202 protein-coding genes, 1 tRNA gene and 10 pseudogenes (1 of these 213 only partly in view) are annotated in these 230686 nt (G+C 64.0%); 94 read left to right on the forward strand and 119 right to left on the reverse strand.

Annotated features, from left to right (window positions below; all coding sequences use genetic code 11):
• The 6 genes from ACOYYX_RS19765 to ACOYYX_RS19790 all read left to right on the forward strand — a co-directional run.
• Positions 1-1003: the final stretch of a VWA domain-containing protein gene (locus ACOYYX_RS19765; RefSeq protein WP_422922966.1), read on the forward strand. The gene continues 1454 nt to the left of window position 1, outside the view; 1003 of the gene's 2457 nt are visible here — the last part of the coding sequence; its start codon lies off the left edge, out of view; it ends in the stop codon at positions 1001-1003.
• Between the two features lie 129 nt (positions 1004-1132).
• Positions 1133-3379, forward strand: coding sequence for a hypothetical protein (locus ACOYYX_RS19770; protein ID WP_422922968.1), 2247 nt, complete (start codon positions 1133-1135; stop codon positions 3377-3379).
• Entirely contained in the window at positions 3366-5339 is a 1974-nt protein-coding gene (locus tag ACOYYX_RS19775) for a DUF4175 domain-containing protein (protein WP_422922970.1), read from the forward strand. The genes ACOYYX_RS19770 and ACOYYX_RS19775 overlap by 14 nt, the downstream gene beginning before the upstream one ends.
• A gap of 120 nt (positions 5340-5459) precedes the next feature.
• Complete coding sequence (locus tag ACOYYX_RS19780; RefSeq protein WP_422922972.1) at positions 5460-5999, forward strand: hypothetical protein; 540 nt, start codon at positions 5460-5462, stop codon at positions 5997-5999.
• Between the two features lie 207 nt (positions 6000-6206).
• Complete coding sequence (locus tag ACOYYX_RS19785; protein ID WP_422922973.1) at positions 6207-9236, forward strand: NPCBM/NEW2 domain-containing protein; 3030 nt, start codon at positions 6207-6209, stop codon at positions 9234-9236.
• 26 nt (positions 9237-9262) lie between these two features.
• A complete protein-coding gene (locus ACOYYX_RS19790) occupies positions 9263-10972 on the forward strand; it encodes a hypothetical protein (protein WP_422922975.1) in 1710 nt (569 codons plus the stop codon).
• A 97-nt stretch (positions 10973-11069) separates the two neighbouring features.
• Here the strand turns inward: ACOYYX_RS19790 and ACOYYX_RS19795 are convergent, their stop codons facing one another.
• The 9 genes from ACOYYX_RS19795 to ACOYYX_RS19835 all read right to left on the reverse strand — a co-directional run bounded on the left by ACOYYX_RS19795 (position 11070) and on the right by ACOYYX_RS19835 (position 23036).
• Positions 11070-12323 (reverse strand): DUF1501 domain-containing protein, encoded by a 1254-nt coding sequence (locus ACOYYX_RS19795; protein WP_422922977.1) that lies wholly within the window; start codon positions 12321-12323, stop codon positions 11070-11072.
• Between the two features lie 47 nt (positions 12324-12370).
• Positions 12371-13954 (reverse strand): DUF1800 domain-containing protein, encoded by a 1584-nt coding sequence (locus ACOYYX_RS19800; protein WP_422922979.1) that lies wholly within the window; start codon positions 13952-13954, stop codon positions 12371-12373.
• 49 nt (positions 13955-14003) lie between these two features.
• Complete coding sequence (locus ACOYYX_RS19805; protein ID WP_422922981.1) at positions 14004-15017, reverse strand: DUF1559 domain-containing protein; 1014 nt, start codon at positions 15015-15017, stop codon at positions 14004-14006.
• A 369-nt stretch (positions 15018-15386) separates the two neighbouring features.
• A complete protein-coding gene (locus ACOYYX_RS19810; RefSeq protein ID WP_422922983.1) occupies positions 15387-16967 on the reverse strand; it encodes a permease in 1581 nt (526 codons plus the stop codon).
• Positions 16968-16986: 19 nt separating this feature from the next.
• On the reverse strand, positions 16987-17964 hold the full coding sequence (locus ACOYYX_RS19815; RefSeq protein ID WP_422922985.1) for an AAA family ATPase: 978 nt from the start codon (positions 17962-17964) through the stop codon (positions 16987-16989).
• Positions 17965-17978: 14 nt separating this feature from the next.
• Entirely contained in the window at positions 17979-20366 is a 2388-nt protein-coding gene (locus ACOYYX_RS19820; protein ID WP_422922987.1) for a transglutaminase-like domain-containing protein, read from the reverse strand.
• Entirely contained in the window at positions 20356-21549 is a 1194-nt protein-coding gene (locus ACOYYX_RS19825; protein WP_422922989.1) for a DUF58 domain-containing protein, read from the reverse strand. The genes ACOYYX_RS19820 and ACOYYX_RS19825 overlap by 11 nt, the downstream gene beginning before the upstream one ends.
• Before the next feature lie 177 nt (positions 21550-21726).
• A complete protein-coding gene (locus ACOYYX_RS19830; RefSeq protein WP_422922990.1) occupies positions 21727-22266 on the reverse strand; it encodes an RNA polymerase sigma factor in 540 nt (179 codons plus the stop codon).
• Positions 22267-22670: 404 nt separating this feature from the next.
• Positions 22671-23036: a hypothetical protein gene (locus tag ACOYYX_RS19835; protein WP_422922991.1), complete on the reverse strand. Its 366-nt coding sequence runs from the start codon at positions 23034-23036 to the stop codon at positions 22671-22673.
• A gap of 471 nt (positions 23037-23507) precedes the next feature.
• On the opposite strand from ACOYYX_RS19835, the gene ACOYYX_RS19840 reads away from it, so the two are divergent.
• From ACOYYX_RS19840 to ACOYYX_RS19860, 5 genes are all read left to right on the forward strand, one after another.
• The gene (locus ACOYYX_RS19840) at positions 23508-23924 is read left to right on the forward strand and encodes a hypothetical protein (RefSeq protein WP_422922993.1); all 417 of its coding nucleotides are present in this window, start codon (positions 23508-23510) and stop codon (positions 23922-23924) included.
• A 321-nt stretch (positions 23925-24245) separates the two neighbouring features.
• Positions 24246-27494: an efflux RND transporter permease subunit gene (locus tag ACOYYX_RS19845; RefSeq protein ID WP_422922995.1), complete on the forward strand. Its 3249-nt coding sequence runs from the start codon at positions 24246-24248 to the stop codon at positions 27492-27494.
• Positions 27491-28867, forward strand: coding sequence for an efflux RND transporter periplasmic adaptor subunit (locus ACOYYX_RS19850; RefSeq protein WP_422922997.1), 1377 nt, complete (start codon positions 27491-27493; stop codon positions 28865-28867). The genes ACOYYX_RS19845 and ACOYYX_RS19850 overlap by 4 nt, the downstream gene beginning before the upstream one ends.
• 146 nt (positions 28868-29013) lie before the next feature.
• Entirely contained in the window at positions 29014-29511 is a 498-nt protein-coding gene (locus ACOYYX_RS19855; RefSeq protein WP_422922998.1) for a 3-hydroxyacyl-ACP dehydratase FabZ family protein, read from the forward strand.
• A 344-nt stretch (positions 29512-29855) separates the two neighbouring features.
• Positions 29856-31304 (forward strand): bifunctional 2-methylcitrate dehydratase/aconitate hydratase, encoded by a 1449-nt coding sequence (locus ACOYYX_RS19860; protein WP_422923000.1) that lies wholly within the window; start codon positions 29856-29858, stop codon positions 31302-31304.
• 153 nt (positions 31305-31457) lie between these two features.
• Here the strand turns inward: ACOYYX_RS19860 and ACOYYX_RS19865 are convergent, their stop codons facing one another.
• Positions 31458-32591, reverse strand: a complete 1134-nt coding sequence (locus ACOYYX_RS19865; protein ID WP_422923002.1) for an AIM24 family protein — start codon at positions 32589-32591, stop codon at positions 31458-31460.
• Positions 32592-33607: 1016 nt separating this feature from the next.
• On the opposite strand from ACOYYX_RS19865, the gene ACOYYX_RS19870 reads away from it, so the two are divergent.
• Positions 33608-34939: a PQQ-dependent sugar dehydrogenase gene (locus ACOYYX_RS19870; protein WP_422923004.1), complete on the forward strand. Its 1332-nt coding sequence runs from the start codon at positions 33608-33610 to the stop codon at positions 34937-34939.
• 403 nt (positions 34940-35342) lie between these two features.
• The gene (locus ACOYYX_RS19875) at positions 35343-35750 is read left to right on the forward strand and encodes an ArsR/SmtB family transcription factor (protein WP_422923006.1); all 408 of its coding nucleotides are present in this window, start codon (positions 35343-35345) and stop codon (positions 35748-35750) included.
• A gap of 518 nt (positions 35751-36268) precedes the next feature.
• On the opposite strand, the gene ACOYYX_RS19880 is transcribed toward ACOYYX_RS19875, so the two are convergent.
• Positions 36269-36562: a hypothetical protein gene (locus ACOYYX_RS19880; protein WP_422923008.1), complete on the reverse strand. Its 294-nt coding sequence runs from the start codon at positions 36560-36562 to the stop codon at positions 36269-36271.
• Positions 36563-37166: 604 nt separating this feature from the next.
• On the opposite strand from ACOYYX_RS19880, the gene ACOYYX_RS19885 reads away from it, so the two are divergent.
• From ACOYYX_RS19885 to ACOYYX_RS19895, 3 genes are all read left to right on the forward strand, one after another.
• Positions 37167-37559, forward strand: coding sequence for a cupin domain-containing protein (locus ACOYYX_RS19885; protein ID WP_422923010.1), 393 nt, complete (start codon positions 37167-37169; stop codon positions 37557-37559).
• Positions 37560-38462: 903 nt separating this feature from the next.
• Positions 38463-40205: an SMP-30/gluconolactonase/LRE family protein gene (locus tag ACOYYX_RS19890; RefSeq protein ID WP_422923012.1), complete on the forward strand. Its 1743-nt coding sequence runs from the start codon at positions 38463-38465 to the stop codon at positions 40203-40205.
• 516 nt (positions 40206-40721) lie between these two features.
• Entirely contained in the window at positions 40722-42182 is a 1461-nt protein-coding gene (locus tag ACOYYX_RS19895) for a sigma-54-dependent transcriptional regulator (RefSeq protein WP_422923013.1), read from the forward strand.
• On the opposite strand, the gene ACOYYX_RS19900 is transcribed toward ACOYYX_RS19895, so the two are convergent.
• Together ACOYYX_RS19900 and ACOYYX_RS19905 are read right to left on the reverse strand one after the other, a co-directional pair.
• On the reverse strand, positions 42154-45375 hold the full coding sequence (locus tag ACOYYX_RS19900) for an ATP-binding protein (protein WP_422923015.1): 3222 nt from the start codon (positions 45373-45375) through the stop codon (positions 42154-42156). The two genes, ACOYYX_RS19895 and ACOYYX_RS19900, sit on opposite strands and share 29 nt — an antisense overlap.
• 232 nt (positions 45376-45607) lie before the next feature.
• Complete coding sequence (locus ACOYYX_RS19905; RefSeq protein WP_422923016.1) at positions 45608-45949, reverse strand: sugar transferase; 342 nt, start codon at positions 45947-45949, stop codon at positions 45608-45610.
• A 925-nt stretch (positions 45950-46874) separates the two neighbouring features.
• On the opposite strand from ACOYYX_RS19905, the gene ACOYYX_RS19910 reads away from it, so the two are divergent.
• The gene (locus ACOYYX_RS19910) at positions 46875-48197 is read left to right on the forward strand and encodes a glycosyltransferase family 4 protein (protein ID WP_422923018.1); all 1323 of its coding nucleotides are present in this window, start codon (positions 46875-46877) and stop codon (positions 48195-48197) included.
• A gap of 1538 nt (positions 48198-49735) precedes the next feature.
• Here ACOYYX_RS19910 and ACOYYX_RS19915 read toward each other — a convergent pair.
• From ACOYYX_RS19915 to ACOYYX_RS19940, 6 genes are all read right to left on the reverse strand, one after another.
• The gene (locus ACOYYX_RS19915; protein WP_422923019.1) at positions 49736-51136 is read right to left on the reverse strand and encodes a DUF1501 domain-containing protein; all 1401 of its coding nucleotides are present in this window, start codon (positions 51134-51136) and stop codon (positions 49736-49738) included.
• Positions 51137-51323: 187 nt separating this feature from the next.
• Positions 51324-52100 carry a tetratricopeptide repeat protein gene (locus ACOYYX_RS19920; RefSeq protein WP_422923021.1) on the reverse strand — a complete coding sequence of 259 codons (777 nt, stop codon included), beginning with the start codon at positions 52098-52100 and terminating at the stop codon, positions 51324-51326.
• Between the two features lie 302 nt (positions 52101-52402).
• The gene (locus ACOYYX_RS19925) at positions 52403-53776 is read right to left on the reverse strand and encodes a carboxymuconolactone decarboxylase family protein (RefSeq protein ID WP_422923023.1); all 1374 of its coding nucleotides are present in this window, start codon (positions 53774-53776) and stop codon (positions 52403-52405) included.
• A gap of 130 nt (positions 53777-53906) precedes the next feature.
• Positions 53907-54902 carry a DUF1559 domain-containing protein gene (locus ACOYYX_RS19930; RefSeq protein ID WP_422923024.1) on the reverse strand — a complete coding sequence of 332 codons (996 nt, stop codon included), beginning with the start codon at positions 54900-54902 and terminating at the stop codon, positions 53907-53909.
• A gap of 517 nt (positions 54903-55419) precedes the next feature.
• Entirely contained in the window at positions 55420-55728 is a 309-nt protein-coding gene (locus tag ACOYYX_RS19935; protein WP_422923026.1) for a hypothetical protein, read from the reverse strand.
• A 410-nt stretch (positions 55729-56138) separates the two neighbouring features.
• Positions 56139-56378, reverse strand: coding sequence for a hypothetical protein (locus ACOYYX_RS19940; protein WP_422923028.1), 240 nt, complete (start codon positions 56376-56378; stop codon positions 56139-56141).
• Between the two features lie 376 nt (positions 56379-56754).
• Here ACOYYX_RS19940 and ACOYYX_RS19945 point away from each other — a divergent pair, with 376 nt between their 5' ends.
• From ACOYYX_RS19945 to ACOYYX_RS19975, 7 genes are all read left to right on the forward strand, one after another.
• A complete protein-coding gene (locus ACOYYX_RS19945) occupies positions 56755-59631 on the forward strand; it encodes a sigma-70 family RNA polymerase sigma factor (protein WP_422923030.1) in 2877 nt (958 codons plus the stop codon).
• 141 nt (positions 59632-59772) lie between these two features.
• Entirely contained in the window at positions 59773-62610 is a 2838-nt protein-coding gene (locus ACOYYX_RS19950; RefSeq protein WP_422923031.1) for a sigma-70 family RNA polymerase sigma factor, read from the forward strand.
• Positions 62611-62737: 127 nt separating this feature from the next.
• Positions 62738-65623 (forward strand): sigma-70 family RNA polymerase sigma factor, encoded by a 2886-nt coding sequence (locus ACOYYX_RS19955; RefSeq protein WP_422923033.1) that lies wholly within the window; start codon positions 62738-62740, stop codon positions 65621-65623.
• Positions 65624-65890: 267 nt separating this feature from the next.
• Complete coding sequence (locus ACOYYX_RS19960) at positions 65891-66328, forward strand: sigma factor-like helix-turn-helix DNA-binding protein (protein WP_422923035.1); 438 nt, start codon at positions 65891-65893, stop codon at positions 66326-66328.
• A gap of 64 nt (positions 66329-66392) precedes the next feature.
• Positions 66393-67787 carry a DUF1800 domain-containing protein gene (locus ACOYYX_RS19965; protein WP_422923037.1) on the forward strand — a complete coding sequence of 465 codons (1395 nt, stop codon included), beginning with the start codon at positions 66393-66395 and terminating at the stop codon, positions 67785-67787.
• Positions 67788-67841: 54 nt separating this feature from the next.
• Entirely contained in the window at positions 67842-68408 is a 567-nt protein-coding gene (locus tag ACOYYX_RS19970; protein WP_422923039.1) for a DUF1501 domain-containing protein, read from the forward strand.
• A complete protein-coding gene (locus ACOYYX_RS19975) occupies positions 68405-69040 on the forward strand; it encodes a DUF1501 domain-containing protein (protein ID WP_422923041.1) in 636 nt (211 codons plus the stop codon). The genes ACOYYX_RS19970 and ACOYYX_RS19975 overlap by 4 nt, the downstream gene beginning before the upstream one ends.
• A 30-nt stretch (positions 69041-69070) precedes the next feature.
• Here the strand turns inward: ACOYYX_RS19975 and ACOYYX_RS19980 are convergent, their stop codons facing one another.
• The 5 genes from ACOYYX_RS19980 to ACOYYX_RS20000 all read right to left on the reverse strand — a co-directional run bounded on the left by ACOYYX_RS19980 (position 69071) and on the right by ACOYYX_RS20000 (position 75914).
• Positions 69071-69436, reverse strand: a complete 366-nt coding sequence (locus ACOYYX_RS19980) for a cupin domain-containing protein (RefSeq protein WP_422923043.1) — start codon at positions 69434-69436, stop codon at positions 69071-69073.
• Between the two features lie 61 nt (positions 69437-69497).
• Entirely contained in the window at positions 69498-71150 is a 1653-nt protein-coding gene (locus tag ACOYYX_RS19985) for a PPC domain-containing protein (protein WP_422923045.1), read from the reverse strand.
• A 31-nt stretch (positions 71151-71181) separates the two neighbouring features.
• A complete protein-coding gene (locus ACOYYX_RS19990; protein WP_422923047.1) occupies positions 71182-72522 on the reverse strand; it encodes a DUF1501 domain-containing protein in 1341 nt (446 codons plus the stop codon).
• Positions 72523-72560: 38 nt separating this feature from the next.
• Complete coding sequence (locus ACOYYX_RS19995; protein ID WP_422923049.1) at positions 72561-75080, reverse strand: DUF1549 domain-containing protein; 2520 nt, start codon at positions 75078-75080, stop codon at positions 72561-72563.
• A 558-nt stretch (positions 75081-75638) separates the two neighbouring features.
• The gene (locus tag ACOYYX_RS20000; RefSeq protein WP_422923050.1) at positions 75639-75914 is read right to left on the reverse strand and encodes a hypothetical protein; all 276 of its coding nucleotides are present in this window, start codon (positions 75912-75914) and stop codon (positions 75639-75641) included.
• 1286 nt (positions 75915-77200) lie between these two features.
• On the opposite strand from ACOYYX_RS20000, the gene ACOYYX_RS20005 reads away from it, so the two are divergent.
• Complete coding sequence (locus tag ACOYYX_RS20005) at positions 77201-77686, forward strand: DinB family protein (protein ID WP_422923052.1); 486 nt, start codon at positions 77201-77203, stop codon at positions 77684-77686.
• 379 nt (positions 77687-78065) lie between these two features.
• Here ACOYYX_RS20005 and ACOYYX_RS20010 read toward each other — a convergent pair whose 3' ends face one another.
• Both ACOYYX_RS20010 and clpX read right to left on the reverse strand, forming a co-directional pair.
• Positions 78066-78410: an HU family DNA-binding protein gene (locus tag ACOYYX_RS20010; protein ID WP_422931642.1), complete on the reverse strand. Its 345-nt coding sequence runs from the start codon at positions 78408-78410 to the stop codon at positions 78066-78068.
• A 455-nt stretch (positions 78411-78865) separates the two neighbouring features.
• Entirely contained in the window at positions 78866-80158 is a 1293-nt protein-coding gene (gene clpX / locus ACOYYX_RS20015; RefSeq protein WP_422923054.1) for an ATP-dependent Clp protease ATP-binding subunit ClpX, read from the reverse strand.
• A gap of 289 nt (positions 80159-80447) precedes the next feature.
• Between clpX and ACOYYX_RS20020 the strand changes: the two genes are divergently transcribed.
• From ACOYYX_RS20020 to ACOYYX_RS20035, 4 genes are all read left to right on the forward strand, one after another.
• Positions 80448-81380, forward strand: coding sequence for a DMT family transporter (locus ACOYYX_RS20020; RefSeq protein ID WP_422923056.1), 933 nt, complete (start codon positions 80448-80450; stop codon positions 81378-81380).
• Positions 81381-81533: 153 nt separating this feature from the next.
• A complete protein-coding gene (locus tag ACOYYX_RS20025; RefSeq protein ID WP_422923058.1) occupies positions 81534-82148 on the forward strand; it encodes a LysM peptidoglycan-binding domain-containing protein in 615 nt (204 codons plus the stop codon).
• A 115-nt stretch (positions 82149-82263) separates the two neighbouring features.
• Positions 82264-82336: transfer RNA gene (locus ACOYYX_RS20030), tRNA-Val, on the forward strand.
• A 140-nt stretch (positions 82337-82476) separates the two neighbouring features.
• Positions 82477-83781, forward strand: a complete 1305-nt coding sequence (locus ACOYYX_RS20035; protein WP_422923060.1) for a tyrosine-type recombinase/integrase — start codon at positions 82477-82479, stop codon at positions 83779-83781.
• Here ACOYYX_RS20035 and ACOYYX_RS20040 read toward each other — a convergent pair.
• The 27 genes from ACOYYX_RS20040 to ACOYYX_RS20170 all read right to left on the reverse strand — a co-directional run bounded on the left by ACOYYX_RS20040 (position 83744) and on the right by ACOYYX_RS20170 (position 98664).
• Entirely contained in the window at positions 83744-84079 is a 336-nt protein-coding gene (locus ACOYYX_RS20040) for a helix-turn-helix domain-containing protein (RefSeq protein WP_422923062.1), read from the reverse strand. The genes ACOYYX_RS20035 and ACOYYX_RS20040 overlap by 38 nt on opposite strands.
• The gene (locus tag ACOYYX_RS20045; protein ID WP_422923064.1) at positions 84076-84615 is read right to left on the reverse strand and encodes a hypothetical protein; all 540 of its coding nucleotides are present in this window, start codon (positions 84613-84615) and stop codon (positions 84076-84078) included. The genes ACOYYX_RS20040 and ACOYYX_RS20045 overlap by 4 nt, the downstream gene beginning before the upstream one ends.
• Positions 84612-84839 carry a hypothetical protein gene (locus ACOYYX_RS20050; RefSeq protein ID WP_422923066.1) on the reverse strand — a complete coding sequence of 76 codons (228 nt, stop codon included), beginning with the start codon at positions 84837-84839 and terminating at the stop codon, positions 84612-84614. Before ACOYYX_RS20050 ends, ACOYYX_RS20045 begins: the two co-directional genes overlap by 4 nt.
• Positions 84836-85138, reverse strand: coding sequence for a hypothetical protein (locus ACOYYX_RS20055; RefSeq protein ID WP_422923068.1), 303 nt, complete (start codon positions 85136-85138; stop codon positions 84836-84838). The genes ACOYYX_RS20050 and ACOYYX_RS20055 overlap by 4 nt, the downstream gene beginning before the upstream one ends.
• A gap of 13 nt (positions 85139-85151) precedes the next feature.
• Positions 85152-85934 carry a hypothetical protein gene (locus ACOYYX_RS20060; RefSeq protein WP_422923070.1) on the reverse strand — a complete coding sequence of 261 codons (783 nt, stop codon included), beginning with the start codon at positions 85932-85934 and terminating at the stop codon, positions 85152-85154.
• 41 nt (positions 85935-85975) lie between these two features.
• Positions 85976-86413: a hypothetical protein gene (locus tag ACOYYX_RS20065; protein WP_422923072.1), complete on the reverse strand. Its 438-nt coding sequence runs from the start codon at positions 86411-86413 to the stop codon at positions 85976-85978.
• Position 86414: 1 nt separating this feature from the next.
• Positions 86415-86834, reverse strand: coding sequence for a hypothetical protein (locus ACOYYX_RS20070; protein WP_422923074.1), 420 nt, complete (start codon positions 86832-86834; stop codon positions 86415-86417).
• Positions 86759-87058 (reverse strand): hypothetical protein, encoded by a 300-nt coding sequence (locus ACOYYX_RS20075; RefSeq protein ID WP_422923076.1) that lies wholly within the window; start codon positions 87056-87058, stop codon positions 86759-86761. Before ACOYYX_RS20075 ends, ACOYYX_RS20070 begins: the two co-directional genes overlap by 76 nt.
• Positions 87058-87711 carry a hypothetical protein gene (locus tag ACOYYX_RS20080; protein ID WP_422923078.1) on the reverse strand — a complete coding sequence of 218 codons (654 nt, stop codon included), beginning with the start codon at positions 87709-87711 and terminating at the stop codon, positions 87058-87060. The genes ACOYYX_RS20075 and ACOYYX_RS20080 overlap by 1 nt, the downstream gene beginning before the upstream one ends.
• On the reverse strand, positions 87711-87902 hold the full coding sequence (locus ACOYYX_RS20085) for a hypothetical protein (protein ID WP_422923080.1): 192 nt from the start codon (positions 87900-87902) through the stop codon (positions 87711-87713). Before ACOYYX_RS20085 ends, ACOYYX_RS20080 begins: the two co-directional genes overlap by 1 nt.
• Complete coding sequence (locus tag ACOYYX_RS20090) at positions 87899-88390, reverse strand: hypothetical protein (protein WP_422923082.1); 492 nt, start codon at positions 88388-88390, stop codon at positions 87899-87901. The genes ACOYYX_RS20085 and ACOYYX_RS20090 overlap by 4 nt, the downstream gene beginning before the upstream one ends.
• Complete coding sequence (locus tag ACOYYX_RS20095; RefSeq protein WP_422923084.1) at positions 88387-88680, reverse strand: hypothetical protein; 294 nt, start codon at positions 88678-88680, stop codon at positions 88387-88389. The genes ACOYYX_RS20090 and ACOYYX_RS20095 overlap by 4 nt, the downstream gene beginning before the upstream one ends.
• A gap of 10 nt (positions 88681-88690) precedes the next feature.
• Positions 88691-89122: a hypothetical protein gene (locus ACOYYX_RS20100; protein ID WP_422923086.1), complete on the reverse strand. Its 432-nt coding sequence runs from the start codon at positions 89120-89122 to the stop codon at positions 88691-88693.
• A 5-nt stretch (positions 89123-89127) separates the two neighbouring features.
• Complete coding sequence (locus ACOYYX_RS20105) at positions 89128-89595, reverse strand: peptide chain release factor-like protein (protein ID WP_422923088.1); 468 nt, start codon at positions 89593-89595, stop codon at positions 89128-89130.
• 37 nt (positions 89596-89632) lie between these two features.
• Positions 89633-89836 carry a hypothetical protein gene (locus tag ACOYYX_RS20110; protein WP_422923090.1) on the reverse strand — a complete coding sequence of 68 codons (204 nt, stop codon included), beginning with the start codon at positions 89834-89836 and terminating at the stop codon, positions 89633-89635.
• Positions 89833-90417 carry a GIY-YIG nuclease family protein gene (locus ACOYYX_RS20115; RefSeq protein WP_422923092.1) on the reverse strand — a complete coding sequence of 195 codons (585 nt, stop codon included), beginning with the start codon at positions 90415-90417 and terminating at the stop codon, positions 89833-89835. Before ACOYYX_RS20115 ends, ACOYYX_RS20110 begins: the two co-directional genes overlap by 4 nt.
• A 340-nt stretch (positions 90418-90757) precedes the next feature.
• On the reverse strand, positions 90758-92347 hold the full coding sequence (locus ACOYYX_RS20120) for a DEAD/DEAH box helicase (protein WP_422923094.1): 1590 nt from the start codon (positions 92345-92347) through the stop codon (positions 90758-90760).
• Between the two features lie 21 nt (positions 92348-92368).
• Positions 92369-93358: a hypothetical protein gene (locus ACOYYX_RS20125; protein WP_422923096.1), complete on the reverse strand. Its 990-nt coding sequence runs from the start codon at positions 93356-93358 to the stop codon at positions 92369-92371.
• Positions 93355-94290 carry a bifunctional DNA primase/polymerase gene (locus tag ACOYYX_RS20130; protein WP_422923097.1) on the reverse strand — a complete coding sequence of 312 codons (936 nt, stop codon included), beginning with the start codon at positions 94288-94290 and terminating at the stop codon, positions 93355-93357. Before ACOYYX_RS20130 ends, ACOYYX_RS20125 begins: the two co-directional genes overlap by 4 nt.
• A 10-nt stretch (positions 94291-94300) precedes the next feature.
• Complete coding sequence (locus tag ACOYYX_RS20135) at positions 94301-95398, reverse strand: Rad52/Rad22 family DNA repair protein (RefSeq protein ID WP_422923099.1); 1098 nt, start codon at positions 95396-95398, stop codon at positions 94301-94303.
• Positions 95399-95516: 118 nt separating this feature from the next.
• Positions 95517-95984 carry a SpoVG family protein gene (locus tag ACOYYX_RS20140; RefSeq protein WP_422923101.1) on the reverse strand — a complete coding sequence of 156 codons (468 nt, stop codon included), beginning with the start codon at positions 95982-95984 and terminating at the stop codon, positions 95517-95519.
• Positions 95985-96163: 179 nt separating this feature from the next.
• Complete coding sequence (locus tag ACOYYX_RS20145) at positions 96164-96436, reverse strand: hypothetical protein (RefSeq protein WP_422923103.1); 273 nt, start codon at positions 96434-96436, stop codon at positions 96164-96166.
• The gene (locus ACOYYX_RS20150) at positions 96433-96873 is read right to left on the reverse strand and encodes a hypothetical protein (RefSeq protein ID WP_422923105.1); all 441 of its coding nucleotides are present in this window, start codon (positions 96871-96873) and stop codon (positions 96433-96435) included. Before ACOYYX_RS20150 ends, ACOYYX_RS20145 begins: the two co-directional genes overlap by 4 nt.
• Positions 96870-97157 (reverse strand): hypothetical protein, encoded by a 288-nt coding sequence (locus ACOYYX_RS20155; RefSeq protein ID WP_422923107.1) that lies wholly within the window; start codon positions 97155-97157, stop codon positions 96870-96872. The genes ACOYYX_RS20150 and ACOYYX_RS20155 overlap by 4 nt, the downstream gene beginning before the upstream one ends.
• Positions 97154-97894, reverse strand: a complete 741-nt coding sequence (locus ACOYYX_RS20160) for a sigma-70 family RNA polymerase sigma factor (protein WP_422923108.1) — start codon at positions 97892-97894, stop codon at positions 97154-97156. The genes ACOYYX_RS20155 and ACOYYX_RS20160 overlap by 4 nt, the downstream gene beginning before the upstream one ends.
• A gap of 165 nt (positions 97895-98059) precedes the next feature.
• Positions 98060-98221: a hypothetical protein gene (locus tag ACOYYX_RS20165; protein WP_422923110.1), complete on the reverse strand. Its 162-nt coding sequence runs from the start codon at positions 98219-98221 to the stop codon at positions 98060-98062.
• The gene (locus ACOYYX_RS20170; protein WP_422923111.1) at positions 98218-98664 is read right to left on the reverse strand and encodes a tellurite resistance TerB family protein; all 447 of its coding nucleotides are present in this window, start codon (positions 98662-98664) and stop codon (positions 98218-98220) included. Before ACOYYX_RS20170 ends, ACOYYX_RS20165 begins: the two co-directional genes overlap by 4 nt.
• 270 nt (positions 98665-98934) lie before the next feature.
• On the opposite strand from ACOYYX_RS20170, the gene ACOYYX_RS20175 reads away from it, so the two are divergent.
• Both ACOYYX_RS20175 and ACOYYX_RS20180 read left to right on the forward strand, forming a co-directional pair.
• The gene (locus ACOYYX_RS20175) at positions 98935-99492 is read left to right on the forward strand and encodes a transposase (RefSeq protein WP_422923112.1); all 558 of its coding nucleotides are present in this window, start codon (positions 98935-98937) and stop codon (positions 99490-99492) included.
• A gap of 190 nt (positions 99493-99682) precedes the next feature.
• Entirely contained in the window at positions 99683-99865 is a 183-nt protein-coding gene (locus ACOYYX_RS20180; RefSeq protein ID WP_422923114.1) for a hypothetical protein, read from the forward strand.
• Here ACOYYX_RS20180 and ACOYYX_RS20185 read toward each other — a convergent pair.
• Positions 99862-100191 (reverse strand): DUF1559 domain-containing protein, encoded by a 330-nt coding sequence (locus ACOYYX_RS20185; protein WP_422923116.1) that lies wholly within the window; start codon positions 100189-100191, stop codon positions 99862-99864. The genes ACOYYX_RS20180 and ACOYYX_RS20185 overlap by 4 nt on opposite strands.
• Positions 100192-100476: 285 nt before the next feature.
• On the opposite strand from ACOYYX_RS20185, the pseudogene ACOYYX_RS20190 reads away from it, so the two are divergent.
• Positions 100477-101004: pseudogene (locus tag ACOYYX_RS20190) on the forward strand (transposase); the annotation flags it as partial.
• Here the strand turns inward: ACOYYX_RS20190 and ACOYYX_RS20195 are convergent.
• From ACOYYX_RS20195 to ACOYYX_RS20210, 4 genes are all read right to left on the reverse strand, one after another.
• Complete coding sequence (locus ACOYYX_RS20195; RefSeq protein ID WP_422923118.1) at positions 100971-101111, reverse strand: DUF7221 family queuine tRNA-ribosyltransferase-like protein; 141 nt, start codon at positions 101109-101111, stop codon at positions 100971-100973. The pseudogene ACOYYX_RS20190 and the gene ACOYYX_RS20195 overlap by 34 nt on opposite strands.
• Positions 101112-101125: 14 nt before the next feature.
• A complete protein-coding gene (locus ACOYYX_RS20200; RefSeq protein WP_422923119.1) occupies positions 101126-102085 on the reverse strand; it encodes a hypothetical protein in 960 nt (319 codons plus the stop codon).
• 28 nt (positions 102086-102113) lie between these two features.
• Positions 102114-102683 (reverse strand): hypothetical protein, encoded by a 570-nt coding sequence (locus ACOYYX_RS20205; RefSeq protein ID WP_422923121.1) that lies wholly within the window; start codon positions 102681-102683, stop codon positions 102114-102116.
• Positions 102684-102772: 89 nt separating this feature from the next.
• Positions 102773-103045 carry a hypothetical protein gene (locus ACOYYX_RS20210; protein ID WP_422923123.1) on the reverse strand — a complete coding sequence of 91 codons (273 nt, stop codon included), beginning with the start codon at positions 103043-103045 and terminating at the stop codon, positions 102773-102775.
• Positions 103046-103240: 195 nt separating this feature from the next.
• Here ACOYYX_RS20210 and ACOYYX_RS20215 point away from each other — a divergent pair, with 195 nt between their 5' ends.
• From ACOYYX_RS20215 to ACOYYX_RS20290, 16 genes and pseudogenes are all read left to right on the forward strand, one after another.
• A complete protein-coding gene (locus ACOYYX_RS20215; RefSeq protein ID WP_422923125.1) occupies positions 103241-103465 on the forward strand; it encodes a hypothetical protein in 225 nt (74 codons plus the stop codon).
• Positions 103462-103926, forward strand: a complete 465-nt coding sequence (locus tag ACOYYX_RS20220; protein ID WP_422923127.1) for a GIY-YIG nuclease family protein — start codon at positions 103462-103464, stop codon at positions 103924-103926. Before ACOYYX_RS20215 ends, ACOYYX_RS20220 begins: the two co-directional genes overlap by 4 nt.
• Positions 103910-104860 carry a hypothetical protein gene (locus ACOYYX_RS20225; protein ID WP_422923129.1) on the forward strand — a complete coding sequence of 317 codons (951 nt, stop codon included), beginning with the start codon at positions 103910-103912 and terminating at the stop codon, positions 104858-104860. The genes ACOYYX_RS20220 and ACOYYX_RS20225 overlap by 17 nt, the downstream gene beginning before the upstream one ends.
• 50 nt (positions 104861-104910) lie before the next feature.
• Positions 104911-105252, forward strand: coding sequence for a hypothetical protein (locus ACOYYX_RS20230; protein WP_422923131.1), 342 nt, complete (start codon positions 104911-104913; stop codon positions 105250-105252).
• Between the two features lie 115 nt (positions 105253-105367).
• Positions 105368-105784 carry a hypothetical protein gene (locus ACOYYX_RS20235; protein ID WP_422923132.1) on the forward strand — a complete coding sequence of 139 codons (417 nt, stop codon included), beginning with the start codon at positions 105368-105370 and terminating at the stop codon, positions 105782-105784.
• Between the two features lie 135 nt (positions 105785-105919).
• A pseudogene (locus ACOYYX_RS20240) lies at positions 105920-107049 on the forward strand (IS701 family transposase); the annotation flags it as partial.
• Positions 107050-107338: 289 nt separating this feature from the next.
• Positions 107339-108724, forward strand: a complete 1386-nt coding sequence (locus ACOYYX_RS20245) for an ISNCY family transposase (protein WP_422923133.1) — start codon at positions 107339-107341, stop codon at positions 108722-108724.
• Between the two features lie 233 nt (positions 108725-108957).
• Complete coding sequence (locus ACOYYX_RS20250) at positions 108958-109416, forward strand: hypothetical protein (RefSeq protein ID WP_422923135.1); 459 nt, start codon at positions 108958-108960, stop codon at positions 109414-109416.
• Between the two features lie 196 nt (positions 109417-109612).
• On the forward strand, positions 109613-109681 hold the full coding sequence (locus tag ACOYYX_RS20255) for a hypothetical protein (RefSeq protein WP_422931643.1): 69 nt from the start codon (positions 109613-109615) through the stop codon (positions 109679-109681).
• 43 nt (positions 109682-109724) lie between these two features.
• Entirely contained in the window at positions 109725-109988 is a 264-nt protein-coding gene (locus ACOYYX_RS20260) for a hypothetical protein (RefSeq protein ID WP_422923137.1), read from the forward strand.
• A 256-nt stretch (positions 109989-110244) separates the two neighbouring features.
• Entirely contained in the window at positions 110245-110850 is a 606-nt protein-coding gene (locus tag ACOYYX_RS20265; RefSeq protein ID WP_422923139.1) for a hypothetical protein, read from the forward strand.
• Positions 110851-111021: 171 nt separating this feature from the next.
• Entirely contained in the window at positions 111022-111312 is a 291-nt protein-coding gene (locus tag ACOYYX_RS20270) for a thermonuclease family protein (RefSeq protein WP_422923141.1), read from the forward strand.
• A 185-nt stretch (positions 111313-111497) separates the two neighbouring features.
• Positions 111498-114398 carry a class I SAM-dependent DNA methyltransferase gene (locus ACOYYX_RS20275; RefSeq protein ID WP_422931644.1) on the forward strand — a complete coding sequence of 967 codons (2901 nt, stop codon included), beginning with the start codon at positions 111498-111500 and terminating at the stop codon, positions 114396-114398.
• A gap of 352 nt (positions 114399-114750) precedes the next feature.
• Positions 114751-115044 (forward strand): hypothetical protein, encoded by a 294-nt coding sequence (locus tag ACOYYX_RS20280; protein WP_422923143.1) that lies wholly within the window; start codon positions 114751-114753, stop codon positions 115042-115044.
• Between the two features lie 267 nt (positions 115045-115311).
• Positions 115312-116430 carry a hypothetical protein gene (locus tag ACOYYX_RS20285; RefSeq protein WP_422923145.1) on the forward strand — a complete coding sequence of 373 codons (1119 nt, stop codon included), beginning with the start codon at positions 115312-115314 and terminating at the stop codon, positions 116428-116430.
• Between the two features lie 128 nt (positions 116431-116558).
• On the forward strand, positions 116559-116753 hold the full coding sequence (locus ACOYYX_RS20290) for a hypothetical protein (protein WP_422923147.1): 195 nt from the start codon (positions 116559-116561) through the stop codon (positions 116751-116753).
• 125 nt (positions 116754-116878) lie between these two features.
• Here the strand turns inward: ACOYYX_RS20290 and ACOYYX_RS20295 are convergent, their stop codons facing one another.
• From ACOYYX_RS20295 to ACOYYX_RS20320, 6 genes are all read right to left on the reverse strand, one after another.
• Positions 116879-117358, reverse strand: a complete 480-nt coding sequence (locus ACOYYX_RS20295) for a hypothetical protein (RefSeq protein ID WP_422923149.1) — start codon at positions 117356-117358, stop codon at positions 116879-116881.
• Between the two features lie 144 nt (positions 117359-117502).
• Positions 117503-117940: a hypothetical protein gene (locus ACOYYX_RS20300; protein ID WP_422923150.1), complete on the reverse strand. Its 438-nt coding sequence runs from the start codon at positions 117938-117940 to the stop codon at positions 117503-117505.
• Positions 117941-117951: 11 nt separating this feature from the next.
• The gene (locus tag ACOYYX_RS20305; RefSeq protein WP_422923152.1) at positions 117952-118164 is read right to left on the reverse strand and encodes a hypothetical protein; all 213 of its coding nucleotides are present in this window, start codon (positions 118162-118164) and stop codon (positions 117952-117954) included.
• A gap of 61 nt (positions 118165-118225) precedes the next feature.
• On the reverse strand, positions 118226-119044 hold the full coding sequence (locus tag ACOYYX_RS20310) for an IS5 family transposase (RefSeq protein WP_422923154.1): 819 nt from the start codon (positions 119042-119044) through the stop codon (positions 118226-118228).
• Between the two features lie 85 nt (positions 119045-119129).
• Positions 119130-119705, reverse strand: coding sequence for an IS630 family transposase (locus ACOYYX_RS20315; protein ID WP_422931645.1), 576 nt, complete (start codon positions 119703-119705; stop codon positions 119130-119132).
• A complete protein-coding gene (locus ACOYYX_RS20320; RefSeq protein ID WP_422923156.1) occupies positions 119662-120207 on the reverse strand; it encodes a winged helix-turn-helix domain-containing protein in 546 nt (181 codons plus the stop codon). Before ACOYYX_RS20320 ends, ACOYYX_RS20315 begins: the two co-directional genes overlap by 44 nt.
• A 252-nt stretch (positions 120208-120459) precedes the next feature.
• Between ACOYYX_RS20320 and ACOYYX_RS20325 the strand changes: the two genes are divergently transcribed.
• Positions 120460-120726, forward strand: coding sequence for a hypothetical protein (locus tag ACOYYX_RS20325; RefSeq protein ID WP_422923158.1), 267 nt, complete (start codon positions 120460-120462; stop codon positions 120724-120726).
• Positions 120727-120745: 19 nt separating this feature from the next.
• A complete protein-coding gene (locus tag ACOYYX_RS20330) occupies positions 120746-121879 on the forward strand; it encodes a hypothetical protein (protein ID WP_422923159.1) in 1134 nt (377 codons plus the stop codon).
• A 133-nt stretch (positions 121880-122012) separates the two neighbouring features.
• Here the strand turns inward: ACOYYX_RS20330 and ACOYYX_RS20335 are convergent, their stop codons facing one another.
• The 5 genes and pseudogenes from ACOYYX_RS20335 to ACOYYX_RS20355 form a co-directional block, all read right to left on the reverse strand.
• The gene (locus ACOYYX_RS20335) at positions 122013-122846 is read right to left on the reverse strand and encodes an IS5 family transposase (RefSeq protein WP_422923161.1); all 834 of its coding nucleotides are present in this window, start codon (positions 122844-122846) and stop codon (positions 122013-122015) included.
• Between the two features lie 227 nt (positions 122847-123073).
• Positions 123074-124402, reverse strand: a pseudogene (locus tag ACOYYX_RS20340) (IS701 family transposase).
• A gap of 90 nt (positions 124403-124492) precedes the next feature.
• Positions 124493-125101 (reverse strand): hypothetical protein, encoded by a 609-nt coding sequence (locus tag ACOYYX_RS20345; RefSeq protein ID WP_422923163.1) that lies wholly within the window; start codon positions 125099-125101, stop codon positions 124493-124495.
• A gap of 561 nt (positions 125102-125662) precedes the next feature.
• Positions 125663-125938 carry a hypothetical protein gene (locus tag ACOYYX_RS20350; RefSeq protein ID WP_422923165.1) on the reverse strand — a complete coding sequence of 92 codons (276 nt, stop codon included), beginning with the start codon at positions 125936-125938 and terminating at the stop codon, positions 125663-125665.
• Positions 125935-126294, reverse strand: coding sequence for a hypothetical protein (locus tag ACOYYX_RS20355; RefSeq protein WP_422923167.1), 360 nt, complete (start codon positions 126292-126294; stop codon positions 125935-125937). The genes ACOYYX_RS20350 and ACOYYX_RS20355 overlap by 4 nt, the downstream gene beginning before the upstream one ends.
• A gap of 32 nt (positions 126295-126326) precedes the next feature.
• Here ACOYYX_RS20355 and ACOYYX_RS20360 point away from each other — a divergent pair, with 32 nt between their 5' ends.
• A complete protein-coding gene (locus ACOYYX_RS20360; protein ID WP_422923169.1) occupies positions 126327-127658 on the forward strand; it encodes an IS701 family transposase in 1332 nt (443 codons plus the stop codon).
• 400 nt (positions 127659-128058) lie between these two features.
• Here ACOYYX_RS20360 and thyX read toward each other — a convergent pair whose 3' ends face one another.
• Genes thyX through ACOYYX_RS20375 form a run of 3 tightly spaced genes read right to left on the reverse strand, consistent with a single transcriptional unit; the run spans position 128059 to position 129216 of the window.
• Entirely contained in the window at positions 128059-128781 is a 723-nt protein-coding gene (thyX, locus tag ACOYYX_RS20365; RefSeq protein WP_422923171.1) for an FAD-dependent thymidylate synthase, read from the reverse strand.
• A complete protein-coding gene (locus tag ACOYYX_RS20370) occupies positions 128768-129004 on the reverse strand; it encodes a DUF3310 domain-containing protein (protein WP_422923173.1) in 237 nt (78 codons plus the stop codon). The genes thyX and ACOYYX_RS20370 overlap by 14 nt, the downstream gene beginning before the upstream one ends.
• 8 nt (positions 129005-129012) lie before the next feature.
• Positions 129013-129216, reverse strand: coding sequence for a hypothetical protein (locus ACOYYX_RS20375; RefSeq protein ID WP_422923175.1), 204 nt, complete (start codon positions 129214-129216; stop codon positions 129013-129015).
• A gap of 157 nt (positions 129217-129373) precedes the next feature.
• Between ACOYYX_RS20375 and ACOYYX_RS20380 the strand changes: the two genes are divergently transcribed.
• From ACOYYX_RS20380 to ACOYYX_RS20390, 3 genes are all read left to right on the forward strand, one after another.
• Positions 129374-130222, forward strand: coding sequence for a methyltransferase domain-containing protein (locus ACOYYX_RS20380; RefSeq protein WP_422923177.1), 849 nt, complete (start codon positions 129374-129376; stop codon positions 130220-130222).
• Between the two features lie 56 nt (positions 130223-130278).
• Entirely contained in the window at positions 130279-131064 is a 786-nt protein-coding gene (locus ACOYYX_RS20385) for a restriction endonuclease (RefSeq protein ID WP_422923179.1), read from the forward strand.
• A gap of 102 nt (positions 131065-131166) precedes the next feature.
• The gene (locus ACOYYX_RS20390; RefSeq protein WP_422923181.1) at positions 131167-131874 is read left to right on the forward strand and encodes a hypothetical protein; all 708 of its coding nucleotides are present in this window, start codon (positions 131167-131169) and stop codon (positions 131872-131874) included.
• A gap of 113 nt (positions 131875-131987) precedes the next feature.
• On the opposite strand, the gene ACOYYX_RS20395 is transcribed toward ACOYYX_RS20390, so the two are convergent.
• The 3 genes from ACOYYX_RS20395 to ACOYYX_RS20405 all read right to left on the reverse strand — a co-directional run bounded on the left by ACOYYX_RS20395 (position 131988) and on the right by ACOYYX_RS20405 (position 134591).
• Positions 131988-132503 carry a hypothetical protein gene (locus tag ACOYYX_RS20395; RefSeq protein ID WP_422923183.1) on the reverse strand — a complete coding sequence of 172 codons (516 nt, stop codon included), beginning with the start codon at positions 132501-132503 and terminating at the stop codon, positions 131988-131990.
• Between the two features lie 501 nt (positions 132504-133004).
• Positions 133005-134130 (reverse strand): IS3 family transposase gene (locus tag ACOYYX_RS20400; RefSeq protein WP_422923185.1). Its coding sequence is split into 2 segments (ribosomal slippage): positions 133005-133848 and positions 133847-134130, totalling 1128 coding nucleotides; the frame shifts between segments, so codons are not numbered across the junction.
• Between the two features lie 143 nt (positions 134131-134273).
• On the reverse strand, positions 134274-134591 hold the full coding sequence (locus ACOYYX_RS20405; RefSeq protein ID WP_422923186.1) for a hypothetical protein: 318 nt from the start codon (positions 134589-134591) through the stop codon (positions 134274-134276).
• 232 nt (positions 134592-134823) lie between these two features.
• Between ACOYYX_RS20405 and ACOYYX_RS20410 the strand changes: the two genes are divergently transcribed.
• On the forward strand, positions 134824-135456 hold the full coding sequence (locus tag ACOYYX_RS20410; protein WP_422923188.1) for a hypothetical protein: 633 nt from the start codon (positions 134824-134826) through the stop codon (positions 135454-135456).
• The gene (locus ACOYYX_RS20415; RefSeq protein ID WP_422923190.1) at positions 135453-136052 is read left to right on the forward strand and encodes a hypothetical protein; all 600 of its coding nucleotides are present in this window, start codon (positions 135453-135455) and stop codon (positions 136050-136052) included. The genes ACOYYX_RS20410 and ACOYYX_RS20415 overlap by 4 nt, the downstream gene beginning before the upstream one ends.
• A gap of 452 nt (positions 136053-136504) precedes the next feature.
• On the opposite strand, the gene ACOYYX_RS20420 is transcribed toward ACOYYX_RS20415, so the two are convergent.
• From ACOYYX_RS20420 to ACOYYX_RS20435, 4 genes are all read right to left on the reverse strand, one after another.
• Entirely contained in the window at positions 136505-137425 is a 921-nt protein-coding gene (locus ACOYYX_RS20420; protein WP_422923192.1) for a hypothetical protein, read from the reverse strand.
• A 740-nt stretch (positions 137426-138165) separates the two neighbouring features.
• Positions 138166-138543: a hypothetical protein gene (locus tag ACOYYX_RS20425; protein WP_422923194.1), complete on the reverse strand. Its 378-nt coding sequence runs from the start codon at positions 138541-138543 to the stop codon at positions 138166-138168.
• A gap of 113 nt (positions 138544-138656) precedes the next feature.
• Positions 138657-138887 carry a hypothetical protein gene (locus ACOYYX_RS20430; RefSeq protein ID WP_422923196.1) on the reverse strand — a complete coding sequence of 77 codons (231 nt, stop codon included), beginning with the start codon at positions 138885-138887 and terminating at the stop codon, positions 138657-138659.
• A complete protein-coding gene (locus ACOYYX_RS20435; protein WP_422923198.1) occupies positions 138884-139126 on the reverse strand; it encodes a helix-turn-helix transcriptional regulator in 243 nt (80 codons plus the stop codon). The genes ACOYYX_RS20430 and ACOYYX_RS20435 overlap by 4 nt, the downstream gene beginning before the upstream one ends.
• 206 nt (positions 139127-139332) lie before the next feature.
• Here ACOYYX_RS20435 and ACOYYX_RS20440 point away from each other — a divergent pair, with 206 nt between their 5' ends.
• Positions 139333-140067 (forward strand): hypothetical protein, encoded by a 735-nt coding sequence (locus ACOYYX_RS20440; RefSeq protein ID WP_422923199.1) that lies wholly within the window; start codon positions 139333-139335, stop codon positions 140065-140067.
• 41 nt (positions 140068-140108) lie between these two features.
• Here the strand turns inward: ACOYYX_RS20440 and ACOYYX_RS20445 are convergent, their stop codons facing one another.
• Complete coding sequence (locus ACOYYX_RS20445) at positions 140109-140312, reverse strand: hypothetical protein (RefSeq protein ID WP_422923201.1); 204 nt, start codon at positions 140310-140312, stop codon at positions 140109-140111.
• Between the two features lie 29 nt (positions 140313-140341).
• The gene (locus tag ACOYYX_RS20450) at positions 140342-140728 is read right to left on the reverse strand and encodes a hypothetical protein (RefSeq protein ID WP_422923203.1); all 387 of its coding nucleotides are present in this window, start codon (positions 140726-140728) and stop codon (positions 140342-140344) included.
• A 150-nt stretch (positions 140729-140878) separates the two neighbouring features.
• Between ACOYYX_RS20450 and ACOYYX_RS20455 the strand changes: the two genes are divergently transcribed.
• Positions 140879-141529 (forward strand): GP88 family protein, encoded by a 651-nt coding sequence (locus ACOYYX_RS20455; protein WP_422923204.1) that lies wholly within the window; start codon positions 140879-140881, stop codon positions 141527-141529.
• Between the two features lie 76 nt (positions 141530-141605).
• Here ACOYYX_RS20455 and ACOYYX_RS20460 read toward each other — a convergent pair whose 3' ends face one another.
• Positions 141606-142418, reverse strand: a complete 813-nt coding sequence (locus ACOYYX_RS20460; protein WP_422923206.1) for a DUF932 domain-containing protein — start codon at positions 142416-142418, stop codon at positions 141606-141608.
• Positions 142419-143116: 698 nt separating this feature from the next.
• Here ACOYYX_RS20460 and ACOYYX_RS20465 point away from each other — a divergent pair.
• The 3 genes and pseudogenes from ACOYYX_RS20465 to ACOYYX_RS20475 all read left to right on the forward strand — a co-directional run bounded on the left by ACOYYX_RS20465 (position 143117) and on the right by ACOYYX_RS20475 (position 145042).
• A pseudogene (locus ACOYYX_RS20465) lies at positions 143117-144273 on the forward strand (IS701 family transposase).
• Between the two features lie 11 nt (positions 144274-144284).
• The gene (locus tag ACOYYX_RS20470; protein WP_422923208.1) at positions 144285-144434 is read left to right on the forward strand and encodes a hypothetical protein; all 150 of its coding nucleotides are present in this window, start codon (positions 144285-144287) and stop codon (positions 144432-144434) included.
• A complete protein-coding gene (locus ACOYYX_RS20475; RefSeq protein WP_422923210.1) occupies positions 144431-145042 on the forward strand; it encodes an isochorismatase family protein in 612 nt (203 codons plus the stop codon). The genes ACOYYX_RS20470 and ACOYYX_RS20475 overlap by 4 nt, the downstream gene beginning before the upstream one ends.
• Before the next feature lie 304 nt (positions 145043-145346).
• On the opposite strand, the gene ACOYYX_RS20480 is transcribed toward ACOYYX_RS20475, so the two are convergent.
• Positions 145347-145679, reverse strand: coding sequence for a hypothetical protein (locus tag ACOYYX_RS20480; RefSeq protein WP_422923212.1), 333 nt, complete (start codon positions 145677-145679; stop codon positions 145347-145349).
• A gap of 45 nt (positions 145680-145724) precedes the next feature.
• Positions 145725-146204 carry a hypothetical protein gene (locus tag ACOYYX_RS20485; RefSeq protein ID WP_422923214.1) on the reverse strand — a complete coding sequence of 160 codons (480 nt, stop codon included), beginning with the start codon at positions 146202-146204 and terminating at the stop codon, positions 145725-145727.
• 232 nt (positions 146205-146436) lie between these two features.
• On the opposite strand from ACOYYX_RS20485, the pseudogene ACOYYX_RS20490 reads away from it, so the two are divergent.
• A pseudogene (locus tag ACOYYX_RS20490) lies at positions 146437-147630 on the forward strand (IS701 family transposase); the annotation flags it as partial.
• A gap of 210 nt (positions 147631-147840) precedes the next feature.
• Here ACOYYX_RS20490 and ACOYYX_RS20495 read toward each other — a convergent pair.
• The 7 genes and pseudogenes from ACOYYX_RS20495 to rfbC form a co-directional block, all read right to left on the reverse strand.
• Positions 147841-149009 (reverse strand): annotated as a pseudogene (locus ACOYYX_RS20495) (IS701 family transposase).
• 271 nt (positions 149010-149280) lie between these two features.
• Positions 149281-150087, reverse strand: coding sequence for a polysaccharide biosynthesis C-terminal domain-containing protein (locus ACOYYX_RS20500; RefSeq protein ID WP_422923216.1), 807 nt, complete (start codon positions 150085-150087; stop codon positions 149281-149283).
• A gap of 57 nt (positions 150088-150144) precedes the next feature.
• Positions 150145-150780: an MATE family efflux transporter gene (locus ACOYYX_RS20505; RefSeq protein WP_422923218.1), complete on the reverse strand. Its 636-nt coding sequence runs from the start codon at positions 150778-150780 to the stop codon at positions 150145-150147.
• A gap of 1014 nt (positions 150781-151794) precedes the next feature.
• Complete coding sequence (gene rfbA, locus ACOYYX_RS20510; protein WP_422923219.1) at positions 151795-152658, reverse strand: glucose-1-phosphate thymidylyltransferase RfbA; 864 nt, start codon at positions 152656-152658, stop codon at positions 151795-151797.
• Positions 152659-152691: 33 nt separating this feature from the next.
• Positions 152692-153507, reverse strand: coding sequence for a dTDP-4-dehydrorhamnose reductase (rfbD, locus tag ACOYYX_RS20515; RefSeq protein ID WP_422923221.1), 816 nt, complete (start codon positions 153505-153507; stop codon positions 152692-152694).
• 82 nt (positions 153508-153589) lie between these two features.
• Positions 153590-154648, reverse strand: a complete 1059-nt coding sequence (gene rfbB, locus ACOYYX_RS20520; protein WP_422923223.1) for a dTDP-glucose 4,6-dehydratase — start codon at positions 154646-154648, stop codon at positions 153590-153592.
• Positions 154649-154709: 61 nt separating this feature from the next.
• Positions 154710-155264 carry a dTDP-4-dehydrorhamnose 3,5-epimerase gene (gene rfbC, locus ACOYYX_RS20525; protein WP_422923225.1) on the reverse strand — a complete coding sequence of 185 codons (555 nt, stop codon included), beginning with the start codon at positions 155262-155264 and terminating at the stop codon, positions 154710-154712.
• Between the two features lie 1232 nt (positions 155265-156496).
• On the opposite strand from rfbC, the gene ACOYYX_RS20530 reads away from it, so the two are divergent.
• The 9 genes from ACOYYX_RS20530 (at position 156497) to ACOYYX_RS20570 (ending at position 169492) form a co-directional block, all read left to right on the forward strand.
• Positions 156497-157303: a hypothetical protein gene (locus tag ACOYYX_RS20530; protein ID WP_422923227.1), complete on the forward strand. Its 807-nt coding sequence runs from the start codon at positions 156497-156499 to the stop codon at positions 157301-157303.
• The gene (locus ACOYYX_RS20535; protein ID WP_422923228.1) at positions 157300-158406 is read left to right on the forward strand and encodes a hypothetical protein; all 1107 of its coding nucleotides are present in this window, start codon (positions 157300-157302) and stop codon (positions 158404-158406) included. The genes ACOYYX_RS20530 and ACOYYX_RS20535 overlap by 4 nt, the downstream gene beginning before the upstream one ends.
• On the forward strand, positions 158403-158930 hold the full coding sequence (locus ACOYYX_RS20540; RefSeq protein ID WP_422923230.1) for a hypothetical protein: 528 nt from the start codon (positions 158403-158405) through the stop codon (positions 158928-158930). Before ACOYYX_RS20535 ends, ACOYYX_RS20540 begins: the two co-directional genes overlap by 4 nt.
• Before the next feature lie 85 nt (positions 158931-159015).
• Positions 159016-160143 carry an ISAs1 family transposase gene (locus ACOYYX_RS20545; protein WP_422923232.1) on the forward strand — a complete coding sequence of 376 codons (1128 nt, stop codon included), beginning with the start codon at positions 159016-159018 and terminating at the stop codon, positions 160141-160143.
• Between the two features lie 2205 nt (positions 160144-162348).
• Entirely contained in the window at positions 162349-162981 is a 633-nt protein-coding gene (locus ACOYYX_RS20550; protein WP_422923234.1) for a hypothetical protein, read from the forward strand.
• A 1514-nt stretch (positions 162982-164495) separates the two neighbouring features.
• The gene (locus tag ACOYYX_RS20555; protein ID WP_422931646.1) at positions 164496-164780 is read left to right on the forward strand and encodes a sugar transferase; all 285 of its coding nucleotides are present in this window, start codon (positions 164496-164498) and stop codon (positions 164778-164780) included.
• The gene (locus ACOYYX_RS20560; protein ID WP_422923236.1) at positions 164681-165037 is read left to right on the forward strand and encodes a sugar transferase; all 357 of its coding nucleotides are present in this window, start codon (positions 164681-164683) and stop codon (positions 165035-165037) included. Before ACOYYX_RS20555 ends, ACOYYX_RS20560 begins: the two co-directional genes overlap by 100 nt.
• Before the next feature lie 665 nt (positions 165038-165702).
• Positions 165703-165933 (forward strand): hypothetical protein, encoded by a 231-nt coding sequence (locus ACOYYX_RS20565; protein ID WP_422923238.1) that lies wholly within the window; start codon positions 165703-165705, stop codon positions 165931-165933.
• Between the two features lie 2188 nt (positions 165934-168121).
• Positions 168122-169492, forward strand: a complete 1371-nt coding sequence (locus ACOYYX_RS20570) for a UDP-glucose dehydrogenase family protein (RefSeq protein WP_422923240.1) — start codon at positions 168122-168124, stop codon at positions 169490-169492.
• Between the two features lie 479 nt (positions 169493-169971).
• Here the strand turns inward: ACOYYX_RS20570 and ACOYYX_RS20575 are convergent, their stop codons facing one another.
• The 3 genes and pseudogenes from ACOYYX_RS20575 to ACOYYX_RS20585 form a co-directional block, all read right to left on the reverse strand.
• A complete protein-coding gene (locus ACOYYX_RS20575; RefSeq protein ID WP_422923241.1) occupies positions 169972-170829 on the reverse strand; it encodes a transposase in 858 nt (285 codons plus the stop codon).
• Positions 170745-171302 carry a helix-turn-helix domain-containing protein gene (locus tag ACOYYX_RS20580; protein ID WP_422923243.1) on the reverse strand — a complete coding sequence of 186 codons (558 nt, stop codon included), beginning with the start codon at positions 171300-171302 and terminating at the stop codon, positions 170745-170747. Before ACOYYX_RS20580 ends, ACOYYX_RS20575 begins: the two co-directional genes overlap by 85 nt.
• A gap of 193 nt (positions 171303-171495) precedes the next feature.
• Positions 171496-172881: pseudogene (locus tag ACOYYX_RS20585) on the reverse strand (ISNCY family transposase).
• 255 nt (positions 172882-173136) lie between these two features.
• Here ACOYYX_RS20585 and ACOYYX_RS20590 point away from each other — a divergent pair.
• The 5 genes from ACOYYX_RS20590 (at position 173137) to ACOYYX_RS20610 (ending at position 184101) form a co-directional block, all read left to right on the forward strand.
• A complete protein-coding gene (locus ACOYYX_RS20590) occupies positions 173137-173955 on the forward strand; it encodes an IS5 family transposase (protein ID WP_422923154.1) in 819 nt (272 codons plus the stop codon).
• A gap of 91 nt (positions 173956-174046) precedes the next feature.
• Positions 174047-175159, forward strand: a complete 1113-nt coding sequence (locus ACOYYX_RS20595; protein ID WP_422923245.1) for a DUF1559 domain-containing protein — start codon at positions 174047-174049, stop codon at positions 175157-175159.
• A gap of 773 nt (positions 175160-175932) precedes the next feature.
• Positions 175933-176223, forward strand: coding sequence for a response regulator (locus tag ACOYYX_RS20600; RefSeq protein ID WP_422923247.1), 291 nt, complete (start codon positions 175933-175935; stop codon positions 176221-176223).
• 266 nt (positions 176224-176489) lie between these two features.
• On the forward strand, positions 176490-177182 hold the full coding sequence (locus tag ACOYYX_RS20605) for a hypothetical protein (protein ID WP_422923249.1): 693 nt from the start codon (positions 176490-176492) through the stop codon (positions 177180-177182).
• Positions 177183-177828: 646 nt separating this feature from the next.
• Positions 177829-184101, forward strand: coding sequence for an SdrD B-like domain-containing protein (locus ACOYYX_RS20610; protein ID WP_422923251.1), 6273 nt, complete (start codon positions 177829-177831; stop codon positions 184099-184101).
• A 321-nt stretch (positions 184102-184422) separates the two neighbouring features.
• Here the strand turns inward: ACOYYX_RS20610 and ACOYYX_RS20615 are convergent, their stop codons facing one another.
• Positions 184423-185721 (reverse strand): sulfatase family protein, encoded by a 1299-nt coding sequence (locus ACOYYX_RS20615; RefSeq protein ID WP_422923253.1) that lies wholly within the window; start codon positions 185719-185721, stop codon positions 184423-184425.
• Positions 185722-185764: 43 nt separating this feature from the next.
• Positions 185765-186859, reverse strand: a complete 1095-nt coding sequence (locus tag ACOYYX_RS20620) for a DUF1559 domain-containing protein (protein WP_422923255.1) — start codon at positions 186857-186859, stop codon at positions 185765-185767.
• Positions 186860-189054: 2195 nt separating this feature from the next.
• On the opposite strand from ACOYYX_RS20620, the gene ACOYYX_RS20625 reads away from it, so the two are divergent.
• Both ACOYYX_RS20625 and ACOYYX_RS20630 read left to right on the forward strand, forming a co-directional pair.
• Positions 189055-190560 (forward strand): ATPase domain-containing protein, encoded by a 1506-nt coding sequence (locus ACOYYX_RS20625; RefSeq protein WP_422923257.1) that lies wholly within the window; start codon positions 189055-189057, stop codon positions 190558-190560.
• The gene (locus tag ACOYYX_RS20630; RefSeq protein ID WP_422923259.1) at positions 190553-192145 is read left to right on the forward strand and encodes a hybrid sensor histidine kinase/response regulator; all 1593 of its coding nucleotides are present in this window, start codon (positions 190553-190555) and stop codon (positions 192143-192145) included. The genes ACOYYX_RS20625 and ACOYYX_RS20630 overlap by 8 nt, the downstream gene beginning before the upstream one ends.
• A 223-nt stretch (positions 192146-192368) precedes the next feature.
• On the opposite strand, the gene ACOYYX_RS20635 is transcribed toward ACOYYX_RS20630, so the two are convergent.
• On the reverse strand, positions 192369-192719 hold the full coding sequence (locus ACOYYX_RS20635; protein WP_422923261.1) for a response regulator: 351 nt from the start codon (positions 192717-192719) through the stop codon (positions 192369-192371).
• Between the two features lie 715 nt (positions 192720-193434).
• Between ACOYYX_RS20635 and ACOYYX_RS20640 the strand changes: the two genes are divergently transcribed.
• On the forward strand, positions 193435-195387 hold the full coding sequence (locus ACOYYX_RS20640) for a putative bifunctional diguanylate cyclase/phosphodiesterase (protein WP_422923263.1): 1953 nt from the start codon (positions 193435-193437) through the stop codon (positions 195385-195387).
• A 273-nt stretch (positions 195388-195660) separates the two neighbouring features.
• On the opposite strand, the gene ACOYYX_RS20645 is transcribed toward ACOYYX_RS20640, so the two are convergent.
• The 12 genes from ACOYYX_RS20645 to ACOYYX_RS20700 all read right to left on the reverse strand — a co-directional run bounded on the left by ACOYYX_RS20645 (position 195661) and on the right by ACOYYX_RS20700 (position 203669).
• Positions 195661-197661 (reverse strand): PAS domain S-box protein, encoded by a 2001-nt coding sequence (locus ACOYYX_RS20645; RefSeq protein WP_422923265.1) that lies wholly within the window; start codon positions 197659-197661, stop codon positions 195661-195663.
• Positions 197662-197768: 107 nt separating this feature from the next.
• Complete coding sequence (locus tag ACOYYX_RS20650) at positions 197769-197972, reverse strand: MerR family DNA-binding transcriptional regulator (RefSeq protein WP_422923267.1); 204 nt, start codon at positions 197970-197972, stop codon at positions 197769-197771.
• A gap of 467 nt (positions 197973-198439) precedes the next feature.
• A complete protein-coding gene (locus ACOYYX_RS20655) occupies positions 198440-199207 on the reverse strand; it encodes an IS630 family transposase (protein WP_422923269.1) in 768 nt (255 codons plus the stop codon).
• Complete coding sequence (locus ACOYYX_RS20660; RefSeq protein ID WP_422923271.1) at positions 199107-199517, reverse strand: helix-turn-helix domain-containing protein; 411 nt, start codon at positions 199515-199517, stop codon at positions 199107-199109. The genes ACOYYX_RS20655 and ACOYYX_RS20660 overlap by 101 nt, the downstream gene beginning before the upstream one ends.
• Positions 199518-199639: 122 nt before the next feature.
• A complete protein-coding gene (locus ACOYYX_RS20665; protein ID WP_422931647.1) occupies positions 199640-199894 on the reverse strand; it encodes a Tn3 family transposase in 255 nt (84 codons plus the stop codon).
• A gap of 3 nt (positions 199895-199897) precedes the next feature.
• The gene (locus ACOYYX_RS20670; protein WP_422923273.1) at positions 199898-200287 is read right to left on the reverse strand and encodes a DoxX family protein; all 390 of its coding nucleotides are present in this window, start codon (positions 200285-200287) and stop codon (positions 199898-199900) included.
• Positions 200284-200445, reverse strand: a complete 162-nt coding sequence (locus ACOYYX_RS20675; RefSeq protein WP_422923275.1) for a hypothetical protein — start codon at positions 200443-200445, stop codon at positions 200284-200286. The genes ACOYYX_RS20670 and ACOYYX_RS20675 overlap by 4 nt, the downstream gene beginning before the upstream one ends.
• Before the next feature lie 94 nt (positions 200446-200539).
• Complete coding sequence (locus tag ACOYYX_RS20680) at positions 200540-201166, reverse strand: NADPH-dependent F420 reductase (protein ID WP_422923277.1); 627 nt, start codon at positions 201164-201166, stop codon at positions 200540-200542.
• A gap of 207 nt (positions 201167-201373) precedes the next feature.
• Positions 201374-201499: a hypothetical protein gene (locus ACOYYX_RS20685; RefSeq protein WP_422923279.1), complete on the reverse strand. Its 126-nt coding sequence runs from the start codon at positions 201497-201499 to the stop codon at positions 201374-201376.
• A gap of 68 nt (positions 201500-201567) precedes the next feature.
• On the reverse strand, positions 201568-201963 hold the full coding sequence (locus ACOYYX_RS20690) for a nuclear transport factor 2 family protein (RefSeq protein ID WP_422923281.1): 396 nt from the start codon (positions 201961-201963) through the stop codon (positions 201568-201570).
• Between the two features lie 55 nt (positions 201964-202018).
• Positions 202019-202987 (reverse strand): SDR family oxidoreductase, encoded by a 969-nt coding sequence (locus ACOYYX_RS20695; RefSeq protein WP_422923282.1) that lies wholly within the window; start codon positions 202985-202987, stop codon positions 202019-202021.
• Positions 202988-203033: 46 nt separating this feature from the next.
• On the reverse strand, positions 203034-203669 hold the full coding sequence (locus ACOYYX_RS20700; RefSeq protein ID WP_422923284.1) for an NADPH-dependent F420 reductase: 636 nt from the start codon (positions 203667-203669) through the stop codon (positions 203034-203036).
• Between the two features lie 155 nt (positions 203670-203824).
• Between ACOYYX_RS20700 and ACOYYX_RS20705 the strand changes: the two genes are divergently transcribed.
• Positions 203825-204292: a MarR family winged helix-turn-helix transcriptional regulator gene (locus ACOYYX_RS20705; RefSeq protein ID WP_422923286.1), complete on the forward strand. Its 468-nt coding sequence runs from the start codon at positions 203825-203827 to the stop codon at positions 204290-204292.
• Positions 204293-204379: 87 nt separating this feature from the next.
• On the opposite strand, the gene ACOYYX_RS20710 is transcribed toward ACOYYX_RS20705, so the two are convergent.
• A complete protein-coding gene (locus ACOYYX_RS20710; protein ID WP_422923288.1) occupies positions 204380-205114 on the reverse strand; it encodes an SDR family NAD(P)-dependent oxidoreductase in 735 nt (244 codons plus the stop codon).
• A gap of 153 nt (positions 205115-205267) precedes the next feature.
• Here ACOYYX_RS20710 and ACOYYX_RS20715 point away from each other — a divergent pair, with 153 nt between their 5' ends.
• The 3 genes and pseudogenes from ACOYYX_RS20715 to ACOYYX_RS20725 all read left to right on the forward strand — a co-directional run bounded on the left by ACOYYX_RS20715 (position 205268) and on the right by ACOYYX_RS20725 (position 214978).
• Entirely contained in the window at positions 205268-205858 is a 591-nt protein-coding gene (locus ACOYYX_RS20715) for a TetR/AcrR family transcriptional regulator (protein ID WP_422923290.1), read from the forward strand.
• Positions 205859-207038: 1180 nt separating this feature from the next.
• Positions 207039-213890 (forward strand): FG-GAP-like repeat-containing protein, encoded by a 6852-nt coding sequence (locus ACOYYX_RS20720; protein ID WP_422923292.1) that lies wholly within the window; start codon positions 207039-207041, stop codon positions 213888-213890.
• Positions 213859-214978, forward strand: a pseudogene (locus ACOYYX_RS20725) (ISAs1 family transposase). The gene ACOYYX_RS20720 and the pseudogene ACOYYX_RS20725 overlap by 32 nt, the downstream one beginning before the upstream one ends.
• On the opposite strand, the gene ACOYYX_RS20730 reads toward ACOYYX_RS20725, so the two are convergent.
• The 3 genes and pseudogenes from ACOYYX_RS20730 to ACOYYX_RS20740 all read right to left on the reverse strand — a co-directional run.
• A complete protein-coding gene (locus tag ACOYYX_RS20730; RefSeq protein WP_422923294.1) occupies positions 214952-215578 on the reverse strand; it encodes an IS66 family transposase in 627 nt (208 codons plus the stop codon). The pseudogene ACOYYX_RS20725 and the gene ACOYYX_RS20730 overlap by 27 nt on opposite strands.
• Before the next feature lie 204 nt (positions 215579-215782).
• Positions 215783-216094 carry a DUF6444 domain-containing protein gene (locus tag ACOYYX_RS20735; RefSeq protein ID WP_422923296.1) on the reverse strand — a complete coding sequence of 104 codons (312 nt, stop codon included), beginning with the start codon at positions 216092-216094 and terminating at the stop codon, positions 215783-215785.
• Between the two features lie 331 nt (positions 216095-216425).
• A pseudogene (locus tag ACOYYX_RS20740) lies at positions 216426-216703 on the reverse strand (transposase); the annotation flags it as partial.
• A gap of 845 nt (positions 216704-217548) precedes the next feature.
• Here ACOYYX_RS20740 and ACOYYX_RS20745 point away from each other — a divergent pair.
• From ACOYYX_RS20745 to ACOYYX_RS20770, 6 genes are all read left to right on the forward strand, one after another.
• Positions 217549-217821, forward strand: a complete 273-nt coding sequence (locus ACOYYX_RS20745) for a hypothetical protein (RefSeq protein ID WP_422923297.1) — start codon at positions 217549-217551, stop codon at positions 217819-217821.
• A 62-nt stretch (positions 217822-217883) separates the two neighbouring features.
• Positions 217884-218174 carry a hypothetical protein gene (locus ACOYYX_RS20750; RefSeq protein ID WP_422923299.1) on the forward strand — a complete coding sequence of 97 codons (291 nt, stop codon included), beginning with the start codon at positions 217884-217886 and terminating at the stop codon, positions 218172-218174.
• 49 nt (positions 218175-218223) lie between these two features.
• Positions 218224-218412 (forward strand): hypothetical protein, encoded by a 189-nt coding sequence (locus tag ACOYYX_RS20755; RefSeq protein WP_422923301.1) that lies wholly within the window; start codon positions 218224-218226, stop codon positions 218410-218412.
• Positions 218413-218423: 11 nt separating this feature from the next.
• Positions 218424-219008, forward strand: coding sequence for a hypothetical protein (locus ACOYYX_RS20760; RefSeq protein WP_422923303.1), 585 nt, complete (start codon positions 218424-218426; stop codon positions 219006-219008).
• Positions 219009-219033: 25 nt separating this feature from the next.
• A complete protein-coding gene (locus ACOYYX_RS20765) occupies positions 219034-219627 on the forward strand; it encodes a hypothetical protein (protein ID WP_422923304.1) in 594 nt (197 codons plus the stop codon).
• Positions 219628-219637: 10 nt separating this feature from the next.
• Positions 219638-219850, forward strand: coding sequence for a hypothetical protein (locus ACOYYX_RS20770; protein ID WP_422923306.1), 213 nt, complete (start codon positions 219638-219640; stop codon positions 219848-219850).
• Between the two features lie 702 nt (positions 219851-220552).
• Here the strand turns inward: ACOYYX_RS20770 and ACOYYX_RS20775 are convergent.
• The 4 genes and pseudogenes from ACOYYX_RS20775 to ACOYYX_RS20790 form a co-directional block, all read right to left on the reverse strand.
• On the reverse strand, positions 220553-220975 hold the full coding sequence (locus ACOYYX_RS20775; RefSeq protein ID WP_422923307.1) for a hypothetical protein: 423 nt from the start codon (positions 220973-220975) through the stop codon (positions 220553-220555).
• Positions 220976-221525: 550 nt separating this feature from the next.
• Complete coding sequence (gene tnpC / locus ACOYYX_RS20780; RefSeq protein ID WP_422923309.1) at positions 221526-224393, reverse strand: IS66 family transposase; 2868 nt, start codon at positions 224391-224393, stop codon at positions 221526-221528.
• A gap of 73 nt (positions 224394-224466) precedes the next feature.
• Entirely contained in the window at positions 224467-225534 is a 1068-nt protein-coding gene (locus tag ACOYYX_RS20785) for a hypothetical protein (RefSeq protein ID WP_422923311.1), read from the reverse strand.
• A gap of 38 nt (positions 225535-225572) precedes the next feature.
• Positions 225573-226720: pseudogene (locus tag ACOYYX_RS20790) on the reverse strand (IS3 family transposase).
• Between the two features lie 334 nt (positions 226721-227054).
• On the opposite strand from ACOYYX_RS20790, the gene ACOYYX_RS20795 reads away from it, so the two are divergent.
• The 5 genes from ACOYYX_RS20795 to ACOYYX_RS20815 all read left to right on the forward strand — a co-directional run bounded on the left by ACOYYX_RS20795 (position 227055) and on the right by ACOYYX_RS20815 (position 229394).
• Positions 227055-227246 carry a hypothetical protein gene (locus ACOYYX_RS20795; protein WP_422923313.1) on the forward strand — a complete coding sequence of 64 codons (192 nt, stop codon included), beginning with the start codon at positions 227055-227057 and terminating at the stop codon, positions 227244-227246.
• The gene (locus ACOYYX_RS20800) at positions 227233-227775 is read left to right on the forward strand and encodes a recombinase family protein (RefSeq protein WP_422923315.1); all 543 of its coding nucleotides are present in this window, start codon (positions 227233-227235) and stop codon (positions 227773-227775) included. The genes ACOYYX_RS20795 and ACOYYX_RS20800 overlap by 14 nt, the downstream gene beginning before the upstream one ends.
• A 100-nt stretch (positions 227776-227875) precedes the next feature.
• Positions 227876-228379 carry a recombinase family protein gene (locus ACOYYX_RS20805; RefSeq protein WP_422923317.1) on the forward strand — a complete coding sequence of 168 codons (504 nt, stop codon included), beginning with the start codon at positions 227876-227878 and terminating at the stop codon, positions 228377-228379.
• On the forward strand, positions 228322-229092 hold the full coding sequence (locus tag ACOYYX_RS20810) for a hypothetical protein (protein WP_422923319.1): 771 nt from the start codon (positions 228322-228324) through the stop codon (positions 229090-229092). Before ACOYYX_RS20805 ends, ACOYYX_RS20810 begins: the two co-directional genes overlap by 58 nt.
• Positions 229093-229100: 8 nt before the next feature.
• Complete coding sequence (locus ACOYYX_RS20815) at positions 229101-229394, forward strand: hypothetical protein (protein WP_422923321.1); 294 nt, start codon at positions 229101-229103, stop codon at positions 229392-229394.
• A gap of 64 nt (positions 229395-229458) precedes the next feature.
• On the opposite strand, the gene ACOYYX_RS20820 is transcribed toward ACOYYX_RS20815, so the two are convergent.
• The gene (locus ACOYYX_RS20820) at positions 229459-230466 is read right to left on the reverse strand and encodes a recombinase family protein (RefSeq protein WP_422923323.1); all 1008 of its coding nucleotides are present in this window, start codon (positions 230464-230466) and stop codon (positions 229459-229461) included.
• A complete protein-coding gene (locus ACOYYX_RS20825) occupies positions 230459-230638 on the reverse strand; it encodes a hypothetical protein (protein ID WP_422923325.1) in 180 nt (59 codons plus the stop codon). The genes ACOYYX_RS20820 and ACOYYX_RS20825 overlap by 8 nt, the downstream gene beginning before the upstream one ends.
• Positions 230639-230686: the final 48 nt, after the last annotated feature.

The following is a 230686-nucleotide window of genomic DNA, read 5'->3' on the forward strand; positions in this document are numbered from 1 at the left end:
CTCGACGGGCTCCGCCGGCAACTGGACCAAGATCCTGCCGGTCGTCCGCGACCCCGGCCTCTTCCGCAGCGAGGCTGAGGTCCGGCTCAGCACGCAGGACACATACACGCTCGACCTCACCCCCGAGGGGCGCAGCGACCCGATCTTCGAGTTCAACGGCGACCCGATCCGCAACCGCTCGATCCTGACGAGCCTGCCCGGCATGTACTGGAATTTCCCCGTGACGCGGGCACGCCCCGGGGCGACCGTCCTCGCCCGGCACGGCGACCCCCGGATGCAGAACCAGTACGGTCGTGCGGTCCTCCTCGCCTCCCAGCTCTACGGCCCAGGCCGATCCGTCTTCATCGGCTTCGACAGCACGTACCGCTGGCGCTACCTGGCCGAAGACTACTTCGACGGCTTCTGGGCTCGGCTGGTCGACCGCGTCGGCCGCAACAAGGCGCTCGGTGGGCGGTTCCCCTATCAGGTCCACCTGGGCAAAGGGCTGTACCGGGTCGGGGATCAGGTCAACATCGGCGTACGTTACACCGAGCCGACCGCCCTCAACGAGGCGACCGAACTCGTCGCGGAGCTGGAGATCGCCGGGCAGCCCCCCGAGCCGATCCGCTTCGAGCGCGTGCCGGAAGACCCGGGGCTCTTGACCACAACCTTCCCGGCGCAGCAGGCGGGCGCCTATTCGCTCCGGATCGTCTCCTCGACGGCGGCCGACGCCGGCTCGGGGGTCCGGGCCTCCACCACAACCTTCCGCGTCGAGCCACCCCGCCGCGAGATCGACGAGCCGTCGCTGAACCGACCCCTGCTCTCCGACCTCGCCCGGATGACCGGCGGGAAGGCCCTGAGCCTGGCGGACCTCGACGACCTCGACAATGCCATCGCGATGCGAGAGGTGACGCGGACCCTCGAGACCCGCGACGAGCTCTGGGACGCGCCGATCCTTTACGCCACCATCGTCCTGGGCCTGACCGCGGAATGGATCCTGCGCAAAATGTCCCGGATGGTTTAAACTCATGATGATTCGCCTGAGACCAGGCGAGCGCGTTGCGAGATTGGGAAGATCGCGTCGAGTCGGAGTCGCTGGGCCGGTTGGCCCGGCCTTTACCAACCATCTTGATTCGCGGGATCCAACGCCGTGATGACCGAGACGGAACTGCCCAGCCTGGCTTCGCTCCGCGAAGGGCAAATCGCCCTCCGAGGACAGCTCGCGCGCCTGCGACGACGCCTGCGGCTCGAACTCCTGCTGGAATTCCTCGTCGACGCCGCCGCGACGATCACCGCGGTCGCCGCCCTGCTCGTCCTGCTCGACTGGTGGTTCCGGTTCGGGCTCCAGGTCCGGATGATGGTCCTGGGCCTGAGCGTCGTCGCGATCCTCGGGTTCCTCGCGATCCGGGCGATCAAACGCTGGAGGTCGGCGCAACTCGACGACCTCGCGCTGGCGATGACCCTCGACCGGCTCCGACCCGGGATCGGTCAACAGATCGCCGACGTGCTCCAGCTCCCGGATCTGCTCGAGGCCTCGTCCCTCTCCACCTCTCCGGCGATGGTCCGGCTCGCGGTCAGCCGGGCCACTCATGCCCTGACGGGCTCGGACTGGCACTCGCTCTGGAACCGCAAGCGGACGGGCCTCTTCGCCGTGATGCTGCTCGGCTGCCTGCTCGTGCCGGCGGCGTTCGGGGCGATCGCCCCGAGGTCCGCAAGGCTGAGCCTCGCCCGATGGCTCCTCGGCTCCAAAGAGCGCTGGCCGCAGCGCACGTATCTCACGGTGCTGGGCCTGGGCAAGGACGGCCGGATCGTCGCCCCCAAGGATGAGCGAGTGATCCTGGACGTCAGGAGCGACCTCCCCCAGGTCAAGAAAGTCGGGAGCTTCTGGCAGATCGAGGGCCGCGGCGAGCCCTTCGCCCTCCGCTTCGAGCCGAAGTCGCCCCGCACGCCCAAGGCGGTGCAGGTCCGCGAGCAGACCAACGACGGCAAGACCCTCAACGGCGTGATGGTCTCGACCGGCCCGACTCAGTTCCGCTACGAGCTGCCCGCGAGCCCGACCGGCTCGAGCCTCGACCTAACCGGCGGCGACGACTGGCTCGGCCCCCTCCGGATCGAGCGGGTCGACCGGCCGACCCTGGCCGAGATCAAGCTGCGGGTCAAGGAGCCGGGGTCGATCGCCCCCGAGTTCCGCGAGATCCCCGACCCTCGCCAGCACCTCCTCTTCCTGCCCGATACCGAGGTCGAGCTGACGCTCGTCGGCAGCGAGCCGCTCGCCGAGGCCAGGCTCAAGTTCCACCGCGAGGGGGCTCCGGCCCTGACGCGGGTCGACAGCAAGACATTCACCACGCGCTGGATCCTCCGCGAGGCCACGACGCTCGAGATCCAGCTCAAGGCCGAGACGACGGGGCTCGAGTCCCGCCCGGCCTTCCTCTCGATCGGCATCCTCCGCGACCGCGAGCCCCGCGTGACCTTGCGGGCCCTCGGGGTCGGCAGCCACGTGACGCCGGTCGCCACGATCCCGCTCAGCATCGCCGCGACTGACGACTTCGGGCTCGCGTCGATCCGGCTCCAGGTCGACAAGACCACCCCCATCGACGACAAGGGGGAGGAGAAGGAGAAAGAGAAGGTCGAGGCCAAGACGAAGCGGCAGACCGTCGCCCTGCCCTTCTCGGTCGACAAGGCCCACCCCACGCTCGACCACCAGGCCCGCCACGACGTCACGCTCCAGACTGAGCCGCCCAAAATCGGCACGCTGCTCCGGTTCGTGGCCGAGGCCGAGGACTTCAGCTCGCGGGGCGCCCAGGTCGGCCGCTCGAGCGCCCTGCAGCTCCAGGTCGTCTCGCCCGACGAGCTCTTCTACGAAATCCTGATCCGCCAGCGGGCGGAGCGCTCCAAGTTCATCGCGCTCCTCGAGGCGATGGAGAAGCAGACGCCCGTGCTGGCGACCGAGCCCTCGGCCGAGGATCTCATTCGCGTCCTGCGGGTCGAGCACTCGGCCTCACGCCAGCTCGACCAGATCGCCGGGCGCATCGCCGACGCCTTGCAGGAGATGAAGCTCAACCAGATCGGTTCGCCCAAGTCGCACAGGCTCTTGCAGGACGCCGTGATCGAGCCGATCCGGGCCCTCAACTCGGGCCCCGTCAACCAGCTCCGCAACGTCCTGCAGTCGCTGACCAGCGGGGGGTCGAGCCCCAACGCGAACAAAGAGACAGCTCGACTGCTCCACGGCGAAGTCGTTACAAAAATGAAGGCGATCCTGGATCAGATGTCACAATGGGAAAGCTTCGTGGATGTCGTGAATCAGGTCGCCGAGGTGATCCGGCAGCAGCAGAAGATCCTCCAGAACACGGAAAAAGCCCGGGACTCGCGCACGCAGGAGATTTTCGATGAGAAGCCCTGACCGGCATCCCGCACGGGCCTTCTGCCGCGTCGGCCGCACCCCGGCCGATCGCGTCTCCTTGTTGTCGATGCTCCTGGTTGCCATCACGACCGCCGGGCTCCTGCCCGCAGCTTTCGGCCAGGCCCCGCCCGCCCCGTCCGAACCCGCCGGGGTCTTCGACGAGGAGAAGAAGGAGGGGGAGGCGAAGGCCGACGACGCCGCACCGAAGAAGGAGACGGTCACCGACCGGGACTCCATCGGCTTCACACAGGAGAACGTCGCCGCGCAGATGACCGAGCTGGAAGAGCGCATGTTCCGGCTCTCCGAGGCCCTCAGGGGCCTCGAGCCCGAGAACGCCTCGCGCCTCAGCTTGGCCCTCAAGTTCTCGCGTGAAGAGCTGATCCTCCATCAGATGAAGAGCACCCAGAAGCTCCTCAAGGAGGCCCAGCTCAATAAGGCCGAGACCGAGGTCCGCGAGCTGCTGGCGAAGCTCGAGCACCTCCGCAACCTCCTGCTCGCCGACGACCTCGACTTCCAGATGAAGCTCGCCCGGCTCCGCCAGATGCGCGAGTCGCTGTCGCAGCTCCAGCGCATCATCAAGGAAGAGCGTCGCGAGTACGCCTGGTCCCGGACCGCCGTGGAACAGCAGGGGGATCGCAAGACGCTCCAGGAGAAGAAGGCCACCCTCGAGGCCCTCGTCCGCGACCAGAAGGCACTCATCGAGGAGACCAGGGCGGCGAACGCCAAGGACGACGCCGACCCGGCCAAGCCGGAGGCTCGCGAGAAGAATAAGACGAAGGAAACGGATATCCGCAAGCGGACGGCCTCGCTCGCCGCAACTCCCCAGTTCAAGGGGCAGGAGCCCCCCTTCCTCGCACAGGCCTCGCCCCACTTCGACGACGCCATCACGCACCTCGGCACCAAGGACGGCGAGGCCAGCCTCGCCGCCGAGGGGAAGGCCCTCGAGCTCCTCGAGAAGGAACAAGGCCGCCTCGACGAACGCCTCGCCGCCATCGACAAGGAGCTCGCCCCCGGCGAATTCCAGCGCTTCGAGCAGGAGCAGGCGAAGAACCGGGCGGCCGCCGAATCCCTGGCCGAGGCCTCGGCCAGGCTCGGGCAGGTCGGCGTCCCGCTCCAGAAGGACCTGATCCGCTCCGGCGGCTCCATGCGGTCGGCCGAGGGGGACCTGGCCAAGACCCAGGCCAAGCCCGCCGCCGATGACCAGCTCGCCGCCATCAAGCATCTGGTCAAGGCGGACGAGGAGCTTGCACGCTCGCTCGAGGCCCTCCTCGTCGAACTGAGGTCGGAGCTCCAGACCCGGATCATCGGCGAGCTGACCGAGATGCATGAGCTGCAGGTCGCCATCCGCGAGACGACCGAGGCCCAGGCCCCCCGCATCGCCCAGCACTCGCGTACCGCCTTGCTGATGGTGACCGGACTCTCGCCCAAGGAAGCCGAGCTCGGCGACCGCACCGACCAGCTTGCCGCGCTCACCGAGGAGACCGAGTTCGGCATCGCCCTGCCGACCGCCCTCCACGTCCTCTCCCGCCACATGCGTAAGATTCAGGACGCACTCAAGGCCGGCGACGCGAGCGAGATGACGGTGACGCTCGAGAAACGAGTCGAGGTCGACATCCTCAGCCTGCTCGAGGCCATGCGTCGGCTCCCGCCGACCACGCCCCCGCCGCCTGGCACCCCCCTGCCCTCCGAACCGAGGGCGCGGGAACGGGAACTGAACCGTCTCGTCGCGGAACTCAAAATGATCCGGCTCGTCCAGAACCGGCTCAACGACGACACCGAGGGCACCGACAAGACGAGGCCGAAGCCCGAGGTCCTACCCCCGGCCTTGCGGCGCGAGATCGAGACACTGACCTCCCGGCAGGAGGAGATCCACACCTCGCTCGCCAAGATCGCCGAGAAGCTCGAGGCCCCGCAGGAGGCCGAGGAGACGCTCCCGAATCCCGTCGACGCCATCCAGTAATGTTCGCCTCAAGTTTCGAATGCAAACGGTATTCGAAAACGTGAATCTTTTGATGGCACCCTAGTACCGAGTGAGAGACGTATCCATTAACGCCGGTTCTTCCGACCTCGTGAGGACGTTATGAGAAGATACCTCCGCCTTTTCGTCGCGATCTCGGCGACCACGTCAATCTCGGGCCTGACCGCACTTGCCGACGAGGCCCCCACGATTCCCGGCGTGGTCACGAAGATGAGCGGCGTCGCCGAGGACCTCGGTAAGACGAAGACCGGCGAGGACGTCCAGAAGCAGCAGAAGGCGATCATCCACGACCTGGACACGCTCATCGCCCAGTTGGAAAAGCAGTGCGCCGCCTGCAAGAACGGCATCAAGAAGAATAACCCCAACCAGGGGCTGAAGGACTCGGTCATCGGGAGAGGCACCGGCGGCATCGGCGACCTCGTCAACCCGGGCGATAGCGCCAAGGATTGGGCCAAGCTCTCGAGCCGCGAACGCGACCGTATCCTCCAGTCGATGTCGGAAGGGTTCCCGCCCGAGTATCGCACGGTCCTTGAGCGCTACTATCGCCGCCTGGCCGAGGAGAAGTCGGCCGCCAACACGACTCCCAAGGAAAAGGACAAAGATCAGGAGCAGGATAAGGCCCCGACTGAGGCCAAGCCCTGAGCCTTCGCGCTCCGATCATCGGGTGTTTCATCGCGAGGCCGGGGACATGGGTGATGCCCCCGGCCTTCCGATTTCGCAAGAATCACCGCATATCTAAGTTTCACTCAATCGTCACTGCAACGTAAAGACCTAGCTCGCCTGCCGTCGCGGCGAAGTGACATCCCGGTGTCAATCGTCTCGGCCCCGCCCGCAATCCCAGGAGATCCGATGTACGGCGCAACCTTATTGATGATCGGCCTCCTGGGGGCGGCCGGCCCCAACGAATACTCGCGGTCGCTCGCGTCGAAAAACCTCGACCAGGCCACGCTCGACGCCGAGGGCTACGGCGAGAAGAAGGCGCTGAAGCGTGAGGACGACGGCCTCCGGATCACGCTGGCCCCCGGCGAGGCCGAGACGGGCTGGAAGACCCCGCAGCAGCTCAGGATCGGCGGCGACTTCAAGATCACGGCCAACCTCCTGATCAAGACCCTCCCCAAGCCCGCGCAGGAAGACGGCGTCGCCGTGGGCCTGGCGATCGCCTTCCAGGACATCACCCAGCCCGACCTGGCGCTGGTCCGAGTCCGGGAGCCGAAGGGGGCGGAGGTCTACCGCTCCGTCGACAAGGGGCTGCCCAACCCCATGATGATGATGCAGCCCCAGTTCCAGATGATGGGGATGTTCGGCCAGCCGGGGGCACCCCCGGCCAAGCCGCCGAGACGGACCTTCCCAGCCGCCGGGGACGCCGTGCGGCTCGAGATCAGCCGCGAAGGCATGAACATCCGACTCGAGGTCCTGGACAACGTCGGCGGCCGGACGCGCTACCTCGGCCAGCTCCCGCTCGGCGTGAATGACGTCGCCTCGATCAAGGTCTTCGTCGCCAATCGCAACGGGGCCGAGGCCGTCAACGTCCTTCTCCGCGACCTCGCGATCCACGCGGACCGGCTCACGGGGCTCGGCACCAACGTGCGGACGGTCTACGGCAACGTCGTCTACGCCGAGCCGACCTCCATCGAGAAGGGCATCCTGATCGTGGGCGGCCAGCCCAAGGCCCCGCCCGCCGAGACGCCCAAGCCGCAGGACGGCAAGACCCCTGCGACCCCCGGCGACAAGCCGAAGCCCGGCGAGCCCGAGAAGAAGGACGAGGCCAAACCCGCCGAGCCCGCGAAGGCCGCCGCCCAGCTCGCACCCGCGGCTCCCGCCGTCGCGGTCGTGGCCGTCGCCGCCCCTGCTCCCGCGGCTCCCGCCGCACCGGGTAATGTGGTCGTCGTGGCAGCGGTCCCCGCGGGTGGGCCCGTCGTGATGGCCACCCCCGCACCGGCGGCGGCTCCCGCCGCACCGGCAACCCCGGGCGCCCCCGCCCAGCCGAATGCCGCCGCGCCGGCCGAGCCCAAGGCCAAGATCCCCCTCGACGAGCTCGAGAGCATCAGGTTCGAACGCACGCCGATGATGTCAGGCCGCTTCGTCGGTCAAGTCAATCTTGATTTGACGATGCCGAATCCGAACGCCAAGAAAGAAGAGCCCAAGAAAGACCAACCGACTCCAAAGCCCGACGAGGCCAAGAAAGACGAGAAGAAGGACGAGCCAGCAGCGAAGACGGATGACTCCAAGAAAGAAGAGCCTAAGAAGGATCAGCCTGAAGCCAAGAAGGACGAGGCTAAGAAAGATGATGCCAAGAAGGACGAAGTGAAAAAGGACGAGACCAAGAAAGACGAGAAGAAGGACGAAGCCAAGAAGGGCGAAGAAAAGAAAGACGACGCCAAGAAGGAAGAGCCGAAGAAAGAAGCCCCCGCCGAGAAGAAGAAGGACGCTCCCAACGACGCCCTCGCCCCTCCGCCGGGGACGACGGTCAACAAGGTGCCCCGCGTCTATCCCAAGAAGAATGGCATCCGCGACCTGGACCTCTTCGTCGTCGGCCTCAGGCCCGCCGCGATCAAGCAGGTCATGGTCACCTGCCAGACCGACAAGGGCCCGGCGAGCTGGCGGCTGGATACGACCGACTCCCAGGACTGGCCTCTCGTCGTCCGCCGCGCGGGGATGGAATCGTTCGCCGACATCTACGTCGAACCCCCGCAAGGCGACTGCTTCCAGAAGGACTTCTCGGTCAACATCACCTATGAAGATGGCCAGATGGGGACCGCCTCGATCAAGTCCACCGAGCATACCGACGCGAACCTCGCCGTCGATCCCAAGGCTCCCGTCCCGTCCCTCCCCGACGCCTGGGTCTACCTCACCGGTGACGAAAAGTTCTTCGGCAAGATCGCAGGCATCACCGAGGACAAGCTGCAGATCACCACGCCGGCGCAGGACAAGCTCGACGTGCCGCTCGCGCGGGTCGTCGGGATCCACTTCGCCCTGCTCGACCGCAAGGAGACGGCCGAGGCCTTCGCCAAGCGTCTGAAGGCCCGGGTCTCCGAGGATCTGCTCCTGGCGAAGTCGAAGAACGGCGAGGTCGTCGCGATCGCGGGCGTGCTGGAGAAGACCGAGAATGACAAGCTCCACTTCCTCTTCCAGAACAAGAGCCGGACGCTGCCCTTGAAGTCGGTCGAGGGGCTCGTCATGGCCACGAGGCCCGACCTCAAGGAGCCCGACGCCGTCCGCTCGACCTTCACCCTGCCGAACGGCGTGGTCCTCTCGGGGCGCTGGAAGGACCTGGATACGGCCAACTGGAAGATCGAGATGCCCTGGGGCCAGGAGTTGAAGATCCCCGCGACCGACGTCCAAGAGGTCCGCTTCCATGGGGGGATCGTGACGTACCTCTCCGACCTCATCCCCAGCAAGGTCGAGGAGACCCCCTTCTTCGCCCGACGCATCCCCTACCGCCGGGACAAGAACCTCCTGGGCGAGCCCTTGAAGATGAAGGGGCAGGCCTACGACCGCGGGGTCGCCGTCCACTCGAAGACCGTCCTCACCTACGACCTCAACCGCCGCTACAACACCTTCGAGTCCCTCGTCGGCTTCGACGACGCGGCGCTGTCGAAAGGCCGCGTGGAATGCCACGTCTTCGCCGATGACAAGGAGGTCTACGCCAACGCCGACCTCCGTGCCGACGGAGCCCCCGTCCCCCTGAAGCTCTCCGTGGCCGGGGCCGAGCAGTTGCGGCTCGTCATCGACTTCGGCCAGGGCCAGGACACGGGCGACCGCGTCATCTGGGCCAACGCCCGCCTCTACCGCCAGCCCGCCCAGGATGCGAAGAAGGCCGAGGCAGGCTCCCCCGATAAGGAGCCGGCGAAGCTGGCCGAACGTCGAGGCAACCCTTGATGCGGAACCATCTCATGAGGATATCGATGAGCCCGACGTTGGTTCGCGCCTTCACATTCAGCCTGGTTCTCGGCGCCGGAGTGGCCCGGGGCTTCGAAGAGCCGGCGAAGGCCTCCAGGCCCGCCGCCGAGGAGAAGACGGAGTCGCCGCTCGAGGTCAACGAGTGGTCGGTCTGGGTGGGCAACCCGGCGCTGACCTCCTGGAACTCGGCTCGTGTCTACAAGAACACGATGCCCGGCGTCGTGGGCACGAGCCGTCCCAAGCTCGACGAGAAGGAGGCGGCCACGAAGTTCCCAATCGCCCCGATCTCGGTCGTGCAGTTCTTCGGCGAGGCGTGCAAGGACATCGACGTCGACCTGCGCGCCAAGAAGGGGCTCTTCCTCGCCCACTGGCCCGTCAGCACCGAGCGGAGCGGCCGACTCCAGTGGTTCGGCTCAAGCTTCTCCGCGGAGCCCCCCGCGGATATCCCCCCGAGCTACCTCCCCGAGAACCACTGGCTCACGAAGCTCCGCGACGACAAATCCTCGCTCTTCCTCAAGTTCGAGAACCACTACGACCGCTTCGTCGCCTACGACTCCGAGCTGAACCTGACGATCCCCCTCCGCCTCCGCGGCGGGCCCGACGAATACACGCTTCAAAACCTGACCAATCGTCGCCTCATCGACATCGCCGTGATCGCCCCCACCGACGACGGCATCCGCGTTGGCTGGCTCGACACTTTGCCCTCGGCCTCCACGGATGACGCCGACAAGGAGAAGGATAAAGAAAAGGCGAAAGATAAAGACAAGGACAAGCCTTCAGATAAAGAGAAGGCCGACGCCATCTTCAATGAGGCCGAGGAGAAGGAGAAAGACAAGGATAAGCCGAAGGATAAGGACAAGGAGGAAGAGATCCCCCCCCTGCCCGCCGAAGGGGACGCGACCATCAAGGCCCGAGTCGATCAGCTCCTCAACCGCCCCGTCACGGTGACGGTCCAGCAGGCCCCTCGCAAGAGCATCCTCGACCTCATCACGGGACAGATCCGCCTCCGCTACGATGTCGACGATAAGACTCTGGCCAAGGATGGCATCGACCTGAGCCAGCCCGCGAACATGCAGGCCAACAACCTCCCCGCTCGTGACGCCCTCGCCGACATCCTCGGGTCCGCGAACCTGAGCTATCGCGTCACCGAGGACGGCAGCCTCTACGTCAGCACAGCCGCACGGCTCGCCGAGGACTCGGGCAAGAAAGGGGGCGTCATCGAAGGCCCCCCCGTCAAGCTCGGCATGTCTCAGCCGATCAAGCCGACGCACACCTCCTTCAAGGAGGTCACGCGCGACGCCTTCTCCCGACGGCTCGCCAGCCAGGGATTGAAGCCCCAGGTGATCCAGACGATCCTCGATCAGTACGGCAAGAGCCTCTTCGAGCCCGGCGAGTTGATCGTCCTGGCCCACCTCCCTCGCGAGACGATCGACGAGGCGGTGCTCCTGGACGTCTTCCCGGCTCCCAAGAAGATGGTGCGGACGGCGATGCTCGTCGTGCACGGCGTCGACCCGAGGCTCCAGGATCGGGCCAGGGTCCTCGTCCAGCAACTCGGCGACGACTCCGCCAAGGCTCGGGAAACCGCCGAGGGGAAGCTATTCGACCTCGGCCCCGTCGCCGTCCCCGTCCTGGAAGAAGCACTCACGAACAAGGACATCGAGATCGTCTTCCGCGCCGAGCGGCTCCTGCTTCGACTCAACCGCAACGTCCCCTGATCGCGGGAACATGCGTCGAGGTTTCAACATGAAAGGCCGTCGTGTCCACTCTGGGCGAACACGACGGCCTTCGCTCTTGCCGATGGAACCATGCCGATCAGCCGATCGATTTCGTGGACTTGAGGATTGGCGCCGGGGCGAAGTGGCCGGCCAAGAGCCTGTCGGCGTCGGCGTTGAACCAGCCCTTGAGCACGGCGGCGTAGACGGATCGGAAATCGGTCTTGAAGATCAGATCCCCTTCCGCATCCATCGTCTTCAGCTCGGGTCGGCCGCCGTGAAGGCCCGGGAGGATGTTCCCGCCGGTCAGGAACATGACGTTGGAGGTGCCGTGGTCGGTCCCCCCCGACTTATTCTCGGCAACCCGTCGGCCAAACTCGGAGAAGGTCATCACGAGGGTACGGTCAAGGTGCCCGCGCAACTCGAGGTCCCGATGGAAGGTTGAGAGCCCCTGGCTCAACTCCTGGAGCAAGGCGGCATGCCGATTGGACTGGGCGGCGTGCGTGTCGAAGCCGCCGAGCGAGACGTAGTAGACCCGCGTGGGGATCTCGGCCGCGATCATGTCGGCAATCAGCTTGAGCGACTGCGAGAACTCGAACGGGGCGTAGGAGACCGCCGGCTTCGCATCGCGGGCCACCTCCTTGAGCCGCTTCGCCAGGGCGAGCGTTTCGTTGGCCGAGCGCTGGACGAAGTCGAGCGCATCGATCCCCATCGGCTCGACCCGATTCATCCCCTCGATCCCGGAGCCGACGACCCCACCGGTGGGCCAGTCGAGGATCGCCGGGTTCGCCAGCGTGACCGCCCGAGGATTCGTGCTCGAGAAGGTCTGCGCGGGTCGTTCGCCGAGTTGCAGACCGAGTACCGGGGAACGCACATTCGTGCATTCGTTGTCGAAGTAGCGGCCCAGCCACCCGCTCGTCCACATGGCCTCGCTGGATGAGCCCGTCTCCCAGATCTCCGACGAGCGGAAGTGGGAGCGGTCGGGGTTGGGATATCCCACATCCTGCACCACCGCGAGTTGGCCCTTGTCGAGCATGTTCCTCAGCTCGACCATCTCATGGTGAAAACCCAAATAATCGTCGATCTTGAGCACCTTCTTGGCGTCGATCGCAAGCTTGGGCCTGGCCTTGTAATAGGCGTCGTCGCCGTGGGGAATCAGGGTGTTGAGCCCGTCGTTGCCGCCGGCCAACTGCACGACGACGAGCACTCGGTCATCGTCGAGGCCCGGGATCGGCTTCGCCGGATTCGCGAAGGCCGAGGCCGTCCGGCCCAGGAACGTGGGGACGGTCGCCGTGAGCGCCGTCAGCCCGGCCCCGCGCCGGAGGAACTGTCGTCGGCCCATCTGGATCATCATCGGATATCGTCCTTATACGTCAAAGCGTTGTGGTTCGAAGGAGGCAATCAGGCGAGCTGGTATTCCGGCGACGCCAGGATCAGCCGCACGACGAGGGCGGGTCGCTCGGCCGGCGCGGTATCAACGCACGCGGTAATGAGAGCCTGTCGGGCCGAGGGACGGACCTTCGTCACGACGAGCCGAAGCAGGAGATCATCGACCAGGCCCGCGGGCTCCGAAGGGTTTCCGCCCGGGAAGAGGGTCTCGGCGCGGAACCGGCATTTCAGGCCGTCCTTCTCGCGCTCGGCCCGGCGTTCGGCCATCGACGACTCCAGGCGGGCCATCATCGCCGGCCCCTGGGTTGTATCGCGCGAGATGGCGAGGAAGCGGCTGAACCCGAGCGGTTCGAGCCCCTCGGGCAACTTCCCTTCGAGAAGGGCCTCGGGCAGGTGATAACGCACGGCCAGGGTCCCCGCGCCGATCCACGTCTTGCCCCCGGGCCAACCCTTGACGTTCGGCGGGTTGAAGAGCTCCTGTCCCATCGCCGCAGTAAGCTGCGCCAGGCTCGGGGTCACCGTGACCTCGAGCTTGAGTTGTCGGCAGGCCCCCACCAAAAGGCGGATCGGGCTCTTGATCTGCGAGCCACGCGAGGCCTCGGAGTAGAACTCGGGCGAGGTAAAGAGGACGCGCAAGACCTCGCTGATCTCTCCGCGCGTCTCCTCGAAGGCCGTCGCCATCCGTTCGCGGAGGGTTCCGTCAGGGTCGGCGGCCCCGAAGAAGTCGACGAGCTTGCCGGAGATGAGGCGAGCCGTGGAACGCTGGCGTGAGACGATGGCGATGACATCGTCGAGTTCGAAGTGGCCCGACTCACCGAGGATCGTCTTGACTTCGGGGTCGTGCTGATCGGGTAGGAACGTGGCGACGATTCCGTCGCGGGCGAAGTCGCGCGGGGTGTCGGGAGCCGATCGACGGGTCATCGGCGTGCCGCGAGGGGCGTCGAGCGTCCAGCCGGTCAGGGCTCGAGCGGTGGCCTTGACGTCGGGCTCGGTGTAGTTGCCGATCCCCATCGTGAAGAGCTCGAACAACTCGCGAGCGAAGTTCTCGTTCGCCTTGAGCTTGTCGCTCCCTTCGAGGTCGAGATACATCATCATCGCCGGGTCGACGGCTACCTCGCGGAGCAAGGTGCGGAAGCAGCCCAGGGCATTGCGTCGCAGCGTCGCGTTCTGCTGGTAGATCGCCTGCGAGATCATCACCTTGTCGGTGGCCGTGGCGAAGTGCCCGTGCCAGAAGAGGGTCAGCACCTCGCGCAGCGGATGAGGCGCGGCGATCATGTGGCCGAGCCACCAGCAGCGGAGGTCATTGAGCTCGACGGCATAGCGCCTGCGGGTCGTGCGATGCGCCTCGGCCGCACGCTCTCGGGGCGTGTCGGCGAAGCGCCGCTCGGTGTTGATCCAGGGGTCCTTGATCCAGTCGGGGGCTACGGGAGGATCGGCCGCGGAGGCCTCGTCGAGCAGTCGGGCCACGGCCTCGTGGAGGGGCATCGCGGCGAACCGGGCCACGTCTTCGGGGGTTCCGCCGAAACCGGCCCGGCTCAGGAGGTGGGCCGAGGCGCCTGAATCCCAGGCCGGAGCCTCGTCACTTCGTCGTTTCATCGTCGCTTCCTCGTCACGGTCGCATCTATGGTCGATGATTCACGCAAATTTACATGGAATCTGCCGAGATCACCTCGTTGCCGGCCCTCGTGGCCAGGGCCCGCCAGGTGGCAAGGCTTATCGAATCCTTGATGAACTTGACGCTGCCATCTCCCATCAGCACGAGCACGCCGCCGGGGTGCGGACCCCTGGCCGCGAGCCAGCCGAAGCCGTGGCCATAGACGTCGGGGATCTTGCTGTTCGGGGTGGCATAGGCGTTGAAGCCGGCCATCGCCTCCGTCCCGACGATCCAGGCGGCTCCACGGGTGCCGCTCCATGAGGTCGCGCCTACGGCCAAAGTCGCGAGGTCGGGATTGTCCATCGCCGGGCTGTATCCGCCGGGAGCGACCTTGAGGGGCGAGACTTTCGATGCAATGTTCACGATCTGCCTCGACCGATCCTGGGGGATCGGACCCGTCGTGTCCTGGCCGGCGCCGAGGAGGCACTGGGACATGAACATGGTGCTCGATGTCCCGTCGGTGATGCTGGCGATCCTCGTGGCGGAGTTATTCCAGAAGACGCCGTCGGTCGGGTATCGGATGTCGTAGTAAGTGCCGGTCCCGCTCCCCGCGTTGGCGACGTAGCCCGTGCCGGCGGTGGCCGTGTTGAAGTAGTAGTTCGGGTAGCGAGGGCTCTGGCCGTCGCTCGGGCAGACGAATGCGGCGACCAGCGTATTGGCCGAGGTCGTCTGCGCGGGGGTGAAGGCGAAGACCGGCGGCGTGGTCGTCACCGGCAGGCTGAAATTCATCATGTTCAGCACGCCGACCTGCTCCATGAAAGGCAGGATCCGGGCATGCACCGAGAACCCCGTCCCGGACGACCCGCCGTGGCCGGGGAAACATCCATGGGCGCTCTCATAATTATGCAAGGCCAGGCCCATCTGCTTCAGGTTGTTAGTGCTCGCCATCCTGCGGCTGGCCTCCCGAGCCGCCTGAACCGCGGGGAGCAACAGTGCGATCAAGACAGCGATGATCGCGATCACGACCAGTAATTCAATCAGCGTAAATGCACGTCTTTGCATCATTGGCTCTCATTCGTGGGAGCGATTCGGCTATTTTCATCAATAGCCGGTCGGCAATTGGCCCGCATCTCGAAATTCGGCGCCTGCTCTCCGCCCCTCCGTGTGTGTTCGTATTCGAGAGGTCGGCGAGTCTTCGCGAGACCCATCGACTGAACCGACGCCGGCGATTCCTGCGGGCCTCGGACGCGTGATTCACTCGATGATTGCTGGGGCTGGGCAAACCGTCCGCGGTCCCTCCCCGAAGGAAGTGCCGGAGCAACGGCGACGGTTCCCGGTTCGGGCTGAAACGAAAAAGGCCTGGCCCAGGATGAATTCCCGGCCAGGCCTCTCACCATTTTTCAATTTCATGCTGATCTTTATAGATTCTATAGATCAATGAATTCCGTATGCCACTTTGCATCGGTCGTAGACGGTCTGGAGCTTGGCGAACAGCACGCGGGCCTCGTCCCGGCGGCTCTCCTGGGTGACGATCCGGAGTTCCTGGATCCCCTGCCGCAGCTCGCTCGTCAGGCGGCGAGCCTCGGCCCCCGGAGTCGACAGCCGGATGATTGCCCCGGTTGACAATTTGCCGGCCTGCCTGTCCCAGAGGTCGAGGTGGTGCAGCGGGGCCGAGAGCGACGTCGCACTCAATTCGCCATAGAAGTCAGCCTTGATGATTTGCATGTCCCGGAAGGCCTCGGCCGGCGAAGGGAAATACGCATACGACCCGGCCATGACGATCCCGGCGACGCAGAAAACCCCGACCGAGGAGGCGAACCGAGGCGGCAGCGGACGGTTCCAGATCGGGGTGCCGACGAGGGTCTCGGCCTCTTCCACGGCCGGTTCCTCCGTCGTCAGGAAGGCCTCGAAACGCCCGCGTTCTCCGATCGCCCGGAGAGCAAGACCGGCGAGCACGAGTGCCGCCAGGAACCCGGTCGTCATCCAGTGGAATGTGCTCACTTTTTCAAGATACGCGGGCAGGCCCTGAGTCAAGGCGTCGATCCCTCGATAGCCTTCTGCCGAGTTGCCCAGGATGGCGAAGTGGTCGTTGTCGTCATTCGCCGTGCCGACAGCCGGGATCCAGCCATCGACGGCGTAGGCGACGGCCAGCGTCGTGCCGAGAAGCAAGCCCATCCACGTCAGGACGATGCGACGCCCATACGAACGCCAGATCCATCGGACGTGCCCCAGACTCATCCCCACCCCGAGGGCGACGAGCACGAACATGGCCCCGGCCGACTGGCGAAACTTGAGCATCTCGGGGACCATCGCGATCCCCTGGTCGGGGCCGACGTAAGCCAAGGGGGCGACGAGCATCATGCGAGGGATCGCGAGCGGATCCCCCGTCGTCATCGAGGTGGCAAGATATGGAGCCGTGAACAGGGATGTCACCACGCCCGCCCCGAGGATGCCGATGAGGATGTTCCCCGCAGAAGGCCCAGTTGCCTCGCGCGCCGCATGGACACCAGCCGCCATCACGCGGAGCAGGCCCTTCGCCGGCACGCTCCCGACCTCATCCGGGGTCGCCTCATCGAAGTCTTCCTCAGGCGCCAAATGCCCCAACGCCACCCCGACGCCCACCGAGACGACGAACGCCCCGCCGATGAGGACGAGCAGCACCTTGGGGCCGAGGTACGACATGCCATAGACGAGGGAGATGGGGTTGAGCATGGGCGTCGCCAGGGCAAACGTCAGGATCGCGGCCCGGCTCACGCGTGCCCGCCGAAGCTCCCGGATCACCGGCAGCACGCCCAGGGAGCAGACGGGCAAGAGCGTCGTCGCGGCGACCCAGGCGCGGATTGGTCCTGACCATCTCCCGAAGCCGAAGACGCGCCGCAAGGACTCCGGCTTCACCATCGCGCGGATGGCCCCGGCCGTGAGGAGGCCGATCACGACGTAGAGGGACGACTCCACGACGACCTGGATTATGCGGATGATCACGCCGCCGAGGATGATGAGGGGCGAATGCGTCACGAGAGTAGGCTCCTGATCGTCAACGTCGAGAGGTGCTGGCCGTAACGGGGGTATGGGGATAGACCGGCACGGGGACCGAGGCGAGGATCTCGGCGAGCACGCGGGCCGTCGCCTCGGGCTCAATGCCCAGGCGGACGCTCAGCACCGGCTCTGCCACGTCCTGGACGTCGTCGGGGGTCACGAAGTCTCTGCCGTCGAGGAAGGCGCGGGCCTGGGCCAGCCGCTGCCAAATCAGGAGCCCTCGGGGGCTCATGCCGAGCGTCACCTGCCGGTGCGAACGCGTCGCGTGGGCTAGGGCGACGAGGTACTCGCGCACCGCTAGCCCGACGGAGACTTCGGCCACCCGTCCCTGGAGCCGGCGCAGTTCGCCAACTCCCAGAACCGGCGAGGCATGCGTTTCTGACTCCGCTTCGGGCCCGACGGCCGCCTCGAGCATCGCAAGCTCGTGCTCTCGACCGGGATAGCCCACGCGTAATTTCATGGCAAAGCGATCGAGTTGGGCCTCGGGCAAGGGGTAGGTCCCGTACTGCTCGACGGGGTTCTGCGTCGCGATGACGAAGAAGGTGCCCGAGAGTTCGTGGCGAACGTTGTCGACCGTCACCTGCCGCTCGGCCATGGCCTCGAGCAGGGCGCTCTGGGTCCTGGGGGTCGTGCGATTGATCTCGTCGGCGAGCAGGATATCGGCGAAGACCGGCCCGGGGAGGAACTCAAACTCGCGCGTGTGCTGATCGAAGACGCGGAAGCCCGTGATGTCTCCCGGCAGCAGGTCGGGCGTGCATTGGACCCGTGCGAGCTTACCGCCGAGGGCCTGCGCCAGGGCCTTGGCGAGGGTCGTCTTGCCGAGGCCGGGGAGATCCTCGACGAGGAGGTGGCCCCTCACGAGAAGACATGCGAGGACATGTTCAATCACCTCTCCTTTGCCCCGGAGGGCCCGGTTGAGCGCCGCGCGGACTCCGTCGAGGAGGCAAGCGCAGGCCTCGTTTTTCGGAAGATCCATGACCGTAGTCGTCTTCACATCAATCCTCGTCGGGTTAGGAGCGGATGGACTTCGCGAAAGCGAGCGGGCGTCCACGAACGCAAGGCCTCGCGGCAGGTCTTCAGGATCTCGGCATCATCCAGCGCGGGGGGCAGGCTGGATCGGCCGGGGGCGTGCAAAGCCCAGTCGGAGAGTCGGAGGAGTCGCTCGAGCACGAGGCGAGACTCATCGGCCCCGAGCCTCGCGATCGGCCGATACCAGCGCGATGGCGTCTGCCCCGTCGGCCGAGGGCAGCCGGCCCAGCGTGCCCGACGCTCCAGCAAGCTCAGGGCCCGCAGGATCGACCGCCTCGGATGCCGGCCGGAGTCGAGCCCGAACAGGGCCGACGCCCCGAGGTCGAGGAGCCGCCGACGCATCACGACCGCCCCGACGACAAGCAGCAACGAGGCCGAGAGGGCGAACTTGTGCATCCAGGCCCAACGGCCGGCCGCCTTGAAAGCCAGGGCGACTCGCTCAACCCAGGGCCGAGCCGGCGGGAGGAGGTCGAAGCCGGGAGTCGGCTCGATGGCGATCCAGAGGCCGTCGGGCAGCCGGACCTCGGCCCAGACATGAACATCATCGCGAGTGACGGACGTGTGCCTCGTCACCGGGTCGTACTTCTCGGGCGCGGCGTAGAGGCCGCTGACCAGGCGCACGGGATAGCCGAGGGAGCGGAGCATCACGGCCGAGGCCGTCGCGAAGAGGTAGTCGGGGCCTCGCCTGGTCTCGAAGAGGAATTCGGCCGTCACGTCCTTGCACCCCTCCGAGGACGTCGCCGAATGGTCGTGGTGGCAGTTGTGCCTCAGGGTGTGGACGAGGGCCTCGACCTGGGTCCAACCTTCGGGGAGATGGGCAACCCACGAGCGTGCCAGATCCGTCACCCTGGGGTCGACGGCGTATTCGCCACGAAAGGAGATGTGGTGGTCCTTCTCGTCGTCGGGCCGGGGTTTGAAGGGCATCTCGCCGATCTTCGAGCGGTCGACGGTCTTCGCCTCGGTGTCGATGACGGTGCCGGCGGGGACGTTCCGGTCGGTCATCCGCACGATCCCGTACTGGGCCCAGCCGAAGAAGTCGGATCGGTCCACGCTCCCGACGCGGAAGCGTTCCAGGTGCGAGGGAAGCGGCATGGAGCTCGAGTCGAGCGCCCCGATCTTGACCTGATGGGTGACAAGGCCCGTGAGGAAAGCCGCTGTCGACGGCAGCAGCTTCATCCACGACCCGCGCGATTCGGGCTCGGCGTGGAGGTCGCGGTTGCAGCAGGGTTCCTCGTGCCAGGTCGTGCCGTCGAAGTGGCCGTAGGTCGTCAGCGGGAGGTGAAGAGGTGTCGTCCCCTTGATGTAGACGAGTGCCCGGGCCGCACGTTCGCCGGGGCGTTTGGGGCGAAGCTCCGGCTTCTTCCGAACCGCCGAGAACTCCCGACCGGCCCGGAGGTTCTCCGCGGGTCGTTCCTTCTGCTCGCGGACGTTCTCCGGGCCCAGTGCGATCATCTTCTCGATCTTGGTCCGCTTGAACGGCTCGCCGTAGGACTCGTTGAAGGCGTCGTAGAGGCTGGGGCGATCGGTCTCGAGGTAGATCTCGCTTCGGGTGAACCCAACCGACTGCGGGTTCTCACTGGCGTCGACCTCGTTGTCGCCGTCGTTGACACCCGAGCGTGCGTTGGGATCGTTCTCCCCCGTCCCTCCCGACGTCGGGACCAGGCCGATCAAGGCCGTGGCGGCACGCGTCGGGCCGACGGCCGCCACCGCGGCGATGAGGCCCGCGGCGGTCAGCATCCAGGCCGCACTGGTCAGGGAATGACGCACCGCCGCCGGCCCCGCGACCGGACGGATCGGGAGCCCGGTCCAGTAGACGAGCATCAGCCAGCCCATGCCCGCCATCGCGAACCCGCCCGCCGGCGCGAGGACTGCAAGTCCCCCCTCGCCCCCTACGGCGGAGGCCACCGTCACGAGGAAGAGGCTCACCAGCGCCGAAAGCCTCGCATGGGCCGGACGATGCGAGAAGGCCGCGAGGCCCAGGCCCAGGTTCCTCAATGCGGCGATGAGGATATATTCCAGCGTCGTCGTCCAGCCGCTGGACATCCCATGGCCGAACTCGATGCCGAACGGCAAAACGAACAGCAGGCAGAATGCCGCGATCGTGCCCTCGCCGAAGGCCGGCGAGGGCGTGGCCGGCTCGCCTGCCGCGTTCGAGCGCCGATCGCGATGAGCCAGGATCACGGAGGCGACCAGCATCGGCAAGATCAATACGCCGAGCGTCAGAGCGAAGCAAGGACCGCGAGGCTTTCCCGGCTCCAGGACCGCCTGCTCGAGCGCCAGGGTGGAGAACGCCGCCATCGCCAGCGTGGCCCAACGCAGCCTCGCGTCTTCACGTCCGTCAAACGCCAAGCGGAACCTCCTTCCCTAACCTGCGGAGACTCGAGGCGACCTGATCGGGTCCGGTCAGCACGGCCCAGGGGCTCAACAACGGGGAGTCGAGGTCGCGGCCCGCCCGACCGCGAGGGAACCCATCGGCGAGGAGCACTACGAGCCGCGTCCCCGAGGGACCCGGGCCGAGGACCGAGACGCAACCTGTCTCGAACCCCCTATCGGTCGTGATGATCACGCGGAATGCCCCATCAACGCACCTCGATTCAGAGAGATCCCGCCGTAGCATCGCGTCATCGCAAGGCTCCCAACGGGCCAGGGCGTCGAGGAGATTGCCTAGGCCGGACTTGCTGGAGAGACCGCGACCGCCATCGCGGTTGTCGTCGAGGATCAAGTCGACCTCGGCCCCCTGCCCCATCCAACTCTCGACCATGCTGGCGGCCACGCGGATGGACCACTCTCGGGAGCCGTCGGCACCGGTCGAAGGGTGCGAGGCCCGGCTCGCATCCAGGAAGATTTGCACGCGCGGTGATGCGTGGGACTGGACCTCGCAGATGATGAGCTGGCCATGCCTCGCCGTCTGGGCCCAGTGGACCCGTCGCAAAGGGTCGCCCCGTCGATAGGGGCGGACGCCCATGGGGTCGCCCCAGGTGCCGGCTCGATCGCGAGGGGCGAGCCCTTCGGAGAGGTGGCCGCCGGCGAGTTCCGGCAGCGGGGCCACGGGGAAGGTTCTCGGCCAGACAAGGAGCGTCTCCGGCACCGCCAGGGTCCGCGACGCCTCCCAGAGTCCGAACGGGAACCCGCAGACGATCCTCGGCGGCGTCCTCGGATAGACACCCCGGCATCGACTCGCGAATTCAAACGTCACCGACGTCGTACGCCAGCCCGGCACGAAGACAAGGGCCGTCAGCAAGGCCTCGGGGCCGTCCTCATCCGCCACCTTCAGGCCCAACCCCCATACGCCCCAGGGCATCCGGTTCCGCAGGGTCAGGCGGGCGGTGACCGTCTCCAACTCGCGACATCGCGTCCGATCGAAGGCGAGGCTTCCGCCCAAGCCCCAAACGCTGAGCCAGGGCCACGACAGGCCGAGGGCCGTCACGACGAGCAGGCCGAAGAAGACGACGAACCCCTGGGGATGGAGGAAGAACCCGCAGAGCGCCGCTGCGATCGCCGCCAGGATCAAGTTGCCCAGGGGAGTCCTCACCCCGCGCATCCCGCGGTCAAACGCCCAGACGATGCGTCGTCTCAGCAAATTATTCTGAAAGCGTCGTTTCATCATAATCTCGCACGTCTCCCGTGATGAAGCTGCACCGGGGGCGACCGCCACGAAGTGACGTGCCGTCTGCCCGCCTATCCTGATATCCTCACGACTCCGAGAGACTCAGGCCTTCTTGCGATCGAACGGGAGTGGGAGTTGATCGTCGTGGGGCAACATCCGCGAGAGGATCTGGCGGACGGCCATCCGAGAGCGGTTCAGCCGAGAACGGACCGTCCCCAGCGGGATTTGCAGGGTTTCCGCGATCGTCGCGTAGTCCATGTGGGCGACGGTCTTGAGGTCGAGGACGTCGCGATACTCGGCCGGGATCTCGGCGAGGGCCTGGTCCATCGCCTTTGAGATCTCCTCGAATTCGAGGCGTTCGGAGGGGTCGAACCGGGAGCAGGCCTCGGGCCGCTCGCGACGCGCCCGCCCTTCATGCTTCCACCGCCTGGCCCGGGTCCTGGCGAGGTGGAGGCTCCGCAAAGTCACGGCTCGCAAGAGCCAGGCCCGCGGATTAGGGGGCATCTCCTCCTCGCGCCAGAGGCTGATGAGCGCCTCCTGCACGGCATCCCAGGCCGTCCCCTCGTCCCCCAGGACCCGACGCGCGGTGGCTACCATCGCATCTAGCAGCGGACGCACAGTCCGGTCGAACGGCTCCGACATCGAGCCGTCCGCGTGTTGAGGATTCCGGCCTTCCGGCCCTTGTTCGTCCAAGGAAACACGCCTCCCTCGCATCCAGTCCGGGGAGACCGCCATCAAATCCTCGGGGCAGAATCCCAGCAGGGGATGCTGCCAAGGCATCAGCGAAGTGCTCACGATCGATCGCCCTTCTCAGTCTCACGATTCGCCCTTGCCGCCAGACGTCGTGGCCGCCCGGATCCGACCGACCAGGAGCCCGCGTCCGCTTGAGGAGGACGTGGGTCACCGGCCGTTTCTCGGTCGCGGGACGATGTTCAGGAGTACGATCCCGCGGCCAGGCGTCATCGCGCCGAGAGATCGGCGGCGAGGGACGCGCATACGCCGAATCGAAGTCGGCGGACGGCGGACCGTCCCCATTGCGGCGACGGTCAGGCGGGATTGAGGGCGAGACTGGGCGGGGCGCGGAGCGAGGCGGGGCCGTGCCAGGATTGGACGCGAGGCGGGCGGACTACCAGGACCGCCGCGCGCTGCACCAGGGGCGAAGAAGGGACCTGGCCGAGTTCGGGGGCGACCTGCCCGAGCGAGTGGAGTTGGCAGACCGGGCAGTCGTGGTTCGAGGCGTGAAGGCTGCTCTCGACGTCGTGGGCGCCAGGCTTCGCCTTGGACGCAGATCCGACGCCGCCGACCCCATGCTCCCAGCCGGGGAGGGAGTGCAAGCATGTGCCGCAGGCCATCACCGTCGCATGGAATGCGACCAGGGTGACGACCAGGAGTTTGCGGCAGAATCGCGACATGTGACCAGGATAATCGTTGGAAGCCGTAGGCGTCGACACACGAAAGTTGCGGGGTTTCGACCTCGGGCCGTCGACATCGGTGACGACGAGCAGGGCCTCCTCCCCGGATCGAAGTGCCGCCGAATCCGGGGAGTTCCCGATTTTTTCAAGTTCGACACGAAATGGTCCGCAGGCCACTCCGCCCTCGAGCGAGCCTCCACCCCGTCCGAAGCGGCTGCATGCCACGTCATCTGACGCGAATCGGCGTCATCCTGACCTCGTCGATCACAAACGTAAACCTCGTGTTGACAACAACCTGGATAACTGCTTCCAATGATGAAGTAGAGGCCCTGGACTTCCACCCGACGACGAGACGGACGCTCTGCGAACTCGGGCTCAAGAATCGGATGGCACTCGGGCGAAGTAGAAGAAGGACCGACTTATCCGGTCGCAAGACTATTGACGGCAACCCCAATCGGCTTGTGGTGAGGCATGGCGAGAGCACGACTTCTCCCACTCATCATCGTGTTCCTGGCGACCCTCCACCTCAATCGAGTGGAGGCAGCCACGGCCACTTGCGCCGAGCCGGCCTCGGATTTCGCATTGCAGTTGGGCGTGGACGCGTCGGCTCGCGACGAGTCCACGCCGCAACTCATCCTCCAGGCCTGGACCCGGGAGTTCGGCCAGGCCGACGACGAGGTCGAGATCCCCGATGCCCCCCAGGACGAGATCCCCGACGACAAGGGGGATGCCGACGAGCCTCACAGTCGCACCCTCTTCTTCGTCTTCCGGGCCGATCTGCCCGACTGGGGCTTCGATCCATTGAGCCGAAGTTGCGACCGGCGCCTGCCGGGCTCGCCCGAAGAAGGGCCTCCGCGTTACCTCAGCCTCTGCCGCCTCATTTGTTGATCCCGCCCCTCCTGCCCGCCTCCTAAGGCCGTCCGGCCATGGCCGGTGTCACTGCCTCGTCAATGAAGGTCTCCAATCGTAGCCGAAGTGCGTCATCCCGAACCGGGACTGACGACCGAGCCGCTCCGTCTGATCTTTCGTTTCGACGACACACAGCGACCCGAGACCGAAGCCGGACGCTTCTGCGATGGCCCCATCGGCAAGACGATCCCCCCAATCCGGCCTACGCTCGATTCAGGGGGCTCCTCAAGCATTTCCGCGTCCCCATCCATTCCTGAACACGAGGCTAACTCGGGCGAGGCTCGAGCGAGGTTACGTACGATGGTTCGTGCCATCATCACGTGGAGTCTCCACAATCGGCTGATCGTGCTGCTGGCGGCGGCGATGCTGATCGTGGCGGGCATCTACTCGGCGCAAGGTCTCAATGTCGAGGCCTATCCCGATCCCACGCCGCCGCTGATCGAGGTCATCAGCCAGAACTCGGGCGCGAGCCCCGAGGAGATGGAACGGCTCGTCGGCATCCCCCTTGAGACGGCCCTCAACGGGATGCCCGGGCTCGAATTCCTGCGCAGCACCTCGGTCGCGGGGCTCAACGACATCAAATGCCAGTTCGTCTACGGGACGGATTACTGGGCGGCGCGCCAGGAGGTGATCAACCGCCTGGGCTTCGTCGACCTGCCCGAAGGGGTCACCCCCGAACTCTCCCCATGGAGCCCCACCGGCGAGATCGTCCGCTACGTGATCGAAGGGCCGGGTTATACCCTGAGCCAGTTGAAGGCCGTGCAGGACTGGGTCCTGACGCGAGCCCTGAAGCAGGTCCCCGGCGTGGTCGACGTGACCGGCTTCGGCGGGACGGTCAAGCAATATCAGGTGCTGATCGACACCCGCCTGCTCAGGCAGTTCGGCGTGACCATGCAGCAGGTCGAGGAGGCAATCAAGAACTCCAACGCCAACGTGGGGGGCGACGTTCTCGCCCTCGGGGTCCAGGCGCACAACGTCCGGATCACCGGGTTGCTGGGGGGCGGCGTCGATCCGCTCGACCCGGCGAAGGCCTCGAAGGCGGCGGAGATCGAGACCAAGAAGCTCGACGACATCCGCAAGGTCGTGGTCGCCACGGCCGAGGACGGCACGCCGATCTTCGTCAAGCAGGTCGCGCAGGTGATCGTGGGCAACCAGCCACGCCTGGGGATCGTCGGCCGCGGCGATGAAAACGACGTCGTCGAAGGCATCGTCCTGATGCGTAAATATGAGAAATCCCTCCCGACGGCCGAGGCCGTCGCGGCGAAGCTCGCCGAGATCGAGCGAGAGAAGCTGCTACCGAAGGGGATCTCGATCCGGGTCTTCAACCAGCGCTCCGACCTCGTCCACGCCACGACGCACAACGTCTTGCACAACCTGGTGGTCGGGGTGGCCTTGGTGGTCGCGGTGTTGTTCGTCTTCCTGGGAGACCTGACGAGCGCGGCGATCGTGGCCATCATGATCCCGATGGCCTTGCTCTTCGCCGTCAGCGTGCTGTTCCTCCAGGGGAAGTCGGCGAACCTGCTCTCGATCGGCGCGGTGGACTTCGGGATCATCGTCGATAGCTCGGTGATCATCGTGGAGAACATCTATCGCCACCTGACCTCGCACGAGGCCGACCGCTCCAAGCCGCTCATCGACCGCATCGCCGAGGCGTCGAACGAGATCGAACGCGCCCTCTTCTTCTCCACCACGATCATTGTTTGCGCGTTCATCCCGTTGTTCTCGATGACCGGTCCGGAAGGTGCCCTGTTCGGCCCGATGGCCAACACGTATGCCTTCTCGATCTGCGGGGCTTTGCTCCTGGCCTTGACCCTGGCCCCGGTGCTCTGCTCGTTCTTCTTCCACAACAAGGAGCACGAGGCCGAGACGTTCGTCGACCGGCTCATGAAGCGCCGGTATCTCAAGACGCTGGGGCGGGTCCTGAATAACCGGGGCCTGACGCTGGCCGGGATGGGGGCCGTCGTGGCCTTCGCCTTCAGCCTGATCCCGTCGCTCGGCGGCGAGTTCATGCCCCCGCTCGAAGAGGGGAACCTCTGGATCCGGGCGATCATGCCGAGGACCTCATCGCTCGAGGAGTCGGCCCGCATCGCCCCTCGGATCCGGCAGGTCATCGCGAGCGTCCCCGAGGCCCGCGGCGTGATGTCGCAGGTCGGCCGGCCCGACGACGGGACGGACGTCGCCAGCTTCTTCAACATCGAGTTCAACGTCCCACTCATCCCGATGGAGGAGTGGCGCGAGCGGCCCCGGACGATCTTCGGCCACCCGATCCAGCTCTACTGGAAAGGGCGCGACCTGCTCGCCCGCCACATCACCCGCGAGGAGATCCAGGACGAGTTGACGGAACGGTTCAAGCAGGACTTCCCCGCCTTGAACTTCAACTTCTCGCAGCTCATCCGCGACAACGTGGAAGAGGCTCTCTCGGGCGTGAAGGGGGCAAACTCCGTCAAGCTCTTCGGCTCCGACCTCGACGACCTTGAAGAGCTCGGCCAGAAGATGGTCGGCGTCTTGCAGTCGGTCGAGGGGGTCGTGGACGTCGGCATGTTCCACATCATGGGGCAGCCCAACCTCGAGGTCCAGGTCGACCGCGAGGCCTGCGCACGCTACGGCATCAACGTCGCCGACGTCGAGGCCGCCGGGCAGGTCGCGATCGGCGGCCGGGCCTTCTCGAGGATGGTCGAGGGGGAGAAGCTCTACGACATCGTGCTAAGGCTGCCGCGTGACCTCCGCGACGACCCCGGCGACATCGCCCGGATCCCCATCGACATCCCCGGCACCGACGGCAAGGCCGGCACCCGGATTCCGATGTCGCATGTCAGCACGATCATCCCCCACAAGCAAGGGGCCTCGAATATCTATCGCGAGAACAATCGTCGTTTCGTGCCGATCAAGTTCGGGGTTAGAGGTCGAGACCTGGCCTCGGCCATCTCCGAAGCCCAGCGCAAGATCAACGACCCCGCGACGGGCATCAAGCTCCCCGAGGGCTACCGACTCGAGTGGTCGGGCGAGTTCGCCCAGATGGAGCAGGCCAATCGCCGCCTGATGATGATCGTGCCTGTCTCGATCGTCCTGATCCTGGGCCTGCTCTACACGACGTTCAACTCGACGAAGGACGCACTCCTCGTCATGTGCAACGTGATCGAGGCGGCGGTCGGGGGCATCTTCGCCCTCTGGATCACGGGGACCCCGTTCAGCATCTCGGCGGCCGTCGGGTTCGTGTCAATCTTCGGGGTCGCGGTGCAGGATGGAGTCTTGCTCGTGTCTTACTTCAACCAGATGAGATCCAAGGGGCTCTCCGTCCGCGACTCGATCATGCAGGGGGCCGAGCTGAGGGTACGCCCCGTCGTGATGACCTCGCTCACCGCGGCGCTCGGGCTCTTCCCGGCGGCCGTGGCGACGTCCATCGGCTCGCAGGCGCAGAAGCCGCTGGCGATCGTCGTGGTCGGCGGCATGCTCTGCACGCTCTTCCTCACTCGCTACCTCATGCCGGTGCTCTACAGCTTCTTCCCCGCCCCGACACCCCGGGAACTCGAGATGGGAGAGACGGGATGACCACCACACCGACCGCTCCGCCCCAGCCGCCGAACGACGAGGCGCAAGGGACCTTGACGACCGGGGCTCGCCCCAAGCGACGGCGCCTCAAGGGCATGCTCATAGGCTTGTTCTTCATCGCCCTCGTCGGCTCGATCGGCGCAGGCTTTGCTCTGGGTTATATCCCAAAGTCGATCGTCTCGGATTTCCTGGACAACCTCACCCCGCCCACCTCATCATCGGCCGGGCATGCCGAGTCGAGCCCCAAGGCCCCCGAGCCGATCAAGCCCTGGGACGGCCTCGTCACGGTGGAGAAGACGGGGAGGGATGGCATGGGCGTCGCGACGACCAAGGCCCTCCCGCAGACCGAGCCCATCCGGCTCGAACTGCTGGGGAAGACCGAGTACGACTCCGACACCCTGAGCCGGATCCGGTTCATGTTCAAGGGGCGCGTCGACCACGTCTACACGACCGTCGGCCAGACCGTGAAGAAGGGCGACCCGCTCATCGACCTCTACAGCACCGAGCTGGCCGAGGCCAAGAGCGCCTACGAGATCAAGCAGATCCAGTGGGCCTACGACAAGAACCTGCTCGACACCCGCGAGCCCCTGTTGAAGGTGAACGCCATCTCGTCGCAGCAGTACGCCGAGACCCGCAACGCCGAGATGAAGAGCCGGCGCGACTACGAGGTCGCCCGCGACAAGCTCATGGTCTACGGGCTCAATGAGGCCGAGGTCAATGCGATCAAGGATCAGAACGGGGCCCAGAAGGCCCGGATGACCCTCCGGTCGCCGGCCGACGGCATCGTCATCACGCGCGACGTCGTCGCCGGGAACCTCTACGACGATGACGATACCCTGCTCGTCCTCTCGCCGCTGGACCACCTCTGGGTCTGGGGGAACGTGTTCGAGAGCGACCTCGACATGGTCAAGATCGGCCAGACCTGGAACATCGAGTTCCCCTTCCTGAACCACAAGCTCCGGGGCACCGTCGAGTACATCTCGAACCGTGTCGACCCCGGGACCCATGCCGTCCGCGTGCGGACCTCGGTGCCGAACCCGGAGGGCCGGCTCAAGTCGGATATGCTCGTCCGGGGGATGCTCGAGATCCCGCCGGGCCCTGGCCGCACGGTGATCCCAAGGACCGCGCTCGTCGTCGCCGACCGGCATTACTACGTCTTCGTGCAGTCGTCCGGCTCCCCCGACCGCTTCGAGCGCCGGCCCGTGCAGGTCGCCCAGGAGAAGGACGACTACGCTCTCATCGACCACGGGCTGAACCCTGGTGAGACCGTCGTCAGCGTCGGCAGCCTACTCCTGGCCCAGCTTTACGATGACCTGCGGACCGTCCAGACCGGGGCCCCGCCCGGGGGCGGCCCCAGCGTCGACGAGCATTGAATCCGGCCGTGAGTGGAGCAGGCCAGGATCGCACGCTCCATCCACTCCTCGAAACGTCGATAGTGTCGTGATATGATGGCTTCTCGGTTTGGATAGGTCGGCGGAGCCCTTGTAGCCCGCCGTCCAACCAAGGACAGGAAATCCCAATGCCTCCCCAACTCATCGTGGATCCGGCCACGATTGCCACGGACCGGGTCCTCTTCGACCTCGACGCGATACGCAGGCACAATCCCCAGCGCTTCGAAATGGAGCAGCTCACCGCAGTGGTCGACCTCGATACGGCCAAGGGCCTCATCGTCGGCTACCTCGACGTGGGCACCGATGAGTTCTGGATCCGGGGCCACCTCCCCAACTACCCCCTGATGCCGGGCGTCCTCGTCTGCGAGGCCGCCGCCCAGCTCTGCGGGTTCTACTGCCACCGCGCGGGCCTGGTGGGCGACGGCTTCCTCGGCTTCGGCGGCATGGAGGAAGTTCGATTCCGGAGCCCGATTCGCCCAGGCGACCGGCTCGTCATCGTCGGCAAGGCCGAGAAGATCCGACCTCGTCAGCAGGTCTTCCAGGTCCAGGGCTTCGTCGGCACCAACATGGTCTTCCACGGCAAGGTCATCGGTGTCCCCATCCCTCGGAGCGACCCGAATCCCTGATCGCGACGCAATATTCTCGAGCGAACAAACTTGGATTTTTCCAGACATCATCCGGTCCCCGGCCGTCGGCCCCCCATTCGGCCTCTTCTCAATAGTCCTTCAATTCCATTATTCATCACATTTAAGCACTCGATACTGCGTCTCGTGGAGACTCCAGCAAATCCCTCCCGCCCGATAAGCCCCATTCGGTAGCAGATATCCCCACGCCACGCCGCGAACGCCCCTCCCTTCACCCCGAACCCCATCGACCTCGACACCGAGGCCCTCTTGGCCTACGATGCGGACGGGTCATGCCCCCCTTGTTATGGCGATCCGACCGACCGGGCCTTCCCCAGAAATATCCAATGACGAATCACTCTCGTTCATCGAATCCGGCGCAGATCCCCGATCAGATCCTCGTGGACCTCGCCAACTACGCGGCGAAGGACGAGGTTGGAGGCGACGTCGCGTACGAGACGGCCCGATACTGCCTGCTCGACTCCCTCGGCTGCGCCATTTTGGCCTTGCAGACGCCCGAATGCGTCAGGCTGCTCGGCCCGATCGTTCCGGGGACCGTTGTACCGCAAGGGGCCCGAGTGCCGGGGACCTCGCACGAGCTCGATCCGGTCAAAGCGGCCTTCGACATCGGCACGCTCATCCGCTGGCTCGACTTCAACGACACCTGGCTCGCCGCCGAGTGGGGGCACCCCTCGGATAACCTGGGGGCGATCCTCGCCGTCGCCGACCATATCAGCCGAGGTCGGATCGCCGCGGGACAGGCGCCGCTCACGATTCGCGACGTACTCCGGGCGATGATCAAGGCCTACGAGATCCAGGGGGTCCTGGCCTTAAAAAACAGCTACAACCAGGTCGGCCTGGACCATGTACTGCTCGTCCGCGTCGCCTCGACGGCCGTCGCGACGCAACTCCTCGGCGGCAGCGAGGCCGACATCCAGAATGCCCTCTCACACGCCTGGATCGACGGCGGGGCCCTCCGCGCCTATCGCCACGAACCGAACACGGGCTCGCGCAAATCGTGGGCGGCCGGCGACGCCACCAGCCGTGGCGTTCGCCTCGCCATGATCACACTGGCCGGCGAGATGGGTTATCCCACCCCATTGAGCGCGAAGACCTGGGGCTTTTATGACGTCCTCTACAAGGGTCGTCCCTTCACGCTCGAGCGAGAACTCGGCTCGTACGTGATGGAGAACGTCCTGTTCAAGGTCGCCTTCCCGGCCGAGTTCCACGCGCAGACCGCGGTCGAGGCCGCCTTCCAGCTCCACTCCGCGGTCGCGGGGCGCCTCGACGACATCGAGCGGATCGAGCTGATGACGCAGGAGTCGGCCGTCCGGATCATCGACAAGCGAGGCCCGCTCCACAACCACGCCGACCGCGACCACTGCCTCCAGTACATGGTGGCGATCGGGCTCCTCCACGGCGAGCTCACCGAGTCGCACTACGACCACGACGCCGCCGCCAACCCTCGGGTCGACTTCCTCCGGGCCAAGATGGTCGTGCAGGAAGAGCCGCAATACACGGTCGGCTACCTCGACCCCGAGCGACGCTCGGTCGCGAACGCCGTGCAGGTCTTCTTCAAGGATGGCACGTCGACCCCCAAGGTCGAGGTCGAGTATCCCCTGGGCCATCGTCGCCGCAGGCAGGAGGCCTACCCCCTGCTCGTCGAGAAGTTCGTCGACAACCTAGGCACCCGATTCACCGACGCACGCACGCTGTCGATCCTCGACCTCTTCAAGGATCCCGCGCGGCTCGACGCCACGCCGGTCCCCGCGTTCATGGAAATGTTCCTCGGCTGAAAAAAGGTTAGGCCGGTCTGAGGTCGATAGCCTCGCTCTCGCCACATCGGCGTTGAGCAGGCCGCCCCTCCGACCGGCCGACGATCTTTCCTTAACGTCTCTTTACATTTTCACAAACAAACATTGAATCCGTGCATGATACCGGCGAGTCGCTCAGGTCGCCGTGTGTGAACCTCGCGAGGCCTGTCCCATGCCGGAAATGCCCCCCATCATGAGTCGGTGGTAGACGCTCTGCGTGGGGGCGAGCCAGACCGAACCCGTGCCCCGGAAGGTCTGGAGTAGGCCTTCGCCGCTCGTGAGAGTTCCCAGGAGTGAGCGCGTCGACTTCTCGACCGAAAACTCGATCCGCCCCGTGCGCATCAGGGCGAAGTTCCCATCCACCTGGAGGGTCTCGTCCTTGAGGTCCACCTTCAGGACCTCGTCGGCCGGCACGGGGGACTCGAGCACGCAGAGCCCTTCGCCGCGGATCCGCGTCTGGAAGAAGCCTTCGCCGCCGAAGAGCGCCGACGAGACGTTCTTCTGCATCGCCGAGCCGATGTCGAGCGAGCCCTCCGCACAGTAGAACATCCCCTTGTCCGCGATCAGCTCCTCGCCGCAGAGTCGGTATATCAGGAAATGACTGAAAGAGGGCTCGAGGTAGATCTGCCCGGTCCCTCGGTAGCGCGGCATGACGGCCGCTTCCTTGGTGACGAACTTGTTCATCATGGCCTTGCCAAGGCCCGAGACCCCGCCGATCTTGCTCTCCATCTGGAGCCGGCCCGCCATGAAGTGGAGGGCCCCCGACTCGACGATCGCCTCGCCTTTGTTCAAACTGATCCGAACCTGTTTCAGCTTGATCCCCGCCTCGTTGGCGAAGTAGACGGTTGCGGCCGTCTGGGCGTCCTTGGCCCCTCCGAGTTTGGGATAGGCCAGGATCTCGACCCGAAAGCCCCCCGACTCCGCTTCGTCGAGCACCTCGAAATTCGCGGAGCCCCCGAGGCCGCCCGCGCGCACGGCGGGTGCGGATTGGAAGGTCGTCGGGGTCGGAGAGGGTGTAGGCGCGGGAGCCGGCGTCGGCGCATCCGGGATCGGCGGCGGCGCGACGGCGCGTTTGTCCGCAGCCCCCTTCACCGGCGAGTCGCGATCGAAGAGCCCGGCGACCCTCGAGGCGGCGATCCAGGGCCCTTCCCCCTTCCTCAGTTCCGTCTGCGGCCCGATCTTCCCTTCCGAAGCCAGTTGCACGAGCTCAGTCGGTGAGAAGGGCCCGAATTCGCCCGCCAACTCGCGGAAATACCACTCGGCTGCCATGTCCACTCCCGCAATTGCCTGGTAACGAAGGGGCTGTCTCCCCCTCGCCAGACATCCTCCCAGAGATCCTGCGCAAAGTCGCGGCCAAACCCTTCATCACTCGCATCCGAATTTCATTCCGCCAAGGATGTGCCCTCGTGGCAAATTGTTGTCCTATCTTTGAGACGAATGAAGCGAGCCGATGCGTCTCGCCTGATTTTTCGCAGCCGGGGAGAGTCTCGCGTGCCCCCCGCGAACAAGGGACTCCCTTGGAGACATTCCCCTGTTTTCATCGCTCGGTCAATCTGCATGTATGCAAGGGAGCAATGCTCACAGATGCGTCGGGCTGATTTTGGAGTGAGGAGGCAGTGATTGTTTCGTAGGGTCGAAGTCGGCCATGAAGATCGGGTGTAGAGCCGGAATCAAAGGCGAAAGCCGCGCCTTTCCAAGCGCCGACGCGAGCCCTCGGATCTGCACTTCAAGCCCAGGACTCATCCTTTTGCCACGCTCATCCGTTGGGACGAATGGGCCGTCCATCCATCGCGAAGATGAAAAATCCTTCATCTTCCGAAGCCTGAACACGTCGAAAATGCCGAGGAATGGCGGGCAGAAGGATCATCGACGAGGCTTTGCACTTGGCTGCTTCGGTAGAATCTTGTGTGTGATCGAAGCAAGTCTAGGGTCGGGATGTGAGTGAGCTGGAATTGACGTGGGAGCGAATCTCGAGTTCCATTCGCGACGAATGAACGGCCTTCGCGGGCACAAACAGGTCTCTGACACGGGTCATAAGCTTGCGATTGAAAGGCCTTGGCGCTACACTCGATACCGTCTTGGCATGAACGCACGAAATGAGTCGGATTGGGAGTTGTCGTCCCCGTCGAGTCCGCTTCGGCTCGCCCCGGGATGAGCTCAAGAGATTCGGATATATCGTCTGGTTCTCCTATTCTCCGAGCCAAGCGAGCGAGCAAGCTCCTCCCTCACATCTCCCCCTCGAATCCGGCTCGCTTCGGCCCAATCCCCACTGGAGAGACATTCGAATGATGTTGCACCTCGTGCTCCTCGCCCGACGGCAATTGCGTGCGGGGGGAATTCTGGCGATCCTCGCAGGCATGCTGGCCGCCCCCACGCTCGACGCCGCAGAGCCCGAAGCGCCGGCCCTCCCCAAGCTGAGCACCAAGGTCGCCTTCCCGAACCTCAAGTTCGAACGCCCCGTCTCGCTCGACTATCCCAACGACGGCAGCAATCTGCTCTTCGTCATCGAGCAGCACGACGCCAAGGTCTGGTCGTTCCCCAACGACAGGTCCACATCGGACAAGCAACTATTTCTCGAATTGCCCGACCCGATCAATCGCGGCAACGAGGAAGGCCTGCTCGGCCTCGCGTTCCACCCCAAATACAAAGAAAATGGCCAATTCTTTGTCTACTATTCCGCCAAGGACACGGATAAAGATGGAGTGGATCGGCGTTCCGTCGTTTCCCGCTTCACCGTTTCGAAAGACGACCCCCGCAAGGCGGACCCATCGAGCGAGAAGCGGATCTGGCAGAGCGCCAAGGATCCGTTCGAAAATCACAATGGTGGATGCATCGCCTTCGGGCCCGACGGGTTCCTCTACATCTCGCTGGGAGACAGCGGTGCCGCCGACGACCCGCTGACCACCGGCCAGAACCCCAGGGATTGGTGGGGCTCGATCCTCAGGGTTGACGTCGACCATCCCGAGAGCGGCAAGCTCTACGGAATCCCCAAGGACAACCCCGCAAGGTCGCCGAAGTTCGGTCACTGGGCACCCGAGGTCTATTGCATCGGCCTGAGGAACGTGTGGAAGTTCAGCTTCGACCGCAAGACGGGCGACCTCTGGGCGGGCGACGTCGGGCAGAATCTCTGGGAAATGGTCCATTTGATCAAGAATGGCGGCAACTACGGCTGGAGCATCCGCGAGGCCTTCCACCCCTTCCAGCCCCAGCGCCGACAGCGCCCCGAATCGGCCTCGAAGATCAGCCCGCCGATCGCCGAATACCCGCACAGCCCCCGCCAGGGCGGCGGCGATCGCACCGACGACGGCAAGAGCATCACCGGCGGCTACGTCTACCGCGGCAAGGCCATCCCCTCGCTCGAGGGCGTGTATGTTTACGGCGACTACGACACCGGTCGCATCTGGGGCCTGCGTGAGAAGGACGGCAAGGCCACTGTCAGCGCCGAGCTCATCGACGTGACCAAGCAGCCCAAGCTCAACATCGCCGGCTTCGCCGAGGATCCCTCGGGCGAGTTGCTCATCCTGGCCTTCGACAAGCAGATCCACGAACTCGTCCCGGCCAACTCCGAGGGGGCCCTGCTGAAGAGGACCCCGCAGAGCACGGGCACCGACCAGTGACCCGGCCGCCCCTCTTCGTCCTTTACAAACATTGACAAGTATCACCTGCGATTTCGAGCAATCGTGCGACACATATCGGACGGTTGCTCGTAGTCGTACCAGTCTCTCTAATCACGTCGCCCGCATTTGATCAAATCCACGTCCGATCCGAATCCAATCACATCGACATCGGTCGTAGATTGCAAAACAAGAGTGACTTATTGACAATCACGCGTGGTCACCTTTAATGTTCGACAATTCGATGCTAAGATGTAGAAGGACGATGAATGAATTGGCTCATCGTTCGCGTCGCAGCCACTTGTAATTAATTGCGACCTATAAGGAATCTTGGCACAAGCGTTGCTAGCTAAATAATTGAAATTGGCGACGTCCCACTCAATCATCACCACCACAGGAGCCAGTCATGGCCGTCAAGTCCGCCAAGCGTGAGTCCGCCACCCCGAAGGCCGCCGCCCCGGCCGCCCCCGCCTCGCAGGTCTCCGAGCAGTCCGTCCGCGAGCTCGTCCAGGTCTTCCGCCTCCTGAGCGATGAGACCCGCCTCCGCATCCTGTTCTACCTGGTCCGCAACCAGGAGCTGCACGTCACGGACCTCTGCGACCGCCTCGGCCAGAGCCAGCCGGCCGTCAGCCACCACCTGGCCCTGCTCCGCGTCTCGGGCCTCATCGAAGCCCGCCGCGAAGGCAAGCACAACTTCTACAGCGTCCGCTCCGAGGCCTTCGGCGACCTGCTCGTCAGCCTCTTCTCGGCGACCGGCGAGATCCCCAAGCGCGTCAAGTTCCACGACTTCACGCTCCAGTACACCGGCGGCTGAGATCGCCAGTCCGTGGGGGGCTAATCGCCCCCCGCATGTTTTGTCCGTCGAAGATCTTCCCCGGTTGGTCTATTCCTGGCTCCAGTCACTCTCCGGGTTGGAGCCGTTGATTTTCCGCAACACAGCTTGCCTCGACGCTCGGCCTGATCTCCCTGCCCACCCTCTTCCCCCACCCGTCGAGCGCGCGGACTCACCTAATCTCCAGTCCGGTGGAAGACTCTCGTCATGCTGGCAGCGAGAATCACACGAGAGAAATGCGAGAACCGGGGGCACCTGGCGCAGGAAGTAAACTGCACAGGCGAAGCTGCTTGGGATGGGCGCGCAAGAAATCGGACGACCTGCCAGAGGTCGTCCGCGTTGTTTCATGTTGGTAATCGAGCCCCGCTCCTCACCTCATCGTCAGGAACCGGGGAAAGGCCGAAGGCTTGGCCGATCGACTCGGGAGACGCGATGGCAACTTTTTTACCCGACGGGAAAAAGCCAGGCCGACGCTCCGTCGATTCTCGAGGAAGTGTTCGTCACTTGGAGGACGGGCTGCATCCGTTAGCCCGGGCGACCCGGATCGCTTTCACGAGTTGGGTGACACGCTTCCGGTTCGAGTGGGAAACGACGTCTTCGGCGAGCACTCGCTTCAGCAGTACGAGGGCCTCGTCGAGAAAAAGCTTTAATTCGATACTTTCGTGACGCTCTTGGCACCAGGCTTGAAATAGCTCTTCATTCGCTACCGGATTATACGGCGAGTGCATTCCATCCGAGGCGGAAATGCCCTCATTAGGGATCGAATCCCACGAGAAGTCGACCTGATAGCTCATCTTAATTGGCTCCCTCGCCACGAGGCGTAATACAAAGACGGACGACGACCCAGTTCCTGAGCGTCGGGCGTAGTGGTTTGTATTCCAACCAGCCTACTTGCTAGTTGTCACGGACGCGCCACTTCGCAACGCCCTGTATCAAGACATCCTGCAAAAAAAATTAGGCAAGATCGGATTGGCCCCGCCGCAATGGCGAAGTCGATCATCATTAACGGATCAAGTCGAGCCCGGAGGCTTTCAGGCTTCAAGCGTCCTGCCCTCCCCTCACCCGATCGTCCATTGGTTTGGATTTTGGCTTTGCGACAGCCCGTCGTCAACAACAAAAATCGAAGTCTGCAAGTTCGCTTTTGCTTGTTTTCACGAGCATTTGCGCCGATACTACCCTTTCTGCTATCCCTCGCAAGCTCTCCGAAATCCCTCAGGGTGTCGCCTTGATGGCAAGGCCCGTGACTGACAATCGGCGCCGAGCGCCTGGTCGTCGTACTCTTGGTCTGTACCAAGTTTGATAACCGAGGCGATCCAGGGAGTCTGAAACGACGTCACGTTTCCGCCAGGACCCGCCCGAAACGATTTACGCATTCGTCCATAATGAGAGGTTGACGTCGTGGAACCGACAGTTTCCTACGAACCGATGACCTACCCCGTCGACGCTCGAGGGCTGGTGGTCGAGCCGATCGGTGCCGACCGACTGCCCGACCAGCGCAACGTCCACTTGGTCATCACCGAACCCGGGTGCATTCGCGGAAACCACTACCATCGCCGCGGTTCCGAGATCACCGTCGCCTTCGGCCCCGCCCTCTTCCGCTATCGCTCGGGCGACGCCGTCGAGGATGTCGTCATCCCCGAGGGGCAGGTTTATCGGTTCATGATCCCGGCGGGGATCGCGCACGCGTTCAAGAACATCGGGCAGTCCCCGATTATCCTCATCGGGTTCAACACCGAAGCACACAACCCCGAAGCCCCCGATGTCGTCCGAGACGTCCTGATCGAAGGCTGAACGCAACTATTACGCAAATCACCGAGGTTTCCTGCCCCGGCCATCAACCGCCCATGGCAATAGAGCGATGATCGAATGAGGGGTGGCCGGGCCTCAAAGACAGCTTATCCTCTGATACCCTTGAGATCATCGCCTTTGGATATTTTTTAATTCATTTTGTATTTCTTCGTCGTTCCCAGCATCGCCGCAATCTGATCCTCCTCACGGTCTCCGATTGAATCACACGGGCTAATTTTCTTCCTCCCATCGCAGCCTGCGCCCCCAAAGATCCGCGAGAGTCGGCTGGTATCCGCACGCCTCGCGGAATCGTAAATCCTCGACATGCCCCTCGCTTGCCTCGCATTGCACACGAAGGTGCATCCAAATTGACATGTCGAAGCTTCATATCCGACTACTCTGACAATTCACCCGCCACGACCATCTGTAATCACACTCGTCGGCGACTTACGGCATGCTGATACTGGAGCGTGATTCAGTTCACCACGGCACTCGCACGCTTATCAAAGCCATCACGCCGGCCCAACTTCCAGCTTCATTCTCGTCCCTTACCAAGTCGATCCCCGGCGAGCTTACACTCCATGAGTACATGGCTGCCCTCATGGCCGTTACTTCTCGATATTGAATCGACAGACCCACCAACGTTATTCAATTAACAACAAAATGAATTAATAAATATTTTCACTTGATAATTCCTTAACTACACCGCCTTTACCCCTTCTCGCCATGGAAAGTCTAATTAAGCGGCTCGCTATTGGCCGGCGGAATGGCTCCATTCGATGAGCCGGGGCAATCACCTGCCGACGCTGGCCGATATCCTCGGCCTCGGTCGTGGGCTAGAATCTGGCCCGTCGTGTGAGTGTCGCTCAAGCGAGATCCCAAGGCCGACGAGAGGGAAGACGCCCCATGCCAGGTATTAGCCGACGAACGGTCGCACCGCTGCTCCTTTGCTTGTTCGCCAGCGTCACGCCGCAAGGCTTCGGGTCCGCACCCGAGCCGACGCAGGAGATCCCCAAGGGGGAAGTGACCAGGCACGTCTTCGAGGCGAGCAAGATCTTCCCCGGGACGGTCCGCGACTACTGGGTCTACGTGCCCAAGCAGTACGACCCGACCAAGCCCGCCTGCGTCTACATCAGTCAGGACGGGATCCAGTACAAGGCGCCCGAGGTCTTCGACTCCCTCATCGCCAAGAAGGAGATCCCCATCGTCATCGGCGTCTTCGTGATGCACGGGCGGGTCAAGGCCCCGTCGAACGCGGCCCTCGACCGGTTCAATCGGAGCTACGAATACGACGGCCTCGGCGACAACTACGCCCGGTTCCTCCTCGAGGAGATCCTGCCGGAGGTCGAGAAGCTGTCCACCTCGGACGGCCGCCCGATCAAGCTCTCGAAGTCCGGCAACGACCGCTGCATCGCCGGCTCGAGCAGCGGCGCCATCGCCGCATTCACGGCCGCCTGGGAGCGCCCGGACGACTTCCGGCGCGTCTTCAGCACGATCGGGACCTACGTCGGATTGCGCGGGGGCAATGAGTATCCGACCCTCGTGCGCAAATATGAGCCGAAGCCGCTGCGTATCTTCCTCCAGGACGGGGATTCCGACCTGAACATCTATGGGGGGGATTGGTGGATGGCCAACCAGGAGATGGAGCGTGCGCTCGTCTTCGCCGGGTACGAGGTCAACCACGCCTGGGGCAAAGGGGGACACAACGGCGAGCACGGCACGGCCCTCTTCCCCGACGCCATGCGCTGGCTCTGGAAGGACTGGCCCGCCCCGATCAAGGCAGGCGCAGGGTCGAGCCAGCTCCGCGAGATCCTGATCCCGGGAGAGGGATGGACCCTCGTCGGCGAGGGGTACAAATTCACCGAGGGCCCGATCGCCAACGCCCAGGGCGAGCTCTTCTTCTCCGACATCCCCAACAGCAAGTCGTACAAGGTCGGCCTCGACGGCCAGGTCAGCACCTACCTCGAAGACACGCAGAAGGGGAACGGCCAGGCCTTCGGCCCCGACGGTCGGCTCTACGTCGCGGCCACGGGGACGAGCAGGATCCTCGCCTTCGGCCCGGACCGCAAGCCGACGGTCATCGCCGAAGGGTTCCGCCCCAACGACCTCGTCGTTCGCCACGACGGCAGCATTTACGCGACCAACCCCGGCCAGAACGCGAATGAGCCGGGCCGAGTCTGGTACATCAGCCCGAAGGGAGAGTCGAAGGAGGTCGACACCGGCCTCAAGTTCCCCAACGGCGTCACGCTCTCCCCCGACCAGTCGCTCCTCTACGTTGCCGAGTTCCGCTCGCACTGGGTCTACAGCTTCCAGATCCAGCCCGACGGGTCGCTGGCCTACAAGCAGCGCTATTTCCACCTGCACGTCCCCGACTCGGCCGACGACAGCGCGGCGGACGGGATGCGGGTCGATCGCGACGGCCGGCTCTACGTGGCAACGCGCATGGGGATCCAGGTCTGCGACCAGGCCGGGCGGGTGAACTGCATCATCCCGACCCCCAACGGGAAGATCGCCAGCCTGGGGTTCGGCGGCAAGGATTTCGACATCCTTTTCGCAACCTGCGGTGATCGCGTCTACAAGCGTAAGGTCAAGGTCAAGGGGGCCAACGCCTTCGAGGCCCCGATCAAGCCGGCCGCCCCGCGACTCTGATCCCCGGATTACCGGTCATCCGCGAAGGCCTCCGGCATATATGAGCCCGAGGCCTTCGACCGGGAGCCTCGCGAGGAACTCGCCGGTAATCGTCAGTCACTCGGCAGTCAAAGCGCACTCTTCGCCAATCCAACTTTCATCATCATATTTTTTAACCTTCATAATAATCGCCCCAAATATTACTGAAATCCAGAGTGGGGAAACCGAACCCCGAACGTGCTCTCGCCGAGGGAAGATGGCCGCTCTCTCGTATGGCCATAATCTCCACGACGCGCATCAAACCTCGCAGGAGTCGCCACAGAGCGGTCATTTGAGCGACGGCCTGGCATTCCTTTGATGGCCTTCGTGGCGTTCTGTATGGCACAATAGATTTGAGGAGGTTGCGCCCTGGCGGGCGTCGGCCGCGTACGAATTCGGGTTACCGCGCTTGTCCCGTGGTGCCAAGACGATCATCATGGACAAATGCTGGTCGGACGGTCGCCGGCCTCACCCTTAACGGAAAAGCTAGCCGAACCGATGGCCACACCCAAGACGCCGCTCATCCTCATCGCCGACGACGACCCGAATGTATTGAAGGCGTTGAAGTTCCACCTGGAAAGCTGGGGATGCCGCGTCGCCCTGGCCATCGACAAGGGGCAGCTCTACCGCGAGCTCGATCGGGAACCCGCCTCCGTCTTGCTCCTGGACGTCCGCTTCGGCGAGCACGACGGGGTAGAGGTGCTCCGCGACCTCGTGAGCAAATCCCCCAACCTCGTCATCATCATGATGACGGCGTATGGGACGATCGACAGCGCCGTCGCCGCCATGAAGCTCGGGGCGACCGACTACCTCACGAAGCCCCCCGACCTGAACCGGCTCAAGGTCCTCATCGGCGACGCGATCGCCAAGGCGACCGCGACGGCCTCGGCCGCGGAAAAGGTCCGGTCGACTTCGAAATCGACGGCTGGACCCCCCGGGACCGAGGCCCCCAAGGGCCCCTTGATCGTGGGGAACGGCCCGGCGATCCAGAGGCTCCGCACCCTCATCGCCAGCGTGGCGCCGACCGACGCCACGGTCCTGATCCTGGGCGAGAGCGGCACGGGCAAGGAAGTGGCGGCTCGCTCGATCCACGCCCAGTCGCGCCGGAAGGACGCGCCGTTCATCGCCCTGAACATGGCGGCCCTGCCCCGTGAGCTCGTCGAAAGCACCCTTTTCGGCCATGAGAAAGGGGCCTTCACCGGCGCCGATCAGCCGCAGCAGGGGTCGGTCGAGGCGGCCGACCAGGGGACCCTCTTCCTCGACGAAATCGGCGAGATGGATGTCGGCCTCCAGTCGAAGCTCCTGCGCTTCCTCCAGGAGCGGACCTTCCAGCGGGTCGGTTCGAGCAAGGAGCGGTCCGTCGACGTCCGGATCATCGCGGCGACCAATCGCGACCCCCACGAGCAGGTCCGCAAGGGGCAGCTCCGCGAGGACCTCTACTATCGCTTGAATGTCGTCCCCTTGATTCTGCCCCCGTTGCGGGATCGCCGCGAGGACATCGGCAAGCTGGCCGAGCACTTCCTCGCCCGGGTCGCCGCCCGATATGGCCGCGCCTTCGACGGGTTCTCGCCCGAGGCCTTGCACGCCCTCTCGCAGTACGACTGGCCGGGGAACATCCGGCAACTCGAGAATATGGTCGAGCGCCTCGGCATCTTCAGCACGGGGCCGATCATCGGCCTCGACGCCATCCCGCCCGAGATCCTGAACCCCTCCTCGGCGCCCTACCAGCCGATTTCGTCGATGTCGACGCCCAGCGACTCGATCCCGGTCGCCTCGGACCTCACTCCCGGGTCGGAAGGGGACGAGCCCTTGCGACCGATCGACCAGATCGAGAAGCAGGCGATCGAGGACGCCCTGAGGCGCTCGCGAGGGAACGTGCGCGAGGCCGCCAGGACGCTAGGGTTGGGGCAGGCGACCGTCTATCGCAAGATCAAACGGTATGGGATTCACCTGGGCTGACGCCCGTCGAGAGCGCCAGGCCTCGCTCAATGCGACGGATCACCCCCACGACTTCCTCGGCGAGCGCGCCGATCAGGTCGCGCTCCCGCTGCTCCCGGATCGCGTCCTCGAGCAGGCCGGCGATCTCGCTGAGTTCCGAGTAGCCGTACATCCCGCCGCTCCCCTTGAGGTTGTGCGCGGCGGCGCCGAGCGAGTCGAGCCGGCCCCCCTCGGCGTGGCCCTGGAGCTCGGGGATCCGGAGTTTCAGGTCGTCGACATAGTCCCTGACGAGTTCCATGAAGCCCGGGTCGCCGGCGAATTCCGAGACCAGGGGAGAATCGTCGTGGGACGACCATTCGGCGGAGTTGCTGGAGAACATATCGTTGGCCTCGTCCCTGGTGGCATCGCCGCCCGGCTCGAGGTGACGACGCAGGGTGGCTGAAAGCCGTTCCCACTCGACGGGCTTCCGGAGGTAGTCGTCGCAACCCGCCGCGTAACATTTCTCCGCGTCCCCGGTCAGTGCGTGGGCGGTCAGGGCGACGATCGGCCTCGAGTAGCCTCGTTTCCGAAGCAGGCGCGTGGCGGCATAGCCGTCGAGCTCGGGCATCTGCATGTCCATCAAGATCAGATCGTAATGGCAGGAGGTGGCCATGTCGACCGCCGCCCGGCCATTCTCGGCAATCTCGATCTCGAGCCCGAGCCGCTCCAAATAATATGAAACCACGCGCTGATTGTCTCGGCTGTCCTCCACCAGCAGGAGCCGGCCGCGGAGAGGGCCGATCAGGGAGTCGTCCATGGCCGACCTCGTCCCGATGACGGCGAAGAGGTCGTCGTCGGTGTTGAACAACTCCTCGACGGAGTCGACCTTCACCGGGAGTCTAAGGGTGAAACAGCTGCCGACCCCCACCTCGCTCTCGACGGAGATGTGGCCGCCGAGGCTTTCGGCGAGGCGCTGGGAGATGTAGAGGCCCAGCCCCGTGCCGCCGAAGACGCGTGTGTGCGAGCTGTCCGCCTGGTAGAAGGGGGTGAACAGGTGGGCGACCTGCTCGGCCGTCATGCCGATCCCCTGGTCGCGGACCCCGATGACGAGGTTACCCACCGATCGGACCGACGGGGACTCGATCCCGAGCTTCACCGAGACCGTCCCCGTGCTCGTGAACTTGATGGCGTTGCCGATCAGGTTGAAGAGGATCTGACGCAATCGGGTGGGATCCGTCTCGAACTGGCGAGGGATCGGCCCCTCGGCGCTCGCGACCAGCTCGATCCCCTTCCCCCGTGCCTGGACATTCAATGACGAGAGGACCTCGGCCATGATCGCCGCGGGCGAGGCCGTCGTGATCTCGGGCTCGGCCCGCTCGGCCTCGAGCTTGGAGAGGTCGAGGAGGTTGTTGATGATCTGGAGCAGGTGCTCGCCGTTGCGGCTGATCGTCTGCAAGGCCATCGTCCGCAGGCTCTCGGGCAGCGAGCGGTCCTGGAGCATGTCGCTCGAGCCGAGGATCGCCGTCAGCGGCGTCCGGATCTCATGGCTCATGTTCGCCAGGAACTCGCTCTTAGCGCGGCTGCCGGCCTCGGCGGCGTCCCTGGCCCGGGTCAGTTCTTGTTCCACGCGGGTCCGCTCCGTCACGTCGCGAAGGATTGCCGCCAGGCAGAGTGGCGGGGCGTTCTCCGCCTCTCGGACCAGGAAGAGGTTGATCTGCACGTCGACCCGGGCCGATCCCAGCGACCCGAGGAGTTGCCCCGAGCCGACCCAGTGCCCGTCCCTGGCGACGGCCGGTAGGGCCTCGTTCTCGATGACGGCCCGGGTCGAGTCGTCGAGGAATTCGGCGATCGTCCGCGCCGGCAAGGGGCCTCGGCCCTCGAGGCCGACGAGGGCCCGGCCGGCGGGGTTGATGTAGTTGACCTTGCCGTCGGCGTCGGCCATGGCGATGAAGTCGCCGCTGTTCTCGACGAGGGCGGCGAACATCCGCACGCGACCTTCGGTCCGCCTGCGCTCGGTGATGTCGACGGTCACGCCGATCACGCCGCGATCCTCGCCGGCCGGCCCCCGGAGCGGCGAATAGTGCCCTTCGAGGAAGGCCCCGTTCATCTCCGCACACTCGATGAAGGCCTCGCCCTTGAGGGCGCGGGCGAGGTCGCTGAGGACCTTGGGGTGCTCGGCGTAGAGGTCGTGGATCGACCGGCCGACGACGCCGTTCGAAGTCATGCCGAGAGTCCCGAGCGCCCTGCCTTCGGCGAGCGTGACGACCCCCTTCGGGTCGAGGGTGAAGAGGAGGACGGGGGCCTCGTTCATGACCGTCCGCAGCCGCTCCTCGCTGTCTCGGAGTTGATCCTCGGCGCGGCGGCGGCGGAGGAACTCGCCGATCTGCGAGCCGAGGCTCGCCATCGTGGCGGTCAGCGCGGCGTCGCTCGAAACGGTCTCGGTCGTGAAGAAAGTCATGACGCCGAGGAAGTTGCCGCCGTCGGCGATCGGGAACCCGAACCCGCTGCGGAGGCCCGACGCGATGGCGGGGGCGGTCGGCAAGAACTGGGGGTCGTGCGTCAGATCCTCGACCCACCACGAAGACGGCCCCTCCGCCCAGATCCGGCCAGGCAACCCCTGCCCCTTCGTGAAGGCATACCGCTGCGAGATCCGCTCGAAAGCTCGCAGGGCGGGCAGTGGGCCACGCCAGGTTCTGGCCAACTTAAGCAGCTTCGTCGACTCTTCGAGGGCCCAGTATTCGCCGAGCTCGAAGCCGAGGCCCCGGGTGATGGCCTCGAGGCAGCCGGCGATCGCCCCCGCCTCGTCCTTGACCTCGGCCAGGACGCGTAGCGTGTCGAACTGCGTGGCAAGGCGACGTTCGGCCCGACGCTGTTCGGTCACGTCGATCCCGGTGCGGACGACCGACTTGATCGAGCCGTCGGGGGCGAGGACGGCTTTATCCGTCCAGGTGATGATCCTGCGTCCCCGGCCCTTCGAGAGCCAGACCCCTTCGTGCTCCCGCGGGAAGGATCGGGGCTCGCGGTCGGCGAAGCCTTCCGGCCTCAGCAGGCGCTCGGATTCGGGTATCAGGCCGAAGGCCCCGAGGCGACGGCCCCGGACCTCGTCGAATCGCAAGCCGCTGGCGAGCTCGCAGGCCCGGTTGAACTCGAGGACGTCGCCGTCGCGGCCGAGCAACATGACGAGGGCGCTCGTCGACTCCAGCACGGCGGCGAGCAGCTCGCGTTCGTCACTCATCGATGGCCTCGATGGCGAGAGTCGATGCCGAGGCCGGGTCCCGGGAGGGAGGACACGGCTCGAACCCGGGCAGCGGCGACATTCGGTTCGGAAATTCCAGGGCTTCGATCTCCCGCACCATTCGCCTCGTCTCTCGCTGGTAACGACCGCCCATCCTCCGGCCGACGCAACGGAATGGCCCCGGGGACCCCCGAGGCCTTGGTTTCAACCCGGCTCCCGTCTGTTTGTTTCGTCAGTCTCCGAAGAAACTCATCTCCCCGCGCAAGATATTCCAGAATTTCGGCATCTCGTCGAGGTTCGTCTTGCGGAGGAGGCGGCCCACCTTCGTCAATCGCATACCCCCGTTAACCTTGAAAGTGACGTCGAGCTGGCCGTTCGCGTTCCGGGTCACGAGCCCGTCGCGACGGCGGTCGGCCTCGGCCGCCTCCGAGCGGAACGCATAGGTCCACAACTCCGCGCCATCCCTGCCGACCCGACGTCGTCGGAGGAAGATCGAACCACCATCGATCTTCACCAGGAGCGCCAGGACCGCGATGAGCGGGGAGAAGACGACGAGGGCCAGTCCGGCAAGCACGGCATCGACACACCTCTTCCACCCATCGCCCAGGAAGAATCCGAGGTGAGCGTCGGTCGGGCTCGGGTCGGGCGCCATTCCCGGGCAACTTCGCCCAAGCCCATCGACGGGCATGTTGAAAACCGACATAAGTCCCACTCCTCGCGGCATTCTGCCCGACGAATCTCATCGTGGCTCCACTCTCTGTAATGGCAGTTCGTGTGCCAACGGGTCGTCACCCCCGCTTAAGCCCCGCCATGTCCTTATTTTTCCGGGATTTCTGGCCTGGATTCCTTTCCCGACGCCGGCCCACCTTGCCTCACTGCCTCATCGAGAGACGGCCGCGCGTATCAGAATGAGACAATTCCCGGTCGAGTCATGCACGAATCACGGAATTCGTCGCGAAATCCGGGTCTGGCACGAAACGTGGATGGCCCAGTACGCCAACGGTCGAGTCGAAGGAGTCGGCCGGGTTCTTGCCGCGTCGCCGCAAGACGGTTGACCTCGTCGTTCGAGGTGCGACGGGACCGGGAGGGCTCGCCTCCGGCACCTTTCCGGGCCAAGGCCCAGCACTTCACTTTCGATGTCGCCGCAGTCGTCACTCGCGACCTCAACCCGTTCCGACGTCGAGAGGTTGCTGCTCCTAATCGCGTCGTCATTCGCACTCAATCGATCACATTTTTAAAGGATGGTCCTGGCCATGAGGCCGTCGATATGCCACCCTGTCAGGCCGATTGGGGCTCCATGCTCGCGACCGATCAGCCATTGACGCATCCGTCCGGGCGAGAGGGGTCTGGCCGCTCGCCGACGCGGGAGCGTCGAGGCATCGGGATCGAGGCACCCCGGACGGGCCCGACACCGGCAGATCCGACCGCCGCAAGACACGACCCCGGCTCTTTGCCGCATGCCCGACCCAACACCCCCAACCGAAGTGAGGCGAGATCAAATGGCCGGGGAACCGCGAATCGGCTACCTTGGAATGGATGTCCTCAACAACGCGACCGTCTGCAATGAGGCCATGGGGCTCATCGAAGCGGGCGTCCCCCTCGAGGTCGTCTCGATCTATCCCGTCAAGAAAGCGACCTTCCATCAGAAGGAATCGCTCTGCGGGCTCCATGATCGCGTCCAGTCGATCTACCCGCTCCGGCGGTTCCGGGTCGTCCTCGCCCTGCTCTGCGCCCCGTTGCTGTTCGGTTGGCGGTTCTGGTCGATGCTGAGCAAGGCGGTCTTCGGCCCTGCGGAAGGGCCGCGGCAGCGGATGAACCTCATCTTCCAGACGATCCCCGCCACGGTCCTGGCGGTGAAGTGGCGGAACAAGGGGATCCGACACATCCACGCCCACTGGGCCAACGCCGCCACCTCGGTCGCCATGCATGCCGCGGAGTTGCTCGGGATCGGCTTCAGCTTCACCGGCCACGCCAACGACCTGTTCATCCAGCGGATCGGGCTCCGGGCCAAGATTCAGCGTGCCCGGTTCATCGTCTGCATCTCGGAGTTCCACCGCCGGTTCTACGTCGAGCTGGGTGCCGACCCCGCGAGGGTCCCGGTCATCTATTGTGGGGTCGACGTGGATCGGCTCGCCGACACGGCCTCCGACGTCCCCAAGGCGATCCCCACCCGGATCGTCTCCGTCGGCCGGCTCGTCGAGAAGAAGGGATTCACCGACCTGATCGCCGCCTGCGCCCTGCTCCGCGCCGACGGTCACTCGTTCGAGTGCATCATCGCCGGCTCGGGCCCCGAGCATTACAACCTCACGCAATTGATCCAGGACTATCAGCTCGAGGACGTCGTCTACCTGTCGGGCCGCAACGTGCTCCAGGAAGACCTGCCGTACCTCCTGGCCTCGTCCCAGATCTTCGCCCTGCCTTGCGTCCGCGACCGCGACGGCGACATGGACGGCCTGCCGCAGGTCCTGATGGAAGCGTTGGCCTGCGGCGTCCCGACCGTGTCGACCCGCTTGGTCGGCATCCCCGACCTCGTCCGCGACGGCCAGAATGGCCTGCTCGTCGAGGCCGAGGACGTCCGGGGGCTGACCCTGGCCCTCTCGAGGCTCCTGAACTTCCCCCACCTCGCCACGCACCTGGGCGAACAGGGGCAATCGTGGGTTCGCGAGCACTTCAGCCGGGACGAATGCGTCCAGAGGCTGAAATCTCTCTTCGTCTGGGCGGCCGATCAGCCCGGCAACTCGTCTCCCGAGCCGATCTATCCTTCCGCGCCTGGTTCCGTCACCGAATATCCCGAGCGGCTGCTATCCAAGATGCTTTCCTGATTTTCATCGCCTCGACTTCGTCTCATCGCCCTCTTCGATTCATACCGCATCGCAGCCGCTCGTTTTCCCTTACACGCCCGCCCCGTCATCGCCTCACCTGCGACGACAGGGCGGGCGTGCCTCCATTTCTCCCGCGACGCCGCGTCCACGGCCTCAGCAGGGCAGGGACGAGCGTGGGGCCTCGGCGTCGATCAATGCCTCTCGTCGTCTCATTCGCCTCTGCCAAAGCTCCACGTCGCCCTCTTATCGATGGATACAGAGGATGGAGATAAATCGCCCCGAGCACGGACGAGTGAGAATTGCCTCAATTCTCACGCTCAGAATGGTGGTCTTTATCTCAAAATGATTGGAGCCCCGAGGCTGTGAGGCATGGATCCTCGCCCTGGAAGCCGCCTCGTTTCGGTTCGAGAAAGAATTTACGCCGGATCTCCAGAACCACGAGGACGCGGCCAAACCCCTTATTTTTTAAGGCTTTGCGTGAGATCAAGGCTCCAACTTCACGCGATATCCTGTCACTCTGAGGGATCAAAACTTCCTTCGGCTCCGTGAGAATTATCGCGATCTGGCGCTTTGGCATCCCCTTCGCATTAACCTAAATATCAATCGCTCGCAACGATGCGAGACACGCTCGAAGACGCCAAGAGGTTGAACGACGATGAACGTCGCCAGCCGGACAGCGATCGGAGATGCGAGTTCGACGGACTCTGTCACGTCTGTCGACGGTTCGAGGTGTCGGTGCTGATGGTGGTTCATAGCAGTGATGATTCGACGACGAATCTTCGGCGATGTTCGCGAGTTTCAGATCGACGGCCGAGAGTTTTCGCACGGCACAGCGACGAATGCTGCGTCGGAATCGATCCCAGTCCCCCAGCTCCAACGCTGAAGTTGGCGGACTCCACGATGTCGTGGCCGAATCGAGCGGATTTCCGGACGACGAACGTCCTCGTTTGCCGATGGCTGCCGACCGCGACGACGCGACACCCTTGCGAAGACCCGCAAAGCCCCGTGGAAACCCTCGCGATGTTGCGAGGACGAATGCGACGCAGCAATCTCGAATGCGAAGCCGCGATGCAGTCTCTCGAGACGGGTCGCCGTCCCTGACCCCAACGCAGTCCCCGACGACCGGGTGAAGCGAGCAGGAAAAGGCTGGAATCAATCAAGCGTCCCGAATCGCGACGAAGTCGTCGCCGTCGAAGCCGACACCCCGGACCGGGAGTGGCCGAACCCCACAGATGGATCGAAGCTTGTATCGAAATTAGGTGGGGGCGGAACGATGTCGTTTCGCCCCGCGAGCGACGACCCGCTCCCGCCCTTTTCCCGCCGACGACGGCCGAATCCGCGAGGACGAAGCCGCCCTTCGATCCATGACCGGGATCGACCCGACGATGTCAACGAGCCGGGAGTCTCCGCCAGACGCCAGGCCATCCTTCCCCCCTCATGCTCCTCTGGGCCGGGACTGCCACCTCTCTGGGAGGTAGCTGCCCTGGATTCTTGCGCACGGTGACCCAGTTGGGAGGTCGTTGGACCCGGCCGCTCACTCAGGCCGAGTCGCCCGAGAAGAGCGGGGCGATCACCTCGCCCTTGCAGAGTTGAATCGGCCTGGCCAGGCGATCCTGGAGTTCGGTGGTGGGGTCGATGCCGAGGGCGTGATAGACCGTCGCGGCGAAGTCGGCCGGCGAGTAGGGCCGGCTCGCAGGATGCGCCCCCATCTTGTCGGACTGGCCGATCACCTGGCCACCTCGAACACCAGCGCCGGCGAAGACCGCCGAGAAGCAGGCGGCCCAGTGGTCGCGACCGTCCCGGGTGTTGTTGTTCCCGGTGCTCATGCCGATCCGAGGCGTGCGGCCGAACTCGCCCGCCACGATGACGAGGGTTTCGTCGAGCAGCCCGCAGGCCAGGAGATCGTCAAGGAGGGCGGAGACCCCCTGGTCGGTCGGAGGGAGGAGCCTTCCCTTGAGGGTCGTGAAGTTACCCGAGTGCGTATCCCAGGTCTGCACGTGCCCCATGTTCACCTGGACGATCGGGACCCCGGCCTGAACCAGGCGCCTGGCCATCAGCAGCGACTGCCCGAACATGTGCCGCCCGTAGCGGTCGCGGACCTTCGGATCCTCGCGCTCGATCTCGAAGGCATGGGCGACCTGACCCGACGACAGGAGCGAGTACGCCTGGGCCCTCTGCTCGCTGAACGGGTCCTTACCGCCGACCATGCTACCGGAACCGACCCCGGCGTAGCCGCTGAGGTCGTCGAGGAGGGCCCGCCTGCGCCGGACACGATCGGCGTCGAGTCCCTCGGGCAAGGAGAGGTCGCGGACCTGGAACCCGGGCTGGCTCGGATCCTGGCGGATCAGCCAGGGGTCATGCTTCGGGCCGAGGAACCCGGCATGCTGCCCGGGCCAGGTGAGAGGCCCTTCCATGAGGAAGGTCGGCAAGGTGACGCCGCTGGGGACGCCCGCCTCGGAGGGCCGGAGCTTGTCCAGCACCGAGGCATAGCAGGGGTAGTCGTCCCTCGACGCGATCTTGTCGAAGAAGGCTCCCGGCTGGGGGTGCCCGGTGAGGAGTTGGTGGGTGCCGTTCAGGTGGTTCGTGTGCTCGTGCGACAGAGAGCGGACGACCGCCAGCATGTGGGCCCGCGACGCCAGGCCGGGCAGGTGCTCGCAGTACTGGATCCCGGGGACGCTCGTGGCGACCGGCTGGAACTCGCCCCGGATCCCCTCGGGGGCGTCCGGCTTCATGTCGAACGAGTCGATGTGGCTGAGCCCGCCGGTCAGGAAGACGAAGATCATTGACTTCGCCTTCGGCCTCCCCTGCCCGGCCGCCCCCAGGGCGGGGGTCCGCCCTGCCAGCAGGCCATTCAGACCCAGGCCCAGGACGCCGGAAAAGCCGACCTGGAGGAACTCACGGCGGACGATGCCGATCGGATGAGCGTTTGGCCTGATCATCTGCGCGAATCTCGACGGATGCCGCACCGTCCCGCCGAGCACATCGCCGCGGAACACTTCTCAAACATAGCTTGAACCCCCTGCCCTCGCAAGGAGTTTCGCACGAAGGGACTCGGAGGGATGAACGGCCTGGGACCGTTCTCGAGATCGCGAGGAGGGGCGACCCCGGGCGGGACCCGGCTGGAGTCTAGCGCGAGCGGGCGCTCTGCCTCCGGCTCTCCAGTTCCATGGCCTTCAGCTCGATGGCCTGCTCGGCCATGCTGTCGCGAATGGCCTTGGCCCTCGCCTCGTACGACTCTGCGTCGGCGACCCGATCGGTCTGGCGGAGGAAGGCGGCGTAGTGTTCGAGCGACTCCAGGATGTCGGGGTGCTCGGCGGGAAGCGCGGCCTCTCGAATCTTCAGGGCCAGCGTGAAGAACCGGTTGGCGTCAACGTTACGCGACTGACCCCAGGCCACGATGGCGAGTTCGTCGAGGATCACCGCCCGGTCGGGGGACCCGGGCGCGAGCGTCTTCTCCTGGAGGATCATCGCCTTCTTAAGCAAGGGCTCCGCGGCGTCGTAATGGCGCTGGGCGCGTTCATTGATGGCGAGGACGTAGAGGCTCTGGACGAGGGCCTCGGGGGTGGTCTTGGGGTTCGATTCCCGGACTTCGAGCGACCAGCGGGCCAGAGGTGCGGCCTCGGCGTAGCGCTTCTGGTGATAGAGGGTCCGCGCGAGGTCCCCATAGCTCCTGGCCATCGGACGAGGGTCCTTCGCTTCATAAGGACGCACCACGCTGATCGCGTCCCGGAACCGCTTCTCCGCCTTATTATAGTCGTTCTTGCCGAGGGCTATCCATCCATAGTCGTTGAAATCTTGCCAGTCCCTCAGGGCCGAGACCGGGATCCCGTCGGCGACCGCCGGGCCCGCCGAGACCAGGAGGAGGACGGAACCCATCACGATCGAGGACGACGGACGTGGCATTTTCAAGGTCCTCGCTAAAGCAAGTTCGACCGTTGATATCCAGACATGCCGCAGATTTCAGGGGCCCTACGGGTCGGCCGGGGGATTTCCCGATCGACGGATGGCCCTTCTGTATCGTAGCCCGCGCCCGGGATGGTTGCCAAGGTCGGGCCGCGCTCTCCGAGGGTCGTCCACGTCGGGGCATGGAACCGAGCGGTCTTCGAAGGCAAGTTTGAAAAATATCAACAAAAACAAAGAGGACCGGACACCGAGGCATTGCCTCGGCACCCAGCCCTCCTTGTCCGTGGTCGATGCCGGCCGGATCAGTTTTCCAGCGCGAGGCCGGCGGCCTCGGTGAGGCGGTCGAAGAAGGCCGCCATCGTGGTCTGATGGACGATCTCGGCGACCTCATGATCCGAGAAGGTCTTGCGGAGCCCCTCGATGTCGGCGTCGGTCACGAGCGCCGGGTTGACGGTGATCTTCTTGGCCAGGGCGAGCACCTTGCGCTCGGGGGCCGGGACCGAGTCGTCCGGCTGGTCGAGCTTGAAAATGGCGTCGTCGTTGAGGCCGAGCTCATGGAGCCGGCGGCGGGCATGGCCCAGGGCGTACCAGGCGCGGTCGTTCCTCGCGGCGACCCAGGCGATCTCGGCGCGGAGCTTGGGATCGAGCTTGCCCTTGACCTGCGAGTAGTAGGTCGAGGCGATGGAGCTCTTGCCCGCCTTGGGGAAGTTCGCCAGGAGCCGGGCCCACTGGGGCACGGCGCCCGAGACCGTCCAGTCGGCCGGCAGGACCGAGCGGGTCTGGGCCTCGTCGGCCAGCGGGAGGCGCGGGGTCCGGGCCTTGCAGGCGCTCAGGGCGGCCTCGACCTCGGAGCGTGACTCGAGCGGGCCGCGGTCGAACGGCTTGGCGCAGGCGAGGCTCGTCGCCGCCGGGTCGAGCGGGGCCACCAGGCTCTTCTTGCCCTGGAACTTGTCCGCGGTCTTCGTGAGGTAGATCCGGTGCGGCTCCTGCGGGATCGCCAGCGGGCCGGTCCAGCGGTTCATGCAGTTGAACCCGGCAACCGCCGTGATGATCTCGATGATCTGCGTGTCTTTGTAATACGAGCGGAGGCGGTCGATGTCGGCGCCCGTGATCTCCTGCGGTTCCTTGCTCAGCTTGACCGTGAAGGCGAACGCCGCACGTTCGGCCGGGGTGAACTCGTTCCAGTCGTAGTCGAGGGCGGCGATGGTGTCTTCTTTCACGCCGGCGGCGGAAAGCTTGACCTCCTGATGCCCCTGGCAGTACGTGCAATTGTTGATGCGCGAGACGATCCAGAAGAACATCACCTTGAACGTGTCATCGACCGTCAAGGAGGGATCCGGCTCGCGAGAGAAGCCGGGTACGCTAAACTCGGCGGGCAGGTAGATCTTCCTCATCCGGCCGTTGTTGACGATGCCGCCGCCGAGCCCGCTCGCGGTGGGGCGAGACGACTTGGTCGAGGCCTTCGTCTTGGCCTCTGCCGCCCTGGCCTTGGCCTCGGCGATGTCCTGCTCGGTCGGCGCGGGCAGCGGCAACCTCGGGTGCGACTGCTTCGAGTCCTCGAGCTGCTGCTTCAGCTCGTCGCGAGTCCCCGCGATCACGGGGGGGACATCCTTGGCCGTCGACTCCTCGGCCCCGAAGCCGAGGCCCGAGCCGCCCAGCACCAACAACGAACACAACGCCGTCGGCAATCCACATCTCATACCTGGATCCTCCCTCGCGGAATCGTGAATGTCTCATAAGGAGTCGAGCGGAAGGGGCCGGCCCGTCGAAGAGACCGCCCCCCCGGTCCAAGGGACCTGGCCTGCATCAGAATGCGTCGGAGCTGAGGACCTCGCCGCCGTTGCGGCTGCCGAGGGCCCGCCAGCTCGCGATATTGACCGAGCTCTTGATGAAGCGCACCGAGCCGTCGGCCAGGCCGACGTTCACGCCGCCGGAATGCCGGCTGTTGGCGACCGTCATGATGCGCGAGGGGGGGAACATGCAGGAGCGGGTGTTCGGCGGGCCCGAGTGCCAGTAGCTGGTGGTCGAGTGGTAGCCGTAGATCCAGGGGGCTCCCACGTTGGAATACCCTTGCTTGCTGAGGTCGGAGATCACCGTCGAGCGGCACATCTGGAAGGCCTCGTCCGGGGTGGCCGGATAGGTGCCGGGCTGGAAGGTGTCGCTGAGCTCCGTCGCGATCGCCTGACTGAAGTCGCCGACGAGGTGCTCGCTGAACGCGGCGGTGTTGCTCGTGCCGTCGAGGATGTCGGCGATCCGGATCGCCTGGCTGCTGAAGAAGAGGCCGTTGGGCGCGGGCAAGGCGGTGTTGACCTTGTTCACGTCGTCATTGCCGTACCACATGGCGACGCTCGTCCCCTCGTTGGCCCGATAGTTGATCACGCCCCACCCGAACCCGGGGAGGACCTGGCCGACGGGCGGCTGGGCCCCCGTGTCAGACGGGCAGAGGAAGCTATTCACGGTGGTCGCCGCGCCCGTCACGTTCGAGACGTCGTAGCTGCTCAGGTTGAAGTTCAGCGCGTTGAAGATGTTCGACTGCTCCATGTACGCCAGGATCCGGGCCTGCTGCGAGAACGGGCGATACGTGCCTGATTGCAGGGTCCGCCCCAGCGGGAGCGTGCCGTTTACGTCGTGATAGTTGTGCATCGCCAACCCGATCTGCTTGAGGTTGTTGACGCACTGCGAGCGCCTGGCGGCCTCGCGGGCGGCCTGGACGGCGGGCAAGAGCAAGGCAATCAAAACCGCGATGATGGCGATCACCACCAGCAGCTCGATCAGGGTGAAACCTCGACGTCGGCTCTGCATGATCTCAACCTCGAAATACGATTCCGAATGAACCAATAACATGATCACGTTTTCAATATTTCGTTTACATATCGAGATCGTCGGCCCTGGCGTTGCCTCCGGGGCGAGTCATGCCCCGGACCTTCGGGTCGCGATCTCTCTCGACGATGCCGGCCGAGCATCATGGCCGCGGGCAAGGTCGTTGCATTTGGATTCAGCCGCCGTCCCGAACCGACAAGGACCATCCGCCGCGAGTCTGCGGGCGAGGACCTGACATGGTCCTCGGGCTCCGAGGCATTCTTAAAATGGAACGCCGATAGACGCCGCAGGCGAGTGGCCCAGGGCTTGCGCGACAGGTTTGGCCTGGTCGACTTACGCGAGGACTGGAAGATGAGGCCGTAGAATCATCCCGCAGCCTGGCCAGACTTCGCCCCGAGAGACTCGGGATTGAGAGACCGCGAGGACTCGCGATCTCTTCCCAAACACCAGGGCTCAAACCAGTTAAAGCGCAGCACCCCGAACAGGGGACGGGCGTGCGTCAGGCCGCGCGGGGCGGGCGATCGAGCCGGACTCCGACATGCGTCGGCTGAGCGACGTCATCGCTGGCGAGCAGGCGTCGGGTCGAGAGGGAGGGAGGGGACGGAGGCGAGGCGAGACAGCCCCATTGATCCATCCGGGGGAAGACCGACACCGGGGCCGGCGTCGGGGCAGGAGCGAGCGGGGCCTGGGAGCAGGACGGCCCCGAACAAGGCCGCTTGAATGGGAGGCGGGGCTGGCCCGACTCCTGGTCAAGGAGTTTCAGTTCTCCGAGCCCGGCCACCGCGTCGATCGCTCGATGCCCGCCCATCCCAACATCCCGCCCGCAGCCCGCCCGCGCCGAGGTCGGCGCGACGAGATACGCTACCGCGAGTGCTAACAGCACCCAGGGCGTGCGCCGCGTGCAAGAATGTCGGGCCAACATGAGCATGGTGGTTCCAGACCCGATTCAAGCCGTGTCTTGAGAGAGTGCTTCGAAGATGGAGAAGGTGAACGCTACCAAAATAGCCTCGGGAATTCGTTGATTCAAGAGGCCATGTCAAAAAATGACGAGGAGAAACTCTGACCGGCACGCCTCCTTTCAAGCATGCAAGCTCCCGACACTACATCAATACAATTCTAAAAATTGAGGTGTTCATAATTTACATTAGTTCGATCGTTTAAATCTCATCGATTTCAGTATCGAAGCACTAACCGTCCGATCTGCATCAACCCGCGATGTCACTCTTGATGATAAGAGACCGCGAGGATTGCCGGCGTGTTGATGCCTTGCGAGTGCGCGGAACTCGCCCCTATCATCCCCGCGCGACGGGCCGCGGAGACGGCGGCGAAGTTCGCGCCGACCGCCTCGCTCGCGGAGAGGGGCATGGACGACGTCAGGATGCGGGGCTCCAGCTCCTCCAGCTCCGTTTCCAGGGAGAAGGGACGGCACTGGCGACGGGCGAAGTTCATCGGTGTCATTCAAGTTGCCCCGATCAAGAGAGGTGTTCATCTCGTGAAGCGATCGCCATCGTCCCCTGGCGCAGGGCGTCCCGACGCCCCAATCGGGCGGACGGTGTGGCTGTCGACCTGCCGCGGATCGCAGGGGCATTCGAGCGACGTGTCGGCCTGCGAGCTCCGATCGGCGACACGTTCAATAACGGCGAGGGTTCGGAGCCGAGACCGCCTCGGCCCCGGATTGACAACCTTTGACGAAGACGGCGTTGCGTCGCATTTCTTGAACGGGCGAGGTCCGTCGCATCCCGATTCTGGTATTTTCGAGATTTGCGTGCGCCGGCGGCTCCACGGCTCCCCTCAGTAGGGTTGGAACCGAAACCTTTGGGCAGGAGTGGGGACTATGGGAACGGCGCAACTCGGGGTCGCCATCGGGGACATCCACCGGCTCTTCGACGAGGGGACCAGCGTCGGCTCGTCCGACGCCACGCTCCTGGAGCGATTCGCGGACGGCGGCGACGAGCGGGCCTTCGCGATCCTCGTCGAGCGTCACGGCCCGATGGTCCTGGGGACCTGCCGGGCCGTCCTCAAGGACGCCCACCTCGCGGAAGACGCCTTCCAGGCGGCCTTCCTCGTCCTGGTCAAGAAGGCCCGCTCGATCCGGGGTCACGACGCCCTCGGAGGCTGGCTCCATAGGGTTGCCTACCGGATCGCCCTCCAGGCCCACGGAGACCTCGGCCGCAGGCGGATCCGCGAACAGGAGGCCGGGGCACTCGCCGCGTCCCGGCGCCCGGCGGGAGTCTTCGACGACGAGGCCGGGACGATCCTGCATGCCGAGCTCGAGAACCTGCCCGAGAAGCATCGCCTGCCGCTCATCCTCTGCGACCTCCAGGGCCTGACCCGACAGCAGGCGGCCTTGCAACTGGGTTGGACCGAGTGGGTCGTGCGTCATCGGCTCGAGCGGGGTCGGGAGTTGCTCCGGCATCGCCTGACTCGTCGCGGGTTCGCGCTGACGGTCCCGGCGATCGCCGCCAACCTCTCGCGGTCGGCGCACGCGGCGATCCCGAACGCCTGGGCCGCGGCCACGGTCCGGCTGGCCGTCGCCACGCTCGGAGGCTCGGCCCTGCCGGCCTCGACCGCCGCCCTGACGAGCGGGCTCCTCGCCCCCCTGCCCTGGATCCGGGGGAAGCTCGCGATCGCCTTGGCGATCTCGCTCGCCGGCGCCGCGATCGGATGGGCGGGCGTCGGCGGTCCCATCGAGGATGCGAAAGGCCCCCGCCCCAAAGCGGCCTCGGCGCTCGCGCTGCGCGAGGTGTCGACCCCGGCTCGCGAAGACCAGGCCGAGGCGAGGGACGACCTCGTGATCCGAGGAACCGTCGTCGGCCCCGACGGCAAGCCGGTCTCGGGAGCCGTCGTCCGATACGACCACCGGCCGACGGACGATCCCAAATTGACCAGGGCCCGGGCGAAAACCACCGCCGACGGCCGTTTCACCCTGAACGCCCCCGGCGCGAAGGCCAACGAGGCCTGGGGCAAGCGGCCCGTGGTGGCCTCGGCCCCAGGCTTCGGCTTCGCGACGGGGAAGCCGACCGGCGACGCCGACCTCCGGTTGCAGCTCTCGCCCGACGACGCCCCCATCGAGGGCCGGATCCTCGACCTCCAGAACCGGCCCGTCGCGAATGCGAAGGTCCATCTCAAGCGGGTATACCTCCCACGGGGCGGGACGCTCGACACCTATCTGGCGGCGTGGAAGGTCGGCGGCGACATCTGGAAGGAAGTCGAGGAGACGCTCTTCGACGCCGACATGGCCGAGTTGCCCGGGACCGTCACGACGGATGGCGAGGGGCGGTTCCGCTATCGAGGCCTCGGTCGGGAGCGGGTCGTCGAGTTCGACGTCAGCGGCCCAGGTATCGAGCAGACCGAGGTCGAGGTCCTGACCCGTCCCGGCCTCGACGCCAGGGCGCTCAACGCCGACGCGACCGAGACCCGGGCGAACGAAGGACGTCCCAACCTCTCGGGGATCCAGGTGCAGGGAGCCACGTTCTCGCTGCTCGTCGCCCCCGGCCGCTCGCTCTCGGGCACCGTGCGCGATCGCGATGGCAATCCCGTCGCCGGCGCCACGGTACGGGCTTCGGGCGATAGCGAAGGGCACTACCAGGACATCTCAACCACGACCGACGCCCAGGGTCGTTATTCGCTCGATGGCCTGGCCGTCGGGGTCCGGATCCGTGGAGATGCATTCGTGCCGCAGAAGTCACCCTTCGTCCCCGTCAGCCGCTCGATCGGCCCGGAGAACGGGAACGCCCAGGCAACGCTCGACTTCACCCTCGAACGGGGCGTGACCGTCCGCGGCAAGGTCGTGGATCATGCCACGGGGAAGCCCGTCAGCGGGAATGACGTCCTGCTCATTTACCGGCCTCGACCGGGAAATACTTTCTATGAGAACACCCCGTCCGGCGACTGGATGAATCACGTCATGGCCGGCAATCCCGTGAATCGCGACGGCACGTTCGAGTTGGTCGTCGGACCCGGCCCCGGCGCCATGCTCATCCAACTCCAGGGGACCCTCCGCGACCGCTACCTCGACTGGCGGCAGAGCCCCTCGAAGGCCAACGAAAGCGGCAAGAAACAGGTCGGGGCCATCTCGATGGCCTATTTCCACTCGTACACCAGGATCGATCCGAAACTCGATGATCCGGGCCCCCCTTGCGAAATCCGGCTCGAGCCGTCGATCCGGCGACCGGTCAGGCTCATCGACCCTGAAGGCCACCCCCTCGCCGGCGCCAGGGTCTCGGGCCTGACCAACAGCATGGATGAAGCTCGCGAGTTGGCATCGAGCGACTTCGAGGCCGAAGGGCTCGACCCGAACGCGGGGCGATGCCTCCTGGCCAGCCACCCCGACCGCAGCCTCGCCGGGTTCCTGAGCCTCAAGGGAAACGCGGAAGGCCCCGGAACCCTCAAGCTGGAACCCTGGGCGACCGTCTGCGGACGGCTCGTCGACGCGCAGGGTGAGCCGATGAGCGGCGTGCGGCTCGGTTCCTACTACACCGACGGCCAGGGGTCGGATATGAGCCGGAGCGAGGGACTCCTGAAGCCGAAGCCGCAATCCGACGCCGATGGCCGATTCCGCCTCCCCGGCCTGGTTCCCGGCTTGCAAGCCACGCTGACCTTCGCGAAAAAAGAGCGGATCTTCGAAGGCCAGAAGACGGCCGCAGACCTGACCCTCAAGCCGGGCGAGACACGCGACCTCGGCGACATCGTCATCAAACCCTATCCCTGAGACCCGACCGGGCGGGGCCGGGCTCCTCCCTCGAGTTGCGAGGAAAAATGATCGGGCGAACCTCCTGCATCCCTCTTTCATGGTCGAGCGGCGAGAGGGCCGTTCGAGCGTCTTCCACGAAGGGATCAGGAGACTAACCCCATGTCCAGCGGGACCATTGGCGCCGCCTTGCGGCAAATCCACCGGCTGTTCGACGAGGGGACCGTCGCCGGCCTCCCCGACGCCCAGTTGCTCGACCGCTTCTTGCGGCAACGCGACGGCTCCGCCTTCGAGGTCCTCGTCGGGCGCCACGGGCCGATGGTCCTGGCCGTCTGCCGGGACGTCCTGATCGACCCGGCCTACGCCGAGGATGCCTTCCAGGCGACGTTCCTCCTGCTCGCCCAGAAGGCCGGGGGCATCCGGGGCGGCGAGGCCCTCGGCGGCTGGCTCCATCGCGTGGCCAGGCGGGTCGCCTCGCAGGCCAACGCCGACGCCGCCCGTCGACGGAGCAAGGAACGCGACGCGGTCCTCCTGAGTCTTGAGATTGGTAAGGGCAACGTCGAGGACGAGTCTCGCGTCGTCTTGCACGAGGAGTTGGACCGCCTTTCCGAGAAATACCGACACCCCCTGGTCCTCTGCGAACTCCAGGGCCTGACCCACGCCCAGGCCGCCGCACAGCTCTTCTGCGGCGAGGCGACCCTGCGCCGGCGACTGGCCGAGGGCCGCAACCTGCTCCGCTCTCGCCTGATCCGACGCGGCCTGGCCCCTGCGCTCGCGACCATCGCCGCAAGCTGGGAAGTCTCGGCGGGCTCGGCCCCGATCGCATGGATCCGGGCGACGAGCCTCGCCGCCGCGGATCCGGGGCTGCGACGGACGATCGCCTCGGCCCTGACCCGCCGCGTCGCTCGGGCGATGCTCGCCGCTCAGCTCAAGGTGGCGGCCGCCTTGATGGTCGTCCTCATGGCCGGCGTGGGGATCGCCCAGGCTTACGACAATCCTCCGCAAGCGGAGCCTGCCCCCGCGATCCAGCCGAAAGCCATCAAGGTCTCGAAGGTCGAGACGGCGGCGGACGCCTCGAAGGTGACACTGCATGGCCGTGTCCTCGCCCCGGATGGCCGGCCGTTCCCCGGCGCGAAGGTCTACGTTCGCCCGAGGGCCGATGAGCTCAAGCCGATCCCGACGACCGCTCTCGTGCGGGCGACCAGCGATGCCGACGGCCGATTCCGGTTCGAGGTCGAACGGGGTGAACTACTCCCGGATCTGGACTCGGATCAAGCCTGCATCGCGGCCATGGCCGATGGGTATGGCCCGGGGTGGATCAACCTCGATCCCAATAAACTCGAAGCAGAACAGACAATCCGGCTCGCGATCGATGATATCCCGGTCGTCGGGCGGGTCATCGACCTCGAAGGCCGGGGCGTGCCCGATGTGCGGGTCTCGGTCGGGGACCTCGTCAATGTGCCGGATGGTGACTCGGCCGCCTGGATCCAGAGGCTCAAACGCAACGACGGCAAACCCAACGGCGACATCTGGGGCAGGATCAGGAACCGCCTCTTCCTCGGGATGCACGGCCCCTTGCCCACGACTCGAACCGATGCCTCCGGCCGCTTCCGCCTCACCGGCCTCGGCCGCGACCGCATCGGCTTCCTGATGATCGAAGGGGATACGATCACCCGACATTTCGGCTCAGTCATCACGACGGACCTGAAAGGCGACCTCCCCGTCCCAATGCCGGGTAAGGACGAGGGCAAGCTCCAGGGGCCCAGCATGGAACTCCTGGCCACGCCGGGACGAACCATCAAAGGCACGGTGACGGATCGCGAAACAAAGAAGCCCATTCCCGGCGTTCGGGTCAGCGCGTGGATGCTCTGCGAGGCGATCACCGACGCCCAAGGTCATTATCAACTCACGGGCCTGCCCAAGCAAAAAAGCCTGGAGGTCATCGCCAGGGCCGACGGCATGCCCTACCATCGGACGATGAAGTCGGCCCTGGATCAGCCGGGCCTGACCCCGATCACGGTCGACTTCGAGCTATTCAAGGGGGTCGTGGTCGAAGGGCGGATCCTCGAGAAGGGCACGGGCCAGCCCGTGGCCGGGGCCCACGTCGAGTATCTCCCCTTCCGCGATAATCCCCACCTCGCCGAGAACCCCGGCTACCCGGGCCTGAACAACAACGTGAGCGACGACCTCCAGGCGATCAGCGACGAGGCCGGGCGATTCCGCGTCGTCGCCCTGCCCGGCGAGGGGCTCATCGCGGTGCAGACCCGGACCCCCTGGCATCTCACCGCCAAGCCCCTCTCGCCCGAGGATGCCGCCAGGACCCTGCACGCGGCCAACTTCCCCTACCAGATGCACAACTATCAGGGCCTCGTCGTCTTCAAGACGTCATCCGACACGACGAAGCCGACGAAGTGCGACGTCCTCCTCGTGCCCGGCCGGAAGCAGACGCTCCAGGTCGTCGATCCCGCTGGCAAGGCCGTCGCCGGCAGCCGGCTCGTCGGCTTCGAAGTCGCGAACCTCGGCCCATCCCCGGAGACGAGGACCGAATTCACGCTCGCCCTTCGCGACCCCGGCTTCAGTGAGCAGTTCGCGGTCGTCCATGCGGATCGACACCTGGCCAAGGTCATCACGCTCAAGGGGGACGAGGCGAGCCCCTTGCAGGTCAAGCTCGAGCCGACCGGCTCGGTCGTCGGCCGGCTCGTCGACGAGGATGGCAAGCCGCGCGGGGGCGTCGAGTTGCTCACGTACTACTCTTTGAATCGGAAAACAGGCCGAGGGTCCATCAACTACGAACAAACCGGAGGCCGCATCGAAACCGACTCCGATGGTCGGTTCCGACTCGACAACGTCATCGCCGACGTCGACTATCAGGTGAACGTCGCCATCAAATCCACGCGGCGAGACACCTCCGGCTACCTTTCCAAGATCGGGTGGAGGATCAAGCCGGGAGAGACTGTCGACTGGGGAGATGTCCGCGAGACTCGCCCCCCCCAGAACTGAGCCGAGCGACGTGGAAAAGGAGGCCGAAGACGCTTACCCCCCGCACGCAGTCGAAAAGTCATGCCGCGAACCCGCCCCGGGCCATCAGTATGGGTGACGACACTCAACGAGGCCTGGAGGCGGTGCCATGACGACAGTCGAGCGGGGGGTGGTCTTGCGCGACCTTCGCAGTCTCTTCGACCAGGGGACGGCGTCGGGCCTGACCGACGGGCAGCTCCTGGATCGGTTCCTCGCCGACCGCGACGAGTCGGCCTTCCGGGCCCTGCTCGAGCGGCATGGCCGCATGGTGCTCGGGACCTGCCGGGCGATCCTCAAGGATCCCCACGAGGCCGAGGACGCCTTCCAGTCCACTTTCCTCGTCTTCGTCCACAAGGCCACGGCGATCCGCGGCCGAGACTCCCTCGGCGGCTGGCTGCACCGCGTCGCCTACAACATCGCCCTCCGGGCCAACCTTGACAACGCCCGTCGCCAGGCCGAGGAGCGGCACGCGGCCGAACTCGCACCCGACGCAACCTCCACTCCCTCCGGCGATCCCCTGCTCCGCTCGCTCGTCCACCACGAGCTCGGCCGTCTGCCGGAGCGGTTGCGGCTCCCGATGGTCCTCTGTGATCTGGAAGGGCTTTCGCGAGAAGAGGCCGCGCGGCAGTTGTGCTGGACCGAGGGGATGGTCCGCGGCCGGCTCTCTCAAGGGAGGGCCCGCCTGCGGTCTCGCTTGAGCCGACGGGGGCTCGCCCTGACGACGACCGGCATGGCGACCTGCCTGGGCGAAGTCGCCTCGGCCGCCGTGCCCGAGGCCTGGTCGCTCGCCACGGCCAGGGCTGCCAACGCCCTGGTGCTGGGAGTTTCCACCACGGCCCTGGTCTCGGCCAATGCCTCGCGACTCATCAAGCTGACGCTCTCCTGGACGACCCGCCTCAAGATCAAGGCAGGGGTCGCCGGCCTGCTCGTCCTCGCGGGCCTGGGAGGCGTCGCGGCGGCGGCCCTGATCCGCGGGGAGGCTCCCCAGCAGGCCGAGACACAGATTCCCCCTCCTGCGGCGATTGTCAGCAAGCAGGAGGCGAAACTCCAACCCTCGGATGAGGCTCTGATCCCGGTTCGCGGCAAGGTGCTCGGGCCCGATGGCCGGGCCTTCAAGGGGGCTCGCGTCTTCCTGGTTCATTCCTTTCGATCCGAGGGCTTGAGTCCAAAACCCCTGGCCGTCTCCGACGCCGCGGGAGACTTCGCTTGCGAGATTACGCGGAAGGATCTCCGGGATCTGGCGCACGTGGCGGAGTCGAACCGCCTGATCGCACTGGCCGATGGCCTTGGCTTCGCCATCAGCGATCCCATCAATACGAAGGGTGAGGCCCTGACCATGCTCCTCGTGGCCGATGACCTCCCCATCCGGGGGCGAGTCATCGACACCCAGGGGAAGCCGGTCGTCGGGGCGACCGCCCGCATCATCGGCATCAAGATGAATGCGAGGAATGACCTTACGGACTTCCAGCGGGTCCTCTTCGAGCGTAAGTCGGGCTTCGACGTCGAGTCGGATCACCTCCACATCTGGCTCTCGAACCGGGACGCCCTGAAAGCGATCGTACGGATCCAGACCGACGACGCCGGTCACTTCGAGATCAAGGGGATCGGCCGCGAGCGCCTCGCCGCCCTGGTGATCGAAGGCCCCGGCATCGAGTCGGCCGGGGTCAACATGGCGACCCGAGAAATGCCCACGATCCGGGTCCCTTCCTATCGCCACCCAGGCGCCTCGGATGACGTGACCTACCTCGGCGCGAAGTTGGAACACGTCGCCGGGCCGAGTCGCCCGCTGGAAGGGGTCGTGGTCGACCGGCAGACGAAGCAGCCCCTCGCCGGGGTCACGATCCGCGCCGAGGCCGCCCTGCCCCTCAATCTGATCGAAAACTTGAAGGCCACCACCGACGCCAGGGGGCACTACCGCCTCGAAGGTCTGCCCAGAGGACGCGAGGGGACGCTGCTCGCCTTGCCTCCCGAAGATCAGGCCAATCTGCCTTCCCAGCAGGCCTCTAACGTCAGTGGTGGAGACACGGCGACGCCCGGCCGCGTCGATTTCGAGTTGACCAGGGGCGTCCGCGTGGAAGGACGCGTGATCGACAAGGCCACCGGCAAGCCGGTGCGGGCACACATCGACTACTTCGTCTTCTCGGACAACCCCCACCTGGACGAGTCCGCCGCCTTCCGCAGGGCCATGAGTTATGGCGTGAACACGGATCAGGACGGGGTCTTCCGCCTCATCGCCATCCCCGGCCCGGGGGTCGTCGGCGCCAGGGCCCACAAAGATAGCTACCTCGTGAGCGTCGGGGCGGAGAAATTCCCGGACGACGACCACAACGGCCTGCTCGACACTCATCCCTATATGTGCGTACTCGTGAATTATCACGTACTCGCGGGGATCGACCCCGCGTCGGGGGCCGAGTCGGTGCGCTGCGACCTCACGCTCGACCCCGGCCTCACGCTGACCGGCACGATCCTCGGCCCCGACTCGAAGCCGCTGGCCGGCTGCATGGTGAGCGGGCTCTTCGCCATGAATTACTGGAGCAACGAGCCGCTGCCAAGTTCGTCCTTCACCATGACCGGGATGGAGCCGGGCAAGACACGGCACCTTCAATTCCTCCACGAGGGGAAGAAGCTCGCCGGCTCGCTCGAGGTGAAGGGGGATCAGACCACGCCCGCCACGGTGACGCTCGTCCCCTGGGGAACCCTCACCGGGCGGCTCGTCGACGCCGACGGCCTCCCCCGCAAGGACGCGCAACTCGTCTTCGAGGAAGCCCCTCCCGGCGCACCTCGTGCGGGCCACCTCCGAGGCAACGGAGCGGGCATGTCGGGCCGGATCATCCCCGACGACTCGGGCCGATTCCGGATCGAAGGCCTGGCCCCGGGCCTCTCCTACAGCCTGGGACTCGAGGACAAATCCATGATCCGGTCGAAGCACGTCGTCAAAGGGGTGGTCATCCAGCCCGGCGAGACCAGGGATCTGGGCGACGTCCATGCGAAGTGACGACCGGCCAAAGCCTCCGACACCAAATTCACGGCCCGCCCGGCGTGCAACACGCGCCGGGCGGGCCGTCGCCATTTCGCCGCGAAGTACCCACCTCAAAGGATTTCGGAGGGCTCCCGACGCAGCCACCCCCAAAGCCCTTCAAAATTTTTCCGATTTTTCGTGTCGGGAATCGGGGTCGGCCCCTCTCTATTTAGGTGAGCGTGAGGACGTTGGCCGACGACGAAGCCGTGGCGGCTCGCTTTCGCGAGAGGAAGGCCATTCTAAATGCCCCCGACGCCCTCGACGGAAGACCAGGACCGAACCCGACTGAAGGAGTCGCTCCACGCGGAGATCGACCGCCTGCCAGGGCGCTTGCGGATCCCCCTGGTCCTCTGCGACCTCGAAGGGCTCGGGCTCGACGAGGCCGCCAGGGCCTGCGGCGTGGACGAAATCGCGACCCTGGACTCGCTCCAGGAAGGCCGGGCGCGACTCCGCAGGGCGCTGGCCCGGCGAGGGTTTCGGCTCGCGCCCGGGTCGCTGCTTACCCTGATCCGCCGCGAGGCGAAGGCGAGCGTCCCCGAAGACCTCATCGTCGCGACCACCCAGGCCGCGGTGGCCCTCGTCTCGGGCGAAGCAGGACGGAAGGGCGACCTCATCTCGAAGCGGGCCTCGTCGACGAGAGCCGGTCGGATGCGAACCTCGACCGACTCGGGCGGATTGTGACCAAGAGATGGGGCTTCAACTCAAGCCAAGCCAATCGTTTGGATCCGGAAGGGGAGACTCCGCGATGATCGCCAACGAAGGGGCCATCAAGATGGACGAGGCCTGGGCCCCCTACACGCCGACCCCCGAGGCCCCCTGGGACCGCCGCCGCGTCGTCCACCTGCACCGACGCGCGGGGCTCGCGGCCACCTGGGAGGAAGCCGAGCGCGACCTGGCCGACGGCCCCGAGGCCAGCGTCTCGCGCCTCCTCGACGGCAAGAGCCGGGCCTACGGCGTCCCGACCGACTTCGATTCGACCGCCAGCCTGCTCGCCGACGCCGCCGTCGCCTCCAACGACCCCGCGCGGCTCAAGGCCTGGTGGTTCTACCGGATGATGTTCGGGCCCGACCCGCTGGGCGAGCGCCTGACCCTGATGTGGCACGACCACTTCGCCACCAGCAACCTCAAGGTCGATAACCTCGCCGCGATGAAGCGGCAGAACGAGCTCTTCCGCACCCATGGGCGCGACCGCTTCGCCACCCTACTCGGGGCCGTCGTCCACGACCCGGCCCTCCTGATCTGGCTCGACGCCCCGGCCAACCGCAAGGGGCATCCCAACGAAAACCTCGCCCGCGAGTTGATGGAGCTCTTCACCCTCGGGATCGGCCACTACACCGAGCCCGACATCAAGGAAGCCGCCCGCGCCCTGACCGGCTGGACCCTCAACGACGGGGCCTTCCGCCCCGTCGCCACCCGCCACGACCCCGGCGAGAAGTCGATCCTGGGTCGCAAGGGGACATGGTCGGGCGACGACCTCCTCAAGATCCTCCTGGAGCAACCGGCCGCCGCCGAGCACCTCGCGAAGAGGCTCTGCCGCACGTTCCTCGGCGAGAAGTCGGCCGACGCCGCGGCGATTGCCTCCTTGGCCGAGTTCCTCCGCCGGAATCAGCTCGACATCGGCAAGGCCGTCGCCACGATCCTCCGCTCCAGACGATTCTTCGACGAGTCCAACATCCAGGCCCGCGTGCTCGGCCCAATTGAATACGTCCTCGGGCCGATCCGGGCCTTCGAGATGCTCGACCCGCCCCCGAGCACCCTGGTCCTCGCCGACTGGGCCGCCAGGCTCGGCCAGGACCTCTTCTATCCCCCCAACGTCGGAGGCTGGCCCGGCGGGCGCGGTTGGCTCTCCAGCCGCGCGGTGATCGGCCGGGCCAACTTCGCGGCGTCGCTCGTCGACGGCCGAGGCATCGGCCGACCAACGCCCGTCGACCTCCTCGTCCTGGCCGAGCAGCATGAACGGGCCCGCGACCGCGACGGGGTCATCGCCTTCTGCGGGGAACTCCTGCTCGGGAGCCCGCCGAGCCAAGCCTGGCATGACCGCATCGCCGCCGCGCTCGGCCCCGATTCCTCCTGGGGCCCCGACCTCGCCCGGCGGGCCGCCGCCCTGATCGTCGCCTCCCCCGAGGCCCAGCTTCAATAATTGATGCCTTCAACATTTCTCGACTTTGAGCCACAAGCCATATCGGAGGGACGGATGCTCTCGCGACGCAGCTTCCTGAATGCGACCTTGCGGGGTTCCTCGCTCATCGCCCTGGCCCCGACCGTGCCCGGCTTCCTCGCCAGGACCGCCCGGGCAACGACACCGGAACGCGACGGCCGTGTCCTGGTCGTGATCCAGCTCGACGGCGGCAACGACGGCATCAACACCGTCGTCCCGTTCGGCGACGAGGGCTACGCCAAGCATCGCAAGGTGCTCCGACTTCCCACCGACCAGATCCTCAAGATCAACGATCAGGTCGGCCTGCATCCTTCGATGCGAGCTGCATCGGCCCTGCTGGAGTCGGGCCGGCTGGCGATCGTCCCCGGGGTCGGCTACCCCAACCCGAACCGCTCCCACTTCCAGAGCATGGCAATCTGGCAGTCGGCCCGGCTCGACCCCGAGGAGCACGACGGCCCCGGCTGGCTCGGCCGCGGGCTCGACGAGATGCCTCGCCCGGCCGACGGCCAGCCCCCTCGCTCTACCTCGGCTCGGGAGCACCGCCGCTGGCCCTGCGAGGCCGGCTGGCGGCCTCGTCGACCCTCGAACGGCTCGACGACATGATCCTCGACGCCCCGATCTCGGCCGCAGGCGTCTCCGCTGGGGATGACGACCTCGCCGCGTTCGTGCGCCGGAGCACCCTCGACGCCTACGCCACCGCCGACCGCATGGCGGAGCTGGCCAAGGATCGCGACGCCGGCACGCGCTATCCGTCGTCGCCTCTGGCCGAGAAGCTCCGGCTTGCCGCGAGGCTCCTCAAAGGGGGCTACTCGGCGCGGGTGCTCTACACGAGCCAGTCGGGCTACGACACCCACTCGGGCCAACTCCCGTCGCACTCGAACCTGCTGTTCGAATTCTCCGCGGCCTTGAAGGCCTTCCTCGACGACCTGGCCGCCTCGGGATTGGCCGAGCGGGTGCTGGTGCTCGGCTTCAGCGAGTTCGGCCGTCGGGTCGCCGAGAACGACTCGTCGGGGACCGACCACGGCACGGCCGGGCCCCTCTTCCTGGCCGGCCCTGGGGTCAAGCCGGGCCTGGCCGCGCCGATGCCCAGCCTGCTGGACCTCGAAGACGGTGACCTCAAGATGACCGTCGACTTCCGGCGCGTCTACGCCACCATCCTCGAGAGCTGGCTCGGCGTCCCCAGCCGCACCCCCCTGAACGGGGCCTTCGACCCGCTCTCGATCCTCAAGGCCTGAGATGATGAACAAGAGATGGTGCATCGCGGCTCATTCCGGGTCGCGATGCACCGTCTCCATCGAGAAGGCCGGCAGGCAGATCGCGAAGTATTCCGCCCCTTCGGGCTCGGGCGTGCTGTAGCGGACCCACTCGCCCCCCGAGACCACCACCGCCTGCCCCGCCCGCACGTCGATCGCGCCGTCGCGATGCTCCACGCGAAGGAGCCCCTTGACGACGACGGTGTACTCGTCGAACTCGGGGGTCTGTCCCGGCTCGACCCACCCGCCGGGGCTCCGCATGTGGGCGATGCTCGCCTGAGTATCCTTGGAATTCACCCGGCCGACGTATTCATCGATCAGCTTCGGCTTGTTCCCGGCCGCCTCGATGCGCGTCGGCCCCTCGATGATCCTGGGCATCGTTCGCTCCCCTGCTGCTGTGGTTCTCTGCGGTCGAGGAGACGAGCCGATCCGGCCCGCCTCACTTCTTCGCCTTGGTTTCCACCGGAGTCGCTACCGTACCCGGTTTGAGCACGGTGAGCCATGCCGGCAAGGCAAGTCGGCCGGGCGCGGGGAGCTGCGCCAGCCGTTCGACCTTCGGCCCGCCCACGGCCTTGCCGACGACCTGGATGGGCGCGGAGCCGGCGGTCCCCTTCGAGGTGAGCGTGAGTGTCACGGCCTTGGAGCTATCCCCCTCCGGCTCTGAGCGGACCGACGTGGCCTCGACGCCCGCCGGGAACCCCTCGAGCCGGATCTCGATCGGCCGGTTGAACCCGTTCTTGCGCTCGATCGTGACGGGCAGGCTGAGCGTCTTGCCGTTTTCGACCGTGAACCACTCGGTCCCTACGCTGAGTTGGAAGTCGGGGACGGTCGCCGTCGCCTCGATCCCGTAGACGTAGCGCTCCCCGCCATGATCGCTCAGGTCCCTGACGATCAGGCGATAGGTGCCATCCTCGGGCGCCGAGAAGAGGAGTTCGGGGTTGCGATTCCGGCGGGCGTCGTCGGCCTCGACCAGCGTCTTGCCCGTCGCGTCGACGATGGTAAGCACGGGGTCGAGCGGCGAGTCGAGCACCCTCGCCTCGAGCCGGAAGGTCAGGGCCTCCCCCTTCTTGGCGGGGAAGGCGAAGACGTCCCGATCCTTGGCCTGCTCCAGGCGCCCGCTGATCATCGACGGGACGACGATCGTCTGGGGATGCTCCAGGTCATTCGGCTCGTGCTCGAGTTCGGAGCGGCCCGAGGCCCGACGCACCTCGATCGCGTTGCCGAGTTCGGGGTGGATGACGGTCCCCACCGGCTCATCGGCCTTGAACGTGATCGGGAGCTTACGAGCCGACTCGGGGACGTTCCAGCCGAACGCCTCGACCGTGGCCCCGGCATCGCCGGCAATCGCCATGGGATAGGGGAAATCGACGAAGCCGCGGGTCGTCAGCGTGAGGCGGTAGATGTACGCCGCATTACCGGCGAACGCGATCGTGCTGTTGGGCACGGACGGGAAGGTGAAGATCCGCACGAGGTAATTGCCATCCTCGGGGGCAACAAAGGCGATCTGCGGGTCCATGCCGTGCTCGTCGTCGTTCTGCGCCAGCACGAACCCCTCGGCCGAGGCCACCTGCAGGACCGAGTCCATCGGCGACTTCAACCCCTGGTTCGCATCGACGGTCGCAAGCAGCGTCTGCCCCTTGAGGAGATGGACCGAGTACTGGTCGGATTCCCCCTTCTTGGCCAGCGTGCCGTTGATCGTGACATGAGGCGGGTCGGCGATGCTCAACGACCCGGCCTCGACCGCCTCCGGCAGCAGGCCGACCACGAACGGGCGGAGATCGGTCGTCCCTTCCTCGTCGTGGATCCGGATCCAGTGGATACCGACCTTGGCGTCGGGGGCGACCTTGATCGTCAGCTTCCCCTTGTCCTTCTCGGGCGTGACGACGAGGTCCGCGCCTTCTCCATCAGTCCAGACGAGCGGTGGCCAGCGGTCGAAGCTGCCCGTGGCCGTGACCGCGACCGACTGCCCGCGCTGCGCCCCGGCGGGGAAGAGATGCTCGAGGCTGGGGGGCTTCGCCACCGCCGAGGCCTCGAGCAGGATCGCGAGCAGGACGCCGAGCGGGCAGGCATGCCGAGGACGGAGCATGAGCATGGTCGGGGGAGATCCTTGGCGGGGGCTCGGCCTAGCCCATCAGTTCGGCGATGGGGGTCGCGTCGCTGACGAGGTGGGTGGGGCGGCCGTTCGGCGTGTAGTAGATCTTGCCCGGGTCGATGCCGAGCTTGGTGTAGATGGTCGAGGCGAAGTTCTCGGGGCTGAGGATCCGCTCGACCGCCGTATAGCCGCGCACGTCGGTCGCGCCGACGACGGTCCCCCCCGGCGTGCCGCAGCCGGCGAAGACCACCGACATCGCGTTCGACCAGTGGTCGCGGCCGGCGTCCTTGTTGATCTTCGGGGTCCGCCCGAACTCGCCCAGGACCACGACGAGGGTCGTGTCCAGGAGGCCTCGCGAGTCGAGGTCCTCGATCAGGGCGGCGATCGCGTTCTCGAACGGGGGGAGCTTGCGATTCAGGGAGTCGAAGATCGAGACGTGATGGTCCCATCCCCCTTCGTGCAGGGTCACGAAGGGGACGCCCGACTCGACCAGCCGGCGTGCCAGCAGGCAGCGCTGGCCGAACGCGTTGCGGCCGTAGTCGTCGCGGATCTTCTCGTGCTCGGAGCCGATCTCGAACGCCCGACGCGCCTCGGGCGACGACATCAGGTTGTATCCTTGCTCATAATAGTCGTCAAGCACAAGTGCGGGGTCGGCCGCTGCCTTGTCGGTGAACCTGCGGAAGCGATCGACCTGGGCCCGCAGCCCTTTCCTGGCGTCGAACCGATCCAGCTCGAGGCCTCGCGGGGGGGCGACGTCGCGGACCTGGAAGTCCTTGGAGTTGGGGTTGTCGGCGACCACGAACGGGGCATACTTCGCCCCCAGGAAGTTCGGCCCGCCCGACCTCGTCATGCTCGGGATCGAGAAGTAAGGCGGCAGCCCCCCCTGCACCCCTCGCTCGTGGGCCGTGACCGAGCCGAGGCTCGGGTGGAAGCTCACGAAGGCCCCGCAGCCGACCGGGATCCGGGGCGGGGCTCCGGTCATCATATAATGATTGCCCGCGCCGTGGTTCCCCTGGTCGTGGCGGATCGAGCGCACGACCGCGAGCTTATCCGAGATCGACGCCATCCGGCGCATATGCTTGGAGAACTGGACGCCCGGGATCTTGGTGGCGATCGTCTCGTAATCGCCCCGGATCTCCGACGGGGCTTTCGGCTTCGGGTCGAACGTCTCGTAGTGGCTCGGCCCGCCGTCCAGCCAGATCAGGATGCAGTTCGTCGGCATGGCCGGGGCCGAAGCCTTCACGCCAGGCTCGGGCGAGGCCATGCCCCTGAGGCGTAGGGCGTCGATCAGGCCGCCGCCGATCAGGGTGCCGAGGCCGAGCCGAAGACAGTCGCGCCGCGTGCGAGACTCGCAGTTCGTGTGGATTGCCATGACGGAACTCTCCTTCCAAACCGAAGGGCGGGCGATCGTCAGTCTTCGAAGATGAATTCGGGCGAGTTGAACAGGGCCCAGAGCAGGTCTTCCGTCGCCTTGCGCCGGGTGCCGCCGGGGCGTTCAAACAGCTCGCGGCCAATCCCCTGCTCCTCCACGCTCGGGAGCCTGCCATAGACGAGCAAGTACAGCTCCTCCACGATCGTCGCCGGGGCCTTGTCGCTGGCCGCCAGCTTCGCCGCGCGTCCCGAGTCGCTCGTCACCTTCTTGTGCAGCTCGGGAGAATTGAGCAGGTGCAGCACCTGCACGACGGATGTATCCGAGGTCCGCTCGCAGGGCGGATCCTGGTTCGGGTCCGGCCGGCCGAACGTGTCTAGGAAGAGCGAAGGGGTCCGGTGCGTCCAGATCGCCATCGACCTCGAATTCGGCGGCGAGGCGTCGAATGTGTCGGGCACCTGGGTCACATCGGAGATTGCATCGAGCAAGACCTCGGCGCGGAGCCTCTGGCGATAGTGCCTCGAATAGTTCCTGGTGTCGGGGGCGTTCCCCTCGATCGGATCCGAGACGAGCCCGTAGACATAAGACGTCATGATCGTCTTGATCAGATGCTTGAGATCATAGCGGTGCTGGCGAAAGTCGGCCGCGAGGGCTTCGAGCAGGGCCTTGTTGCTCGCCGGGTTGGTGGCCCGGAGGTCGTCCACCGGCTCGACGATCCCTCGCGTCATCAGTTCGGTCCAGACGCGGTTGACGATGACCTCGGCGAAGTACGGGTTGTCGTCGCTCGTCATCCACTTCGCGAGCGACTCGCGGAGGTCAGAGTCGGTCACGCCGGCCTCGGCGATCTTGCCGAAGAGGGGCTTGGGCGGCAGCACCTTGCCGGTCAGGGGGTGCGTCACCTCGCCCGACTTGGACGCGAAGATGATCTCCTCCTCGCCCGAGATCGGCGGCGACGGGCCGGCCCCTTTGCGGCCGATCTTCGCGAAGAAGGCAGCGAAGCTGTAGAAATCCTCCTGGCTCCAGACCTCGAACGGGTGGTGGTGGCACTTGGCACAGTCGAGCCGGATGCCCAGGAAGAGTTGGCTGATCATCGGGGCGATCTCGTCGGGGTCGCGGCGATCCCGGAAGACCGTGACGATCCCCTCGTGGAAGGTGCTGCCCTTCGCCGAGACGATCGACCTGACGAACTCGTCATAGGGGACGTTGCGCCTGAAGGAGTCGCGGACCCAGCCGTCGAGGTTTAGAACCGCCTTGATCCCCACGCGATAGGGGTTGGGACGCAGCAGGTCGAGCCACTTGTTCGCCCAGAAGTCGGCATACTCGGGACGCTTCAGCAGGCGATCGACGAGGGCCGACCGCTTGTCCGGCGACGTATCCGCGAGGAACGCCCTGACCTCCTCGGGATTTGGCAAACGCCCGATCGCGTCGAGCGAGGCCCGCCGCAGGAACGTGGCGTCGTCGCAAGGCCCCGAGGGGGTGATCCCCAGGCGCTCGAGCTTCGCCCAGACCAGGCCGTCGATCAGGTTGTTGCGAGGCAAGGCCGCATAGACGCCCGGCGAGACATCTCCGGCCATCGGGATCGTGACCTCGCACGTCGCGAACTTGTCGCCGAACCGCGCGGTGATCGCGGCCTCTCCCGGGATCGGCCCCGCCTTGATCAGGCCGTCGGGCGTGACCGCCACGATGGCGCTCTCGTTCGACTGGAACGCGGCCAGGTGCGTGACGTCCCGGCTCGTGCCATTGCTGTAATAAGCCATGACCGCGAGCTGCTGGTCGCTCCGGTTCGTCATGATCCGCTCGGTCGGATCCACCGTGATCTTCGACAACCGGGGGGCCTCGCTCGCATCTCGCGGCATCCCCCCCGCGACCCAGCGACGGAGCGTCTCCACCCCTTCGCCTTCGGGCTCGAGCTTCCGCCCGCCGCCGTGCGGCAGCTTCGCCTCGGCCTTCAGGATGAGCAGGCTCTGATCGGGTGCGGCCGGGAAGACGCGGCGGCCCCTCGCCTCGTTCACGATTGCCGCATAGTCGAAGTCAGAGTCGAACCCGAGCAAGGAGAGCGCGAAGCCGTTCTGCCCGCGGGCCTTGCCGTGGCAGGCCCCAGCGTTGCATCCGGCCCTCGTCAGGATCGGCACAATGTCGCGTTCGAAGGTCGGCGTCGGCGACTCGCCGATCCCCTTCACCGTCACGGTCGCCCGGACTTCTTGCCCCCCGAAGCTGGCGACGAGTGTCGTCTCGCCGTCACCGAGGGCCCGGGCGACGCCATCGGTCGCGATGGCGACCACCCTTGGATCCTTCGACTCGACGCGGGCCCGGCGGGTCAGGTCGACGCGACGGCCGTCGACGGTCCCCATCACCAGGATCTGCCGGCGGGCCGAGGAACCTTGCAGCTCGAGGGCCCTGGGGACGACCTCGATCGCAGAAACCGCGGGGCCATCAGCGTTTGCGTCTCGAGCGAGGCCCAATGCGATGATGCCCACACCCATCCAACGCAAAACAAAATTTGAACCGGAGCGAATCAAGCAGCGAGGAGCCAGGTCGCGGGTGCGAGCATGCTGGTTCATAGGGCAGGTCTTCTGTGGAGGGATCGTACCGAGCTCAAAGCAATGCGGCGGGATGTCTTCTGCGGGAGGATTGCGTCAATCCGACGTCGTCGGTCCTATCTTCGTCGAACGCGTCAGGCTGTCAATGCAAGCTTCTGCGGGGCGATCGAGCCGATCGGGGGCGTCTTCGCGGGCCCCTCGAAGGGATGGCTCGATGGAGAGTCTACCACGGGAATCTTCCACCTACGACAAGGATTGTCGGCCCCAGGACGACGCATCGCAAGAAATTTCCCGCCGCATGGCCCATAAAATGGCGACGCACCGTAAAACCGCCCCACGGCCAGAGATCGAAAAATCCATCAAATTATGAACAATCAGTACATTGTTTTCACCACTGTCACACGAAGCACAAAGGAGTCGCACAAATCCGCGGCGGAATCAGTGCGACTTCCTGCATCGAACAAATTTCAATTATCCTACCACATTTTCGCGAGTTCATATTTTCATCTAACCCCAATTCCTTCCTCAGGCGTGTCATCCGGATAATAGCGACTTTTCGCATTCCAATCGCGATCAAAGTCAGTTGGCGCCGGGCCCTGCCAGCCAACCGGCCGGGGTGCGACCGCGGAGCCGCAGCGTGACCTGGCCCTCGTTGTCCGCGGTCACGATGAGCTTACCGACCTCGAGACGTCCGCCGAAGTTTTGCCAGATGTGGCCGAACAGGTCGTCATGGGCGTCGAGATACTCACGCTCCCGGAAGGACTTCAGGAAGTCATCCCCACCGTCGGGCTGAAAGAGTTCGCCGAGCGTCACCGCATAGGAGACGAGCATGTCGTAGGCGATCGACGTCAACATCGAAACCTCCCCTTCCGGCCCCTCCACCCGATCGTCATATCATCGGCGCGGAATCGGCCCTATGAACGGCTCTCGAGGTGCATTCCAGTTTACGACGCCGGCCAGCATTTCTTATATTGATGCGCGCCGGCGTCGTCCAGTTCCCATCCGCGCGGGCGATTCCTCACGAATCCGCCGGATTGATCACAGCCCCCGCCCTCATCGATTCAGGAGACGGGACAATCCTCCTCCGTCGACGCCGCTGTCATCATCCTCTGCTGCCAGATCGCGTAGTTGATGAGCACGTTGCCTCGCAGCAAGCATGAGACGCAACGATCCCGAAATCCCACCTCGATCGCCGGCCCGACGATGGGTCGATTGCATCGGTCGCAATACGGGCCAGTCACCAGACGAACCGGGGGGTTCTTCCTCGGGGGTGCCATCCTGCAAGTCCTCCTAAGCGTGATGAATTGAGTCCTTCGAGGGAACTTCCCGAACATCCATCCGCAAGGCGAAACCGGAGACCTGCTCCGCGTTGTTGTTGAGGCGATGAGCCCTCCTCGCGAGATCATTCGGACCCGAGAATCGGGCTCACCTTATTCATGTTTAAAATAATTAATTAAAATATTTAATTTAAAATAAAACTATTTATATTAACATTTAATACGATCGGTCCCTCTAGAACCGCGAGAGCCGCCCCAAGACCCAACAATAATACTGAACGCATGTCCATTTCATTCGTAAGTATCCCGCCCAATCTCGGTCTTGTCAACAGAAATTCCGAATCACCATAAACCACTTAATTTTAAAAGGTTACGCCGGAATATCGTTTGAGAAATCCGGACAACCAAACCTCGACAAATCGCCCGGCATCTACTGTTCAGCCTACTGAACAGCCCCATGCTATTAGGGTCACGGAGTATCCCGAAGTGGCTGAAACCCGGGGGAGTGGGCGTCGAATTCCGTCGATAGCAGTGCTCTTGGATGTGAGTTTTCGGTGGAACTGGCGGGAACAGATGGGATCGACTCGACATCGAGCCGCTAACGTCGGGCCGACTCCGTCGATGAGTCCGGCGTCGAGGCTTCCCCTTAATTAGAGCCGTGTTCACGAGACCCTGGAACGGTCCTTGGCACTCAAAGGGATGTTCACGCAGCAGGACCATTGACAGGTGGTGCGTGAGGGATCACCCTGGCTGCGGGTTCCGCCGCGGTCGAGACATCACCCCATCCGGCCCGTGCGGAATGACGGTCCCTCGAAGCCCTCCCGGGTCGTGAACACTCGCCGGGATGAAAGGACGCACGACGAAATGGCCGACGCAAAGTCCGTGATCCGCATGAGCCTCGCCATGAGCGAAGGGGTCGTCAAGGCCTACCTCGACGACCTCTCCGATGAGGATTTTCAAATAGAAGCGATCGCCGGGATCAATCCGCTCGCGCTCCAGGTGGGCCACTTGATCAACGCCGAGTTCCGTTCCGTCGAGCGGGTCTCCCCCGGCGCCTCCCCGACCCTGCCCGACGGATTCATGGAGCCCCACGACCTGAAGACGGCGCCCCCGGGTGGCTCCCGCACGTTCCTGACCAAGGCTGAATACCTCGACCTCTGGGCGGCGCAGCGCAAGGCGACGCTCGCGGTGCTCGATGCCCTACCGGAAGAGCAACTCGATCAGCCGACCGGCATCCCCTACGCCCCCACCGTCGCCGCCCTCTTCAACGCCATCGGTGGCCACATCCTGATGCACACGGGCCAGTTCGTCGCCCTGCGTCGGAAGTTGAATAAGCCCGTCGTGATCTGATCGCAAGAGGTTTCGGCACCCCTCGCGAGCCAGGATTCGCACAAGTTAAACTCGGTCGTAGACAACGTCACGATCTTCACTCGGGCGTCATCCCTCGCACACGCGAGGGATGACGCCCGTCTTTTTGTCGTACGAAAACGCAGCGGATTGAAGCCCGAACCTCGGCAACTAGGACCAGTAGCGAGTCCGGGAGAGGCTGGGGAAGTTCGCTCGATCGGGTAGGGTACGCGAAAAAAGGCTGTACCATGGCCCGGGCCATCGCAAACGAGGCCAATCGGCGGCCAGACTTAATGAGAGGAAGCGAAAGAGGTGTTGGCGTAAGCCGCTGAGAAGCCGCACTCCTTCGCGGCATCAAAGCGTTTTTCTCGGATGGCGAAGATCAGGCAAGGCGGGGGAAGGTATCGGCGGTGGCGGTCCCGTCATTGTCGGACTCGCTCGCATCGACGTTCATCTTGCTGACGAGTTCTTCCATCTCCTTGCCGGGCTTGAAGGTTACGACGTTCTTCGCCGGGATGTCGACCTTCTCGCCGGTGCGGGGATTGCGAGCCTTGCGGGGTGCGTGACGCTTGATCTCGAATACGCCGAAGTTCCGCAACTCGATGCGGCCTTCCGCGACCAGGGTCCGCGTGATCTCGTCGAGCGTGCGCTGGACGATGTCCTTGGTCTGGAGTTGTGTCAGCCCCATTTCCTCGGAAATCATTCTGACGATTTCTTTCTTCGTCACGGCAAGAATTCCTTGGGGCAACGACGATTCGACCTTCGACTCACTTGGCTCAACTGTAGTGCTGGCTTGGGGTAGTGTCAAGGAGTTACGCAAAGCGCTTCTCCTTTTTCCGATCGGACCCTGCTTGTCGCTCACCGGAGTTCATCCGTTCCAGAAGGTCGAAGCGGGCTCGCATCGGAGGGCTCCTCCCTCGCCGATGACGTCCATGACGCCTAAGAAAACATCCTCTCAACAAATTCGGGCGTGAGATTCCCGGCGCACTTGGATTTCAGCGATATGTCCCGCAGCTCATCATCGAGCCGGATCATCAATCGAAGATTCAAGCACGAAAGTGGATCTTGCCCAGCACGCTGCATCGATGTGCATCGCCGGCCGCGTGCGTGAGGCGCCTTCGAAAAGGCAACGACCGCCCCGATAGGACGGCCGTTTCCCGCATTCCTGGGCCTTCAAACCCTTCAGGCCGCGGCCTGGTCGAGGGCGCTCGCCTCGCCCCGGACGACGCGATCATCGATGACGTACGTGTGCCCTTCGGGGCGCTCGGGCAGCTCGAACATGACCTCGAGCATGAGGTTCTCGAGGATCGAGCGGAGGGCCCGGGCGCCGGTCCCCCTGGCCTTGGCCAGGCGGGCGATCTCGCGGACGGCCTCGGGGGTGAACTCGAGCCTCGACTTGTCGTGGTAGAAGAGCAATTGATACTGCTTCAACAAGGCATCCTTCGGTTCCGTGAGGATGCGCGACAGGTCGTCGACCGAGAGCTGATTCAGGGTGCTGATGACCGGGAGCCGGCCGACCAGTTCGGGGATCATGCCGAACCGCTCGAGGTCCTCGGGGGTCACCTGGGCGACCAACTCATTCCGCTCGAGCTCGCGGTCGTTCGCCTCGGAATGGCCGAACCCGATCATCTTGCGGCCGAGCCGCTTGCCGATGATCTCCTCCAGGCCCACGAACGTCCCGCCGCAGATGAAGAGGATGTTCGACGTGTCGACCTGCAGGTATTGCTGCTCGGGGTGCTTGCGTCCCCCCTGGGGCGGGACGTTGGCGACGGTCCCTTCCAGCAGCTTCAGGAGGGCCTGCTGCACCCCTTCGCCGGAGACGTCGCGGGTGATCGAGACGTTCTGCGACGTCTTGCCGATCTTGTCGATCTCGTCGATGTAAATGATCCCACGCTCGGCGAGCGGGATGTCGAAGTCGGCCTCGCGGACGAGCTTGAGGATCAGGTTCTCGACGTCCTCGCCGACATACCCGGCCTCGGTCAGCGTCGTGGCGTCGCCGATCGCGAACGGCACGCGGAGCTTCCTCGCCAGAGACTGCGCCAGGGCCGTCTTGCCGCAGCCGGTGGGGCCGATCAGCAGGACGTTGCTCTTGGCGACCTCGACATGCTTGAGCGCCGGGTCGTCGACCTCGCGAGACTGCGCCAGGAGCCGCTTGTAGTGGTTGACCACGGCGACGGCCAGCGTCTTCTTAACTCGTTCCTGGCCGATGATATACGAATCCAGGTGGGCGACGAGCTGCCTCGGCGTCGGCAGGTCTCCCTCGAGGGCATGCTTCTGCTCGTGCTTCTCGAAGATCCGATCGCAGGCGGCCACGCACTGTGCGCAGATATGTGACGATTCCGAGCGAGAACCGCCGGTGACGAGGGCATTCCCCTCGACCATGGGCCCAACCTGGTTCGTCGGCCGGCCGCAGAAATCACAGAGAGCCGAGGGCGGCGGCCCCTCGGCCCCTTGCCCATCCGAATGTTGCGTCATGAATACCCTTCCCTGCGGGTCCGCGAAGGCCCGGAGGCGGAGTCCCCGCCCGTCGCGGAGCCAACCCGACTCCCTCCAGGATAACAAGGGTCGCCGCCAAAGTCACAGTCGTCGGTCCGGGAAGATACCCACGATCAACGCGCCCGATGACGGATCTATCGGTCGCTCGAGTTCCCGGGGTCGGCGGCCGAAAGCCGGAGACTGGCCTTCACGCCCCCTTGACTGCCGGGGAGAATTGGTCGACGAAACTCCCCCGCAAAGTCTCCCGCCCCTCCGCACTCGGATCCCCATGACCGACTCTGCTTTACGCCCTGCCCTCTGGATGCTCTTCAGTGCCCTGGCCTTCGCGACGATGGGAGCCTTCACCTCGGCCCTCGGCTCGCGCTGCGATTGGCTCGTGATCGCGTTCGTCCGCGTGGTCTTCATGCTGGTCTCGACGGCGATCCTCGCGCGAGCGGCGGGGGTCAAGCTCGTCATCTTCCGCCCGCGGACGCTCTGGGTCCGGAGCCTGGCGGGGAGCTTCAGCCTCGTCTGCAACTTCTACGCTCTCACGAAGTTACCCGTGGCCGACGTGCTGACCCTGACGAACGCCTACCCCCTCTGGATCGTCCTCCTCTCGGCGGTCCTGCTGAAGCAGGTCCCGTCGGTCTCCGAATTCGTGGGGGTGGCGAGCGGGCTCTTCGGCGTGATCCTGATCCAGCAACCGCACCTCGGCGGCGACAACCTCGCCGCGACGGTCGCCCTCGTGAGTTCCATCTCGACCGCCTGCGCGATGCTCGGCCTGCACCGCCTCAAAGGGGTCGATCCCCGCGCGGTGGTCGCGCATTTCGCGGGCGTGGCAGGCCTGATCGCCCTGACCTGGATCGGGATCCGCTGGAACTCGATGGGCCCAACCCGGTTCGATCCCGCGACGAGCCTGCTCTTATTGGGCGTGGGCGTCAGCGGCACGGCCGGCCAGTTCTTCCTGACCAAGGCTTACGCGACGGGTGTCCCCTCCCGCGTGGCCGTGGTGAGCCTGACGCAGGTCTTCTTCGGCATGATCTTCGACGTGGCCTTCTGGCACCGATCGGTCTCGCCGCTCACCCTGCTCGGCTCGACCCTGATCCTGGCCCCCACGGCCTGGCTCACGAGCCGGGGCCGCCTGGTTCGGCCTCAGCCTCACCGCATCCCCAAATCTCTTGGCGAGCCCGTTTTGCCCCGCGAAACGAGCAGTCGCCCCTGATCACGCAGTCTACGTCACCCCGCATTCAGCCCTCACCGCCCTGCCGGCCCTCGGAATCCCGCGGAAACGCTCAAGTTTCTCGCTGCGCTCGTCGAAATGACGAACACGACTTGTTGCATCGCATCCGAGAGTTCCGCCGAGGCACGCTGTCTCATGAACCGCCACGCGGGAGCCAGCTTCACGCTCAGCATCCTCATCGTGTCCTTCTTCGGGATCGCGCTCTATCAGCCCGACCCTCAGGATCCGCCCCCGGCTGCCGAGGCGTCGCCGGCGAAGATCCAGACGGCCTCGGCTGTCCCCGACGCGCGCCCCTCGGCACCGGCACCGACCCAGGGGACGCCCCTCGTCGAGGTCGAAGCCGAGCCGGTTCCCGCCGCCCCCGTCCGCGAAGTCATCAGCACCCACTTCACCCGGCCTCAGCCCCGGCCATCGCGCTCGCCCTCGGTTGCATCTCCCGTCGTCGCCAGCAAACCGCCCCAATCCAGGCCCTCCAGGAAACCCGCCGCGAGCCCTCCGCAGACCGCCACGACATCATCGAAGCCCTCCGACTCGCTCCGAACAACTTCCCGACGGTCCCCTGCGTCCCGGCGGTCACCTCAATCGGCCTTCACCGAGACCGTCGAGGGCGAATCGCTGAAAGACATCGCCCTCCGCGTCTACGGCGACCCCACCTCCATCCGCACCCTCTGGCTCGCGAACCGCGACATCATCCCCGACCAGAATTCCCCCCTCCGCGGCGGCACCCTCCTGCGAACCCCCGATGACTGACCATCCCTTCGTTCCCGATGGTCCAGCATCGCGCCGACTCACCTCCAAACGTTCCCAAGCCGGTCTTGTTCTCCCTGCGACGACTCGATAAGATAACCCTCTCAATTCAATTCGCGGGCGGCTAACTCAGCGGTTAGAGTGCCATCCTCACACGGTGGAAGTCGCTGGTTCGAATCCAGCGCCGCCCATTGCATCGCAAAGCCCTTCGGGATAAGCTCCTGGAGGGCTTTTTCGTTGCGCACCGATTGCCCGCCTGTTCCGCGACTTCACCGATTCACTTCACCGATTCAGCACCGATACCCTTTCGCAAAAGGGGCTCAAACCTACAATGCCGCGACACGGTTCCGCGTTCTGGGACAAGCGTGCCGGGTGCTGGGCGTCCTCGGCCTTGGGCGAACTGGCGTACACCAAGGAGGGGAAGGCCTACAGGAAGAAGGCCTTCAACCGCTCCCTCCGGCACCCGACCAAGGATCGCCTGGCGGCCCAGCGGTGGGTGGCCGAGGAGCTGGAGCGGCAGGCCGCGGGGCTCGTCGTCGCCGCCGAGCTGGACTTCGAGGCGATGACCGAGATCTACCTCTTCGAGGCCGAGAGGCGGCTCGGGCCCGAGGCGTACGACCGCACGGTCGAGCATCTCTCCAGGTTCGGGAACTGGCCCTCGCCCGGGGATCCGAACCGCATGGACCGGAGGAAGGCGAGGTCCATCACCCGCGGGGACGGCGAGCAGTTCCGCGACGCGATGCTCGCCCAGGGATGCTCCGAGAGCTACGTGAGCGACGGCCTGCTCAAGACGCTCAAGGCCTGCTTCCGATGGGCGGCCGAGATGGAGCCGGGCCGGCATTCGGGGCTGCCGCTCCCCGCGAACCCCATGACCGGGCTCAGGGGCCCGACCGTGCCGCGGCGAGCCTTCCGCCGCATCGACCCGGAGGCCGTCTCGCGGTTCATCCGCTGGGCGTGGAGGAGGGCGACGAAGGCCGGCGACGGCCCCAACGGCATCCACGCGAGGTCGGCCATCGTCCTGCTGATGACGCTCAGGGACACGGGCGCCCGGCCCAAGGACCTCTGCGTCGCGGAATGGGACGACTGGTCGCTGCTGCCGGGCGGGTGGGGGCTATTAAGGCTGCCGGCCTGGAAGTGGAAGAACGGGAACAAGACGGGCGAGGACCGGATCATCGCGGTGCCGCCCCACTGCGCCAGGCGGATCGAGGCGATCAGGGCGCGGCCCGACCGGCACGCCACGGCGATCTTCACGCACCGCAGGCCCCGGGGACACCGCGCGGCGAACCTGGGCACGGCCGAGGCGGGCGAGCCCTGGGTCTGGCTGGATCCGGAGAGGAAACGCAAGGGCGACACGAAGATGCTTCAGCAGTGGTTCAATCGCCTCAGGACCCGGGGGGCCGCCGAGGGATACCCTCTCCCCGAGGGGTTCCGCCTCTACTTCAACAGGAGCTACTACACCACGGAGGCGAGGCGGCGCGGGGTGAACGACGCGGCGCTGGCCAAGGCGCTCGGGACCAGCGTGAGGATGCTCGACCGGCACTACACCGACCAGGACGAGAGCGACGTGCTCGGGGTCGCGATGGCGGCGAAGCGTCCGATCACCGCCTCGCCGAACGCTTCCGGTTCCGCCGGCTGACCCCATCCGGGCCGACGGCCCCGGCCGCCGCGGGGGCGGGCCGGGCCTCGGCCTGCGTCTCCGCGACGACCCCGACGACGGTATGGGCTTCGAGGAACCGCCGCCAGTCCTCGCGGAAGATGCGGACGGTCTTCGGGCCCCGCTGGACCCCGAGCCGCGAGTCGGGATCCACGAAGGCCTTCAGCCGCCCCGCGGTCACCCACTTCAGCACCTTGTCCGTCGAGACCCCGAGCTCGGCGGCAGCATCCGCTATCGAGATCGCGATCGGCCTCACATCCGGTTCGGCTCTCGTGCTCATCTCCCCCGCCCTCCCTCGTCCCTTCTGATCCACTCGGAATAGTCGGTGCGAACGGCCACCCCTCGTCTGCCCTTGTGCGTGACGAATGCCCAACCGGGATGCGCCGGATCCAGTTCATCGAAGGTGTATTCATCGCCCTTCTCCAGGCGATCGATGGCGTAGTACGAATCGTGGGCCATGGTGCATCGGAGTCGGTCCCCGCGCCTCCATCGGTATGGCGGCTTGGGCTTCAACTCAGGGCCGGACAGGGCACCGCACTGCCGGGCATATTCCATGAAGGCCTCGACCTTCACCCGCTTCGCGGGGACCGCGGAAGCCGGGATGACCTCGGCCTCGATCAGCATCTCGGCGACCGCCTTCAGGTCGGCCAGCTCGAGGGCGAGCCGCTCGGCGTTCGTCCTGTCCTGCTCGGGCTGCACCTCGTCCGCCCCGAAGCGGAGGGCCTTGGAGGCCCTCACCGAGATCCGGGAGCACAGCTCGATGATCTCGGCACACTCCTCCATCAGGCACACCAGCAGATGCTCCTGCTTGTTCACTTCCGTCGCCTCCGCTTTGCAGCATTGAGTTCGGCTCGATACTTCTGCCAAAGCCCCGCATCGGTGATCAGCGCCCTCGCCACCCGGACCTCTTGCCGCCGCTCCAAGACCTCGGTCATCAGCACGATGAGCTGATCCCCTCGGACGCCGAAAGGCGTCTCGGCCGCCACAGGCCCGGCCATCATGTCGATAGCCTTTCGCAGTTGCTCGTTCGTCAGCCTCATCGTTCCACCACCTCTGTATCGCAGTTGGCCCACTCCTCCTCGTAGTCCACGGCCACCGGCAAGCTCGGCTGCTGGATCGCTGCGGCCTTCATGTCCGACCAGTTCATGTTGTTCGACGCCCACTCATAGACCTCGCTGTCGCTCGCCTCGAGCAATGGAAGCGAGTCCTCCCGGTAGGACCGCTCGACGTCGTTGCCGAACTCGTCGGCGTAGTGCTCGGCCCGGCTACGCGCTATGACCTCGATCGGGACGTCCCAGACCGTGTTGTCGCTGAACGTCACCCTCAGATACTTGGCCATCTCAAACCCTCCCTCAAATGCCTGCCCCCGATTCCCATGATTCGAAACCACTCGTCGCCATGAGTTGCCGATATGAATCGATGCTTCGCAGGACGCTCTTCGCTGCCTGCTCGAGACTGGCCATCTCCTGGCCTGCATAACGCAACCCGCCTCGCATCACGAACGAGACCGCCTCGCCGACCTTGGAACCCGGGGAATAGTGCGACTGGATTGGGATACCGCTCGCCTTCGTGAAGGCGGCCACCTCAGACTGGAGCTTTTCGTAATTGAACTTGAGGCCTGCGATCTCGCCCTCATACCGATTGCGAATGATCTCCTCGCAACGGGCGGTCGCATTCGCAGCCGCCCGCCCCTCGGCCTCGCGGATCGTCCTCTCGGAGGTGCCGCCCTCGGCCGCCGTGCGGAGGATCGACGCGATGAAATGCCGGGGCCATTCGATCGGCTGGAGCTTCGGGGCCTGCCTGATGATGGCGAGCTTGCCGGCCTTCGGGGCGAGCAATCCCCACGTCGCCGGCAGCTCTTCCGCCTTCACCAGGTCAGGCGAACCCGCGACGATGTACCAGCGGTCGCAGTAGCGGCAGACCGCCTCGGCCTTCGAGGGATCGGCAAGCTCTCGCATCCAGTCCGAGCGAGAGACCTTGATCTCGAACCCGGTCAGCTCGAGGCCTCGGCTCGGATAGCAGCACATGGCGATTGCGTCGGCCGAGCGGCTCTTGTGCCCACCGGTCCCGTCGCCGACCTCCTCGAGCATTGCGAACTCGGGGAGGCTGTATCGCTGCCGGAGGGCAACTCGCACTTCGTGAGTGCTCCATATTTTGATAGCTGGTGCGGTAGCCATTACCTCTGCCACTCCCCTTTCCTACCGATCCCGTTGCGCGTCACCGGCCTGTAGACCCACTCGCCCCCCTCGCGGTAGACGAGCCAGAACCTGAACCACGGGTGCCGGTCGGCGACCGCCTTGATCTTCACCGCCGCGTCGTCCTCCAGGTGCCCCTTCGTGTCGTGCAGCTCGACCGTGCCGTCGGCGAGCCAGACGAGGAAGTCGACCGTCAGGAACGTCTTGCCGGCGATGCGGAACTTGAACGGCTCGAACCGCCAGTCATTGATCTCGCCGCAGAGCTTGAGCGTCGCCAGGTGGTCGGCGTAGGCACGCTCGGTCCTGTTCATCCCCTCGTGGTCGACGGCCTTGGTGCGGGGGTTCTTCGCCCGGGCCTGCTCGGCCAGTTCGCCGAACCCCCACTCGCGGAGCTGCCTGGCGGTGACGCGGTTCGCCATGTCAGTCGGCCTCGCCGTCGTCGTCGGTGACGATCACTCTGGGCTCGCCTTTCAACGCGCGGATCTCTTCATGCAACCGACGCAGTTCCGCCTCGAGCTGTTCGATGTGGCGGAACACAAACTTGAAATCAGCCTTCTCGACGAGGGTATTGCACGACTCCCAAAGCCTCTGAAACTCGGGCGGGAGCAGCGTCGCGGTTCGGGGTGCATCCGAAATCAGTCGCTCGCGATCCGCCAGGGTGTCGGCGAGCCGTCTCAGCAATCCGGTCAAGGGCGGATATTCGTCGCAGGCGGCGAACGATCGCGCCTCGCTGACCAAGTCATCAATGTTGGTTGACGTTTGATTCACCGTGCTACCTCGCATCCTTCCGGCATTGGGAACCCGAACATCGCCAGGTCGGCCCTGGTCGCTGGTCGCCACGTCCCCTCCCAGACGAACAGGCCCAGCTCCCCCTGCGGCTCGACCCACGCCTCGCCGAACTCCATGCGATCGAGGTCGAAGTGGCTGCTCCGCGCATAGGCCTCGGCCGTCATGCCGCCCTTGATGGCCAGGAGGGTCGGGCGGAAGCCGGGCCGGGCGACGAACAGGAGCTTCGCCCGCTCCTCGGTCGGCTGCGACTCGACGTGGATCGCGATCGTCGCCATCAGGCCACCTCGCTGGGGTGAGAGGTTTTGGCCGGCGACATGGGCATCAGCAGCCCTTCGACGCCTGGCTCGACTTCGAAGCGAACCGGCTGGGCGGCACCGACCACCTCGATCTCATCTGAGAACGGCGGCCGAGGGACGAAGAGTTCGACCTGATGCTTGAGGAGAATCCCCAGGTATATCGGATTGAGTGAAACGCCCTCCGCGACAGCGACGGACGAGTGCTTGTCGAGGTCGACCTTGGTGCCGTGGCAATCCGAGCAGATCGCACCGTGGCGTTGGCAGCAGGGGCAGGTCTGAAGGCCGGTCCCCTCGCAGTGTGGGCATCGGTCCAGGCCGTCGAGCGTCGGGGTTGGAACCGGCTCGGTCTCCCAGCGATCGCGGCCGACGAAGAGGTCTGCGACATGCTTCGGGAACTTCCTGTCGTCGGGTGACGGTAGCGCGTCGCACACCTCCTTCGTCGCGGCGACCCGGACCATGATGCGGCCGTCCGTCGCATAGATATGCCCATCCATCTCGAACGGTAGTTCCAGGCTATACCGGTGGTGCTCCTCGTCGATGCAGTCGCGGAAGATCGGCGGAAGCAGGTCGAACACAGGATGCTTGCTGATTTGTTCCTTGCTCAACTTCTGAATCTCAGCCTTCGCTACCATCATCCCCTCCCCCACACCATCGAGATCACCCGCATCACCCACGAGCCGGCCCGGGCACGCCGCCCCGACCTCCGCTCGACCACCACGAAGACCTCGCTCCACCGGGCCAGCGACGGCCCGGTCAGCACCACCGACCACTGCTTGCGCTCGCTCAATCCAGGGTCTCCGAGGACTCGGTTGTCACAGGTCACGACACGGGGCCGGGCGTGATGTGGGCCGTAGTCGGCCGCAGCTCGGCCGGCACCTCATACCGCTTGACGAAGTCTTCAGGCTTCAGGACGACAGCACCAAAGCCGTCGGCGTCAAACACGACCCATTCGCCTTGAATTCGATCGTCATATTTGAAGTCGGCGACATGAGCCGGGAGTCCCCGGGCATCACGTCTCTGGTATTGCTCGCCGACTTTGATAGTGTGCGTTCGGCCGTCCACGAAGACCCGACGGAAAGGCTGAGCATCGGCCGAGGTCGAGCTCGGAGACCACGGTTCCCCGGCCTCGTATTTCTTCATCAGCATGTCTTGCCGCTCACCCCATTCGATCCGCTTGGCCTCGACCGAAGTGCGATACCGGTCGTTGGCGGCCCGGATCTCGGTGTCACGCTGAGCCTCGAGTTGGGTGACCGCGGTATGATAGGCGTCCGCTATCGCCCACAACTTGTCGTACAGCTCGTCCGTCGTCATGCCGTCACCCGCCCTTCTCTCTTCGTCGGCTCTTCGTCGATCGTCCCCGGCGTGTAGCACCACCTGGGCAGCTTCTCGATCACGCGCAGGAACTTCTCGGCCTCGGCCTGCGTCTCGAACCTCGCGGCCCTGTGAGCCATCCGCGTCGTCCTGCACCGCTTGAACCTGGGCAGCGGGACCATGCGGATCTCGCCGCCGAACTCGCGCCTGCTCGTCATGAAGATCACGTGGTTGCCCGTCGGAGGTGCGGGCTTGGTCGGCTTCTTCTTCTCCGCGACTTGCCCCCCCATTTTTGCTTGCTCATGCCATCACCTTCCCTTCCATCACCTCGAACCTCTCGAGCATGATCTGCACCATCCGGAAGTCGCGATTCATCCCGAGCTTGAACGTGCCCAGCGACCTCGCCCCCGGCCTGAGTCGCTTGACGCAGGTGAGGACGTTCGACTGCACGAAGTCGGCACGCCAGAGGACGAGGTATCTCGCCCCGTCGTCCCCCTCGGCGTAGAAGAACCCGGTGCCGACCTCGAACGTCCTCGCCAGCTCCACGAACGCCGGGTGCCATTCCTCCCGGAAGAGCTGGGCCTGCCGGTTGCTGTGGGCGTGCCAGGTGAGCCGGCCTTGGTCGGTCTTCGCGAGGTCGATGCCGTGCGCTCGGCTGGCCTCGAGGCGGTCGACCTCGAGCAGGGAGTCGAGGGCGGCGAGGGTGATGGGGTCGGGCTCGATCCGGTGCATGGCGGTCAGGCCCCCATCGCGAGCTGTGTTTCGATCGCCTTGACGTGTAGGAGCCTCGCCCGCAGGAGGCCGTCGAGCTTGCCGTCGAGGACCTGGCGGGGATCCCCCTTCCACTCCGTCTCGTGGTCGATGACGCGGCGGTCGCCCGCGAGGACGTAGCTCCGCATCTGGGCCCCGAACGAGACGTCCGGCTTCCGCTTCCAGGCGTCCTTGACCGACTGGCCCCGCTGGATCAGCCAGAGGCGGAGGATCTTCTCCTTCAGGGCCTCGAGGGCGATCTCGTCGTTGGCGTGCTGCGATCGGTCGCTGCGGGACTCGGCGAAGATCCCGGTCGGGATGTGCGTGTATCGCACCGCCGAGTCCGTTTTATTTTGGTGCTGGCCGCCCGGCCCGCCGGCGCGGAACGTGTCACGCCGGAGGTCCTTCTCGCGGAGGATCACGCGGTAATGGGCGGGATGCTTGGTCGCTTTCATGGTCCACTTTCGCTCCTGAGTATGATTCGAACTCGCCTCAGTCCTCGGCCCACTCTTCCTTCGTCGCCCGGATCACCCCGAAGGCCTCCTGCTCCTTCAGGAGCGGATCCACGGCGGTCCAGGCCCCGTCGCCCTCGCTGCAGGTGTAGCGGGCCTCCTTGCGGCTCCCCTTGGACTCGTTGGCACGCCGGGGGATGTTGTCGGCCCCGACGAACCAGAGGAGCTTTTGCCCGCCCGTCACGGCTCGTCGGCCCAGGCGGGCGGCCAGTTCACGCGGGTCGCGTTGCGAAAGCCCCTGTTCGTGAGTCGCAAGGGCGATTTGACGGCAACAAATGTCTTGATCACATCCAACTCGCTGAATTGGACCGACACCTTGTATTGCTCGTCGGAACCATCGGTATCCGCAACGCAACCGATGCCGTAATTCGGGTGCCACAATTCATTGCCAATGCATACGATTTCCTTTTCTTCAGACCAGAGGTCGCTGATCGGAGTGCCTGGCCAACGCGACTGCGGCAAGGTGCTAATAGCCGCCTTCTGTGGCGATGATAGGGGTGACGCCTTGCGTGCGTCCTCGATCAGCCGGACCACCTCCGAGACGAAGTTGGCATCGGCCTCGAACCATTCCCCGAGGCCGCGGTGAGCGGAGAAGCGTGCGTGGAGCTGGGCTTCTTCATGCTCCCCGCCCGGTATCGTCCCCATCAACTTCAGCGGGTTGGGGTTGCCCGTCTGGAGCGCGGCCAATCGCTTCCTCGGGTCTCTGGCCGTCCCGATCTTTATGGCTCTCGCGACCCGATCGCGGATGAAGTAGACGTGAGGCATCGCTTCTTACCCCAGAAAGAAACCGAAAGGAAATCCGGGAAAACCTGGAAAAACTCGCCAAAGCAAAGGAAAGAAAGAGGAATCGACGCGAGGCTTGAACCCGCCGCCCGGCCTGCCGGATCGACTAGTGAACGATTCTTTCCGCGATGGGCGCTCTTTATTGTTGCCAGCGAGGGCGATGCGATCCCTCGCACCTCAGCCCATCGCCACCACGTCGCCCCGGCCTGGACGATCCGTCATCCGGCCGGTGCGACGACCCCCAAGCTGCTCACGCCCGTCCGGGCAACGCGATGTCGGGCGAACTCCTGAAGGGGGCATCAGGACGCCCGTGCTGGTTGGTTCACCCCCCCCCCTTGCCCCAGAGCCGGTCGAGGGCGGCCGTGGCCTCCCTCTTGGACATGTTCCTGGCCTCGGCCGCGGCGACGCCGTTGCGGATCAGGTGGGCCACCTGCTTGGGGGTCGCCAGCCCGAACTTCCTGCGGTCCGAGAGCACGTCCAGGAGTCGCGAGAGCCTACGCCTCGACAGCGTCTCGGGGCTCGTGATCCCGAACGTCAGCGCGTACTCGATCTGCTTGTCGGTCGGCGGGTCGTGGCGGGCGTCGGTGTTGCCACGCATGACCACCCCGAGGGTCTCGGCGGTCGCGAGCGGGTCGTAGCTGACGCGGCGGTACTTCACCTGGCGCTCCCGGGCCTGGATGCGGAGCACCTGCCGCTGCTGCTGGGTCGCCCTCGCCTGCTCGATCGCCTCCATGAGGTCGCTGCCGGGCTTGGCCTTGAGCAGCTCGTCGGCGATGTCGAGGACCTCGCCGTCCGTGTCCGTCGTGTCGAAGAGGTCGGCCGGGCGCACCAGGTCGTGCTTCTCGGTCAGGAAGTTGAAGTCGACGAGCAGGCAGTCGGCCTTGCCCGGCGCCAGCCTCGTCCCCCGCCCGACCATCTGGCTGTAGAAGGCCCGGCTCTTGGTCGGCCGGCAGAGCCCGATCGCGGCCGTCGTCGGCGCGTCGAACCCCTCGGTGAGCAGGTTGCAGTTGGCGAGGACCTGGAGGTCCCCCGCCTTGTATCGCGCGATCTTCTCCGCCCGGTCCGGGCAGTCGCCCGAGATCCAGTCGGCGGCCAGGCCGATCGACTGCATCGCCGAGGCCATCGCCATGGCGGACCCCACGTCGGGGGTGAAGGTCAGGGTCTGGCGGTCGCCGACCTCCTGGCGGATCGCGTTGGCCAGGGTGTCGATCAGCGGGGCGATCCGCTCCTCGAGGTCGGCCTGGTTGAAATCGCCGCCCGTGGTGCGGATCCCGCGGAGGTCGATCCCCACGTCGCACTGGACGAACCGGAGCCGCGAGAGGTAAGGCCCGGGGGCGGGCGCCGTCATCGCGTCCCAGATCGACATCTCGTAGGCGACCGACTCGAAGACCGTCGTCAGCTCGTCCTCGTCCGCCCTGTCCGGCGTCGCGGTGACGCCGAGCACCTTGGCGGACCGGAAATGCTTGATGATGTTCTGATAGGTCTCGGCCGTCGCGTGGTGCGCCTCGTCGACGATGATGAGCCGGAAGTGGTCGCGGTCCCAGCTCTTGAGCCTGGCCCGCTGGAGTGTCTGCACGGTGCCGACGACCACGTCGGGGTCGAACATGGCCCGTGCGTGGGACCCGGCCCGCTCGACGCCCGCCACGATGCCGACGCGTTCGAGCGTGTTCACCGCCTGGTCGACCAGCTCGCCGCGGTGGGCGAGGATCAGGACCCGGCCCCCCTTCTCGACAACGGCCCGGCTGATCTTGGAGAAGAGCACCGTCTTGCCCGTGCCCGTGGGCAGGATCACGAGCGTCGACTTGCGGCCCCCGGCGAACTCGCGCCGGACGGCCTCGGTGGCCTCGACCTGGTAGGGCCGGGCGGTGAGCGTGTCGGCCCCCATCTCCGGGCCGGCGAACAGCGTCGTCATTCGGGCGAACCTCCGGTCCTGTTACTTGATCCAGTAGCCTCGCCCGTAGCACTTCGGGCACTGGCCGAGCATCCCGATCGTCCCGACGCCGCCGCACCCGCCGTCCTCGGTGCTCGGGCAAGGCAGCCAGTGCCGGGGGTGGTCCGTCTTGAGGAAGCGCGACAGCCGATAGGCGTAGCCGGAGGACGACGAGCCCCCGAGCCGCCTGGCGAGATTCAGGGCCCGCCTGGCGTGGTGCAGGAACGTGCCCCTGGCGGGCTCGAGCCGGCGATAGAGCAAGGCGTCCGCGTCGAACGTGCGGCGGAGCGACTCCGCGATGAGCGGCCGCGCGGGCAATCCCTCGAGCCAGGCCGCGTCATCCTCGGCCTCGTCCCCTTCCGTCGCCTCGCCGCCGGTGCCCATGGGCACCGCTTCGGCCTCGGCCTCGGGCGTGGGATCCGGCTCCGGCTCGGTGATCTCGACCGTCGCGTCCGGCGCGATCCGCCCCGCGGCCCTGGCCCTGGCGATCGCGGGCGGATCCTCCGAGGCGACGCCGTTGACGAGCGTCCCGCCCTGCCGGTGCCCATGGGCACCGCCCTCGGGCCTGGGCAACTTGCGGTCGACCGTCTCCTGGACGTGCCTCGCGGTGAGCCTCCCCTCGGGGGCGGTGGCCTTGGCCTCCTCCCAGACCTCGGCCCGCTTGCCCGGCTCGATCGCGGCGAGGGGGCGGAGCTGGCGTTCGGGGATCCTCGGCTGAGCCGGGGCGGTGCCCATGGGCACCACCTCCTGCTCGATCAGGGCGGCGGCGATCTGGCGGTTGATGTAGTTCTTGGACCGGCCGAACTCGCCGGCGATGCACTCGGCCCAGCTCGGGTAGCCGAGCGCCTTCCAGCCCTCGCGGTCCCTCAGCTCGAGCGCCATCTCGCGGATGTCGTCGAGCCCCTTGCGGATGACCTGGCAGGTGGCGAGGGCCTCCTCGCGGTTCATCGGCTTCTGGACGGTGACGGAGACGGTCGCGGCGGCATTGCTCATGACGACCTCCTCGCGCCGAAGCGCTCGCCGAGGTCCGCGACCGCCTCGCGCCAGTCGCCGTAGACGCCGAGCCGCACGCCCAGCTCGAAGAGGCTGATGGAACGCTCGCCCGGCTCCCAGTACCTCCCGGTCTCGATCGAGACGGACGCCGACGGCGTGCGGTCCTCGCGGTGGATCGCGTGGCACTGGCACCAGCCGGCGGAGTTCGCCGACCTCGAGGCGAGCCGCACGCCCCAGCCCTCCGCGACCGAGAGCTTGTCGCCGATCGCGTCGAGCACGTCGTTCGCCTGGTATCGCCCCACGACGGCCTGGTCGACCTGGCGTTTGGCGGGGACGAACGAGGCGGCGGGCGTCGCGGCCGGGGGCCTCGGGGCCTGGATCGGCGGGAGGTCGAGGATCCACTTCGGGCAGGGGGCGGGCATGGGCAGTCGCGCCGGGCTCTGGGCCTTGGACGAGAACCGGTATCGCTCCCCGGTCCTCGGGTGGATCGACGGCGGGGCGACGATCAATGAGCGGTCGCAGAGCCGCTCGACGGCCGAGTGCTCCCCCTCGCCCTTCCAGAGGAACGCCTTGGGTAGCTCGCGGCCGAGCCAGTTCGGCAGCCGGAACCAGAGGTGCAGGCCGTCGCCGCCGCTGTGCGTCGACCAGGTCGTCGGCACCGGCATCCCGCGGGAGAGGAACCAGTCGCGGGCCTCGGGCCCGTCGAGGTCGATGACGAGGAGCCTCCATCGGCGGCCGGTCATGACCTGGATCGACGGGGTCTCCCACTGGTCGAAGAGGTCGGCCGGTGCCGGCTCCTCCCACCACCGCGCGAACCGCACGAGCGGGCGCTTGGCGTCCTGCCTCATCGGCAGCGGGTTGAACCCCCGCTGCCTGTAGAAGGTCGCCCAATTGCGGGCCAGGGCGACGTCTTGATCCGTGACGATGGACATGGCGAGAACCTCAGTTGCTGAGCGCCTCTTCGTACATCTCATGCTTGGCCTTGGCGGCGTCGACCTCGGCCCTGATCTGCGCCGGACGCTCGACCTTGGCATAGCGCCAGGCCTCCTCCTCGACGTTGCCCGGGTTCTGGAGCCAGAGCGGGGCGATCAGCTCGACCACCGCCTGCGGCTCGAACTTGAACCCCTCGGGCAGCGTGACCAGCCGCTCGGCCGCCGCCTGCTTCAGGAGGTGGTTGAGGAGCTGGTTCGGGTGGTCGAGCACCCCGTCGTGCCCGTCCGGTGTCGGCTTCCCCTTGTCGCGGAACTTCCCCTTCCACCACTCGTTGGCCATGCGGACGAAGTCGCCGGCCCAGGTGCGGATCTCGCCGCAGGCCTTGGCGATCTCCTGGCGAGAGGGGAACTGCTGATTCACCGACTCTCGGGTCGGGGCCACGTCGGCTGCGTTGCCGCCCTGGAGTGCGTTGAGCTTTCGGAGGCACTGGCCGTAGGCATGCCTGACCTGGGCCGAATCCCAGTCGATCAGGCGATTGGGGAACTCCTGAATCTTCCCCCACTCGTTGATGTATTTGAGCAGTCCGACCGAGTATCGCTGCTCCTGCTCGCGGACCCACGCGAAAAAGGCCTTGCCGGTGCGGGGCGTCTCGTCGTCATGCGAGGCCTCGCTGTAGGGCTCCTCGGTGGATCGCGTCACCGGGACGACGGGCTCTTGAGGCTTGGCTTCCTCAACCGGGCCGAACTCGGGCACGCCATCGTTGTAGAGGTATCGCCCCACGCCGAACTTGACCGCCGCCCGCTTGAAGGCGTCGGAGAACCCCGACTTGTCGTCGTCGCCGGAGTCGGCCATGCCGGCGTAGCCGCCCGCGTCCATCTTGGTGATGGTCGAGCCGTCGGCGAGGCGGATCGTCAGGCGGCACATGACCGAGTTCTCGCCCGGGATGTACCTGTCCCACCAGTTCGCCGGCCCGAGCACCTCGTCGAGCCGGTTCATCACCGTGCGGGCGGTGACGTAGCGGAGCTGCTTGCCGCCCTGCGCCCGGGCCTTCACCTCGTTGGGCTCGAACTTCGCGACAAGGCGTTGGAATATCGCTTCGTTGCTCATATCTGTCCCCCTCGTCGTTCGTTGGTCCTCGTTCGCCCCGGCCGGCGGGATGGGCCGGCCGGGGCAATAACGCGTCGCAGTCCTTTGCTCGGCGTCCAGTACCGATGTGTCGTCGCGGTCAGGCCGAGCGTCGCATCGCCGGCCCGGCGGCCTCGTACTCGAGGTCCAGCTCCTCGTAGCGGCTGACGTAGCCCGGCCGCTTGGCCAGTTCCAGTTCTTCGAGGTAGGCCTCGATGACGGCCCGCTGGATCAGCGAGCGGCACTGCGCGTTGATCGGGTGCGAGACGTCGGCGTGGAGCTTGGCCTGGCCCATCGCGTGGCGGGTGGCCCGGTGCTCGTCCTGGCGGACGCCGCAGTTGTTGCAGAAGCGGCTCCGCATGTGGTTCTTGGTGCCGCAGTGGTGGCAGCGGTCGGTGAGCTTGCGCGAGGGCATCGCCACGAACATGCCGCCGATCGACGACTCGATGACCTTCAGGTCGCGGACGACGAACATGCCGTCGAGCGTGATCGAGCAGAAGGCCCGCAGGCGCTCGTTGCGGTCGGTCCTGCCCTCGGCCAATTTGATCCTGACTTCTGTGACTCGCATGGGGAAACTCCTGGGCTTTCGTCGGCTGCCGGCGGGGCGTCGGTCCCCGCGTCTCGAGGGAACCCGGGCGGTCCTGCCCGGGAAGGCGACGGCGGCGGAGTTGCACCGCGGGCCCGGCGTGCGGGCCTCCCGATCGTCCGGGCGGTGGCGGCTCGCCACCCTCGGCGTCGCGGGTGACTTCACTTGGCCAGCTCCTTCTCGGGCTTCTGCTCGCCGATCCCGTCGATGTAGACCTTGAGCCGCTTGAGGTCGGCTTCCAGGGCCTCGGACGATGAGTAGTGGGCGTGGGGCAGCAGCTTGTGGATGAACCCGATGACCAGGTCCATCGCCCTGTCGGGGTCGGCGATCGCCTTGCCCTTGAGGCTGAAGGACAGCACTTCCTTGCCGCTCTCGTTGCACTCGCCCACCTTGGTGAGCTGCACGAACGCCCGGTGGCCACGCATGATGCTCATCGCCAGTTCGCCTCCGCCGTGAGCTTCGTGGACTCGCGTCGCTCGAACGAGCGGATGAGGGCCCGGGTTTGCCGGCTCGGAGGCATCTCCCTGAACCTGACCTGACCGTTGAGGATCTCGAGTCGGCGGCTCGATCGCTCGAGCATCGCTGCGAGTGCCCTGGACGCCTGGACCTCCTTCGGCCGGGGCCTCGCGACGAAGGCGGCTTTCTCGAGCTTCCTCGAGTCCCGCCTCTCCGTAGCGAGATAAAAGACGGCGACGCCCTGGTTGTGCCGCTGCTCCCTGCGGGTGGCATCGCCCGAGGCTACCAAGGCCTCGAGCTTGGCCCTGACCACCTCGAAGGAGTAATGCCTCAGCATCGACTCGCGGATCGATGATGCGGAGTGCTCCCGCTCCCCCAGGGCCTTGAGGACCCGCGTGCGTTCGGGGTTGTTCATCGGAGGCCCTCCAGCACGGCGACCCCGACGCATCCCGCCCCGTCCTCGTCGAATCGGGGCTCGACCTGGTCGTCGTCCTCCTTCTTCGTCGGGTGCATCCGCTCGAGGACCAGCAGACCATCCTCGGTCAGCTCGAATTGCCCCTCGCGGACCTCCCGGGCGATCCGCATCGTGAGCATCGCATCGAGTTCGTACCAGATCTCGTTGTGAGTCATCTGGGCATGCTTGGCGATGCCTCGGACCCCGACCGGGCCGAGCAGGTAGAGGTATTGCATGACGTTCATGCCGCACGCCCTTTCCCCGTCCCGATCTCGTGGCGGAGCTCCTCGAGGCCGGCGGAGTGGAGCTGGCAGACGCGGAACTCGCAGAGCCCCAGGTCCCGGCCCAGCTCGGCGAACGTCGGGCGGTCGCCGATGTAGTAGCGGCGGATGATCTCCCGCTCGCGGCGGCGGAGGCATCGGGTCAGGCGGCGGACCTCCTCGGCGGACTCCTCGGCCTCGATCGCCGAGCCGACCGGGGGCTCGTCGGAGGTCAGGGCCTTGAGCAGGGGACGCCGCACGCCCAGCACCTTGCGGGTGCCGCTGAGCAGCCACTCGGCCTCCTCGAGCCGCCAGAGCTTCGGGGCCCCCTCGTAGCCCCGCGAGCGGCCGTAGCCCTTGAGGCGTTCCCGACGCATGAAATCGAAGCACGAGCCTTCGACGCGTTGGCGGGAGTAGGTCTCGAACGAGGCCCCCTTGTCGGGGCGGTAGGTCCGGGCGGCCTGGACGAGGCCTTCGTGGACGGCCCCCTTCCAGTCGATGCTGAACTGCGGGTACTTGCGGGCGAACGCCCGGCCGATCCGCCTGGCCCGCTTGTAGTGGGCCTCGCAGAGGGCCTGCTGGGAGATCGAGAGGCCGGGGCTGGCCTCGACGTTCTCTCGTGCTATAATTTGATCGCATGTGATTTCGTTGATGGTTGGGGCGTTGTGCGACGCCCCGACCTTTTTTGTTGCGCCGATCCTCGCTTCCTGGGTCGCTAGCACGGTCGTCTCCTGATGTGTGGGGCGAAAACCTGCCGGGCCTTGGCCTGCCCGGCAGGCTGAGTAGGCATCTGGGTTGTCACGTTGGCCGGGGTTAACTTTGACGGGAACCGGGACACTCGCCGGCTGACTCCCGGGCCGCCTCCATCGCCCTTTGCGGAGCATGGTTCAGAACCAGGCGGTTGATTTGCGGCCCAGCACGATCCCGCCCAGCGTCCAGACCGAGACCGTCAGGACGTCGAAGACGAGCGGCAGGGCGTTGATGAGCACGATGGCCAGCGAGAGGGCCAGGGCGACGCCGACCAGGAACGCGACCTTGGCCGGGTTCATGCGAGCCCCTTGAAGTCGACCGGGTTGAGGCCGAGGGTCAGGCAGACCTCGCGGAGGATCTCCTTCTCCTGCGGCTCGAACTCGCCGTCGGCGCCCGCGATGCCGATCCCGATCTTGACCACCGAGCGGGCGTAGTCGGTCCCCTTGACCTTCCCGATCGCGTCGAAGAGGTCCTGCTTGGCGATCTCGTTGGTCGCCTTGGAGTAGTAGCCCTCGAGCGTGGTGGCGAGCTGCTCGCGGTCGAAGGACTGGAAGAGGTCGCCCTTGCGGACGAAGTCGGCACCGGCCTTCCGCTCGGCCGGCTCGATGTCGCCGTCGGCCCCGGCGACGAGGGCGATGGCCGCCAGGGTGGCGTTGACCGCGGCACGGTCCCGTATCTTGGCGAACTCGGCCCCGAGGCCGGTCCCCGACGCGAACGACTTGAGCTTGTCCAGGAACCCCATAGACCTGTCTCCCCTGCTCATCTCTAGACATGACCCGCTCTGACGTTGAGCGGGCCAGATGACGGCTGGCCGGAATCGAACCGACACATGGGCAGGTCGATCTCCCGTGCTTGTCGTTTACCTATCCCTTGAGGGGAAACACGGTGGTAACGTCGCTGCCGCGTACCTTACCCAGGCGGCTCATGCCGGGTAACTGGTGGGGCCTATCGTAGTGACGCGGGGTATGGTTGAAATGGAGGGGACTCTTACCTCGGCCGCGCGGAGGTTGCCATGGATTTCCCCATCCTCGACCTGATGGATGACGAGGCCAGCTATGCCGAGCTCCTCGCCTGGCTCCACCCAGCGGGCCTCGCATGCCCGCGATGCGGGGACGGCGACGACCTCCACGTCCACAGGCGCCATCGCGCACCGATCCTCGACTACCGCTGCGGCCGCTGCAGGAGGGTCTTCAACGCCTTCACCGGCACCGCGCTCCACGGCAACCGCCGCCGGGCCGCCGAGCTGCTCCTGATCGTCCGCGGCATCGCCCAGGGCACGCCTACTGCCAGGCTGGCACGCGAGCTGGACTGCGATCGCTCCCAGCTGCTCGAGCTCAGGCACCGCCTCCAGGGCGCCGCCCACTCGGGGCGGCACCGGGATCCCCTGGAAGACTCCGAGCTCGAGGCCGACGAGATGTACCAGAACGCGGGGAAAAAGGGCGACCGCACCGCGACCCCGATGACCCGCCGCGGCGTCGCGGCAACAAGCGGCCGGGGCACGGGAGCTGGGACACGGACCGGCTGCCGATCTGCGGGGTGGTGGGGCGCCGAAGCGGTGAGATCCGCCTGACGGTGGCCCGGCATTCCGACGGGGAGACCTTGCGGCGCGTGGCGTTGCGTGCGAGCTGGCCGATGACGCGATTCTACACGGACGAGTGGAAGGGCTACGATCGTCTGCCGGAGATGGGCCGCTCCCGCTCGTCGGTCTGCCACGGCCGCGGGGAGTGGGCGCGCGACGACGACGGTGACGGGTGCGCGAGGTGCACTGCAACACGCTGGAGGGGAACTGGACGGGGCTGAGGAACTTCCTGCGGCCGTTCCGCGGGGTCAACAAGGAGTATCTTCGACAGTACGTGGCGATCTACCAGTGGAGTTACAACATCAAGCGGGTGTCCGGGGAGTTCATCCGGGCTCTACTCGGTGTTAAGGGCTCCACCAGTTAAACGACATGAGCCAACATAGATAACACAGAAGTATTAATGTTATTAAATGAGGATATATTATCTAGATATGGCAGCAGGCTCACGTGCAATGAATAGCATGTGGTGCCGCTAATGCCGGGGGGCATAACGCCATAAGTTGAACTGTAATTATTGAGCGCGATACCAAATTGCTTAAGATTGTTCTGGCAGGCGTTACGCCTGGCGGCTTCGCGCGCAGATTGGGCTGCTGGCAATAGGAGGGCGACGAGTAGTCCCACGATCGAGACAACGACGAGAATTTCGATAAGCGTGAAGCCACGGCGAGATTGACGCGATAACACATGCATGACACGTCTCCCAAGTCGTAAGGAAACATCCTTTCGCCTGATGACGGAATGACACTCTAACTTTCGCGTCAAAGAAAAAGCAAATTGTTTTTTTAAGCATTTCAAATTCGGCGTTTTCGGTTTAATGAGTTAAATGAGGAAAAATAGGCCGACAGGTGAACCGGTAAATTGTTGGGATTGCTTATGCAGTCTCTACTTCTGCTGTAACCGATTTCTCGTAACTTCAGACCGCCGCCCTTCTAACATCGATCCTCGAGGGATAAGACCCACACCCGGGGACTCCCGATGTCACTGCTGGATCAGCCCGAGGCCAAGTCCATCCTGGCGGACGCCGTGGTCACTCCCGAGGCCGTCGCGGGCCAGGCCGACCGCCTGACCTCCTTCCTCGAGCGTTACCTCCCCAGGTTCTATCGCACAGAGCAGCGGGCCACCGCGGCCTTGGTCATCCGCGGCCGACTCGGCGGCCTTTAGCGCAAGACTTCCGAGCCGATCGCCATCGAGGCGGGCTTGCCTCGCAAGCCGATCCAGTTCTTCGTCGGCTCGGGCAAGTGGGACGATGAGGCGGTCATGGCCGAGTTGCGAGCCCACGTCCGCGAGGAGTTGGCCGCGCCCGAGGGCGTGGTGGTGATCGACCCCAGCGCCTTTCCCAAGAAGGGGACCGAGTCGTGCGGGGTCGCCCGGCAGTGGTGCGGCCGGCTCGGCAAGGTGGACAACAGCCGGGTCGGCGTCTTCCTCGCCTACGCCACGCCGGCGGGTTATGCGCCGCTGGACAGTCGGCTCTACCCGCCCGAGTCGAGGGCCCATCGCTCCGCGGCAACCGGCAGGGCCTTTCGCCTGGCCAGCCGGCGACGGGAGATGAAGAGCGGCACCCTCGCAATATTCAGCCAATGCGTCTCGTGGGTGCCGAGATAGAACAGCACTCAGGCCACCTCCTTCAGTTCAGCCCGTGCCCCGAGAGGAACTTCCGCCCGGACCTGACTCCGTTCTCCGTGAGCTGCCGTTGCCAGGCCCCGTTCGTCGGCGACCACTTCCAGCCCGACCGCTTGAGCCGGGCGCGGACGTCGGCGCCGGGCTTGTCTGGGAAGAGCAGCTGCACCCGGTCAATCTCGCGGTCGGCCCAGAGCTCGATCTCGCCCTCGGAGCCGATCAGCTCCCGCCCGCGGGCCGTTGGCTCGGTAGCTTGCGTGGCGGACTCCCTGGCGATGGTGCCGAGGGCCCACACTTTGTGTCGCTCGGTGAACGCCGGCTTGGGGCCGGTTGTGTTGACCTCCCGGAGCCAGGCGAGCGCCCGCTCGACCAGCTCCACCCGACCGTTCCTGGCGAGCCGCTCGAGCTTGCCGGAGATCGAGTTCGTGAACGCCGAGCGGGTGTAGAACTCAAGTCCACGGTCGATGCGGACGACGGTGGCGAGCGAGCCCGCCAGGTCGCGGCGGAGCGTCTGCCACTCGGCCTCTTCCTTCTCGGCCTCCGTCCTCGCGTCGAGGACGGCCTTGCGGATCGCGGCCCGCGCCTTGGTCCTCCACTCGACGAATTCGGACAGGCGGCCATCGGCCCGGTCGCCCCGCTTCTGCATCCGGGCGGACGGGAAGTTGGACGGCCCGGCGATCATCGACGAGACGACGCGGGATAGGCTTGCGTGGTAAGCATTCATGTGCCTGAGGTAGCCCAGGCGGTACTCCTCCATCTTGAACGCGAGCAACTCCCGCTGGTGCTCGGACCCGGCCAACGCCCACAACTCCCCGTAGAGGCCGTTGACGTCGTCGGCGTAGTCCCGGGCCGCCCGCGCGGCCCGGTCCTCGGGCACGTGGCTCGTGCCGCGATAGGCGTCGTAGGCGAGCCTCGCATCCATCTGATCCGGGCTCGCGATGGCGGGGCAGGCGGTCAAATCCGACATGGCTGTTACCTCCGGTCGTTCGGCCGCCTCAGTCCAGCCCATGCCCCGCCAGCACGCCCACCGGCTCGTTCACGTCCGCCGACTCCGGCGCCGCCTCGCGGTGCCAGCGGTCCCAGGTCATCCGCCTCGCGACGACCACGTAGCCATCGTTCCGCGTCGGCGAGTTGGCCGCCCACCAGTCCAGGTCGGCCGAGGTGAACGGCTTGCAACGTCCGTGATTCCGGGCAGGCTTCTCGACGGTGCCCATGGGCACCGCCTCGACCTCGGGCTCGGAGGCCTTCAGCTCGGGGGCGGCGCGACGCTCCATCAGCAGTCGACGCAGCTCGTCGGTCGCGGCCTTCTTCCCGACGCACTCGACTTCGGCCCTGTCGGCGAACGGGCAGTCCTTGGCGTAGGCTGCCATGGCCCGGGTGCGTGCCCTGCCCAGGCGGGCCAGCTCCTCGGCCTCCAGACCCACGCCGTCGATCGTCGGCAGCGGCCTCCGGTCGATCGGGCAGCTCGGGCCCCGCTCCTCCAGGCCCTCGGCGAACGGGGCGTCGATCCGGGGCGAGCGGCGGGTCGGCTTGGCCATCGGGCGAGTGCGGGTCATGATCGTCATCGAAGGTTCCTTTCACTCTTAGCGGGGTAGTGGACTCTTCACCCGGGCCGGTGCTCGACGGCAATCGAGCCCCGGCCCCTTCTCATTTCTCAGTTGGTCCAGTCGCCGAACGCCTTGCGGGCCTGGTACAACATGTACCGGTAGAGGATCTCGGCCCCCTCGGAGCCGGCCTCGGCGAACACGCCGTGCTGTTCCCACTCGCGATGCTCGCCCATCTCCGCCGGCCATTCCGTCCGGGACTCGACCACCACGACGCTGCCCTTCTTGGCCTCCCGCATCCGGATCGTCCGGCCCACCGGAACCTCGCCCTCGTTCGTCGTCGTCTCGCGGAAGGTCTTACTCATCAGGATCAGGCTGGCCATCGTTCGGGTCCTTTCGGCGTTCGCGGCGTCCTCGTCTCGACAATCTAATAATAGCACCGACGGTAGACAGAGTTAACAAGTTATTAGTAGGAATTTCGATTCTTTGTCTACCGCGACGCAAAGGTGTAGAATGCTTCAGTGGTGACGCACGTCGCCCGGTCGTTTAGACTGCCCTTCTGATTGGAGAGTGGAGAAATGATCCTCGGGCGTGAGCGTACGAAGATGGCCAAGAAGAAGTCGGAGACTCGCAAGCACACGGCGATGATGCGGATCGATTCCGAGACCTTGGATCGGGCCAAGATCGCCGCGAGCATGATGCGGATGTCGCTTGCCGATTACGCGTCAGACGTGCTGCGTAAGGCCGCCGATAAGGACATCGCCCGAGAGGCGAAGAAGCTGACGGGGGAGGCTGAGGCGTGATCTACTTCGCTCAGCCGATCGGAGGGGGCCCGATCAAGATCGGCTTCACCGATGACCTGGACCTTCGGGTGAAACAACTCGAAGGCCACTACGGACAACCGCTCGCGTTACTGGGCACGATGCCCGGAGGTCGCGAAGAGGAGCGAGACATTCACTTGCAGTTCGCCCACCTTAGATTCGGGCGGACGGAACAATTCCGGCCCGCCTCAGATCTCCTGGCATTCATCGGTCGGCCTTTGCTGGTCGGAGCCAACCCTGATGCTGCCGAAGCGATGGCACCCAGGATGGAGTTTATCCGTGTATCCAAGGAGTTCGCCGAGAAGGTCAAGCAGGCCTCGGGCGAGCGGGGTATGACTGCGGCTGAGTTCTGCGAGAGACACCTATTAACCTGCGTTGACAAGGCGCACCGCGACTACATTCAGGCTGAGGCGAAGAAGCTGGGCAATGATGGAGACAAGTGAAATGGTGGCCAGAGCTAGACGGCTGCTTGCGCGGATCCGCGAATACCTGCGTTCAATGCCCCGGTCGCTGTCCAAGTTCGCGGAGGGCGATCAGGTCTGGGCGTACAATGGCGAGCCCCGCACCGTGGTGGGGATGAGATGGGCCAGCCAGGCGATCCTCGTTCTCCTTGCCTCGCTTCATCCCGCCGTTGCCCACGCGCAAAAGGCGTTGCCTTCCGACTCCTACGGCGGCCTCGACAAGCTCGCCAAGACTTACAAGATCGAGATCATTAAGGCTGATTTGTCCTTCCCGGTTAAAACCACGCATGGCGTGATCAATGGCAAGAGCGCCGGCGAGAAGGAGTTGCAGGAGTACGTCAAACTTTTCGCTCCCGAGTTCGCGCTCTACCCCAGGGACCTCGTTCGGCGGTCGAAGCTCAAGCGGGTGGTGCTGTGCAGCGAACTCTCGTTCGCCGATCAGCGGAGAAATGCGATCCCGGACTTTGAGCATGACACGCTCTACCTCGACGTGAGCCGAGGCACCTACAACAAGACCTATATGCGGAAGGTCATTCACCACGAGTTCTTCCACATCGTCGATTACCGCGACGATGGGAGTGTGTACAAGGATGAGCGCTGGGAATCGTTGAACCCGGCCAACTTCAAGTATGGCAGCGGCGGGCGCGCCGCCCAGGATTTGCAGCAGACCTCTGTCTTGACGGACAAGTTCCCCGGCCTCCTCAATCACTACTCCACCACTGCTGTCGAGGAAGACAAGGCCGAGCTGTTTTCCAACCTGATAATCGACTCGGAGTACCTGGAAAACAGGATTAAGAAGGACCGCGTACTCCATGCCAAGGTGGAGCGGATGCGAGAGCTACTTGTCACTTTCTGCCCCGACATGAACGGCAAGTTCTGGGAGAAGGCCGCCAAGTTGAAGCGGAGCGGGAAGTGACCGCTCCTGAATGTACTTCATGGGTTGCAGGAATCTGTCATGGTTTGGACTTGGCGGTAACTCGGTCTGAGGTCGAGGCCCTGGTCCTCGCCGACCTGGTGGACCACGGCCCCAGCGTCTTCTCCGCGATCCAGGCGAGGCTACGCCACGCCATCGCCGAGCAACTCATCCGGGATGCCCTCGCTGTCCTGGTCGATCGCGGACGGGCCACCTGCGAGGTGAAGCAGTTCTCGGGCTCCCGCGTCGTCGGCGGCGTCGAGCGCCGCTACCACTTCATGGCGAGGGAGTATGCCGCGGCTAAGGAGGCTCGCCAAAATAGCCTATCCGGTCCTCTCCGCTGGGTTAGCCTGATAGGAAAGTTTCATGAATCGATAGTGGACGGGTGCCAATGACGAGTCCATTAACCGATAATTAATAGGCCGGCCCGGCGGGAGACAACTCACAGTCGACAATCGGGAAATATCCGATCGAATATTCGCATAATCATGTAACTGAAAACAGGAAGTCTTGAAGCTGCATTCGCTCTATACGCCTGATATTCAAGCTGAGTGCCTTGCTTTCGCCGAGGCCGCGAAACCCACGGATAATAACAGGGAGCGATGGTTACGCAAGAGCGCGCGGTCACTCGTCGCCTTCCTCAACGAGATTGAACCTCTGCCGGGTTCGGAAAAATGGGTTCGCCTCAGCCACTATCAAACTCTCTCGTTTTATGCCCTTAACGTAGAGGGGCTCCAGCGTCAATCCCCGCAAGTGATCGTCAATTTCCGAGCAAGGATTTGCGAAATTCGCTATCTTTTGCCTCACGAGCATCGTCCCTGGGTATGGGCACAGCCCGATATATTGTTAGACATCTCTGAGGCCGCAAGACTTGTGCTGGACGGCTTCACTCGCTGCGAATCCCGACCGGAGTTCCTTCTTACCTAGTTCGACTAAGAAAATTTGTTGTCTTCACCTATTCACCGCCGGTTCCCGAAGCCCTCCCAGCAGGGAGAACCGGATAGTACTACAGTTGTATTTGAAAGCCTGGCCCCGTAGGATGTTGCGCACGGAGGCCGAGCTATGCAAGCACAACCTGCGGCCGTGGACATCCGCGGCTGGGCCCGCGAGATGGACTCCATCGGCGGGCGCCTGGCCCGCTTCTTCCCCCGTTCCGAGCCCCGTCGCCGCGCCATCGCGTATCTCCGGGGGCTCCTCTCCGACGCCCGGCGCAAGAACGGCTGGCAGCTCGCCGAGGAGGCCGGCGACGAGTCCCCCTATGGCGTCCAGCACCTCCTCGGCCGCGCCGACTGGGACGCCGACCGCGTCCGCGACGACCTGGTCGCCTACGCCCGGGAACATCTGGCCGACCCCCGGGGCGTGCTGATCGTCGACGAGACCGGCTTCCTCAAGAAGGGCACGAAATCCGCGGGCGTGCAGCGGCAGTATTCCGGCACCGCCGGCCGGATCGAGAACTGCCAGATCGGGGTCTTCCTGGCCTTCGCCGGCCGCCGAGGGCAGGCGCTCATCGACCGCGAGTTGTACCTGCCGAAGGAGTGGGCCGACGACCCCGACCGCCGCGAGGCGGCCCACATCCCGCCCGAGGAGGGATTCGCCACCGAGCCGCGGCTGGCCGAGCGGATGCTCGAGCGGGCGCGGCGGGCCGGGGTGGTGGCGGCCTGGGTGACCGGCGACGCGGTCTACGGCGGCGACGTACGCCTCCGTCGGGCGTTGGAGGCGGCCGGCCAGCCGTACGTGCTGGCGGTCAGGAGCGACCTGAGGCTCTACGACGGCCGGACTCGAGATCGGGTCGACGCGATCGCCGACCGGCTGCCGGCCCGCGCGTGGCGCCGGGCGAGCGCCGGGGTCGGGTCGAAGGGGCCGCGGTGGTACGACTGGGCGGCCGAGCCGTTCGGCGAGGTCGACGGCCGGGGTTGGCAGCTCCGGCTGCTGGTCCGCAGGGGCCGCGACCGGCCGGAGGAGCGGGCCTACTACCTGTGCCGCGGGCCGGCGGGCACGCCGAGGGCGGAGCTGGCCCGGGTCGCGGGCTCGAGGTGGGCGGTGGAGGAGTGCTTCGAGCGGGCCAAGGGGATTGCGGGCTGGCCGACTACGAGGTGCGGTCGTGGCCCGGCTGGCATCGGCATGTGACGCTGTCGATGTTCGCGCTGGCGATGCTGGCGGTGATCCGGTCGCGGTCGTCGGCCCGGCCGTCGCCGCGCGAAGAGGGCCCGCGGCTGATCCCGCTGACGGTGCCCGAGGTCAGGATCCTCCTGCTCCGGGTGGTGTGGGGCCGGCTGGAACCGGCCGAGCGTGCGCTGGCGTGGTCGGACTGGCGGAGGGCACACCAGCAGCACGCCAAGGAGTGTCACTACAGGAAACGCGGGGCGCGACCTCCTTGATTAAATACAACTGTAGTACTAGTTTGCGGTGCGAAATAGGCTGGATTATGCTGGTTTTCGGCCGAATCTCCGCGCCTCGACCCCTCACCCGGAGGGCCCGGCGATGCTCCGCGACCGATATGAGCCCGTCGACCTGTTCCGGCTGATCCCCCAACTCGGGCTGGTCATGGAGCCCTGGCTCGCCGCTCTCGATCAACTCCTCGACGATGACCAAGTCATTGCCGCGGTGCGGGCCGACTTCGTGCGGAGGTACAGGCTCACCGCCTCGCACGGACGACCCTCGACGCCGGTCGAGGTCCTGCTCCGCATGCTCGTCGTCATGCGGATCTACGGATGGAGCTATGAACAGGCCGAGTACCACGTCAAGGACAGCCTCGTCCTCCGCCAATTCTGCCGCGTCTACCTCGAGCGCGTCCCCGACGACACCACCCTGATCCGATGGGCCAACACGCTCGGGCCCGAGGCGATCCGGAAGCTCAACGACCGGGTCGTCGAGCTGGCCCGGCGGAAGAAGATCGCCCGCGGCCGCAAGCTCCGCGTCGACACCACGGCGGTCGAGACGGACATCCACTTCCCCACCGACAGCGGCCTGATCGGCGACGGCATCCGCGTCGCCTCTCGGCTCTTCCGCCGGGCGAAGGCGGTGCTGGGCGAGGCCGCCGAGGGGCTCGGCGACGCCTTCCGGGGCCGGGTCCGCACCGTGCGGAGGATCTCCCGGGAGCTGCACCGGATCGCCCGCCGCAAGGGCGACGAGGCCCGGTCGGCGATGAGGGCCGGATACGAAAAACTGGTGGCCACCGCCCGCGAGGCCATATCCCAGGCGGGGCGAGTGCGCGAGGCCCTGAAGGATCATACCGAGCCCAAGGCCGCTCGCATTGGCGCGAGACTCGGCGAGCTCGTGCCGCGGCTGATGCGTTGCGTCGACCAGGCGGTGCGGCGCGTGCTCCGGGGCGAGTCGGTCCCATCCGCCGAGAAGCTGGTGTCGATCTTCGAGCCGCATAGCCAGGTGATCCCCCGGCACAAGGCGGGCAAGCCGGTGGAGTTCGGCCGCAAGATCCGTCTCGACGAGGTCGAGGGCGGGATCGTCAGCGGCTACGCGATCCTCGACCGGGGCGGAGGCCAGGACCAGCCCTACCTGGCCGACGCCCTCGATCAGCATCAACGCATGTTCGCCCGGGCACCCGACCTGCTCGCGGCGGATCGCGGGATGTCCTCGGCGGGGAACCAGCGGCTGGCCCGGGACCGGGGCGTGAAGCATGTCGCCCTGCCGCACGTGGGCAAGTCCCCGCCCGGTCGCCGGGCGCTCGAGAAGGAGCGTTGGTTTCGCCGAGGGTATCGGTTCCGTGCGGGGATCGAGGGGCGGATCCACGCGCTGAAGCGGGATTTCGGGCTGAGGCGCTGCCGATATCGGGGCGAGGACGGGATGGGTCGATGGGTCGGATGGGGGATCGTGGCGCACAACCTGTCGAAGGTCGCGGAATCCGGATGAGATGGGAGGACGGGGCAAGATTCAGGCCGACGACATCCTCATAACGATCCGGGCTCCCTGAGTCATCGCCCCATCAGGTCATCGTATGAACGATTTCGCACCACAAACTAGAACTAGAGTACCCCTCGCTAACCAACTTGCCTTGACGGATCTGATGAAAGTCGCCATCACTTAAACGTGGCATGGGCCGAGGGGTTCGGCGATGCTCATGGTGCGCTGGCGGGAGGTCGGTCATGAGATGCCGTCGATGGGTCGTGGTGGGGCTCGGCCTGTTCGTACTGGGCTCGGGAGATGCCACCCCCGCCCGCGCAAGTTCGTTGTTGACGTATGTCTTTCAGGGGACGTTGGCATCGATAGGCGATCCGACGCACGAGTTCGGCGCCGGTACTCAAGTCGGGACTCCGTTCACATTACAGTTCTCGGTCGCCACGGACGCGCCGAACATGTACGGCGAGGGGGCCCCGTATGGCGGTCTGTACAAGATTGCGCCGCAGGACCTGAGCCTGACGCTTAACGGCCAGCCCTTCGCGCCGGCCTCCTTACAGCCCTCCGCCTCGGGCGGCAGTGTCGGTGTTGTCCGCGATACGGGCAGCTTCGGGGGCACGGCGTCCTTCGAGGGGGCCGGGCCCGGGCCTCAGCTGGCTCGGTGTGACTTTCTACCTCCGCGCGAACTCCGGGCCATTTCCGAGTGACGCGTTGCCGACGTCGCTCAACGTGTCCGACTATACGAATACGCTCCATCCTAATGTGTTCACAAACACTTCCCAGCCTTATTTGCTCCTGAGCGGCTACTCAGCGGCAACCAAGTCCTATTCGGATACTGTTGGTATTATCACGTCGGCGACCGTCTCGGTTCAGCCCGTTCCCGAGCCGGGGACGTTCCTGGTCGTGGCGCTTGGTGCGGTGGGATTTCTTGGCAGGAGTCGGTTGCGGCGAATGCACGACTGCCGGGGTTGAGCGGGAAGGCGATTCGGATCCGGGCGGGCGGCGCAAGCCGCCCTTGGCAAAAAAGCCGCCGGTCCTGCTGTCCTACCGGCCCCGGCCCGCCTCGACCCGGACGAGCGACCTGCCCGTCGGCCCCGTCACCGTGACCACGATCGCCAGGACCTGGGCCGACGGCGACGAGCGGCGGTGCCGGCTCTGCCCGGCCGGGACGTGCTCGGCCTACAAGAAGGTCTGCACGGTCCTGGTAGGTCACAGTGTCCCGGCAGAGATGGCGTGGACCTACGACGCGTCGCGGCTGGCGTGGGCCGGGGCCGGGTGAGAAGATATCATCGATCCGGCTCCGCTCGGGGCGTCGGGCAGCGTGGTAACCGCCATCGTCTCGGTCGGGCCGGCCATCGCCCTGCGACCCCGCATTCACGTCGCCGGCGGCCGATGTCGCTTTTTCGCATCAGCATTCCACTCATATTGCGTCCGCCGTCGCGGATCCCCATCATACGCCCACCCCCCCCCGGGCCGAGTCGGGCTTCGAAGTGGACGAGCCGGCCGCCGGGACGATCCCTTCGAGTCTCACAGCAATGGCATCGGCATTCCGTAAACTCGCCGCGATGGTGCTGGCTGGCGTCTTCCTCGCGGCCTGCGGCAACCCCGCATGTGCGGCACTCATCGCGTACCACGAGTCGGTGACGGGCTCGGGCGTCCTCAACGGGACGTCCTTCAGCAACTCGCTCATCACGCTCACGGGCACGGGCGACACCGACAACGTGTTCACGGTGAATTCCAGGCTCGCGAACCTCGTCTCGATGAGCGTCGACGTCGCGGGGGTCGGCTCGGCCACGCTGACCGGGGACTATTATTTCTTCGGCCAGGTCCACTTCGGCGGGTTTAGCCGCGGCATACCCGCCTCCGCCGGTTCGACCAGTGTGATTCAGATCGCAAACTCGGCGTTCACCGCGTACGATCTGAAGAGCGACCTCGGTCCCCTCCCGGGCCTCCGCGCGTTCGCCCAGAATACTCAGTTCGCGACGGGCGACGGGGGCTTCCTCCAGATGACATCCGCGAACAACGACGCGAGATTCCTGGCCCAGGTCACCGCGGTGCCCGAGCCTTCCTCGGTCGCCATCGCCTGCGTCGCCGGCGTGGGCTTGCTGCTGGCTCGCAAGAGGTTGGGCCGAGCCGCCTGAGCCGCTCCCGTCATGCCGCGAAATGCTTCGGCCCCCGCGTTCGATCGCGGGGGCTTTTCCATGCGCACCGATTTAGCTGCTTTGACCAGCAGCCCTTCCAAACTTGCCCAACTGTCACGCATCGGCTAACCTTACGTAACTCAAGAAGCCACGGCGTGTTCGGGGTGCGAGATGAAGCGATTCCCGTTCCTGGCGGTCGCCCTGGTCGTCTTCTCCGCGGCCCCCGCCCCGCCCGGCTCCTACCCGGCCCGTGTCGTCGGTATCTCCGACGGCGACACCCTGACCGTGCTGGCCGCCGGCAACCGCCAGGTCAAGATCCGGCTCCACGGCATCGACTGCCCCGAGACAGGCCAGGACTTCGGCGCCAGGGCCAAGCAGGCTGCGTCGGAGTTGGCGTTCGGCCAGGTCGTCACGATCCTGCCCGGGGACACGGATCGCGGATCCAAGTCGACAACACCTTAAGAGCAGCTAATCGAGGTGCTCGCGATAGTAGAGAGGACTCAGGAGCGTCGCTGGTCACTCTTTGACGAAATCCCGTTGCGGCAACCGGCCTGGAAGTGCCGTATGTGCGGGCAGCGAGGCAATTGCGGGCAGGCGAACGGCTAGTAGATTGCCGCCAATGCCGCTTTCGACGAACCTATGACGTGATGCAAGCTGGCCTCATGGACCCGAACCAATTAATAGATATGAATGAAACGGTCGAGCGGCTAGAGCGGTTCGTCGGCTATGCGAGGACGCTCAAGGGAGACGAGAAAGGCGAAGCTCAGGTCTTCTGCGACCGGCTGTTCCAAGCCTTCGGCCACGAAGGCTACAAGGAGGCCGGGGCGACGCTCGAATTTCGCGTGAAGGCCCAAGGGGGACGGACCAAATTCGCGGACCTCCTTTGGCGGCCTCGGCTCCTCCTCGAAATGAAGAAACGGGGCGAGAAGCTCCAACGGCACTACACCCAAGCGTTTGAGTACTGGCTCCAGCTCGTTCCCGAGCGACCAAAATACGTCGTCCTCTCAAACTTCGATGAGTTCTGGATTTACGACTTCGATTCCCAGCTCAACGACCCGGTAGACACCGTGCCGCTCGGTGATCTGACCGAGCGATACACCGCCTTCAACTTCCTCTTCCCGGTCGAGAAAAAGCCCCGTTTCGGCAATGACCGCGTGGCGGTCACGCGAACGGCGGCGGCAAAAGTCGCCCACGTGTTCAACTCGCTCGTAGCTCGTGGCGAGGACCGCGAGAGAGCCCAACGCTTCATCCTCCAAAGCGTCGTGGCGATGTTCTCCGAGGATGCGGACCTCCTACCTCGGGGCCTCTTCTCGGAGCTCCTGGACGAGTGCAAGGCGGGAGCCAGCTCGTACGACCTCCTCGGGTCGCTCTTCCGTCAGATGAACAATCCGACTTCCGCTCGCGGCGGCCGGTTCAAAGATGTTCGCTACTTCAACGGCGGTGTTTTCGAGACAGTCGACCCGGTGGAGCTAACGCGAGACGAAATCGACTCGCTGGTGTCGGCCGCGACAGAAAATTGGAGCAAAGTCCAGCCGCCCATTTTCGGCACGCTCTTTCAGAGCAGCATGGACAAAGACGAGCGACACGCCTACGGGGCCCACTTCACGAGCGAGGCCGACATTCAAAAGGTCGTGCTGCCGACCATCGTGCGGCCCTGGCGAGAACGGATAGAGAGGTCTAGCACGCTCAAGGAGCTCCAGGCCCTTCGGGAGGAGCTGCTCAACTTCCACGTGCTCGACCCTGCGTGCGGGAGCGGGAACTTCCTTTACGTGGCCTTCAGGGAGCTGAAGCATCTTGAATTCGACCTGATGGCCAAAATTCACGCGAATTTCGGGGAACGAGCCCGGAAGACGGTCGGTACGCGATCGCTCGTCAGCACAAAGCAGCTCTTCGGCATCGATAAGGTTCCGTTCGCGGTCGAGCTGGCGAAGGTTACGCTCATGCTCGCCAAGGAGCTAGCGGGCGACGAAGGCCGTTCCTGGCTCGATGCGGCTCAATTCGACCTCCCGCTTGAGTTCGATTCACCTCTGCCGCTCGATAATCTCGATGAGAACATTCGCTGTGATGATTCTCTGTTCTGCGATTGGCCGAGAGCGGACGCTATCATTGGGAACCCACCGTACCTGGATGCTCGCAAAATCACTCTTGAGCATGGTCAAGACTATGTGCGGAAGCTACGGAAAGCCTACTCAGAGGTGCCGGGCCGGGCGGATTTCTGCGTTTACTGGTTCAGAAAGACGCATGATCAATTGAAGCAACATTGTCATGCGGGATTGGTGGGGACGAACACGATTCGCCAGAACTACTCCCGTGAGGGCGGGCTCGACTACGTGGTGAAAAACGGGGGGACGATTACCGAGGCAGTCTCAACGCAAGTCTGGTCGGGTGAGGCTGTAGTGCACGTTTCTATCGTGAACTGGATAAAGGGTGAGCAGAAGGGCTTGAAGAAGTTGTACACCCAGAAAGGTGATTCAAAGGAGAGCCCTTGGATTGTCGAAGAGGTCGAGCGAATCCCAAGCTCTCTGACCTCCTCCCTCGATGTCACGACCGCGGTTCCATTGAGATGTAATCAAATCCCTAAGCCCTGCTTTGAAGGTCAGCAACCTGGTCACGATGGCTTTCGGTTGACGCAATCCGAAGCGATTGAGCTTTCAAGGAAAGAGCCAAAGGCAGAGCAGGTGCTCCATCCATACCTCAACGGGACCGAGCTGCTGTCGTCTGCTTACAAGGATTCGTCCCGTTACATCATCGATTTCGAAGAAATGGATATTCTGCAAGCGTCAAATTACAAGCATACCTTTGAGTTAGTTAAATCGAAGGTGCTCTCCGATTGGCAAGCGAACGCGGAGAAGGAGAGGGAGAAAACAGGGAGTGAAACCGGAGAACATCAGAACCGGCTCCAGCGTTGGTGGAGACTGAAGCGACGAAGACAGGAAATGCTTAGGGCATTCGAGCCGATTCCCAGATACATCGCGTGTGTGCGACACACGAAGCGGCCGATATTCGAGTTCATTGATGTGAAAATTCGGCCCGATTCATCTCTAACAGTCTTCTCGTTCCCCGATGATTACTCGTTCGGGATTCTTCAATCGGGCGTTCATTGGGCATGGTTCGTCGCACGCTGCTCGACCATCAAGGGCGACTTTCGGTACACCTCGGATACCGTCTTCGACACGTTCCCTTGGCCACAAGCTCCGACACTCACTCAGGTAAGCCGAGTTGCTGAAGCGGCGGTTGGCCTCCGACAGCTCCGTACTCGAGTGATGGCCGAAAACGGTTGGAACCTCCGAGAACTCTACCGAACCCTAGAGATGCCCGGGCAGAACCCGCTCAAGACTGCTCAAGATGCATTAGACGCCGCTGTGCGAGCCGCCTACGGGATGAAGGCGAAGGCCGAACCTCTCGGATTTCTTCTGGCACTCAACGGCGAACTAGCCGACCGAGAGGCGTCCATGAAGCCGGTCATCGGGCCAGGGCTCCCCGCTGCTGCCAAAGGTCCGAGTGAGTTTATCACCGATGACTGCGTTCGAGTCGTGAAGGGGTCCTAGACGTTGCATCCGACTACATATGGACGTGATTTAGGACGCCATCATTTCGAGAAAATCATAGTCGTCACCTCGCTCGTCGAGGAGTTTTGGAGGACGGACCGCCAGTACGGCTGGTGAACATTTTGCGACTTCGGTTTGAGCGGCGCCGGGACAGCGGCGATGTTGGCGAAGAGGGCGTTAGCTTGGTCAAGGTGGGCGATAGCCGCTTGAGCCGCAGCTCGGGCCGATTGCTCGAGCGGACCCGCACGATCAGCATGTGAGACCACTGGCACGCGACCGCCGCCCCGCACCCGGATCCCCTGCTCTCCGACGACTTCAACGGCGGGTTCATCGGAGAGGGGGTGGCCGAGTGATGAACCACGACCCCGACAAGGACGGCCTCCGCGCCGCATTCGACATCCAGACCGCCGCGGCCGAACGGCTGCGGCGGGAGCCTGCCTGGGTGGTCACCGAGATGGATAGCCTGGTCTGCCACGCTTCGAAGCGTCAGACGCTCCAGCGGGTCATCGGCGACCAGGTCGAGGAGTTCGTCGCCGGGGTGGACGGCGACCGGGTGATCTGGCGCGGGAACCGGATCGCGGCGACGATCCGGACGCTGGCAAACGGAGGGGTCCAGGTCATCAGGTACGACCTGGAGGGGGGGTGAGGGGAGTGTTCTCCTCTTCAAAAAGGCGGTCCGGGGCGGTTTCGGTCTGCTTTGGCCCGCCCCTTTTGCTCTAGCTCAAGCTGGGTGTTGACCAAATAGCCGACTAGGGACTAGCTACTCGTAGTGTTACTGAGACATAATTCAGATGCTTTGTTTTTTGAATTGAACCCTCGTAGGGTTGTCTGGACCTGGGTATCCCAAGCTGAGAAAGCTTAGGTTCAGTCAATGAAAGCCCCGCCAACAATTCAGCACCCGAAAGGAAAGTCAATGTTTCGTTGCAGCAAAATGGCCTGGATTTTAGTTCTCGTCATGTCGGCGATAGTCGAGGCACAAGAAATACGTGTAATCAAAAAAGGAGAGGACACGAAATACAGCGAATGGACGGTGTCATATAGCAGGAAAAATGGCCCCACCGTCTTTGAGCTCGACAGCTCCTATCCGACCGAGGAAGAAGCGAGAGCTCGAGCCAAAGCTTTGATTGTGTGGAGCGATTCGATGCAGTCCGGTTCCGAGTGGCGGTTGGCCGTCATCAAGATCGAAGGCGAGCCTGATGGGACAGCCAATCCCGATCCTGCTGACAATACTGTGCTGAGGCCGAATAGAAGACCCGGCGATGTCCTGCGCGAATACTCAAAGGTGGTCGCGACTGCCTACAAGAACGCCAAGGAGCTGCGAATTAGCCTGACGAGCAAAACTGCTTCAATTTCAGAAAGCGAGTTTAAAAGAGTGAACAAAATTATAACTGATTATAATTCTCAACGTCAGTCGATTAAGGCTGAAACGGGTTACTATTTCTCTTCCGCTCCAGCCCTGGCAGTAGTTACGCCTGGCGAACTTCGAGCGAAGATCACACAGCAACGAGAGAGGACCGAGCCTAAAGAGATCAAGATGGTCAATCCAGGAATTGTTGATGCTGCGGGCGATCAAAGTAAAGTCGACGAAGATGCGAAGGAAACGAAGCAGATCGACGAGAACGATTCATCTTGGCCAGATCTTTCGGCAATGATTGACCCAACGCGAACGAAAGGAGCAGAGATTCCTCGGAATATCGAAGGGAACTGGCACCCGGAAAACGAGACCGAAACCTTCAATCCGGGAGCTGTGACCTATACAAAAGGGACATTACAATTCCATTTCCAGGCAGGCGATGAAGACGGGATGCTTGGGTTGGATTTCGCGGATGGTGTCGAGATGACTCGATTCCATAGTTACAATATGGATAAAATAGGATACAAAAATGGAATTATTTATATTGACAATAAGACAAATAGTGCAAGCGGTTATAGATCTAAAATTATCTATAACAAAATGCTGGATTCTTTAACGGTTTACGAGAGTCGGCGTGGCAGCCCATTCCGTAAGATACGATACGTTCGGGGTAGTTAGGGCACGCGTTCGATCGCCTGCAGGAGGAAGACGGGTTATCAGAGTTGGCTGTCGTTGACGGCAATTGTTGTGACAGCTAATCGGCCTGGGCTGCCCCACCCCTGAGCATGAAACCGACGCGCAAGCCGATGACCATCCGGTGTCTGCTACTGATCGTCGCCCTAGCCGCCATCCCGACCTGGTACTGGACGCTCCTCCACAAGGCCGCAGCCGAGCAGCACGCGAGGACGGACGCGAATCTCGCCAGTAGGGGCGAGTCCTCACTGATCAGGCCACGGCCGGTCGGCTGGGAATCCTGGGTGTTCCCGTGGGTGCGACGATGATCCGAATTGCGGCCCCGATGAGGGTGGTGCCCATGGGCACCGGGTCGCTTGCCTCGCCTGTTCATCGCTCTAACTTGCCGAAGCGTCACGAATAAGGCCGGTGCCCTAGGCACCGGCCTTATTCGTTATTCGGGAGCGAAGTGCTTGATGATGTCACCCCCAGCAGGGTGCTCAATGAACTCGACCCAGGAATCCCAGCCCTGATCTTCCACCCATTTCGTCTCTCGCCAGAGCTTGGCGACCAGGCGTTCGAGCTCCAACTTGTCCTCTTGGGAGACGTCGCGGCTGTACTTGGCCTCCCAGTGGACGATTGCATAACCGCCAAACTTTGAGACATCGACGAACGAGACGTAGTCGGCGTTCTGGGAGACATCTTTCAAGGCCTTCTCGAACGTCGACGCAACCTGGACGGCTTCCTGGTTTCCGATCGGCTTGGGCGCCGGCTGGGATGCGTTGGGGAACAACTTGGGACGCGGCTGTTCGCGTACTGGCTCCATGAGGGCCCGCACGAATATGCCGCCGAAAAGTAAGGCGGGGAATCCGACGAAGATCAGGAAGACCGGATGGAGGAAGATGCTTTTTCGTCGTTGGGGGTCGCGGTTCATCGTCGAGCTCATCGGTTGCTTGACTTGCGAGGTCGATTCAGGAAACCCTCTATGTAAGCAACCCTGCATGCTCAAGTGAAGTCCCTACTCCTCCGCCAACACACACTTGAGGCGATCCGCCAGAATGGCGCAAAGCCGACTCACTCATCGGCTCGCGACGCACGAGATGCATTCCGACTTGGACACCTCGTGCTCTTTGCCCCGGAAACTTCCCCGGCGCTGGGAGCAGACCCAGGTCGGATTGCAGCCGCAGCCCGTTTCCCACCCTTTGTCGACGAGCGAGCGATAGTCGCACTCGTTGATGATCTCCAGGATCTCCAGGTGCTGATTGAGCCGCGAGATCGGGGCGAAAACCCCGGTCGGCCGCGGCTCGTCGTCCCCCCGGTTTTCCTCCGCAATCACCTCGAATGGACGGCTTGGGGGTGGGGTCTGAAGTTCAACGCCGCCCCTCGCCAGGAATTCGCGATATCCCGGCCGGTGATCCGGATGTCCGGGATCGGCGAGGTCGCAGAGGCGCCTGACCTTCATCTTCGCCGCCAGGCATTCGCCGCCTTCGAATGGACAGGTTCCGCAGCGTTGCATCGGGGGCCTCGTCATTGGGTGATCGTGTAGGTCGCGCCGCCAGCCCCGTAGGCCCCGAGACAGAGGCCCGCGCCGGGGACGGAAGGATTGAGCGAGAAGACGAGCATGAACGCGGGCGGGCACGTGAAGCTGTTAGTGATCAGAGTCCCGCAGCCCGTGTTGGACGTGCACGGGGGCGAACCCGGGCCAGGGCAATCGCAGCCGAATCCGTGGGCATTCTGCATGGAGAGCCCCACGCCGAAGCCCCATCCGCCTACTGGCGAATATGACAGTCCATAAGAGGTCCTAACAAAAATGGTAGAGCTGTAGTTGGCTGAAGCAGATCAGCGAGCAACCCAGCTTGAGGAATGCCCGATGGATCGAGGCCGTGCGGTCCTTCCTCACACGGAGCCTGCCCAAGTTGTGCAGCCACGATAAGGTCCGCTCCACCGGCCAGCGGTGCACCCCCAGCCCGCTGCCGTGGGCCTCGTTCCGCCGCGCGATCCTGGGGCGGATGCCCCGCCGTCGCAATCGCTCCCGATGAGGCTTCGAGTCATACGCCCGGTCGGCATACAACTCGTCCGGCCTTTGCCGCGGGCGTCCCGGCCCGCCGGCGACCGGCGGGATCGCATCCACGACCCCCTCCAGCTCGGTGACGTCGTTCTTATTGCCCGCCGTCAGGGTCGCCGCCAGCGGCACACCGCCGGCATCGGTCACGATGTGGTGCTTGCTCCCCGCCTTGCGGCGATCAACCGGGCTCGGGCCCGTCTCCTCGCCGCCGCCCCGGGCCCGGGCGTGCGAGCCGTCGACCGCGGCCCGCCGCCAGCCGATCCGATCGGCGTCGCGCAGCTCGGCCAGGAGCAGCGCGTGGAGCCGGTCCCAGACGCCGGCCTCGCCCCAGTCGCGGAGCCTCCGCCAGCAGGTCATGCCGCAGCCGCAGCCCATCTCCCGAGGGAGGTCCTCCCAGTCGATGCCGGATTTGAGGACGAAGATGATGCCGGTCAAGGCCTTGCGATCCTCGACCGGGGGCCGGCCGGGCCTGTCGGCCCGCTTGGGCTTCTTGCGGGGCGGCAGCAGGGGCTCGATCCGGCACCACAATTCGTCGGGCACGATGGGCTTGGCCATGGCGATGTCTCCATCAAAGGTGATGGCCTTAATGTCTGCACATGGCATGCCCTGTGGCCAATTCTGTTATACCGAATCCTGTGGATCACTGACCATTGAGGTCGGCGGCCCACCGGAAGCCGACCGCCCCGCGTACGACCTCGGGGTGGTCGATCAGCCAGCGGCAGCGTTCCACCAGGGTCCCCTGCAGGGTGTCCAGGTCGTCGAACGCCTGGTTCGCCACCGCCTCGCGCAACAGGGGCCATAGCAGCTCCGCCGGCTGCAGCTCCGGCGTGTAGGCCGGCAGCCGGTGCAGCACCACGTTCGCCGGGACCACCAGCCGCTTCGCCACGTGCCAGCCCGCGTTGTCCACCAACACGGCCAGGACCTTCTCGCCCGAGGGGTCCGCCCGGCGGGCGAACTCCTCCAGGGCCAAACCCATCCAGTCCGCGTTCGCCGACGGCAGCAGCAACTCGAGGTTGCGGCCGCTGGCCGGGTGCACGAAGCCGTAGGCGTAGAGCCACTCGTACCTCGTCCGGCCCGGGGCGTCCGGCCGTCGCCCGATCGTCGACCAGACCCGACGGGAGATCGGCTTCAGGCCCGGCCTGGCCTCATCCTCGGCCCGGAGCTCGACGACCTTATCGGGGTGGTCCCGCCGCAGGCCCTCGAGCCGGTCTCCCAGTGCGTCTTTTCCACGCCCGCCGACGGGCGGGCGTGGCGGCCTCCGTGTGGCTCGGTCGCGGGACCTGCAGCGACATCCCCAGGCCGCGCAGCCAGGCCCAGCCGGTCTGCTTGCAGACGACGACCCCCAGCCGCTCGCGGACGTAGGCGGCGACCTTGGGCCCGCTCCGGAGGCCGCCGTCGGGCGGCGCATGCCGGAGGGCATCCCAGAGGTCGATCTGCTGGTCGTCGGTGAGCTTGGGCCGGCCTCCGTTGGTCCGGGCGCGGCGATCCGCCAGGCCATCCGGCCCGTCGGCATTCCAGCGCTTGAGGACCTTCCGGACCCAGCCGGGCGAGAGGCCGACGACGCCTGCGACGCGCTCCGGCGTGGGGGAGTCGGGCCCGGTCAGGAGCCAGAGGACCTGCCAGTGGGTCTTCTCCAACCCCGAGCGGCAGGCGCGATAGCGGAGGGAGATCTCGTCGTGAGTCAGGTGAGGGGCGATCGGCAGACGCGGTCGGGCCATGGTGATACCCTCCAATCGTGGATCACCCCTCTATTGTAACGTTTCTGATCCAGAAGATTCCGTATGAGTGGTCTGGACATAGGGGTCCACTTCAGAGACCTCGCGCAGGAGCAGGCACCCGCATTGGTGGTCAGCCGACCACCCAGGAAGTTGGTGACGATGGCGCGGGAATTTGTGTGGCAAATAATCCTGCGCCAGGCTTGAGGGTTAGTCAAGATAGGCAGGGACTCTTTCCCATCGGAGGTCTTTGCCATGTCACCCGAGCCGAAACTCTCACGCGACGAGTTCATCGCACAGATGCGGGCCAAGATGGAGGCGATGCTCGGTCGGGTCGCCGACGCGATCAACGACGCTCCGCCGGGGCACATCATCTCGGGCAGCGAGGAGCAGGTCCGCGACCTGTTCGCGGGCCTGCGCCAGCAGGCCTTCGAGAAGGGATTGCAGATGCGAGTGGATGCGGCGGAAGCCGCTTCCCCCCCCTCCGAAGGACCCGAACACCGGCAAGGCGAAGCGGAATAAGGGCCGGCAAGACTTCACCGTGCTGACGATCAATGGCCGGGTGCGGCTCCGGCGACGGCGCTGGCATTCCCCGGACGAAGGGTCGACGGCGCCGATGGACGCCTGGCTGGATATGGTCGAGGGCACGATCAGCCTGGGCGTGCGCGAGATGGCCTGCCGGCTCAACGGCGATGGCAAGAACTTCGACAAGGCCGCGGCCAACCTGAAGCGCACCGCGCAGGTCCAGCTCAGCGGCGAGACGCTCCGGGTGCTCGTCGAGGCCGAAGGCAGGCGAGTCCTGCAGGCGCAGCGGTCGGGAGGACTGCCGTTGGGCTGGTCGGCGGCCGACTGCAAGACCGAGGGGAAGGCCACGCGGATCTATGTCGGCAGCGATGGCGTGATGGTGCCGCTGGTGACCGAGGCCGAGAAGGCGTCGCGACGGAAGGAGGTCAGGGAGAAGCGGCGGCGGCGCGGGAGGAAGGCGCGACCGTTGCCCGCGAGGAAGTCGGGCGCCGACCAGTCCTACAAGGAGTTCAAGATCATCGCCATCTACGACGAGACCCAGGACCATCGGCTGGTCTGCGGCACGCGGGGCGATTGCGAGGCGGCCGGGCGTCTGATGCGGCGAGAAGCCGGCCGTGTCCGGTTGGACCGGGCCGATGAGAAGGTAGGCAACGTCGACGGCTCTCCGTGGATCCGGAACCAGGTCGAGCGTCAGGGCCTGCCCCTGGATGCCTTGGGATTGGATTTCTACCATCTCGGCGAGAACGTTCACAAGGCGCGGCGGGCGATCTACGGCGACGATGACGAGGCGGGCAAGGAGTGGGCCGGCGGATTGCTGCACGTCTTCAAGCACGAGGGCTACGAGGCGGCCTGGACCCGACTGCTGGGGTGGCGCGTGGCTCTGAAGCAGGGCCGTCCGGCGGCGGATCGGCTGGTGAACTACATCGGCGAGCGGCGGGAGATGATCCGTTATCCCGAGTCCCGGTCCAAGGGCTGGCAGATCGGCAGCGGTCCGACGGAGGCGACATGCAAGACGCTGACGGCGCGGCTGAAAGGGTCGGGCATGCGCTGGGACAGCGCCAATGCCGAGGCGCTCATGGCGCTGGAAGCATTGACCCAAAGCGACCAGTGGGACGAAGACTGGCAAACACAGCTACGGCGAACGGGTTGAGTCCGCCAGGATCTTTTGCCACACCCGCGGGAACCCAAGGTAGAAAAATGATGAGGCTTGCGGTTAAAGTCTGTCATGCGATGGCTTTGCTCTTGGAGTCTGTTCCATAAGTAGTGCGGAGCTATACGGGACATCAAACGGCTAATGCCCTTGGATAGCGGAACTCGGCCTCTTCGCCCGACGGCTCGAGCCGATGGAGCATCAATTGGACCATCGCCAATTTGATGAACGACTCGCTCGACAGGACGGTCCTCTCCCGGTCCTTGCTCAGCCACCGGCAGCGGCCCAGCCACGCGAACGTGCGTTCCACCGCCCAGCGGATCGGCAACTTCGCCCAGCCCTTCTTGCCCTCGGGGCGCCGGATGATCTCCAGGCCCCATCTCGTGTGCTCGCCCAACCACTCGTACAGGGTGAAGTTGTGATACTTCGAGTCGCCGAACATCCGCCCGACCTTGCCCATCGGCTGGCCCTCCAGGCGGGCGAACAGCGCCGGGGCCGCCGCCCCGTCGTCGACCGACGCGGCCGTCACGAGCACGGCGAGAAGCAAGCCCATGCTGTCGACGACGATGTGACGCTTCCGCCCGTCGACGTTCTTGGCGTTGTCCCGCCCACGCTGCTCGCCGCCGGAGGTCGTGTCGACCGACTGACTGTCGACGCTCGCCGTGGTCCGGGGTCGGTAGGGCTTCTCGCGGGAGCGGACCTTGCGGCGGAGCGAGTCGTGGATGGAGTCGAGGGTGCCGTCGGACCGCCAGCGGTCGAAGTAGCGCCAGACGGTGCTCTTGGGCGGCAGGTCGCCCGGGAGGTATCGCCACTGGCATCCGGTGCGGAGGATGTAGAGGATGGCGTCGACGACGTGGCGCATGTCGGTGGTGCGCGGCCTGCCGCCGCCTGGCCCGTCGGGGATCTGGTGCTCGATCAGGCCCCACTGCGCGTCGGTGAGGTCGCTGGGGTATTGGTGCGTGCTCATACCACCTTTACGATGCCCCGTGTCCTGTTGTTCACCTTATGGGACAGACTCTTAACCCAAACTCTACAACGAGTAAGGCCATCACGTCACCTCTAATCCCTGCGGCGTATGAAATATCCGGGTTAGCATTTCTCCCATCTCAAAAATGCTCACCATTTTGTTGTACGAAAAGCCGCCCTGACTGCATTTAATCAGATAGAGCTGTACTTTCCGTGAGAATGTATATGTCATGCTGCCAGGCTGAGCAGCCTGGCAGCGACGGCCTGAATCTCCTCCTCGGTGGCCCCCGGGCGTAGAACCGCGCGGATTTCCTCGCCCAGCAGCGCATGACGCCACGCCCGGCGCTTATCCGCGTGGCTCGGGCGACGCGACGGGCTGTCCCACGGCGAGGCCGAGCGGTCTACCAACTCCCCATCCTCCCTCGACCACGCCCACGCCTCGGTCAGGGTGAACGTCCACAGGCAGATGTGGAACGACCCGACGTTCGCACGGATCAACCGCACCTGCTGTTGCCCGGCCCCGACGACCTGCTTGCAGTCGCGGAAGGCGATCTCCAGGCTGAAGCGATCGGCCACCATCCCCAGGATCTCCGCCACGCTCGCCCGCGTGTCGGTGCAGAAGTACGCCCTCCATCCCTTCGGCTCGTCCACCAGGACCACCCGGATCGCGCCCCGGCCGGCCTCCAGGTCGCCGTGAACGTCTTGTAGCGCTTGACCACATCTTCCCCGTAGAGCTCGAACGTGCCGGTGGACCAGCCACGACGCTGGCCGGCCCGCTTGGCCAGGTCGATCGCATCCGGGCCGTAGGTCGGGGCCGGGCCGCGTCGGCCCGGCGGCTTCGGCCCGGGCAGGGTCCGCAGGGCCGCATCCCTGCGGAGCCGGCTCACGACCGTCATACCCAGGGACTTCGCCGGCTTGAGGAACCCCTCTTGGCATAGGCTCCGTCGGCAACCACCCAGATCGGCAGGCCCAGCAGGTCGAGCCAGGACTGGGCCCATCGGAGCAGCTCGACGGCCATCTGCAGCTTGGTGCGGAACTCGGGCCGGTGCCGGGGGTCGATGGCCGGCAGGTCCGCCTTGCGGACGTAGAGTCGGGACAGCAGGGGCAGGGCCACGACGCCCCTGGCCGGGTGCGTCGCCAGGAGCCCGAGTACGACGAAGACGTGGCCGTAGACGTAGGGGGAGCCGGCCGGGCCGGGGGTGGGGTTGTGATGGACGCCGGCCCCCTGGACGTGCGGGCCGTGCCGCTCCGTCGGGGTGTCATCCAGGGCGAGGACCAGCCGGGTGGACCCCGGAGCAGCGGCCTGACCGCCGCGATGAGCAGGCGTGCGGCGATGCGATCGGCCTCCTTGCCGGCGGCGGCCGCGGCGGTGTAGCAGGAGCGGAACTCGTCGCCGAGGCCGGCGGCGCGGATCCAGGCGGTGACGGTGCGTCGGCCGCGGGCGAGGACGGCGCCGAGGAGCAGGAGCGCGAGCCTCGGTGCGGTCCGGCGATCGAGGACGTCGGCGAGCCATGCGAACCACTGGCAAGGGGCGGGCGTCGGATGCGAGGATGTCATGGGGGCCGGCTCCGCTCGGGGTGTCAGGCAGTGTGGTAACCGCCATCGTCCCGCCCGGGCCGGCCCCCGTCTACTCGCCACATCTCAACCCTACGCATACTTCAAGTCGCGGAAAGTACAGATCTTTACTAGCCCGACGTCAAAGCATGGCTGTTCAGACGTGTGGATAGCAGCATCGGGGTTAAGCCTTTGGGCCGCCGCCAAGCTTGTCAAAATCCCCTCGGCAAAGATTTCTTTGGATGCGGGGTCAAGCTTGCGGTGCGTATCTGAAGCGGGTTGTTCAGGTCCCGGTAGTCGATTATCTTTTAAAAGTTCCGCAAAGCGTGCGGGAGAACTTGGATAATCGTCAAATGCCCTGATGTAAGGTACGCTATTTAGATAGTGGTTAAAATCCTCTATTGGCCGGGCATCGATATTTGGCGCTGGGAATGGCTGAACGCAATCAGCTCGACAGGTATCGACTGCGAGGTCGGGTTCACCTATGGCGTTGCCCGTGGCCTCGATGCGTGTCTTCGCTGATTCATCCCCTGCATAACGGGTGTTCCATATTGAGATTGCGTGGGGTGGGATATGGCAAAGCCCCGTGCTGTTGCCGCATCTGTCGCACTCCACTGAGTATGTGTCGCATTTATCCTTAAAAACAGGATGGCCCCCACAGAGACAGGCTTTTAGTTTCTCTATTTCCATTTGATTACTCATACTTCGCTTCCATATCTTTCGTCCAAATTTCTGCCAGCAATAGCCCCACATTTCGAGCATCTGCACAATAAAACGGTTTCGCTGGGATATTCAATCCAGACTATACTCTTGTCCTCCTCGCGATAATATCCTATGGGGTCTTCCCAACGATGGCGGCAGAAGAGCTTCTTAATCCACATACGGAACTCCTGCTGCGTCCAGGACGGCTTTGACTCCGCTCTTAATCTCATCGCCGTGCATCGGGGTGTTATCATGCACAATGTCACGGTAGTCACGCCACTTTCCGGCACCTATTTGAAATCTCTGGAAAGCGTCTTTAAGCGACACCGGCTCCGTTGTCCTGGCCAGCCTAACTGCTGCCTCAGCACATAGGTCTTTCCATAGCTGCTCTGTGCAGAGATTGTTAGCTCCGGCTCGAAGCATTTCCACAAAGTGCGAGTCTTTTGTATCCGAAAATCTCTTGGGCAATGGAATCTCACTACAGATGGGATTGGGAGGGGCAACGTTGTCACCGTTGTGGGCAACCATTTGCGGGGACGATTCCGCATCAGATCGCACCCCTCACATAACTGAATACCCACTCGCTTGCTTGTGGCGTTCGTACGCAACTTGTTCGTCAGCGATCAAACGGTCGTACTGCGGTTCAGTATCATAGCTACAGACAGAGCAATCTCCCATGGCTGCAATGGCTTCCTTCGCAACTTGACCTAGCCGTGCCGTCCAGTCAAACGGTTTGCCATAGCAATATTCCGCATCCCTCTGGATACGAGCCAGCGCATTTTCTGCGATGCGTAGCTTTTCCATCAGCGGTGACGAGATTGGCGGTCGTGTGCTCATGCGGCTTTCTCTCTATCGATATAGGCTTTGACATCTTCGAGCGAGCAGATAGGCCATTCTCGTCCGTCTGGCTCGACGATCTCTCCTCCGTCTTTCATGTTGTTGGCCTCGAAGAGGAAGTAGCTGGCGATCTCGTCCCCGAGAAATGCGTCAAGGAGTCGGACAACAGAGGTGACGATGGTGCCGCTGGCCGCCAGTGCGGTTATCGGAAAGTCTCCGTCGAGGCCACGCAGCACACGGTTCGTTTCTCTGTAGCGTTGCTCCTCGCTGTACTTTCCGCGACTTGAAGTATGCGTAGGGTTGAGATGTGGCGAGTAGACGGGGGCCGGCCCGGGCGGGACGATGGCGGTTACCACACTGCCTGACACCCCGAGCGGAGCCGGCCCCCATGACATCCTCGCATCCGACGCCCGCCCCTTGCCAGTGGTTCGCATGGCTCGCCGACGTCCTCGATCGCCGGACCGCACCGAGGCTCGCGCTCCTGCTCCTCGGCGCCGTCCTCGCCCGCGGCCGACGCACCGTCACCGCCTGGATCCGCGCCGCCGGCCTCGGCGACGAGTTCCGCTCCTGCTACACCGCCGCGGCCGCCGCCGGCAAGGAGGCCGATCGCATCGCCGCACGCCTGCTCATCGCGGCGGTCAGGCCGCTGCTCCGGGGGTCCACCCGGCTGGTCCTCGCCCTGGATGACACCCCGACGAAGCGGCACGGCCCGCACGTCCAGGGGGCCGGCGTCCATCACAACCCCACCCCCGGCCCGGCCGGCTCCCCCTACGTCTACGGCCACGTCTTCGTCGTACTCGGGCTCCTGGCGACGCACCCGGCCAGGGGCGTCGTGGCCCTGCCCCTGCTGTCCCGACTCTACGTCCGCAAGGCGGACCTGCCGGCCATCGACCCCCGGCACCGGCCCGAGTTCCGCACCAAGCTGCAGATGGCCGTCGAGCTGCTCCGATGGGCCCAGTCCTGGCTCGACCTGCTGGGCCTGCCGATCTGGGTGGTTGCCGACGGAGCCTATGCCAAGAGGGGGTTCCTCAAGCCGGCGAAGTCCCTGGGTATGACGGTCGTGAGCCGGCTCCGCAGGGATGCGGCCCTGCGGACCCTGCCCGGGCCGAAGCCGCCGGGCCGACGCGGCCCGGCCCCGACCTACGGCCCGGATGCGATCGACCTGGCCAAGCGGGCCGGCCAGCGTCGTGGCTGGTCCACCGGCACGTTCGAGCTCTACGGGGAAGATGTGGTCAAGCGCTACAAGACGTTCACGGCGACCTGGAGGCCGGCCGGGGGCGCGATCCGGGTGGTCCTGGTGGACGAGCCGAAGGGATGGAGGGCGTACTTCTGCACCGACACGCGGGCGAGCGTGGCGGAGATCCTGGGGATGGTGGCCGATCGCTTCAGCCTGGAGATCGCCTTCCGCGACTGCAAGCAGGTCGTCGGGGCCGGGCAACAGCAGGTGCGGTTGATCCGTGCGAACGTCGGGTCGTTCCACATCTGCCTGTGGACGTTCACCCTGACCGAGGCGTGGGCGTGGTCGAGGGAGGATGGGGAGTTGGTAGACCGCTCGGCCTCGCCGTGGGACAGCCCGTCGCGTCGCCCGAGCCACGCGGATAAGCGCCGGGCGTGGCGTCATGCGCTGCTGGGCGAGGAAATCCGCGCGGTTCTACGCCCGGGGGCCACCGAGGAGGAGATTCAGGCCGTCGCTGCCAGGCTGCTCAGCCTGGCAGCATGACATATACATTCTCACGGAAAGTACAGTCCTCGTGGTGAAGAGTCGAAAGCGTGTTTAATGCATACTCGATCAGCGAATCGGTTCTCATAAGATTTTGCATCCCAACGAGAAGAGCATAACTGCGTCAATTGGTATGGCAAAGATTATCAAGGCTGCGTATAGGAAATCTTCGTCCGTAATGACGTCGAATTTCTTCGCAAGCAAAAGAGTCCATGTAACGATCATGGCCTTACCTCAACTTCAAGACCTTTCGGCGTGATAATGATTCCATCATGGCCAATGACAAGCCATGCGGAGCCGTTCTTGGTTGTTACGCTCACGCCGATGCTATTGGCTGTCTGTGCGCCGATGGTGACGCTAGGACGTTCTTGAGTACCCGAGTCCGTATCTGGTGCTCCGCTCATGCGGCCTCGCCACGAACCGAATCTTCCCATGCGTCAAGGCAGACCGGCACGATCGGCCGAATCAGCTCGCGCATCGCCTCGGCGTAGACGCGAATCTCGTACTGGGCGTGGCCGTGGCACCTGAGCGTCAGGAACTTGAGCAGGTTGAGCAGGTTCACCGTGGCGAACATGTGGCTGTAGGTTGCCACGGGCAGGACCGATCGCGCTAGTTCCTTGGGCCAGCCGCCCTCAAGCAACCGGCGGTACTGATTGAACGAGGCCTCCATCGTCTCACGGGCGTGAGCCACCTCGGCTTCGCGTTGGAGGATCAGAGCGGAGTCCGCATCTACGGATGCTGTGTCGATGTCCCGAGCCTGCTTGCTGCTCGCGGATTGAACCCCGACGTGTTCAGGCTTCGGCAGGTAGAACTCCTCCGGCAGCTCGCGGTAGCGGGCCGGGAGCTCGTTGTAGCTCCATGTGCGGTGCCGGTGCCATTGCCGGAAGACGAAGATCGGGGCCTTGATCTCGAACGTGAATGAGACGGCCTCGAACGGCGTCGTGTGGTGGTTTTTCCAGAGGTAGCGGATCAGCCGGGCGTCGCTGCCCTGGTCCTCCCCTGCCCTCCAGGCGGCGTCGTAGCTGACGCGAGCAGCCCGGACGACATTGAGGTCGGTTCCCATGGAATCGACCAGGCGGACGAAGCCGTGGTCCAGGACGGCGATCTTCTCAAGCGGCTGCATCGGACGGGACTTTCTTGATGGTTTCTTCCGACAGCCGCTCGATCTCGCGGTTCACATACCAGGCGGCCTTTCGAAGGTCTTCGAGACCGTTCTTGTGGTCGGCACGCCAGAGATACTTGATCGCATTCCCGACGTTGAACGTCATGTGCTCGGTAATCGTAATGGTCTCAACGCCAGATGGATGCGAATTGTAATGATTTGGGTGGTTGACTGCGTCTCCCATAGTTCCTCCTATTTGCTTCGCCGGGCTTCATTGCCCGGGAGTCTTTTCAAACGCTCGGCCTCGAGCTGCATCCGCCGGCTGACGGGGTATAGGCCATTGACGACCCTGGAGAGCTGCGAGAAACTGTAGCCGAGTTCCTTCGCGAACGGGCCGATCCAGTGGACGGTTCCGTGGTGGGCCTGGCCGAGGGAGATGATGTCTATGCGGGTCATGCGATGCGTGAGCGTTTTAGTTTCCTGTTTGCGTAGCGCAAATGGCAGGGACGGTCAAGCGGTATTTGCGTAGCGCCATTCCGATAATCATTATTCGCCTGTCAGGAAGCATTCCGAAACACTATTAGATGCACCATTTCGCGAGTTGAAAGATTCGATGAACTCGATTAGCGATTCGGATGCTTACTTTAATCCTGAACGAATGCTCGTGCAGCATCAGGCAGCCCTGACTCTGCTCCAAGATATCCTGTCAGATCCGATCGTCACGTCTGTAAACTGGCTAGACATTGCTTGTGGCCGGGGGCAAATTATTGCCAATCTTAAGACCAATTTATCAGACAGTTACCGTGCAAAAATATGTTATCACGGTTATGATATTGACAATGGACACACGAGGAATGCAAAGCGAGTATCTGAAAGTCTGAGAATGAAAGCTGTACGCTTTGAGATTGGAGAAATATCCCGATTTTCAGCCGCGTTTCCACCGGACCAACGATTTGAGTTCATTACACTCACCAACACTGTTCACGAGATTTTTCCAAAACGCCTAGCTTCGATCCTATTTGATTCTCTCTCAAGACTGTCAGACAATGGACGCCTTTTCATCTACGATATGGAAACCTTGCCGTCCCCTGAACTCGGAGCTGTGACATGGTCTGCTGGGGAAATTAAGTCGATTATCTCAACTATGTGCAATGCGATTGGTGCAGCAAATTACGAACCTGCGGTCGGCCAATGGCAGCATCAATCTTGCAATGGATGGAATGTGCAGTTACGTCGCCAGCATCTCTCCACGAGCGTCTCGCTCTCCGGGATTCGTGAAAGAGTAATCCAGGAAACCGCCGATCGACTTTGTGAGCTTATCGATCAAAAACTCTCGCAAACGCGGACGGTACTTGAAAGCTTAACCCAATATGGCACGGAAACCGGAGAAGAAGCCAAGGTAAAGGATGCATGTCTCTATAATTTTTGGGCTTTGACACGGGCTACGGGAACTCCACAATGATAAAAGTCTTTCTCTCTTCCCCGCGTCCAGGGCATGCCTTTGACGAACTCTCTCACATGCTGAGGATTGAGTTGTCGTCTCGAGAAATCGAAGTTGTGCGAGCAGATGAACTTCGAGTTGACGCAAACTGGCAAGCATCGATTCTCTCGGCCATCAAAAAAGCTGACTTATTGATCGCGATCATGGATTCTCAGAAGGCTAACGGCAATGTGATGTTGGAAATTGGATATGCGATCGGTGCGGGAAGGCAAGTCATGTTGCTTTGTGAAAATCCATCGGAGATCCCTTTTGATTTGTCGTCAATCCCTGCATTCGTGATCCGCGATTTCGGTCCGTGGGCAATCGAAGAAATCGTTCATTGGATCAAGGCAAGTGCCTCGAAGAACAAGATCGAGAGACGCATATTTGAGTCAGCTCGAGAGCAATTACATCAAGCAATGGACGACCCAGAATTCCTGGAGCAGATTTCTCCAGGAGACTTCGAAAGACTGATCGGCGAAATGCTTTCTGAAATGGGCTTTGATACGGTAATCCTTTACGGCCGCCATGAGAGCGGATTCGACATTATCCTGAATCTTCCAAGTGGTGAAACGGCTGTAGTCGTGAAAAAATACACGGCTCAAGGGCGACTTGGAATCGGTGATGTGCAGAGGCTAATCGGCTCTTGCGTCGTGGCCAGCATGCGAACCGGATTGATGATCACAAACACTGGATACACAACATCTGCGACAGAACTTGCAATGCATTCTCCAGTACCGATTCAATTGATGACCCTCCGTGAACTTTTGAGCGAATCCAAAGACAGCCTAACACGTCGATGCACATCTCGAAATGGGACCTGATAGTTTAACCATTAAGAATTGCAGTCCGATGGTTGGTTTGCCATCATATTCATGCACACCCGAGTTCGTGTCGTGTCCACAATTTAAGGGAGCAGGATCACAGTGGCACTCCGTATGAATCTCCAAGGTTGGAGCCTGGAAGGCTTTAAGCAAACCATCGGCAGCAAGGATTCTGCTTTACTGGAGAAAGCGGAGGCGCTAATCTCCGACGCTCTGACAAGCGAGCCGGCCCATTCCAAGGCACAGGCATGGCTTCGTCGCCTTGTCATGGATGGATTTCCCTTGCGGCAGGATCGCGAGGCGCCATCGGTACCCGATGACGGCAGGTTGTTGACGGTTCAAATGGAAACGGAGCCCCACATTGTCACGATGTGTTGCCTCGCCCACGCTATTGCGCGTGACGATCACTTGGACCTCACCATTGAATCCTCACATTGCCCTTACGGAGCGATTGGGGAACTCTATCGCGAATTAGCAGAATGTGGCTTCTCGAAGACGAAACAATGTGGCATCCCGTATTTTACTTGGATGAATGGGCTCATCCAAGGCACGCCTATGTTCGGTGACGCCTTTCGCACGGATTGGTCTTTCTACACGTTCTTTAGTAACGATGACCTGGCTGCGATGATCCCTGTTTTTCAGAGGGGTGCAGAATTTAGGAGGGCACTGCCTGAAGGCTATCCGGATGAACTTGCCAAGAAAATGGTGATTGGCTTGACTGATTCTGGCAGGACTTTAATCTTGGAACTCATCAAGTGGTTTGGGCAGATTCAACAAGACGGGCAGGACGCGCTGATTGTTTGGGATTAAAGATCACCTCGAGCGGGAATGCGTCGACTATCACGCCATTTACCTCGTGTCACTATCGCGACTATCAGATCATATTACTATTTCCATAATTGGAGCAATCGTTCGATCAAACCTCAGTTAGCCCATTTATAGAGACCGAGCTCCTCGAAAAAGTTGAGAAGGTATTTCGTCTTGGAAGGCTCGAGTTTTATCAGATACCGTTGATCGTAGATGGCGTCGGTAGTCCAAGTCAAAGGATAAGTGATAATTAAGAGCGTGCGGCCACTTGATACTGTTACAATTGCGCTGTACCGACATCCGTCCTCAAAAACGAAACTAGCATCCAGTTGCGTGAGAGCGGATTGATAGAAGCTGTTATCGTCTTTATCTAAACCATACCCGCACGTCTGAATATAACGAAGCGACTCCTTATCTCTTACTTTGACGGTAGTCTTCTTTCCAATTGCTGACTTCCAGACCTCGAGATCGATCTCCATCAGCTCGACGCCCGGCCGACGAGCCAAAAGGTCAGCCATGTGGTCATGGCGGAAGTAGTGCCACATAAAAACGAGCCCCGACCCCGACAAGATTCCAACAGTTAGTAGTTGCCATTTCCCAGCCCTGAGAGTTTTAAGCTTCTCTTTCGGCATTTGAACTTACTTCCTCGTAGAACAGAAGCGGACCGTAAATGCGAACCATGAATGGATGCGATTGCCGCGAAAATAGAATAGGAAAGAGCCGCTGATGGTTCTAGGGCCCTGTGGCTTGAGTTAAAAAGTCACGAGGGCATTAGGAATTCAGTAGAGCGTGCTTTTGAACAGAGGGTGATTTCCTCAACGATATCTCAACCCTTTGTCGGGTAGACGGAATCTGACTTCTCCGGCTTCGGCCTATGCAGTAGGGGGGCTGTCTCTGGGCATAAAGGCTTGTTGATTTTGTCCGGAGGCGCTAGAAATAGCTCTCGTTTAACCTTGTAAGCAGTTATTGGGCGGCGGAGGAAACCGTGTCTCGCTTCGAAGTCTTGACCGGCCTGCCGGCGTATGGGCAGGTTTCCGAGCCGTTCTCGGCCACCGGCGGTGGGACTCACCGCGAAGGTTGAGGTGGACCCCATTGTCTAGACCAAAAAACGGCGATCCTTCGCTACTGTCCAATCAGGCCGTCGTGGCTCTGTCCGCTCGGTAGACCGTCCCTGGAGTCCGGTACCCCAGGGATTCGTGGAGCCGATCCTCGTTATAGAAGCCGAAGTATCGCCTCAACCCTCGCTGCAGCTCCGGCACCGTCTCGTAGCCTTGGATGTAAATATCTTCGTATTTCACGGTCCTCCAGAGCCGTTCGACGAACACGTTATCCAATGCCCTGCCGCGTCCATCCATGCTCACGGCTATCCCGGCCGCCTCAAGCCTCCCGGTGAACGCCTCGGCCGTGAACTGGACCCCTTGGTCCGTGTTGAACACCTCGGGCTTCCCCGACCTCAAGGCATCTTCCAACATCTCCAGGCAGAAGGAGCCGTCCAGCGTGTTCGACAGCCGCCAGCCGATCACGTACCGGCTGTACCAGTCGATCACCGCCGCCAGGTACATGAACCCTCCACTCATCGGCACATAAGTGATGTCCGTGCTCCACACGTGGTCCGCTCGCCGGGCTTTGACACCTCGCAAGAGATAAGGGTAGATCTTATGGCCTCTCCCGGCCTGACTCAGCCTGGGCTTGGCATAGATCGCTTCCAGGCCCATCTTCCGCATCAGGCGCTGTACTCGCTTCCGATTGACCTCCTCACCTCGTTGTTCCAGCCAGGCGGTCATCTTGCGGCTGCCGTAGAACGGGCATGCCGTATATTGCTCGTCGATCAACCGCATCAGGCGCAGGTCCTCGGGCGACTCACCCGCAGGTCGGTAGTAGAGGCTCGATCGGCTCAGCCCCAGCAACTCGCACTGGCGGCGCACGCTCAACCGGGGATGATCCGGCTCGATCAAGGGCCTTCGGTCCTCAACTGAATGGGGCGACTTTTTTTTTCAGCCACTCGAGTTCCATCTTGAGGCGCCCGATCTGTTCGAAGAGTTCGGCCTGGCGTGCCTCGGCGTCAGCCGAGGCCGCCTTGGCCGGACTCCCGAAGACCTCCTCGGCACTGCTGATGAGCTGCTTCTTCCAGCCATGGATCGATGTGGGATGGACGCCATAGTGGCCGGCCAACTCGTTGATCGTGCGGTCTCCCTTGAGGGCCGCCAGGGCGACTTGAGCCTTGAACGCCGCCGTGTGGACTTGCCGCTTCCTCGCCATCCGTCCTCCTCCTCAGACCCGTCTGAGTAGCTTAACAGATGGTCCAGTTTTCGGGGTCCACCATAGGTTATATTGTCCGGTTCACTAATTCGCGAGGAAGCCATTGGGTCGGGAATTTCCAGCCTGGGCTCGGGGGCATTGATTCAGTCATCGAGCACCCTGACGGAAATCGGTTTATCGTTATTGCCAGCGGTCAGGGTTATATCGTAGACCCCGATGACCAAGCACAGCGGGAGCACTTCGGCGGCCAAGTCGAGATCGTCATCCCAGTTCCGGGCCTGGGTGTACTCTTTGGCAACGGACTTTGGTTCGAGGCCATTGGTCCTGACGGCACGCTCTGGATGAGCGATCGCATCTCTTGGGACGGCATGCAGGCTCTTCAGGTCGATGGCCAATTCCTCAAGGGCGAATCCTGGGACCCACTCACCGATCGTTGGATTCCCTTTGAACTGGATCTTCACTCAGGCCTTTCGAGGGGTGGCTCCTTTGCAGACTGGCGACCTGCCTAATCTCGAGCAGTAGAAGACCCATTCGTTGCGACGACGCTATCCCTATCCCTCGTCCATAACTGCGACATCTCATTCGCGATCGAGTCTCGGAGTCGATGATTCACGTATCCCCATTTAATCCTAGCAGTCCATTGTTTCAAGGGGCTTCTACCCCAATACTAGATGCCGAATATGTAAGCTCGCTTTGAATATCCTAAGGAGTAGAACGGGACGTAAAGCACTTGATCTGATTCTATTCATTGCGATCCTCCTCGGCGGTTTCCTGGCTTGGACCAGCGGGCGGGAGCGGTCACTGCTCAAGAAGGAACATTCTCGCCTGGCTCGTTCAGTCGGAGACTTGGCAATTGATGATCCAAGCAAATTGCAGGTAGTCGCACTTGATACTGGCGAACCATTTCACTTTGCATGGAGAATCTACTTCCCCCCGAAATACCAATTTTCTTTGTGGAATGGTGATAGCGAATGCTTCAATTCTAAGTCGGTCGAGTCCAATGATTCAATCTTACGCGTCAATTTTCGCGAGAATGAATTAGGCAACATGAAGGTCTTCATAAGCGGGTTCTATGGGTCCATGCGGCATGGCGTAGGTGACAAGGCACTAGCCGACTTTATGCGAGGTCGATGGACCGAACTCAAAGCTTCTCAATTGGGGGTGAACAGCATTGCCATTGTTAATCCAGACGAACAGGTTTCGCTCCTGAGCTTGACCCTACCCACTCGATTGCAGGAGGAGGCGAAGCAAAAGCTGCCTTCCTCGTCTCAGAAGATTTGGATCCCGATCCCATACGAGCTAAAACTCGGGAAGAAGGCAAAATGAAACGCTGGCAGATAGGAATGCGAACGTTACTCCTGCTAGCGGCCGAATTTGCTGTCTGGATCGCATTTATCAAGCATCGGGCCGAGATCGCTCGTTTGAAGCCTCAAATCGAATCGATGCGTTCCATCGCGAGAGAGTTGGTTGTCGCCGATGAGAGCAAAGTATCTGCCGTGAAGCACTCGGAACTTTGGATCGACGACGACCATTGGGATGTGTACCTGCCCGATGGCGGTTATCGTCTGAACTTGGCAACGCGGCAGATTGCTGGGAAAGGGACGGTTCCCCCACTCAAGACCGTCCAAATATCACATGGGAAGCGGGAAATCGCATTGGAGCAGAAGCAAGTGGGCGAGACATGGCATTTCACAATTTCGCTCGATGGGCGAGAGGTGATTAAAACGATAGAGCAGAAAGACTGGAACTCGGGTACAGGATGGATTGAAGGCGAGGGAGTCTTCACCAGTAGGCAATTCGATGAACAAGAGCCTGTAGTGCTATATCGCCGTCGCCTAATGCTTCGAACCGGTACCACGAGTTCTTCAATGCTCAGCGAGCCACGCAATGGTATCCTACTTTGGATTGACAAGTCGAAGTAACGCACATAGAGGATTAGCAAACACCCTACATTTACTTCATTGTTCATTCATCGCAACACAGCTTGCACCAGAAGTACTTGTTGCCGTCTGAATCAGAGAACCGCATCGCAGCCTCGTTGTTACCATACTTTTCGCACCGGGGTTGCCAGCGTGACGTCCTCTGCGCCTCAATCTTGACGCTCCGCCCGCGCTTCTCCCACCCTTTCTTTGACCTCTCGGAGGGGTTACCGCTCCGGACCGCACACGACCTGCTGCAAAACCTTCTGTCTCCGTAACCCGTGAACTCTTTCCCGCACTCGATATGCCGGCAGACATATTGCTGTTTCTTTTGCCTGACGTTTGCAAAGTAGACAGCGCTTTTCTTCCTGTGCAACTCGCAGTGAGTGCGCCAGTTGGCTGGTGCTCCACAGGTAACGCAAAGCCCTTTCTCTCTTCGATCCGCATACTGACGATCAGTTGGCACATGCAGTATCCGCTCCTTCCACCTTGTCTGTCGCCCCCAAGATCGCCTCGTACACGGCCTGCCCCTTTCCCGCCGGGACAAACAGCCGAGCATTGAGCCCTTCAAAGAGAATCACGTCATCGTGAGCGGGGCGAGGGTAGGCATTAGTGGTGTATATATTGCTATAGCTGTGATCGGACATATAAATCGTATTCTCCGGATCTCTTTCTTCGGGCTTCGCCATTTGAAACAGCGGTCTGCTGTACGGTATGCGCGGGAATTGGGGAAACACCTTCCAGTGATGGCCGGAAGGAGCTAGATAATTGCCGAAGCCTGTCCCGCCTATCGTGGTGCCGCCGTGCGTGTTGTCGCTCACCAAGTTATATGCGTACCCAAGCTCGCCCTGCATGTCTGGGACGTGCCCTTCAATCAGCCGTATCGCCGTGACCAGATTCAAATTGACGCTCGTGCTGTAGTGCTGTTCCGGCTTCTCAACGTAGAAGAATCGATTCTTGGGTTCTCTAGGGTTTCCCAGCCTGGCAGTGGAGACGTTCAGAAAATCACCCCATCGCTTGCACTCGAACTTGAACCCTGCCACGTCTTTTGCATGTTCCGCCTGAGCCTGTTCGAATAGCTCATCACGCTTGGCGAGCCCTTCCGGCTCCGCTTCCCGCGCCAAACGCTCCAGCAGGTCATGTGCTTGTTGTTCTTCAGATCGACGCTCCTCCCATGTCTTCTCACGCCGTATCCGGCTCGGCCCCCTGTAGGTGCCATAGGCTCGCGTTTCCTCCTGCCTTGGGGCCGGAATCGCTCCTTTCACTGGCGCCCTGCCGTATCGGGTGAAGTCGCAGTTGGCATACATCACACCATCATACTCTGTGCAATGCTGGTATTTACCGAACACCTTCGCACTTATGTCTCTGAACCCCATTGACTACTCCATCTCTCCTGTACCGTTAATCCATTACTCGATTCGCCAGCAGCGAGCACCATCGCCATCCTTTCTCACGGTGAACTTTTTCCCGTTTCGCTTGCTGTAATAGGATGCAGCCGAATCAAGCCGAGCTCTCTTGACTTCACAAAAGAACGAATCCCCAATTTCCATTTCGCCGAACGGGTATTTCGGTTTCCCTCCTGAAAGGGGAGGAAGTGGGATGTTTTTCTCAATTTTCATCATTGTTATTCTCCGTTAACCGATGCCGTTATCTATTTGCCGCTGTGCTTCCGAGTGTGAAGAGCGACCTAGCTTTTTCTAGATACTCTTGCGCTGACTTTCGTACCCCCTTGCGCCATTGCTCAGATCGTAAATTGATCCTGACCGTCCTGCCGGTCGAGGCAAGGTCGCCGGGTGACGAGGTTCGCCGTGACGAAAAGACCTCAGGGAATACTTGGCTGTATTGCTCCCTGTCATAGTGCTCTTCTAGGTCGACTTGCCCCTGCCATCGTCCTGCCTCGTAAGCCAATTGAAGCGCCGCTTCATGAATCAGATGGTCGTCCATATGCTTTATCCCTATTCTTTCTTGATTATCCTATATCGCCAGGAAGGCGATCACCAACAGCCAACCCCAGCCATCATGGCCTGAGGATGCAACAGCAGCCGCACTCAAGACTGCTGCCAGCGATATGACGTGATTCGATTTCATGTGTTTCCCTCCTTGTTGTCCGCCGTGCTTAGATTTCCGACCGACAATAGTGGTCGATCATCGTGACGGCCCGCATTGCCAGATTCTGGTCCGGCACCACAACAATTGCTCGTTTGGTGGTGTCCCCGTATTCGTCCATCTCGTTCAACACCATCATCGGCGAGCCATTTTTGTCTGTTCCGGTTGTGAACGTGTTGTACGACTCGACCTTTAAGCGTTCATCCGCACCTGCGAGGTACTGCTCGAAATCCGACAGGTCACGCTCGGAGTTGATCCTGACGAAGTCGGTCCCGTTCTGGCGTTTCAGCCAGAGTGGGCTCGTGACGTCACCCTTCTTCCAGGTGCGGTAGCGGCCCGGCGTGAACAGCTCCGAGGCGGTGGATAGGTACAGTGTCGACTTGCTCATTTTGCTCTCCTTCGTTTGCAGATTGACTTGTAAGGGTACGGGCCGGGGCGTAACCAACGGCTTGAACGCCATCCCTTGGGACATACTTCCGTGCCCATCTAAATCAACCGGTTCTACAACCTACTCGTCTTCCAGTCCCATTCGACGTCGCTCATGCGGCCGTCGTCCTCTTCGTCTTCCTCTGCCGCCTTTCGCTCCTCTTCCGAGGCATGACGCATCGCATCCTGCAGGGCCTGATATGGCTCGGGGAATCCGCCCTCGGCTTCGGCGTCTTTCGTGACCCAGGCCCAACCTTCGCGGAATTGCTCGATGACGTACTCGGTGCCGTTCAGGTTCGTGATCATGATTGGGTTCCTTTGCTCTTCCTGCGTTCCTCAAAGCGTTCCCAATCGTCGGTCGCTTGCCACTTGAGCAAATCGAGCGCCCCCACCCCCATCGCAGCCTGGGCCTTCGACGCGAACTCGACCGAGATCCCCCTTTTGCCGTTCATGAGGTCCGACAGGTAGCTCGGGCTTATGCCGATCAGCATAGCCGCTTTCCTGATTCCGCCAGCCTTCTCTATCTTCTTCTGAAGGGTCTCCATCGGGGTCATTCGTTTCTCCGGACACTTGTTTGTCGATGAATAAGCTGTAGCGCGCTTCCGCGAACGCGTCAACAACTATTTCCCTCCTTGTGCGACACACTCCCGTCGCCTTGTGCCGGTCTTCTAGCTACCCCTCCGATATGTGATAATCCGAGGTTGTGGGAATGGCGGCTGATGAGAGAAGGCCTTTTCATCGGACTCGGAACATGCGAGATCAGAAGGAACGCACTCGCCTCGTCGAGCAGGCCCGCCAGCATCTGGAGGCGGCGGGTCGCCCTCGGCTCGTGATGCTCGCGATGCTTTCTGTCACCCTGGGCGTCGGATTCCTCTCCTCCGTCGCGATGCTCCATCTCGGGGTAGCGAGGATGCCGATCCGCTACCCGCTGGCGGTAGGGGTCGCCTATGCGACTTTCCTTGGCATGCTGCGAATGTGGCTCGAGCGGCAGGTAACTGCCGCAATGATCCGGGACGATCCCGAAGGGCTGCTCGTGCCAGGAGTTGCGGCCTTTGGCGCTGCGGCCATCGGTAAGGACCTTGCCGGGAACCTGGCCCCCAGGGACCAGGGCCGGCGCAAAGGATCGGGAGGCGGGGGATTCGGCCACTTCGGCAACATCGGGGGCGGGGGCGACGGCCTGAGTGCATTGGTGATCCTGGTGCTCATCGCGGGTCTTTGCACGCTGATCGTCAGCGTGTACCTTGTTGTGACCTCTCCCCTGCTGCTTGCGGAGCTATTCGTCGATGGGGTGCTCCTCGGCGCGATGTCGCGTGCGATCACCCCCGAATCGGCTCCTCATTGGTCGAGATCGGCCGTGCGTCGGACGTGGCTGTCGGCGATTGTAATGGCCGTGGTCTTCGGCCTGGTGGGGTTCGGCATCGAGCGTATCGCCCCCGGCTCGCATACGTTGGCCGAGGCCTGGGCTGCCGAGAAATCCCATCGATAGGACCGGTTCTCCCGCTACCTTGAATTCGAGTCCACGCAGTCCTACCGCCCCCTCTGCCTCGTCTTCTCGAGGTTCGCCACGTTCACCCGCTCCGGGATGTTCGGCGTGTCCCACGCGATGGTCGCGAGCGTCGTCTCGCCGAGCGGCTTGATCTCCGTCACCTCGCCCCTGGCGTGGCAAATGTCCCCGGCATACTGCCCGGTCGAGCGGAGCCACTGCGCCGAATACCGCACGGTGTCGCCCACCTGGATCTTGCTCGTCCGTCCCGCCCAGCTCAGGCGGCGGCTTCCGGCTGATGCCGCTCCTTGCCTGCCAGTTTCGACAATTCCACGTCGGCCGCGTCCAGGTAGTGCTTGAAGACCGCGAGGATCCGGTTATTCGCCTCCCGCTCTGATGGGTCATCCGCGTTGATCTTGGTCGAATCCAGGAACTCATTCGCCAGGGCGGACCAACTGCCCGCGATCGCGTATGCCGTCCGCCACTGCTCTTCTGCGATCGCCAGGGCGTAGGACTTCGCTTTTTCGAGGATCGCGTCATGGAGCCGGCAACCGCTCTCCTGCAGGTCGTCGCGGCGCGGCCAGAGTGGGGCCGAGATGATGATCTCCAATGCTGCCAGCTTGATGTTGATCTGCTCGATGTCCTCCCTCGCCGTCTCGACCATCGGGTGCCTCCTTGCCTGTTGCCCTATAGGACGTGGGTAACACGCCCCGCATCCCATCGTCAATCTCTTATATAGCTTGCGCAGTCCCCAGCCCCGCGCTACGGTCGCCACGTTGTTTTGCGATCCCGAATCCTCATTGAGGACCACAACGTGGAAGATCGTATTCGTCCGCTGCTCACGCTGGGCAACGGGAAGGTGGGAGAGGCCATACACCTCTGGTCGATCCCCGCGCTCGCAACCTGCCCCGGACGCACTTCGGTATGTTCGCGGGGGTGCTATGCCCGCCAAGGCCGGTTCCTGCTGCCCGCGGTCAAGGAACGGCTCGGCTGGTGCCTCGAGCAATCGAAGCTCGAAGAATTCGCCCCGAGCATGATCGCCGAGATCAAGCGGAGAGGCGCTCTGGTCGTCCGCGTCCATGTGGCCGGCGACTTCTATTCCGCCGAATACGCGGAGAAATGGCTCGCCGTCATGAAGGGCTGCCCGAGGACGCGGTTCTACGGCTACAGCCGGTCGTGGCGCATCCACGATATCGCCCCGGTACTCGAGGAGATGGCACGGCTCCGCTGCTGCCGCCTCTGGTACAGCCTGGATGCCGAGACCGGATTGCCCGATTCGGTGCCGCCCGGCATCCGCCTGGCCTACATGCAGGTGAACGACGACCGCCCCGAGCAGGCCGACCTGGTCTTCCGGGTCCGGCGCCTCAGGAAGGAATCGACCGATGGCATGCCCGTCTGCCCGCAGGAGACCGCGAAGGGCAAGTCGACGACCTGCGGCGGCTGCGGCATCTGCTGGAAGCGATAATGAAAATCCCGCGATCCCCGTGAGGGGACGCGGGTTTTTCTTTGGAGCGAGTCCAATCCGCCCTCGAAATCGCCGGTCAGATCAATTTCGACATTTCTTCTGCCAACCTCCACAGCGCCCGATTCGTCTTGATGTCGGCGTCCACGGCCTTGATCGGCCTGGTCGTCGTCCGGCGGCCGGACCTTGCCGTGCCGGGCACGCCGCCCTGGGTCAAACTTTCCTGCGCGACGTTCAGGGTTTTCCAGAGGTCGCGGGTCCCGTCCGGTGCCGGGCGATCTTCGCTCCTGCGGGGTGCGAGGATCTGGGCGGGCTCGATGGCGGTGGTCGCGTCGCGGACCTCCAGGGCGGCCGAGGCGAAGGCGAGCTGCTGCGGCATGGTCAGCGGCAGGGCCTTCCATTCCTCGATCCGGGCCATGGTCCTGGGCGCATCCTCGACGATGCGGAAGGTGGCGTCGATCACGCGGGAGTCGAAATCCTTCCCGCCGGAGTGCTTGACGCTGATCCCGCCGAAGTCGGCCGAGGCCACGATCAAGCCGTTGGAACATACCAGGCGGAAGATCCCGCTGTTGAAGCGATATGCCGCGGTCCCGTCGTGGCTGTTGGACAGGATCAGCTCGGGCGTCTCGGCCTCCGTCGACTCGAGGTGGGCGGCATGCCTGAGCCTGACCATGTGCCGTGTGAAGTCCCCCTTGCCTTCGATGCGGCTGCGGCTCTGTTTCGCCTTGACCGGGTGGAAGCCCTGGTCGCGGAGCAGGTCGATGACGTGGATGGTGGGGACGAATCGGTAACTCTCGGACATGGCCCGCCAGGGCGTGGCGGCGAAGACGCTGGGTGCGGAGCGGCGGATCTGATCGTTGTCCAGGATGCTGGGCAGGGTCGAGACGGTCATGATGCTGGCTCCCGTTGAGAATCCCATGCTGGCCTTGAGTTAAGCGTGCAACGCGCGCGCGACTCGAAAGGGCGGCGGGGGCGGAAGCACCCATCGGGCGGGTGAAGGGGTCAAGGGAGGAACCCGCGACTGCACACGCGTAACGGAGTGGAGCACGGAAGTCGCGGGGCTCCAGCGGAGCGGCCCTTGACCCCGAGGGCGGCAGCCCTGATGGCGTCAGGGATCGGGAGGGGCCGCAGGCGTCACGGAGTGACCGCAGCCCGCGAGAGCCCGGCCCCGGAGGGGAGATGCCCGAGAAGAGTCCCCGATTGCGCCGAATAAGGCGGCGAAGCGTGGCCATCCCGCTGCGAGATAGATGTAACGACAGCCCCGACATGCGATAATCTCGCCGATCCGGCTCATGGAGTTCCGCGAATCGCCGCCCCCTGGGCAAATTGGCTTCATCACCTGAGGAGCAGGAGTTCCCCCGATCGACGTCGGGCACTTCACCCGGAGATTCAAGGGGATGAGATCGCCTTGTTGATTCGGGACTTCCTCACCGAGCACGTCAAGGAGTGGACCGGATGAGGAGTTTTGCGATGAAATTCAGCAAGGGCGATACCGCCCTGGTCGTGATCGATCCCCAGAACGATGTCCTTAGTACTACAGTTGTATTTGAAAGCCTGGCCCCGTAGGATGTTGCGCACGGAGGCCGAGCTATGCAAGCACAACCTGCGGCCGTGGACATCCGCGGCTGGGCCCGCGAGATGGACTCCATCGGCGGGCGCCTGGCCCGCTTCTTCCCCCGTTCCGAGCCCCGTCGCCGCGCCATCGCGTATCTCCGGGGCTCCTCTCCGACGCCCGGCGCAAGAACGGCTGGCAGCTCGCCGAGGAGGCCGGCGACGAGTCCCCCTATGGCGTCCAGCACCTCCTCGGCCGCGCCGACTGGGACGCCGACCGCGTCCGCGACGACCTGGTCGCCTACGCCCGGGAACATCTGGCCGACCCCCGGGGCGTGCTGATCGTCGACGAGACCGGCTTCCTCAAGAAGGGCACGAAATCCGCGGGCGTGCAGCGGCAGTATTCCGGCACCGCCGGCCGGATCGAGAACTGCCAGATCGGGGTCTTCCTGGCCTTCGCCGGCCGCCGAGGGCAGGCGCTCATCGACCGCGAGTTGTACCTGCCGAAGGAGTGGGCCGACGACCCCGACCGCCGCGAGGCGGCCCACATCCCGCCCGAGGAGGGATTCGCCACCGAGCCGCGGCTGGCCGAGCGGATGCTCGAGCGGGCGCGGCGGGCCGGGGTGGTGGCGGCCTGGGTGACCGGCGACGCGGTCTACGGCGGCGACGTACGCCTCCGTCGGGCGTTGGAGGCGGCCGGCCAGCCGTACGTGCTGGCGGTCAGGAGCGACCTGAGGCTCTACGACGGCCGGACTCGAGATCGGGTCGACGCGATCGCCGACCGGCTGCCGGCCCGCGCGTGGCGCCGGGCGAGCGCCGGGGTCGGGTCGAAGGGGCCGCGGTGGTACGACTGGGCGGCCGAGCCGTTCGGCGAGGTCGACGGCCGGGGTTGGCAGCTCCGGCTGCTGGTCCGCAGGGGCCGCGACCGGCCGGAGGAGCGGGCCTACTACCTGTGCCGCGGGCCGGCGGGCACGCCGAGGGCGGAGCTGGCCCGGGTCGCGGGCTCGAGGTGGGCGGTGGAGGAGTGCTTCGAGCGGGCCAAGGGGGATTGCGGGCTGGCCGACTACGAGGTGCGGTCGTGGCCCGGCTGGCATCGGCATGTGACGCTGTCGATGTTCGCGCTGGCGATGCTGGCGGTGATCCGGTCGCGGTCGTCGGCCCGGCCGTCGCCGCGCGAAAAGGGGGCCCGCGGCTGATCCCGCTGACGGTGCCCGAGGTCAGGATCCTCCTGCTCCGGGTGGTGTGGGGCCGGCTGGAACCGGCCGAGCGTGCGCTGGCGTGGTCGGACTGGCGGAGGGCACACCAGCAGCACGCCAAGGAGTGTCACTACAGGAAACGCGGGGCGCGACCTCCTTGATTAAATACAACTGTAGTATTAGCGAGAGGGGCGTCTCCTGGGGGCTGGTCGGCGAGAGCGTCAAGGAGAATGACACCGTCGAGAACCTCGACCGCCTCTTCAAGGCCGCCAAGGGCGGCGGCTACGAGGTCTTCATCTCTCCCCACTACCTGTATCCTGCCGACCAGGCATGGGGTTTCGGCGGGGCGGCCGAGAGGATGATGCTCGAGGGCAAGGAGTTCTTCCGTCCGGATCCGCTCAGCCTCGAAGGGTTGGACAGCTCCGGGGCCGACTGGCTCGACCGGTACAGGCCCTACATCGAGGACGGCAAGACGGTCGTGGTCAGCCCCCACAAGGTCTGGGGGCCGCAGACCAACGACCTCGTCCTCCAGCTCCGCAAGCGCCGCATCGGCCGGGTCATCCTGTCCGGGATGCTCGCCAATCTCTGCGTCGAGAGCCACCTGCGCGAGCTGATCGAGCAGGGATTCGAGGTCGCCGTGGTCAAGGACGCGACGGCGGGCCCCAGGCATCCCGATCTTGGCGACGGCTACGAGGCGGCCGTCGTCAATTACAACTTCATCGCCAACGCGGTGCTGACCACCGAGGAGGTGGTGGCCGCGATGCTTTAGGCGGGGGCGGCCGCCTGCCCGACGCTATCGACTACTGCGGTATTTTGACGTGCGGGCGTTCGGGGGATGGGGGCGATTAACGCCGGAAGATCGAGCGCCTGACAAGTTGCGGATAGGCCAACCCCGAAGGGGAGATGCCAGGCCTGGATAGAATTCGCTTGCGCTGAACAACGTTTGGAGCTAATTTTTGAGAAACTCCGGGACGAGAGACGGGTATGGATAAGATATCGGACTGTTCACCTAATCGGTTGATTCGGGCATTGTAGTATGAGCGAATCGGATAGCCGTCCTATGACTTCGGACATTAATCGCCTTTTCCGGGAGGTTGATCGCGCCCTCCGCGAATCAGTTCAAGAATCGCCTTCTTGCTCGCAGCAGGGTTTTGATTCCGCGAATCTCGCAAAACCTTCAATGTGCTGTGCACGACAATGCCCGTTGGCGCACTTTTCCATGGCTCATCCATCACGTCATACACGGCGCCCAGCTTTTCTGTCACATCTTCTATCGATATGCATTTCTTATCTAGCAAGATTTCAAATAGTGCGAACGCTAAAGCGAAAACGCCGTCCGTCTTGTACTCCAATGCTTCGAGACGGCGCATGACAAGCGCCAGCGCGTTACTCGGCAGATCATTCATAAGGAATCCCTCTATGACAGTTGATACAGGCGAGCATTTCTCGGGCTATCGCGGCTTTTTCGACACTACAACTGGTGCGCGGCCTGCTCTCACGCCATGGTCTTTAATCTCAGCATCGCATTCATGACACTCGTAGCTCTCCATAGGCGCTATGCCGCCGCCAATCTTTTTTTGCAGGATAGATTTCCTCTGATGTTGGTAGCATGCCTGACATATGTAATGAAACGGTTCGGCAGGCTCGGCCTCCTCTTTCAGAGCATAAGCAAAAACTCCCGAAGCAATCTCGGTAAGCTGATACCTCTCCTTCTCTGCGTCCCATGTTTCAAACTTAGTGACCTCTGCTTCAAGTTCGCGTATACGATCAACCATCGCCGTCTGTGCCGTATGGGCGTCCAAAACGATCTGCTGAAGCTCGATCTTCACGGCGTTGATATTGACCGACTTATCGAGGTGGTTAATGGACTTAATGAGATCAATGGCGTGCTTGAAACCCGTAGCCGCGATCTGGAAAATCTCTGTAGGCATATGGAATCCCCCTATGACAGTTGACGTAAGCAATCACACCATAGGGGGAAACGGGGCGGGTGTCACTGCGCATCCGAAGATTACGTGGAAACACCGCCTTTTGATGTCGAGCTGTACTTTCCGCGACTTGAAGTATGCGAAAGGTTGAGATGTGGCGAGTAGACGGGGGCCGGCCCGAGCGGGACGATGGCGGTTACCACACTTCCTGACACCCCGTAAGGAGCCGGCCCCCATGACATCCTCGCATCCGACGCCCGCCCCATGCCAGTGGTTCGCGCGCCTCGCCGGCGTCCTCGACCGACGCTCCGCACCCAGGCTCGCGCTCCTGCTCCTCGGCTCCGTCCTGGCGCGGGGACGGCGCACCGTCACCGCCTGGATCCGCGCCGCAGGCCTCGGCGACGAGTTCCGACCCTGTTACACCGCCGTCGCCGCCGCCGGCAACAGGGCGGACGATATCGCCGCGCGGCTCGCCATGGCCGCGGTCCGCCCGCTGCTGGCCTCGTCGCCGAGGCTCACGCTCGCCCTGGACGACACACCCACCCGGCGGCACGGCCCGCGCGTCCAGGGGGCCGGCATCCATCACAACCCCACGCCCGGACCGGCCGGATCGCGCTACCTCTACGGCCACGTCTTCGTCGTCCTCGGCCTCCTGGCCGCCCACCCGGCACGGGGCGTCGCGGCCCTGCCGCTGCTGGCACGCCTCTACGTCCGCAAGAAAGACCTGCCCGCCATCGACCCGAGGCACCGGCCCGAGTTCCGCACCAAGCTGCAGATGGCCGTCGAGCTGCTGACCTGGGCCGAGTCCCGGCTCGGGCTCCTGCGCAAGCCCATGTGGGTGGTCGCCGACGGGGCCTATGCCAAGGCGGCCTTGCTCAAGCCGGCGAAGGCCCTGGGCATGATGGTCGTGAGTCGGCTCCGCAGGGACGCGGCCCTGCGCAGCCTGCCCGGGCCGAAGCCGCCGGGGCGGCGCGGCCCGGATGCGATCGACCTGGCCAAGCGGGCCGGCCAGCGTCGCGGGTGGTCGACCGACACCTTCGAGTTGTACGGGGAGAAGGCGGTCAAGCGTTACAAGACGTTCACGGCGACCTGGCGCCCGGCCGGCGGGGCGATCCGGGTGGTGTTGGTGGACGAGCCGAAGGGCTGGCGTGCGTACTTCTGCACCGACTGCGAGGCGAGCGTGGCCGAGATCCTGGGGATGGTGGCCGATCGGTTCAGCCTGGAGATCACCTTCCGGGACTGCAAGCAGGTCGTGGGGGCGGGGCAGCAGCAGGTGCGGCTCATCCGGACCAGCCTCGGCGCGTTCCACGTCTGCCTGTGGACGTTCACCCTGACCGAGGCGTGGCCCTGGGGCCGGGAGGACGGTGAGTTGGTGGACCGGTCGGCCTCGCCGTGGGACAGCCCGTCGCGTCGCCCGAACCACGCGGACTAGCGGCGGGCGTGGCGTGGTGCGATGCTTAGTACTACAGTTGTAACTAATCCGGCGGTTGCGCGTCGCGTCTCTTGTAGTGGCAGCGCCTCGCGAACGCCTGATGGGCCCGCCGCCACTCCGACCAATCGAGCACCTCTCCGGCCTCCGGCAGGCGTGACCACAGCAGGCGGACCAGCAGCCGGCGGGCCTCCGGCACCGTCACCGCGATCAGCTCCGGCCCGGCCTCCGACTTTTTTTCGCCGGCCCATCGGCCAGCTTCCGCACCGCCGACAGGACGGCGTGGGCCAGCAGCGCCAGCGTGACGTGGCGGTGCCAGCCCGTCCAGCTCCGCACCTCGTAATCGGCCAGCCCGGCCTCTTGCTTCGCCGCCTCGAACGCCCCCTCCACCGACCAACGCGAACCGGCCGTCCTGGCCAGCCGCGTCAGCGTCGTGCGGGCCGGCCCGGCCCGGCCGCGATGTAGTACGCCAGCTCCCCCCGATCATCCAGGCCCTTGCGGACCAGCAGCCAGCGCCGCCAACCCGGCCCGAGGTCGTGATCGATCTCCACCCACGCCCAGGCATAACGCCGCGGCCCCTTGCTCCCCGTCGCGATCGCGATCTTGTGCCAGGACCGCGCCGGTAGGGCCCCGGCCAGGGCGGCGACCTTCTCCTGCCCGGAGCCGACCCAGACGCCCTGGTTGGAGCGGACCGCGAGCACATAGGGCCGCCGCCGGCCCTCCAGCCAACGCCGCAGCTCCCAGGAGCCATAGACCTCGTCGCCGGTGACCCACGCCGCCGGCACCCCGGCGGCGAACGCCCGCTCGAGCATCGACATGGCCAGCCGGATCTTGGTGGCGAAGGCCGTCCCCTCGGGGATGCCCGCCGCCTCGCAACGCTTCGGGTCGGCGGTCCACTCCTCGGGCAGGTACAGGGAGCGGTCGAGGAACGCGGTGCCGTGGCGGGAGGCGTAGGCGAGGAAGACGCCGACCTGGGCGTTCTCGACCCGGCCGGCGGTGCCGGTGTACTGCCGGGCCACGCCCGCCGACTTGGTCCCCTTCTTGAGGGACCCGGTCTCGTCGAGGATCAGCACGGCCTCGGGATCGCCGAGGTGCTCGACTGCGTAGGCCCGGAGGTCGTCGCGGACGGCGTCGGGGTCCCAGTCGGCGCGGCCCATGAGGTACTGGACGCCGTAGGGGTCGGCATCGCCGATGCGCTCGGCGACCTGCCAGGCGTTCTTCCGCCGGACGGGGCCGAGGAGGCCTACGAGGTAGGCCCGGACGCGGTCGCGGGTCTCGCTGCGGGGGAAGCGGCCCCCGATCCGGCGGGCGACCTCGTCGAGCTGCTGCCCCCACTCCCGGACGTCCTCAAGTCCTACTGCGGAGCCGGTACTGGCCATGGTGAGCCTCCCTGGGGATTCCCATGGCCAGCCTATCAACCTTTTTCCTTAGTTACAACTGTAGTATTAGCGAGGAAATCCGCGAGTCTCTACGCCCGGGTGGCACCGACGAGGACATTCAAGCCGTCGCCACCAGGCTGCTCAACCTGGCAGCATGACATAGACGTCCACACGGAAAGTACAGTCTCAATCTGACCTGCGGCCATTTTCTGCAGGAAGATCGGATAACAAATCGCCCCGGAACACGAGAAGACTTCGTAAGTCACTCAAGTTAAGGTCGTTTTGGAAAAGCACGTCTTCCTATCGATTGCACGCGTGCATTTATTTGGTCTTTATCGGATTTTTCCAAAACAAACATGCCAAAATATGTCACACAGAAGAACATCATGAAAATCCAGCCAGACACTCTGATTGAATTGCTGGGCACTATAGACAGGAGAAACATTGTAAACATTAGAAAAATTGGATTCCAAACACTTCTACAGGATCTACCAGCCCTAGGTAGCGTGCGATTCGCTAAAATTGACAGCAGTACAAAATCAAATGTCGCTCGAGCAACCCATGCGACAGCTGCCCCCGCCAGGCCAAAACTCTTGAGCGCCAGAATGAGTACTAGGACGTAAATTGGAAGCTCAAACAAGTGTACCTTTGCTGTCCGATCAGCCATTTCCTTAGCTTGGAGCAGATTATAGGACGGGCGCGCCATCGAGTTGACGAATAGCCCTATGGCCAAGAGACTGAGAATTAGCGAGCTTTGCCGTTCAAATTCAGGACCAAGCCAAACGCGGAGAAACAAAGGGCTAATTGCGACAATAGATCCCGATATTAAATACATACATATACATAGAAATTTTAATGAAGACCGGTACAGCCGCTCCAGCTCGTCGCTCTTGCCCGCATGATGCTTAGACATTGCCGGAAAGACGACACCAAAAATTGCCTCTGGGATAAATGTCAGGCGAGACACGAAATCGTAAGGTGTCGTATAATACGCGACAACATTCATGCCACATAATGCGGACACAAAAAATCTGTCCATGTAAACCATAATTGGAGACACCAGATTTGAAACAGTCATCGAACCACCAAATTTCAAAATATCGCTTAAGTCTGCATTAATATTGTTGTTTTTATATCATCGTTTTGAATACTCTAAGACGGTTCTTTTCATCAAGAAATAGCAAACAGCATACCTCCCAACTACAAGAGTAAATACAACCACATATAATTTTGTATTTGCAATAAAAACGATTAATGGACTCAGGAAAGTCCATGCTCCCAATACAATGCGTCCAATTGCAACGGTTTCGAACTTGCCGACCGCCTCTAGAATGCCACGGAAACCGCTAAACATCACCACGGCGGGAATGCTTATGCTCAATACATACATTGTAACCATTGCCTCATGTATAAAATCATCCTGGATCTTCAAAACATGTTTTAAAAAATAAGGCGACGCCAGGAACAGGATTACACCGCCCACCAGAGATAGGATTACCATGGAGCGCATGGTTTTGACGGTAAGGGGATAGATTTGATCAACTCGGCCACTCCCTAAACAGGACGATATGGCCTGGGTGAGGGCTCGCCCCAAGCCAAGGTCAAAAATACTGAAGTAACCTATAATGACCCACGCAACTGAAAGAAATCCAAACCGAAGGGTTCCCAAGACAGAAATTATTCGAGGCACACACAACAGACCAAGAACCAGAGGAACTCCAAATCCAAGTAAATTCAACACAACATTTGTCAAGGTTGATCTCTGCGACATTTCCAAGATCTCCAATGAAGAAGAAGCGAGCCACCAAACCGAGGAAGAAGGGAACAACTAAAATAAAACCACTATCTATAATTGCATATATCTTTTATGTTTAAATTTTCACAATTAAATTCAAACTCCGTAATGGGCTTCTCAGGATGCGAGTTTCGACGTGCCTAATCCTCGCGTGGCTTTCTTAACGAGTGGGCGGCGTGCCATGTCTCGCTTCAGAGTGAGGCCTTAGCCAAGCAAGACTCTTGAACGAGGCCCAGATGAACGCAAAAATCGTATCTGCATCTGGCTTGAAACAACGCAGAAGATGTCTTCGCGAAGGTAGGAGCGTCGAACGCGGGTGATCTTGGTGCCGCTGTGGCTCGAGGATCATTGATCACGGACCGCTGTTCCAAAGGTGCGGATCAATGTTGCGGGCGCCGAGCATAGCGAGAATTTCGCCCAGTGTCACACAGTTACTATTCCAAAACCCATGTGTCGGCTCAAGTTTAACAGATTGAAACACAAGCTCTATACCAGCGATCTGACAGTTCACCCGTTCCTCATGGCAAAGTTGGGACGACTGAACTTCAAGCGTAATAGCTGACAAGTGCTCGACGGCCCTCCGTTCCTCGACTTCTAGGGCTTTAAATGCCGGGCATTTCTCCATCTTGCTTACAGGTGTAATTATTATCGTAAATATTAATTGCCAAGATGTGGCTGTTCGTCACGATACATAGCGGGACGGAGAGATCCATGGAGGACCTGCTGCGATAACCGCTCGATGAACAATACGGTCAGCCCTCGGAGGTATGCGGCAGCGGATGGCCCCTCACGGGTTGACCGGCTCGCGATGTGGAATCTTGAAGGCGGCGACAAAGAAGACAGCGGACTTAAGAATGCATGCCGCCATCCAATACCCACCATCCTAACCGTTTACCTGAAAAACGGCTAGTTGGTGGGGTTCATCGAGTATCGGACTGCAAGGGATCTGTCCAGGCTTTAGGGATAGATCAAGTATAGCGATCGGAGAATTTACTCCAAGCTGCTGAGCAGGTACTTGCCGTATGTGCTCTTCCCGAGCGCGGCGGCGACGTCCTTGAGCTGGGCGGCGTCGATGAACCCCTGGCGGTAGGCGATCTCCTCGGGGCAGGCGATCTTGAACCCTTGCCGCTTCTCGAGGGTCCGCACGAACTCGGCCGCCTCGAGCAGGCTGTCGGGCGTGCCGGTGTCGAGCCAGGCGAAGCCGCGGCCCATGACCTCGACGGAGAGCTCGCCGCGTTCGAGATAGTGACGATTGACGTCGGTGATCTCCAACTCGCCCCGCGGCGAGGGCTTCATGTTGGCGGCGATGTCGACGACCTTTTCGTCATAGAAGTAGAGCCCGGTCACGGCCCAGCTCGACTTCGGCTTCTCCGGCTTCTCCTCGATGGAGAGGGCCTTCATCGACTTGTCGAACGCGACGACGCCGTAGCGCTCGGGGTCGGTGACGTGATAGGCGAAGACCGATGCCCCCGTCTTGCGGGAAGTGGCCCGTTCCAGGAGTTCGGACAGGCCGTGCCCGTAGAAGATGTTGTCGCCGAGGATCAGGCACGACGGCCCGCCCGCGACGAAGTCGGCGCCGATGATGTAGGCCTGGGCGAGGCCGCCCGGATCGGGCTGGACCCGGTAGCTGAGCGAGAGGCCCCACCGCGAGCCGTCGCCGAGCAGGCGCTCGAAGTTGGGCAGGTCTTGCGGCGTCGAGATGATCAGGATCTCCCGGATGCCGGCGAGCATGAGCACCGACAGCGGGTAATAGATCATCGGCTTGTCATAGATCGGCATCAACTGCTTCGACGTCACGAGCGTCATCGGGTGGAGACGCGTGCCGGCACCCCCGGCGAGGATGATACCCTTCATAGCCTCACAACCTCATCAAAAATGCAACACATGTTAGCCAGTAGGTTGGCCGGTGAGCCGATCGAGGACGACCTCGAGGGACGAACGCCAATCCTTCAGCGTCACATGGTGGATCTTCGCAATCTTCGATGATTCGAGTCGCGACTGCTTGGGCCGCCTGGCGGGCGTCGGGTAGTCGGCGGTGCCGATCCGGTTCACGACGGGGCGCTTGCCGCCTCGCGCCTCGGATCCGGCGAAGATGGCCTCGGCGAAGTCGGCCCAGGATGCGTCGGGGCCGCCGGCTCCCATGTGGAACACCCCCGCGAGGCACTCGTCGCCGGGATTGTCGACGAGGTTGCGAGCCACAGTCAGGATACCATCGGCGATGTCGAGCGCCGAGGTTGGGGCTCCGATTTGGTCGGCGACGACGCCGAGCTGGTCGCGGCTCTCGGCCAGGCGAAGCATCGTCTTCACGAAGTTCGCGCCGAAGGGGGAGAACACCCAGGCGACGCGCAAGACGGCGGCCCGGGCCCCCGATGCGAGCACGGCCTCTTCGCCGGCCAGCTTCGAGGCACCGTAGACGCCGAGCGGGGCCACCGGATCGGTCTCCACCCAGGGCGAGGACTTCTCGCCATCGAACACATAGTCCGTGGAGATGTGGACGATCGGGATGCCGAGCTCGGCCGCAGCCTTGGCGATGGCCCCGGCCCCTTCGGCATTCACCGCGAAGGCCAGGTCACGCTCGCTCTCGGCCTTGTCGACCGCCGTGTAAGCGGCGGCCGAGACGACGGCATCGACCTTGGCCGCGGCAAGCGCCTCGGCCGCCCCGGCGGGGGCGGTGAGGTCGAATTCCGGCCGGCCGATGGGCACGACCTCGACCCCGACGAGGGGCCTCGCTCGACGAGCGCACTGACGACCTGGCCGGACTTGCCGGTGACGGCGATACGCATGGTCATTTCACCGTCTCGAGCACGCCGAGGCGTTCGCCCGAATACACCTTGTCACGCAGGGGCCGCCACCAGGCCTCGTTGGCGAGATACCAGGCGACCGTCTTCTCGATCCCGGTGTCGAAGTTCTCCTGGGCCTTCCAGCCCAGCTCAGTCTCGAGCTTCGTCGCGTCGATCGCATAGCGGGCATCGTGGCCGGGGCGGTCGGTGACGTAGGTGATGAGGTCGCTGTGCGGGTGGCTCTTCGGGGCCAGCCTATCGAGGATCGAGCAGACCGAGCGGACCACGTCGATGTTCTTGCGCTCGTTGCGACCGCCGACGTTGTATGTCTCGCCGAGCCGGCCCTTGCTGGCGATCAGGTGCAGCGCCCGCGCGTGGTCGTCGACGTAGAGCCAGTCGCGGATGTTCGAGCCGTCGCCGTAGACCGGCAGGGGCTTGCCGTGCAGGGCATTCAGGATGATGAGAGGGATCAGCTTTTCGGGGAAGTGATAGGGGCCGTAGTTGTTCGAGCAGTTGGACACGACCGTCGGCAGCCCGTAGGTGCGACCCCAGGCGATGGCCAGGTGGTCGGAAGCAGCCTTGGAGGCCGAGTATGGCGACGAGGGGTCGTATGGGGTCTTCTCGGTGAAGAGGCCCGTCGCGCCCAGCGAGCCGTAGACCTCGTCGGTCGAGACATGCAGGAAGCGGAACGCATCCTTGGCATCGCCCGAGAGGCCATTCCAGTAGGCCCGGGCGGCCTGCAGCAGCGTGAAGGTGCCGATGACGTTCGTGTTGACGAAGTCCGCCGCCCCGGTGATGGAGCGATCGACGTGGCTCTCGGCCGCGAGGTGGTAGATGCGTTCGGGCTTGAAGCTGGAGAAGGCCTCGGTGACGGCGGCCTCGTCGCAGATGTCGGCGCGGAGGAACTGATGGTTCGGCTTACCCTCGACCGGGGCGAGATTGGCGAGATAGCCGGCGTAAGTGAGCTTGTCGAGGGTCAGGACCTCGGCGCCCTCCTCGAGTACCAGGTACCTTACCAGGGCGGAGCCGATGAAACCCGCGCCGCCCGTGACAATGATGCGCATCACAGATCCCCAGATAAGGGTTAAGCTGCCAAATCAGAATTTGTACGATCGAACATACAAATTAAGCAAACACCTGGCCGAGACTGGCCAGCAACGGCTGCCCCATATCCTTGGGTGAAAGCAAGGCGCTCGACTCCTCGACCGGCCACTCGATCGCCAGCTCCGGGTCATTCCAGCGGAGGCCGCGGTCATGCTCCGGGCTATAATAGTCGGTCACCATGTAGGAAAGCTCGCAATCGTCCTCGAGCGTGCAGAAGCCGTGGGCAAAGCCGACAGGGATCCAGAGCTGGCGGCCATTCTTGGCGGTTAGCTCGACGGCCACGTGCTGCCCGAAGGTCGACGAGGCCTTGCGCAGGTCGACCGCGACGTCCAGGACACGTCCCCGCGTGCACTGCACCAGCTTACCCTGGGCCCGCGGCTCCAACTGGTAGTGCAGTCCACGGACCGTCCCCTTCGGCCTGGAGAGGGATCGGTTGTGCTGCACGAACTTCACGTCGGCCATCTTCGACCGGAAGAAGTCCTCTCGAAAGACTTCGGAGAACCACCCGCGATCATCTTCATGTCGCTTCGGCTTGATCAGGACCAGGTCGGGGATTTCGATTTGTATGAGATGCATTCTAGAAGCCTCGGAATACTGAAGTCCGGCAATGACAAACACAATGGGAATGACTTCAACTCGTACATCACAGGTTGTTCAGATGATCGGAAATAACACGATATAAATCAAGATCCAGACAATTCCGAACTGTCGGGAAATCCAAATTCCATAGCCCAGCACCATAGCAGTGGACAGGAGATAAGCAGTTCAAGGGGGGGGGGGAGATAACGATAACGTTTCCGGACGGGGAAGCCTGAAGACCGTATACTCGCCCAGTACTCTCTACATGAAAAATCCAAATTCCATAGCCCAGCACCATAGCAGTGGACAGGAGATAAGCAGTTCAAGGGGAGGGAGACAACGATAACGTTTCCGGACGGGGAAGCCTGAAGACCGTATGATCGTTCACAACCAAAAAACCCCGGCCATCCACAAGCCATATCCCGCCTAGAACTTAAGAATCCTCCAAGAGATCAGTTAACAGCGATCACACTTTTTGTATTGACAAGGGTAGGCAATATCCATTTAGATCATTCTGTTCGATGTGGAATTGGACCTAACACAATCCTCGCAGCCGGACGTGCTCACATGATGTTCTTTTGATTCACACCTCTCGCGGTCTAGGCATCCCTAGGTCCCGGATGTATCGACAGCAGGCCAACCGTCTGAATGGCTGAGGCCGCGTCGATATTTGATCACGCAGAACCCTCTCGGAATACTCCAAGCTCAACTCAAGAGCCATCAAGATCAAGGGCGATTCCTACTTTTGTAGGATGCGGATTCGACCGTCCGCGACGCAGCATCAGCACGGTGAAGTGCTGAGTCCAACAAACGGCCAGGCCCGATCTTCAGCAAATGAACCTACCGGAACGATAATCCGATCGCAGACATGAGAGCGCCGATACCAAATCCAGGAATAAGAGTCGACGGATTTTGAAAGAAAATCCATTCAATCACGACGTCGCATTCGTGACAGTCAAGTCGTGGTGAAAACGGCCAGAATAAAAACTACTGAACAAATTGTGTAGAAATAGATATCCATGCACAAAAATCATTCACCAGTAGTCATACCGAATTCTTCGGAAAAATCGCTCGCCTGCGGTATTCTATGCTATGGGGATCGTTCTACCCATTTCCCGCGAGTAATCTCCTCGGCACTAGCGGTCGGGGCGAAGCGTATCATCATTCACTGCAACGCGTGCTCCGAATCATACTTGAATGAAATTGCGAACACTGCACAAAACGTTACCATGGAGATAATCAGCTCAGAGAGGAATCTAGGATCCGCAGGTGGATATTCCGCAATTCTTACGCAATTCTTAAATGGAACAGAATCTCACATAATGTTACTTGACGATGATAATGTTGTAAAGGTGGGGACAACCGGTCCAGCTGTTGCACTTCTCGATTTGATCGACGGCCCGACTGCTGTCTATAGGCCCGATAGAAAATACATGCGGGATGCAATTCAACAAGGAATCCTAAGGCAAAATCCGCCAGTAGGATCCGTCCTTGGATTCGACTTTCTATATACATTTAAACGCGCAGTGGGGAGAGGCGATGACAAGATTAAACACGAGGGCGAAATTTACTTGAGTGAAGCTCCTTACAGCGGACTAATACTTCCCCGAGAAGTTGTCAAGAACAATGAGCTACCATTAGAAAGCTTCTTCCTCTATGCAGATGACAGCGAGTACACACAAAGAATCGGTCGAAACTACAAGGGGATCAAGCTTCTGCCCTCTCTTAGCCTCGAAGAGCCCGACACATCATGGAATGTGGGGAAAGGACGCAATGCTTTCATTCTAAAGACGATCAAGGGATCGAATTCAACAACACTGTATTATAGCATTCGGAATCGGATTTATCTTGATCTTAAGAAACTCAACAACAGTCAAGGGTGGACAAGGAACTTAAAACGGCTTCGCTTCCAAGCCAACCTAGCCTTCGTCCGGCTATTGTTCACGTGCGTATGTCGAGGCACGAAACGATTCGTTTTGAAGAGTGCTATTGAGGACGGACTTTCGGGAAAACTCGGGAAACGTGAACTCATATGAAGCTGAACATTCTCGCCTTCCCTTACCGGGATTGGTATTTCCACACCCAATTTGGGTCTGCTGTACGCGATCTCCAGATAATTGACGCGTTGCTGGAATGCGGAGCCGTGAAAAAAATTACGTTAGTCAATCGGCCTGTATCTATTTACGAAAGATTGACAACCAAACGTAATCCGCCACATACAACAAATCCAAAACTCGTAGTACTTGATGCCACGAGCTATGACCTGATGGGTCCATTGCGTGGTCGAAAATGGTTCGAAAACTGTTATTACAAGTACTCACATTTAAACCTTTACGATACGGAATGCGTTAACCTCATCCTCGACTTTCTCCCGATAGGGGGTATGACTTACGAAGCTATCCGGCACGACCTTGTATGGTACGATTGCATTGACAATTTCACCAAGCACAATCGATTCGACACGCTCGAACGAGACCTTGTGCGCAAAAAATATCGCTATGTAGACTCCGCTGCAAAATTGATAACGGGCGTTTCACCCGGAGTAGTTGCGGAGTTCGAAAGAGCGGTAGTAGTCCCAAACGCGGCTGGCTATAAACCTCGTATCAACGAAATCGCCGTAGCAAATGACGATGCGTTCGATTTTGGTTACATAGGATTCTTAACCGACAAGTTCGACCTCGACCTTATCGAGCTGCTGGCGCGAAACGGTTACCGAATATCCGTATTCGGCAAAAGTTTCGATTCCAAAATTACCAATAGAATTCGCAACCTGCCTAACGTTCAATACAACGGAGCATTCAATCATAGTGATATTCCAAGGATCGTGAAGACATTCTATGTTGGTCTCTTGCCGTATCATCAATGCAAATCTCACGATGAATCGCCTCTCAAATTGTATCAGTATCTTATACATGGGAAACCAACACTTACGTCCATCAATTACGAACTACAAGGAGAGGGTATTGCTTGCTATGATGGGACATCGCAAAGAGGCATACTCGAACTCGCGAAGCGTTTAAGAGATTGTGCGAATTCGCTGAACTTTCGACAGCGAATGGTACAATCGCTGCAGCCAGACCATTTTTGGGAAACGAAGCTTTCTCAGATTCTTGCCCGCATTAGGACTCTTAACGTATGACTCAACGCGCTTTTGCCTCTCCGCAAACCGCCACATTCACCGGTCCATTGGTAAGTTGCCGTGTTGCCGAGCTAATTTTCCCCATCGTTTATGTTCTCATCCTTTATAAAGATTTTATCCGCATCGTTTCCTATCAGATGAATCTTCCGGTGTCTGCAAATGTTGTTGTGCTCTTGGTGGCGTCCGTATCCACTTTTGCGAGCGCGTTCCATATTTATCGATACAAGGGCATTGAGTGCATTGCATCGCTTTGTTTCTTCCTGATGTTCAACAGCGCCGTAACAATTGCCAGATTATTGAGTGATAATTTGTACACTATTAACCAAATCGTTGGTGTCCATTTCTCTCAATGCGGCATTCCACTATTTGTAATGGTAACTGCATCCGCACATGATTATAATCTTTTGCTCCTGAGAAAACCACTGTTCCGACTGGCAATCCTGCTATGCATAGCTTTTGGCATCTTTCAATATGTACTCTATCTATTTGCTCCCGATCCAGGGCGATTGCGCCATCCTGGGTAATATGTGATAACTGGAGCATGGCGGATCGCGACGGCCCGGGCAAGAGCCCGGGGCGCGAGACGCCCATGCTCGACGGGCATCCATCATGGCTCGGGCCAAGTCCGCTCAGATCCAGCGACACTTCTCCGAGCTCACCGAACCGCGCCGAGGCCGGGTCATCTACCCGCTCGTCAACATCGTCGCCATCGCCGTCTGCGCCGTCATCGCGGGAGCCGACGACTTCGTCTCCATCGCCGCCTGGGCACGGCACAAGCGCGACTGGCTCGCCAGGTTCCTCGACCTCGACAGCGGCATCCCCTCGCACGACCGCTTCAACGCCGTCCTCGCCGCCATCAGGCCCGCCGAGTTCGAGAAGTGCCTGCTGAATTGGATCACGGCCCTCCACGAGATCACCGCCGGCCAGGTCGTCGCCATCGACGGCAAGGCGCTCCGGCGCAGCTTCGACAAGGGCACGGGCAAGTCGGCCATCCACATGGTCAGCGCCTGGGCCACGGCCAACCACGTCAGCCTGGGCCAGGTGGTCACCGACGCCAAGAGCAACGAGATCACGGCGATCCCCGTCCTCCTGCAGATGCTGGAGATCTCCGGGGCCCTGGTGACGATCGACGCGATGGGCTGCCAGACGGAGATCGCAGGCGCCATCGTGGCCGGCGGGGCCGACTACGTGCTGGCGGTGAAGGGGAACCAGCCGACGCTGCACGCGGCGATCGAGGAGTTCTTCCTGAAGCACGTGGAGGACGGCTTCGCGAAGGTGGCGGCGGGCGAGCACGAGTCGAGCGAGAAGGGTCACGGGCGGAAGGAGACGAGGACGTACCTGATCTGCGACGCCCCGGAGGCCCTGGCCGACCGTGGCCGCTGGCCGGGGCTGAGGCGGATCGGCGTGGCGATCGGCGAGGGGACGCGTGGCGGCAAGCCCAGCGGCGACGTGCGCTATTACATCACGAGCCGCGACCTTGACGCGAAGGGGTTCGCTGCGGCGGTGCGGGGCCATTGGTCGATCGAGAACAGCTGCCATTGGTCGCTGGACGTGACGTTCGGCGAGGACCAGAGCCGTCTGCGGCGAGGCCACGCGGACGCGAACTTCAGCGCGTTGCGTCGGACGGCGTTGAGCCTACTGAAGAACAACAAGTCGGAGAAGATCGGATTGAAGGGCAAGAGATTGATAGCGGCGACGAGCGATGCTTATCTCGAGCAAGTGCTATTCTCGAAGTAACTTATGGTGCAATCGCCCTGGCTCCCGATCAAATTATCGATTATTCGCTAGGACTTCACAATGCTGGTTTAATTGCATATCCAATTCAGGCAAGCGAGGAAAGCAACGAGCTTAGAATTTATGGACCGTTCTATTCGGCATTTTCCTATGCCTTAGTTCTGATTTGGTGCATCGGAGTAGGATTCGGTACGAAAAGGTTCATTAAATTCGCAATCATTTCAATATGCACCCTATTGCTTGTTTTGACGTATAATCGTAATGCGATTCTGACAGGATTCGTCACTATTGCCGGACTTACGTTTATACGGCTTGCTCCTTCTCTACGCTTCGCGTTCATGCGATTTTCAGTAATTATTGTTGGTACGGCCAGTCTTCTATTCCCCATTTTCATAACGCAGTTTGGTATTGAATCCGACAATTCGAATGAATACACCAAAACCTCGACACTTGTCAGCCGAGTTGACACTTGGAAAGAGATTTTGACTGACGTTCCTGCTTTGACCGTCGGCAAGGGATTCGTTCAAGGTCTTGACCCTGACACAGATCGGTTGATGGTTGACAACTTTGTTTTATCAGGCACGCTCCAAAATGGGCTCATACTATCCCTTGTGATGACGTCGTGCTTCTATCTGAGTCTATTCGCATTTTCTGGCGTCCCGGATTCTCATCGTTTTGAACAAAGCCTAGTTGCAATGACGATTTTCGCGTCGATTAGTTTCAACCTAAACATTGCATTTTATGAGATCCCTTTCCAAATGCTTTTTCTAGGCTTCGCGATTAGTAGCTCTGTCAATTCGGAGCGATTCCTCTACGACAATGTCCAGATGGGTAACCAGCCGTCGTAGATGTCGAGAGAAGTAGTAAACCTGACACCTTATCACTTACTTGGGAATGGACCGCATCAGAGGCACTAGGTTAACTGAGCGGAATCAGATTGCCTTCCCTAGAAAACGTTTTGTAAGAACGGGACATCGTGAGGGATTGTGCTCTTTCACGCTGTCAGCAGGCGCGAATTCGTCACTGTCCCTGGTGGAGTTTGTGAATTCGATGGATGCTAATATGCGCACTATAAACCCTATGGCGAGCACCGAGGTGCTCAAAACGTCTTGCGCGGTCTTTGGCTTTCCTGTCCCGATGATCGAACGAAATTTCCGTACGGATTGTGCTCCTCCAAAATTGTCTACCGCTTGCTCACGTCCTCCAGGCCTCGCTGCCATCTCCGACGCATGCTCCCGTCGTCGCAGATGTTCGCGGATGTTAATTCGGTTCGCGGTCGTTGCAACCGCTTCACGCGGCGGCGGTTATTGTCCACCAAAAAGTCCTCCGCCGGCTTGGCCGGCCAGCCCCGACGAAGCTGAGGCTTCGGGTTCGGGGATGCTGGCCCGGAACCCCAACGCGTCGCAGATCTCCGGTGTCGCGGCAGCGCTATAGGCTTGGTCACCTCGTCCTCCGCCTTGTATCCCGGTTGCGCCCGACCGTGCTCCAGCATCGCGATCCGATTCTTGGCTGGGGATAGTTCCATCCATTGCAGTTCGGGAGTCGACGTTCGAACTCGATTGAGGAACGCCCGTCGTCTATCGACTGGAAGAAGAGTTCACGCGGCTGCAAACTGAAATTATGCATCTTTTATTTCTTGCCGCTTGTTCAAATTCCGTCGTACGTAACAAACTAGGCATTTATGCCTTTGAGGGCAACTACTCAAAACATGTAAATCGTGAGTCTACTACTCTTTCGCTCAGTGCAAAGTAGCCCTCGAATACAATCCTTTCCGAGTACGGCCTGCCTTCAATGGATATGGAGAAGCTCATGAAATTTTATTCTAACAAGATCGGGCAATCATTCCTGTTGAGATGTCTTGTTTTTGCCATCGTTCTAGGCGAACTTGCCATCACAGCCGGCAGCTCGATCTCCTGGATTTTGATTCTTTTCCCGAAAGAGTAAACTTGCGCGCCTACCGCAGTTTTCTCTCGGGTTCCTCGCCTTTACATAAAGCGTATTCTCGAGCCATTGATTTTCCCTGGTCTTTTCGTAAGGGCATAATACACCTCATCTCTCCGAGAGGTACGTGTGAAGGTTCGTGGCTTGAGCGGCACAAATCGGACGATCTGTCGCATATGCTCTGGTCATCTGATACGGGTCGTTGGCCTACGTGTTTTGGCCATTTCGACTGATGGTCTTAATTTGGGTGCCCGAGTTGAGCGATCCGTGACCAACGCCTTCCGCCCTAGACGCCTGACAGCCCGTGATCGCGACGAGATCGAATCGTTGATTCTCGCCGATTTGGTCGATAACGGCCCCAGCGTCTTCTCCGCGATCCAATGGCGGCTCCAGCATCATATGGCCGAGCACCTGACGACTGCAGGGCTCAGGACACTGGTAGGCGCCGGACGCGTCACCTTCGAGATGAAGGAATTCTCCCACGTGCGGCTTGTCAACGGTATCGAATGCCAATATCCCTATGTCGCGCGGGAGTACTCCGCAACTAAGCAGGGAGAGTCTTCCAGTTGCCAGATGATCATGCCCCGGTCACGGTCGCCTAAGACACTTGAGGCGACCCTATCTAGGTACGAGGCGCGGCGGGCGCTCGTGCTGGCTGATGTCGTAGCAAATGGCCCGTGTCGTTTTCGCGAGATCGTTGATAGGCTCCGTGGAAAAGTCGAGGAAAATAGCGTCAGACGCGCCCTCCACTCTCTCGTGGAGACTGGCTTTCTACAGGTCGAGGTACAGTGGCTAGAGGAGCCTTTCCCGCATGGCATAGGGCGCCGCTCTTCACGCTTCAGGGCAAATATTTATTCGCTGCCTAATGAAGACAATACCATGAACAGCTTTAAATTGTGAGCGTCTCCTATTTGCTCCTTGTCTCACGAGAAGTCTTAGTTTTTATTCCGAAAGGGAGTTTAATGCGTTTTCGAACGACACTTTACGATGAAATCATAGGTGGATTGCAAATCACTCCAATGAGTGTTTGGAATTCGAATCGATCACTGAATGCTTACCCAAACCAGTTCATCGCTTCATTCTGTAGTCATGCAAAATTTATGTGAATAATAATCAATGGTATGTATGCTGTTAATTAATTACGCGATATGATGTACCCCGATCGTTTGGCCTGCTTTTACCTAGTTCGTCGTGCGGACTACAATTTCTACACACAACGTCCCGTCTGCATCTAGTCCCCGGTGTTCAAGGTCTCGGCGTGGAAATCTGCAACAATCGGAGAGAGCGATGAGTCTCAATTGGATGAAAGCAATCGGTAGATATCTCACTTTTCGATCTGTCGGGATGGTCAAGGATGTGAGCGGAACACTCCGCGTTCCCGGCACCGTTTCGGGGTCTTCTGCTAATCCGGCCAACACTAGCGCAACGGGGCCTCAGGAGTCTCCGGTAAGTGCGGATTCTGGAGATTCCGACGAGCCCGAACAGCATTCGTGGGCTGCATTCTCCCACTGATCTTTTGCAAGTTACTATCGATAGAACTTCTCATTTTGTCGAGAGTGACTCTCAGCCGAGAGACAATCAGGGTCACTCTTGATTGCTCGGCAGATGTGCGGTAAAGTCTCGAAGGAAAGAGTAAAGTTGGTAAAACACCAACATATAAACGTATGAGAAAGCACATTTAGTCGTTTTATCATACCGATCTCGGAATCAACATTATCTTATGGGTACCGACCGCCTTAACGATCAAGGACAAGCCTTCAGAAATTTGTCCGAGGCTCAAGGCACAATCGTATAATCGGAGCATTATGTCGTCGTGTGATCTTAAAAGTAGTGTTTCATAATTGGCGTCACTGCTGCACTTGACTTGTGGACTGGATATGCATGGCGCTCCTTTCAGATCACCGTTTGAATTCGGCGGATGATGATCTCGGCCTCGGACCCGATGAGCTCTTCCTCTACAGCCGCCGCATCATGTGTCTCGCCGACTCGTGCGGTGGGTTGGAGACGAAAGGTGCACGCCCCCCCCCGCCGGGGCGTTTCAGCACAGTAATAACTTCTCCGTCTAACAGCCCGTTGAAATATTAGATTTTGGGCAGAAAGACACTGAGTAACCTGGGGATCTTGCAGATCTCCGTGGGTCAAAGAGATTAATTCATCGGGCTGCGAAGGAGATCGCCTCCAACTTTCCTCCCGAAGAGACGTCGTTATGTACGGAGGACGTGTCCTATGAAGCTTCTACCCTTGATTGCCGTCGACTCCTGGCTAATTCACTCTCGGTGATTTTCGGTCTGCCCATGCAGACTCCAGCGCGAGAGGGGGTCGCAATGCGTCGGGTTCATACATTCGAGATTTTTATGAAGCGCGGGATTGATTTCTTCGCTGCGGGGATCGGACTGTTCGTCATTAGCCCGCTGATGGTGGTCATTGCGGTCATGACCCGGCTGGATTCGAAGGGCCCAACCTTCTCCCGCCAGACCCGTATGGGTCGGGATGGTCTGCCCTTCGAGGTCTGGATGTTCCGTACGTTGGTGCAGGACGGCGACCTCCGGCTCGAAGAGGTTCAGAATTTCGGCGTGCCGACGGCCCCGCGTCGGCCTCGATGGATTGCGACCCCCGCGTCACGCGCTTGGGGCGGGTCCTGCGTCGGACCGGCCTGGACGAGCTGCCGCAGCTCTTCAACGTGCTGCTCGGCCAGATGAGCCTCGTCGGGCCCCGCGCCCTGCCACTCCGCGACTGCTCCATGCTCCGCGAGGTGGACGACCCCGCCCTCGAGCGGCGCCACGAGATGTCCCCCGGCCTCACCGGCCTCTGGCAGGTCGACGGACGCGATGGCGTCGGCAGCCGCCAGATGATCGACATGGACTACCACTACGTCGATAACTGGTCACTCAAGCTCGACCTTAACGTCCTCCTCAAGACGTTCAAGGGCGACATGGCCGGCCGCAATAATGCCTGATCGATGAGAGAAAGAAGGAGTACTCTTTCAGCGGGTCGCATTCGAATGGTATCTAATCTTGCATGTTTTAACCATCCCTGGATATCTCGGATCCTGATCCTCCTCAGGCCTTCTGCGACCGCATCATACTGCCGCCCCATCTTATTGAATTACGAACTGCAAGCCGCAGCACGCTCGCGCCTGCACTTTCTATCGCCGACGCCACCGCCGGATCCAGGCGGGTGGCCGCCATTACCGTCGTCGAATCCACGCACTCTGTGCTCGAGGCCCGGCCTTGGCCGTGCACCATCGCCACCCTCAAGTCCTTACTCGTTCCGCGGGCATACCCCTTTGAGGTGCCGGAGCCCCTCCTAGCCGCCGCGGTCGAATATTGGTGCTATTCCGCCATGTAGTACGTGGCCTATTCGGCCTCACCGCACAGCTCAGCCATTCGTGTGACAGTCGATGTGTTCGACGACTTACCACCGCGAGCTCTCAAAATTGTCGACGGCTGTCAGGATTCGTTGGCGAGATCGCTATACAGGAGTTCCATGGGGCATTTCCTGGAGGTCTATCCGCCAAATCATGCGCGTAACGATTGTTGGCCATTTTTTGCTCACTAAATCGACCTCTTATGCGGGTTGGATGACTTTATCCTACGATCAACATGGGGGGCACAAGCGGACATGCGTCGGTTTTTACGCATTGCGGACGCGATTGTCTTTGGAACGCTCGAAGGCGTGATCGCCAGCGTCACGATCGTGCTAATTCACGCGGAAGCCTCGGGGTGTTATCGCGTTCTGGCGACGAGCATAGAGGGAACAGCCATTCTCTGGATCGCCACTCTGTTCGTCCTGTATGCTGTATTCAGGTGGCCATTCGTCTTCCTCGATGGCCTCGCTGAAGACTACGACTAGATGTAGCAGCACTGTTTGGTTCGAACTCAAGAGGATCTTGAAGAGTTTCAACGCATGGTTTTCACACTTTGTCCTATTGCGGCCGATGTTACTTGCTGGCTTGGCATGATATGCCCATTAACTATGCACCATTCTATATAGTTTGAATAGAGGTTTCTTTAATTTGACAGGTATTAGACAAAACATGTTCATTTGAAATAGGGAGGTGATTTATGCCAAATCCCCCGGCCTGTCCTAATTGCCACGCGAAAGTCCGCCATTTTACAGAGCTTTGCCCCGGCTGTGGGGAGGAGATCAATTCTGGCGTAGGTCGAAGTTTTAAACCAACGCTCATTCTCGCGATATTGCTGTCCCTAGCGTTATGCGCAATCGGCGTGTCGATTATATTTCAAGGAAATTGGCCGAGAGTTCGACCACATTTTGCTGAACACAGAAAGCCACCTCAGTCAATTCCGAGCCCACGATCGCCCAATGTATCTGACGGACGGCCGCCCTCCCCCCTCGCCACGCAGTCGTATACCCGCAAACACGATGCAAGACCCGAACCAGAACCACAGCCCTCGAAACGAGCCAACGTCGAGTCAAGATATTCGAAGATCTCGACCACGAAGGCTGATGTCCGGGCGGCAGCAGATGCGTACCACGCCGCAAAGAATCTCGACGACGAAAAGAAGCTTTTCGAGGCTTCAAATGCATATTTTAAGTTTCTTAAAGACTTTCCTGACAGCCCAGCAAGATTTCTAGTCAGGGAAAGGCTTAAACGCTTGGTAAATATTAAGTAGTTGCCCTTCATCTAATGCTAACGGCCTGCTCTGCATCGACTGATGCCACCTTCGCGGGGCGGCGACGCCGTTAACTTGAAGTGTTTCTGACGCATCTCAAGGCTGCCGACCGAGGACAGGCCCATCATCATTCTACCATCCGAGACCTCCCCCTGCTCGATGTCTTCCATCCGATCTTCGCTGTCACGACCTATCGGCGATCCGTCGTCCTGCACCTGGCCGCGGCCCTTGTCCAGGGCTACCTTATCGTCACCAACGTGCTGCAGATCGTCGGGGTTTCGAACCTTTTTTCATCGCGTCCTCTCGCGGATCCTTTGGTCGGGCCTGATGGACGGCTGCAGCCTCGCTCGCCTGGTTCTCGATCGCCTATGCCCACGCGGCCCCGTCATCATCGCAGGCGACGACACTGTCGATGCCCACGCAGGCCGATGTGTCTACGACAAGGCCTGACTGCGACCCCGCTTTCTCCTCGCACTCCTACATCGCCCGGAGGTTCAGCCACCGCTGGGTTTTCGTGTCGATCCTCGTCCGATCGCCTGGATGAGTCGCGACTGGGCTTTGCCGGTACTTGCGGACCTGTTACGCACCGATAATGACGACCATACCACACTTCGGCCTGGCCCATGCGAGCGTTGACGATGTTGTTCCCTGGCCAACGTTTCGTCTTCGTTGGCTACGGGTTGCATGAGTTCACTCGTTTCGTTCATAGGCAGTTCTGACGGCTATCTCTACGTGAGCCACGATGACGGCCAATTTCAGCGTGGGCGGAATTTCAGTTTTCTATAGACAAAAGCGTTGGAATTAGCCAGGGATAAGGAGAAGATTAATGGTGTGGTAACCATTGTTTAGAAAATTGGACTTATGGAACATATGAAAGTGCTATTGAAGTCGATGCTCTACCAGCTAGAATCCGGTTGATTCGCAGGGAGGCTGAAAGCCCGACAATTCCACGTGCCGAGGCCCTCATGTTCATGCTTTCCCAGGCTCGAACTCTCGATGAGGACTTGCCGACGAGCGCTCCCGCCAAGCCAGGGCCGGCCTCGCTTTTCGTCGTTTCGATGTCTCACGTAACTTACTGGAAGTGGCCGCCTGAAGGCGGGTGATTTTAGATCCCAGGCATGGACATTGAAAAACTTTCGTTGCGAGTCTGATAATGTATATTAGCATCCCCACCAATTCCCTGTTTAATGTCACGCCCTGCCAGGTATCGGTATAGATCTCCATAATGTCTCGGCCCAAGAATGGTCTCAAGTCGCCGAACTTGACGTTTTCTGTTTTTTTGCGATCGACCTCGCGGTTTGCTCATACCTGCTAGCGATCTGAATTCGATTACATCCAATCAATTGCCAGATTTCTTATCGAGCGGTACACAGCACCCTCGGCATCTCCGTTGAAGGAACCTCGACGTGAAAATCACCGTCATCGGTACGGGCTATGTTGGTCTGGTCTCGGGCACGTGTTTCGCCGAAAGCGGCAACGACGTCATCTGCGTGGATAAGGTCGAGGACAAGATCACGAAGCTCGAGCAGGGGATCATCCCGATCTACGAGCCGGGCCTGTCCGAGCTGGTCCACCGCAATTTCCGCGACGGCCGGCTCCGCTTCACCACGGATCTCGCCACGGCCGTGATCGAGTCGGATATCGTCTTCATCGCGGTGGGGACGCCCCAGGGCGACGACGGTGGCGCCGACCTCCGCGGCGTCTGGGCGGTCGGCGAGCGGATCGCCAGGTCCCTCGACGGGCCCAAGATCATCGTCATCAAGAGCACCGTCCCGGTCGGCACCAACGCCGAGCTGGCCCGCCGGATGGCCGCCGTGACCGACATCCCGTTCGACGTCGCCAACAACCCCGAGTTCCTCAAGGAAGGGGCGGCGATCGACGACTTCAACAAGCCGGACCGCGTGGTGGTGGGCGTCCGTCGACCCGAGGTCGGCGAGCGGCTCCGCGAGCTGTACGGGCCCTTCCTCCGCACCGACCGCCCGTTCCTGGTCATGACCCCCGAGAGCGCGGAGATGACCAAGTACGTGGCCAACTGCCTGCTGGCCACGAAGATCAGCTTCATCAACGAGATGGCGAACCTCTGCGAGGCGTTCAACGCCGACATCAACGAGGTGCGTCGCGGCATCGGCCACGACCAGCGGATCGGCTTCAGCTTCCTCTTCCCGGGCGTCGGCTACGGCGGCTCGTGCTTCCCGAAGGACATCCGCGCCGTGATCCACATGGCGCAGTCGCGCGGCCTGCCCGCGCGGATGATGGAGTCGGTCGACGTCGTCAATGAGGCCCAGAAGGATGTACTCGTCCACAAGATCCTCGGGCACTTCGGCGACGAGGCCAAGGGCAAGACGGTCGCGATCTGGGGCCTGGCCTTCAAGCCCAGGACCGACGACATCCGCGAGGCGCCCTCGCTGGTCCTGATCGACGCCCTGCTCAAGGCCGGGGTCTCGATCCGGGTCCATGACCCCGAGGCCATCCCCAACGTCCGCGAGATCTATGGCGACAAGATCATCTACTGCGACCGCCCGTACGGGGCGCTCGAGCAGGCCGACGCCCTGGCGATCGTGACCGAGTGGAACGAGTTCCGGAACCCGGACTTCGACGTCATGATCCGCCTGCTCCGCAGCCCGGTCATCTTCGACGGCCGCAACCTGTACAACCCCACCAAGATGGCCGCGCAAGGGTTCGTCTACCAGGGGATCGGTCGCGCCAGGGTCGACCGAGACGCCATCCTCCAAGCTTTTAGCACGGCCGAAACGGACTGGCAATTCCTTCGCGACTGACGCCGAACTGCCATAGGCGACCCTCGCAAAGGACGCGTTGGTAGTTCGCCCGGCTTCGCGGGAGAGGAGCAGGAAATCGGAACGTCAACAAGCCGGTCTTTTGAATAGCGAGCCAAACGCCTCGGAGAGCGGCAGAGCCTGGGATGGTCGGTCCGTCCTCGCTCACCATTGTTCAGGTGTGTCAGCAACTCCTCAGGTCATCGGCGAGGCGGCCCAGCGGAATCGCCTCAGAGTCTGTCCCATACAGCGGATCACGCTCGGGTGGCACCTAATCCGGCATGCTGGAACCATCCCTGGATATCCCTCGCCCTGATCCGCCTCAGCCCCTCCGCAATCGCATCGTACAGGTGCACCTTCTCCCTCGCCCCGACACGTCGGAGGTACTCCTTGAACTTCGAGAACATCTCCTCGATGTACCGGCCATAATGCCTTCCAAGTGAGCGGTAGGGCGGCCCGGCTCGTGGTGAGCCGGGCCGCCGCTAGTGGGTCAAGCGACTTGCCTGTGGCCATAAGGTGGTTTGTTTTGGGATCGGGAACCTGGAGCATGCCCCAGAGCCGCCCAGTACGTGCCGCCGCTCTCGCTGGCGGCGCCTGCGATCGGCCCGCTTGCCGCCCCACACGAACGGGGTCGGGGCCGCGTCCCGGTGCCGGGCCGCGGCCTCGTACCGGGAGATGATCTGGGCCGTGTCGGTCGGGTACTGGCCGTCCAACGCCCTCCGCTTGAAGATCCGCTGCACGCTCTCGGCCATGTTCAGCCACGACCCGCCCACCGGCGTATATAAGGGCATGATACCGTGATCGAACAGCCATGCGACGAACGAGGGCGTCTTGTGGCCGGCCAGGTTGTCCAGCACCGGGAGCATCCGCGGCGGGGGCGGCTCGTCCGGCAGGGTCGGCCTGATCGAGAGGCCCTCCTGCCAGCGTTCCCAGGCCTGTCGCCCGGCCGAGGTCGACTCGGCCGATGGGGCGGGCATCACGGCCAGGATGCCGGCCAGCTCGCCCTCGAGCCAGGGATGCAGCACGGAGTTGGGGCAGGACGTCACGCCCTTGACCCGGACGTGGCCGTCGGCCGGGCGGAACAGCGTCAGGGCCTTGGCCGTGCCGTCGCGCAGGTACTCGTGCGGCTGCCGGGCCGGGTCGCCCTCGGGCCGCCAGGACGGGCCCGGGTAGGGGATGGTCTGGTAGGGCCCGGCCTGGTCGGTGCACCAGACCGCCAGCCCGGCCGCCTCGCCGGTCCGGTAGGCGTCCTCGATCAGCTTTTTTTCGCATCGGCATCCGGGTCGGTGACGACCGCGGGCCCGGCCTTGCGTCGCCTCAGGGCCTTGCCGGTCGGGCACCAGGTGCGTGTCCGCTGATAGCTGACGCCGGACTCGTGCAGGGCCCGGCGGATGGTATCGGTCGAGACCCCGGGCAGCCCGTCGGGTGCCTTGCGGAGGGCCTCCTGCAAGGTCGAGAGCGACCAGGTCGCGGTGCCGTCGGCCTCGGGGTCCGGCCGGCGTGCGGCCTCGGCGACGATCCTGGCTCGCTGCTCCGGGCCGTAGGTCGCCCGCCGGCCGCCGCCGTGGCGTGGCGCGAGGGCCGCGAGGCCCTCGGCGTTGAAGCGAGCGACGAGGTGGGCGACGGCGTCGCCGGAGCGGCGTCCGACGGACAGGGCCGCCGCCTGGTAGTCGTCGCCCGAGGCGACGGCGAGCAGGAGCCTGGCCCGTGTCACCTCGACGGCGGGGGCCACCTGCGAACGGGCGAGCCGCTCCAATTCCTGCCGCTCCGGTTCGGTCAATTCGCGGAGCGGGTCCTTCTTGCGACGCGACATGGCGGCCTCCGTGGTGCGAGAGGCCGCCTACCGTACCGGGGATCAGGCCATTATGGCTATGGGCAAGTCGCTTGACCCACTAGTTTGTGGTGCGAAATCGTTCACACGATAATCTGATGGGGCGATGACTCAGGTGGGGTTCCAGATCGTCACGAGGATGTCGACCACCTGAAGTTTGCCCCGTCCACCTACCTCATCCGGTTTCCGCGACCTTCGACAGGTTGTGCGCCACGATCCCCCATCCGACCCATCGGCCCATCCCGTCCTCGCCCCGATATCGGCAGCGTCTCAGCCCGAAATCCCGCTTCGGCGCGTGGATCCGCCCCTCGATCCCCGCGCGGAACCGATACCCCCGGGGGAACCAACGCTCCTTCTCGAGCTCCCGGCGACCGGGCGGGGCCTTGCCCGCGTGCGGCAGGGCGACATGCCTCACGCCACGCTCCCGTGCCAGGCGTTGATTCCCCGCCGAGGACATCCCGCGGTCGGCCGCGAGCAGGTCGGGAGCCCGGGCGAACATGCGTCGATGCTGATCGAGGGCGTCGGCCAGATACGGCTGGTCCTGGCCTCCGCCCCGGTCGAGGATCGCGTAGCCGCTGACGATCCCGCCCTCGACCTCGTCGAGCCGGATCTTGCGGCCGAACTCCACCGACTTGCCCGCCTTGTGCCGCGGGATCACCTGGCTGTGCGGCTCGAAGATCGAGACCATCTTCTCGGCGGAGGGGACCGACTCTCCCCGGAGCACGCGCCGCACCGCCTGGTCGATGCAGCGCGTCAGGCGCGGCATGAGCTCGCCGAGTCGCGCGCGAATGCGACCGGCCTTGGCCTCGGTGTGATCCTCCAGGATTTCCCCCACCCTCGCCGCCTGGGACGCGGTCTCGCGGGCGGTGGCCACAAGCTTCTCGTATCCGGCCCTCATCGCCGACCGGGCCTCCTCGCCCTCGCGACGCGCGATCCGGTGCAGCTCCCGGGAGATCCTCCGCACGGTGCGGACCCGGCCCCGGAAGGCGTTGCCGAGCCCCTCGGCGGCCTCCCCCAGCACCGCCTTCGTCCTGCGGAAGGGCCGCGAGGCGACGCGGACGCCGTCGCCGATCAGGCCGCCGTCGGTGGGGAAGTGGATGTCGGCCTCGACCGCCGTGGTGTCGACGCGGAGCTTGCGGCCGCGGGCGATCTTCTTCCGCCGGGCCAGCTCGACGACCCGGTCGTTGAGCTTCCGGATCGCCTCGGGCCCGAGCGTATTGGCCCATCGGATCAGGGTGGTGTCGTCGGGGACGCGCTCGAGATAGACGCGGCAGAACTGGCGGAGGACGAGGCTGTCCTTGACGAGGTACTCCGCCTGTTCATAGCTCCATCCGTAGATCCGCATGACGACGAGAATTCGGAGCAGGACCTCGACCGGCGTCGAGGGTCGTCCGTGCGAGGCGGTGAGCCTGTACCTCCGCACGAAGTCGGCCCGGACGGCGGCGATGACCCGGTCGTCGTCGAGGAGCCGATCGAGCGCGGCGAGTCAGGTCTCCATGGCCAGCCCGAGCTGGGGGATCAGCCGGAACAGGTCGACGGGCTCATATCGGTCGCGGAGCATCGCCGGGCCCTCCGGGTGAGGGGTCGAGGCATGGAGATTCGGCCGAAAGCCAGCATAATCCAGCCCATTTCGCACCGCAAACTAGTACTAGTTTGCGGTGCGAAATGGCTTTGGTGGCCAGTCCATGTTGCTGATTGGATCCACCAAACCCTTGAAAACAAGGGGTTTGCACGCATCTTGAAGCCCTAACAGAATTGGCCACAGGGCATGCCATGTGCAGACATTAAGGCCATCACCTTTGATGGAGACATCGCCATGGCCAAGCCCATCGTGCCCGACGAATTGTGGTGCCGGATCGAGCCCCTGCTGCCGCCCCGCAAGAAGCCCAAGCGGGCCGACAGGCCCGGCCGGCCCCCGGTCGAGGATCGCAAGGCCTTGACCGGCATCATCTTCGTCCTCAAATCCGGCATCGACTGGGAGGACCTCCCTCGGGAGATGGGCTGCGGCTGCGGCATGACCTGCTGGCGGAGGCTCCGCGACTGGGGCGAGGCCGGCGTCTGGGACCGGCTCCACGCGCTGCTCCTGGCCGAGCTGCGCGACGCCGATCGGATCGGCTGGCGGCGGGCCGCGGTCGACGGCTCGCACGCCCGGGCCCGGGGCGGCGGCGAGGAGACGGGCCCGAGCCCGGTTGATCGCCGCAAGGCGGGGAGCAAGCACCACATCGTGACCGATGCCGGCGGTGTGCCGCTGGCGGCGACCCTGACGGCGGGCAATAAGAACGACGTCACCGAGCTGGAGGGGGTCGTGGATGCGATCCCGCCGGTCGCCGGCGGGCCGGGACGCCCGCGGCAAAGGCCGGACGAGTTGTATGCCGACCGGGCGTATGACTCGAAGCCTCATCGGGAGCGATTGCGACGGCGGGGCATCCGCCCCAGGATCGCGCGGCGGAACGAGGCCCACGGCAGCGGGCTGGGGGTGCACCGCTGGCCGGTGGAGCGGACCTTATCGTGGCTGCACAACTTGGGCAGGCTCCGTGTGAGGAAGGACCGCACGGCCTCGATCCATCGGGCATTCCTCAAGCTGGGTTGCTCGCTGATCTGCTTCAGCCAACTACAGCTCTACCATTTTTGTTAGGACCTCTAAGGGCGTCTCGTGTAGCCCCAATTAAGGCTGCCGAATTCGACTCGTAGACGAATTTAGACTTACTTAAAGAAAGGATCCTGTGATGAGTGCCTTGTCCTCCCGGGCTCGTGCTCGATTATCGGGCTTCACGCTAATCGAGCTGTTGGTCGTGATCGCGATCATCGCCGTCCTGATCGCCCTGCTGTTACCCGCGGTGCAGGCGGCCCGCGAGGCCGCACGCCGTGCCCAGTGCACCAATAACCTCAAGCAGATAGGCCTTGGGCTCCACAACTACGAGAGCACCAGCGGCTCGTTCCCGCCCGGCGGAGAATCGACGAACTACAGCTTCCCTGCGGGCCCGGGCACCCAATTCGTCGACGGCAGCTGGAGCTCGCTGGCCCGCCTCCTCCCCTACATGGAGGGGAACGCCTCCTTCAACGCCCTCAACTTCGTGGCGGCCTACAACGAGGCGACCGGGATGAACTACACGGGCGCATCGACGGTCATCCGCGTTTTCATCTGCCCCTCGTCGACCCGGATCGGCACCGATCGCGATGGCGCCGACCCGAATGATCCCATCACCACGACCTTCGGCCGCGGCTATGGCTACGGCGACTACGGCCCGACCGTCTACACCGACATCTCGCCGATCCTCTCGATCGCCGGAAGCGGAGCCACCGCCGCCACCCCTTATCGCGACAAGACGACCCGGCAGGACGGCCTGCTGAAGCAGGGCCAGACTCGCATCGGCGAGATCACCGACGGGACCAGCAACACGGTCGCCTTCGGCGAGGACGCCGGACGCGACGAGACCTATCTCAGCCCCTATACCGAGCTCCAGCTCTCGCCCGGCGGATCGCAGGGGGATCCTCGCGGCCAGGGGCCCGCCGGCGGGACCGTCGCGGCGCGGCGATACTGGAGGTGGGCGGAGCCCGATGCGGGCTTCGGCGTCTCGGGCGCGCCGAACAACAAGTACCGCCCGTCCCACGAGCAGACGGCCTGGCAGGCCTCGGCGGGCCCCGGCTCGGGCGCCATGGCGACGGCCGGCAACAACGCCGGAGCCAACGACGAGCTCTTCTCGTTCCACCCCGGGGGAGTGAATGTCCTCATGGGCGACGGCAGCGTCCGCTTCCTCAAGGACAGCATCAGCCTCGTCACGCTGCGTGGGCTCATCACACTGCGCGGAGGCGAGGTCATCTCCGCCGACCAGTTCTGATCGGCCGCTCGAGCCCCATCCGCATTCATCGCATCGCACGTGCCCGGGATCGAAAGGATCCCGGGCTTTATCTTGCGCCCGGCAAGCCGTTATCCCCCTACCGGACTGACGCGACCAAATCTCCGCCGGCGGCGATCGACCGCATGCCGGGCGTGCCCCCAAAGGTCGTCTCGATCTGGTTTTCGGCGGCGTAAATCGCACCTCGGATTGAGAACTGTCTCGAAATGACGCGCCCGTACCTCGAATCTCTCGGCCAGTCCAGCCCCCATGCGGGCCGGGAGCCGCGACAATTTTGGACCAGGTGTCATAACCTAAGTAGCATAGAGCAAACTGCTTATTGATCACGGCTCTTTCATAACTTGCCGATCGATTCATTCACGGCTCCCGACAACTCTCGCATAGTTCCCGTTCGGCATCTCCTTAGCAGATGGAATGATTCAACGACTCGCAACGAGGCGAGGCGCTGCCGGAGGGGCTAGCGGGCGACGACGATGAATGTCGCCGTCACGACGGATCCTCGAGGCGCGAGTCGGCGGACGATGCGCGGTCCGTCGGCGATCGTTCAGTTCGAGCGCGGCGAGAGGGTCCGAAGACCCCCGGCGCCGGCCTCTTTCCACCTTTCCTCGGGCCGGTGCAGAGTCGCATCGCGTCTCGAACGCCGACGTAGGCGAACCACGATGCCGTGGGCATGCGAAATCGCGATGCGGACGACCGGATGATCGTCGGCCGACTCCGCTCCCCATCCGCCATGCGGACCTGCGAAGGAACCGCCCTTGCGATCGCCGAGGATCTACGCGGCCGACGGCGAGACGGTCGTCGAAGAGGTACGCCACCCGGGCACCGACGTCGTCTTGATTGACGTGTCGATGCCCGGGATTGGGGGAATCGAGGCGACGCGGCAAATCCCTCAGTCGCATCCGCGAATTCTCGTGGTCGCGTTGAGCGCCCGCGAAGAACCCGGCTATCGGAAAGCCATGCTCGAAGCCGGGGCATCCGATCATGTTGATAAACGCATGGTCGCCGGCTATCTGGTCGCCGCGACGCGCGACTTTGCTGGTAGATGATCGGCGTCCCGATCCCGGTGGCGCAGGGCAGCTCCACCTGGCAGTCGCCTCGGGGCCCGAGGAAATGCCGCGGCATCTCCCGGGGGCGTCGACCTCGCCCGGGCGTGGCGCCCGGCCTCGTGGGCCTCGATGGCATCCACCATGCGGGGCGGGATCCGACGGTCGCCCGCCGGCGGTGCGGTAGGACCTCTTCCCGTGCGGCATCAACGCATTTAGAATCGGCCGCAGCCCCCCCAATCCGGATTCACCGAACTGGGATATCAGGCATGCCCGAGACCCTCATCACTCGCTTCGACCCCGACCCCGCCCTGCTCGAGCCCCTCCTGGAGGCCGCCAGCTATCAGCCGTGGGACGCCGAGAAGACCTGGAGCCAGGACTGGCCGGGGAACGTCCTCTCGAAGCGGATCGTCATCTACGGGGACGGCACCATCGCCCGCCGCGGCGAGGCCGTGCGATTCGCCGTCGATCCCGGCGAGCTGGCCTTATGCCGGCGGATGGCCGCCGAGGCGGAGGCGGTCGTCCATGGCCTGATGATCGCGGGCGGGTCGGGCGGCAACGAGTTCCGCCCATTCTACAACACGGCGAGCCAGGGCGTAACCGCCCCCGCACGGATCGACGGCGACCTGATCCGCGGCCGGTTCGCGGGGACGATCTTCCCGCAGGCCGAGGTGGCCGTCGAGCCGATGGCCGAGGCCGGCGAATGGTGGGCCGTGGTCGAGGAGGTCTTCAAGGACGATCCCGACTTGGGCCGATGGAAGGAGGCGGTCCGCTGGTTCCGGTCCCGGCCGGAATTCATCGACGCCGCTTATATTCGAATAGGCGATAATCTGGAAAACGCCTCCGGCATGCCGGAGGATCCCGAGGCGGAAGCGTTCGGGGTGGTGATGCCACGCCTGGCCGTCGGCCTGACGCACAAGGGGAGCCTGGCCGGCCTGGCCGGGTGCGTCATCCTGGCCTAGGCCGCCGGGGGACATGCGCCGCCGACCGGCTCGAGGAACTTCGCCGCATCCTCGGCGCCGTACCGCCTCAGCTCGAGCGCGGCGTTGATAGCCGGGAGCGGCCGAACGTCCGGCATCTCGATGTCGATGCCAGGTGTCCCCGCGCCTAAGCTACGATGACCGACGAACCGAAGCAGGCTCAAGGCGCAATTCAGCACGGCGGGATCCCGATATCTCGCCGAACCGACCCGGCGCTCACCGTATCTTGCGGAAATTATCCAATCGTAAAATTTCCACCCGGCCCAGTCTTGCAACACCGGTGCGGACAGGTTGAAATAAGCATGGAAGCAACTGAATCCCGTCGGGCGAACTTTCACCCTGCGTTTTAAGCGGTCCCAGAATCGGACTCGCTGGCCCGTTGCGCCAAATATCCGAAGCAGAGGCGTGCGGGCTCGGTACGCGGCAAGTTCACCCCCGGCTCATGAGTCGACGATTGATGGTCCATCCCGGGCGGGGGAGAGTTCCGCCCGCGGCCATTCCACGCAATCCTCGGTGACGCCTCGCTTAAATTCCAACGCCTGACGTTCTACGTAAGGCCGATCGTCCCCGGTGCGGACGTCCGGCGAGATGGGGGTCCGCGCGCCAGCCCTCGCATGGACCGGACACCTTGGCGAAGACACCCGGAGGCGCAATGTATCGCTCGGCCAGGCAGGTGCCCCGTAACGGCGGCTCAGCGTTTCGGAAGCTCGTGCGGAGGCCATACATCCCGCTCTCGCCGGAGCCACTGGAGGTGCGGATCACGCCGGCCGTCGGCTACACCAACATCGCCCAGCAGCTCACAATTCTGGGGGATATCCAGCCGGGCGGCACGTCCACCACGGTCAGCTCCGACGACGGCCCGATCGAGATCGGCCTCTATACGGCCACGCCCGAACAAAACTTCGTGCCCATGCTCGTGATGCAGGACGGCGAGCTCACCTTCGGCACCGAGGACAATCCCACGGGGGACTTCGACGTCACCGGGTCGCTCCGGGCCTACGACTCAAGCGACCCCACGCAGGGGCCGATCCTGGCCTCCGGCACGGATCTCCCCCTGAATGCCACGAACATCGTCAACGGCGGCGGGTCGATCTCCAACCCGTATACATATGACGCGGGGAGATTCCACGTCGAGATCGACTCGCTCGGATTCGCGCTCGATCCGCACGACGGCGACACCCTGCAGCTCGCGATCCGGGGCGAGGTCGACATCCCCCTGCCCGGCAAGGGTCCCGATGGGACGTCGGGCAACAAGATCTCCGTCGCCATCCAGGGATCCGACGTCCTCTATTACAACATCGGGCACAACAGCTTCGAGTTCGGCGGCCTCTCGGTCGCCATCACCGGCGCGTTCGCCGTCAACGGCCTGACATTCAAGGCGGACGGGCTCACCCTCGACTTCGCCGACCAACTCGGCACCTTTAGCATCTATGGCAAGGGATCCGTCACCACGACGCCGCCGAAGTCCTCCGCCTCGTCCCCCTCGGCGAACGACAGTGTGTTCGCCCTGGACGTCGCGGTGGACCTCGGAGTGACCACCGACCCGGGCCTCGCGTTCGACCAATGGGATCTCCAGAACCTCAACGTGGACGTCACGGGGGGATTCCAGCTCGGCGGATTGCAGGTCCACGCGGAGGACCTGACGATCATCTACCGGGGTCCCGACCAGGAGATCGCCATCGGGGGCGGCATCAGCCTGACGCTCGACAAGATCAAGTTCACGGCCAGCCTGGAGAAGTCCGACGGCACGCCGGGGCTCTTCATCGACCCCGAGACGGGGGCGGTCGAGTTCGAGGAGCTCGAGCTGAAGATGTCCGACCTCAAGCTCGGGGCGTTCTCGATCAAGGACTTCGACCTCTTCTTCGAGAACGAGACGAACGACCAGGGCCTGGACTTCATCCTCGGCGGCAGGGGGACCATCACCCTGCCGGGGGACTGGTCCGTCTTCGGCGACTTCACGTTCGAGTTCCACGACGGCTTCGAGCTGAAGGATATCGGGCTGTCGATCCAGGGACCGGGCATCCCCATCGGCGACACGGACATCTTCGTCACGGAGATCTCGGGGCAGCTCGACGGCTTCGGCACCTCCGACTGGTCCCTCTCCGGCTCGATCGGGCTGGCCTTCGGCAATGCCCTCAATATCAACGGCCAGGACGTGCGGATCATCCAGGCCTACGGTGCGTTCACCGTCGACGATGACGAGCTCGACCTCCAGGGCGACATCGGCGTGGCCGCGTCGATCGACCTGAGCACCCACAAGCTGTCGTCGATCATCGGGACCTCCATCGACGGCAACGTCAAGCTCGACTGGTCCCAGGACATCTACTCCGTCCAGCTGAGCGCGTCGTTCCTGGACGGTCTGTTCACGGCCAGCGGCAGCTTCCTGTGGGACAACGGCTCATTCGTGATCTCGGCAATGGCGGCGATCAACGTGCCCACGTTCATCCCCATCATCGGCGGCAAGCAGATCGCCTCGGCCGACTTCCTCTTCAAGTACGACGCGGCGGCCGGCAGCGACCCGTCGGGCTTCCTGGCCGCGTGGATCCACCTGCCGATCATCGGCGACCTCGGCTTCAAGTACGACGTGATCTCCGGCGCCACCTCGTTCCTGGGCAACAGCGGCGTCGCCGGCCTCCAGGCGGACGCCAGCCAACAGCCGCAGTACAACGCCTATGCCCATCAATTCTCCATGCCCGATGGCTCCGTCCCGGGACAGCCGGCCGGGAACACCGGCTTCAACTTCGTCGCCCAGTGGCCCGACGCCGGGGGCGGCGACTACTACGTCACCCTGACGAACTCGGCCGGGCAGGTGGTGGCCGACCATCACGGGTCGGTGTCCGGCGACTTCCCGCGGGCGAACGTCGCCGACATCTCGGGGCTGGTCGCTCCCGCGGGCCAGCACATCGAGGGGATGAACCTCTATTACTTCGGCAACCCGCTCCCGCCCGACACGTATGTCATCACCGTCTACAGCCAGGACCAGCTCGACCCCGCCTCGATCGCCTGGACGGGGATGCCCGCCTACACGCCCCTGGGGCTCGGCGAGGCGTTCCCCACCGTCCAGGGGTCGACGCTGTCGGTCCTCAACTACACGGAACTCGACCCGGCCGCCATGGACAGGACCAAGGCCACGCTCTACCTCACCACGGATCCGGGCGCCAAGATCAACGTCCTGGCCCCGCAGGGCATCTACGTCGGGCCGGGCGTGCTGTCGAGCGATTCCCAAGGCGACAACATCGTCACCGCCACCGCCGACCTTTCGAAGCTCCATCTGCCCCCGGGCACCTATTATCCCTACTTCCTGCTCACGGACGATTTCGACACGCCCGTCGTCAGCCAGGTCAACCAGTCCACCCCGAGCTTCGCCGTCGCGGCGGCCCTGGGCGGCACGCTCACCGAGACCGGCGACGGCCGCAATCGGCCGCTCTCCGGCTTCACCGTGTACATCGACGCGGACGGGTCGGGCGACTACACCGAAGGCGACCCGCTCGACATCACCGACGCCGACGGCAATTACGCCTTCGGCCAATATGATGTGGATTTCCAGGCAGGCCAGGCCTACACGGTCGGCGTGGTCCTGCCCCAGGGCGGCATCATCCCCGCCGACGGCGGTTCGGCCGAGCGGACATTCACCTACAACGGCACGTCGGCCACCGTCGACTTCCAGGCCTGGCAGGAGACTACCATCGCCGGCACGGTGACGGACGCCGGCGGAGGCGTGGGCGGGGTCATCGTCTATCTCGACCTCAACGACAACGGCCAGTACGACGTGACCGAGCCCAGGACCGGCACGCTCGTCGACGGCACGTACCAGTTCGTCGGCCTCGCCCCCAGCCCGACGCCCTACGTGGTCCGCTACATCCTCCCGCAGGGGGCCACCTACGGCTACGGCTTCGACCACGCCGCGGTCGTGGTCACGTCGGATCCCTACGCCCGCTACGATGGCAACGACTTCGTGATCCAGAGGCTCCCCGTGATCCAGGGCTCGATCACCGGCAGCGAGACCGACGGCTCGGGGAAGTCCAAGCCGCGATCGGGATGGACGGTCCAGCTCCTGGATTCCTCGGGCGCGGTCGTGGCGACGACGGTCAGCGACAACAACGGGGACTATGCGTTCCCGCCCCAGTCGCCCGGTACCTACAACGTGCGGGAGGTGCCGCCCCAGGGCTGGCAGCAGATCGCCCCCTACACCACGGACCCCGGCTTCGCCGTCGCGGCCGACCCGTTCGACGGGCCGGTCTCGGCCGTCGTCATCGCCGACTTCAACAACGACGGCAAGCTCGACTACACCGCATTCATCCAGAATGACTCCCAGATCGACTACTTCTACGGCAATGGCGACGGCACGTTCGGCGGCACCCACTTCTACGAGACCTCGCTGCCGGGCAACTCCCGGGACATGCAGGCGGGCGACTTCAACGGCGACGGATACGCCGACCTCGCCGTGCTGGGCACCGACGGCACCGTCACCGTCGTCTGGGGCAGCCAGGGGGGCTTCTCGGGCTCTACCGTGGCCTACAACACTCAAAACGAGGAACTCGACACCGTCTACGGCATGGCCGTGGGCGGGGATTTCAACACCGGCGGCAACGAATCGAGCCTCGTCGTCTACGGGCTCATCTCCGGATTCGGCGACCTGGCTTATCACGCGACCGTCGTGCAGTATTCGGCCTCGGCCGGCTTCCAGGCGACGGCCGAACTCGACATCCCGACGGGAGGGACGTTCTCGCCCTTCAGCGTCGCAGCGCTCTCGGATCACGCGATGGCGATCGGCGACCTGAATAATGACGGCGACCTCGACCTGTTCATGAACTTCGGCTTCATCATCGAGCCCGGCACCCTCGACTATCAGTTCGAGTCCTCGATCTTCTACGGCCACGGCGACGGCACCTTCGGCGTCACATCGAGTGACGGTGACTACAGCCCCGACCTCGAGGTCCCCTCGCCGGCCAACGGCGGCCCGATGGCCCTGGGCGACCTGAACAACGACGGCATCCTCGACGCCGTCACATCAGACTACTCCTTCTTCAACAACGATCCTACCCACCCGATCACCCAGAACCTCTACGTGCTCCAGCAGACCGCCGTGGGCTCCTGGGTCGGGCTCGACGGCAACTTCGCCTCGGCCTACACCCCCGGGCTCTCCACCAACGGCCCCTTCGGCAGGGCCGGCGGGCTCCGGGTCCCGCAGCTCGCCATCGCCAACATCGCCGGCGGCAACTACCCCGACATCGTCATGGTGGAGTCGCCCTACGACGGCGGATATGGCCAGGCCCTCACCTACATCAACCAGGGGGTCGGCGGCCGCGGCCTGGCCGGGTTCGACACCGGCGACGGGCACTTCTTCTTCACCCTCACCGCCCAGGGCTCGCTGCCGAACGACATGGCCATCGGCGACCTCAATGGCAACGGGCAGCTCGACCTCATCCTCGGCGAGGCCACCTACGGCGGCGGCGGCAGCTGGTATCTGATCAACACATCTCACTCCGTCGTCGCCGCCCCCACGGTCGTCGCCGCGTACGACAATACGTACACGATCGACTTCGACAACCTGAAGGAGACCCAACTCTACGGACGCGTCTACAGCGACACCAACAACGACGACCTGCTGAACGCCCAGGAGGAGGGCCTCGCCGGCGTCATCGTCTACGCCGACCTCAACAACAATGGGTCCCTCGACCCTTACGAGCCGTATACGACCACCAACGCCGAGGGCTACTACTCGTTCAGGGGGCTGCTCCCCGGAACGACGGGCCACCTCCGGGCCCTGATCCCCTCGCCCGAATCGCTCGTCCGGCCGGAGGGGGGCGTCGCCTTCACCATCGGCTCGGTCGACAGCACCACGATGGGCGAGGTGGACATCGCCGTCACGCCGCGGCTCATTCTGCCGGTCGCCGACGCCGCGGTCGTCCCCGGCCAGACGCTCGAGATCGGGCTGGGGCTGGCGTCGCGCGCCTTGAGGCTGCAGCCGAGCAGCGGCGGCTTCCTGGTCTTCACCGTCGACCCGGGCGCCCCGGCGGGACTGGCGGTCGACCCGGGCTCGGGCCGCCTCACCTGGACGCCGGGACCGGGCGTGGCGCCTGGGGTCTACACCGTCACCGTCCGCGTCCGAGATACCAAGAACCCCCTCAACACCGACACCAGCACGTTCACCATCGCCGTACTGTCGAACTCCCCGCCGACCCCTCCTCCCCCGCCGCCGCCCATCGATACCACGCCGCCGCAGGTGGTGAGCCTCGCGCGCTCCGGCTTCGGCTACGCACCGACCTTCCTCGTGCTGACCTTCAACGAGGCCCTGGATCCGGCCCGAGCCAGGGACGTCGGCAATTACGTGCTGACGACCTTCGCGGGCCGCCGGATCCCGATCGCCCTCGCCTTCTACGACGCGGGCTCGACCACCGTCACGCTCGTTCCGGCGCGCCGCCTGCCCCTGGCCCTGCGCTACGTCCTGAAGGTCGACGGCTCGTCGGGCGGCCTGACGAGCCGGTCGGGCATCCCGCTCGACGGCCAGGCCGACGGGCGCGCGGGGGGGGACTATGCGGCCTCGATCGTCAGGTTCCGGGTCGCGCCCATCTCGACGCGATCCCCCGCGACGGGCACCGGCGGCCAGTCCCGCCCCGCCTGGTGGCTCGCGGTGCTCTCCCCCGCCGACGGCCTCCAGAACCGGCTCGCCCTCGCCGCACGGGGAGACCGGGCTGCCGCGGCGATCGCCCCCCAACTCCAGGCCTCGAGCCCCTCGGCCCGGGCCGTCCCAGCGGCCCAGGTCCACGCGGCCTCGTCGGGGCCGGCGGAGGCCGCCGAGGCCTTCTATCGCGACGAGGCGCTGGCACGGGCTTATCGCACCGCGGCCAGGCGCCCATGGCTCTCATTCGAGGCCGACGGCCTCTTCCCCATCGAGTGAGCTCAGGACGCGATCTCTCACGTTCGACTTGTGGTTTCGGACAGGGTCTGGGGAGGACAGGAGGCGGAGGTGGCTTAAGCTCACGATGTCAAAGCAAGACCACCCGCTGCCGTGCAGAACCCGCAGGGAACGCAGGGCAGCCGACGAGTTAGGACGCTCACCTCTTGGTCGGGTCATCGCAGGGACGTGAACCATAGGGCGTTGCCGACGGGGCGAAGCGAAGGCCACGACCCAGGGCCGCCGGGAGCACCGAACCGTGGGCTTCGCCCGGCTCCCCCCATCTTCTCACGCGGCATGCACCTATGGAGTCGACGGGACGGCCTATTGTTTGGCGTCGGGAAACTGGAACGCCTCCATCTCGGTCCTCAGTCCCTTGACCAACTCCGGAAGATCGGCCGCTCTATCGTGCCGCTCTGCGACGTCCTCCTCGACATTGTAGAGGGCGAAATTCTTGCGGCCCGCGTCGGCGAGCAGCTTCCAGGGGCCCTTGCGCATCGACTGTGTCCAGGGGCCTTCCTGGGCATAGTCGAACTGCCAGTAGAAGGGCCGGGGGCGATCGACGGCCTTGCCTTCGAGCAGAAGCGGCAGGATGTTGACGCCGTCGAGGATCCGGTCCGCAGGCGGGGCGGCCCCCGCCAGGGCACAGAGCGTGGGCAGCAGATCGACGAAACCGGCGGGCTCGGCGCTCTCCGCGCCGGCCTTGATGTGGCCGGGCCAGCGGAGGATCGCCGGCTCGCGATAGCCTCCCTCGTACATCGAGAGCTTGTGGCCCCGGAGCGGGCCCGAGGAGCCGTGGGAATGGATCGCCCTGGGATAGCCGAGCAGCTTCTGCGGGCCGTTGTCGCTGGTGAATATCACGAGCGTCCGGTCCCTAAGATCGCGGGCGTCGAGCTCCGCCAGCAAGCGGCCGATCTCGGCATCGATCAGCGTGATGCTGCCGTAGTAGTCGCGTTTCGTGGGGTCGTCGATATCCGCATACATCGACGTATACTCCTCGGGCGCGGCAACCTGCTCGTGCGGGGCGTGGAATGTGACGAAGATGGCGAAGGGCTTGCTCGAAGCCTCGGCGATGAACCCGATCGCCTCGTCCACGGTGACCGTGCTCGCCGCGCCCCGAAGCGGACCGACTCGCTTGCCGTTGCGTACGAAGTTGCCCGGGTTGAGGTGCGGCGCGTTGTTCTGGGTGGCGAACCAGTGGTCGAAGCCGAACTCGCCCGGGGTCGGCTCGGAGCCGTTGAATCGGCTGTTCAGGTGCCACTTGCCCGAGAGGCACGTCCTATAGCCGGCCTCCCTGAGCCGTTGCGGGATCGTGACCTCGGAGCGGGGCAGGAAGACGCCCGAGTCCTCCTTAATCCAGTCGCGGATGCCGACGCGGTACGGCGTCCGCCCGGTGAACAGGGCCGCCCGTGACGGAGAGCAGATCGGCGCCCCGGAATAGAACGAGGTGAGGCGGATCCCATCGGCCGCCAGCCGATCGAGCGTCGGGGTCTTGATCCGGGGATGCCCGTAGCAGCCGAGGTCGCCGTAGCCGAGGTCATCGCCCACGAACACGACGATGTTCGGGCGGTCGGCCGCGTCGGGGGCCAGAGCGACGATGGCCAGGAGGATCGCGGTGAGCATTCTCTGGGGCCTCGAGGGGATGACGGGATGTCGCGCAATCCGGTCAGTAAGAGTCGGCCGAGAGCACCTCGCCCTGCGCCCGCGAGCCCAAGGCCCAGAGCGTCGGCAGTGAGATGCTGTCCTTGAGGAATCGGACCGAGCCATCGGCCATGGCGACGTTGCAGCCGCCGGGGTGGTAGCTGCTCAGGCCATACATGCCGCCGCTATTATAAGAATTCGTGAACGCGCAATTGGGGGTCTTGGGATTGGGCCCGATGACGACATTGCCGAGGGTCAGCATGGGGAGGCCCACCGCCCAGAACTGCCCCAGCGTCGGCGTGCGGGGGGCGCGGGTGCCGGCCCGGCAGGTCGATTGCCAGCTCTGGAACTTGGCGAGGTTGTTCTGCGACATCACCATGTCCGGCGTGTTCGCCACCAGCGGGGCGCTCGCCGCATACTGGATGTCCTGCGGCAGCGTCACGGTCGCGAGGTTGCCCCCGCCGGGCTTCCACTCGCCGACGGCGATCGTGTTCGACAGGCCGTCGGTCACCCCGGCGAACTTCACCGGCGCCGCCTTGATCTTGCCGCTGAAGTAGAACGGGCCGTTGGGCGGGCCGCCGGCGTTGGAGGCGTCGTATTCCAGGCTCGACCCCATCGAGCCGAAGTAGCTGTTGCCCGTCGCCTGGGCTCCGGTGTACGGCCCGGCGGCGAGGCCCGTGCCGGTGTAAGCCGGCGCGATCGCCGACGGGCAGAGGAAGGCGTTCAGGCGGGAGAGGCTCACCGTCGAGTTGACGTATTCCCCGTACGCGTCGTTGAGCACCGGCAGGCTGAAGTTCACGGCATTGTACATCGGCTGCTGCTCCAGGAAGGCGAGCAGGCGGATGTGGATGCTGAAATCGCCGTTGCTGATGACCTTCGCGTTGCTGGGGGAATAGACCTGCTGATCGCCCGGCGGGAGGCAGTCGTGAGTGCTGACGTAATTATGGACCGCCAGCCCCATCTGCTTGAGGTTGTTGACGCACTGGACCCGGCGTGCCGCCTCGCGCGCCGCCTGCACGGCGGGAAGGAGCAGCGCGATGAGCACGGCGATGATCGCGATCACCACCAGCAGCTCGATGAGCGTGAATCCTCGGCCGGGACGACGAATGCGGAAGATCATGAGGACCTCCTGGGAATGGAGCTCAAGACAAGGCCGCCGACTTTGGACGCTTTCCGCCCTTGTGGAATGGGACCACGCCAGCGTCCCTGGCGCGAGCCGAGCCCATCTCGCCCCGGGACGATGGATTGAGCAGCATCCAGACACGGACCGCGATAAGCGGGCCACATGATCGGCGCCAACCTTCGGCGATCGAGGCCTCAAGCCGCCGAAGCGAGGAGCTTTGGTGGGGGGATACCAAAGAGACTACGCCCTCACGCCGAGGCCCAGGAGCCGACCTGACGCTCGCGATCACCGGTGATGGCCGATCGCGACCTGCAGGATCGTGCACGAAGACTGCGAGATCGCAGGCCAGACGAAGCGCCGCAGGACCCACCGGACGCGCGGCCGCAAGGCACCAGATATCTAGTGGACCGAATGCGGAGATGCTATCAAGAAAGCAACGAGGACGGAAGATTGAACGTACCAGAGAAGAATAAGATTTTCAGAAGCAGTTGTTGGCGTGAGAGATGTCGCGCAGCCAACTGTTCCTCGGCCCGGAGCGGGATTATGTCTTTCGCGAAGCAATCGACCCCCGGCCGGGCAGCCTGAGACGAGGACGCCCGTTGATCGTAAGGGTATTGTCCCATCGAACGATTTGGACGTCGAATAGGCACCGAGGCCGAATGGAATGATCATTCGCCTGAGACAAGCGTAAAACCTTCACAGGATTCACGAAAGGCGACCGAGGCTTTGGGCCGGTCGAGGAGCGGTGCTTGACGGGGATGCTCCCGGGATCGCCATGCCGAGCCAGCCGAGAGCCCGATCCGGGGGGCTGTGGAGACGGGCCGCATTGGCTTTAGCCGTGCTCGCGCCGGTGTTCGTGCTCTTCCATGAGAGGCGGTCGGCGCTGAATGTCGCGTAACTCCCTCTCGTCGGCACGCGGGGAAGGCCGGACGGCTCGGGCGGGATGGGGACGTCCGGGTTGACCCGCCGTGCCCTTTGGTCGGAGATGCCGGGGAGGAGCTTCAGGACGCCGATCTCGATGATGCGGTCGACCTTGGTGTCGGCCGATGCTCTTGGGGTCGAAGACGGCCTGCGGGCGTTCGAGGATGATGCTCTTGAGCACGGTCCCTCCCGAGTGGCTTTGCCCTCTTGAGGGGTTTCGGCAAGTGGCCGGGGCTCTCCTCCACGTCTTCCACCGGCAAGCGAAGATTTTGACGTCTTAAGGCGCACGGTCATCGTCGCCCTAACCCCAATGCCCTTAAGTTAAGACAATCCGTCCAGTACTCGCTCCTTCACCCACTTGATCAAGCCTTTGTTTTTGACTGTGCGAACCGCTCTCGAACAGTGCCCAGACCTTAACTTAAGGGCATTGGCCCTAACCCGGCGAGTGGCCCAGAGCCCATGAGGGGTTGGAGCAACGCCATGCGACGCGTTGCTGCAACATTTCGGCAACGCCATGCAACGCTTCGGCAACGTCGTATCGGGTTAGTCCGGAGACACACACTCTCCCCCGGAAGTCGGGAATCCAGGCCATCTCCTCCGAGCTTGTATGGCTACCCGTACGCTACCGTAACGTTACATCGCCGGGGCTCGATCGGCGCAACTCCGGGCATGGTCCGTGGCGTACGTCCGAGCGGCTTGAATTGCTAACTCGGCTGTCGCCCGTCTCATAGGCCCGCTGTCCAGGCTGGTCGGAATTGATCCGAGTTCGCAGCTTCCTGGGACGAGAGCGCCTCGGACGATCCATCGAGTTGCGACCTACTGGGCCGCTCAAATCGCGAGTTCTCGCGTCGCATTATTTCGATTGTTGCCACATGCGGAAGCACTTCGGTTAAACTGGCCAACTCGAACGCCAAGACCTTGCGAACGGACAACTCGAGCGGCAGGCGAAGACATCAGCCATGACGAATGTCACCGAGTCCCGGCCCGAAGCAGATCCCTCCGTAGCCACGGTCATGGCCTGGCGTCAGGTACTCTTCTCGGCCATCGAAGACGCGACACTGACGTTCTTGCCCGAGTGTGGCGTCACCTTGCAGGAATCTTGTGACAAGGGCGAATCCCGGACGAATTCGGGAGGGCCCACGCCTGAGCATCGTAGGATACCCTCCACGTTCCTCATGACGGCGTAACGGACGTCAGGTTCCCGCCCCGCCGATCGCGGGCGAGGAACCCGTTGTTCTCGGCGGCGCGGTCGATCGATTAAGGAGACGGCGATGGACGGGCCCGAGGACGCGGCGAACGACTTCGTTTCGACGGGCATTGCGGGGCTCGACCACATCCTCCGCGGCGGATTCCTCCGCAAGGGCTTCTACCTGGTGCAGGGGGATCCGGGCTCGGGCAAGACGACGCTGGCCCTCCAATACCTCATGTCGTGCAGCCGGGCCGGCGAGCGGGGCCTCTACATCACTCTGACCGAGACCGTGAGCGATTTGCGCCTCGCCTGCCGCTCGCACGGCTGGTCCCTGGACGCGATCGAAGTCAGCGACCTGACACGTTCCGACTTCAACATGGTCGGCGAGGGCCAGTATGTCATCTTCCACCCTTCCGAGGTCGAGCTCGGCGAGACGACCCGCCAGATCATGGCCGAGGTAGAACGCACGAATCCCATGCACGTCGTCTTCGACGGGCTCTCGGAGCTCAGGACCCTGGCCGCCGACTCGCTCCGTTATCGCCGTCAGCTGCTCTCGCTCAAACACTACTTCGAGGAGCAAGGCATCACGGTCCTGCTCCTGGACGACCGCACCAACCCCCTCGGTCACATCCAGCCCGAGAGCCTCGTCGGGGGCAACATCGTCCTGGAGAAGCATCTGCCCGGCTACGGCGGGGCGAGGCGACGTCTGAACGTCACGAAGGTGCGAGGGGCAAATTTCCAGGACGGCTACCACGACTACGAGATCGTACGGGGTGGCGTCGTGGTCCACCCCCGGCTCGTGGCGGCGGAGCATCACGACGCTTTCGACCTGGATGTCTTCTCGAGCGGCGTCGAGAACCTCGACCTGATGACTCACGGCGGGCTCCAGGCCGGAACGACGACACTGCTCCTCGGGCCCGCGGGGGCCGGGAAATCGACCGTGGCCATGCAGTATGTCGCCACGGCCCTATCGAGGGGCCGCAAGGCCGCCGTCTTCACGTTCGACGAGGTCATTGAGACGCTCTTCTCCCGCTCCGAGAAACTCTGCCTCGAGGAGATTCGCCAGTATCTCAAGGACGGGCGACTCCACGCCCAGCAGGTGGACCCTGCCGAACTCTCCCCCGGCGGGTTCGCCGACAAGGTGACCCGCGTCGTCGAGGGCGGGGCCAGGATCATCGTCATCGACAGCCTGAATGGCTACCTCTCGGCCATGCCCGAGGAGCGGTTCCTCACGACGCACCTCCACGAGCTCTTCTCCTACTTGAATCAGCAGGGGATCGTGACCATCGTCGTCGTGGCCCAGCACGGGCTGTTGATGGCGAACTCGCAGGAGCTCGACGTGAGCTACCTCGCGGACATGGTGCTCCTGCTCCGCTACTTCGAGGTCTCGGCCCAGATACGGCAGGCCATCAGCGTTTTCAAGAAGCGGACCGGGTCGCACGAGAGGACCCTTCGCGAACTCCTCATCACCGACTCGGGCGTCCAGGTCGGGAATCCCCTGGAAGGGTTCCGCGGAATCTTGACCGGGGTGCCCCAGTACGACGGCGGGACGCTGCCCCTCCGCGATGAGGGTAAGGCCGATGCATGACCACCGCGGCGTCGATGAGGCTGCCGACCGGGTGCTCATGCTGGCCCCGACGGCCCGGGACGCCGAGATGGCCCGGGGCATCCTGGGCGAGTCGGGCTTCACGCCCTACGTCCTCCGGGCGCACGACGACCTAACCCGAGCCATCGAGGAGGGTGCCGGGGTCGTCATCCTGATGGAGGAGTACTTCGCCACGGAGGAATCCGATCGGCTCCTGGAGGTGCTCGGCCGCCAGCCCGCTTGGTCGAGCCTCCCGATCATCGTGCTCACGTCGGGAAAGGGCCACCTCTCCAGGGCCGAGGCGGTCCTCAAGACCCTGGCGAACGTGGTCCTGCTGGACCGCCCCACCCGCATCGTGCCTCTGCTCAGCGCGATCCGGGCGGCCCTCGCCGCGAGGCGACGACAGTACGAGCTCCGCGACAGCATCGAGGAGATGAAGAGGACGGCCGAGGAGCGGGACCGCCTCTATCGGGAAGCCAACGCGGCCAGGGCCGAGGCCGAGGCGGCCGACGGCAGGAAGAACGAATTCCTGGCGATGCTCGCCCACGAGCTCAGGAATCCGCTCTCGGCCGTCAACAACGCCGTGACCCTGGCCGCGCGGAGCGGGCTCCATGAGCACGTCGAATGGTCGAGGGACGTCATCACGAGGCAGATGCGGCACCTCACCCGGCTGATCGACGACCTCATGGACGTCTCCCGCATCAATCGGGGGAAGATCGAGCTCCGCAGGGAGCTGCTCGACCTGACCGGGATCCTCGACAGTGCCCTGATGACGGTGAGGCCCCTCATCGAGGAGCGGGAGCACAGGCTCGAGGTCGACATGGACCGCGGGAGGCTCTGGGCCGACGCGGACCCGACTCGCCTGGAGCAGGTGGTGGTCAACCTCCTGAACAACGCCGCCAAGTACAGCGAGAAAGGCGGGCACATCCGCGTCTCGGCCGCGAACGACGGGGGCGGGGTCGTCATCGCCATAGCCGACCGGGGCGTCGGCATCCCCCCGGAGAAGCTGCCGCAGATGTTCGAGCTCTTCGCCCAGGGCGACCGCTCGCTCGCCCGCTCCGAGGGGGGCCTGGGCATCGGGCTGACCGTCGTCAAGCAGCTGGTGGAGTTGCACGGGGGGACTATCGAGGCCACGAGCGAGGTCGGCAATGGGAGCGAGTTCACCATCCGGCTCCCGCATGTGGCGGTGCCCCCTGCTGAGCCCTCGTCGAACGATTTGGGTGTGATCGCAGGGCATGGCAGGAGGGTGCTCATCGTCGACGACAACGCCGATGTCGCAGGCCTGATGGGAGAGATCCTCACGATGATGGGCTTCGCCGTGGATATCGTGCACGACGGTCGGGCTTCCATCGGTAAGGCCCGCGAGCGTCGCCCCGAAGTGGTGCTCCTGGATATCGGATTGCCCGGCATGGACGGGTTCGAGGTGGCCCGCCAGCTCAGGCTGGAGGAGTGGTGCCGGGACACGGTCATCGTCGGGATTTCGGGCTACGGCGACTCGGCGGCCAGGGAGCAAGGCCGCGAGGCGGGTTTCAATCACCACCTGGTGAAGCCCGTCGACATCGGGCTGCTCCTCCCGCTCCTCGGCTGATCGGCGCCAGCCCGGCGAGCCGTGTCCACGCTCCGGTCCAGTGGGAGTCCTTGCACCCGACCTCTCGACACGCTCCCCGGCCCCGGCGGTCTCATGCGAATCCCATGCTCGGGGGATTTGATCGGGGCTTCGGCACGGAGTCAACGAGTCGGCACCTTGACGACGCGATGGTCGACGAGGGGCCGGGCCTGCGCGAGAGGGCCTGGGGCGGTTGCAAGGCCCTCTATTCCACGAGGCATTTCCGCAGGATATTCGAGAAATTGATCGGCTTCCGCAGGATCGAATCCGGCTTCAGCTCTCGCAGGCGATCGAGCCGCTCGCGATCCGCCATACCGGTCATCACCACCACCCGCGATGGGAGTCGCGACGACCGCACCTGGCGGAGCACCTCTTCGCCGTCGCCATCGCTCAGCATCAGGTCCAGGAGGATGGTCGCCGGCGCGGGCTCCAGCTGTGCCAGCGCCTCCTTGAGCGTCGCCGCCGCCCGGACCGGCCAGCCGTGCCCGCGAAACAGCGCCACGAGCGTGCGCCGGGTCAGGTCATGGTCTTCGACCACCAGGACGGAGTTGGGCATGTCATCGATTCGTTCAAGGGCCAAAATGTGCCAATGAGCCGTGTGGTCACTTTAAAGGGGGAGAAAGCCCCCTTCAAGACGACGCACCCGCCGTGTCGCGGGGCGTTTCCGGGTCACCAGCCTCAAAGTAACCATAGGCCAGATCGCCGCAACGACGAGTAAACGTGCACAAATTTAGAATCGCCTGCCCGTCACTCGGCCTGCCGTGCCCCGCCCGTCCTTTGGACACGGTCTCGAAGGCAGCGTTGACGACGTTCGTCTTGCCCTTCGTCACCGCGGGGCGCCGGCGAGGTAGACGGCGAGTGTGACCTGGTCGTGTGCCATGGGGTTTGCCTTGCCCTCGTCCTGGCGGAAGGCCTGGGGGCGCAGGATCCGCCATCCTGCGCGACGGCTATAACCTCCCAAGGAACGAGGTCATACGAGAGGTACCCGAGGTCATTGCTGGGCCTCGCCCCCCAATATGTGGGATATTCCCACATTTAGAATCGCTCGACTTCGCATCGAGATCACCTTCCCGGAATTCGACCTATGTTTAAAAAGCACGATCCCGTGAAGTAATATAACGATCAGGTGCTCCAAGGCGTGAGCCCGCAGGATCGTCCAAGAACCTGTGTACAGCCTCTTCGCGATGAGGCGATAAGGTCAACGGCGGAGCATGAGACATCCAACCTCGAGTCCGGCCCCAAAAACATCGTCGGATCCCCCGCCGAGGGCGATGCAGGCCCGGCGGCTTCGCTTCCTCGACCCGCAGGTCGAGGCCGCCTTCCGGGCCGACTACTTCGCCGGGGTCATCGCCGCGGTGCGGATCAATATCCTCTTCGGCGGCGTATTGATGGCCGTCGGGATCCTGATCGATCGGGTCCTGATCCCGCAGGCCCTCTGGTTCACCGTGCCGATCCGGTTGGGCGTGGCCTGCCCCGCGATGCTGGGGATCGCCCTGCTCTCGCTCTCCCGCCGGTTCGAGCGGATCATGGGCCCGGCGCTCGCGGCCGCCGACCTCCTCTGCGGGCTCGTGGTCGTCGCCATCATCGTCGCCGCCGGCTCCGACGGGCACCGCTATTATTACGCCGGCATCATCCTGGCGACGATCGGCTGCTGCGCCAGCCCCGGGCTCCGGTTCCGGGCGGCGTCCGCGGTCTCGCTCGCCACCCTCCTCGCCTACGAGGCGACGCTCTGGTCGGTCGCGCCGCCCCGGGTGATCCTGAACAATACGATGTTCGTGGTGACCGCCGAAATCCTGGCGCTGAACATCTCCTACACCCTGGAGTGCCAGCACCGGTCCGACTTCCTGCAACGCCTGGTGATCCGCGAGCAGTCCGAGACGCTCGGCGCGATGCTCTCCGAGGCCGAGCGGGCCGCGAGCACCGACTCGCTGACCGGGCTGCCCAATCGCTCACTGCTCCTCCAGAACATCGAGCGGGCCATCGCCTCGGCCCACGCCGGCGGGGGGACCTTCGCCCTCATGCTGCTGGACCTGGACCGCTTCAAGGAGATCAACGACACGTTCGGCCACCACTTCGGCGACGCCGTCCTGCAGCGGCTACGCCCCACCTTGCTGGCCGCCGTCCGCGACTCGGATACCGTCGCTCGCCTCGGCGGCGATGAGTTCGGCATCCTCCTGCCGGCCTCCGACCGGATGCGCGCCGCCGCGGTGTCGGAGCGGATCCTGTCCGCGCTGAGGCGGCCGTTCCTCGTCGACGGGCAGCCGCTCGACGTCGACATCAGCATCGGGATCGTCGCCTACCCCGAGCACGGGCGGGACACGGCGACGCTCCTGAAGCGGGCGGATATGGCGATGTACGCGGCCAAGCGTGCGCGGGCCGGATGGGTCTCCTATACTGCAGATGCTGCCCAATACACCACGCGCCACCTGGCCCTGGCCGGCGAGTTGCGCCAGGGGATCGATCGCGAACAGCTCGTCCTGCACTACCAGCCTAAGATCAACCTCAGGACGATGCGAGTCGGGGGCGTCGAGGCGCTGGTCCGTTGGCTGCATCCCCGGGAGGGGCTGATCCCGCCCGGGGATTTCATCCCGCTGGCCGAGCATACCGGGCTGATCAAGCCGCTGGGCTCATGGACCCTGCGCGAGGCGCTGCGCCAGTGCCGTGCCTGGCACGCGGCGGGGCTGGACCTGAATGTCGCGGTGAATCTGGCCCCGGAGAACCTGCAGGACGCGCCTTTGCTCGAGTCGATCCTCGATTCTCTGGCGAGCCCGGACGCCCTGCCCCGGTGGCTGACGGTGGAAGTGACCGAGAGCGCCATGATGGCGGATCCGGCCCGCATCAAGGCGTCGTTGACGCGACTGCACGACCTGGGGATGCGGGTCTCTATCGACGATTTCGGGACCGGCTACTCGTCGCTGGCCTATCTGAGGGACATGCCGGTCGACGAGGTGAAGGTGGATCGTTCATTCGTCAGGGACCTGAGGGTCGACGGCCCCAACGCGTGCATCGTGCGCGCGGTGATCGACCTCGGGCATAACCTGGGGCTCCGCGTCGTGGCCGAAGGCGTGGAGGACGAGGCGACGCTGGCCCTCCTCGCCTCCTGGGGCTGCGACATGGCCCAGGGCTATTATTTCAGCCGGCCGCTCCCACCGGCCGGGCTCCAGGAATGGATATACGCCCATCCGACTTCCTACGGCGCGGCGGCATGCGACGCTCGCTCATGATTGCGCTGACTCCCGATGGCCTGGGTCGTCGGCGAGACGGGTAAATTCCTCGGGCCAGGCCGCCCCTGCCTCGACGATCTGGTCCGAGGTCTCTCCCCGCTGTGCCCGGGCGGTCAGGGTCTCCGCTGCCACACCTCGAGCATGCCCCGCGGCCGCCTTCCAGAGGCCTCGAGCACGGCGAGCAGGATGGCATCACCATGTCCCGAGATCCAGCAGCCTCATCTCGGCCACATCCGCCGAGGCCGCCCGCCCCAGAGACTTCCGTGCACGAGCCTACTTCTTGCCCCCCGTCCGTTCGACCAGGCTGGCGACGACGGCGACCAACTCCGCCGGGTCCACGGGCTTGGCGACGTGCGTCTGGAAGCCCGCCATCAGGGCACGCCGGCGGTCCTCGGCCCGGGCGAATGCCGTCAGGGCCACGGCGGGCAGCTTCTTCGCCGTATACCGCGCCCGGACGCTACGGATCAGGTCCAGGCCGTCCTGGGCCGGCATGCCGATGTCGCTGACGAGGATGTCCGGCGGCCCCGCCTCCAGGAGCCCGACGGCCCGCTCGGCCGAGTCCGCATCGATCACCTCGGCCCCGCATTCCTCCAGGACCCGGCGGATGAGGTGCCGCGCGTCCGCCTCGTCGTCGACGACGAGGACCCTGATCCCCTCCAGGGGCACGTCGGAGCAGTCGAACTCGTCGGGGTCGTGCTCACGGGGGCCCGCCCTCCGCGAGGATTTCGGCTCGTCGAGGACCATGAGCGGCAGGCAGACGACGAAGGTCGACCCGTGCCCCTCGCCGGGGCTCTTGACCCGCACGGTGCCCCCGTGGAGCTCGACCAGGTTCTTGACGATCGCCAGCCCCAGGCCCAGCCCCCCGTGGCGCCGGGTCGAGCTGGAATCGGCCTGGCGGAACCGCTCGAAGACGTGCGGGAGGAATTCGGGCCGGATGCCGATGCCCGTGTCGATGACGGAGACCTCCAGGTGGGAGTTGACCCGCTCGAGGAGCACCTGCACGCGGCCCCCCTTGGGGGTAAACTTCACGGCGTTCGTCATCAGGTTCCAGATGACCTGCTGAAGCCGCACGGGGTCGCCCGAGACGGGCCCGGCGTGGGAATCGAGGAGCTTCGTGAGACGCACGCCCTTCGCCTCGGCGGCGGGGCCCGCTGAGGCGATGGCGGCTTCGATGATCTCCGCGAGGTTCACCCGCTGCACATCGAGCCTCATGTTGCCCGAGACGATGCGGGAGATGTCCAGCAGGTCCTCGATGATCTGGGCCTGGGCCTTGGCGTTGCGGTCGATGACGGCGATGCCCTCCCTGATCTCCTCGGGCGAGGGCGTGCCCATGCCCAGGATCTTCACCCATCCGACGATGGCGTTGAGGGGAGACCTCAGCTCGTGCGAGAGGATCGCGAGGAACTCGTCCTTCATCCGGTTGGCGGCCTCGGAGCTGGCCTTCGCCGATTCGGCGTCGGCCAGGAGCCGCTCCCGCTCCTCGCGGTGTCGCTTCTCGGCGGTGATGTCGCGGCCGATCTTCGAGGCCCCGACGATCGTCCCCGAGGCGTCGCGGATCGGCGAGACGGTGAGCGAGACGTCGATGATCGCGCCGTCCGTGCGACGCCGCCTCGTCTGATAGTGGTTGACCTGCTCCCCGGCGCGGATGCGATTCAGGATCTTCTGCGTGTCCTCCATGTGATCGGGGGGCATGAGGATGGAGATGTGCTCGCCGACGATTTCCTGGGCGGTGTAGCCGAGGATGCGCTCGGCCCCGCGGTTCCAGCTCGTCACGATCCCATCCAGGGTCTTGGACGCGATGATGTCGTCGGACGATTCGACGATGGCCGCCAGCCTGGCGTTGAGCTCGTGCTTCTCCCGGGCCAGCTCCTCGGCCGACCTCAGCCCGGTGACGTCGCGGACGTTCCAGATGAGGGCCCGGACGGCCGGTTTGTCCAGGCGATTCGTGACCCGGCCCTGGACGAAGCGCCAGGACCCGTCCTCGTGCCGCAGCCGGGCCTCGAACGCCCGCGAGGCCCCCGGACGCTGCACGGCCTCGCCGAGCCGCACGCGGAAGGGGCCGTCGTCCTCCGGGTGCAGGCGTTCGGCCCATCGGACGCCGATCAGGTCGGAGTCCTTCACCCCCAGGACGCGCTCGATGGCCGGCGAGGCATATTCGATGGCCCCCTCGGCGTCGGTCAGTGCGACGACGTCGAAGGCGTGCTCGAGCAGGGCCAGCAGCCGGGCGTCGTGGGGGGGCGTCTCGGGGTCGGGGTCTCTCTCTCGTGTCGTCATTCTTGGCATCTTCCGTCGCGCGATGGGCCGATGAGTTGAATCAGGTGATCGTCCATCGATCGCCGACTTCGGCAACGGCGCCGGGGGCAACGATGCCCGCCTCGATATCAATCCGCCCCTCGCGCCGCGGCCAGCAGATCCTCGAGCTGCTCGCGGCGATAGAGCCGGTATCCGTTGATGGGGTGGCGGGAGGGCTTGAGCTTGTCCGCCCTGTCCCAGTTGCGGAGCGTGTCCGGCGAGACGCCGAGGAATGAGGCGGCCGCCTTGACGGTGAGATAGTCGCCGAGGCGTCCGGTCGAGGGCTGGGTCATGGCTGGAAACCTTGGGAGGGGTTGGGAAGGCTTCATCACCGTAGCGATTCCCCCGGGGGGAGTCAACGGTGCCTCATATGCGACGCTCGACGCGGCCGTCCGCGACCACGGCCGGGTTGTCGGGTTCATCCGCCCCGAAGGAACCATCCCCTGTCGCAGGCGCCGGCCTCCCTTAGATAGCCGACGGAGTGCGTGGCCTCGGCCATCATGAATGGCAGCGACGACCGGGGATGCGGTTCGGGCGATGGTCGAATGGGGCCAAACACGCGCATGTGCGCCGGGGTGTGTCCTCGGCCATGCACGTGCTCTATTTCGCTCGGGCCATCCTCATTCGGCGGCGACTGCCTCCTTGATCTCCCACCCGAACGCCCGAACGAAGTAGGCTCGGAGCTATAACCGAAAGTTGACGGGCCGGCAAAAAGTCCGGCAACCGCTCGCGACGGCGCTATGATACCGAATCCTGTGGATCACTGACCATTAAGGGCGGCGGCCCACCGGAACCCGACCGCCCCGCGTACGACCTCGGGGTGGTCGATGAGCCAGCGGCAGCGCTCCATCAGCGTCCCCTGCAGGGTGTCCAGGTCGCCGAACGCCTGGTTCGCCACCGCCTCGCGCAACAGGGGCCATAGCGGCTCCGCCGGCTGCAGCTCCGGCGTGTAGGCCGGCAGCCGGTGCAGCACCACGTTCGCAGGGACCACCAGCCGCTTCGCCACGTGCCAGCCCGCGTTGTCCACCAGCACGGCCAGGACCTTCTCGCCCGAGGGGTCCGCCCGGCGGGCGAACTCCTCCAGGGCCAAACCCATCCAGTCCGCGTTCGCCGACGGCAGCAGCAACTCGAGGTTGCGGCCGCTGGCCGGGTGCACGAAGCCGTAGGCGTAGAGCCACTCGTACCTCGTCCGGCCCGGGGCGTCCGGCCGTCGCCCGATCGTCGACCAGACCCGACGGGAGATCGGCTTCAGGCCCGGCCTGGCCTCATCCTCGGCCCGGAGCTCGACGACCTTATCGGGGTGGTCCCGCCGCAGGCCCTCGAGCCGGTCTCCCAGTGCGTCTTTTCCACGCCCGCCGACGGGCGGGCGTGGCGGCCTCCGTGTGGCTCGGTCGCGGGACCTGCAGCGACATGCCCAGGCCGCGCAGTCAGGCCCAGCCGGTCTGCTTGCAGACGACGACCCCCCAACGCTGGCGGACGTAGGCGGCGACCTTGGGCCCGCTCCAGAGGCCGCCGTCGGGCGGCGCATGCTGAAGGGCATCCCAGAGGTCGATCTGCTGGTCGTCGGTGAGCTTGGGCCGGCCTCCGTTGGTCCGGGCGCGGCGATCCGCCAGGCCATCCGGCCCGTCGGCATTCCAGCGCTTGAGGACCTTCCGGACCCAGCCGGGCGAGAGGCCGACGACGCCTGCGACGTGCTTCGGCGTGGTGGAGTCGGGCCCGGTCAGGAGCCAGAGGACCTGCCAGTGGGTCTTCTCCAGGCCCGATCGGCAGGCGCGATAGCGGAGGGAGATCTCGTCGTGTGTCAGGTGAGGGGCGATGGGCAGACGTGTCCGGGCCATGGTGATACCCTCCAATCGTGGATCACCCCTCTATTTATAACGTTTCTGATCCGGAAGATTCCGTATAAGGGTTGCTACGCGGCCAGATCATCCCGCTCGTGGGGGGTGCGAAGCGGTCGTAACTACCCTTGCCGGACTGATTCCGTAAGTGCGAAATCGTGCCGACCGAGCACATTTACGTGGTTGAGCAGCAGCGGTGAGAGCCGTTCGATATCCTCCGGACTCACCGATATGCTGGAATCGCGGGCCTGAGCCGGGGCGGCGTCGAGATAGCGGGTGTTCCACAGTACCACCGCATTGACCACCAAGCCCAGCGCCCCGAGTTGGTCCTCCTGCCCTTCGCGGTAGCGCCGCGCATCCTCACCCAGACGTTCGATGGCTCAGTCAGCCACGAGCGGCACGAGGGCGCGGAGCTTGCGGTCGCGCAGATACAGACCGAGCCACGCGACGACGCCGACGATGGCCGGCACGAAGAACATCCCGTCTTTGGCGTGGACGTGGGTCGCCACGGCGCCGCCCAGGTAGGCGAGCATGAGGAGTCCGCCGAGGTAGCGAGTCTTCGGGACAAGGTAGAGGACGAACATCGTCAGTTCGATGACCCCGAGCGGCATGGCGGAGCCGGCGGGATAGGTCTTGGACCACTCCTCGATGAAGCCCTTGGGTTGCGCGATCTTGAAGTAGGCGCTGGGCAGGAACAGCAGGGAGAGCATGCCCGAGAGAACCCAACCGGTCACGCGCTGCCATTTCGGGATCGCATCTGTCACCATCATGATTGCACCTCGTTCCAGGTATCTCGAACGCATCCTCGACCTTCGCCCCGGCGTGCAGACTCGATGTCTTCGGCGACCAGCGTCAGCAGACCCTCCTTGTCGCCTCGGCCGATCGCGAAGAAGTCTATCACGGTCTGGACGTTCTTTTCACTGCTCATAGGCGCCCTCCTCGATGAATCGCTTTGCCGCGGCGAGGCCGATGCCGGTAGCGCCGCCGGCACCGGGGCCGTGTCCATGTTGTTGAAGCCGTCCTCATCGGAGTCGGCGGACGAAGTGGAGATCCACGCCGGACAGCGGGGCGCCGACCTCATGCATCGCACCACCCGCGACGAGCGACCCGAGGTCGATGGCGACCAACCCGGTGCTGTTGATCAGCTCGATCACCAGCTTCTTGGCCTCGGCGTCGTCGCCGGAGGTGAAGATGACGGTGCGGGGCTTGTCCGGCGAGAAGTCCTGGATCCAAGCCATCGGCATGTTGCTGATCGACTTCACGAGCCGTGCGCCGGCCGACATCTCGGCGACCATCTCGCTCGATGTACGCCCCTTCAACGCGGCCCGCGACCTGGTGACCCCGGCCAGGCTGATATCGGGCACGGGGTCCACATGCGCGTTGGTCGCGTCGATCAGGATTCGGCCACGCCAATCGATGCCTTTCAGCGCCTCGGGCACTTTCAACCAGCCGACGGCGAGGATGACGACGTCGCACTCGGCCGCCTGCTCCCTGGTCCCCGCGATGGCGCCCGGGCCAAGATCGGCGACGAAATCGGTCAGAGTCTCCGGCCCCCTGGAATTGGAGACGACGACGGTATGGCCCGCGGTGATCAAGTGGCGGCCGAATGTACGCGTCACGTTGCCGGCACCGACGAACCCCACTTTCATGACCAGCCTCCTGTTCTTGGGTTGGACTTGCGAATGAGCTTGCCTCCGAGAGCCGCCACTCACCTCCTGGTCGCAGGAGGCCGGAACGTCGCTCGGGGCAGAGTGCCGACGTCAACGGACAACGCGAGTCTCGCGATCTCCCTTTACCTCCGATGATCCCCGAGACCGGCACCAAAACGGTTACAGAATCGGGTAAGAATATGAGACTCAGGCTCTTTCCTGTGCCTGAACCAAGTTCAAGACATCGGCTATGGTCGTCTTGGCGATCTCGACCTCGGCCTCGCGGAGCTTGGCGATGACCTGCTCGGGCGTGTGTCGCTGACCCTTCGGCATGGTGCCACCCCCTGGTGAAGCCGGTGGCGATTCTCGCATCGCCGCCGGACTCGGCTAAGGGGGGCAGGTTACATCTGCGAGGCCCGCGCCAGTGCTTGGGTGTCGATATACTCCCGGATGTTCGTCAGTTTGCCGTCTCGAACGGTAATGGCGAAGACCCAATGGTCCTCGAACGCCCTATTCGTGGCCTTGATTCTCCCCGTAGCGAAGCCGACGACCAGGACCCGGTCTCCTTGCGCCACGAATTCGCGAGGTTCTGTCGAGGTCTCCACCGTTTCGGAAACCTTCTGAAGCAAACTCGTCAATCCCGAGTGCCCGCGGTGCGTTCCCGCCAGCGGCCAGTCCTCGCCCGGGATGATCCACTCGATGTCTTCGGCGACCAGCGCCAGTAGACCCTCCTTGTCGCCGCGCCCAATCGCGGCGAAGAAGCCTTTCACCGTCTGGACGTTCTCTTGAATGCTCATCGAAACCTCTCCTTTTCCTCGCATTGGATTCGTGGTGTCGTTGATTCAGCTCAATTCAGCGGCCAGGGAAATAGTGGCCGTTGTCCAAATCGGCGATCAGCCCGGGCTGGGCGGGTTCCCAGCCGAGGGCATGGCGGGTGATGAGGTTGGACGACGGGAGGTTCAGCGTGACCAAATTCGCGAGGAATCCGAAGTATCCCGGCAGCATCAGTACGTCCGCGGGAATGCTCACGGCCGGCAGGCCCAGGCGGCTGCCTATGGCCTCGGCGATCTCGCGGAACCGGATGCCCTCGCCCTCGATCCCGTGCCAATTCTTGCCGGCCGGACCCTTCTCCAGCGCCAATCGGAACAAGGAGGCGAGGTCGCGGCTATGCACGGCCGGCCACAGGTTCTCGCCGTCTCCGGGGTAGCCGATGACGCCCTTCTCTTCCGCGAGCCCGATCAGCAGCGGGAGGAATCCGGCACGATCGGTCGTGCTGTGCGCGATGGGAGGAATTCGCACGATCGAAGACCGCACGCCCCGCTCCGCGAGGCCGACTACGGTGAGCTCCACGATGTTACGGACCCGCAGCGAACCCTTGTACTCACCGCCACCGGGGGGGAGGGCTGAATCCTCCTCGGTGGCCGATCGTCCCGAGGAGTGGGCACCAGGGGCTGGCCAGCCTGGGTTCGTGGGCGAGCCGATGCTCCCCGACACGACCAGCGGCTTCCCGGTTCCGGCCAGCGCCTCGCCGTACGCGAGCATGATCTGGAACTCCGCGGCGGCCACGGCGTCAATCCCGCCGGAGGGGAGCAGGTCTTGCCTGTGCGCGACGTGGATGACGCCGTCGGACTCCGCCGCCGCGGCTTTGAGCCCTTCGAGGTCGGAAAGATCCCCGCGACGCACCTTGGCGCCGAGCGCGGCCACCGCCGCCGCGGACTCGTCGGATCGGGCCAGGCCGGTGACCTCGTGGCCGGCGGCGATGAGCTCGGGGATGATGTACGAGCCGATATGGCCGGTCCCGCCGGTGACGAAAACATGCATTTCATATTCCTCGAGAGTGATGTGAGAAGTAACGCTCCGAACACGCTCAGCCGAGAAGGCTGACGCCGATTGAGAAGTTTGTGTGCTTGATGGAGTGGGCGACGAGGCCCAGCGACAGCAGGCAGACGTGCTCCAGCGCCCGCGCCATGGGCAGCGGCCCGGTATCCATCGGGCGCAGTCCGAGGCTCTCGATGAACGCCGAGACGCGTGCCTTCGCCTCCGCGTCGTCCCCGGCGATGAACACGTCCAACGGGTGGCCTTCGGCGGGACCGGCAGCCAGGACGTGGGAGAACTGGGTGTTGAACGCCTTGACCACATCCGCATCGGCGGGGGCGGCATTGGCGATCTCCTGCGCGCCGAAACCGCCCTCAGGGGTCACGAAGCTCATGTGGTCGGGGGCGACGGGGTTGGTGATGTCGACAAGGAGCTTGCCTGCCAACCCTTCACCGTACTGCTTCACCACGTCGAGGACGGCGGAGTAAGGCACCGCCAGGATGACGATGTCCCCGGCCGGGGCGGCGCCGAACGTTCCCGTCGTTGCGCCGGCTCCGACCTGCTCGGCCAGCGCCCGCGCCTTCGCCGCGTCGCGACTCATCACCTCGATGGTATGTCCGGCCTTGGCTGCAAGGCCGCCGATCGCTGCTGCCATGCCGCCCGATCCGATGATGCTGATGGTGCTCATGTTCGTGCTCCCCACTTCCAGTCGGGTATTTAGATCGTGTCCGATTTAATCGGATATGCTCCAATACTAACCAGCGACTGGTGCGAGTCAAGCACATCCGATATAATCGGGTACGACTCATATTGGCCGCGACGTCGCAAGCTCCGGAGGGATCAGTGACCCGTTCCCCAAAGGCCGAAGCCAAAGGCCCGAAGCTCTCGAAGTTCCTGTGCTTTGCGGTCTATTCGGCCAATCTGGCGTTTGGCCGCGCCTACAAGCCCATCCTGGATGCGGTCGGCCTGACCTATACCCAGTACATCGCGATGGTGGCCCTGTCGGAGCAGGACGGGCAGACCGTGAGCGAGCTCGGCGAGAAGCTGTTCCTGGAATCCAACACGCTGACGCCGATCCTCAAGAAGCTGGAGCAGGCCGGCAATATCAGCCGCACCCGCGATCCCGCCGACGAGCGGCAGGTGAGGGTGAGCCTGACCGCGGCCGGACGGCGCCTGCTCGAGAACGATCTCGGCAGGGCGCTGGTCGAACCCTGCGGCTTGGGTGACGAGTTCTCCGCCGTGCAGAAGAACGTCGTCAGGCTGCGCGACAATCTGCTGCGCAACACCAGCAGCAAGCAGGATGAGACGTGATGCCGCTCCGTAACTCGTATTCCCCCTGGTTTACCACGCCCTACGATGCTCCAAATTATCAATTGGAGCGACGTAGGGCGTAGGGCGTCAGAGCTGGGCCAGGCCGCCGTCGACGGCGACTTCGCTGGCGGTCATGAAACTGCTGTCCGAGGATGCAAGAAAGGCTGCCACGGCCCCGATCTCCGCCGGATCGGCCATGCGCTGTAGCGGAGTCATCGAGGCGTAGACCTTCTGGCCCTCCTCGCCGAGCGCCTCCTTCGCGAGTTCGGTCGCCGTCGCCCCTGGCGACAGAACATTGACGCGGATGCCGGTGCCCTTCAGGTCCTCCGCCCAGGTGCGAGCGAGGTTGCGGACCGCCGCCTTGCTCGCGCTGTAGGCGGTCATACCCGGGGCGCCCGTCGTGCCGGCGCTCGATCCGGTCAGGATGATCGAACCGCCCTGGCCCATCAGCGGCAGAGCCTTCTGGACCGTGAAGATCGTCCCCTTCACGTTGGTATCGAAGGTCTCGTCGATGTGCTCGGCGGTGATCTTGCCGAGCGCAAGCTGGCTTCCCGCCCCGGCATTGGCGAAGACGATGTCGAGGTTCCCGCGCTCGGCCTTCACCGCCGCGTAGAGTCGGTCGAGGTCGACCTCATCCGAGACCGAGCCCTTCACCGCGCGGGCATTGGGACCGAGGTCGGCCAAGGCGGCGTCGAGCGCTTCCTGGCGGCGGCCGAAGATGAAGACGAAGGCTCCCTCCTCGATGAATCGCCTTGCTGCGGCGCGGCCGATGCCGGTGGCGCCGCCCGTGATGACCGCAACCTTGCCTTCGAGCTTTCCCATGACTTTTCACCTTTTGGCGTGACGGACAGCATCCCTGTTCCCATCGGAAGCAGGGCGTCGTAAAATACGGATCACTGGTCCGAATCCCAAATTACGACATCCGGACCACTGGTCCGAATATACGGACCGGTGGTCCATTTGGCAAGGCGCCCCATGCGAGCCGACGCCAGGAAGAATTACAACCGCCTCCTCGCAGTCGCGCGTGACGTAGTCACCGAGCATGGCGGCGATGCGTCCTTGCGAGATATCGCCCGCCGGGCTGGCGTCGGGTTCACCACGCTGCTTCGCCATTTCCCAACGCGAGAAGGCTTGTTCGAGGCGTTGCTGCGTACGGATCTGGACGCCTTGACGCAGAGAGCAGGCGAGCTAGAAACGTCGAATCCGCCTGACGAGGCGCTCGTTTCCTGGTTTCGCGAGATGGTAGCTTTCGTGCAAAGCTATGGCGGAGTTGTCGCCTTGATGGCGAGTGCACATGAGGACCCGGACTCCCCGCTTTACGCAACATGCGCGGCGGTGCACTCGGCGGGCGCGCGGCTACTGCTCCGTGCCCAGACCGAGGGAACGGCGCGAGCCGACATGGATGGCGGCGACCTGTTCGCCTTGGTGTCGGCGCTCGGCTGGCTTGTCGGCCAACCCTCGTTCGCGCCACGGGCGAACCATCTCTCTCACCTGATCACGAGCGCCATCCTGATAAATCGGTCGGGCAGCGATGTCCAGAAGCAACGTGCTGAATCAGATCGGTGATTAGAAGTTCAACGGCACTCGTTTTTAGGAGCACACGCCTCCTTTTGCATCGAAACTTATTATAAGTGTCTATGCAACCGGACGCCCACGTTGGCGTCCGATCTCCCAAGATACTCCGCCGCCGCCCACAGTTGCGGCCTACTGCCGACCCAGGCTCTGCTCGGTCATCGGTCTCGTGTTCGTGTAAGTTCTCGCAGCAAACCGAGCAACGGGTTCACACGCGACGGCCACGAAGGCGGTAGACGGCCCGGCAGCCGTTACGCCGGTTTTCTGTTCCATTGCTACTCACACCCCAATGTGACGCGAGCGCTCGCACGTCACACCAGAGCGTGACGCGCGAGCGCCGGGACCTTGCGTGCTCCCGCCTTTCCGAGGCCCAAGGCGTCGGGGCCGGGCCACATTCGCAGGGTTGCAAACATGGCCAAGGTGAGGCCACTTGAGAGCTTACGACGATCCGCACCGCGTCGGGTTCGAGGGCATCACATGAGCGTCACGCACCCTCATGCGTCACGCGTGATGCATCACGGTCGCAGCGTGACGCGTCACGCCGTCACGCGCTCGCGAGCGCTCGGGTGCGACGCGAGCGGCCCGCCGCAGGCCGGGCTGGGGACTTTGGAGGCTCCGTTCATTGGACCGACAGGCGCTCAGCTCGGCAACTCCTGCCGCCGGAGGCCACCGTCGCTACCCGGTTCGACGATTTAGCCGCCGGGATGATGACGCGGCCCCGGTTGGCTCGTCGTGGCCCTCGCCTCTCCCGGACCATCGATCCCCCAGATTCCCCCGGACCGGCGGCGGGTTGCCCGCCTCGACGACCGGTCCATCCTGCCGGCACGGAATCGGCTCGCCATCTTATGCACATGAGCCAGTCGCGAAAAATTAACCCGGTTAAAGCTTGCATCACGGGTGCGGACTGTTTCAAATAAGCATGGAAGCAAACTAAACGCATCAGGAATCCGGCCTCCCCGGAGTTCCGTCCGTCCCCGAACGGGGTCGCGGACCGGCCGGCGACGGCGTGGACCATTCGCATTCACACCATCGAATGCGAACATGGAAATCCTATGTAGTGGCGTTGTGCTGACATCGGCGAGGACGCAACCTTGCGACGATGCCGGGCCAATCTCATGTTCGTCGCGAGTTCCCGCTCCCAGACCCCCATCCGACGATGCTACGAGGAGGCGAGATGACTCGACCGTTAGCCGAGGTCCGGGGCCGTAGAAAGTCGACCCGCAGGCGGCCCGATGCGCCGCGACAGCTGCTCGGCCCGGAGTTGCTCGAGGAGCGCGTCACGCCGGTTACGGGAATCCAGAGCCTGGCCGGCCTCCTCACCTTCTCCGGGGATTACCACAGCGCCGGCGGGGACATCGTCTTCGACGGGGACGTCCAGATCGGTGCCTACGTCTCGGAACTTTCCAGCTTCGTCCCCCTGCTGGAGGTCGAGAACGGGGAGGTCAGTTTCGACCCCGACTCGACCAACAACCCGACGGGCAACTTCGCCTTCACCGGGACCGTCGTGCCCGTCCAGGGCGGCGTCGCCGACACCTCGCTGACGCTCATGTCGGGGCAGGACGTGACGCTCAACGCGGGCACGATCGTCAACGGGAACTTCTCGCTCCAGAACCCCGTCAAGTACCAATGGGGCAAGGCCGAGTTCCAGCTCGACTCCGTCTCGCTCACGACGCACGACGGCGGGAGCGTGATCGCCTTCGAGGGGGAGCTGGACGTCACCCTGCCCGGCAAGGGGCCCAACGGGCAGGGTAATCAGATCAGCGCGTCGTTCAACGCGGGTGACTACCTGTACTACAGCGCCACCGACGGCTTCGAGTTCGGCGGCTTCGCGGTGGGCTTCACGGGCGGCTTCACGGTGGAGGGCGTGACCCTGCAGGCGAACGGCCTGACGCTCGACATCTCGGATACCGAGGGGGACTTCACGATCTACGGCTCGGCGTCGCTCAGCACGAGCTCCCCGTCGGGGGACCCAGGAGACACGACGTTCGCGATGGTGAACGTGTCGGTGTCCCTGGGTACGTCGGTCCAGCCCGGCCTCGTCTTCGAGGATTGGCTGCCGACCAAGGTCAACGTCCAGATCAACGGCGGCTTCGCATTCGGCGGCCTGGACGTCAACACGGAGAAGCGCCCGAACGAGCAGTCCAGCCTCACCCTCGTCTATCCCGACGCGGAGGGTGACATCGCGCTGAGCGGGAGCGTCGCCCTGAACCTGCAGGCGTTCACGTTCACGGCCAGCCTCGAGGGCCCCGGGAAGACGACCGGGATCAGGATCGACCCCGATACGGGCGCGATCCAGTTCAAGGGCGGGAGGCTCTCGCTTTCCAACATCGAGCTCGGCGCGTTCAAGGTCAACAGCGCCTACCTGGTGTTCCAGGAGGGCGATGACAACGGCCTGGATTTCAAGCTCGGGGGCGGTGCCTCCGTCACTCTGCCGAAAGGCCTGATGGTCGCGGGTAACTTCCTGTTCGAGTTCGACAACGGGAAGTTCGAACTGCAGGACCTCTCGCTGTCCCTCTCGGGGCTCAACGTCCCGCTGGGGGACACGGACATCTTCATCACCTCCTTCTCGGGCTCGCTCGACGGGATCGGCACCCCCAACTGGTCCGTGGCCGGCTCGATCGGGCTGGGCTTCGGGCAGGAGGTCACGGTTCAGGGCAAGTCGGTGCGGATCATCGAGGCGGTCGGCGGGTTCACGCTCGACAAGGACGAGCTCGACCTCTACGGCGACGTCGGCGTGGCCGCCTACATCGATCCGCAGACCAAGCTCGTCAAGTCGCTCATCGGCACTACGGTAGACGGCGACGTCAAGCTCGGCTGGGGCGACGACACCTATGCGGTCGACATCAACGGGTCGTTCGCGGGCGGCCTGTTCACCGTGGGCGGGCATTTCCTCTTCGACAACGGCGCCATCCTCATGACCGCCATGGCCGCCATCGAGGTGCCTCCCAAGATCCCCATCATCGGCGGCATCCAGCTGGCATCCGCGAATTTCATGTTCAAATACGACCCGAACCTCGGCACCCCGGAAGGGTTCCTCGCCGCCTGGGTCCACATCGCGATCGTCGGCGACATCGGGTTCAAGTACGACATCTTCAGCGGCGACATCTCGTTTCTGGGCAACAGCGCCGTGGCCGCCCTCGAATCGGGCCACGACGACGGCCCGACTTACAACACCTACTCGACCACCTTCACCATGCCCGACGGATCGGTGCAGGGCCAGCCGCCGGGCAATACCGGCTTCAACTTCATCGCGCGATGGCCGGTGGTCAACGGCGGCAATTATTTCATCACCGTGGCCAACGCGGCCGGCCAGTATCTCACCGACTCGGGGGGCAACCTCTCGGGGTACATACCGGGCGATGACGGCGCGAATCTCCTGTCGACCTCCTCGAACATCTACCTCGTCGCCCCGCCGGGACAAGGCACGGCCGGTATGCAGCTCAGCAATTCCATATCCGACCCGCTCCCGGCGGGGACGTATACGTTCTCCCTCCACACCACGGATACCCTCGACCCCAACGCGATCGTCTGGTCGGGCACGCCCGTCTATACACCCTGGCCGGGCGCCGCCCCCATGAACGACGTGACGTGGGACGGGTCGGTCGGCACGTTCTCCGCCCCCTTCTCCGTCGACTCCGCCTTCGTCGCGAATACAAAGTCGACGCTCTATTTCACGACGGACTCCTCAGGGTTGGCCACGGGGATCAGCACCGGGGGAGTGAGCGTCGCCATAGGCACGATCGGTTACGACCCGCATAACGGCGTCCCCCTGGTGTCGGCGACCGTCGATGTGAATAGGTTGGGCCTCGCGGCCGGCCTCTACTATGCCTACTTCGTCATCAATGACGGCTACGATGTGCCCTTCACGGCCCCCATCACGGTCGGGGCCTCATTCACGGCCCGGCCTCAGTTGACCGGCACCCTGACCGAGACCGGCGACGGACGAAGCAGGCCGCTCTCGGGGTACACCGTCTACATCGATCGGTTGGGCACGGGCAACTTTGCGAACGGCGACCCGATCTCGATCACCGACGCCGACGGGACCTTCAACTTCTTCAACACTCCGGACCGGCTGGGCGGCCTCACCCTCGAGCCGGGACAGACCTACTCGGTCGGCGTCGTGATCCCGCCCCAGGGTTTCGTGATGGCGAACGACGGGCCTCCGTTGACCCAGTTCACCTTCAACGGGACCCAATCCGTCGTCAACCTGCAGGTCTGGCAGCAGGCGACCATCGCGGGTCGCGTGCTGGATGACGGCGACGGCGCCGTGGGCGTGACGGTCTACATCGACTCCAACAATAACGGACAGCTCGACTCGGGCGAGGCCAGCACGGCGACGTTGAACGACGGCACCTACGAGTTCATCGGACTGCCGACGCCCTTCGGCATCAACCCGCCGACCGTGATCCGCTACGTGCTCCCGGACGACTACGTGGCCGGCCCGGGGGCGAATTACTACGACGTCACGGTGTTCCCCGACCCGTATGCGCGCTACGATGGCAACGACTTTCTGATCAACCGGCTGCCGACGATCCAGGGGGTGGTGACGGGCTACAAGATCGGCGATAGTTCGGGCCCATCGCCGCAGGCGGGATGGACGGTCCAGTTGCTGGACTCGTCGGGCAATGTCGTGGCGACGACGACGTCCGACGCCGATGGCCGCTACGAGTTCCAGGGCGTGGCCGCCGGCAGCTATACCATCCAGGAGCAGGTGCCCCAGGGCTGGCGCCAGGTCTCGCCATACACGAGTACTCCGGGCCTGGACACGGCTTGGGACCCTTTTAACGCGGCCGTGTCGGCGGTGGCGGTGGCGGATTTCAACAACGACGGCGACCTCGACCTGGCCACATTCATCGCCGGTGCGAGCCAGATCGACTATGCCTACGGCAACGGCGACGGGACCTTCGGCCCGGTCATAGCCTATAGTTCGGGCCTCCCGCAGACGTCGAACGACCTCCAGACGGGAGACTTCGATGGCGACGGCTACACGGACCTGGCCGTGCTCAACCAAATTGGCGGGGTCACCGTCGTATTCGGCAGCCAAGGGGGCTTCACGAACTCCGTCGTGGCCTTCGATCCCGTGGCCCAGAATTTCGCCGGAGGGCCCGTCTTCGGCATGGCGGTCGGGGGGGACTTCGGCACGAGCGGAAACAACTCGACCCTGGGAGTCTACGGCGAGGATCAGGGAGCATTCGGTTTTTATTACAATTATGCAGTCGTCCTCGATTACGCCGGGGGCCAATTCTGGACGACGGCACAGCTTGCCATACCTTCGGGCGTTTCGGGCTCGTTCCACTCGATCTCGGACCACGCGATGGCCTTCGGCGACCTCAATAATGACGGCCTGCTCGACCTCTTCGCGAACTTCGGCTACACGCCCGACGATCAGGACGGTGCCCTGATCTTCTACGGCCACGGGGACGGCACCTTCGGCGTTCCCGACGCTTCACAGAACTACGGCCCGGACCTCACCTTCCCCGTGCCCTCCAACGGCGGCCCGATGGCCCTGGGCGACCTCAATGGCGACGGGATCCTCGACGTCGTCACGTCCGACTTCAACGGCGCCGCCTCCGACCCTGCCACTTCGAACCTCTACGTCTTCCAGCAGTCCGCCGTGGCCATCTGGATCGGACTCGACGGCAATCCCGCCTCGGCGAGCAGCCCGGGCCTTCCCGTCAACGGGCCCTTCAACGGCCGTACGTTCTGGGTGCCCCAGATCGCCATCGCGAACATCGTGGGTGGCGCCAATCCCGACATCATCCTGGCGGAGTATCCGTACGACTCCGGCAGCGGTCAGACGCTCGTGTATATCAACCAAAATCAGGGCAACCAGCCGAACCAACTCTCCCAGTTCGGAACCGGCGCCAACCAGTTCTTCTTCAACACCACGGCGAGCGGCTCCAAGACCAACAGCATGGCACTCGGGGACCTCAACAATGACGGCCAGATCGATGTGGTCCTGGGCGACGCGGCCTACAACGCGGGCTCTCAATACGGAGGCGGGATCTGGACGCAACTCAACACATCCCGGACGGTCCTGACCAGCCCGTCGGTGTCGGCCGCGCTGGACAACACCTACGAGATCGACTTCAGCAACGTCCAGGCGGGCCAGGTCTCGGGCCAGGTCTACCTGGACGCCAACGGCAACAATGCGCTGAATGCGGCCGAGAAGGGCCTGCCGGATGTCCGGGTCTTCATCGACCTGAACAGCAACGGCGTGCTCGACCCGGGTGAGCCGGTCACGACCACCGACCGCATCGGGTATTACAGCTTCGAGGATCTCGCGCCCGGCATCGCCGGCACGGTGCGTGCCCTCATCGGGGATTCGGCGGAAACCGAGGAGGTCGTCGGCGGGATCAGCTTCGTCGTGGGCCCCTTCGGCGCCCCTTTGCTCGCCAACGTCGCGGTCACCCCGCGATTGCTCGGGCCGGTGAGCGACGTCGCCGTCACGGCCGGGCAGACGCTGGGCGTAACCCTCGGCCTGGAGCCCGGCGTGCGCAGGATGCAGCCCGGCCGGCCCGGCATGCTGGTCTTCACGATCGATCCCGGTGCACCCGCCGGCCTGGAGGTGGATCCGGCCACCGGGCGGCTCGTCTGGACCCCTGGCGTGTCGCAAACGCCCGGCAACTACCGGGTGACCGTGCGTGTGATCGATACGAAGGATCCCACGTATACTGACGCCCGGGCCTTCACGATCACCGTGCAGGCTCCGCACGTCACTCCGCCTCCGCCCCCGCCGACCCCTCCACCGCCCCCGCCGCCGCCCATCGATACCACGCCGCCGCAGGTGGTGAGCCTCGCGCGCTCCGGCTTCGGCTACGCACCGACCTTCCTCGTGCTGACCTTCAACGAGGCCCTGGATCCGGCCCGAGCCAGGGACGTCGGCAATTACGTGCTGACGACCTTCGCGGGCCGCCGGATCCCGATCGCCCTCGCCTTCTACGACGCGGGCTCGACCACCGTCACGCTCGTTCCGGCGCGCCGCCTGCCCCTGGCCCTGCGCTACGTCCTGAAGGTCGACGGCTCGTCGGGCGGCCTGACGAGCCGGTCGGGCATCCCGCTCGACGGCCAGGCCGACGGGCGCGCGGGGGGACTATGCGGCCTCGATCGTCAGGTTCCGGGTCGCGCCCATCTCGACGCGATCCCCCGCGACGGGCACCGGCGGCCAGTCCCGCCCCGCCTGGTGGCTCGCGGTGCTCTCCCCCGCCGACGGCCTCCAGAACCGGCTCGCCCTCGCCGCACGGGGAGACCGGGCTGCCGCGGCGATCGCCCCCCAACTCCAGGCCTCGAGCCCCTCGGCCCGGGCCGTCCCAGCGGCCCAGGTCCACGCGGCCTCGTCGGGGCCGGCGGAGGCCGCCGAGGCCTTCTATCGCGACGAGGCGCTGGCACGGGCTTATCGCACCGCGGCCAGGCGCCCATGGCTCTCATTCGAGGCCGACGGCCTCTTCCCCATCGAGTGAGCTCAAGACGCGATATCTCACGTTGCCCGAAGCAATTTTCGAACCTCGACATCGGACGCAGGGAGGAGCGTAAGCAATTCCCCGCGTCCGAAATCGGGCAGCCCGGACCGGGGAGGCGGAGTGGTCGAGAACGCCACAAGACTGTCACGCACCATGACGGCACCCTCGCCGTGGGCGAGGTGGCGATCGAAGGGTCGGAGACGGTGGCGCATCTGTCGGGGTTCGGCGCGATCCGCGTGGTAAAGGTGGTCTCCCGAGACGGGGACGTTGAATACCGGGCGACGAACGATCCGGCAATGGACGAGCTGGCACGCTTGACGGTCGCGGAGCGGAGCTGGTCGACCGAGTCATATCGTCGGGCGCTAAAGCAATGCTGCGGTGTGGAGCGAGCTCAGGTGCGCTTGGCGAAGGGCCAGCGGAACAGGGCGATTGCGCCACACTGGGCAATTTGGGAAGATGGCGTCATGACGCCCCGTGAATGGGAGGCTGAGGGCCGACCACCGGGACGGCGACCCGCGCATGGCCTCACCTCGCATGACCGACATCCCTTCGCCTCGCATCAGTGATCACTTCGCCTCCCTCACCGACCCTCGCCGCGCCAGGGTCGTCCACCCCCTCATCAACATCGTCACCATCGCCCTCTGTGCCACCATCGCGGGGGCCGACGACTTCGTCGCCATGGCCGCATGGGCACAACGCCACAGGGCTTGGCTCGAGCGGTTCCTCGACCTCTCCGCCGGCATCCCCTCCCATGATCGCCTCAACATGATCTTCCGGAGGCTCAAGCCCGAGGAGTTCGAACGCTGCCTCCCGGCCTGGCTCGCCGCCCTGCACGGCACCGGCGGCGGCACACTCGTGGCCATCGACGGCAAGGCACTCCGCCGCAGCTTCGACAAGGCCACCGCCCGCTCGGCCCTCCATCCGGTCGGTGCCCGGGCCGTGTCGCAGGAGTTGAGCCTGGGCTGCGTCGCGGTGGATCGGAAGAGCGACGAGATCACCGCGATCCCCCGACTGCTCGAGCTCATCGAGCTGTCCGGGGCGATCGTCGCCATCGATGCCATGGGCTGTCAGACGGGGATCGCCGAGGCCATCGTGGAGGGGGGCGGCGACTATATCCTGGCCGTGAAGGAGGACCGGCCGACGTTGCATGAGGGCCTGATGGGCTTCTTCGCGGGCCACGCGGAGGACGACTTCGCCCGGGTCGCGGTGAGCCGCCACGAGACGGACGAGGAGGGGCACGGCCGCGCGGAGCGTCGGGCCTACTACGTGTGCGACATCCCGGCGGACCTGGCCGATGCGGAGCGTTGGCCTGGTGCAGGTCGGCGTGGCGATCAGCGACACGAAGGGAGGCGGGAGGTCGTGCGATGACGTGCGGTGCTATATCCTGAGCCGGCGGCTGAGCGCCCGGCGGTTCGGGACGCTGGTGCGGAGCCACTGGGGGATCGAGTCCATGCACTGGCAGCTGGATGTGGGCTTCGGCGAGGACCAGAGCCGGGTGCGGAAGGATCATGCTTCGGCGAACCTGGGTGCATTGCGCCGGATGGGATTGAGCCTGCTGAAGAACGAGGCCGGCAACAAGCTCGGTGTCAAGAATAAGCGCCTGACGGCGGCGTGGGATACGGATTATCTACGCAAGGTTCTGTTCGGCATATAAGTTAAGGTGCAATCGCCCTGGGAGGCACCCCGGCCCAGCGCCTGCCGGACACCCCACGGATTGGGCGGGCGTAGCCCAGGAAGGTGCCCAGGCCATCTCCCCGCCCCGGTACTTGTGCCACCAGTGGAACAGCCGATTCGAGGCCGCGAGCAGATCCGCACCCACCGCCGATCCCTCGTCTTGGCGATCGATCATCGCCTGGAAATCCCGGCGAAGATGCGACCAGCAATATTGGTGTCGCTCAATCCAGTCGTAGCTGGGGAAGCGGTCGCTGATGACGACCTTCGCCTCGTCGGTCCCGAGGATCGAGCGGGCGACGTCGGCACTCCGATTGTCGGCGATCGTGAAGGCTGTCAGGTCGCCGGCCTGGCCGACCCAGAGCCACGTCTTCTCGTTGGCCTCGGACCACGACGTCTCGTCGATGTGGGCCGAGGTAGCCGCCTTGATCGCGGCGGCCACCTCGGCGACCACTGGCTCCAGTACCTCGGCGGCGCGGCGCTCCAGTTTGGAGATCATTCCTAGCGAGACGTTCAGCCCGAACAGGTCGGAGGACAGCTGCTGGATCGGCCGCTTGGCGAGCCGGTACGACCCGGCGAACATGGCCAGGATCGCCCACAGGCGAGGGCCGAAGGGGCCGGTCGGGACTCCGGCGGGCAGCTCCGCCCGCGTCGCGGCCCCGCAGCACGAGCAAGTCAGCCGGTGGAGGCGGTACTCATCGACATCGGGGCGGACCGGCGGGATCTCGGCGACTTGGTGCCGCGCCGGATCGGGGTCATCCCCTCGGAGCGCGGCGCCACAGCCCCCTCAATGCATCGGCTTGACCTCGAAGGTCTCCCGGATCTGGTCGGGCGGGACGAGCGCCCGGGTATGTCGCTTGTGACCGGGCTGGCCGCCACTCCTCCGCCCGGATGGCGGGGCCGGAGGTCGCCGTTTGACCTTCACGGCGGGCGGGTCCGTCGAGGGCGGCTTGGACGAGTTGGTGGAGTTCTGGTTGAGCCTCGCCTCCAGGTCTGCGATCCGATTCTCCAGGGAGGCGATGACAGCCAGGATGGCCGTCTGGGCTCCCGGCGGTACGGTGTTCCAGAACGATTCAGGGATCGAAGGGTGAGGGCTCATACAGGAGATTCTACGAGCCTATAGCATCCGAAGTTCGAGCCCGTGAACGGCTACTTTCTATCTTATCGCTCGTAAAGAGACGGGGCAATACACCTATCTTGAACTCACAATTCCTCTTTGCATCGGGTAACATCAGCACAATACAGATTTGAAAGACCGTTTATTTTGCGGGGTCACACGCAGTCCCTGCCAAATGATCTCCGCGAACATCATGATAGTACTATTTTGAGTTTCGAAATCGTGCATATGTCAATCTGATCTGGTGATGGCTCGGGGAGCCCAGATCGTCATGAGGATGTCGTCGGCCTGAAACTTGCCCCGTTCTCCCATCTCATCCGGATTCCGCGACCTTCGATAGGTTGTGCGCCGCGATCCCCCATCCGACCCACCGGCCCGGCCCATCCCATCCTCGCCCCGATATCGGCACCGTCTCAGCCCGAAATCCCACTTCAGCGAGTGGATCCGCCCCTCGATCCCCGCACGGAACCGATACCCACGGCGGAACCAACGCTCTTTCTCGAGCGCCCGGCGACCGGGCGGGGCCTTGCCCAAGTGCGGCAGGGCGACATGCCTCACGCCACGCTCCTGGGCCAGGCGTTGGTTCCCCGCCCAGGGCCAGCGCACATTTAACTGTTCACAGAGAAGGAGTTTGTGCAAAACGTCTCCAGAAAGGGCTGCCCTTCAAGGGCTGTCCGAGCTGCTCGAATCATGCCCAGTGGGGTATCAGGTCCCGAAACCTGTAGGCTCGTCGGGTACGATCGGCGTGGGCAGGAAGCCATTCTCCAGGCGATTCAAAGCTTTTGTCGTCACTTCCAACTCATCAACAACAAAGTGTGCGATGGCCCTGTCTCAACGCCGCCGAGCGTCTCCTTATTGATGTCGCGGGGCGTATTATGCGGACGGAGTTGCCGGGATGGGCCGAACGCGGCAGTGGAGGCCAGGGCCTTGCGTATCTCGCGCACCGAACTGATTGAAAGTCGTTCAGCCTATCCAGGCGATGGTTCGCATCCCTTCCCTGCCCTAACCATGAATCCGCTTTGTGCCTGTCGATGTCATGTTCGTCCGGCCGCGGTGCCATCCGGTTTCCTGCACGCCGACCGGGATCGGAGCCGACAGGCCCGGAGTGCGGCCACCCTTGAATTGTCCTTCGCCGATCTCGAACCGATCGCCCCATTCGTTTCCAGGGACCGGCGATTGCCAAGGTCACCTTTCTGGCCTGAATCCAGCCCGCCCACGGCCTGACTCCCGCGAACCTACAGCCGCATCCGCCCGGTGCAACCGGAAAAACGGCTTTCACAAACGCTGTTTGCCCGAGGCGTGAACCTTCCGTTTTTCCCGTTGCACCGGGCACCGGCCCCGCGATGGGGCCGGTGGGCCATGCCCGTCTTTGCGGCCGATTGGTCGCTCCCGTAAGGCCCGATGGTCGGGCTGAAATTCAAGGAAAGGAATAAGTTATGGCATCACCGGCACACAAGATCCGCTTCGGCAACCTCTCGGTCACGATCTGGCGCAACAGCAGCGAGAAGGGCGTCTGGTACTCGGTCAACCCCGGCCGCTCCTACAAGAAGGGCGACGATACCTGGAGGGAGACCGACAGCTTCGGATACGACGACATCCTCTCCGTGTCCAAGCTCCTCGATCAGGCCCACAGCTGGATCGCCAAGCAGATGCAGGCCGATACGAAGTCGCGCAAGGCCCGCGAGGAGGCCAACAGCGGCGACGAGTGAAGCCCTCGGGCGGGCTCCGGCCCGCCCGCCTCTCGGATCAACCTCATGTAGAAAGTTCTGAAATGCGACCCATTGTCATCGAATTAACCCGCGCCTTATTCCCCCTCGGCGAGGTCGTCATCACGGCCAACGCCCATGCCCGGCTGGACCCAGTTGACGTCAAGCACGGCCTGGGCCGCCACGCCCGGGGCGACTGGGGCGAGGTCTGCGAGGAAGACCGCGAGCTCAACGATCTATCGCTCAGGGAAGGTTCCCGCCTGCTGTCGGTGTACCGCTCGGGCGACGAGCGGTTCTGGATCATCACCGAATGGGACCGGTCGGTGACGACCGTCCTGCTGCCGCTCGACTATTGACCTACCGGGCGGGCGATCATGCCCGCCCTTCCAACCGAAGGAGACTATCATGAAGAAACAACGACACATCACCTACAAGGTTTGGCTCGAGATCGAGCGGTACGACGAGCGGACCGGCTCCGGGGAGTCGATGGATGCCCCGGGCGCCTCGCTCGCCGGCTTCGGCGATTATGCCGAGGCGTGGGACTATGCCGAGCGGGTGGCAAGCCTCGCGCAGGCCATCCGCATCGAACCGTGAGGAGACGCGTCATGGCTAAATACACCGTGCATGTTTACCGCGAGATGCGGCTCACTTTCGAAGGGATCGAGGCCGAATCCTCCGAGGCCGCGTCCCTCATCGCCCGCGATAGATCGACGGACGACGCCGACGACGTCGCCGACTGCGACGGGGAGGATCTCGCCGCCCTGGTGGACTTGGTCGGAGACGAGCATCACGAGCATTCCCGCGTCTTCGATTTCGGGCCGGAGGTGCTGCGCAAGGCCGCCCCCGCATTGCTCGCGGCCTGCCGGATGGTCGTCGAGCGATGGGAACAAGGAGACCTCGCCGAGGCGGCCAGGGCCTGCCAAGACGCCATCGCCAGGGCCGCGGGCAGCAGCCCGCCCTGGGAGGACGAATCCTACTCCGTCCTGCTGCTCTACCCCGACTACGCCAACGAAACGGGCGCGGACACCTACTACGCCTTCGTGGAGGCCCCGGGCCCCGTCGCGGCCGTCGCCCTCGCCCGGCGTGACGCCGCCGCGGCGAAGGATGGCGAGCGGATCGAGCCGGAGGATCTTGCGGTGCTCCTGGTGACGCAGGGGCATCACGCAAGCGAGCCATTATTCAACGAGTAACGCAGCCAAGGAGAGGAACCTTGCCATGAAAATACAAGAAAATTTCAACACCCCCTGGAGTATGCGAATCGAGCGAGACGGCACCGAGGATATCGCCGTCATCGTGGACGCGGGCGGCGACGAGCTCCTGCGCAGCCGCCCCTTCCGGCTGCCGGAGGACGACGAGCCGGTGCCGCCGGAGCTCGCCGCCATGCGGTTGATCCTCGCCGCCCCGAAGCTGCTGGCCGCCCTCGAGGGCGTGATCGTTCATGCCGAGAGCAAGGCGCGCGGTCCGGAATCCCCCAAGGATTGCGCGGAGGACGACGCCGAAGCCGGGCGGGCGTGGCGGCCCCTCGAGCGATCTACATTCGTCCTCGACGACGCCGAGGGGGCGAAACCGCATCCGGCACCGGCCGAGGCCGACATCCGGGCCCTGCTCGCGCGGCGTGGGCAGATCGCCGCCGTATGGAGGGTCGAAGACGTGCAGGCTATCCGCCCCGACCTGGACGACGGTCGGGCTTGGCAGGTGCTCGCCGCCGTCGAAGATCAGCTCGATGCCAGCCTGGGCATCACCTGGGATACGCTCAAGGACGCCGCCATCTGCCTATTCGGTGAGTCACCAGAAACCGATGAAGCGTGAGGAGGGAGCCGTGGAAGCCATCGAAATCGCCACCGTCGAGCGGGAGGGCCGGACCTGCCGCATCGCCATCCACCATGACGAGGACGCGCCCGACCCGCTTGAGGAGGGGGCGACGCCAACCCGCGAGCGTGCCTGCCCGCGGATGCCGCATGCGGCGAGGATCCGCTGTTCAAGCGGTCGAGGGCATCCGATAACCGTTGCCAATTCCAATCATTTTAAATAGTATTCATGAATGGAAAATACTTCTAGAGATTCTGACGCCCTCGGTGGCGAGTTCGACAAGGCCGCACTCCACGCCGATAAGACAGCAACAGAGGCCGCGGACGATGCCCCGGGATTGATTCGCGCGGCGGGCGAGGAGGCCGTCGGTCACTATCAGGCGTACCTGAGTAAGTTTGCACCCAAGACACGAAAGAATTACCACACGCTGATTTCACGTTTCTTCCGTTGGGCCGAAGCCCGCAAGCTCACGCTCGCAGTCCTCTCCAGATCCGACATACTGGCCTATGTCAGCGAGATATCCGGGCGACTAGAACCGCAAAGCGCTCATCAATATTTAAGGCCAGTCCTCGGCCTATTCGATCTCCTGGCCGACCAGGGATTCGTCTCTGCCGATCCATTCGACGGATATCACCGCGGACTCGCAGATCGGCCAGGAACAGTGTCAGACCCCGGCGAGGCGACGGATTCGGGAAGATCGTTCCCTTGGCTGGACGTGATGGCAATGTTGACGAACATGGAAGCGGAGAGCCTACGCCGTATCTTCGGAGAGGATGGCGCGGCGGAGAGCCTCATCAGGTTCGCGCGCTGGCGCGATGGCCGCCCTTGCACCCGCTGTGGCACCCTGAACGATGATCGGTGGGCCGACCGACCGGGAGGAGGCGGCGATCGATGCCGTAAATGCGGGTGGCACTACTCGCTGCTTTCAGGATCTCCCTTTGAGGTGTCCCCGGTACCGTTGCGTGATGGCCTGTACTTCCTGTTTTAAGCCTTTCTTCGCGACCGTCCCGCAGCCGATATCGACGAACTGGCGCGGGAGCGTGGCATCGATGCGGCGGACGCCAACCGGTTTATGGGGCGGATTCAGGACGCGTTGGCGAATGAAGGCCTTGCTGTCGGCGAAGGCTTGCGGCAGGCGGTGGAGCGCAAAGATCGAGAGATGAGGCAGACTGAGGTTGTCCGCGCCATCCAGGAGTACGCAGACCTCATGGCGTGCCGTGATATCCTGATGGCCGCCCGAAATGGAGGGACCATCGTCTCTGATCTGCCGCCAGGCATGACGCTTGACGAGGCAGTCGATTGCGTCGACGCCCAAATTGCCGATCATGACCGCTACCTGATCGAACATAAGGACGGCTATCTTTCGCGCCGTCTTGCCGAAGCGGGCGAAAGACCATCCGAGGTCGAGGATGGACCTCCCGCTTCCTCCTGATCCCCCTACCCGGCTGGTTCGATCATCATTCGCAGTGAGCGAGCGGCTTCCCGAGAGTTACGTCCCGCTCCTTTGCGACAGGGGCAGACTGCCCGTGCATGACTCGTCCAGGCGCGCAAGGGCATATGCGTGTTGAAAGCCTACACCGCTGAAGTGCGTTAGCCGGAGGCCGAATGGCAGGCAGAAGGACAACGGCGGGGGGCAGTGGGAAGGAACCGACGGCAGCGGGCCGGGCAGGCGAATCCCTGACAAGCCGTCGGGCGTTTGCACCGCTCGAACTCGGCCGATGATCCCATGGCCGCCAAGCGGCCATCTTCAAGCCGACAGGCTCACGCGATCTCCTCCACGCTGATCCTGCGGATGAGCGTCGCCCGATCGTCGGTGCATCTCGTCGACATAACGCCTCCGTTATCAGGGGCCGTGATCCGGGTACGGAAAGGGGGGCCGCACCATCGCGGCCTGCCGATCATGACTCCGACTTGCCGCTTGGGCGTTGGGCCGACTCCCCCTCGGTCTTTCGCCGGTATTGGCGGGGGAAGCCTTTGGGGTAGACCTCTACGCGGGCCGGCCGCTTCGCTTTCCGGCCTCGGCCGCAGAAAGTTTCGACGTCTCTCTCCCCGGACAGGAGGAACTTGAGGAAGCTAACCCCCCGATACTTGCACGCCTGGTAAACGCTGAGCAAGACGAGATAATCGGAGACCCCCTGCGCCCTCATCTTCCCGTCGGAGACCCGGCGGTAGTACGCGAATGCCTTGATCGCGTGCTCGGCGTTGTTGTTGTTCCAGGGAACGCCATCGTAGTCCAGGAATGTGAACAACTTCTCCTCGTTCTTGGCGAGCCGCTTCTGGTAGCCCTCCGCCAACTCGGAACGGTAGACGCGGGCGGCCAGGTCTCGGAAGAACCGCGCGGCGTCCGCTTTGTGCTTGCGGAGGTGTCGTTTCTTCAGTCCATACTTGTCGATGGTCGCCACGATGGACCTCAGCAATGCGCCGAACTCCGCAGCCAAAGCCTTGAATTGCTCGTCATATGGGTTGTTCTTCAGATCGTGGTTGAGGTCCCGGATCAGATGCACCAGGCACTTCTGCTGCGGGCACGGGAGCGAGTCGTAGCCGCTGTAAAAGTCGGAGACGAGGACCCCCTTGAAGTCGCCGAGTAGCCGTTGCAGGTAGTCCGCCTCTCGGCTGGGGCGATAGAAATAGGCCACGTCCTCCATGTTCGTCAGCACCCAGACGTATCCCTTGCCTCGCTGCAGATTGACGTGCGTCTCATCGGCATGGGCCACCGCACCGCGCACGATCCTCGCGAGGATGCGTTTCCACGCGGTCCGGTAGCGGTTAGCCATGAGGGCCTTCATCATGAACAGCTCCTGGAGGCCGACACGCAGGCCGAAGCAGTCCTCGAACATGGTCTCAAGATGCTGGAAGCTGACTCGATGGACGATGTGCTGATACATCGCCCAACTCTTCAGGCCGTGCAGGTGCTTGTCTCGCCTCTTATATCGCTTCGGCAGGAACTGCTTCTTGCAGCCCTCGCACTGGTGCAGGGCGGCGGTGTAGTGGATCACTTGCCGACGGATGCCCCCCGAGGAGAACTTGAGGTCGTACGCGACTTTGACGTGCATCCGGTCGTCGAATCGGGTGATTCGATCCCCTTTGCAGAACGGGCACTTTCTGCTCCTGATCTCGACCTTGCGGTCGGGTCGCAACCTCCTGGCTTTCCTCCGCTCGCGATGTCGGGCGCCAGCCTTCTCGACAGCCCGACTGGTGCGGAGGAAAACCTTCTCTCGCTGGTAATCGAAATAGGCACAGCGGTTGACGAGTTCAAAATCGTCAAGGACGAAGTTTTGACCCCACTCCCGGCGGCTCGACGGGGCGACGACGTCATCTGCCCAGGTCACGGAGCAGCTCTCGGGCGGCGTATTCCCTCCTACCTCGCCGCGGTGCCGTGCGGCTTCGCCGATCGCTTGGACGTATTCCGCCACGCGCTTCAGGGCCGCACAGTCCTCGGCGTTGTACGCGAGGAGCTTTTCTTTCCAGCCGGGTTCCTGGGTCTGCTCCCACCTCGCCCGCCACACCAGGCTTTGCAAGCCGGAGGCATTCTCCTCGGACCACGTGCAGCCCAGATGGCGGCCGACCTCCTTCAGGCCGTTCGAGAACGTGGCGAAGTACACCTTGGCATGGATCTCGGACAGGACGTTCACGGCGTTGCTGGCGATCCGGTCAACGAGCTTCTTCCGCTTCACCGCCCCCCTCATCCTCCTCAGGATCGCTTTCTCGTAGCTGCCGTAATGGAAGAGGGCGAGGTCCTCGTACCCTGCCAGCAGGTCCAGGAAGGAGTTGAACGACTGCTCCTCTTGGTCCGGGCCGTCCGCCCAAAAGGCGTATGGTTTCAGGGAACCGCCCTCGGCGACGAGCACGCCCAGCAGGTAGGCGAAACTGCCATCGGTGTTGCCTTCCGCGTCGAAGAAGACCTGCACCGGCTTCCGGGGGAGATCCGGGACCCCGTAAACGTGGGTCCTTTTCTCTCGAATGGCCAGGGCCTGCAACGAGCTATAGCGGGCGGCTCCCGGCCGCTTCACCCGCTTGCCCCTCTTCCGAGGGCGGAACGTGCACGACAACTGCGTGAGGGTGAAGATGCCCTTCCGGTTATACCTCTGCAGCTCCTTCGCGCCCACGGCACCCAGGAGGCTAATATCATCCTCCTTCAATGCGTGCGCGCGACACCGCTGGCGGAACTCGCAAAGCGGGCAGTGGCCGTTGAGCGTCAGCCGGGGTGCCTCGCCTCCTGCCCGGAGCTGTCTCATCTCTCCGAGGATCAGTTCCGCTTTGCGGTAGAGCTTCGAGTCTAAACGGACCTTCATCAGCCTGCTATCCGGCCCGTGGACGAGCAAACCGAAGGCGGGTTGCTTCCCCTGGACCTTGCCGAGAGCCAGTCCGTACATCGCCAGAAGCTGCTTCTGTCGATGCCCGGCTCGCGATCCTTCGTGGTGGAGAATCGGGACGTAGTGATGGCCTCCGATCTGCGAGGGGCCATCGGCCATCCTCAAGCCGTCGAAGTCCAGCGACAGGTCGTCGTCCCTGAGGACGGCATCGACCAGTAGCGGCATCCCCCGCTTCAAGGTAGCTGGGGTGATCGCCGCCCCACTGTCAGCGTTCCCTTCGCCAAAACGTGCCATGAGTCGGGATAGGGCCTCGGCCCGTAATGTCTGACTTGACGACGCGAGCAGCGCCTCATACTCGGACGGAGTTCCCTGCTCCCCGCCGAGCTTGAGATGGCCTTTGTACCCGCAGTTCAGGTAGGACTCGATGACGTGCCGGGTGATGAGAGTTGGCATAGCAGCGGGCTCCGATGGGCTCCTCACGTCAGCGACGTGGGATGGTCGGGGGTTGCAGGCCCCATGCGAGCGATTACGTCCGGGGCTCGCCTCTCGGCGTCGTCAACTCGGGCGGGTAACTGTTGGCACCGTGCATCGAGACGGCCGCCAGCCGGCGGAGTCGGCCGAGTTCGTCGGCATCGGCCCACGCGACCCACAACTTGTCGTACGGCGTCTGCCGGCCATGTATCCAACCCTTCCGGGTCCAGCCCCGCACCCTCTGGAGTGGTACGCCCAACTCGCCCGCCAGCGCGGGCAGCCACCATTCGTCCCGGCCGAGGGGCTCCACGTCCCGCTTCCGGGTCAGCCCGAACCGCGCGAGTAGCTGCCACACCTGCTCCCTGCTGAACGGGTTGCACCGCCTCGGCGGGCTGAAGCCATCATGGTTCAGGGCGCGGGCGATCTCGCCCGCGGTCCGGCCCTCCCCGTGGAGTTCGACGACGCGGGACCGCAGCCGATCGTTGTCCCGGAGTTGCTGATAGGACCGGACCGGGCGGAGGACTTCGTGCTGGCTGGTGAACCCTCCCTGCCAACGGATCGTCACGTCGACGTGCTCACTGTCCGGCCGGACGTGGGCCGTCACCCGCTCGATCAGCCCGCGGATGATCTCCTTCCGGTCGGCGTTCGTCGTCCCGGCCGACTCCCACAGGGCCGGCAGGTCGGCGGAGAGGGCGATAATCCGCTCCCGGTCCTCGTCAGACAGATCCGGCGGGGTCGAGCGAGCGAATCGGTCGTATTCCTCCTCGGCCTGGCGGAGGGCCTTCAGGGCGTCCTCCCACCGTCGCTCCAGCGTGCGGGCCACCAGCCGGTTCTCCGGGTCCACGGCCGCGTACTGTCGCTCGGCCCGGCCGGCCTCGTACCGCGCCCGCTCCACGCGGTGCCTCCAGTGGGCGTCGAGCCGCTCCCGCTCCCGCCGCCCGTCCTCGATCGCCTTCAGGCTCAGCCCGATCGACGCCGGCTCCAGGGCCGTCATCACCTGCCGCACGACGAGCCCGTCGATCGGGGCCGCCGCAAGGCCCCGGCAGGCGTCGTCTCGAGCCTGCTCCAGGTGGCGGGAGCAGGAGTAGAACGGGCGCCCGGCATGCCGGTAATGGGTGCCCATCTGGACTTCCCCACGAATGGTGAGCGCGGAGTTAACGATTATCGGGCGCACTCGTACTCGATCGGGGACTTGTAGCCCAACGCCGAATGGCGACGGACGCGGTTGTAGAACACCTCGATGAACTCGAAGAGGCTCGCCTTCGCCTCCTGCCTCGTCCGGTAGTCCTCGTCGTGGACGAGTTCCTTCTTCAGCGTGGCGAAGAAGCTCTCCATCGGCGCGTTGTCCCAGCAGTTCGCCCGACGGCTCATGCTGCAGGTGATCCCGTGCCCGGCGAGGATCCGCCGGTAATGCTCGCTGGCGTATTGGCTGCCGCGGTCCGAGTGGGCCACCAGCCCCTCCTCGGGCAGGCGTCGCGCCACCGCCATCTCCAGGGCGTCGACGACTAGCCGGCTGTCGATCCGCTCTCCCATCGCCCAGCCGACGATCCGGCGCGAGTGCAAGTCCTCCACGGCCGCCAGCTAGAGCCACCCCTCGCGCGTCGGGATGTAGGTGATGTCGGCCGTCCAGGCCCGGTCTGCCGCCTCGGGCTCGAATCCCCGATCGAGGACATTCTCGGCCACGGGCCGGCCGTGGTCGGAGTCGGTCGTGCAGCGGAACTTCCGCTTCGTCTTGGCGGCGATCCCATGCTCGCGCATCAGCCTGGCCACGGTGTTCACGCAGCAGGGCTTGCCGCGGGCCACCAACTCGGCGTGGATCCGCGGGCTGCCGTAGCGGGCCTTCGCCTCGCCGTGGACCTCTTTGATGGCACCCACCAGCGCCTCGCTTGTCCGAGCCCGGGCGCTCGCCGGCCGCCCCCGCCAGCCGTAATAGCCGCCGGGCGTGACCTCGAGGGCCCGGCACATCAGGCGGACCGGCCAGTCCCGGCGATGGTCCTCGATGAATCGATACCTCATGAGGATTCCTTCGCGAAGAAGGCCGCCGCTTTTTTTAAAATCTCCCGCTCCATGCGGAGCTTCTGGTTCTCGGCCCGCAGTCGGCGGAGTTCCTCCTCGACGGCCGGGGTGTTGCCCTTGCCGGGGAAGGCCTGCTCCCCCTCGGAGGCCAGGGCCGTCTTCCAACCCCTCAGCAGGCTCTCGCCGAGGCCCAGCTCGCGGGCGACCTCGGCCAGGCTCTTGCCCTCGGCGGCGATCCGGCGGACCGCCTCGACTTTGAACTCGCGGGTGTAATTCCTTCGCTGCTTCGCCATCTCTGACCTCCTCACATCGAGCTTACGCTCTTTTCGGAGCGCTCACCATTCGTGGGGAAGTCCAATCCGCCGCCCGCAGGTGCCGCAGACCAGCACACCCGACAGCAGCCCGGCCCCGGACCGGGCCATCCCGACCGACTCGACGTGAGCCCGGTTCCGGCGGAGCCGGTCCTGATTCGCCTCGTATTGGTCCCAGAAGTAGCAGACGGACTCCCACCGAAGTCACACCTCGCGGACCATCCTCGGACCTGCCCATAATCGGGCTCGCGGCGCTGCTCAGTCTCGTCGAATGGATCGAAGGGCGCCGGATCAAGTCCCGACAGGGAGGCCCCTCATGCGACGATCATCGGGCGAAAGTGTCCCCCCGCGCCGGACAGGGCCGAGGGCGTTCCCGCCGCCGGGCCGGCTCTGGCTGGCCCTGACCGACGACCGGCGGCAGCGGACGCTCCGGGCGCTCAGCCGCGTCATGGCCCATCAACTCGCGGCACCGCCGGCCGGAAGAGAGGTGGCACATGATGAGCCATGACCCGTCCGCCGGTGCCCCGGGCGGCCTGCCTGCGGCCGCCCGGGGTCGGCGATCGCCCAAGATCCGAGACCGGCATCTGGACCTCCTGGCGGTCATCTACATCCGCCAGTCCAGCCCGCAGCAGGTGCTCGACCATAAGGAGTCGCGAGAGAGACAATATGAGCTGGTCGGCCAGGCACTGGCCCTGGGGTGGCCCGCCGATCGGGTCCTGGTCATCGATGACGACCAGGGTCGGAGCGCCAGGGAGCCCGACCGACGGCGCGGATTCCAACGGCTGCTCGCCGAGGTCACGATGGATCACGTCGGCCTGGTCCTGGGCCTGGAGATGAGCCGCCTCTCCCGGACGTCCAGGGAGTGGCACCACCTGCTCGAGGTCTGCGCCCTCTTCGGGACGCTCCTGGCCGATCAGGACGGCGTCTATGACGCCAACGACACCAACGACAGGCTCCTGCTCGGCCTGAAGGGGACCATCAGCGAATTCGAGCTCATTACCATGAGGAATCGATTGGATCGAGGCCGGCTCCACTAAGGCCGAGCGCGGAGAGCTGTTCTCCAAGGTCCCTTGCGGGTACGTCAAGCTGCCATCCGGCGAGCTGGCCTTCGACCCCGACGAGCAGGCCCGCGACGTCGTGCGCCTGATCTTCGACAAGTTCGATGAAATCGGTTCGATCTATGGCGTGTTCCATTATCTGGTCCGGAACGGCATCCGCCTGGGGATGCGAGCTCAGGGAGGGGCACTCCGCGGCCAATTGACCTGGCGTCGTCCCGTGCTGCCGACGCTGAACCAGATGTTGCACAACCCGACCTACGCCGGGGCCTATGCCTACGGGCGTCGCCGGGACGAGCCGAGGGCGAAGGCGGCGGGCGGCCACGGACGAGGGCAACGGTGGCTGCCGATCTCGGAGTGGAAGGTGTTACTGAAGGACCGCCTCCCGGCGTACATCGGCTGGGATCGATACCTGGCGAACCTCCGACGCCTCGAGCAGAACCGCTCGGTCGCCGGCTCGCCGGGCGCGCCGCGCGGGGCGTTGCTCTGCTGGCGGGGCTGGTGGCCTGCGGCACCTGCGGCCACCGGATGCACTCCGCCTATCCGAGCAAGTCCGCCGCATATTATTCGTGCGAACAACACCTGAAGGTGGGCACGGGGCCGAGGTGCCACGGCCTGAGGACGACGCCGGTCGATGACCTCGTGGCGCGCCAGGTCCTTCGCGCCCTGGAGCCCGCGGCGCTGGAGCTGAGCCTCCAGGCGGCCCGGGACGTCCGTCAGGAACGCGACCGCCTCCACCGCCACTGGGTGCAACAACTGGAGCGGGCGCGTTATGAATCGGGGCGTGCCGAGCGGCAGTACCACGCGGTCGAGCCGGAGAACCGCCTCGTCGCCCGGACGTTGGAGCGTCGCTGGGAGGAGGCATTGAGCGATCAACGTCGGCTCGAAGAAGAATATGACCGATACCGACGGGACCGGCCTGCCGAGCTGAGCGGCGACGAGCTCGCCCGGATCGCCGCGTTGTCCCGCGACATCCCGTCGCTGTGGGAGGCCCCGTCGACGACGCCCGCCGAGCGGAAGGAGATCGTCCGCCTGCTGGTCGAGCGGGTCGTCGTCCATGTCCGCAAAGACAGCGAATATGTAAACGTGGAAATAGAATGGAATGGCGGCTCCAAGAGTCGCCACGAGGTCATCCGCCCGGTCCAGCTCCACGAGCACCTTCGCGACCACGCCCGATTATTCGAGCGGCTCGCCCGGTTGCGCCGCGAGGGATTCACGGCGGGCCAGATCGCGGCCCGGCTCAATGAGGAAGGCCTCCGGCCGCCGAAGGCGGCCGGGGCTACACGGCGATGTCCGTGAGGAAGCTGATGTCGCGCCGCGGGTTGAGCGACGGCGGGAAGGACGAGGGGCGACTGGGGAAGGACGAATGGTGGGTGTCCGGCCTGGCGCGAGAGCTCGGCGTGTCGGGCGGGAAGCTTCGCGACTGGGCGGGCCGGGGTTGGTTACATGCCCGGCGAGTCTCGGCCCACGGGCCGTGGATCATCCGGGCCGATCGGAGGGAGAGGGAGCGACTGCGGAAGCTCATGGCCCACTCGAGACGCGGGGCGGTCGCCTACCCCGCTGCGATGACCGGGCCGATCTCGAAGGGAAAGCGGCGATGATTCGCCGGATTGGACACCACGGCCCTCCGCCGAGGAGGGTCGACGACGCGTGAAGATGGAGGCATTATGGCTGCAACATCCATGTGATGTAAGCCGGCACCCGGTCCCGGATCAGGACCGCCCATTCCTCCTTCGGGAGCCGCCGCGACCGCAGCTGGCCGGACTGATAGGACGGCCGCCTCCGGTCGACCGCCTGCCGGCCATACACGTAGGCCCCGGCATACATCGGATGGTGGAGCACCCGGAACAGGGTCGACAGATTCGGCCGCCGCCATTCCAGCTCCCCGCGCCTCGGGCCCCTATGGGTGCGGATGCCGAGCGTGACGCCGTGGCTGACCAACTCGTGGAGGACGCCGTAGACGCTCCCCCGCTCGGCGAACGTGTCGAAGATCATGCGGACGACCGCCCGCACCTGCTCGTCGGAGTCTATCGCCACCTGCCCGGACGGGAGGAGGACATAGCCGAGCGGCACGGCAGTGAACAGCTCCCCCCGCTCGGCCTTGTGCCGCTTCCCCCGATCCAGGCGATTCCGCATGGTGAACGCCTCGAATTCGCTCATCGTCCCCTTCAGGCCGAGCAAGAGGCGGTCGTTGGTCTCAGTCGGGCTGTACACGCCGTCCTGGTCAGCCAGCAGGGTGCCGAACATGGCGCACAACTCGATCAGGTGGTGCCAGTCCTTGGACGAGCGGGCGAGCCGGCTCATCTCCAGGCCGAGGACCAGCCCGACGTGATCCATCGTGACCTCGGCCAGCAGCCGCTGGAATCCGGTCCGGTACTCGGCAGCCCGCCCGCTCCGCCCTTGGTCCTCGTCGATCACCAACACGCGGTCGGCCGCCCAGCCGAGGGCGACCGCGTGGGCCGCCAGGTCGTACTGCCGGGCCCTGGACTCGGTCCGCTCCATGACCTGCTGGGGGGTGGACTGGCGGACGTAGACGACGGCCAGCCGATCGCGGTGACGATCCAGGATCTTGGGCGACCGGACGCTACGGACCAGCGGCTCGCGGACCCGTTCGAGGCCTGCGTCAGCGGGCTGAGCCTCGGGCTTCAGCGTCGGGATTGTGCGACTACTCATGAGACACCCCCGCGGCCGGCGGAGGTGGCTGCTGCTGCCGGATGACCCGGCTGAGCGTAAGGAGCAGGTGCTCCCTCGCGGCCTCGGGGAGGCTCGGCCAGAGTCGGCTCAGCGGGACGCGGATCGGGCGGTCCGTCGGGCGCGGGGGCGCGGGGCTCTGTCGCCGTGGCATGGTCCAAGCCCTTGTCCTGGGGGCCGGCGCCGGCCGACCCAGTCGGCC

It is taken from the genome of Singulisphaera chitinilytica (assembly GCF_049331405.1).
Lineage (GTDB): Bacteria > Planctomycetota > Planctomycetia > Isosphaerales > Isosphaeraceae > PoT.

What these genes read in the sequence shown, in the direction of transcription:
- ACOYYX_RS19770 (WP_422922968.1), top strand. Translation starts at nt 1,133, where the DNA reads ATGACCGAGACGGAACTGCCCAGCCTGGCTTCGCTCCGCGAAGGGCAA.
- ACOYYX_RS19775 (WP_422922970.1), top strand. Translation starts at nt 3,366, where the DNA reads ATGAGAAGCCCTGACCGGCATCCCGCACGGGCCTTCTGCCGCGTCGGC.
- ACOYYX_RS19780 (WP_422922972.1), top strand. Translation starts at nt 5,460, where the DNA reads ATGAGAAGATACCTCCGCCTTTTCGTCGCGATCTCGGCGACCACGTCA.
- ACOYYX_RS19785 (WP_422922973.1), top strand. Translation starts at nt 6,207, where the DNA reads ATGTACGGCGCAACCTTATTGATGATCGGCCTCCTGGGGGCGGCCGGC.
- ACOYYX_RS19790 (WP_422922975.1), top strand. Translation starts at nt 9,263, where the DNA reads ATGAGCCCGACGTTGGTTCGCGCCTTCACATTCAGCCTGGTTCTCGGC.
- ACOYYX_RS19795 (WP_422922977.1), bottom strand. Translation starts at nt 12,323, where the DNA reads ATGATGATCCAGATGGGCCGACGACAGTTCCTCCGGCGCGGGGCCGGG.
- ACOYYX_RS19800 (WP_422922979.1), bottom strand. Translation starts at nt 13,954, where the DNA reads ATGAAACGACGAAGTGACGAGGCTCCGGCCTGGGATTCAGGCGCCTCG.
- ACOYYX_RS19805 (WP_422922981.1), bottom strand. Translation starts at nt 15,017, where the DNA reads ATGATGCAAAGACGTGCATTTACGCTGATTGAATTACTGGTCGTGATC.
- ACOYYX_RS19815 (WP_422922985.1), bottom strand. Translation starts at nt 17,964, where the DNA reads ATGGATCTTCCGAAAAACGAGGCCTGCGCTTGCCTCCTCGACGGAGTC.
- ACOYYX_RS19830 (WP_422922990.1), bottom strand. Translation starts at nt 22,266, where the DNA reads ATGTCGGAGCCGTTCGACCGGACTGTGCGTCCGCTGCTAGATGCGATG.
- ACOYYX_RS19835 (WP_422922991.1), bottom strand. Translation starts at nt 23,036, where the DNA reads ATGTCGCGATTCTGCCGCAAACTCCTGGTCGTCACCCTGGTCGCATTC.
- ACOYYX_RS19840 (WP_422922993.1), top strand. Translation starts at nt 23,508, where the DNA reads ATGGCGAGAGCACGACTTCTCCCACTCATCATCGTGTTCCTGGCGACC.
- ACOYYX_RS19845 (WP_422922995.1), top strand. Translation starts at nt 24,246, where the DNA reads ATGGTTCGTGCCATCATCACGTGGAGTCTCCACAATCGGCTGATCGTG.
- ACOYYX_RS19850 (WP_422922997.1), top strand. Translation starts at nt 27,491, where the DNA reads ATGACCACCACACCGACCGCTCCGCCCCAGCCGCCGAACGACGAGGCG.
- ACOYYX_RS19855 (WP_422922998.1), top strand. Translation starts at nt 29,014, where the DNA reads ATGCCTCCCCAACTCATCGTGGATCCGGCCACGATTGCCACGGACCGG.
- ACOYYX_RS19860 (WP_422923000.1), top strand. Translation starts at nt 29,856, where the DNA reads ATGACGAATCACTCTCGTTCATCGAATCCGGCGCAGATCCCCGATCAG.
- ACOYYX_RS19865 (WP_422923002.1), bottom strand. Translation starts at nt 32,591, where the DNA reads ATGGCAGCCGAGTGGTATTTCCGCGAGTTGGCGGGCGAATTCGGGCCC.
- ACOYYX_RS19870 (WP_422923004.1), top strand. Translation starts at nt 33,608, where the DNA reads ATGATGTTGCACCTCGTGCTCCTCGCCCGACGGCAATTGCGTGCGGGG.
- ACOYYX_RS19875 (WP_422923006.1), top strand. Translation starts at nt 35,343, where the DNA reads ATGGCCGTCAAGTCCGCCAAGCGTGAGTCCGCCACCCCGAAGGCCGCC.
- ACOYYX_RS19880 (WP_422923008.1), bottom strand. Translation starts at nt 36,562, where the DNA reads ATGAGCTATCAGGTCGACTTCTCGTGGGATTCGATCCCTAATGAGGGC.
- ACOYYX_RS19890 (WP_422923012.1), top strand. Translation starts at nt 38,463, where the DNA reads ATGCCAGGTATTAGCCGACGAACGGTCGCACCGCTGCTCCTTTGCTTG.
- ACOYYX_RS19895 (WP_422923013.1), top strand. Translation starts at nt 40,722, where the DNA reads ATGGCCACACCCAAGACGCCGCTCATCCTCATCGCCGACGACGACCCG.
- ACOYYX_RS19900 (WP_422923015.1), bottom strand. Translation starts at nt 45,375, where the DNA reads ATGAGTGACGAACGCGAGCTGCTCGCCGCCGTGCTGGAGTCGACGAGC.
- ACOYYX_RS19910 (WP_422923018.1), top strand. Translation starts at nt 46,875, where the DNA reads ATGGCCGGGGAACCGCGAATCGGCTACCTTGGAATGGATGTCCTCAAC.
- ACOYYX_RS19915 (WP_422923019.1), bottom strand. Translation starts at nt 51,136, where the DNA reads ATGATCAGGCCAAACGCTCATCCGATCGGCATCGTCCGCCGTGAGTTC.
- ACOYYX_RS19920 (WP_422923021.1), bottom strand. Translation starts at nt 52,100, where the DNA reads ATGCCACGTCCGTCGTCCTCGATCGTGATGGGTTCCGTCCTCCTCCTG.
- ACOYYX_RS19930 (WP_422923024.1), bottom strand. Translation starts at nt 54,902, where the DNA reads ATGCAGAGCCGACGTCGAGGTTTCACCCTGATCGAGCTGCTGGTGGTG.
- ACOYYX_RS19935 (WP_422923026.1), bottom strand. Translation starts at nt 55,728, where the DNA reads ATGGGCGGGCATCGAGCGATCGACGCGGTGGCCGGGCTCGGAGAACTG.
- ACOYYX_RS19940 (WP_422923028.1), bottom strand. Translation starts at nt 56,378, where the DNA reads ATGACACCGATGAACTTCGCCCGTCGCCAGTGCCGTCCCTTCTCCCTG.
- ACOYYX_RS19945 (WP_422923030.1), top strand. Translation starts at nt 56,755, where the DNA reads ATGGGAACGGCGCAACTCGGGGTCGCCATCGGGGACATCCACCGGCTC.
- ACOYYX_RS19950 (WP_422923031.1), top strand. Translation starts at nt 59,773, where the DNA reads ATGTCCAGCGGGACCATTGGCGCCGCCTTGCGGCAAATCCACCGGCTG.
- ACOYYX_RS19955 (WP_422923033.1), top strand. Translation starts at nt 62,738, where the DNA reads ATGACGACAGTCGAGCGGGGGGTGGTCTTGCGCGACCTTCGCAGTCTC.
- ACOYYX_RS19960 (WP_422923035.1), top strand. Translation starts at nt 65,891, where the DNA reads ATGCCCCCGACGCCCTCGACGGAAGACCAGGACCGAACCCGACTGAAG.
- ACOYYX_RS19965 (WP_422923037.1), top strand. Translation starts at nt 66,393, where the DNA reads ATGATCGCCAACGAAGGGGCCATCAAGATGGACGAGGCCTGGGCCCCC.
- ACOYYX_RS19970 (WP_422923039.1), top strand. Translation starts at nt 67,842, where the DNA reads ATGCTCTCGCGACGCAGCTTCCTGAATGCGACCTTGCGGGGTTCCTCG.
- ACOYYX_RS19975 (WP_422923041.1), top strand. Translation starts at nt 68,405, where the DNA reads ATGATCCTCGACGCCCCGATCTCGGCCGCAGGCGTCTCCGCTGGGGAT.
- ACOYYX_RS19980 (WP_422923043.1), bottom strand. Translation starts at nt 69,436, where the DNA reads ATGCCCAGGATCATCGAGGGGCCGACGCGCATCGAGGCGGCCGGGAAC.
- ACOYYX_RS19985 (WP_422923045.1), bottom strand. Translation starts at nt 71,150, where the DNA reads ATGCTCATGCTCCGTCCTCGGCATGCCTGCCCGCTCGGCGTCCTGCTC.
- ACOYYX_RS19990 (WP_422923047.1), bottom strand. Translation starts at nt 72,522, where the DNA reads ATGGCAATCCACACGAACTGCGAGTCTCGCACGCGGCGCGACTGTCTT.
- ACOYYX_RS19995 (WP_422923049.1), bottom strand. Translation starts at nt 75,080, where the DNA reads ATGAACCAGCATGCTCGCACCCGCGACCTGGCTCCTCGCTGCTTGATT.
- ACOYYX_RS20000 (WP_422923050.1), bottom strand. Translation starts at nt 75,914, where the DNA reads ATGTTGACGTCGATCGCCTACGACATGCTCGTCTCCTATGCGGTGACG.
- ACOYYX_RS20005 (WP_422923052.1), top strand. Translation starts at nt 77,201, where the DNA reads ATGGCCGACGCAAAGTCCGTGATCCGCATGAGCCTCGCCATGAGCGAA.
- clpX (WP_422923054.1), bottom strand. Translation starts at nt 80,158, where the DNA reads ATGACGCAACATTCGGATGGGCAAGGGGCCGAGGGGCCGCCGCCCTCG.
- ACOYYX_RS20020 (WP_422923056.1), top strand. Translation starts at nt 80,448, where the DNA reads ATGACCGACTCTGCTTTACGCCCTGCCCTCTGGATGCTCTTCAGTGCC.
- ACOYYX_RS20025 (WP_422923058.1), top strand. Translation starts at nt 81,534, where the DNA reads ATGAACCGCCACGCGGGAGCCAGCTTCACGCTCAGCATCCTCATCGTG.
- ACOYYX_RS20035 (WP_422923060.1), top strand. Translation starts at nt 82,477, where the DNA reads ATGCCGCGACACGGTTCCGCGTTCTGGGACAAGCGTGCCGGGTGCTGG.
- ACOYYX_RS20040 (WP_422923062.1), bottom strand. Translation starts at nt 84,079, where the DNA reads ATGAGCACGAGAGCCGAACCGGATGTGAGGCCGATCGCGATCTCGATA.
- ACOYYX_RS20050 (WP_422923066.1), bottom strand. Translation starts at nt 84,839, where the DNA reads ATGAGGCTGACGAACGAGCAACTGCGAAAGGCTATCGACATGATGGCC.
- ACOYYX_RS20055 (WP_422923068.1), bottom strand. Translation starts at nt 85,138, where the DNA reads ATGGCCAAGTATCTGAGGGTGACGTTCAGCGACAACACGGTCTGGGAC.
- ACOYYX_RS20065 (WP_422923072.1), bottom strand. Translation starts at nt 86,413, where the DNA reads ATGGCGAACCGCGTCACCGCCAGGCAGCTCCGCGAGTGGGGGTTCGGC.
- ACOYYX_RS20075 (WP_422923076.1), bottom strand. Translation starts at nt 87,058, where the DNA reads ATGGCGACGATCGCGATCCACGTCGAGTCGCAGCCGACCGAGGAGCGG.
- ACOYYX_RS20080 (WP_422923078.1), bottom strand. Translation starts at nt 87,711, where the DNA reads ATGGTAGCGAAGGCTGAGATTCAGAAGTTGAGCAAGGAACAAATCAGC.
- ACOYYX_RS20090 (WP_422923082.1), bottom strand. Translation starts at nt 88,390, where the DNA reads ATGACGACGGACGAGCTGTACGACAAGTTGTGGGCGATAGCGGACGCC.
- ACOYYX_RS20095 (WP_422923084.1), bottom strand. Translation starts at nt 88,680, where the DNA reads ATGGGGGGGCAAGTCGCGGAGAAGAAGAAGCCGACCAAGCCCGCACCT.
- ACOYYX_RS20100 (WP_422923086.1), bottom strand. Translation starts at nt 89,122, where the DNA reads ATGCACCGGATCGAGCCCGACCCCATCACCCTCGCCGCCCTCGACTCC.
- ACOYYX_RS20105 (WP_422923088.1), bottom strand. Translation starts at nt 89,595, where the DNA reads ATGAAAGCGACCAAGCATCCCGCCCATTACCGCGTGATCCTCCGCGAG.
- ACOYYX_RS20115 (WP_422923092.1), bottom strand. Translation starts at nt 90,417, where the DNA reads ATGCCTCACGTCTACTTCATCCGCGATCGGGTCGCGAGAGCCATAAAG.
- ACOYYX_RS20120 (WP_422923094.1), bottom strand. Translation starts at nt 92,347, where the DNA reads ATGACGACGCTGTTCGCCGGCCCGGAGATGGGGGCCGACACGCTCACC.
- ACOYYX_RS20125 (WP_422923096.1), bottom strand. Translation starts at nt 93,358, where the DNA reads ATGAGCAATGCCGCCGCGACCGTCTCCGTCACCGTCCAGAAGCCGATG.
- ACOYYX_RS20130 (WP_422923097.1), bottom strand. Translation starts at nt 94,290, where the DNA reads ATGTCCATCGTCACGGATCAAGACGTCGCCCTGGCCCGCAATTGGGCG.
- ACOYYX_RS20135 (WP_422923099.1), bottom strand. Translation starts at nt 95,398, where the DNA reads ATGAGCAACGAAGCGATATTCCAACGCCTTGTCGCGAAGTTCGAGCCC.
- ACOYYX_RS20140 (WP_422923101.1), bottom strand. Translation starts at nt 95,984, where the DNA reads ATGCGAGTCACAGAAGTCAGGATCAAATTGGCCGAGGGCAGGACCGAC.
- ACOYYX_RS20145 (WP_422923103.1), bottom strand. Translation starts at nt 96,436, where the DNA reads ATGAGCATCATGCGTGGCCACCGGGCGTTCGTGCAGCTCACCAAGGTG.
- ACOYYX_RS20150 (WP_422923105.1), bottom strand. Translation starts at nt 96,873, where the DNA reads ATGAACAACCCCGAACGCACGCGGGTCCTCAAGGCCCTGGGGGAGCGG.
- ACOYYX_RS20155 (WP_422923107.1), bottom strand. Translation starts at nt 97,157, where the DNA reads ATGAACGTCATGCAATACCTCTACCTGCTCGGCCCGGTCGGGGTCCGA.
- ACOYYX_RS20165 (WP_422923110.1), bottom strand. Translation starts at nt 98,221, where the DNA reads ATGAACCCGGCCAAGGTCGCGTTCCTGGTCGGCGTCGCCCTGGCCCTC.
- ACOYYX_RS20170 (WP_422923111.1), bottom strand. Translation starts at nt 98,664, where the DNA reads ATGGGGTTCCTGGACAAGCTCAAGTCGTTCGCGTCGGGGACCGGCCTC.
- ACOYYX_RS20175 (WP_422923112.1), top strand. Translation starts at nt 98,935, where the DNA reads ATGGATTTCCCCATCCTCGACCTGATGGATGACGAGGCCAGCTATGCC.
- ACOYYX_RS20185 (WP_422923116.1), bottom strand. Translation starts at nt 100,191, where the DNA reads ATGCATGTGTTATCGCGTCAATCTCGCCGTGGCTTCACGCTTATCGAA.
- ACOYYX_RS20200 (WP_422923119.1), bottom strand. Translation starts at nt 102,085, where the DNA reads ATGTCGGATTTGACCGCCTGCCCCGCCATCGCGAGCCCGGATCAGATG.
- ACOYYX_RS20205 (WP_422923121.1), bottom strand. Translation starts at nt 102,683, where the DNA reads ATGACGATCATGACCCGCACTCGCCCGATGGCCAAGCCGACCCGCCGC.
- ACOYYX_RS20210 (WP_422923123.1), bottom strand. Translation starts at nt 103,045, where the DNA reads ATGGCCAGCCTGATCCTGATGAGTAAGACCTTCCGCGAGACGACGACG.
- ACOYYX_RS20215 (WP_422923125.1), top strand. Translation starts at nt 103,241, where the DNA reads ATGATCCTCGGGCGTGAGCGTACGAAGATGGCCAAGAAGAAGTCGGAG.
- ACOYYX_RS20225 (WP_422923129.1), top strand. Translation starts at nt 103,910, where the DNA reads ATGATGGAGACAAGTGAAATGGTGGCCAGAGCTAGACGGCTGCTTGCG.
- ACOYYX_RS20245 (WP_422923133.1), top strand. Translation starts at nt 107,339, where the DNA reads ATGCTCCGCGACCGATATGAGCCCGTCGACCTGTTCCGGCTGATCCCC.
- ACOYYX_RS20250 (WP_422923135.1), top strand. Translation starts at nt 108,958, where the DNA reads ATGAGATGCCGTCGATGGGTCGTGGTGGGGCTCGGCCTGTTCGTACTG.
- ACOYYX_RS20265 (WP_422923139.1), top strand. Translation starts at nt 110,245, where the DNA reads ATGGCATCGGCATTCCGTAAACTCGCCGCGATGGTGCTGGCTGGCGTC.
- ACOYYX_RS20270 (WP_422923141.1), top strand. Translation starts at nt 111,022, where the DNA reads ATGAAGCGATTCCCGTTCCTGGCGGTCGCCCTGGTCGTCTTCTCCGCG.
- ACOYYX_RS20275 (WP_422931644.1), top strand. Translation starts at nt 111,498, where the DNA reads ATGCAAGCTGGCCTCATGGACCCGAACCAATTAATAGATATGAATGAA.
- ACOYYX_RS20280 (WP_422923143.1), top strand. Translation starts at nt 114,751, where the DNA reads ATGAACCACGACCCCGACAAGGACGGCCTCCGCGCCGCATTCGACATC.
- ACOYYX_RS20285 (WP_422923145.1), top strand. Translation starts at nt 115,312, where the DNA reads ATGTTTCGTTGCAGCAAAATGGCCTGGATTTTAGTTCTCGTCATGTCG.
- ACOYYX_RS20290 (WP_422923147.1), top strand. Translation starts at nt 116,559, where the DNA reads ATGACCATCCGGTGTCTGCTACTGATCGTCGCCCTAGCCGCCATCCCG.
- ACOYYX_RS20295 (WP_422923149.1), bottom strand. Translation starts at nt 117,358, where the DNA reads ATGAACCGCGACCCCCAACGACGAAAAAGCATCTTCCTCCATCCGGTC.
- ACOYYX_RS20300 (WP_422923150.1), bottom strand. Translation starts at nt 117,940, where the DNA reads ATGCAACGCTGCGGAACCTGTCCATTCGAAGGCGGCGAATGCCTGGCG.
- ACOYYX_RS20305 (WP_422923152.1), bottom strand. Translation starts at nt 118,164, where the DNA reads ATGCAGAATGCCCACGGATTCGGCTGCGATTGCCCTGGCCCGGGTTCG.
- ACOYYX_RS20310 (WP_422923154.1), bottom strand. Translation starts at nt 119,044, where the DNA reads ATGGCCAAGCCCATCGTGCCCGACGAATTGTGGTGCCGGATCGAGCCC.
- ACOYYX_RS20320 (WP_422923156.1), bottom strand. Translation starts at nt 120,207, where the DNA reads ATGGCCCGACCGCGTCTGCCGATCGCCCCTCACCTGACTCACGACGAG.
- ACOYYX_RS20325 (WP_422923158.1), top strand. Translation starts at nt 120,460, where the DNA reads ATGTCACCCGAGCCGAAACTCTCACGCGACGAGTTCATCGCACAGATG.
- ACOYYX_RS20335 (WP_422923161.1), bottom strand. Translation starts at nt 122,846, where the DNA reads ATGAGCACGCACCAATACCCCAGCGACCTCACCGACGCGCAGTGGGGC.
- ACOYYX_RS20345 (WP_422923163.1), bottom strand. Translation starts at nt 125,101, where the DNA reads ATGAGTAATCAAATGGAAATAGAGAAACTAAAAGCCTGTCTCTGTGGG.
- ACOYYX_RS20350 (WP_422923165.1), bottom strand. Translation starts at nt 125,938, where the DNA reads ATGAGCACACGACCGCCAATCTCGTCACCGCTGATGGAAAAGCTACGC.
- ACOYYX_RS20360 (WP_422923169.1), top strand. Translation starts at nt 126,327, where the DNA reads ATGACATCCTCGCATCCGACGCCCGCCCCTTGCCAGTGGTTCGCATGG.
- thyX (WP_422923171.1), bottom strand. Translation starts at nt 128,781, where the DNA reads ATGCAGCCGCTTGAGAAGATCGCCGTCCTGGACCACGGCTTCGTCCGC.
- ACOYYX_RS20370 (WP_422923173.1), bottom strand. Translation starts at nt 129,004, where the DNA reads ATGGGAGACGCAGTCAACCACCCAAATCATTACAATTCGCATCCATCT.
- ACOYYX_RS20375 (WP_422923175.1), bottom strand. Translation starts at nt 129,216, where the DNA reads ATGACCCGCATAGACATCATCTCCCTCGGCCAGGCCCACCACGGAACC.
- ACOYYX_RS20380 (WP_422923177.1), top strand. Translation starts at nt 129,374, where the DNA reads ATGAACTCGATTAGCGATTCGGATGCTTACTTTAATCCTGAACGAATG.
- ACOYYX_RS20385 (WP_422923179.1), top strand. Translation starts at nt 130,279, where the DNA reads ATGCTGAGGATTGAGTTGTCGTCTCGAGAAATCGAAGTTGTGCGAGCA.
- ACOYYX_RS20395 (WP_422923183.1), bottom strand. Translation starts at nt 132,503, where the DNA reads ATGCCGAAAGAGAAGCTTAAAACTCTCAGGGCTGGGAAATGGCAACTA.
- ACOYYX_RS20415 (WP_422923190.1), top strand. Translation starts at nt 135,453, where the DNA reads ATGAAACGCTGGCAGATAGGAATGCGAACGTTACTCCTGCTAGCGGCC.
- ACOYYX_RS20420 (WP_422923192.1), bottom strand. Translation starts at nt 137,425, where the DNA reads ATGGGGTTCAGAGACATAAGTGCGAAGGTGTTCGGTAAATACCAGCAT.
- ACOYYX_RS20425 (WP_422923194.1), bottom strand. Translation starts at nt 138,543, where the DNA reads ATGAGCAAGTCGACACTGTACCTATCCACCGCCTCGGAGCTGTTCACG.
- ACOYYX_RS20430 (WP_422923196.1), bottom strand. Translation starts at nt 138,887, where the DNA reads ATGATCACGAACCTGAACGGCACCGAGTACGTCATCGAGCAATTCCGC.
- ACOYYX_RS20435 (WP_422923198.1), bottom strand. Translation starts at nt 139,126, where the DNA reads ATGGAGACCCTTCAGAAGAAGATAGAGAAGGCTGGCGGAATCAGGAAA.
- ACOYYX_RS20440 (WP_422923199.1), top strand. Translation starts at nt 139,333, where the DNA reads ATGCGAGATCAGAAGGAACGCACTCGCCTCGTCGAGCAGGCCCGCCAG.
- ACOYYX_RS20450 (WP_422923203.1), bottom strand. Translation starts at nt 140,728, where the DNA reads ATGGTCGAGACGGCGAGGGAGGACATCGAGCAGATCAACATCAAGCTG.
- ACOYYX_RS20460 (WP_422923206.1), bottom strand. Translation starts at nt 142,418, where the DNA reads ATGACCGTCTCGACCCTGCCCAGCATCCTGGACAACGATCAGATCCGC.
- ACOYYX_RS20480 (WP_422923212.1), bottom strand. Translation starts at nt 145,679, where the DNA reads ATGAATGATCTGCCGAGTAACGCGCTGGCGCTTGTCATGCGCCGTCTC.
- ACOYYX_RS20485 (WP_422923214.1), bottom strand. Translation starts at nt 146,204, where the DNA reads ATGCCTACAGAGATTTTCCAGATCGCGGCTACGGGTTTCAAGCACGCC.
- ACOYYX_RS20500 (WP_422923216.1), bottom strand. Translation starts at nt 150,087, where the DNA reads ATGACTGTTTCAAATCTGGTGTCTCCAATTATGGTTTACATGGACAGA.
- ACOYYX_RS20505 (WP_422923218.1), bottom strand. Translation starts at nt 150,780, where the DNA reads ATGTCGCAGAGATCAACCTTGACAAATGTTGTGTTGAATTTACTTGGA.
- rfbA (WP_422923219.1), bottom strand. Translation starts at nt 152,658, where the DNA reads ATGAAGGGTATCATCCTCGCCGGGGGTGCCGGCACGCGTCTCCACCCG.
- rfbB (WP_422923223.1), bottom strand. Translation starts at nt 154,648, where the DNA reads ATGCGCATCATTGTCACGGGCGGCGCGGGTTTCATCGGCTCCGCCCTG.
- rfbC (WP_422923225.1), bottom strand. Translation starts at nt 155,264, where the DNA reads ATGCATCTCATACAAATCGAAATCCCCGACCTGGTCCTGATCAAGCCG.
- ACOYYX_RS20530 (WP_422923227.1), top strand. Translation starts at nt 156,497, where the DNA reads ATGGAGATAATCAGCTCAGAGAGGAATCTAGGATCCGCAGGTGGATAT.
- ACOYYX_RS20535 (WP_422923228.1), top strand. Translation starts at nt 157,300, where the DNA reads ATGAAGCTGAACATTCTCGCCTTCCCTTACCGGGATTGGTATTTCCAC.
- ACOYYX_RS20540 (WP_422923230.1), top strand. Translation starts at nt 158,403, where the DNA reads ATGACTCAACGCGCTTTTGCCTCTCCGCAAACCGCCACATTCACCGGT.
- ACOYYX_RS20545 (WP_422923232.1), top strand. Translation starts at nt 159,016, where the DNA reads ATGGCTCGGGCCAAGTCCGCTCAGATCCAGCGACACTTCTCCGAGCTC.
- ACOYYX_RS20555 (WP_422931646.1), top strand. Translation starts at nt 164,496, where the DNA reads ATGGTGGTCATTGCGGTCATGACCCGGCTGGATTCGAAGGGCCCAACC.
- ACOYYX_RS20560 (WP_422923236.1), top strand. Translation starts at nt 164,681, where the DNA reads ATGGATTGCGACCCCCGCGTCACGCGCTTGGGGCGGGTCCTGCGTCGG.
- ACOYYX_RS20565 (WP_422923238.1), top strand. Translation starts at nt 165,703, where the DNA reads ATGCGTCGGTTTTTACGCATTGCGGACGCGATTGTCTTTGGAACGCTC.
- ACOYYX_RS20580 (WP_422923243.1), bottom strand. Translation starts at nt 171,302, where the DNA reads ATGTCGCGTCGCAAGAAGGACCCGCTCCGCGAATTGACCGAACCGGAG.
- ACOYYX_RS20590 (WP_422923154.1), top strand. Translation starts at nt 173,137, where the DNA reads ATGGCCAAGCCCATCGTGCCCGACGAATTGTGGTGCCGGATCGAGCCC.
- ACOYYX_RS20595 (WP_422923245.1), top strand. Translation starts at nt 174,047, where the DNA reads ATGAGTGCCTTGTCCTCCCGGGCTCGTGCTCGATTATCGGGCTTCACG.
- ACOYYX_RS20605 (WP_422923249.1), top strand. Translation starts at nt 176,490, where the DNA reads ATGCCCGAGACCCTCATCACTCGCTTCGACCCCGACCCCGCCCTGCTC.
- ACOYYX_RS20615 (WP_422923253.1), bottom strand. Translation starts at nt 185,721, where the DNA reads ATGCTCACCGCGATCCTCCTGGCCATCGTCGCTCTGGCCCCCGACGCG.
- ACOYYX_RS20620 (WP_422923255.1), bottom strand. Translation starts at nt 186,859, where the DNA reads ATGATCTTCCGCATTCGTCGTCCCGGCCGAGGATTCACGCTCATCGAG.
- ACOYYX_RS20625 (WP_422923257.1), top strand. Translation starts at nt 189,055, where the DNA reads ATGGACGGGCCCGAGGACGCGGCGAACGACTTCGTTTCGACGGGCATT.
- ACOYYX_RS20630 (WP_422923259.1), top strand. Translation starts at nt 190,553, where the DNA reads ATGCATGACCACCGCGGCGTCGATGAGGCTGCCGACCGGGTGCTCATG.
- ACOYYX_RS20635 (WP_422923261.1), bottom strand. Translation starts at nt 192,719, where the DNA reads ATGCCCAACTCCGTCCTGGTGGTCGAAGACCATGACCTGACCCGGCGC.
- ACOYYX_RS20640 (WP_422923263.1), top strand. Translation starts at nt 193,435, where the DNA reads ATGCAGGCCCGGCGGCTTCGCTTCCTCGACCCGCAGGTCGAGGCCGCC.
- ACOYYX_RS20645 (WP_422923265.1), bottom strand. Translation starts at nt 197,661, where the DNA reads ATGACGACACGAGAGAGAGACCCCGACCCCGAGACGCCCCCCCACGAC.
- ACOYYX_RS20650 (WP_422923267.1), bottom strand. Translation starts at nt 197,972, where the DNA reads ATGACCCAGCCCTCGACCGGACGCCTCGGCGACTATCTCACCGTCAAG.
- ACOYYX_RS20655 (WP_422923269.1), bottom strand. Translation starts at nt 199,207, where the DNA reads ATGCGCCGCCCGACGGCGGCCTCTGGAGCGGGCCCAAGGTCGCCGCCT.
- ACOYYX_RS20660 (WP_422923271.1), bottom strand. Translation starts at nt 199,517, where the DNA reads ATGGCCCGGACACGTCTGCCCATCGCCCCTCACCTGACACACGACGAG.
- ACOYYX_RS20670 (WP_422923273.1), bottom strand. Translation starts at nt 200,287, where the DNA reads ATGATGGTGACAGATGCGATCCCGAAATGGCAGCGCGTGACCGGTTGG.
- ACOYYX_RS20675 (WP_422923275.1), bottom strand. Translation starts at nt 200,445, where the DNA reads ATGAGCAGTGAAAAGAACGTCCAGACCGTGATAGACTTCTTCGCGATC.
- ACOYYX_RS20680 (WP_422923277.1), bottom strand. Translation starts at nt 201,166, where the DNA reads ATGAAAGTGGGGTTCGTCGGTGCCGGCAACGTGACGCGTACATTCGGC.
- ACOYYX_RS20685 (WP_422923279.1), bottom strand. Translation starts at nt 201,499, where the DNA reads ATGCCGAAGGGTCAGCGACACACGCCCGAGCAGGTCATCGCCAAGCTC.
- ACOYYX_RS20690 (WP_422923281.1), bottom strand. Translation starts at nt 201,963, where the DNA reads ATGAGCATTCAAGAGAACGTCCAGACGGTGAAAGGCTTCTTCGCCGCG.
- ACOYYX_RS20695 (WP_422923282.1), bottom strand. Translation starts at nt 202,987, where the DNA reads ATGCATGTTTTCGTCACCGGCGGGACCGGCCATATCGGCTCGTACATC.
- ACOYYX_RS20700 (WP_422923284.1), bottom strand. Translation starts at nt 203,669, where the DNA reads ATGAGCACCATCAGCATCATCGGATCGGGCGGCATGGCAGCAGCGATC.
- ACOYYX_RS20710 (WP_422923288.1), bottom strand. Translation starts at nt 205,114, where the DNA reads ATGGGAAAGCTCGAAGGCAAGGTTGCGGTCATCACGGGCGGCGCCACC.
- ACOYYX_RS20715 (WP_422923290.1), top strand. Translation starts at nt 205,268, where the DNA reads ATGCGAGCCGACGCCAGGAAGAATTACAACCGCCTCCTCGCAGTCGCG.
- ACOYYX_RS20720 (WP_422923292.1), top strand. Translation starts at nt 207,039, where the DNA reads ATGACTCGACCGTTAGCCGAGGTCCGGGGCCGTAGAAAGTCGACCCGC.
- ACOYYX_RS20730 (WP_422923294.1), bottom strand. Translation starts at nt 215,578, where the DNA reads ATGTTCGCCGGGTCGTACCGGCTCGCCAAGCGGCCGATCCAGCAGCTG.
- ACOYYX_RS20735 (WP_422923296.1), bottom strand. Translation starts at nt 216,094, where the DNA reads ATGAGCCCTCACCCTTCGATCCCTGAATCGTTCTGGAACACCGTACCG.
- ACOYYX_RS20745 (WP_422923297.1), top strand. Translation starts at nt 217,549, where the DNA reads ATGGCATCACCGGCACACAAGATCCGCTTCGGCAACCTCTCGGTCACG.
- ACOYYX_RS20750 (WP_422923299.1), top strand. Translation starts at nt 217,884, where the DNA reads ATGCGACCCATTGTCATCGAATTAACCCGCGCCTTATTCCCCCTCGGC.
- ACOYYX_RS20755 (WP_422923301.1), top strand. Translation starts at nt 218,224, where the DNA reads ATGAAGAAACAACGACACATCACCTACAAGGTTTGGCTCGAGATCGAG.
- ACOYYX_RS20760 (WP_422923303.1), top strand. Translation starts at nt 218,424, where the DNA reads ATGGCTAAATACACCGTGCATGTTTACCGCGAGATGCGGCTCACTTTC.
- ACOYYX_RS20765 (WP_422923304.1), top strand. Translation starts at nt 219,034, where the DNA reads ATGAAAATACAAGAAAATTTCAACACCCCCTGGAGTATGCGAATCGAG.
- ACOYYX_RS20775 (WP_422923307.1), bottom strand. Translation starts at nt 220,975, where the DNA reads ATGTTCGATCAGGTAGCGGTCATGATCGGCAATTTGGGCGTCGACGCA.
- tnpC (WP_422923309.1), bottom strand. Translation starts at nt 224,393, where the DNA reads ATGCCAACTCTCATCACCCGGCACGTCATCGAGTCCTACCTGAACTGC.
- ACOYYX_RS20785 (WP_422923311.1), bottom strand. Translation starts at nt 225,534, where the DNA reads ATGGGCACCCATTACCGGCATGCCGGGCGCCCGTTCTACTCCTGCTCC.
- ACOYYX_RS20795 (WP_422923313.1), top strand. Translation starts at nt 227,055, where the DNA reads ATGCGACGATCATCGGGCGAAAGTGTCCCCCCGCGCCGGACAGGGCCG.
- ACOYYX_RS20800 (WP_422923315.1), top strand. Translation starts at nt 227,233, where the DNA reads ATGATGAGCCATGACCCGTCCGCCGGTGCCCCGGGCGGCCTGCCTGCG.
- ACOYYX_RS20810 (WP_422923319.1), top strand. Translation starts at nt 228,322, where the DNA reads ATGCACTCCGCCTATCCGAGCAAGTCCGCCGCATATTATTCGTGCGAA.
- ACOYYX_RS20815 (WP_422923321.1), top strand. Translation starts at nt 229,101, where the DNA reads ATGTCGCGCCGCGGGTTGAGCGACGGCGGGAAGGACGAGGGGCGACTG.
- ACOYYX_RS20820 (WP_422923323.1), bottom strand. Translation starts at nt 230,466, where the DNA reads ATGAGTAGTCGCACAATCCCGACGCTGAAGCCCGAGGCTCAGCCCGCT.
- ACOYYX_RS20825 (WP_422923325.1), bottom strand. Translation starts at nt 230,638, where the DNA reads ATGCCACGGCGACAGAGCCCCGCGCCCCCGCGCCCGACGGACCGCCCG.